This is a genomic window from Trinickia sp. (assembly GCF_057351765.1).
Genome location: NZ_JBMRBK010000040.1, coordinates 1 through 198,571, shown reverse-complemented (window position 1 = coordinate 198,571; position 198,571 = coordinate 1). Strand labels below are relative to the sequence as shown.

Annotated in this window: 161 protein-coding genes and 1 pseudogene; 88 read left to right on the top strand and 74 right to left on the bottom strand. The window is 63.5% G+C overall.

Features of this window, described 5'->3' with window-relative positions; translation table 11 throughout:
- Positions 1–449: 449 nt before the first annotated feature.
- The gene (locus ACO1XS_RS11190; RefSeq protein WP_486390696.1) at positions 450–1,922 is read right to left on the bottom strand and encodes a cobyric acid synthase; all 1,473 of its coding nucleotides are present in this window, start codon (positions 1,920–1,922) and stop codon (positions 450–452) included.
- Positions 1,923–2,095: 173 nt separating this feature from the next.
- On the opposite strand from ACO1XS_RS11190, the gene ACO1XS_RS11185 reads away from it, so the two are divergent.
- The 4 genes from ACO1XS_RS11185 to ACO1XS_RS11170 all read left to right on the top strand — a co-directional run bounded on the left by ACO1XS_RS11185 (position 2,096) and on the right by ACO1XS_RS11170 (position 9,519).
- A complete protein-coding gene (locus tag ACO1XS_RS11185) occupies positions 2,096–3,088 on the top strand; it encodes a CobD/CbiB family cobalamin biosynthesis protein (protein WP_486390704.1) in 993 nt (330 codons plus the stop codon).
- Between the two features lie 7 nt (positions 3,089–3,095).
- On the top strand, positions 3,096–4,166 hold the full coding sequence (gene cobD / locus ACO1XS_RS11180; RefSeq protein ID WP_486390695.1) for a threonine-phosphate decarboxylase CobD: 1,071 nt from the start codon (positions 3,096–3,098) through the stop codon (positions 4,164–4,166).
- A gap of 196 nt (positions 4,167–4,362) precedes the next feature.
- A complete protein-coding gene (locus tag ACO1XS_RS11175) occupies positions 4,363–8,766 on the top strand; it encodes a response regulator (RefSeq protein ID WP_486390694.1) in 4,404 nt (1,467 codons plus the stop codon).
- Positions 8,767–9,273: 507 nt separating this feature from the next.
- The gene (locus ACO1XS_RS11170) at positions 9,274–9,519 is read left to right on the top strand and encodes an H-NS family nucleoid-associated regulatory protein (protein WP_173260386.1); all 246 of its coding nucleotides are present in this window, start codon (positions 9,274–9,276) and stop codon (positions 9,517–9,519) included.
- Positions 9,520–9,541: 22 nt separating this feature from the next.
- Here ACO1XS_RS11170 and bluB read toward each other — a convergent pair whose 3' ends face one another.
- From bluB to coxB, 7 genes are all read right to left on the bottom strand, one after another.
- Positions 9,542–10,198 carry a 5,6-dimethylbenzimidazole synthase gene (gene bluB / locus ACO1XS_RS11165; protein ID WP_331570725.1) on the bottom strand — a complete coding sequence of 219 codons (657 nt, stop codon included), beginning with the start codon at positions 10,196–10,198 and terminating at the stop codon, positions 9,542–9,544.
- Positions 10,199–10,611: 413 nt separating this feature from the next.
- On the bottom strand, positions 10,612–11,970 hold the full coding sequence (locus ACO1XS_RS11160) for a c-type cytochrome (protein WP_486390693.1): 1,359 nt from the start codon (positions 11,968–11,970) through the stop codon (positions 10,612–10,614).
- Positions 11,967–12,983 carry a cytochrome c oxidase assembly protein gene (locus tag ACO1XS_RS11155; protein ID WP_331568588.1) on the bottom strand — a complete coding sequence of 339 codons (1,017 nt, stop codon included), beginning with the start codon at positions 12,981–12,983 and terminating at the stop codon, positions 11,967–11,969. The genes ACO1XS_RS11160 and ACO1XS_RS11155 overlap by 4 nt, the downstream gene beginning before the upstream one ends.
- On the bottom strand, positions 12,959–13,297 hold the full coding sequence (locus ACO1XS_RS11150; protein WP_486390692.1) for a hypothetical protein: 339 nt from the start codon (positions 13,295–13,297) through the stop codon (positions 12,959–12,961). The genes ACO1XS_RS11155 and ACO1XS_RS11150 overlap by 25 nt, the downstream gene beginning before the upstream one ends.
- Before the next feature lie 55 nt (positions 13,298–13,352).
- Positions 13,353–13,982 (bottom strand): cytochrome c oxidase subunit 3, encoded by a 630-nt coding sequence (locus ACO1XS_RS11145; RefSeq protein WP_486390691.1) that lies wholly within the window; start codon positions 13,980–13,982, stop codon positions 13,353–13,355.
- Positions 13,979–15,928 carry a cytochrome c oxidase subunit I gene (gene ctaD / locus ACO1XS_RS11140; protein ID WP_486390703.1) on the bottom strand — a complete coding sequence of 650 codons (1,950 nt, stop codon included), beginning with the start codon at positions 15,926–15,928 and terminating at the stop codon, positions 13,979–13,981. Before ctaD ends, ACO1XS_RS11145 begins: the two co-directional genes overlap by 4 nt.
- Before the next feature lie 2 nt (positions 15,929–15,930).
- Positions 15,931–16,929, bottom strand: coding sequence for a cytochrome c oxidase subunit II (gene coxB, locus ACO1XS_RS11135; protein WP_331568594.1), 999 nt, complete (start codon positions 16,927–16,929; stop codon positions 15,931–15,933).
- 192 nt (positions 16,930–17,121) lie between these two features.
- Here coxB and ACO1XS_RS11130 point away from each other — a divergent pair, with 192 nt between their 5' ends.
- A complete protein-coding gene (locus ACO1XS_RS11130) occupies positions 17,122–18,399 on the top strand; it encodes an Nramp family divalent metal transporter (RefSeq protein WP_486390690.1) in 1,278 nt (425 codons plus the stop codon).
- 39 nt (positions 18,400–18,438) lie between these two features.
- Here ACO1XS_RS11130 and ACO1XS_RS11125 read toward each other — a convergent pair whose 3' ends face one another.
- On the bottom strand, positions 18,439–18,726 hold the full coding sequence (locus ACO1XS_RS11125; protein ID WP_486390689.1) for a CppA family protein: 288 nt from the start codon (positions 18,724–18,726) through the stop codon (positions 18,439–18,441).
- Between the two features lie 117 nt (positions 18,727–18,843).
- Complete coding sequence (locus ACO1XS_RS11120; RefSeq protein ID WP_486390688.1) at positions 18,844–19,773, bottom strand: hypothetical protein; 930 nt, start codon at positions 19,771–19,773, stop codon at positions 18,844–18,846.
- 407 nt (positions 19,774–20,180) lie between these two features.
- Here ACO1XS_RS11120 and ACO1XS_RS11115 point away from each other — a divergent pair, with 407 nt between their 5' ends.
- Positions 20,181–21,761 carry an aldehyde dehydrogenase (NADP(+)) gene (locus ACO1XS_RS11115; RefSeq protein WP_486390687.1) on the top strand — a complete coding sequence of 527 codons (1,581 nt, stop codon included), beginning with the start codon at positions 20,181–20,183 and terminating at the stop codon, positions 21,759–21,761.
- Between the two features lie 78 nt (positions 21,762–21,839).
- Here the strand turns inward: ACO1XS_RS11115 and ACO1XS_RS11110 are convergent, their stop codons facing one another.
- Entirely contained in the window at positions 21,840–22,442 is a 603-nt protein-coding gene (locus ACO1XS_RS11110; RefSeq protein WP_481579572.1) for a short chain dehydrogenase, read from the bottom strand.
- A 29-nt stretch (positions 22,443–22,471) separates the two neighbouring features.
- Entirely contained in the window at positions 22,472–22,936 is a 465-nt protein-coding gene (locus ACO1XS_RS11105; RefSeq protein WP_331572976.1) for a hypothetical protein, read from the bottom strand.
- 431 nt (positions 22,937–23,367) lie between these two features.
- Between ACO1XS_RS11105 and ACO1XS_RS11100 the strand changes: the two genes are divergently transcribed.
- The 4 genes from ACO1XS_RS11100 to ACO1XS_RS11085 all read left to right on the top strand — a co-directional run bounded on the left by ACO1XS_RS11100 (position 23,368) and on the right by ACO1XS_RS11085 (position 26,545).
- On the top strand, positions 23,368–23,601 hold the full coding sequence (locus ACO1XS_RS11100) for a hypothetical protein (RefSeq protein ID WP_331572978.1): 234 nt from the start codon (positions 23,368–23,370) through the stop codon (positions 23,599–23,601).
- 107 nt (positions 23,602–23,708) lie between these two features.
- Positions 23,709–24,653 carry a serine O-acetyltransferase EpsC gene (gene epsC / locus ACO1XS_RS11095; protein ID WP_486390686.1) on the top strand — a complete coding sequence of 315 codons (945 nt, stop codon included), beginning with the start codon at positions 23,709–23,711 and terminating at the stop codon, positions 24,651–24,653.
- A 26-nt stretch (positions 24,654–24,679) separates the two neighbouring features.
- A complete protein-coding gene (locus tag ACO1XS_RS11090; RefSeq protein ID WP_331572982.1) occupies positions 24,680–25,492 on the top strand; it encodes an AraC family transcriptional regulator in 813 nt (270 codons plus the stop codon).
- Between the two features lie 102 nt (positions 25,493–25,594).
- On the top strand, positions 25,595–26,545 hold the full coding sequence (locus ACO1XS_RS11085; RefSeq protein ID WP_486390685.1) for a DMT family transporter: 951 nt from the start codon (positions 25,595–25,597) through the stop codon (positions 26,543–26,545).
- Positions 26,546–26,681: 136 nt separating this feature from the next.
- Here the strand turns inward: ACO1XS_RS11085 and ACO1XS_RS11080 are convergent, their stop codons facing one another.
- Both ACO1XS_RS11080 and ACO1XS_RS11075 read right to left on the bottom strand, forming a co-directional pair.
- Complete coding sequence (locus ACO1XS_RS11080; RefSeq protein WP_331571084.1) at positions 26,682–26,885, bottom strand: CsbD family protein; 204 nt, start codon at positions 26,883–26,885, stop codon at positions 26,682–26,684.
- Positions 26,886–26,988: 103 nt separating this feature from the next.
- On the bottom strand, positions 26,989–27,879 hold the full coding sequence (locus ACO1XS_RS11075; RefSeq protein WP_331571086.1) for a LysR family transcriptional regulator: 891 nt from the start codon (positions 27,877–27,879) through the stop codon (positions 26,989–26,991).
- Between the two features lie 99 nt (positions 27,880–27,978).
- Between ACO1XS_RS11075 and ACO1XS_RS11070 the strand changes: the two genes are divergently transcribed.
- From ACO1XS_RS11070 to ACO1XS_RS11055, 4 genes are all read left to right on the top strand, one after another.
- Positions 27,979–29,283, top strand: coding sequence for a CitMHS family transporter (locus tag ACO1XS_RS11070; RefSeq protein ID WP_331571088.1), 1,305 nt, complete (start codon positions 27,979–27,981; stop codon positions 29,281–29,283).
- Between the two features lie 12 nt (positions 29,284–29,295).
- Positions 29,296–30,654, top strand: a complete 1,359-nt coding sequence (locus ACO1XS_RS11065; protein WP_486390684.1) for an acyclic terpene utilization AtuA family protein — start codon at positions 29,296–29,298, stop codon at positions 30,652–30,654.
- 1 nt (position 30,655) lies between these two features.
- A complete protein-coding gene (locus ACO1XS_RS11060; protein WP_486390683.1) occupies positions 30,656–30,985 on the top strand; it encodes an AtuA-related protein in 330 nt (109 codons plus the stop codon).
- 139 nt (positions 30,986–31,124) lie between these two features.
- Entirely contained in the window at positions 31,125–32,771 is a 1,647-nt protein-coding gene (locus tag ACO1XS_RS11055) for a tannase/feruloyl esterase family alpha/beta hydrolase (protein ID WP_486390682.1), read from the top strand.
- 47 nt (positions 32,772–32,818) lie between these two features.
- Here the strand turns inward: ACO1XS_RS11055 and folE are convergent, their stop codons facing one another.
- Positions 32,819–33,505: a GTP cyclohydrolase I FolE gene (gene folE / locus ACO1XS_RS11050; protein WP_331571095.1), complete on the bottom strand. Its 687-nt coding sequence runs from the start codon at positions 33,503–33,505 to the stop codon at positions 32,819–32,821.
- 196 nt (positions 33,506–33,701) lie between these two features.
- Between folE and pcaD the strand changes: the two genes are divergently transcribed.
- A complete protein-coding gene (pcaD, locus tag ACO1XS_RS11045; RefSeq protein WP_331571097.1) occupies positions 33,702–34,499 on the top strand; it encodes a 3-oxoadipate enol-lactonase in 798 nt (265 codons plus the stop codon).
- A gap of 31 nt (positions 34,500–34,530) precedes the next feature.
- On the opposite strand, the gene ACO1XS_RS11040 is transcribed toward pcaD, so the two are convergent.
- Together ACO1XS_RS11040 and ACO1XS_RS11035 are read right to left on the bottom strand one after the other, a co-directional pair.
- Positions 34,531–34,779, bottom strand: a complete 249-nt coding sequence (locus tag ACO1XS_RS11040) for a hypothetical protein (protein WP_331571099.1) — start codon at positions 34,777–34,779, stop codon at positions 34,531–34,533.
- Between the two features lie 106 nt (positions 34,780–34,885).
- The gene (locus tag ACO1XS_RS11035; RefSeq protein ID WP_486390702.1) at positions 34,886–36,211 is read right to left on the bottom strand and encodes an MFS transporter; all 1,326 of its coding nucleotides are present in this window, start codon (positions 36,209–36,211) and stop codon (positions 34,886–34,888) included.
- Between the two features lie 449 nt (positions 36,212–36,660).
- Between ACO1XS_RS11035 and pyk the strand changes: the two genes are divergently transcribed.
- The 10 genes from pyk (at position 36,661) to ACO1XS_RS10985 (ending at position 46,817) form a co-directional block, all read left to right on the top strand.
- Positions 36,661–38,079 (top strand): pyruvate kinase, encoded by a 1,419-nt coding sequence (gene pyk, locus ACO1XS_RS11030; protein WP_331571101.1) that lies wholly within the window; start codon positions 36,661–36,663, stop codon positions 38,077–38,079.
- 123 nt (positions 38,080–38,202) lie between these two features.
- Positions 38,203–38,688: a VOC family protein gene (locus tag ACO1XS_RS11025; protein ID WP_331571102.1), complete on the top strand. Its 486-nt coding sequence runs from the start codon at positions 38,203–38,205 to the stop codon at positions 38,686–38,688.
- Positions 38,689–38,828: 140 nt separating this feature from the next.
- The gene (locus ACO1XS_RS11020) at positions 38,829–39,635 is read left to right on the top strand and encodes a DeoR/GlpR family DNA-binding transcription regulator (RefSeq protein WP_331571104.1); all 807 of its coding nucleotides are present in this window, start codon (positions 38,829–38,831) and stop codon (positions 39,633–39,635) included.
- A gap of 11 nt (positions 39,636–39,646) precedes the next feature.
- Entirely contained in the window at positions 39,647–40,789 is a 1,143-nt protein-coding gene (locus ACO1XS_RS11015) for an MFS transporter (RefSeq protein WP_486390701.1), read from the top strand.
- A 64-nt stretch (positions 40,790–40,853) separates the two neighbouring features.
- On the top strand, positions 40,854–41,084 hold the full coding sequence (locus ACO1XS_RS11010) for a hypothetical protein (RefSeq protein WP_331571106.1): 231 nt from the start codon (positions 40,854–40,856) through the stop codon (positions 41,082–41,084).
- Positions 41,084–42,499, top strand: a complete 1,416-nt coding sequence (otsA, locus tag ACO1XS_RS11005) for an alpha,alpha-trehalose-phosphate synthase (UDP-forming) (protein ID WP_481579556.1) — start codon at positions 41,084–41,086, stop codon at positions 42,497–42,499. Before ACO1XS_RS11010 ends, otsA begins: the two co-directional genes overlap by 1 nt.
- Before the next feature lie 277 nt (positions 42,500–42,776).
- The gene (locus ACO1XS_RS11000; protein ID WP_331571110.1) at positions 42,777–43,199 is read left to right on the top strand and encodes a rubrerythrin family protein; all 423 of its coding nucleotides are present in this window, start codon (positions 42,777–42,779) and stop codon (positions 43,197–43,199) included.
- A 141-nt stretch (positions 43,200–43,340) separates the two neighbouring features.
- Positions 43,341–44,678, top strand: coding sequence for a heterodisulfide reductase-related iron-sulfur binding cluster (locus tag ACO1XS_RS10995; RefSeq protein ID WP_331571112.1), 1,338 nt, complete (start codon positions 43,341–43,343; stop codon positions 44,676–44,678).
- A gap of 36 nt (positions 44,679–44,714) precedes the next feature.
- Positions 44,715–45,296, top strand: coding sequence for a DUF3501 family protein (locus ACO1XS_RS10990; RefSeq protein WP_486390681.1), 582 nt, complete (start codon positions 44,715–44,717; stop codon positions 45,294–45,296).
- Positions 45,297–45,815: 519 nt separating this feature from the next.
- The gene (locus ACO1XS_RS10985; RefSeq protein WP_486390680.1) at positions 45,816–46,817 is read left to right on the top strand and encodes a DUF6566 family protein; all 1,002 of its coding nucleotides are present in this window, start codon (positions 45,816–45,818) and stop codon (positions 46,815–46,817) included.
- A gap of 134 nt (positions 46,818–46,951) precedes the next feature.
- Here ACO1XS_RS10985 and ACO1XS_RS10980 read toward each other — a convergent pair whose 3' ends face one another.
- A complete protein-coding gene (locus ACO1XS_RS10980; RefSeq protein WP_414720253.1) occupies positions 46,952–48,517 on the bottom strand; it encodes a mannose-1-phosphate guanylyltransferase/mannose-6-phosphate isomerase in 1,566 nt (521 codons plus the stop codon).
- Positions 48,518–48,839: 322 nt separating this feature from the next.
- Here ACO1XS_RS10980 and ACO1XS_RS10975 point away from each other — a divergent pair, with 322 nt between their 5' ends.
- The 10 genes from ACO1XS_RS10975 (at position 48,840) to ACO1XS_RS10930 (ending at position 63,747) form a co-directional block, all read left to right on the top strand.
- Positions 48,840–50,231, top strand: coding sequence for an undecaprenyl-phosphate glucose phosphotransferase (locus ACO1XS_RS10975; RefSeq protein WP_440563524.1), 1,392 nt, complete (start codon positions 48,840–48,842; stop codon positions 50,229–50,231).
- Positions 50,232–50,304: 73 nt separating this feature from the next.
- Complete coding sequence (locus ACO1XS_RS10970; RefSeq protein WP_486390679.1) at positions 50,305–51,726, top strand: UDP-glucose dehydrogenase family protein; 1,422 nt, start codon at positions 50,305–50,307, stop codon at positions 51,724–51,726.
- A gap of 18 nt (positions 51,727–51,744) precedes the next feature.
- On the top strand, positions 51,745–52,923 hold the full coding sequence (locus ACO1XS_RS10965; RefSeq protein ID WP_481579548.1) for a polysaccharide biosynthesis/export family protein: 1,179 nt from the start codon (positions 51,745–51,747) through the stop codon (positions 52,921–52,923).
- Between the two features lie 4 nt (positions 52,924–52,927).
- The gene (locus ACO1XS_RS10960) at positions 52,928–55,174 is read left to right on the top strand and encodes a polysaccharide biosynthesis tyrosine autokinase (RefSeq protein ID WP_331570238.1); all 2,247 of its coding nucleotides are present in this window, start codon (positions 52,928–52,930) and stop codon (positions 55,172–55,174) included.
- Complete coding sequence (locus ACO1XS_RS10955) at positions 55,171–56,094, top strand: glycosyltransferase family 2 protein (RefSeq protein ID WP_331570240.1); 924 nt, start codon at positions 55,171–55,173, stop codon at positions 56,092–56,094. Before ACO1XS_RS10960 ends, ACO1XS_RS10955 begins: the two co-directional genes overlap by 4 nt.
- Positions 56,091–57,578 carry an O-antigen ligase family protein gene (locus tag ACO1XS_RS10950; RefSeq protein ID WP_486390678.1) on the top strand — a complete coding sequence of 496 codons (1,488 nt, stop codon included), beginning with the start codon at positions 56,091–56,093 and terminating at the stop codon, positions 57,576–57,578. Before ACO1XS_RS10955 ends, ACO1XS_RS10950 begins: the two co-directional genes overlap by 4 nt.
- Positions 57,575–58,798, top strand: coding sequence for a glycosyltransferase family 4 protein (locus ACO1XS_RS10945; RefSeq protein ID WP_486390677.1), 1,224 nt, complete (start codon positions 57,575–57,577; stop codon positions 58,796–58,798). The genes ACO1XS_RS10950 and ACO1XS_RS10945 overlap by 4 nt, the downstream gene beginning before the upstream one ends.
- Positions 58,795–59,961: a glycosyltransferase family 4 protein gene (locus ACO1XS_RS10940; RefSeq protein WP_331570246.1), complete on the top strand. Its 1,167-nt coding sequence runs from the start codon at positions 58,795–58,797 to the stop codon at positions 59,959–59,961. Before ACO1XS_RS10945 ends, ACO1XS_RS10940 begins: the two co-directional genes overlap by 4 nt.
- 361 nt (positions 59,962–60,322) lie before the next feature.
- Positions 60,323–61,960 carry a methyl-accepting chemotaxis protein gene (locus ACO1XS_RS10935; RefSeq protein WP_486390676.1) on the top strand — a complete coding sequence of 546 codons (1,638 nt, stop codon included), beginning with the start codon at positions 60,323–60,325 and terminating at the stop codon, positions 61,958–61,960.
- Between the two features lie 185 nt (positions 61,961–62,145).
- Entirely contained in the window at positions 62,146–63,747 is a 1,602-nt protein-coding gene (locus ACO1XS_RS10930) for a peptide chain release factor 3 (protein WP_331570248.1), read from the top strand.
- A 74-nt stretch (positions 63,748–63,821) separates the two neighbouring features.
- On the opposite strand, the gene ACO1XS_RS10925 is transcribed toward ACO1XS_RS10930, so the two are convergent.
- Complete coding sequence (locus ACO1XS_RS10925) at positions 63,822–64,100, bottom strand: hypothetical protein (protein ID WP_486390675.1); 279 nt, start codon at positions 64,098–64,100, stop codon at positions 63,822–63,824.
- A gap of 213 nt (positions 64,101–64,313) precedes the next feature.
- Between ACO1XS_RS10925 and ACO1XS_RS10920 the strand changes: the two genes are divergently transcribed.
- Together ACO1XS_RS10920 and ACO1XS_RS10915 are read left to right on the top strand one after the other, a co-directional pair.
- A complete protein-coding gene (locus tag ACO1XS_RS10920) occupies positions 64,314–64,484 on the top strand; it encodes a hypothetical protein (RefSeq protein ID WP_331570251.1) in 171 nt (56 codons plus the stop codon).
- A 38-nt stretch (positions 64,485–64,522) separates the two neighbouring features.
- Positions 64,523–64,945, top strand: a complete 423-nt coding sequence (locus ACO1XS_RS10915) for a YfeK family protein (protein WP_486390674.1) — start codon at positions 64,523–64,525, stop codon at positions 64,943–64,945.
- A gap of 40 nt (positions 64,946–64,985) precedes the next feature.
- On the opposite strand, the gene ACO1XS_RS10910 is transcribed toward ACO1XS_RS10915, so the two are convergent.
- From ACO1XS_RS10910 to ACO1XS_RS10895, 4 genes are all read right to left on the bottom strand, one after another.
- Entirely contained in the window at positions 64,986–65,372 is a 387-nt protein-coding gene (locus ACO1XS_RS10910) for an ester cyclase (RefSeq protein ID WP_486390673.1), read from the bottom strand.
- A 24-nt stretch (positions 65,373–65,396) separates the two neighbouring features.
- Positions 65,397–65,957 carry a YbhB/YbcL family Raf kinase inhibitor-like protein gene (locus ACO1XS_RS10905; protein ID WP_486390672.1) on the bottom strand — a complete coding sequence of 187 codons (561 nt, stop codon included), beginning with the start codon at positions 65,955–65,957 and terminating at the stop codon, positions 65,397–65,399.
- A 111-nt stretch (positions 65,958–66,068) separates the two neighbouring features.
- Positions 66,069–67,625 (bottom strand): glucose-6-phosphate dehydrogenase, encoded by a 1,557-nt coding sequence (zwf, locus tag ACO1XS_RS10900; protein WP_486390671.1) that lies wholly within the window; start codon positions 67,623–67,625, stop codon positions 66,069–66,071.
- Between the two features lie 114 nt (positions 67,626–67,739).
- Complete coding sequence (locus ACO1XS_RS10895) at positions 67,740–67,976, bottom strand: hypothetical protein (protein WP_486390670.1); 237 nt, start codon at positions 67,974–67,976, stop codon at positions 67,740–67,742.
- A gap of 155 nt (positions 67,977–68,131) precedes the next feature.
- Between ACO1XS_RS10895 and ACO1XS_RS10890 the strand changes: the two genes are divergently transcribed.
- The 4 genes from ACO1XS_RS10890 to ACO1XS_RS10875 all read left to right on the top strand — a co-directional run bounded on the left by ACO1XS_RS10890 (position 68,132) and on the right by ACO1XS_RS10875 (position 75,941).
- The gene (locus ACO1XS_RS10890) at positions 68,132–68,767 is read left to right on the top strand and encodes an FMN-binding negative transcriptional regulator (protein ID WP_486390669.1); all 636 of its coding nucleotides are present in this window, start codon (positions 68,132–68,134) and stop codon (positions 68,765–68,767) included.
- Position 68,768: 1 nt separating this feature from the next.
- Positions 68,769–69,404 carry a LysE family translocator gene (locus tag ACO1XS_RS10885; RefSeq protein WP_486390668.1) on the top strand — a complete coding sequence of 212 codons (636 nt, stop codon included), beginning with the start codon at positions 68,769–68,771 and terminating at the stop codon, positions 69,402–69,404.
- 188 nt (positions 69,405–69,592) lie between these two features.
- On the top strand, positions 69,593–72,049 hold the full coding sequence (locus tag ACO1XS_RS10880) for a bifunctional acetate--CoA ligase family protein/GNAT family N-acetyltransferase (RefSeq protein ID WP_486390667.1): 2,457 nt from the start codon (positions 69,593–69,595) through the stop codon (positions 72,047–72,049).
- Between the two features lie 190 nt (positions 72,050–72,239).
- Positions 72,240–75,941: an autotransporter outer membrane beta-barrel domain-containing protein gene (locus tag ACO1XS_RS10875; protein ID WP_486390666.1), complete on the top strand. Its 3,702-nt coding sequence runs from the start codon at positions 72,240–72,242 to the stop codon at positions 75,939–75,941.
- A 69-nt stretch (positions 75,942–76,010) separates the two neighbouring features.
- Here ACO1XS_RS10875 and ACO1XS_RS10870 read toward each other — a convergent pair whose 3' ends face one another.
- The gene (locus tag ACO1XS_RS10870; protein ID WP_331574114.1) at positions 76,011–76,709 is read right to left on the bottom strand and encodes a response regulator transcription factor; all 699 of its coding nucleotides are present in this window, start codon (positions 76,707–76,709) and stop codon (positions 76,011–76,013) included.
- Between the two features lie 311 nt (positions 76,710–77,020).
- Between ACO1XS_RS10870 and ACO1XS_RS10865 the strand changes: the two genes are divergently transcribed.
- The gene (locus ACO1XS_RS10865; RefSeq protein ID WP_486390665.1) at positions 77,021–79,507 is read left to right on the top strand and encodes a CHASE2 domain-containing protein; all 2,487 of its coding nucleotides are present in this window, start codon (positions 77,021–77,023) and stop codon (positions 79,505–79,507) included.
- A gap of 207 nt (positions 79,508–79,714) precedes the next feature.
- The gene (locus tag ACO1XS_RS10860) at positions 79,715–80,446 is read left to right on the top strand and encodes a GGDEF domain-containing protein (protein ID WP_331574110.1); all 732 of its coding nucleotides are present in this window, start codon (positions 79,715–79,717) and stop codon (positions 80,444–80,446) included.
- A gap of 45 nt (positions 80,447–80,491) precedes the next feature.
- On the opposite strand, the gene ACO1XS_RS10855 is transcribed toward ACO1XS_RS10860, so the two are convergent.
- The 4 genes from ACO1XS_RS10855 to ACO1XS_RS10840 form a co-directional block, all read right to left on the bottom strand.
- Complete coding sequence (locus ACO1XS_RS10855) at positions 80,492–81,037, bottom strand: hypothetical protein (protein ID WP_331574108.1); 546 nt, start codon at positions 81,035–81,037, stop codon at positions 80,492–80,494.
- 75 nt (positions 81,038–81,112) lie between these two features.
- On the bottom strand, positions 81,113–81,931 hold the full coding sequence (locus tag ACO1XS_RS10850; protein WP_486390664.1) for an alpha/beta fold hydrolase: 819 nt from the start codon (positions 81,929–81,931) through the stop codon (positions 81,113–81,115).
- Positions 81,928–82,380: a PaaI family thioesterase gene (locus tag ACO1XS_RS10845; RefSeq protein WP_331574104.1), complete on the bottom strand. Its 453-nt coding sequence runs from the start codon at positions 82,378–82,380 to the stop codon at positions 81,928–81,930. The genes ACO1XS_RS10850 and ACO1XS_RS10845 overlap by 4 nt, the downstream gene beginning before the upstream one ends.
- 164 nt (positions 82,381–82,544) lie before the next feature.
- On the bottom strand, positions 82,545–83,654 hold the full coding sequence (locus ACO1XS_RS10840; protein WP_331574102.1) for an AGE family epimerase/isomerase: 1,110 nt from the start codon (positions 83,652–83,654) through the stop codon (positions 82,545–82,547).
- A 342-nt stretch (positions 83,655–83,996) separates the two neighbouring features.
- On the opposite strand from ACO1XS_RS10840, the gene ACO1XS_RS10835 reads away from it, so the two are divergent.
- Positions 83,997–85,040, top strand: a complete 1,044-nt coding sequence (locus ACO1XS_RS10835) for a hypothetical protein (protein ID WP_486390663.1) — start codon at positions 83,997–83,999, stop codon at positions 85,038–85,040.
- Between the two features lie 39 nt (positions 85,041–85,079).
- Here ACO1XS_RS10835 and ACO1XS_RS10830 read toward each other — a convergent pair whose 3' ends face one another.
- Entirely contained in the window at positions 85,080–87,395 is a 2,316-nt protein-coding gene (locus tag ACO1XS_RS10830) for a heavy metal translocating P-type ATPase (RefSeq protein ID WP_331573947.1), read from the bottom strand.
- A gap of 396 nt (positions 87,396–87,791) precedes the next feature.
- Here ACO1XS_RS10830 and ACO1XS_RS10825 point away from each other — a divergent pair, with 396 nt between their 5' ends.
- From ACO1XS_RS10825 to ACO1XS_RS10815, 3 genes are all read left to right on the top strand, one after another.
- Positions 87,792–89,255 carry a DUF1254 domain-containing protein gene (locus ACO1XS_RS10825; protein WP_414720341.1) on the top strand — a complete coding sequence of 488 codons (1,464 nt, stop codon included), beginning with the start codon at positions 87,792–87,794 and terminating at the stop codon, positions 89,253–89,255.
- A gap of 12 nt (positions 89,256–89,267) precedes the next feature.
- Positions 89,268–93,038: a DUF748 domain-containing protein gene (locus ACO1XS_RS10820; protein ID WP_486390662.1), complete on the top strand. Its 3,771-nt coding sequence runs from the start codon at positions 89,268–89,270 to the stop codon at positions 93,036–93,038.
- A gap of 414 nt (positions 93,039–93,452) precedes the next feature.
- Positions 93,453–95,297 carry an ABC transporter ATP-binding protein gene (locus ACO1XS_RS10815; protein ID WP_486390661.1) on the top strand — a complete coding sequence of 615 codons (1,845 nt, stop codon included), beginning with the start codon at positions 93,453–93,455 and terminating at the stop codon, positions 95,295–95,297.
- Here ACO1XS_RS10815 and ACO1XS_RS10810 read toward each other — a convergent pair.
- Positions 95,285–96,826 (bottom strand): porin, encoded by a 1,542-nt coding sequence (locus ACO1XS_RS10810; protein ID WP_440559950.1) that lies wholly within the window; start codon positions 96,824–96,826, stop codon positions 95,285–95,287. The two genes, ACO1XS_RS10815 and ACO1XS_RS10810, sit on opposite strands and share 13 nt — an antisense overlap.
- A gap of 537 nt (positions 96,827–97,363) precedes the next feature.
- Positions 97,364–97,804, bottom strand: coding sequence for a hypothetical protein (locus ACO1XS_RS10805; protein WP_486390660.1), 441 nt, complete (start codon positions 97,802–97,804; stop codon positions 97,364–97,366).
- A gap of 231 nt (positions 97,805–98,035) precedes the next feature.
- Between ACO1XS_RS10805 and ACO1XS_RS10800 the strand changes: the two genes are divergently transcribed.
- The gene (locus ACO1XS_RS10800; protein WP_331573935.1) at positions 98,036–98,545 is read left to right on the top strand and encodes a DUF1269 domain-containing protein; all 510 of its coding nucleotides are present in this window, start codon (positions 98,036–98,038) and stop codon (positions 98,543–98,545) included.
- An 18-nt stretch (positions 98,546–98,563) separates the two neighbouring features.
- On the opposite strand, the gene ACO1XS_RS10795 is transcribed toward ACO1XS_RS10800, so the two are convergent.
- Positions 98,564–99,268 carry a glutathione S-transferase N-terminal domain-containing protein gene (locus tag ACO1XS_RS10795; protein WP_486390659.1) on the bottom strand — a complete coding sequence of 235 codons (705 nt, stop codon included), beginning with the start codon at positions 99,266–99,268 and terminating at the stop codon, positions 98,564–98,566.
- A 142-nt stretch (positions 99,269–99,410) separates the two neighbouring features.
- Positions 99,411–101,465 (bottom strand): hypothetical protein, encoded by a 2,055-nt coding sequence (locus ACO1XS_RS10790; RefSeq protein ID WP_331573931.1) that lies wholly within the window; start codon positions 101,463–101,465, stop codon positions 99,411–99,413.
- Position 101,466: 1 nt separating this feature from the next.
- Between ACO1XS_RS10790 and ACO1XS_RS10785 the strand changes: the two genes are divergently transcribed.
- The gene (locus ACO1XS_RS10785) at positions 101,467–101,595 is read left to right on the top strand and encodes a hypothetical protein (RefSeq protein WP_331573929.1); all 129 of its coding nucleotides are present in this window, start codon (positions 101,467–101,469) and stop codon (positions 101,593–101,595) included.
- An 861-nt stretch (positions 101,596–102,456) separates the two neighbouring features.
- Here ACO1XS_RS10785 and ACO1XS_RS10780 read toward each other — a convergent pair.
- Positions 102,457–103,179 carry a GlcG/HbpS family heme-binding protein gene (locus ACO1XS_RS10780; RefSeq protein ID WP_331573927.1) on the bottom strand — a complete coding sequence of 241 codons (723 nt, stop codon included), beginning with the start codon at positions 103,177–103,179 and terminating at the stop codon, positions 102,457–102,459.
- A gap of 758 nt (positions 103,180–103,937) precedes the next feature.
- Between ACO1XS_RS10780 and ACO1XS_RS10775 the strand changes: the two genes are divergently transcribed.
- Both ACO1XS_RS10775 and ACO1XS_RS10770 read left to right on the top strand, forming a co-directional pair.
- Complete coding sequence (locus ACO1XS_RS10775; RefSeq protein ID WP_414720340.1) at positions 103,938–105,077, top strand: extracellular solute-binding protein; 1,140 nt, start codon at positions 103,938–103,940, stop codon at positions 105,075–105,077.
- Positions 105,074–106,807, top strand: a complete 1,734-nt coding sequence (locus ACO1XS_RS10770; protein ID WP_486390658.1) for a bifunctional diguanylate cyclase/phosphodiesterase — start codon at positions 105,074–105,076, stop codon at positions 106,805–106,807. Before ACO1XS_RS10775 ends, ACO1XS_RS10770 begins: the two co-directional genes overlap by 4 nt.
- Before the next feature lie 46 nt (positions 106,808–106,853).
- On the opposite strand, the gene ACO1XS_RS10765 is transcribed toward ACO1XS_RS10770, so the two are convergent.
- The 6 genes from ACO1XS_RS10765 to pdxR (ACO1XS_RS10740) all read right to left on the bottom strand — a co-directional run bounded on the left by ACO1XS_RS10765 (position 106,854) and on the right by pdxR (ACO1XS_RS10740) (position 112,255).
- Positions 106,854–107,897, bottom strand: coding sequence for a fatty acid desaturase family protein (locus ACO1XS_RS10765; RefSeq protein ID WP_486390657.1), 1,044 nt, complete (start codon positions 107,895–107,897; stop codon positions 106,854–106,856).
- Between the two features lie 176 nt (positions 107,898–108,073).
- Positions 108,074–109,609 (bottom strand): MFS transporter, encoded by a 1,536-nt coding sequence (locus ACO1XS_RS10760; protein ID WP_486390700.1) that lies wholly within the window; start codon positions 109,607–109,609, stop codon positions 108,074–108,076.
- A gap of 226 nt (positions 109,610–109,835) precedes the next feature.
- Positions 109,836–110,291, bottom strand: coding sequence for a carboxymuconolactone decarboxylase family protein (locus ACO1XS_RS10755; RefSeq protein WP_331573919.1), 456 nt, complete (start codon positions 110,289–110,291; stop codon positions 109,836–109,838).
- Positions 110,292–110,303: 12 nt separating this feature from the next.
- Positions 110,304–110,726, bottom strand: a complete 423-nt coding sequence (locus ACO1XS_RS10750) for a cupin domain-containing protein (RefSeq protein WP_486390656.1) — start codon at positions 110,724–110,726, stop codon at positions 110,304–110,306.
- A complete protein-coding gene (locus ACO1XS_RS10745) occupies positions 110,644–110,856 on the bottom strand; it encodes a hypothetical protein (RefSeq protein WP_486390705.1) in 213 nt (70 codons plus the stop codon). Before ACO1XS_RS10745 ends, ACO1XS_RS10750 begins: the two co-directional genes overlap by 83 nt.
- Positions 110,843–112,255, bottom strand: coding sequence for a MocR-like pyridoxine biosynthesis transcription factor PdxR (gene pdxR / locus ACO1XS_RS10740; RefSeq protein ID WP_486390655.1), 1,413 nt, complete (start codon positions 112,253–112,255; stop codon positions 110,843–110,845). Before pdxR (ACO1XS_RS10740) ends, ACO1XS_RS10745 begins: the two co-directional genes overlap by 14 nt.
- Positions 112,256–112,356: 101 nt before the next feature.
- Between pdxR (ACO1XS_RS10740) and ACO1XS_RS10735 the strand changes: the two genes are divergently transcribed.
- From ACO1XS_RS10735 to ACO1XS_RS10725, 3 genes are all read left to right on the top strand, one after another.
- Positions 112,357–113,007, top strand: a complete 651-nt coding sequence (locus ACO1XS_RS10735) for an HD domain-containing protein (RefSeq protein ID WP_331573914.1) — start codon at positions 112,357–112,359, stop codon at positions 113,005–113,007.
- Between the two features lie 208 nt (positions 113,008–113,215).
- Positions 113,216–113,503 (top strand): helix-turn-helix domain-containing protein, encoded by a 288-nt coding sequence (locus ACO1XS_RS10730; RefSeq protein ID WP_331573912.1) that lies wholly within the window; start codon positions 113,216–113,218, stop codon positions 113,501–113,503.
- Entirely contained in the window at positions 113,493–114,785 is a 1,293-nt protein-coding gene (locus tag ACO1XS_RS10725) for a HipA domain-containing protein (RefSeq protein WP_331573910.1), read from the top strand. The genes ACO1XS_RS10730 and ACO1XS_RS10725 overlap by 11 nt, the downstream gene beginning before the upstream one ends.
- A 27-nt stretch (positions 114,786–114,812) precedes the next feature.
- Here ACO1XS_RS10725 and ACO1XS_RS10720 read toward each other — a convergent pair whose 3' ends face one another.
- The 3 genes from ACO1XS_RS10720 to ACO1XS_RS10710 all read right to left on the bottom strand — a co-directional run bounded on the left by ACO1XS_RS10720 (position 114,813) and on the right by ACO1XS_RS10710 (position 119,182).
- Positions 114,813–116,321: a PepSY-associated TM helix domain-containing protein gene (locus tag ACO1XS_RS10720; protein WP_486390654.1), complete on the bottom strand. Its 1,509-nt coding sequence runs from the start codon at positions 116,319–116,321 to the stop codon at positions 114,813–114,815.
- 11 nt (positions 116,322–116,332) lie between these two features.
- The gene (locus ACO1XS_RS10715; RefSeq protein ID WP_486390653.1) at positions 116,333–118,738 is read right to left on the bottom strand and encodes a TonB-dependent receptor; all 2,406 of its coding nucleotides are present in this window, start codon (positions 118,736–118,738) and stop codon (positions 116,333–116,335) included.
- Positions 118,739–118,816: 78 nt separating this feature from the next.
- A complete protein-coding gene (locus ACO1XS_RS10710; protein ID WP_331573904.1) occupies positions 118,817–119,182 on the bottom strand; it encodes a DUF2946 domain-containing protein in 366 nt (121 codons plus the stop codon).
- 557 nt (positions 119,183–119,739) lie between these two features.
- On the opposite strand from ACO1XS_RS10710, the gene ACO1XS_RS10705 reads away from it, so the two are divergent.
- A complete protein-coding gene (locus tag ACO1XS_RS10705; protein WP_331573902.1) occupies positions 119,740–120,027 on the top strand; it encodes a DUF1488 family protein in 288 nt (95 codons plus the stop codon).
- Positions 120,028–120,091: 64 nt separating this feature from the next.
- On the opposite strand, the gene ACO1XS_RS10700 is transcribed toward ACO1XS_RS10705, so the two are convergent.
- Positions 120,092–120,718 carry a LysE family translocator gene (locus ACO1XS_RS10700; protein WP_331573900.1) on the bottom strand — a complete coding sequence of 209 codons (627 nt, stop codon included), beginning with the start codon at positions 120,716–120,718 and terminating at the stop codon, positions 120,092–120,094.
- Positions 120,719–120,898: 180 nt separating this feature from the next.
- Positions 120,899–122,026, bottom strand: coding sequence for a P-loop NTPase family protein (locus ACO1XS_RS10695; RefSeq protein ID WP_331573898.1), 1,128 nt, complete (start codon positions 122,024–122,026; stop codon positions 120,899–120,901).
- Between the two features lie 184 nt (positions 122,027–122,210).
- On the opposite strand from ACO1XS_RS10695, the gene ACO1XS_RS10690 reads away from it, so the two are divergent.
- The 3 genes from ACO1XS_RS10690 to pbpC all read left to right on the top strand — a co-directional run bounded on the left by ACO1XS_RS10690 (position 122,211) and on the right by pbpC (position 131,369).
- Entirely contained in the window at positions 122,211–122,645 is a 435-nt protein-coding gene (locus ACO1XS_RS10690; RefSeq protein ID WP_331573896.1) for a hypothetical protein, read from the top strand.
- A gap of 248 nt (positions 122,646–122,893) precedes the next feature.
- On the top strand, positions 122,894–129,049 hold the full coding sequence (locus ACO1XS_RS10685) for an alpha-2-macroglobulin family protein (RefSeq protein WP_486390652.1): 6,156 nt from the start codon (positions 122,894–122,896) through the stop codon (positions 129,047–129,049).
- A gap of 43 nt (positions 129,050–129,092) precedes the next feature.
- A complete protein-coding gene (gene pbpC, locus ACO1XS_RS10680; RefSeq protein WP_486390651.1) occupies positions 129,093–131,369 on the top strand; it encodes a penicillin-binding protein 1C in 2,277 nt (758 codons plus the stop codon).
- Positions 131,370–131,386: 17 nt separating this feature from the next.
- Here the strand turns inward: pbpC and ACO1XS_RS10675 are convergent, their stop codons facing one another.
- The 3 genes from ACO1XS_RS10675 to ACO1XS_RS10665 form a co-directional block, all read right to left on the bottom strand.
- Entirely contained in the window at positions 131,387–132,061 is a 675-nt protein-coding gene (locus ACO1XS_RS10675) for an HAD family hydrolase (RefSeq protein WP_173260481.1), read from the bottom strand.
- A gap of 105 nt (positions 132,062–132,166) precedes the next feature.
- Positions 132,167–134,971 carry an outer membrane protein assembly factor BamB family protein gene (locus ACO1XS_RS10670; RefSeq protein ID WP_486390650.1) on the bottom strand — a complete coding sequence of 935 codons (2,805 nt, stop codon included), beginning with the start codon at positions 134,969–134,971 and terminating at the stop codon, positions 132,167–132,169.
- A 73-nt stretch (positions 134,972–135,044) separates the two neighbouring features.
- The gene (locus tag ACO1XS_RS10665; RefSeq protein WP_331573050.1) at positions 135,045–135,500 is read right to left on the bottom strand and encodes a MarR family winged helix-turn-helix transcriptional regulator; all 456 of its coding nucleotides are present in this window, start codon (positions 135,498–135,500) and stop codon (positions 135,045–135,047) included.
- A 150-nt stretch (positions 135,501–135,650) separates the two neighbouring features.
- Between ACO1XS_RS10665 and ACO1XS_RS10660 the strand changes: the two genes are divergently transcribed.
- From ACO1XS_RS10660 to ald, 9 genes are all read left to right on the top strand, one after another.
- Positions 135,651–136,145 carry a flavin reductase family protein gene (locus ACO1XS_RS10660; protein WP_486390649.1) on the top strand — a complete coding sequence of 165 codons (495 nt, stop codon included), beginning with the start codon at positions 135,651–135,653 and terminating at the stop codon, positions 136,143–136,145.
- Between the two features lie 91 nt (positions 136,146–136,236).
- Positions 136,237–137,478, top strand: coding sequence for an acyl-CoA dehydrogenase family protein (locus tag ACO1XS_RS10655; protein WP_486390648.1), 1,242 nt, complete (start codon positions 136,237–136,239; stop codon positions 137,476–137,478).
- A 20-nt stretch (positions 137,479–137,498) separates the two neighbouring features.
- Positions 137,499–138,491 (top strand): amidohydrolase family protein, encoded by a 993-nt coding sequence (locus tag ACO1XS_RS10650; RefSeq protein ID WP_486390699.1) that lies wholly within the window; start codon positions 137,499–137,501, stop codon positions 138,489–138,491.
- 76 nt (positions 138,492–138,567) lie between these two features.
- A complete protein-coding gene (locus ACO1XS_RS10645) occupies positions 138,568–139,938 on the top strand; it encodes an MFS transporter (protein WP_486390647.1) in 1,371 nt (456 codons plus the stop codon).
- A 68-nt stretch (positions 139,939–140,006) separates the two neighbouring features.
- Positions 140,007–141,230 (top strand): porin, encoded by a 1,224-nt coding sequence (locus ACO1XS_RS10640; protein ID WP_331573042.1) that lies wholly within the window; start codon positions 140,007–140,009, stop codon positions 141,228–141,230.
- A gap of 55 nt (positions 141,231–141,285) precedes the next feature.
- Entirely contained in the window at positions 141,286–142,161 is an 876-nt protein-coding gene (locus ACO1XS_RS10635) for an intradiol ring-cleavage dioxygenase (RefSeq protein ID WP_486390646.1), read from the top strand.
- Positions 142,162–142,198: 37 nt separating this feature from the next.
- Entirely contained in the window at positions 142,199–143,263 is a 1,065-nt protein-coding gene (locus ACO1XS_RS10630) for a maleylacetate reductase (protein WP_486390645.1), read from the top strand.
- Positions 143,264–143,350: 87 nt separating this feature from the next.
- Entirely contained in the window at positions 143,351–143,995 is a 645-nt protein-coding gene (locus tag ACO1XS_RS10625) for a DUF1345 domain-containing protein (protein WP_486390644.1), read from the top strand.
- An 85-nt stretch (positions 143,996–144,080) separates the two neighbouring features.
- On the top strand, positions 144,081–145,196 hold the full coding sequence (gene ald, locus ACO1XS_RS10620) for an alanine dehydrogenase (RefSeq protein ID WP_486390643.1): 1,116 nt from the start codon (positions 144,081–144,083) through the stop codon (positions 145,194–145,196).
- Positions 145,197–145,229: 33 nt separating this feature from the next.
- Here the strand turns inward: ald and ACO1XS_RS10615 are convergent, their stop codons facing one another.
- The 3 genes from ACO1XS_RS10615 to ACO1XS_RS10605 are packed head-to-tail and all read right to left on the bottom strand — an operon-like array spanning position 145,230 to position 148,260.
- Positions 145,230–146,675, bottom strand: a complete 1,446-nt coding sequence (locus tag ACO1XS_RS10615; RefSeq protein WP_331573033.1) for a LutB/LldF family L-lactate oxidation iron-sulfur protein — start codon at positions 146,673–146,675, stop codon at positions 145,230–145,232.
- On the bottom strand, positions 146,672–147,397 hold the full coding sequence (locus ACO1XS_RS10610) for a LutC/YkgG family protein (protein WP_486390642.1): 726 nt from the start codon (positions 147,395–147,397) through the stop codon (positions 146,672–146,674). Before ACO1XS_RS10610 ends, ACO1XS_RS10615 begins: the two co-directional genes overlap by 4 nt.
- Positions 147,394–148,260, bottom strand: a complete 867-nt coding sequence (locus tag ACO1XS_RS10605) for a (Fe-S)-binding protein (RefSeq protein WP_331573029.1) — start codon at positions 148,258–148,260, stop codon at positions 147,394–147,396. The genes ACO1XS_RS10610 and ACO1XS_RS10605 overlap by 4 nt, the downstream gene beginning before the upstream one ends.
- Before the next feature lie 141 nt (positions 148,261–148,401).
- Here ACO1XS_RS10605 and ACO1XS_RS10600 point away from each other — a divergent pair, with 141 nt between their 5' ends.
- Positions 148,402–149,175, top strand: coding sequence for a FadR/GntR family transcriptional regulator (locus ACO1XS_RS10600; RefSeq protein ID WP_486390641.1), 774 nt, complete (start codon positions 148,402–148,404; stop codon positions 149,173–149,175).
- A 10-nt stretch (positions 149,176–149,185) separates the two neighbouring features.
- On the opposite strand, the gene ACO1XS_RS10595 is transcribed toward ACO1XS_RS10600, so the two are convergent.
- The 5 genes from ACO1XS_RS10595 to ACO1XS_RS10575 all read right to left on the bottom strand — a co-directional run bounded on the left by ACO1XS_RS10595 (position 149,186) and on the right by ACO1XS_RS10575 (position 158,470).
- Positions 149,186–150,130 carry a lysozyme family protein gene (locus ACO1XS_RS10595; protein WP_486390640.1) on the bottom strand — a complete coding sequence of 315 codons (945 nt, stop codon included), beginning with the start codon at positions 150,128–150,130 and terminating at the stop codon, positions 149,186–149,188.
- A gap of 75 nt (positions 150,131–150,205) precedes the next feature.
- Entirely contained in the window at positions 150,206–152,647 is a 2,442-nt protein-coding gene (locus ACO1XS_RS10590; RefSeq protein ID WP_486390639.1) for a hypothetical protein, read from the bottom strand.
- A gap of 222 nt (positions 152,648–152,869) precedes the next feature.
- Positions 152,870–153,829: a hypothetical protein gene (locus ACO1XS_RS10585; protein WP_486390638.1), complete on the bottom strand. Its 960-nt coding sequence runs from the start codon at positions 153,827–153,829 to the stop codon at positions 152,870–152,872.
- Positions 153,830–154,118: 289 nt separating this feature from the next.
- The gene (locus ACO1XS_RS10580) at positions 154,119–156,059 is read right to left on the bottom strand and encodes a leucine-rich repeat domain-containing protein (protein WP_486390637.1); all 1,941 of its coding nucleotides are present in this window, start codon (positions 156,057–156,059) and stop codon (positions 154,119–154,121) included.
- A gap of 62 nt (positions 156,060–156,121) precedes the next feature.
- Complete coding sequence (locus tag ACO1XS_RS10575) at positions 156,122–158,470, bottom strand: leucine-rich repeat domain-containing protein (RefSeq protein WP_486390636.1); 2,349 nt, start codon at positions 158,468–158,470, stop codon at positions 156,122–156,124.
- 1,191 nt (positions 158,471–159,661) lie between these two features.
- Between ACO1XS_RS10575 and ACO1XS_RS10570 the strand changes: the two genes are divergently transcribed.
- Positions 159,662–159,784, top strand: a complete 123-nt coding sequence (locus ACO1XS_RS10570) for a hypothetical protein (RefSeq protein ID WP_486390635.1) — start codon at positions 159,662–159,664, stop codon at positions 159,782–159,784.
- A gap of 665 nt (positions 159,785–160,449) precedes the next feature.
- Here ACO1XS_RS10570 and ACO1XS_RS10565 read toward each other — a convergent pair.
- Together ACO1XS_RS10565 and ACO1XS_RS10560 are read right to left on the bottom strand one after the other, a co-directional pair.
- Complete coding sequence (locus ACO1XS_RS10565) at positions 160,450–160,947, bottom strand: hypothetical protein (protein ID WP_486390634.1); 498 nt, start codon at positions 160,945–160,947, stop codon at positions 160,450–160,452.
- 436 nt (positions 160,948–161,383) lie between these two features.
- Complete coding sequence (locus ACO1XS_RS10560; protein ID WP_486390633.1) at positions 161,384–162,442, bottom strand: alpha/beta hydrolase; 1,059 nt, start codon at positions 162,440–162,442, stop codon at positions 161,384–161,386.
- Positions 162,443–162,910: 468 nt separating this feature from the next.
- On the opposite strand from ACO1XS_RS10560, the gene ACO1XS_RS10555 reads away from it, so the two are divergent.
- The 4 genes from ACO1XS_RS10555 (at position 162,911) to ahpF (ending at position 168,783) form a co-directional block, all read left to right on the top strand.
- On the top strand, positions 162,911–164,734 hold the full coding sequence (locus tag ACO1XS_RS10555; RefSeq protein WP_486390632.1) for a CPBP family intramembrane glutamic endopeptidase: 1,824 nt from the start codon (positions 162,911–162,913) through the stop codon (positions 164,732–164,734).
- Positions 164,735–165,228: 494 nt separating this feature from the next.
- A complete protein-coding gene (locus ACO1XS_RS10550) occupies positions 165,229–166,368 on the top strand; it encodes a hypothetical protein (protein ID WP_486390631.1) in 1,140 nt (379 codons plus the stop codon).
- A 156-nt stretch (positions 166,369–166,524) separates the two neighbouring features.
- Complete coding sequence (gene ahpC / locus ACO1XS_RS10545) at positions 166,525–167,088, top strand: alkyl hydroperoxide reductase subunit C (RefSeq protein ID WP_331570717.1); 564 nt, start codon at positions 166,525–166,527, stop codon at positions 167,086–167,088.
- A gap of 93 nt (positions 167,089–167,181) precedes the next feature.
- A complete protein-coding gene (ahpF, locus tag ACO1XS_RS10540; RefSeq protein WP_486390630.1) occupies positions 167,182–168,783 on the top strand; it encodes an alkyl hydroperoxide reductase subunit F in 1,602 nt (533 codons plus the stop codon).
- A gap of 136 nt (positions 168,784–168,919) precedes the next feature.
- On the opposite strand, the gene fae is transcribed toward ahpF, so the two are convergent.
- Together fae and ACO1XS_RS10530 are read right to left on the bottom strand one after the other, a co-directional pair.
- Positions 168,920–169,453: a formaldehyde-activating enzyme gene (fae, locus tag ACO1XS_RS10535; RefSeq protein ID WP_331570707.1), complete on the bottom strand. Its 534-nt coding sequence runs from the start codon at positions 169,451–169,453 to the stop codon at positions 168,920–168,922.
- A 195-nt stretch (positions 169,454–169,648) separates the two neighbouring features.
- Entirely contained in the window at positions 169,649–170,068 is a 420-nt protein-coding gene (locus ACO1XS_RS10530; RefSeq protein WP_331570705.1) for a secondary thiamine-phosphate synthase enzyme YjbQ, read from the bottom strand.
- Positions 170,069–170,164: 96 nt separating this feature from the next.
- On the opposite strand from ACO1XS_RS10530, the gene ACO1XS_RS10525 reads away from it, so the two are divergent.
- Positions 170,165–170,662 carry a GNAT family N-acetyltransferase gene (locus ACO1XS_RS10525; protein ID WP_440564037.1) on the top strand — a complete coding sequence of 166 codons (498 nt, stop codon included), beginning with the start codon at positions 170,165–170,167 and terminating at the stop codon, positions 170,660–170,662.
- A 114-nt stretch (positions 170,663–170,776) separates the two neighbouring features.
- Here ACO1XS_RS10525 and ACO1XS_RS10520 read toward each other — a convergent pair whose 3' ends face one another.
- Entirely contained in the window at positions 170,777–170,950 is a 174-nt protein-coding gene (locus ACO1XS_RS10520; protein WP_331570701.1) for a hypothetical protein, read from the bottom strand.
- Positions 170,951–171,182: 232 nt separating this feature from the next.
- On the opposite strand from ACO1XS_RS10520, the gene ACO1XS_RS10515 reads away from it, so the two are divergent.
- The 3 genes and pseudogenes from ACO1XS_RS10515 to ACO1XS_RS10505 all read left to right on the top strand — a co-directional run bounded on the left by ACO1XS_RS10515 (position 171,183) and on the right by ACO1XS_RS10505 (position 174,218).
- Entirely contained in the window at positions 171,183–171,500 is a 318-nt protein-coding gene (locus ACO1XS_RS10515; RefSeq protein ID WP_331570699.1) for a DUF4148 domain-containing protein, read from the top strand.
- Between the two features lie 470 nt (positions 171,501–171,970).
- Positions 171,971–172,723: pseudogene (locus ACO1XS_RS10510) on the top strand (S10 family serine carboxypeptidase-like protein); the annotation flags it as partial.
- A gap of 1,102 nt (positions 172,724–173,825) precedes the next feature.
- Positions 173,826–174,218 carry a 2-oxoglutarate dehydrogenase gene (locus ACO1XS_RS10505; RefSeq protein ID WP_331570695.1) on the top strand — a complete coding sequence of 131 codons (393 nt, stop codon included), beginning with the start codon at positions 173,826–173,828 and terminating at the stop codon, positions 174,216–174,218.
- A 29-nt stretch (positions 174,219–174,247) separates the two neighbouring features.
- Here the strand turns inward: ACO1XS_RS10505 and ACO1XS_RS10500 are convergent, their stop codons facing one another.
- A complete protein-coding gene (locus ACO1XS_RS10500) occupies positions 174,248–174,994 on the bottom strand; it encodes a GNAT family N-acetyltransferase (RefSeq protein ID WP_486390629.1) in 747 nt (248 codons plus the stop codon).
- Between the two features lie 38 nt (positions 174,995–175,032).
- A complete protein-coding gene (locus ACO1XS_RS10495) occupies positions 175,033–175,749 on the bottom strand; it encodes a pyridoxamine 5'-phosphate oxidase family protein (protein ID WP_414720271.1) in 717 nt (238 codons plus the stop codon).
- 80 nt (positions 175,750–175,829) lie between these two features.
- Here ACO1XS_RS10495 and pdxR (ACO1XS_RS10490) point away from each other — a divergent pair, with 80 nt between their 5' ends.
- Positions 175,830–177,320 (top strand): MocR-like pyridoxine biosynthesis transcription factor PdxR, encoded by a 1,491-nt coding sequence (gene pdxR / locus ACO1XS_RS10490; RefSeq protein WP_486390698.1) that lies wholly within the window; start codon positions 175,830–175,832, stop codon positions 177,318–177,320.
- 27 nt (positions 177,321–177,347) lie between these two features.
- Here the strand turns inward: pdxR (ACO1XS_RS10490) and ACO1XS_RS10485 are convergent, their stop codons facing one another.
- From ACO1XS_RS10485 to ACO1XS_RS10475, 3 genes are read right to left on the bottom strand one after another with little or no spacing between them, the layout of a single operon-like run.
- Positions 177,348–177,764, bottom strand: a complete 417-nt coding sequence (locus ACO1XS_RS10485; protein ID WP_331570687.1) for a VOC family protein — start codon at positions 177,762–177,764, stop codon at positions 177,348–177,350.
- Positions 177,761–178,318, bottom strand: coding sequence for a helix-turn-helix domain-containing protein (locus tag ACO1XS_RS10480; protein ID WP_414720270.1), 558 nt, complete (start codon positions 178,316–178,318; stop codon positions 177,761–177,763). The genes ACO1XS_RS10485 and ACO1XS_RS10480 overlap by 4 nt, the downstream gene beginning before the upstream one ends.
- 56 nt (positions 178,319–178,374) lie before the next feature.
- Entirely contained in the window at positions 178,375–178,713 is a 339-nt protein-coding gene (locus tag ACO1XS_RS10475) for a hypothetical protein (protein ID WP_486390628.1), read from the bottom strand.
- A 198-nt stretch (positions 178,714–178,911) separates the two neighbouring features.
- Here ACO1XS_RS10475 and ACO1XS_RS10470 point away from each other — a divergent pair, with 198 nt between their 5' ends.
- Positions 178,912–180,381, top strand: a complete 1,470-nt coding sequence (locus ACO1XS_RS10470; RefSeq protein ID WP_486390627.1) for an aminotransferase-like domain-containing protein — start codon at positions 178,912–178,914, stop codon at positions 180,379–180,381.
- Between the two features lie 128 nt (positions 180,382–180,509).
- Positions 180,510–180,704, top strand: a complete 195-nt coding sequence (locus ACO1XS_RS10465; RefSeq protein ID WP_486390626.1) for a hypothetical protein — start codon at positions 180,510–180,512, stop codon at positions 180,702–180,704.
- 86 nt (positions 180,705–180,790) lie between these two features.
- Here the strand turns inward: ACO1XS_RS10465 and argG are convergent, their stop codons facing one another.
- A complete protein-coding gene (argG, locus tag ACO1XS_RS10460) occupies positions 180,791–182,125 on the bottom strand; it encodes an argininosuccinate synthase (protein ID WP_331570681.1) in 1,335 nt (444 codons plus the stop codon).
- Between the two features lie 251 nt (positions 182,126–182,376).
- Here argG and ACO1XS_RS10455 point away from each other — a divergent pair, with 251 nt between their 5' ends.
- Entirely contained in the window at positions 182,377–183,624 is a 1,248-nt protein-coding gene (locus ACO1XS_RS10455; RefSeq protein WP_331570679.1) for an MFS transporter, read from the top strand.
- Between the two features lie 25 nt (positions 183,625–183,649).
- On the opposite strand, the gene ACO1XS_RS10450 is transcribed toward ACO1XS_RS10455, so the two are convergent.
- Together ACO1XS_RS10450 and ACO1XS_RS10445 are read right to left on the bottom strand one after the other, a co-directional pair.
- The gene (locus tag ACO1XS_RS10450; protein ID WP_486390625.1) at positions 183,650–183,961 is read right to left on the bottom strand and encodes a cupin; all 312 of its coding nucleotides are present in this window, start codon (positions 183,959–183,961) and stop codon (positions 183,650–183,652) included.
- 45 nt (positions 183,962–184,006) lie between these two features.
- On the bottom strand, positions 184,007–184,690 hold the full coding sequence (locus tag ACO1XS_RS10445; protein WP_331570676.1) for a DJ-1/PfpI family protein: 684 nt from the start codon (positions 184,688–184,690) through the stop codon (positions 184,007–184,009).
- A gap of 160 nt (positions 184,691–184,850) precedes the next feature.
- Between ACO1XS_RS10445 and ACO1XS_RS10440 the strand changes: the two genes are divergently transcribed.
- Complete coding sequence (locus ACO1XS_RS10440; RefSeq protein ID WP_331570674.1) at positions 184,851–185,813, top strand: GlxA family transcriptional regulator; 963 nt, start codon at positions 184,851–184,853, stop codon at positions 185,811–185,813.
- Positions 185,814–185,840: 27 nt separating this feature from the next.
- On the opposite strand, the gene ACO1XS_RS10435 is transcribed toward ACO1XS_RS10440, so the two are convergent.
- Positions 185,841–186,431, bottom strand: coding sequence for a BPSL1445 family SYLF domain-containing lipoprotein (locus tag ACO1XS_RS10435; protein WP_440564009.1), 591 nt, complete (start codon positions 186,429–186,431; stop codon positions 185,841–185,843).
- Between the two features lie 299 nt (positions 186,432–186,730).
- Here ACO1XS_RS10435 and ACO1XS_RS10430 point away from each other — a divergent pair, with 299 nt between their 5' ends.
- Together ACO1XS_RS10430 and ACO1XS_RS10425 are read left to right on the top strand one after the other, a co-directional pair.
- On the top strand, positions 186,731–187,300 hold the full coding sequence (locus tag ACO1XS_RS10430) for a hypothetical protein (RefSeq protein ID WP_331570670.1): 570 nt from the start codon (positions 186,731–186,733) through the stop codon (positions 187,298–187,300).
- A gap of 29 nt (positions 187,301–187,329) precedes the next feature.
- Complete coding sequence (locus tag ACO1XS_RS10425) at positions 187,330–187,827, top strand: hypothetical protein (protein ID WP_331570713.1); 498 nt, start codon at positions 187,330–187,332, stop codon at positions 187,825–187,827.
- Between the two features lie 42 nt (positions 187,828–187,869).
- Here the strand turns inward: ACO1XS_RS10425 and ACO1XS_RS10420 are convergent, their stop codons facing one another.
- From ACO1XS_RS10420 to ACO1XS_RS10405, 4 genes are read right to left on the bottom strand one after another with little or no spacing between them, the layout of a single operon-like run.
- A complete protein-coding gene (locus ACO1XS_RS10420) occupies positions 187,870–188,526 on the bottom strand; it encodes a DUF2894 domain-containing protein (protein WP_486390624.1) in 657 nt (218 codons plus the stop codon).
- Positions 188,519–189,166 carry an OmpA family protein gene (locus ACO1XS_RS10415; RefSeq protein ID WP_486390623.1) on the bottom strand — a complete coding sequence of 216 codons (648 nt, stop codon included), beginning with the start codon at positions 189,164–189,166 and terminating at the stop codon, positions 188,519–188,521. The genes ACO1XS_RS10420 and ACO1XS_RS10415 overlap by 8 nt, the downstream gene beginning before the upstream one ends.
- A complete protein-coding gene (locus ACO1XS_RS10410; protein ID WP_486390622.1) occupies positions 189,163–191,112 on the bottom strand; it encodes a DUF802 domain-containing protein in 1,950 nt (649 codons plus the stop codon). The genes ACO1XS_RS10415 and ACO1XS_RS10410 overlap by 4 nt, the downstream gene beginning before the upstream one ends.
- 10 nt (positions 191,113–191,122) lie before the next feature.
- Complete coding sequence (locus ACO1XS_RS10405; protein ID WP_486390697.1) at positions 191,123–191,914, bottom strand: DUF3348 domain-containing protein; 792 nt, start codon at positions 191,912–191,914, stop codon at positions 191,123–191,125.
- 333 nt (positions 191,915–192,247) lie between these two features.
- On the opposite strand from ACO1XS_RS10405, the gene tssE reads away from it, so the two are divergent.
- From tssE to ACO1XS_RS10385, 4 genes are all read left to right on the top strand, one after another.
- Positions 192,248–192,730 carry a type VI secretion system baseplate subunit TssE gene (gene tssE, locus ACO1XS_RS10400; RefSeq protein ID WP_331570662.1) on the top strand — a complete coding sequence of 161 codons (483 nt, stop codon included), beginning with the start codon at positions 192,248–192,250 and terminating at the stop codon, positions 192,728–192,730.
- A 62-nt stretch (positions 192,731–192,792) separates the two neighbouring features.
- Positions 192,793–194,637 carry a type VI secretion system baseplate subunit TssF gene (gene tssF, locus ACO1XS_RS10395; RefSeq protein ID WP_486390621.1) on the top strand — a complete coding sequence of 615 codons (1,845 nt, stop codon included), beginning with the start codon at positions 192,793–192,795 and terminating at the stop codon, positions 194,635–194,637.
- A gap of 22 nt (positions 194,638–194,659) precedes the next feature.
- Entirely contained in the window at positions 194,660–196,513 is a 1,854-nt protein-coding gene (tssF, locus tag ACO1XS_RS10390) for a type VI secretion system baseplate subunit TssF (RefSeq protein WP_486390620.1), read from the top strand.
- A 180-nt stretch (positions 196,514–196,693) separates the two neighbouring features.
- The coding region (locus ACO1XS_RS10385) for a type VI secretion system Vgr family protein (RefSeq protein WP_486390619.1) at positions 196,694–198,571 on the top strand (1,878 nt) is incomplete at its 3' end.

Genomic DNA, 198,571 nt, shown 5'->3' with positions numbered 1-198,571 from the left:
GGAGGGTGCATCGAATGCGTGATCGCGATCGTCCGTGACGGTGAGTATTTTCGGGAGTATATCGGCCGCCTCTTAGGGTGAGGTTTTTCGGGAGCCGAGGAAGGGATCGCTTTCGCTCGGCCCCCATCGGTGAGCTTTTCCGGGACCTGCCGTAGAGGGGGCCTGTACGCGCGGCCCCCAAGATGCCAAAGGTGAGCGTTTTCGGGATTGCGGCGCCCGTAACGCCTTATCCCGCGGCGATCAAGGTGAGTGTTTTCGGGAGGCGTCAGCCAGACGCGCGGTGCACGATCATGCGCGACCGCGCTGCCTGCCTCGGCATAAGGTGAGCTTTTGCGGGACGCGATACGATGGATGCGCAGGCGTCATCGTCGACGGAAATCCCGCGACCCGCTAGACTACGCCGTTCCTTGCAACGACGGACAACGGCCTTGGCTCATCGCGATTCCCGCTCATTCGATCAAGCGCCAAAGCGCTGGTACATCGACGTGCGCGGCAACGGCGTCGGCCAATGTGTCGATCGACGCAAGCCTGCGCGCGTCGTGATCGATGCGCTGGGCATCATCGAGCCCCGCCCAGCGCAGCAATGCCGCGCAGGCATCGGGACCGTCGAAGAGGCCATGCAGATAAGTGGCGAAAATCTGGCCATCGTCGGATATGGCGCCGTCGGGCCGCGGCTCGTCGCCAGCGCCCTGGCGCAGCCACATGGCCGGCCGCGCGAGTGCCGTGCCCGTCGTCGTCCCCATGTGGATTTCATATCCATGCACCGGCGCATCGCCGAGTGTCAGCGAACCCTCGATGCGGACGAGTTGTTTTTCGGGCGCAAGCTCGGTCTCGAAATCGAGCAGCCCGAAGCCGCGGGTGCGTTCGGTAGAGCTCTCGATGCCAAGCGGATCGCGCATGCCGCGTCCGAGCATTTGCATTCCGCCGCATATGCCGATGACCTTCCCGTCATAACGCAGATGGCGACGCAGGTAGTCCTCCCACCCCTGTGCGCGAAGCCAGGCGAGATCGCGTTGAACGCTTTTACTGCCGGGCAGAATGACGAGATCCGCTGCGGGCAGCGGTTCGCCGGCCCGGACGTAACGGAAGTCGACTTGCGGGTGCGCGCGCAGCGGATCGAAATCGGTGTGATTGCTGATGCGCGGCAGCGCCGGCACGATCACGCGCAACACCGTGTCGTCCGAGGCGGGTGCGTGCCGTGCGGCCGGCAACATGTCCTCGGCATCGAGCCAGAGGCCTGGCACGAACGGCACCACGCCGAGCACGGGTGTGCCGGTGCGTGCTTCGACCCAATCGATGCCGGGTTGGAGAAGCGCCGGGTCGCCCCGAAATTTGTTGACGATCACGCCCTTGACGCGCGCGCGTTCAGCCTCCGAAAGACAGGCGAGCGTGCCGATGATTTGCGCGAACACGCCGCCTCGATCGATATCGGCAACGATGATGACGGGGCAATCGGCCGCTTCGGCGAAGCCCATGTTCGCGATATCGCCCTCGCGCAGGTTGATTTCGGCCGGACTGCCTGCGCCTTCCACAAGCACGAGATCGTAGGCGGCCCGCAGTCGATCGAACGATTCGAGCACGGCCTGCATGGCGATCGGCTTGTACGCATGATAGGCCCGCGCATCGAGGTTGCCGCGCGCCCGACCGTGGACGATGACTTGCGCGCCGATGTCGCTGTTCGGTTTGAGCAGCACCGGGTTCATATCCGTATGGGGGTCGACACCGGCCGCCAACGCTTGCCAGGCCTGGGCGCGGCCGATTTCGCCGCCATCGACGGTGACGGCGCTGTTGAGCGACATGTTTTGCGGCTTGAACGGCGCGACGCGGATGCCGGCTCGCGCGGCGATTCGGCACAGCGCGCCGACAAGCGTGCTTTTGCCCGAATCGGAGCTCGTTCCTTGAATCATCAGCGCACGTGGCATGGGGGGCGTCCTGAGCGGGTCGATTATGAAGCGCGCCTTTTGCGCGAGCATCGCGCGGCGGGCGCGTGCCGTGAAGCAGGGCTGCATTATGTCACCGCCGCTCGCGTCGGCGCATACGCATGCGTGCGGCAACTGGGCCGGACAACGGCCGCTTCGGCGGGAGCATTGCAATGATGGCGCTACCGTCCTTCGCGGCAATCGCCATGCTCGCTATCGTGGGCGTCGTACTCGACTGGTGGCTGGGCGAGCCGCAGCGCGCTCATCCGCTCGTCGCATTCGGACGATTCGCAAAGCGGCTCGAACGATCGCTCAACCCGGACCGCGATACGGTTGATACGCGAACCGAACGATGCGATTCGCGCACGCGGCTGGCCGCGCTGCGCGTTCGCGCGCTCGGCGTCGTCGGTTGGGCAGTGGCCGTCGTGCCGCCGGTCGCGCTATCGATCGTGCTCATGCGCGTGTTACCGGTCGCGTTTGGATGGATGCTCCATGCGTTGTTGCTGTGGTTCGCGCTCGGTGCGCGCAGCCTTTCCGATCACATCGCTCCGATCGAAGGCGCGCTCGCGAACGGCGATTTGCCGCGCGCGCGCGCGCTGGCATCGCGCATCGTCACGCGCGATCTTTCGGACGCGGAAGCATCGGCCGTCGCACGCGCTGCCGTGGAATCGGCCCTGGAAAACGGCAACGACGCGATTTTCGGGGCATTGTTCTGGTTCGCCATCGCAGGAGGGCCGGGCGCGCTGGCCTATCGGCTCGTCAACACGCTCGATGCGATGTGGGGCTATCGCACGCCGCGGTTCACCTCGTTCGGCTGGGCCGCCGCCCGCCTCGACGATGCGGCCAACTATCTGCCCGCGCGCCTGACCGCGCTGACTTATGCGCTGTGCGGCAATCCACGCAACGCATTGCGGTGTTGGTGGACCCAGGCAGCGGCGTGGGACAGCCCGAATGCGGGGCCCGTCATGGCAAGCGGTGCCGGCAGCCTCGACGTATCGTGCGGCGGAAGCGCCCGCTATCATGGCGTCGACGAAGCGCGTCCACCGCTCGGCAGCGGCGCCGCGCCGCATGCCCGCGATATCGGGCGGGCGCTGTCGCTCGTCCGGCGCGCGCTCTTGGCATGGCTGGCCGGCCTGATCCTGCTAGCCGCCGCGTCAATGGTGTTTTGAGCAGATCATGTCGACATCCGAGCGTCCCATCGTCTCCGTTGCCGTGCCTCATGGCGGCAACCTTTCCGAAGCCGTGCGCCGTTACGGTATGGCTCGCGAAGAGTGGATCGACCTTTCGACAGGCATCAATCCATGCGGTTATCCGGTGCCCGATATCGACGCGCAGGCGTGGCTGCGCTTGCCCGATGACGGCGACGATCTCGAAGCGATCGCGGCCGCCCATTATGGCGCGCCGCGCGCGCTGGCCGTGGCGGGCACGCAAGCGGCCATTCGCATGCTGCCGCAGGTCCTGCCCGTGGGGCGCATCGGTATCGGCCTGCTGACTTACGGCGAATATGCGCCGGCGTTCGCAGCCGCGGGTTTTACGGTGGAGCGCTTCGTCACGGAGCCGTTTGCCGATCGACGCGTCGCCGCCGATTTCCTTCTTGCTCCGGGCGTGCCGCTACCGGCGACGCTGACGCATCTGGTCGTCGTGAACCCCAACAACCCCGGCACCGAATCGTTCGATGCGGCCACGCTGCTCGACTGGCATCGTCAGCTCGTTTCGCGTGGCGGGGGCCTTATCGTCGACGAGGCGTACGTCGAGGCGACGCCTCATCTGAGCGTGGCCTCGCATATCGAGACCGACGGCCTTGTCGTATTGCGCTCGGTCGGCAAGTTCTATGGTCTCGCTGGCGCCCGGGCCGGGTTCGCGCTCGCTCCGGCCGCACTCGATGACGCGATGCGTGGACTGCGTGGGCCGTGGACCGTATCGGGCCCGGCGCGTAGCGTTGTGCGGGCCGCGTTGCTGGACGAACAGTGGCAGCGCTCGATGCGTACCCAGCTGCGCGACGCGTCGGCGCGCCTCGTGGCCTTGCTCGAGCGGCACGGATTGAAAGCGACGCATACGCCCCTCTTTGCCTGGGTACGCTGCGCCGATGCCGCTCGTCTGCAGGAGGGACTCGCACGTCGCGCCGTGTGGGTCCGCCGATTCGATGTCGTGCCCGGGCTGCGGTTTGGCTTGCCCGCCGACGAACGCGCGTGGGAGCGCCTCGATCGGGCGTTGCGCGAGGCATTGACGACGGACGATACGCTTTGAGCTGTTGATCGCGCAACTTTGTTTCCGATTCGTCGGATGGCGGATCGCCCGCTCAGTAATTCTTGCAGTCGTCGCGGTGCGCACGATTTGTGCCCGATTTTTATTCGCGCATTTACGGCGATTTGACCATACGGCATATTGGTTTTTGCGAGTGGCGGCGATATCTTTGCTGAATCGACGAGCAAGGAACTGCCACATGAACGAAGCATCGCATTCGTTGCGCCAGCCGCAGGGTTGGGACTTTCTTTCGGGCGGCGGCGAACTGGGCGGGCTCATCCGCGCATTCGATTGGAGCGGGACGCCGCTCGGTGCGCCTGATACGTGGCCGCAAAGCCTCAAAGTCGCGCTGCGCATCATGCTCAATTCGAGCCAGCCGATCTGGATCGGCTGGGGCAAGCAATTGATCTATTTTTATAACGATCCATACAAGTCGATTATCGGCGGCAAGCACGAATGGGCGCTGGGCCGGCCGATAAAGGACGTGTGGGGCGAAATATGGAGCGATATCGAGCCGATGCTCGATATGGCGATGAGCGGGGGCCGCGGCACTTATGTCGAGGAGCAACTGCTCGTCATGGAGCGTAACGGCTACCCCGAGGAAACGTATTACACGTTCTCGTTCAGCCCCATTCCAAACGACGACGGCGGCGCCGGCGGAATCATTTGCGCAAGTACGGACGATACGCCACGCGTCATCGGCGAACGGCAACTGGCGCTGTTGCGCGATCTGGCCGCCGATGCAACGCGTGCCCGAACCTGGCAGGAAGTGTGCGCACGCAGCGCGCAGGCACTCGGCACGAACGGCCGCGATCTGCCGTTCGCGATGATTTATATGGCGGACGATATGAGCGCACCGACGCTCGAGCTCGCGTGTGCGTCCGGGGTCGATCGCGCCCACCGGGCCGCGCCGCATTCGATCGCCGCGGACGATTCGTCGATCTGGCCGGTCGGCGAGGTATTGCGCACGCGCACACCCACGCTGGTCTCGGAATTCGACGAGCGCATTGGCGTACCGTTGCCGAGCGGTCCGTGGGACGAGTCCCCTGCGCAGGCGGCATTGCTGCCCATCGTGCCGGGCGCGGAAGCCGGGCGGGCTGGCGTGCTCGTGGTCGGGCTCAATCCGTATCGCCTGTACGACGGTAACTATCGAAGCTTTCTCGGGCTCGTTGCCGGACAGATTTCGGCGGCCATCGGCCATGCCCAGGCCTACGAGGACGAGCGGCGGCGTGCCGAAGTCCTGGCCGAAATCGACCGTGCCAAGACCGCGTTCTTTTCGAACGTGAGTCACGAGTTTCGGACGCCGCTCACGCTGATGCTGGGACCGCTCGAAGATGCCCTCAACGATTCGTCGGCAAATGCGCTGGTGCCGCCTCAACGGCGCCGCCTGCTGACCGCACATCGCAGCAGCGTGCGGTTGCTCAGGCTCGTCAATTCGCTGCTCGACTTCTCGCGCATCGAGGCGGGGCGTGCGACAGCGATGTTCGAGCCGACCGATGTGGCCAAGTTCACCGCGGAACTCGCGTCGAGTTTCGAGTCGGCCACCCAGCGGGCCGGCCTCGAATTGTCTATCGAGTGCGAGAGCCTGCCGCAGCCGGTCTACGTCGACCGCGATATGTGGGAGAAGATCGTCCTCAATCTCCTGTCCAATGCATTCAAGTTCACGTTCGAAGGGCGCATCGAGGTGCGCACGCAGGTGTCGCCCGACGGCGAAGCAGCGCAGATCGTCGTTCGCGATACGGGTGTCGGTATTCCCTCGAACGAGCTTGCGCGCTTGTTCGAGCGTTTTCACCGTGTCGAGGGGCAGCGCAGCCGCTCCTTCGAAGGGTCCGGTATCGGCCTCGCGCTCGTGCACGAACTCGTCAAGCTGCACGGCGGCACGATCTCCGTCGATAGCGAGGTGGGACGCGGTACCGCATTCACCCTGAGCCTTCCATTCGGCACCGCCCATCTGGCGCCCGATCGCATCGGTCCCGAACGCCTGCTTGCATGGACGCCCCACCGTGCCGGTGCGTACGTCGAAGAGGCCCTGCGCTGGCTGCCGCAGGCGGGCGCGGAGGACAGCGACGAAGCCCCGTCCGAGCGCGCCGACGATCTGCCGACGCTGCCGTTCGGCAGCCGGACGAGGGGGGCGCGCGTGCTTGTCGTCGACGATAACGAGGACATGCGCCGCTATATGAGCCGGTTGTTGCGGGGGCAATGGGAGGTCGACACTGCCGCCGATGGGCACGAAGCGCTCGCGGCGATCCGCGAGCGCAGGCCCGACGTCGTCTTGAGCGACGTCATGATGCCGGGTCTCGACGGCTTCGGCTTGCTGCGTGCAATTCGTTCGGACTCCGAACTACGTGATTTGCCGGTCGTGCTCGTTTCCGCGCGTGCGGGCGAAGAGGCGAGTGTCGAGGGGTTGGGCGCGGGCGCCGACGACTATCTGACGAAGCCGTTTTCGGCTCGCGAGCTTCTCGCGCGCGTCAATGCAAACCTCGAGATGGCGAGGCTGCGACGCGAGGCCACACGCGATCTACGCGAAAGCGAGGCGCGGTTCCGGAACATGGCCAATCACGCACCGGTGATGATGTGGATCAGCACGCCGGAGGCCGAATTCGATTATCTGAACCAGCCTTGGTGCGAGTTCACCGGACAGACGCTCGATGAGGCCATAGGCGCAGGCGCCTGGGCAGCACTGCACGACGAGGATCGCGAGAGCGCCCGCCAGGCCTTTCTCGATGCCCATGCCGAACGCAGGCCGTTTCGCGCCGAATACCGGGTACGGACCGCTGCCGGCGATTATCGCTGGGTGTTGGGCGCGGCGGTACCGCGCTTCGGCGACGACGGGAAGTTTCTCGGCTACATCGGCTCGATCATCGATATCTCGGATCGTAAGGAGGCCGAACAGATTTTGCGCGAGGCGAACGTCGTACTGGAAAGACGCGTCGCCGCGGCGATTGCGGAACGCCTGCATACCGAGGCGCAATTGCGCCAGGCGCAAAAAATGGAAGCGATCGGCAAGCTCACGGGCGGTGTCGCTCACGATTTCAACAACGTCTTGCAAGTCATTGCCGGCAATCTTCAACTGCTGAGCCGCGACGTATCGGGGAATCTGCGCGCCGAGCAGCGGCTGCAGACCGCCGTTGCCGCGACGGCACGCGGTTCGCGGCTCGCTTCGCAACTGCTGGCATTCGGACGTCGGCAACCGTTGTCGCCGAAGACGGTCAATCTTGGCAGGCTGATTCGCGGCATCGACGACATGCTGCGCCGCTCGCTTGGAGAAAGCGTCGAAATCGAAACGGTGATCACGGGCGGGCTGTGGAATACGTTCGTCGATACCGTGCAGGTCGAAAATGCCCTGCTCAATCTGGCTATCAATGCGCGCGACGCGATGCAGGGTCACGGCAAGCTCACGATCGAAGCGGGCAATGCTTTTCTCGACGACGTCTATGTCGCGCGTCATCCCGACGTGGCGCCCGGCCAATACGTCATGGTCGCCGTGACCGACACCGGTTGCGGTATACCGGCCGAGTTGCTCGAGCGTGTCTTCGAGCCGTTCTTTACGACGAAACCCGAAGGCCGCGGCACGGGCCTCGGGCTGAGCATGGTCTACGGTTTCGTCAAGCAATCGGGCGGACACATCAAGATCTACAGCGAGCTCGAGCAGGGTACGACCGTGCGGCTCTATTTGCCGCGCGCCCGCCAGCCCGAGGATGTCGAGACCGAAGTCGAGGCCGGGCCGATCACGGGCGGTACGGAAACCATTCTCGTCGTCGAGGACGACGAAGACGTGCGCGGAACGGTCGTCGATCTGCTCTCAGAACTCGGTTATCGCGTGCTGCGGGCGAAGGACGCGCAAAGCGCGCTCGCGATCGTCGAAAGCGGGGTGCCGATCGACCTCGTATTCACCGACGTCGTCATGCCGGGTCCCCTCGACAGTCCCGAGCTGGCCCGCCGCGCGCGGGAACGACTACCCAACATCGCGGTTCTGTTCACGTCGGGCTATACCGATAACGCGATCGTGCATGGCGGCCGGCTCGACGATGGCGTCGATCTGCTCAGCAAACCCTATAGCCGCGAAGCGCTGGCGCGCAAGATTCGCCACGTGTTGCGGCATCAGGTGCGTGGCAAGCCGGCATTGCCTTCGCCGCCGTTGCCTGGGACGGACGATGCTCAGGCCGTCAACGCCGTCCGCACGCCCGGCCGCTTGCGCGGGCGCGTGCTGCTGGTCGATGACGACCCTATGGTTCGCTTCACAACGGCGGACATGCTGTCCTATCTCGGCTATGCCGTGACTGAAGCCGCCGATGCGGCGCAAGCGCTGGTACTCCTCGGCAAGCACACGTTCGATGTGATCGTGACGGACATCGCACTGCCCGATCTGTCCGGCGACGAACTGGCGATGCGGGCTGTCGCATTGCAGCCGGGGTTGCGCGTGATCTTCGCATCGGGGTACGACGAGCTGCCCGACGGCCGCAAGCCGGAAGCGCTCGCCGGGGCCACAATGCTGCGCAAGCCGTATGACCGCCAGCAGATGGAAGCGTTGCTGGATGCAGCCATGATGGTACGCATGTCGACGGGTTCAGCCACCGCACCGGTGACCGGATACCGCGGCTAGGCCGCGCCGTCCGACAAGGCGGGCTCCCGCGTGGTGAGGTTTTTCGGGAGCCCCGGGGCGTGAGGTGAGGTTTTTCGGGATAAAGAGTGCTTGTTTGCCCCGTTGCGGTGTGTTGCAGGGTGCTTTGCGCGCGATTTTCTGCTTCGCGGGACGCTTTTCGGCGAGTTGGCGCCCGCCGTGCCGCGCGAAGTCCCGCATTTTCTCCCGTAAAGGCTCACCTTGTCGCGCGGCGGCGCCGATGGTGAGCTTTTACGGGATGGTGTTTCCTGCTTTGGGATACTCCGACGCAATATGCGGAGTAGACCTCGTTATTGGTTTTGACGTTTTGCTTTTTGGAAGTTTTGTATCGATAATTGACATCGACGGCCTGAAACACAATCTGGCGCGCGTCCATCCGGACCCGCCGTTGGGCGGTTGTAACCGCCTGCTGCCGCGAGTCGAGTATGATTCGGCTCGGGTCAAATAAGGGGCTCCACACCCCCGCATCAACTACAACCGGAATCATCGATGGAACAGCTTGAAGGCGAGGCTCGCGAACGATTGATTCGCTGGCTCCGGCGTCGCATGGACGAATACGGCATTACGGTCGAAGCTGTGGCGGAATCGATTTCCGCCGACAAGCAGGCTGAACGGCCCATCCTTTACCGCGATGCGATGGGCAATACGTGGGATGGCTACGGAGATCCGCCGGATTGGTTGCGTCGTGCCGTCGCCGCCGGACAGAACATGGATTTCTATCGCTGCGAGGGATAACCGGGCGCGAGGCCTGGGGCCTTCAGCGCTCGGAGTCCGTCGGCGGCCATTCGTTTTCGAAAACGCACTCGGATAGCGGCATTCGTTGGGCCCAGTGTTCGATTTCGAGCATCGGCCGAGGATAGAAGCGCTCGACGTGTCCGAGGCATAGTATGGCGACAGGCCGGGCGCCCATCGGCATCCGCAACAAGCGGCGAACGTCGTCCACCTCGAAGAGCGACACCCATCCCATGCCGAGCCCTTCCGCGCGTGCAGCGAGCCACATGTTCTGAATCGCGCAGGCAACCGACGCCAGATCCATATCGGGCATCGTGCGGCGACCGAATACGTGTTTTTCGCGGCCATCCATCAGTGCCATGACGAGCAGCTCGGCGCACTCGAGCATGCCTTCCACCTTGAGCTTCATGAATTCGTCGCTGCGCTCGCCGAGCGCAGCGGCTGTGCGTGCGCGCTCGCGCTCGACGGCATCGTGCAGCGCTTTGCGCCGTGCGTCGTCGGTCACCCTGACGATTCTCCATGGCTGCATATATCCGACGCTCGGTGCGTGATGCGCCGCATCGAACAGGCGGGCGAGCACGTGCGGGTCGACCGGCTTGCGCACGAAATGACGCATGTCCCGCCGTTCATGGATGGCGCGATATACGGCCGCGCGCTCCCCGTCGTCGAATTGCATTGCCATCGAAAAATTGGCCTTTGAGGCTCGCAAAGTCTGTGGATATATCCTGGCGCGCCGCTTGCGCCATTCGATGGCAGGCAGTGAGCGCCGGCGGGCCTAAAGATACCACGCGCATCGGCATGCGCCCCTTACATGGCGGATGCGATCGTGTGACCCGCTCGCGCGGGCCGGGAACGGCCGTTGCGACGCGATACAGGCGAGTCTCCGAGATTTTCTTCAGCCAACAGGAGGACCAGATGACATCGCGAAAACCCAGCCAGGCCGCGCCGACCAACCCGCGCGGGCATGATCGTGGCGATCACCGGCAGCCTCAGCAGCAACAGAATCAGCAAAAGATGCCGCGTCACCAAGGCGGCCAGCGTCAGCCGTAGCCGAGCGGCGCGTCGGACCGACCGGCGCGCTTCGTTCGAGTCATGTCATTTATGCAGCAGTTGCCGCAGCGCATGGACGTCGTTGCCGCTGATCGGCTGAGCGTTGTTGCCCCATGCGCTGCGGATGTAGGTCAGCACTTGTCCCATCTGTGCGTCGACCAGTGTGCCGGCAAACGCGGGCATCCGTTGGCGTGGCGGACCCGACTCCGTGGCGGGGCTGTTTCCACCCTCCACGAGCAGGCGGATCAGCGACGTCGTATCTTTCGCGAGCACCGATGGATTGCCCGCCAGCGCGGGGAACACATTGGGCACGCCCTTGCCGTCGAGCCCGTGGCAACGCGCGCAAAACGATCGGTAGACGATGTTTCCGAGCGACTGATCGTCGGCCACGCGATTGCCGTTCGCGCTCGGCTGCGTCGATGCGTCTTGCGGTGCGAACGTGCCGGAAGGTTCGCGCGCCGGCAGCGACTTCAGGTAGTGGGCGATTGCGAGCAGGTCGCCATCGCTGAGATATTGCGTACTGTCCTCGATCTGCTGAACCATGCTCCCGTAGGCCACGATGCCGGCGCCATGGCCCGTCTTCAGGAAGCGCGCGATATCGGTTTCGCTGAGGCGGCCTAAGCCGGAGCCCGCGTCGCCTGTCAGATTCGACGCGAACCAGTGGTCGTTGATACCACCGGTGAGGAAACGCGGCGCCGATTCGTCGTAGCCGCGCTCTTCGTAGGCGAAGCCGCGCGGCGTATGGCATGCGCCGCAGTGACCCAGCGATTGAACGAGATAGGCGCCACGATACCATTGCGCATCGCGTCCCGATGGCTGCCGAACGCCCTTGTGCGGCATAAACGCCCATTGCCAGAAACGCAACATCCAGCGCTGGTTGAACGGAAATGCGACGTCGGAGGGCGGCGTCGGCTTCGACACCGGTGGCACGCCCTGCATCATGAACGTGTAGAGCGCGTGCAGGTCGCCATCGCTCATTTTGGCGAACGCCGTGTACGGCATCGCCGGGTAGAGTCGCTTGCCGCCGCGCGCGACGCCTTCGCGCAGTGCTTTTGCGAAATCATCGTAGCTGTAGCGGCCGATGCCGTAGCGCACATCGGGTGTGATGTTGCTGGTTACGATGGTGCCGAACGGCGAGCCCATGCCGAGTCCGCCCGCATAAGGCGCCCCGCCTTCGGGTGCTGTATGGCAGCCTGCGCAGTCAGCGGCTTTTGCGATGTACGCGCCGCGTTCGAGCAGGGTGGCGTCCGCACCCGAGACAGCATCGGCCCGATGCGGTGCGGCGGCCTGCTTTGCGTCATCGGTGGAGGCCTGCGCTGTTTCCCGTCCGGCGTTGCCCATCGCTATGGCGACGATGGCAGGCAGCGTCAGCAGCAGCAATCGCAGGGCGAGCGAGGCCTTCATCGCGTGGGCTCCCGAAGCGACGCAGCGTTGGGCTCCGGAATCGGCTCTGCCGATGGCGCGTGCGATATGAGTGGAATGAGCGGAGAGTGAGCGCGAGTCAACCATCGTCCAGCGACAATCAGCGCGCCGATCAAATAGGCGAGCGAGGCGGGCACCCACATCACGAGCCCACCAAGTTGCTGATCGCCGAGCGGCTCCATGCCGAGTGCGCTCGTCGGCTCGACATAGGACGGATACCAGACGCCCGGCGAGAGCGTGATGAGCGCGCCGAGGGCGCCGGTATGGACCATCGTCGTAAAGAGTGAAAGCATCGCATGGCCCGAACCGCGCCGTGCCGCCCCCTCGCCGAGAATCGACCACCAGAAGATCAGGGCGGTCCCCAGGAAGCTTGCATGTTGCAGGGTATGAACGACGGAATGGGCGAGTGCGCTCTCGAAGAGCGGCGGCGCGTGCCAGGCCCAGAGCGCCACGGCATGGAGAAGCCAGGCCGGCAGCGGAGCGACCAGCGCGCGCCATGCGGCGGACCATGCGCGCGTGCGCAATACACGGCCGATCGCCATACGGGCACGTTGCGGCAGCGCCCATATCCAGATGCCGAGCGGCCGGCCCGCGACGAGAAGCGGCGCGGCGACGATCATCATCGCTTCATGCTGCACCATGTGCGCCGAAAAAAGTGCCGCGCTCAACGCGTCGAGCGGTGAGACGAGTACAGCGGCGAGTACGATCCACCCGGCTGCGAACGCCATCAGATGCGTCTGTCGCGCGCGACGTCCAAGACGGGAACGTCGCGTCAGTCGGACGAATCCCGCGAGATACGCGGCCAGGCTCAACGCGAGTAAGGCGATCACCCACGAGTCGAACGTCCAGCCAAACACGGGTGTACCCGAGGCCCCCGTGGTGGGCGTATGCGCCGAGGCGGGCGCGGCGAGGGCGGCAGCGAAGAGCGCCGGCGCACGCCGTACGGACGACCTCGCGCAGGCGCGCACGCTCATCGACAGGCGGAGAGCAGCCATTGCGGGAACCACATCATCAGTTGCACGAGCGTGCCCAGCGCGCCGACGATCGTCGCGGCAAACGCCAGAAAGGCCTCGCGCGCGTCGCGCGATTCATAAGTTGCCGAAAACGGCACGGACGTCTGGCGCCATCGACGATAGGCCAGCGCAGTCGCCGCAATCGAGACAGCGAACGCGATGCCGCTCACGGCATTCAGCGGCGCTCGGGTGTGCCACGCGCAGGCGTAGTGAACGAGAGCATAGTCGGCGCTTTGTGTCGCGAGCACGAGTGCAGGTACCGCCAGCAGCGCGAACCAGGTTTTCATTGTGTTCATGCGGTGCGTCCTCTCCTTCGACCGGTTCCACCGGCTCGGCCGGCGCGGCCGGCCATCAAAACAGTGCGCGCGGCGCCAGATAGACGACGGCGTATATCGGTATCCAACTGAGCACGACGAAATACCAATACAGCGCGTTCTCGCTGACATCGACGAATCGTCGACCCTCGATCGGTCCCGTAAACAGCAGCACGCCCAGAACGGCCGTATCGATCGTATCGGTGACCAGGTGCGTCGTGTGCAGGCCGAGCAGAAACCACACGATCGACCCGTAGGCGTTCGCGTACCACTTCACGTTGAGCGCCGCGAATTCGAGACCGCGCACCGCGAGAAAGGCGAGGGAAAACGCGAGGCATATCGTCAGCCAGAGTCTGCAGCGCGGTAGATCGAGGCGCTGCGCGGCCCGCTTCGCCAATTCGTTCGGCACGAGGCTCATGAGCAGAATCGCGAGGTTTGCCGTACCCCAGCGCATCTCGGGCGGCGGGGCATCGAGCGGCCACGCCGCGTTGATATCGCGCAGGTAGAAGTACATCGCGACGGCGATCGCGAAGACCGTCCCCTCGATCAGCATCAGTCCGGCCGTCGCCCACCACATCGCGCTGCGATGTCCGAAGCCGAAGCTCGGCAGATCGCGGACATCGACCGAAGCGCGTCCGTTGCGCGAGGAAGCATCGCCGCTGCTCATGGCTTGCGCTCCGGCGCCATGGCTTGCGCGTGATGACGTCGCGTCGGCCAGAACCATGCGGTCAGTGCGATGACGACCGGCACGGAACCCCACACGACAGCCCACGGCGTGAAGATCGAACCGATGAAGAGCACGGTCGTGGCAACGGCACTGACGAACGGCCAGATCGATGGCGTCGGGAACAGCGAGCGCAGGTCCGGGCGCGCGTCGAGCACCGTCGTGAGCAGTACCTCGCGGGCATCGGCCGCAAGTCCGCTGACATGGGCGGGATGCGTTGGCGGATCCCAGAGCGGATCGCGGCCGTGCACGACCGGCAGCGCATCGAAGTTGTGCGGCGGCGGCGGGCTCGGCGCGGCCCATTCGAGCGTGCCGGCGCCCCAGGGATTCGGGCCCGCGCTCGGCCCATGCCGCAGGCTGCGCCAGACGTTGAAGACGAACAGCAGCACGCTTGCCGCGATGGTCCACGCGCCGACGGTCGAGATCAGGTTCATCGCGGACCAGCCCATACCGGCCGGATAGGTCCAGACGCGCCGTGGCATGCCGTGGAGTCCCAGCCAGTGCATCGGGAAAAACGCGACGTTGAAGCCGATGAAGAAGAGCCAGAACTGCCAGCGTCCGAGCCGCTCGTCGAGCATGCGTCCCGTGACCTTCGGAAACCAGTAGTGAACGGCGGCGAAGAGCGGGAAGACGGCTCCGCCGATCAGCACGTAGTGCAGATGCGCGACGACGAAATAAGTGTCGTGCAACTGCAGATCGAGCGATACCGAGCCGAGCATGACGCCGGTCATCCCGCCCAGCACGAGGATGAAGAAGAATGCGAGGACGAACAGCAGCGGCGTTTTGAGGTTCAGGCGGCCTGTGAGGAGCGTGGCGATCCAGCAATAGATTTGCAGGCCGGAGGGAAGGGCGATCATCACGCTCGCGGCGGTGAAAAAACTTTTGCCGAGCTGCGGAACGCTGGTGGCGAACATGTGGTGAACCCATAGCCCGAAGGCCAGGAAAGCGGTCGCGATCAGCGCGAGGACGATCGCGGTGTAGCCGAATATCGGTCGCCGCGCAAAGGTTGGCAGGATCGACGAGATGAAACCGAGTGCCGGGATGAAGATCAGATAGACCTCCGGGTGGCCGAAGAACCAGAAGAGGTGTTGCCAGAGCAGGACGTCGCCGCCGAGCGACGGATTGAAGAACTGCGTCCCGACGAGCCGGTCGAGAATCAGTGCGGTACTGGCGAGCATCACGGCCGGCATGGCGAAGATGACCATGAACTGCGTGACGAGCGTGGCCCATGCGAAAAGCGGTATTCGGTTGAGCGACATGCCCGGTGCCCGCATCTTGAGGATCGTCGTGATCAGCACGATGGCTTCGAGCAGCGAGGCAAGCTCGGTGAACGTGATCATCTGCGCCCAGATGTCGGTGCCCTTGCCGGTGGCGTAGTCGGGGCCCGCAAGCGGAACATAGCTGAACCAACCCGCGCGCGGGCCGGCGCCGAGCACGAAGGCGACGTACAGCGTGAGTCCGCCGAACAGGAACACCCAGTAGGCATAGGCGTTCATGCGCGGAAAGGCGATGCTGCGCGCGCCGACCATCAATGGGATCAGATAAATCGCCACGGCCTGCATGACCGGGACGCCGAAGAGAAACATCATCGTCGTGCCGTGAATCGTGAACAGCGTGTCGTACAGGTCGGGGCCGACGAGGTGCAGGCCCGGCCGTGCCAACTGCAGGCGCATCGTGAGCGCGAGCATGCCTGCCAGCGCAAAAAATGCGAACGTGGTCACGACGAAGCGGCGCGCGATGGTCTTGTGGTTGACCGCGGCGAGCATCCCGACGATGCCCGGCGGGTCGTCCCATGTGCGGGCGAGCAGGCGCCGCGTGGTATCGGTGGCGGTCGGGCCGTCGACTCGATGTTCGTCGCGGCTCGAGAACTCGGGGCCGGTGTGCGCCATCGTCATTTGAGCGTGGTGAGCCAGGCGACGAGCGCCTGAATGTCGGCGGCCGGCAACGCGCTCGCAGGCATGGTCGCGCCGGGCTTGGCTGCCTGCGGATTACGGATCCATGCGGCGAGGTTGGCCGGATTGTTTTCCAGCGCGCCCGCGGCCAGCGTGCGGCGGCTCATCAGATGCGTGAGGTCGGGCGCGAGCATGCCGAGCGCATGCGTGCCACGTACGGTATGGCAATTCGCGCATGCCGACGCCTCGAAGAGCGCCCGGCCGCGCGCGGCCAGTGCGTTGTCCGGCGGCGCGGCCGGCAGGCGTTGCGCGGCTGCCCAGGCGGCATAGCGCTCGGGCGGGTCGGCCATGACAGTCATGGCCATCAGCGCATGTTCGGTGCCGCAGAACTCCGCGCATTGGCCGCGGTAAGCGCCGGGCCGGTCCGCGCGGAATTCGATCGTCGAACCGATGCCCGGCAACAAGTCCTTCTTGCCATGGAGATTCGGCACCCAGAAACTATGAATGACATCGCCGGCCGCCAGCGACACGATCACGGGCCGGCCTACGGGTACGTGCAGTTCGTTGGCGACGGCGAAACCGGGGGCGCCGTCTTCGGGTGCGTAGTTTGCCTGCCACCACCACTGCCACCCGGTAACCTGGATGTGCAGCGCGTGGGCGGCCGGCAGTTTCGAAAGCGCCCGATCCGTCAGTGCGTCGGCCACTGTCAGCCCGACGAGCAGCACGACGGAAACGGTGGTTGCCGCGATGACGGCCCGTCGCGGGCCGCGCTCCGGGCGGGTATTGGCCGACAGATCGGGTGCGGCCGGCGTATCGGCGCGGCGGCGCGCCAGCCCCACGAGTACGGCCAGAAGCACTGCGGCGAAGACCGCGCCTGTCACGATGAGCGTGAAGTGCCAAAGGCGTGCGATATGGGCCGCTTGCACTCCTGCAGGCGCGAGCGCATCGTGCTGTGGAGTGGCTTGTGCGAGGACGGTGATCCAACCGGCGGCGAACATGACAGACCTTCCGAACATGACAGACCGTCCGACGTGCGGTGTAGGACCGCAGCGGTTGGCATGCGAAGTGCGGGGTGGTTTCATGCGGCGGCGACGATGGGTGGGACGTCAGCCGAAGAGCACGTTCTGTTCCCGCAGAAATTCGATCGGACGCATGAACACTCAAGAGACCGCGCGATGAACGAGGTGCCCATGTCAGATCGTCGGCGAGGCTTGAGCGCTCGTACGGCCGGGCAGCTTCGCGAAGTGCTCGAAGGCCGGCGCCGCGGCGCGCGCATGCTACTGCCCTTCGCCGGGCCGGCCGTAGTCGTTTCGGTCGCTTACATGGACCCCGGGAATATTGCAACGAATCTGCAGGCAGGCGCGGGATACGGATATGCGTTGCTGTGGGTCGTGCTGTTTGCGAATGTCGTCGCGATGCTGTTCCAGTCGATTTCGGCGCGCGTCGGGGTGGTGACGGGCGAGAGCCTGGCCCGCGTTTGTGCACGCGCTGCGCCCAAGCCGGTGACGTTGGCGATGTGGTTCGTCGCCGAGATCGCGGCGATGGCCACCGACTTAGCGGAGTTTCTCGGGGCAGCTATCGGTTTTTCGCTGCTTGCGCATCTGCCGCTCATCGTCGGCATGGGCGTCACGGCTGTGCTGACCTGGGGGCTGCTGCTGATGCAGGGGCGCGGTTTTCGTCCGCTCGAGCTGGCGATCGGCGCGCTGGTCGGCGTCATTGTGATCGCCTATCTCGCGCAATTGCTGTTCGTGCCGCTCGAGTGGAGCGCAGTTGCGCGCGGAACGTTCGTGCCGACGGTCGCCGATCGCGAGGCGCTCTTCGTGGCCGTGGGCATCGTGGGCGCCACGGTGATGCCGCATGCACTGTTTCTTCATTCGGGACTGACGGGCGAGCGCGTCGCGCCGCTCACCGATGGCGAACGGCGCACGCTGCTGCGCTATTCCAACGCGGAAGTCGTCATCGCACTCGGCGTGGCGGGGCTCGTCAACATGACGATGGTGGCCATGGCCGCGGGTGCGTTTCACCAAGGATTCCCGCGGATGGCACAGATCGACGTCGCCTATCGGACGCTGATGCCGCTCTTCGGTTCGATGGCAGGTGGGCTGTTTCTGACCGCCTTGATGGCATCGGGCATATCGAGTTCGGTCGTCGGCACGATGGCGGGGCAGATGATCATGCGGGATTTTCTGGGCTTTACCGTGCCGCTCTGGTTGCGCCGGCTCGTCACGATGCTCCCGGGATTCATCGTCGTCGGAATGGGCGTGGATGCCACGCGTGCGCTCGTGCTGAGCCAGGTCGTACTGAGCATCGCCGTGCCCGTACCCATGATTGCGTTGTTGGCGGTTGCCTGCCGGCGACGGGTCATGGGCGGCTATCGACTGGGGCCGCTCGCAATGTCGCTCGCCATCGTGTTTGCCGCGGCGGTGTTGCTGATGAACGGAGTGCTCGTCGCGCGCATTGTCGGGTAGCGGAGATCGCGCTCGGCGTGAACTCGACCTGCGTCGCGGCTAGCGGTGGTGGACCGCCGCGGTCGCTGGCTTCGCGCCGGCCAGAATTCGTCGGATCTGCGCCAAATGCTGCTCCGCCAGCACGCAGTCTTGCGCGGCGCGAACCGGCCGACGCGGTGCAGGCGGGCAAATCCCCAGATAGCGGCACAGTGCCGAGACAAACACGGGACGACCCGAGTGCGCCAAGTGCCGCGCCGCTTCGGTCACGCGCACGTTCCCCGCGTGGGTCATGAGCCAAGCCAGCGCCTGCCGGTCGTCGTCATTCGCAATTCGGATCAGCCGTTCCATACAGAGCCTATACTGTATAAATGAACAAGTATATATATACAGTACTTTTGGGAAACGCGCAAATCGCTGGCCGTTGACGTCAACATGAGTTCCTGATGTATGAGAGATACGAAGCGGTCAGGCTTGCCGAGCCGCGGGGTAACCGATCGCATAGGAGGGCGGATACCCGATCGCATAGCCGGCATGCCCAAAATAATCCTGCGGCTGAACGTAATGGCCCGCGTAAGGCGCGGTATGCGCGCCGTAGCCAGCGTAGTAGCTGCCCGACGGCGGCGCGTGATAAACGACGGGGTTGAACAAGCCGCTGCGCAGTCCGCTCAAGAACCCGCTCGTCAAACCCGGCAACCCGAAGCGCACCGTATGTCGACGGCCGAAATAATGAAAGCCGACGTGTGCATGGACGCGGCCGTACGCGTCCTCTCCGTGACCGTATGAAAAGCCGATCGGCCGATGCGCGCCCACCACGTGCGTGCGATATCCGGGCACGCTCCAATGCGGCGAATAAACCGGGTAACCGTACGCGGGTGCGGGCGCCACGGTTGCCGCATGAGCGCCATGAGCCCCCTGAGCCCCCTGAGCCCCCTGAGCCCCTTGAGCGCCCGGCGTCGATTGATTCGCGTTCTGCGCAGCGGGCTTCGGCTTGTCGGCACCCGGCTTGAGCGTCGGCCGCGGCGGATTCGCCCCCGATGCCGACGCGGGCTCGCTTTCCGCCGGCCGGGAAGGTTCTCGCGCGACAAGCAGGCTTGCCGCTGCGTCCGATCGCTCTCTCGCGGTCGCCGGCAGCGTACGTTGACGTTCGAGCGCGACGCGCGAAAAATCGGCCAGCCGGCTCATGGATTGCGTGCGTCGCAGCGACCCATTGCCGTCAGCGGGACGCTCGCCGCCGGCGCTCGCGCGTTGCGTGAGCGCCCCCAGCACGGCGTCGCCGCGGCTCAACCCCGGGCGTGCCGCGCCGGCGGGGAGCCCGCCGGGGGCTTTGCCATCTTTCGTCGACGCGGGGGGGTGATCGCCGAGCTGTGCAGCGGACGATCCGATCCGTAGGGGCATGGTTCACTCCTGCCGCCCGCGCCGGTCATCGGCCGGCACGGCCGTGGATTAACGTTGATCTGCACGGCAGAGTAGTCCCTCCTCATGAGGTTTCTTGCATCGAGCGGCGAGGGCTAGCGCCACTGAGCGAAACGTTCCGGATCGATCGGGACATCGAGCGCGGCAGACCCGGCAACAGGGGCGCAAGGCGGAGGTGAGCTTTTACGGGAGCGCCTGCTTCCACGTCGCTTGTGCTGACAAGGGTGAGCTTTTACGGGACTCACAATTCGGCCTCCGCCAATCCGACGTCCGTCACGAAAATCGGAAACGTGCGAAGATCGTGGGTTTCGACGTCGCGTATGCGCGTCGTGGCGACCCTAACCGGGGCAAGTCGGCCCCGGCATCCCTGAGTTGAGGAGAGATTGACGATGGAGATCACCGGACACATGCTGATCGGCGCAGAGGCAGTGCGCGGCACGGCTGGCACGCTGCGCGCGTTCGACCCCGCGCGCAACGCGGAAATCGAGCCGGCGTTCGGCGCGGGCGATGCGAACGACGTCGATCGTGCCTGTCGGCTCGCGCGTGAGGCATTCGACCCGTTTCGCCAGGCCCCGCTCGAGCAGCGCGCCCGGTTCCTGGAGGCGATCGCCGAGCAGATCATCGCGTTGGGCGATGCGCTGATCGAGCGCGCGCATATCGAATCCGCCTTGCCGAAGGCGCGGCTCGAAGGCGAACGCGGTCGCACTGTCGGCCAATTGAAACTGTTCGCCGCGCTCGTGCGCGATGGCCGCTGGCTGGGCGCCACGCTCGACTCGGCGCAACCCGAGCGCAAGCCGCTGCCGCGCTCCGACTTGCGGTTGCAGAAGATTCCAGTGGGACCGGTGGCCGTCTTCGGTGCGAGCAACTTCCCGCTGGCGTTCTCGGTGGCGGGTGGCGACACCGCGTCGGCTTTCGCCGCCGGTTGTCCCGTCGTCGTCAAGGCGCACCCGGCGCATCTGGGCACTTCCGAACTCGTCGGCCGCGCCATCGCGCAGGCGGTCAAGGAGTGCGGCTTGCCGGCCGGCGTCTTCTCGCTCGTGATCGGTGCGGGTAATGCAGTCGGCGAAGCGCTTGTCGCGCACCCCGCCATCAAGGCCGTTGGCTTCACCGGTTCGCGCGGCGGCGGTATCGCACTGATGAAGATTGCGGCGCAGCGCCGCGAGCCGATTCCGGTCTACGCCGAAATGAGCAGTATCAATCCGACGTTCGTAATGCCAGGCGTGCTCGCGTCGCGTGCAGCGGAAACGGCGAACGGTTTCGTCGAATCGCTGACGCTCGGCGTCGGTCAGTTCTGTACGAACCCCGGTCTCGTCGTCGTACTCGAAGGGCCGAATACGCAAGCGTTCATCGACGCGGCCGTGAAAGCGCTCGAAAAGAAGGGTGCGCAGACGATGCTGACGGCCGGAATCGCCTCGGCGTATCGCGACGGCGTGACGCGCCGCAGTGGGGTCGAAGGCGTGAAGCGCGTTGCTGTCGGCGCGGCCAGCGATGCGCCGAATTCGGCACTGCCGGCGCTGTTCGCGACGACGCAATCGCAGTTCCTGCAACAACCGCCGCTCGAAGATGAAATCTTCGGTCCGACGTCGCTGATCGTGACTTGTCGCGACATCGACGAAATGGTCGAACTCGCGGAACATCTCGAAGGCCAACTGACGGCCACGCTGCACCTCGAGCGCGACGACCACGAGCTTGCGCGCAAACTGCTGCCGGTTCTCGAACGCAAGGCCGGCCGCATTCTCGCGAACGGCTATCCGACAGGTGTGGAGGTCTCGCACGCGATGGTCCACGGCGGCCCGTTCCCGGCGACATCGGATCCACGTTCGACTTCTGTCGGCACGCTTGCGATCGATCGTTTCCTGCGTCCGGTTTGCTATCAGGATCTGCCGCCCGCATTGTTGCCGCAAGCAGTGCAGGATGAGAATCCGCTCGGGCTTTGGCGCCTGCGGGACGGCACGTTCGAGCGTCGTTGAACTGCGATGCGCGTAGCAGGCAGCCGGCCCGATCACGGGGCCGGCTGCCTGCGTGAGCCGGTGTGAACGGCGATCGGCTCAGCCACCGACGCGATAAACGCGCCCGGTCTGAGCGCCTTCGACACTGCGGCTGTAGGCAATCGCCACGCGCTTCGCGCTGACGGTTTCGAAGCCTCTGAAGTACGCTCCGTATGCCTCCACCGATTCGTCGAGCAGAGTCGGGCTGACGATATTGATCCGGATGCCGCGCGGCAACTCGATTGCCGCGCCGCGCACGAAACCCTCGAGCGCGAGATTCGCGGTGGTGGCGTTGACGCCGCCCCGGATCGGTTCGTCGGAGAGAATGCCGCTCGTCAACGTAAACGAGCCGCCGTCGTTGACGTGATGCTGAGCCGCCAATACGACGTTGACTTGTCCCATCAGTTTGTTGCGCAGACCGATCCAGAACTGATCGGCCGTCATTTCGGCGAGCGGGCCGAAATGCACTTCTCCCATCGTCGTCACGACGGCATCGACGCGGCCGATGTCATGAAAGAGCCGCTCGACGCTGTGCAGATCGGTTGCGTCCACGTGGTGGTCGCCGCGCGTCGCACCGACTTCGACGATCTCGTGACGTTGTTTCAGTTCCGCACAGACAGCCCGGCCAATGGTGCCGGACGCGCCGATCACAACGATCTTCATGTCGATCTCCTTGGAAAGATACGGCCGAATCACGCCACGTTGCAGCGTTCGCGCATCGGCAGCGCGAGCAGTATCGCAGCTGCGAGCCGGCATAGCACGCCCAGACCGGTAACGAGCGATGCGGCTGGCAAGATCTGCCACTCCCCTGGCAACATCGGCGTAACAAAAATTGCCGAGAAAAACCCGAGCGTTACGGTGAGCCAGCGAGCCCAGCGATGACGGAGTGCAACGAATAGATAAAGCGCACCGAGCAGCACGCGCGCCAGCACGGCGGCGAGCAGCGGCGGTACGCCGCCCGCGGCATTCTCCGGGGCGGGAAGCACGAGGAACTCCAGCAGAACCTCGATCCACGCGAGCGCGTAGCCAAGCGCAAGGCAAGCGAGCGCCGCCTTCAAGCGCCCGACCGAGGCCGAATCGAGCGGATGCCGATTGGCACGCAGTGCGCGCGGTGCGCGCCGCGGCGGCCTGCCGGGAAAGGGGTGGCTCGCAATCATGGTCTGCTCGCTGGAGGACGGCGTGAGCGGTGCTGCGCGGCCAAGCGCGCCGGTGCCGGATGCGCTCGCGCCAGCGTGTGTGTTTTGTCCATCGTAGCTTAGCGGCGCCGAACTTCAAGCAGCGTGAGCATGGCGGCATGTAGGCAGGTCAGTCTTGGCGTCGGCGATCGAGAGCAAGGCTCGTTCCGGGGCTCGGCTCGTGCAGTCGCTTGAATGCTGTCGCCGCATGTCGCTGTCACTGACCGCACTGGACCGATTTATTTCCGATAGAAGAGGCGTTTTCGAGGGAGTATGATTCCTATCCTGCGAGCGGACGGCCAGGCGAAAAGCGTGGTTGCCCGCTTGCTTCGCCGCCGCGCTGTGGACCTACGCGCCCGGCGGACGAGCAGTATGTAGCAGTACATAAAAAGGGTATCGGAGGCAGGCGAGTCATGCATTCTGACGCTGCATTCACGCATCGCGGATATTTGCTGAACTGCGCTCCCGCGCGGACCGGGGATGGCGCATACCAGCCATATGTCGTGATTTCACGGTCGAGCGATGGGGAGCTCGTGGCCAATCGTTTTTTTCCGGCCGAACTGCGCTTTTGCGACGAAGCCGCGGCGATCGCGCATGCGCGCGATTGGGCCGTGCGATGGATCGATGCCAGCAGCTTGACCGTTTGACGGGGCATCGCGGGTGACCCCGCCGCTGGCGGCGTTCTCGCAAAACGCGGTAATCTCTGCGGAAGTGTCACTACCCGGCCGCATCGCAAGCGGCGTTCCTTCATATCATGTCCACTCCGTCCTCCCGTCATTGGGGACTCGAGCAGATCGTCGCCGAGCTTCGTGCTTCGCGCGAAGAGCTGCATCGCACGCGTCATCCTCGCGGCATTCGCGAACTGCCTTCGCGCGAGGCGATCGTCGGCATCGTCAACGGTCTGCGCGCGGCGATGTTCCCCACGCATTACGGCGCGCCCGACCTCACTGACGAAACGGTCGACTACTACGTCGGCCATACGCTGGAAACCACGTTGCGTTTGCTATGCGAGCAGGTACGGCGGGCGTTGCGATTCTTGCCCGAGCATGCGCAGACTCCGGAGTTGGAGTTGATCGAGCGCGCGTTCGAGATCACGCGTGCGCTGGGCACGGAGTTGCCGCGCATTCGCGCGCTGCTCGTCAGCGATATTCAAGCCGCGTTCGCGGGGGACCCCGCCGCGCAGCATATTACGGAAATCCTGCTTTGCTACCCGGGCGTGCTGGCCGTCATGCATCATCGGCTGGCGCACGCGCTGCATCGGCTCGGTGTGCCGCTGCTTGCGCGTTTCATCAACGAGATCGCCCACTCGGCGACCGGCATCGATATTCACCCCGGCGCGCAGATCGGCGCGAGCTTTTTCATCGATCACGGCACGGGCGTCGTGATTGGGGAAACCGCTGTGATCGGGGAGCGCGTGCGGCTTTATCAGGCCGTGACGCTCGGTGCGAAGAGTTTCCCGTCCGGTAGCGACGGTGCGCTCGTGAAAGGCCATGCGCGGCATCCGATCGTCGAGGACGATGTCGTGATCTATGCAGGCGCAACGATACTGGGGCGTGTGACGATCGGCCGCGGCGCTGTCATTGGCGGAAATGTCTGGCTCACGCATAGCGTGGCGCCCGGCGCCAGTATTTCGCAGGGCAATGTGCGCGAGGGCGGCCGCAACGACGAGCCCGAAACGGGCAAGCGTGGACGTAAATGAAAACGAAAAGGGGCGGACGCGTTTTGATGCATCGCTCCTCGATCGATGGAGTCGAAGCCACGTCGGCGGACACGACGCAAACGTTTGCGCGTCATTCGCATGAGCGCTTCGGTATCGGTCTCGTAGTGCGCGGCGGACAGCGTTCGTCGAGCGGGCGCGGGCCGGTGGAGGCGCGTGCCGGCGATGCGATCACGGTCAATCCCGGCGAGGTCCATGACGGCAGCCCGCTCGATGAGCAGGGGCGTGTCTGGCACATGCTCTATGTTTCCCCCGCCCTCATGGACGACGTGGCCCGCGATCTGGAAGTGCGCGCAGGCTCGTCGTTGGAAATCGAGCGCCCCGTCCTACGCGATGCGCGTTTTGCCGCGCTATTCGAACGCGCGTATTGCGGCGCGCTCGCGGGTGACGCGAGCATTGGACGGCTCGCGGGCGAGGAGGCGGTGTTCGCTTTGCTTGCCGATGTCGTTTCGCGGCATACGACCGTATGCGTGCCTGCCCGATCCGGCGTGCGCGGACATGCGGCTGCCCGTGCTGTGGCGCGTGCGCGCATGCGCATTGACGACGATCCGGCCAATACGGTGACGCTCGCCACGCTGGCGGCCGATGCGGGATTGAGCCGCTTTCAATTGTTGCGTGAGTTTGCCCGCGAGACGGGGCTGCCCCCGCATGCCTATCTGATTCAGCGGCGTGTCGCGCTCGCACGTCGATTGATCGCGACGGGCTGCGCGCTGGCCGACGCCGCGGCCGGTGCGGGGTTTGCCGATCAGAGCCATATGACTCGCGCGTTCGTTCGCCTCTATGGGATCACGCCGGCGAATTTTGCCGCAGCTATTGGCTAGGCTAATCGGCCATCGCCCGAGCCGCTGCAATTTCGTTCAAGACCGGCGCCCCCGTGAGCATCTAATCTGCGTTCCATTCATTGGAAGAACGGAGTGGCGCAGATGGCTTCGCGTTGGATGGGATACCTCTTTTGTACGCTGGCGATGATCGGCGTCGGCAGCACGGTAGTCGTCAGCAAGTTGATCGCGCATGGCCTGCCGCCTTTCACGGCAACGGCGCTGCGTTTTGCGATCGCTTTTCCGATATTCGTCGTGGCGATGCGCTTGACCGGCGAGCGGTGGCCGCGGCTCGACGCACGGGAGAGGGTGCTGCTTGCCGTCCAGGCTGCCTCGGGCAGTGTGGGCTATACCGTTCTTCTGCTGAGCGGAATGCGACTGACGTCCGCGACGGATGCGGGTGTCATCGCCGGCGCCATGCCGGTGGTCGCGGCACTCGTGGCCGTGTTCGCGTTGCGGGAACGGCCTGGGCCGATGACGTTCGCGGCCGTTGCGCTTGCAACGATGGGGGTGTTCGTTTGCACGATCGGTGCCCCGGGTACGCCTGGTACGGCGGAGGTGGCGGGATCGCTCGCCCCGAGAGGCGCGGTCGCTTCGTTGGTCGGCGATCTTTTCGTCGTTGCGGCCGTGTTCTGCGAGGGCTTCTTTATCCTGCTCAATAAGCGCTTGCGCACGCCGGTGTCGCCGCTGCAATTATCGACGCTGATGTCGGGTGGCGGCCTCGCGCTATCGATCGTTCCCGCGCTGCTCGAACCGCATTCGGTGGGCCCTGTCGATACCGTGGCACTTGCCGGTGTGGCGTATTACGCGCTCGTGCCGACGGTCGCGGGCTTCATGCTGTGGTTCGCGGGCGTCCAGCGCATCGAAGGCGCGCAAGCGAGCGCGTTGACGGCTCTTGTGCCCGTGTCGGCGGCCGGCCTTGCCGCTGTCGTACTGCACGAGTCGATCGGCGCGGCCCAGTGGTGGGGCATGGGATGTGTGCTGGGCGCCGTAGCGCTCATCGCGCGCGATGGCGGGCGACGCGTCCGGATTTCGGAGGCGCAGCACGCTGTCTAGGCAGGTGCAGCGTATAGCGACCGACCCTTCCCGGCACGGTGGGAAGGCATGGCGACGATCGGTGCCCCACGCGAGCGCGCAAAGCGCGCCGCGTGGGACCACCATGACGGCTACAGCCCGTCGTGATCGCTAATCCCTAATCCCGATTCGCATCGAAGAAGCGGCGAACTTCCAATTCCGCTTCGTCGCGCGTCTTGCCATATCGCTCTTGGATCAACCCCGCCAGCCGTTCGGCATTCCCGTCGGCCTGCGTCAGCTCGTCATCCGTCAACTCGCCCCACGCAGCCTTCGCCTTCCCGACCATCTGTTTCCATTTTCCTGCAGCGATATCGTTGTTCATCGCGCCCTCCCTTTCGTAAAGGATTCAAATAGGAGCCATTGAAAGGCTCGCGTTTGACTCCAGCAGGGAATGTGCCACGCAGTATGCGCCGCAACGACCGCGACTAGCCGCGCAGCGCCGCCTTGAGCGCGTCAGCGAACGATAACGCCACGGGCGGCAACGTTCTCGCCCGCTTCTTGATCAATGCGATGGGTCGGACGAATCGACGATCGTCGATGGGCCTGCCCACCAGCTCGCGCTCGGCGCGAATCTCCGGCGCCGAGCCGGGCAGAATCGTAATGCCGAGCCCCGCCCGCACCATCGCCACGGCAGTCATCATGTAGGTCGGCTCGCACGCAATGTCAGGCGTGCATTCGGCTTCGTCGAACGCGGCATCGACGATCGCGCGCACACTGGTCCCCGCAGCCGTCAATACCAGCGAGTAACCGGCAAGATCGGAAGCGCCAACACGTCGTTTTTTCGCAAGCGGATGCCCGCGCGGGCAGACCACCATGAGTCGGTCTTCCGCACGGTGCAGGATTTCGAGCTCCGGATCCACGATTTCACCGCCTGTCACCCCAAGATCGAATTCGCCGGCCTTCACGAGCTGATTGACCATGCTCGCCACGACATCGCGAATTTCGAACGTGACGTGCGGCGCATCGGTCCGGAAGTCCCGAATCAGAGCCGGCAGCCGCCCTGCGGCAAACGATGGCAGGCACGCGATACGAACCGCACCGCGAGAGCCGTCGCCCAACGCACGCGCATCGTCGAGTACGCGCTGCATGTCCGCCAGCGACTTATGCAAAACCGGCAACAGCTCCCGTCCCACCGACGTCAACGTCACCGTCCGGGAGTTTCGATCGAAAAGCCGTGCGCCCAGCGTTTCCTCGAGGCGACGAATCTGTACCGTCAATGCCGGCTGCGACAAATTGAGCCTGGCCGCCGCGCGCGTGAAGCTGCCCGTCTGTGCCACGGCTACGAACGCACGTATCTCCCGCAGATTCAGATCCATTTCATTTGTTGATTGCTGCAATCAAATCATTTCAATTGTTTTATCGATGTACCGACACTACGCTCTAGCCCATTAAAAGACAAGATTGGAGACAAACCCGTGCTGGCCTTACTTGGCGTTGCCACCATCGTCGTATTGCTCGTCGCGATCCTGTCGCGACGCATGTCCGCGCTCGTCGCGCTGATCGCAGTGCCTGTCGCCGCCTCATTGATCGGGGGATTCGGCCTGCAAACCTCGCATTTCGTCATCGCCGGGATAAAAGGGCTCGCACCTGTCGTCGGCATGTTCGTCTTCGCCATTCTTTACTTCGGCACGATCACTGACGCGGGCACGCTCGATCCGATCATCGACCGCATTCTTCGCACGGTCGGCACGCGCCCGACCCGCATCGTCGTCGGAACGGCGTTGCTGGCACTGCTCATTCATCTGGACGGCTCGGGCGCCGTTTGCTTTTTGATCGCGATACCCGCCATGTTGCCGCTCTATGACCGGCTGAACATGGACCGGCGCGTGTTGGCCGCGGCGGTGTCGCTCGCGGCCGGCGTGAACTTCCTGCCGTGGACCGGGCCGATGATCCGCGCCTCGGCGTCCCTCCATCTGCCGGTGTCGGCGATTTTCAACCCGCTGATTCCGGTGCAGATCGTCGGTCTCGTGTTCGTTTTCGGCACGGCGTGGCTGCTCGGCAAGCGCGAGGAGCGGCGGCTCGGCGCGAACCTGGCGACCACCGACGTACTGCTTGCGCGCCACGATCTGACCGATGAGGAAAAGGCCCTGCGTCGCCCACGCAATTTCTGGTTCAACATACTGCTGACGGTGGCGGTGCTGGGCACGATGGTCGCCATGGGCGAAAAAATTCCGCCCGCCCTCATGTTCATGATCGGGTTGTGCATCGCCTTGCTCGTCAACTACCCGAACGTGGAAATGCAGCGCAAGCGCATCGACGCGCATGCGCGCGCGGCGCTGATGATGGCCGCCATCCTGCTGGCGGCGGGGGTGTTCACCGGCATCATGCAGGGCAGCGGCATGCTCAAGGCGATGGCGCAGGCCGCGGTCGGTTTCGTGCCGGCCTCGATGGCGGGGCACATCCCGGTCATTCTCGGCTTCGTCTCGATGCCGCTCAGCCTGCTGTTCGATCCGGACTCGTTTTACTTCGGTGTGCTGCCCGTGATTGCGGAGGTCTCGGCGCAACTCGGCGTGCCGGCAGTCAAGATCGGCCAGGCCGCGATACTCGGCCAGATGACGACCGGCTTTCCCATCAGCCCGTTGACGCCGGCAACGTTCCTCGTGATCGGCCTGACCGGTATCGATCTGGCGGAACACCAGCGCTTCAGCTTTCCGCTGTTGTTCGGCGCATCGGCCGTGATGACGCTCGCGTGCGTCGTCTTCGGCATCTTTCCTCTTTGATCCCCGCAAGTCATGTCGACAGTCACGCCTTCTCGCACGATACGAATCGGTGCGGGCGCCGGGTACTCCGGCGACCGCATCGAACCGGCGGTGGAACTCGTCGAGCACGGTTCGCTCGACTATCTCGTCTTCGAATGCCTGGCCGAGCGAACGATCGCGCTGGCCCAGCAAGCGCGCCGCCGCGATGCGTCACTCGGCTACGACCCGCTGCTCGAGGCGCGTTGGCGTGCGGTACTGCCGCTCGCCGCGAAACGCGCCGTGCGTATCGTGACGAACATGGGTGCGGCCAATCCTGTCGCTGCCGCGCGCAAGACGCTGGAGCTCGCGCGGGAACTCGGTATCGACCGGTTGAAGATCGCGGCCGTCACGGGCGACGACGTGCTCGACGCGGTACTGGCCGGGCACTACCGCTTCGAGGAATCGGGCGAACTGGTCGCGGCCTTCAAGGACAGGATCGTCGCGGCGAATGCGTATCTCGGCGCGCAACCGATCGTCGATGCGTTGCGCGCGGGCGCCGACGTCGTGCTGACCGGGCGCGTCGCCGACCCCGCGCTGTTTCTTGCGCCGCTGATCCACGCGTTCGGTTGGTCGATGGACGATTGGGAACGGCTGGGCCAGGGTACCGTCGTCGGCCATCTGCTCGAATGCGCTGGGCAGATCACCGGCGGGTATTTCGCGGATCCGGGGCTCAAGGATGTCCCGAACCTCGCGCGCCTCGGCTTTCCGATCGGCGAAGTCCGCGAGGACGGCACCGTCGTCGTGACGAAGGTGCCGCATGCGGGCGGATGCGTGACCGAGGCGACTTGCAAGGAACAACTGCTCTACGAGATCCACGATCCGCAACGTTACCTTCAACCCGACGTCGTCGCGGACTTCACGGAGGTCAGCGTGACGCGGCTCGGTGCGGACCGTGTCGCCGTGAGCGGGGGGCGCGGTATGCCGCGCACCGGCACATTGAAGGCATCGGTCGCGTACTTCGACGGCTTTGTCGGCGAAGGGCAGATCTCGTACGGGGGGCCGGGCGCGCTGGCACGCGCGCGTCTTGCGCTCGATGTGGTGCGCGAGCGATTTGCGATGACCGGGGTGGCGGTACGCGAGCTGCGCTGCGATCTCATCGGCGTCGATTCGCTTTATGGACACACGGCGGCTGCGCACGAGATGCAGCCATACGAAGTGCGCGTGCGCGTCGTGGCGCGCTGTGATTCGTTCGATGAAGCTTCGCGGGTCGGCAACGAGATCGAAACGCTCTATACCAATGGCCCGGCCGCCGGAGGCGGCGTCACGAAGTCCGTGCGAGAGGTCATTGCCGTTCAATCGGTGCTGCTGCCGCGCGAGACAGTTGCGCCATCGGTCCAGATATTCGAAACCTGAAATGAAACTACGCGAGTTGGCGCACGGGCGAACCGGCGATAAGGGCGACACGCTCAACGTATCGGTCATTTGCTTCGATGCGCGGGATTATCCGCATCTCGTGCGCCATTTGAGCGCCGAGCGTGTGAAGGCGCATTTACAGAGCATCGTGCGCGGCCCGGTGCGGCGCTACGAGTTGCCCCGAATAGGCGCGCTCAACTTCGTGCTCGAGCACGCGCTCGGTGGCGGCGTGACGCGTTCCCTCGCGCTCGATGCGCACGGGAAATCGGTCAGCGCCGCCTTGCTCGATATGGACATCGACATCGACGTCGATATCGAGCCGCCCGCTTGATCCGAGCTGCCGCGACGAACGAATCGCACGAGGAGACGGCACGACTTACCTGTGAGGAGGTGTGATGATGGATTGCGATCTTTCGAACCGATATGGCGGCGAATATGGGAGCGGCCCGAATCGATGCGGGAACCGCCGCATGACTGTGAGGCGCTCGATAGCCGCGCGGTGGCTGTTTGCCGTCGCGCTATGCGCGGCGGCGACGCTCGAGGCCGGTGCGGCGCGCGCGGCGCAAGCCGCCGGATACGATGGACAAACGCGCGCATGCAGCGCGCTCGAGCGCGCGACGATCGAGAACACACGCATTTCATCGGCTGAGGCCGTGCCGGCAGGCACGACATTCAACGATCCGGGCGGCGCGCCCGTCCAAACGACGACGCCCGTGTGCCGCGTGGTCGCGACGGTCAGCACGCAAAGCGCCGAGCAGATCGGCATCGAAGTGTGGCTGCCGCTCGGTGGCTGGAACGGCCGGTTGCTGGGCGTGGGCTCGGGCGGCTTCGGCGGCGCAATCGTTTATAGCGCGCTCGTGCCGGCGGTGGCACGTGGCTTCGTCGCCGCGAACACGGATACGGGGCATCGGGGCGGTGCCCAGGGCGCGATCGGTCAGCCGTTGTCATGGGCACAGAATCCGGTCCAGCTTCGGGATTGGGGACACACGTCGATTCACTGGATGACCGTTGCGGCGAAAGCGATCACTCGCGCGTATTACGGGCAGGCCCCCGCACGCTCTTACTACAGCGGGTGCTCGACGGGCGGCGCCGAAGCGATGGAGGAGGCGGAGTTCTTTCCCGAGGACTACGACGGAGTGCATGCCGGCTCGCCGGGCATGCATTACAGCCACCTCATGGAGAGCTTTCTCTGGGGCGCGTTGCTGCCCGCGAAGCAGCCGGCGGCGCGACTGACGCCGAGCGCGCTGGCCACGCTCAATCAGGCGGTGCTGCAGCACTGCGGAGGCACCGATGCGGCCAGCGACGGGTTTCTTGCGAATCCGCTCACGTGCCACTTCGACCCGGCCCGCCTGCAGTGCAAGGCGGGCGAGGACCCCGCACACTGCCTGAGTGCCGCGCAGGTGCAGCAAGCGCAGCGGCTGTATTCCCCGGTGCTGGACCCGCGCACGGGCCGCGCGCTCTATCCCGGGTTCGCGCGCGGCAGCGAAAGCCAGTGGGCGCTGATTCAAGGCGCGCTCGTACCGAATTATGCGCAACCGTTGCTGGCCAATACCGTCTTCGACAATCCCGATTGGGACTGGACGACGTTCGATTTCGCCGCCGACGCCGATCGTGTCGATGCGGTCTTGTCGCCGAACATCGATGCGATGAGTCCCGATCTCTCGCGCTTTCGTCGGCGCGGCGGCAAGCTGATCATGACGCAGGGCTGGGCGGACGCGTTGAACGCCCAGACGTTGCCGATCGAATATTTCGAGGAAGTGGCGAATGAAGCGGGCGGCGTCCGAGCGGCGCAGTCGTTTTATCGGCTCGTCATGGCGCCGGGAATGAGCCACTGCGGCGGTGGCCCGGGACCCAACACGGTCGGCGGCAACTTACCGCCTGTCCATCTCGACCCGCAGCGGGACGTCGTCAGCGCGCTGCAGGCGTGGGTCGAGCAAGGGCGAGCGCCCGAGTCGTTCGTTTCGACGAAGTATGTCAACGACGACCCGGCGTCGGGCGTCCAGTTCGAACGGCCTGTGTGCGTCTACCCGGATGTGCCGCGCTACAAGGGGCATGGCGATCGACGCTTCGCGAGCAGCTTCGCCTGTGTTCCCGGTCCGCGATTGACGAGCCACTGAACGCGCGGCCCAGCGTGCGGCAATTCGGCGAAACCGGGCACCGGGCGTTAGACGTTGGGCAACGCGAGCGCCCCCGGATTGCCGACGATGGCGAGAAACTCGCGGCGTGTCGACGGATCGGTCCTGAACGAGCCCAGCATGCGCGAAGTCACCATTGCCACGCCGGGCTTGTGCACGCCGCGCGTGGTGATGCACTGATGCGCGGCTTCGAGGATGACACCCACACCGCGCGGCTGGAGAATCTCGTTGAGCGTGTCGGCGATTTGGACCGTCATTTTTTCCTGAATCTGGAGCCGTTTGGCGAAGGCATCGACGAGCCTCGCGAGCTTCGAGATGCCGACGACGCGGTGTTTCGGCAGATAGGCGACATGCGCGCGGCCGACGATGGGCACCATGTGATGCTCGCAATAGCTTTCGAAGCGGATGTCCTTGAGCACGACCATCTCGTCGTAGCCGTCGACCTCCGAAAACGTTCGGGCGAGTATTTCGCGCGGATCGAGGCGATAACCGGCAAAGAACTCCTCATAGGAGCGCGTGACGCGTCCTGGCGTGTCGCGCAGTCCTTCGCGATCGGGATCGTCTCCGGCCCAGCGCAGCAACACGCGCACCGCTTCCTCGGCTTGTTCGCGCGTCGGACGCGCGATAGCGTGCTCGACGAGATCGACGGCAGCGCTCGTCTTCGACCGGCTTCCCGACGCGCTCTTCTTGCCGGCTCGCGATTTAGTGCTGCTCATGACTGACTCCTCCCCATTCCCGGTTGGTCGTTGTAGGACATCCTGTGCGGCATTGTGCAAGTCGCGCACCCATGCGCGGCATTGTTCCATGTTTTCGCGAGAATCGGGGGGAGGGGTTTTACGGGCGGCCGCGTGCGCTGCGACCGCCATGGGAGCTGTAGCACAATAGGGCTTTCGCCATGGAGGCCTCACGCTCATGCCCTTTGCCACTGTCAATGGAGTCAGCCTCTGCTATCGGATCGACGGCCCGGCCGACGCACGAGCGCCGTGGCTGGTGTTGTCGAACGCCCTGGGCACCGACGTTTCGTTATGGTCGCCGCAGATCGGCGCGTTCGCGAGGCATTTCCGGGTGCTGCGCTACGACGCGCGCGGGCATGGCCGTTCGAGTGTGCCGCCGGGCCCGTACACGATCGAGCAGCTGAGCGCGGATGTCCTGGCGCTCATGGATGCGCTTGCGATCGATCAGGCACATGTATGCGGGATATCGCTGGGCGGCGTGACGGCCATGGCACTGGCGGCGCGCCATGGACAACGCGTCGGACGGCTCGTCGATATCAGCGCACTGCCTCGCAATCTGGCGCCTCGGGAGACCTGGCTCGAGCGCATGGAGCAGGCGCAAGGCGGCGGAATGCCCGCGCTGGCGAGTGCGTCGGTCGAACGTTGGCTCAGCGCGGCGTTTCGTGCGCGCGAGCCCCTCGTTGCGGAGGCGATTCGCGATGTCGTGCGGCACACGGACACGCAAGGGTACATCGCGAGTTGCGCGGCGGTCGCGGATACGGATTTATCGCAGGAAGTGGGGCGCATCGCGGCGCCGACGCTCATCGTGAGCGGTACGCACGACGCTGGCTTTCCGGTCGATGAAGGCAGGGCGTTGGCGGCGCGCATTCCCGGTGCACGCCACGTCGCATTCGAGGCGCTGCATTTGCCCAACGTGGAACAGGCATCCGCTTTGACGCAGACGGTACTCGACTTTCTGCGCTTACCGTCGCCGTGAGCGCTGGTTGGGCCAGGGCCGCGCGGCGGGCTTACTCCTCGGCGTCGTGGTCCGCAATGAAGCGCATCAGATAGGCGCGCAACGCGGCGTCCAGGGCGCGATGATCTGCCACGCTCTTCGAGCCCGCATCGGCTTCTTCGCCGAACAGCGTGGGCGGCGCATCGTAGACACCGACTTCGGCGCCTTCACGGAAGACGCGGATTTCATGCGTCGTTTCCAGGTATTCGGCGGTCCAGTGAATGCCTTCGATATGCACGCCGGTCCGGACGATCGTCTTCATGAGTACCCTCCCTCGCAAGCCGGCGGGGCGTGGAATGCCACGCTGGCACCTGGCGATAAGGGTACGCCTGTCGGGCAGCGCGCGCATCGGCCGCGCGTGTTTTGTTTCAGTGGCTGATCGATTCGAGCGAGCGTCCCTTGGTGGACGGCCCAAGCAGGATCATGCAGATGCCCACGACCATCGACGCACCGATGAACGTCGCCACGCCGGGCACGCCATAGTTGTGAAGCAAAACGCCGATGGCCAGGCCTGCAAACGCCGCGGCGATTCGGCTCCACGAATAGACGAAGCCGACGGCGCGCGCTCGGATGCGAGTCGGGAAGAGTTCCGCCTGATAGCCGTGGTAGGCATACGACATGACGTTCGCGGCGAGCGTGAATACCACGCCGAGCACGATGAGGACGGCCGGTTCCGAGGCTTGCGAAAAGAGCGCGATGACGATGCCCATGATGAGCAGGCCGCCGCAGATTTGCGTCTTGCGTTCGAGCTTATCGGCGAAGAACGTGCCGAGCAGGGGGCCGAACGGATTGGCGATGGCGATCACGAAGGCGTAGCCGAGGCTGGCGGTCACGTGCACGCCGCGATGGATCAGTAGCGTCGGCACCCAGGCGGCGAAGCCGTAAAAGCCGATGACCTGCGCCATGTTGAAGATCGACAGGATGAGCGTGCGCTTCCGATAGAGCGGACCGAAAATTTCGGCGATCGAGCCGCGGCCTTCCATTTCGGCCGAGATCGATTGCGGAGCCGGCAGCGCGATGCCCTTTTCCGCGGCGACGCGGCGTTCGATATCGGCGACGATGCGCTCGGCCTCGTCCAGACGGCCTTGGCGCGCGAGCCAGCGCGGGCTTTCGGGAACGTTGCGGCGGATGATCCAGACGGCGATCGCGCCGAGCGTGCCGATCAGGATGACGACGCGCCAGTACTCGAGCCCCAGTGGGTGCGTGTCTTTGAGGATGAAGGCGAGAAATGCCACGACGGGCACCGCGCAAAAGGTGATGAACTGATTGACCGCATAGGCGCGGCCGCGCTCGCCGCTGGGGATGAGCTCGGAGATGTAGGAGTCGATGGTTACGAGTTCCACGCCGATACCGATGCCCGCGGCGAAGCGCCAGAGATTGATGGCAAGGCCGGAATGCTGGAATGCCATGATCGCCGTGCAGATCACGTACCAGATGAGCGACCACGTAAAGATGAACCGGCGCCCGAGGCGATCGGCGACGAAGCCGAACACGAGCGCGCCGATCCAGAGTCCTGCGAACGTAGCGAAGACGAATGTGCCGAAGCCGGCCACGGCGATGGGCGCGAGCGCCGCGAAAAAGCCGAGCGATTCGGGCTTGAAGAGACCGGCCTGGACCATCCCTGGCGCGACGTAGCCGGTGAAGAACAGATCGTAGAACTCGAAGATGCCGCCGAGCGAGATCAGAATGACCATCGTCCAGACGGTCCGCGACGGCGGCAGGCGATCGAAGCGTGCTGCTATTTCAGCCGATTTCTGATTGGACATTTGCGCCTCTTTGTTTATTTTGCAGTTCGTTTTCGAATGTCTTGCTTTGCCGACTTGTCGCTGCGGCGGCAATCGAAACAACCCGCAACTGTCGCACGTCGACTTGCACGTCGCAATGGGTGCGATTACGGACGGGTCGAGCGGGGGCATGAGCGTTGCCACCACTTCCTTCGAAGCGTTGACGAGATCATCCTCGGTGAGGAAGCGCTGGTAATTCGTCGGGACGGGTGGTGGGAGAGCCGTGAATTCGATACATCGAGTATCGAGTCAGGCGACTTGTGGTGGTCTTATCGAAACTCTTGAGCAGCACTAAAGTGGGATACTTTGGCGCCGACTCTAATGGCGGCCATCGAATCCAGGACACGGGAGACACGGGAATGAAGCGGCAACGCAACGCAAAGATCATCGCCACGCTCGGGCCGTCGAGTTCCGATCCGCAGGTCATCCGGCAACTGTTCGACGCCGGCGTCGACGTTTTCCGCTTGAACTTCAGCCACGGAACCCAAAGCGACCATTTGCAGCGGCTCACGGCCATCCGCGCGCTCGAGCGCGAAAGCGGGCGCCCGATCGGCGTGCTGCTCGATCTGCAAGGACCGAAGCTGCGGCTCGGCACGTTCGAAGGAGGGAGCGCCGAGCTCCTGGCGGGAGAGCCGTTTCGCCTCGACATGAATCCGGCCGCCGGCACGAACCGCCGCGCGCCGCTCATGCACCGGGAGATTTTCGAAGCGATCGAGCCCGGTTCCGAACTGCTGCTCGACGACGGCAAGATCCGTCTTTCGGTCGAATCGAAAGGCCCGGATTACGCCGAAACCCGCGTGGTGGTGGGCGGACGCATCTCCGATCGCAAAGGCGTGAACGTGCCGGCCGTCATGCTGCCCATTTCCGCGCTGACCGCAAAGGACCGCGAGGATCTGGCGTTCGGCCTCGAGCATGGCGTCGATTGGGTGGCATTGTCGTTCGTGCAGCGGCCCGAGGATATCGACGAAGCGCGCGCGCTGATCGGCGATCGCGCGTGGATCATGGCCAAGCTCGAAAAACCGCTTGCGATCGATCATCTCGAGGCCATCGTCGCGCGCTGCGACGGCATCATGGTCGCCCGCGGCGATCTCGGTGTCGAATTGCCGGCCGAGCAGATTCCCGAACTGCAGCGGCGCATCGTCGGCGCGTGCCGGGCGGCGGGAAAGGCGGTCGTCGTGGCCACGCAAATGCTCGAATCGATGACGAATTCGCCCGTGCCGACGCGCGCCGAGACGTCGGATGTCGCCGGCGCGATCTACGAAGGCAGCGATGCCGTCATGCTGTCCGCCGAATCCGCGAGCGGCAAGTTCCCGCTCGAAGCCGTCGCGATGATGAATCGCATCATCGAGCGGGTGGAGCGCGATCCCGGCTACCGGCTGGGCATCGACGCGTCGCATACGCCCGCGCAATCGACGACGGCCGACGCCATTTGCTGCGCGTTGCGCACGATCGTGCAACTGATCGGGCCGGCGGTGACGGTGACCTATACGCTTTCGGGTTTCACGAGCGTTCGTGCCGCGCGCGAGCGCGCCCCGAGCGCGATCATCGCACTCACACCTTCGTTGCAGGTGGCGCGCCGGCTTGCGCTCGTTTGGGGCATTCACTCGATGCCTTACCGCAACGCGCACGATGTGGACGACATGATCGCGTTGGCTTGCGAGGCGGCGCGCGGCGCCGGCTTCGCGCGCGACGGCGATTCGATCGCCATTGCCGCCGGTTTGCCGTTCGGCGAATCGGGCACGGCAAATCTGCTTCATATCGCGAAGGTGGGGCGATAGCGAAAAAAATGCAGGTCGATGTCGATTTCGGTTCGCGTCGTTCGTCGTGCGGATAGAGCCGGCGAAAACGAAGCCTTCCTGGCCGCGCTCACTTTTACGAACAACTTATAGGAGCAAGCCGTCATGTCGACCTCTTCCGTCAAACCCATTCCCGAAGGCATGCATTCGCTGACGCCGCAGATCGTTTGCGCAGGCGCTGCCGACGCGATCGATTTCTACAAGCGGGCTTTCGGCGCCGTTGAACTGTTTCGCATGCTGACCACCGACGGCCACATCGGCCATGCGCAAATCAAGATCGGCAATTCCGTGGTCATGCTGACGGACGAGTCCGCGGAGTGCGGCTCGCTCGGCCCGAAAGCGCTCAAGGGCACGCCGGTGAGTCTCTATTTGTATGTCGAAAACGCCGACGCGGCCTTCGAGCGCGCGGTGGCGGCCGGTGCGACCGTCGTCATGCCGTTGGCCGACATGTTCTGGGGCGACCGTTGGGGCTTCGTCGAGGACCCGTTCGGTCACCGTTGGCATATCGCATCGCACGTACGCGATCTCGACCCCGAGGCGATACAGCGTGGGATGCAAGCGGCCATGCAGGAACGGCAGCACACCAGCTGAGGCGCCGCCGGCGCTCGTCGGTTATCCCATAGTCGAACCTGCCGTGCCCCGACGAGGGGCCGATCGGCGCGCTTGGTGTTCGCGCTAGTGCACGTTGTTGCACGTTTACATTCTCGTTTATGCACGTTATGATTTCGCGCATGAACGAAGAACTCCCACTCGCGCGCCGCGATTCGATTGCCGGCCGGCTGGCCGATGGCCAGTCCGTCGTCGCCGCCGTACTGGCAGCCGAATTCGGCGTTTCCGAAGATGCCATACGCCGCGACCTGCGGGCGCTTGCGGCGCAAGGCCTTTGCCGCCGCGTCTATGGCGGCGCGTTGCCGGTCACGCCGGCGTCCCGGCCAATGGCCGCGCGCATCGATGAGGCGAGCGAGCGCAAGCAGGCATTGGCGCGGGCCGCGGTACCGTCGATTCAAAGAGGGGAGTTCCTGTTCCTCGACAGCAGCAGCACCAATCTCGCACTGGTCGGCTACCTGCCCGAAGACTTCGGGCTCACTGTCGCAACGAATTCCATCGATATCGCCGCTGCCGCGCTGCGGCGATCCGATTTGCAGCTCGTGATGATCGGCGGAACGGTCGATCCGGTCGTGGGCGGATGTGTCGATGCAAGCGCGTTGCAAAGCGTCGCCCGCATGAATATCGACCGCTGTTTTCTCGGGGCCTGCGCGGTCTCCCCGAAGGGCGGCATCAGCGTATTCGACATGGCCGATGCCGCATTCAAGCGCGCTGTCCTTGCGGTAAGCGAACACAGCGCAGTCCTTTCAACGAACGAGAAACTCGACACCCGCTCGCCATACCGGGTCGCGGCAATCGAGGAAATCGACTGTTTCATCGTCGAGCACGAATTGCCCCGCACGCATCGCTTGGCGTTGGCGGAGGCGGGCGCCTCCATCGTCGCGGCGGCAGCGCCCGTACTCGGCCACGCATGCACCGAGGGCCCGCTTTGAAAATCGAAGACATCTCGTCGGACCGGCCCGCCACCCGGCTCGCCACGCGCCTTGCGTTTTTTGTGGCCGGCTTCGGCGTAGCGTGCTGGGCGCCGCTCGTGCCGTTTGCGAAGCTGAGGCTGGGCGTCGACGACGCCGTGCTCGGCGTGTTGTTGCTGTGTATCGGCTTGGGATCGGTCGTCGCGATGATTGCCACAGGTGCGATCAGCGCGCGGTACGGCAGCCGGCCGGTGATCGTCGCGGGGGGAATCGGGCTGGTTCTGCTCTTGCCGGTCCTGACGCTCGTCAACACGCCGCTTGCGCTTGGCATCGCCCTATTCGCGTTCGGTGCCTCCCTCGGCTCGTTGGATGTCGCGATGAACATTCATGCCGTGGAAGTCGAGCGTGCGGCGGCCCGGCCATTGATGTCGGGGTTTCACGCGCTGTTCAGCGTAGGTGGATTCGCGGGCTCGATGGTCATGACGTTCTTGCTGTCGATTCGCCTCGGTGCGCTCGCCAGTACGCTGCTGTGCTCGGCAGCGATGCTGGGTGCCGTCCTTCTTGCCAGGCCCAGACTGCTGAATGCCGCTCCGAGCGCCGAGGGACCGCTCTTCGCCATGCCGCGCGGTATCGTGCTGCTGCTCGCCGCGCTCGCCGCTGTGACGTTCCTTGCCGAAGGCGCACTGCTCGATTGGAGCGCCCTGCTGATCACGAGCAAGGGGCTCGTCAGCGCAGCGCAGGGCGGGCTGGGCTACATGCTGTTCTCCATCGCGATGACGGCCGGACGTTTCGGCGGCGATGCCGTCACCGCACGCGTCGGCGATCGATCGACGATGTTCTGGGGAGGATTGCTCGCGATTGCCGGGTTTGCTGTTTTGTTGACGGCTCCGATCGCGGTGGTGGCGATGGGCGGCTTTTTACTGATCGGGCTCGGTGCCTCGAACATCGTTCCGGTGTTGTTTCGCCGAGCGGGCTCGCAGCGCTCGATGCCGACGGCGTTGGCTGTTGCCGCGATCACGACCACGGGCTACGCCGGCATTCTTGCCGGCCCCGCCGGCATGGGCTTCATCGCGAAGAGCATCGGACTGCCGAGCGCGTTCTGGTGGTTGGTTGGATTGCTCGTTCTGGTTCCATGTTGCGCAAGCTTCGTTACGGCCAATCGCGCCGAGGCATGACGAGGGGCGCAAACTGCGATTCGCCGCAAGGATGGCTCCCGCCAGGTGCATGTGTTAGCATTACATGCTTAATTTCGAGATAAAGCTGGATGCGCATGCCGCCAGGCACCTCAATGTACGCGGCGGGTGTGCGGCTGGTTACGCGGCGGGTGATGCGGATTTAGCGCGCATCGGCAGCCATCGCCAGCACAACAAAACGAATAACGATAACTACGACCAGAAGACCTCTCGCGGCAATACCAACAACATAGCCGCTCACCTAAAACAACTCCCCGCTTTTTCAAAGGAGCCTTAGTGAGTCGCCTAGTCATAGTTTCGAATCGTGTTGCGGATCCGCGTAAGGCCGCGGCCGGCGGACTTGCTGTTGCGATCAAGGACGGCTTGCAGCAAACGGGTGGCGTGTGGTTCGGATGGAGCGGCAAGACGTTCACCGATGCACCGGGCGTCGCCAGCCACAGCGGCGTGCATACGCAGACTGTCGGCAAAGTACAGCTCGCAACGGTCGATCTCAGTCAGCAGGACTACGAAACGTATTACCTCGGCTACTCGAACAACGTGCTGTGGCCGGTCTTCCATAACCGGCTCGACCTCGCGCAGTTCGACGTCCGCTTTGGAACCGGCTATCGCCGCGTCAATCAGCTCTTCGCTCAGCGCATCTTTCCGCTGCTCAAGCCGAGCGACGTCATCTGGGTCCACGATTACCACCTGATCCCGCTTGCCGCGGAGTTACGCGCAATGGGATGCACGAATCCGATCGGCTTTTTCCTGCATATCCCCGTGCCGCCGCCGCTCATCATGGCGGCCATTCCGGAGCACGAATGGCTGATGCGCTCGCTGTTCGCCTACGATCTCGTCGGTCTGCAAACGGAATCGGACATGATGCACCTCGTGCGTTATGCCGAAACGGAAGCGGGCGCGAAGTGGCGGCCCGACGGCTATTTGCGCGCTTTCAATCGCACGTTGCGGGTCGGTGCATTCCCGATCGGCATGGACGTCGGCGAGTTCGCATCGCTCGCGGATGCGCGTGAAGGCCTCGATATGTTCGCCCGCATGCGGGAGGAGTACTCGCGCCGCCAGTTGCTGATCGGCGTCGACCGTCTCGACTACTCGAAGGGGTTGCCGCAACGCATCCAGGCATTTCGTTATCTTCTCGAGCACTATCCGGAGAACCGTAAGCGTGCGACGCTGATTCAGATCGCCGCACCGAGCCGCGAAGATCTCGGCGCCTATGACCACCTGCGTCGCGAGATGGACAGCCTGTGCGGCGCCATCAACGGCGACTATGGCGAGCTCGATTGGATGCCGGTGCGCTACATTCACCGCAACGTTGCGCGCAGGCGGCTGCCGGGCGTTTATCGCGCCGCGCACGTGGCGCTCGTCACGCCGCTGCGCGACGGCATGAATCTCGTCGCGAAGGAGTTCCTTGCCGCGCAAGACCCCGCCGACCCGGGCGTGCTCGTGCTTTCGCGCTTTGCCGGGGCGGCCGAGCAACTGAAAGAGGCGCTGCTCGTGAATCCCTACGATTCGCAAGGTACCGCGCAGGCGATCGAACGCGCGCTCACGATGCCGCTCGGCGAGCGCATCGAGCGGCATTCGGCGCTGATGACGACGATCCGTCAATACGACGTGCATTGGTGGCGCACGTCGTTTCTCGACGCGCTCAAGGAAGCGGTGGCGCAGGCGCCGGAGACGGTGGCCGATACCCATTAGGCCCGCCGATCGGGCAATCCCCAGACGAAGCGCCGGTTGGATCCGAGCCGGTTGCCGCGCGTGCCGCGGCGGTCGCGCTTTGCTGACGACCGCGATGCGGCAACGCCTATCGCCCGCATAGAAAATGCCAATTGGGGGATGGGCCCGTCCAGCGCCTAGATTTAAAGAGCGGCGTCCGGCTCGCGGGCGTCGTGGTGCGCGCCGTTTCCCTACCTACAGTACAAGACTTCGGCAACGCCCGGCTGCGCCGCGTTTGCCGGTCCACCAGGAGATTCAGATGGGACAGTTGAAAGGCTCCAAAACGGAAGAGAATCTGAAGGCCGCATTCGCGGGCGAGTCGCAGGCGAACCGCCGGTATCTGTATTTCGCGGCCAAAGCGGATGTGGAAGGCCAAAACGATGTTGCTGCGCTGTTCCGCTCGACGGCGGAGGGCGAGACGGGCCACGCGCACGGCCACCTCGAATACCTGGAGGCGGTCGGCGATCCGGCCACGGGCCTGCCGTTCGGCACTTCGCGGCAAAACCTGCAAGCGGCGATTGCCGGCGAAACCCACGAGTACACCGACATGTATCCGGGCATGGCGAAGATGGCCCGCGACGAAGGCTTCGACGAAATCGCCAATTGGTTCGAAACGCTGGCCAAGGCTGAACGCAGCCACGCCAATCGCTACACGAAGGCGCTCGAAGCGCTCACCGACTGAACCGGGCCGCAGCGATGCGCGCGCCGCGAACGCCGCGGCGCGGCGCACAAGCCTCCGGCGGCGCGCGGCTCGAGCCGGTACGTCGCGCCTTGCACTGCGCGTGTGCCGGAGACCGTCAGCAGAACTGGGGAGCATGCCCTCATGCCGCATAAAGAAGGCAGTCTGGAGGCGCCGATTCGACACCCGCTCGATTGGCAATCGGAAGCGTTCTACGATCCGGATGCGATCGACAAGGAGTTGGCGCGGGTTTTCGATATCTGCGCGGGATGTCGCCGCTGTGTGTCGTTGTGCGGCGCCTTTCCGACGCTGTTCGATCTCGTGGACGAAACCGACTCGGGCGAAGCCCACGACGTCGATCGTCAGTCCTACTCGAAAGTGGTCGATCAGTGCTATCTGTGCGACCTCTGCTACATGACGAAGTGTCCGTACGTGCCGCCCCATCCGTGGAACGTGGATTTCCCGCATCTGATGCTGCGTGCGAAAGCAGCCAAGTTCAAAAAGGGAGAAGTGCCGTTGCGCGACAAAGTGCTCTCGAGCACGGACGCGCTCGGCCACTTCGCGGGTATTCCCGTGGTGACCCAGACAGTGAACGCCGTGAACCGGTCGAAGCCCGCGCGCGGCCTGCTCGAATCAGCGCTCGGCGTCGACAAGAACGCCTGGCTGCCTGAATTCGCCCCGCGCAAGTTTCGCGGCGCGGCCAAGCCTTCGCCCAGCACCGCGGTGCGTGACGGAGAACGCACGCCCGGCAAGGTGGCGATCTATGCAACCTGCTATGTGAACTTCAACGAGCCGGGGATCGGCCACGATCTGTTGGCGCTGCTTGCGCACAACGACATTCCCTATGTGCTGGTGGCAAGCGAAGCGTGCTGCGGCATGCCGTTACTGGAGCAAGGCAACCTCGAAGGCGTGGCCGCGAAGAAGGCGAAGAACATTCCCGTGCTCACGCGATATGCGCGCGACGGCTATGCCATCATGGCCGCGATTCCGAGCTGCGTGCTCATGTACAAGCACGAGTTGCCGCTGATGTTTCCGGAGGACGAAGACGTTCGCGCGGTCAGCGATGCATTTTGGGATCCATTCGAGTACTTCGTGTCGCGCCACCGCGACGGTTTGCTGAAGACCGACTTCAAGCGCGCGCTCGGTAAGATTTCCTACCACGTGCCCTGTCACGGACGCGTACAGAACTTGGGACGTAAAACTTACGACACCCTCTCGCTCGTGCCCGACACGGAGGTCAAGATCGTCGAACGCTGCTCGGGGCATGCCGGCACGTTCGGCGTCAAAAAGGAATTCCATCGCATGGCCATGAAAATCGGCGCCCCGGTGTTCAAGGCGATGGCGGAGCCTCAACCGGCCTTCATTGCCTCGGACTGCCAACTGGCGGGGCACCATATCGCGCAGGGCATCGAGGAGGCGGGACTGGGCAGCGCGCCGCTGGCCCATCCGCTCACGCTGCTGCGTAAGGCATATGACATTTAAACGACTGTGCTTTCTTTTCTTGCAAGGAATTGGCCGATGACTATTTCCAGAGAATCGCTGATGACGCTCGAAGCCTACGCAAAAGCACGCAAGTCGATGCGCGACGAAGTGATCGAACATAAAAAGCAGCGAATGGTTCGCATCGGCAATCATTTGACCTTGATATTCGAGGACGAATTAACAATTCGCTACCAGATTCATGAAATGTTACACATCGAGAAGATTTTCGATGAGGAGGGAATTCGAGGGGAATTGGAAGCCTATTTACCTCTTGTTCCAGATGGAAGTAATTTGAAAGCTACAATGCAGATCGAATACGAGAACGAGGTGGAGCGGCGGGCCGCGTTGAAGCGGCTCATGGGCATCGAAACACACGTGTTTCTGGAGGTCGACGGGGAACCGCGCGTCTATGCCATAGCGGACGAAGACATGGATCGAGCCAATGATGAAAAGACCTCGGCGGTCCATTTTCTGCGATTCGAGTTCACCGCATCGATGAAGGAGCGCCTGCGCAACGGTGCGGGACTATCGGCCGGATGCGACCATCCCGCGTATCCCAGCCCTGTTGCCCGCATCGAATCACGCGTCGCCGCTTCCCTGGCGGGCGATCTGACCTGAATCAAGACGGCTCGCCGGCGCCAGCCGCGGGCCACGTCTGCTCGGCAATCCGCAAATAATGCCGACTCGAATGATGAAATTTATTCCGATTGGGTAGATGACGAATTTGCGTATGGAGGCTAAGCAAATTGCATGAGATGCGACAATTGGTTTTTTTTGTAATCGCCATGCATTATGCGTTTGCGCAGTCGCAAAAATATTCTAAGATAGCGACTCTTTGATGAGTTGCGGGCTGGCAGCAGCGTGCCCGGTATGGATCATCGAAACCCGGAATAGCATCGATTCAGCTTTGCATTCAAGTGAGGGTGCAGGCATCGATGGTACGCTTTCTGCACTCCTTTCCCACGCACGAGCGAGACCCCCTCTTGCGCTTCACCGGAGGGCAAATTCGCACTTTACCAGTGCGGATTTGGTCGTTATAGCCAAAATAACAATCATTTTGTGCAACCCGCGGCTCTTGTGAATGATCGTTCGCATGAGCCGAGCGTCGCAGCCGGGCCAGGCTGCGTGGAGAAGAATATGTATTTTGAAGAGTTGAACGACGACGAGTGGGCGCGTATTTCCGCGCTGGCGGCCGACGAACCTGTTCACCCGCATCGACGCGGCAGGCCTCGCGCCGAGACCCGCGTAGTGGCGAACGCGGTATTGTGGATTCTTACGACGGGGGAGCGCTGGTCGAAGCTGCCGGCACGCTATCCGTCAGGGCCGACGTGCCGGCGCCGCTTCGATGAGTGGCTCGCCGACGGCACTTTGTTCGAGATGGTCTCGATTCTCTCCGAAGGGGGGCGCGCATTCGCCTATGTGCCGCAGCCGCAGGCGACTGTCTTGCCCGAGCCCAAGCCTGAGCCGGCGCAGGAGTCGCCTCGCTTGCGCGGCGTGTTCTGGACCAACCCCGAATCGTGGCAGAACGCAGGCAGTTGCACGCAGCGCGCGGGCGATCTGCCGGTCGCCGCTTCGCGGCCCTTGCAGACAGCCGGCGATGCCTTGCGTGCCATGCATGAGCGCAGGTCGCTGGGCCTACCCTCGTTCAGCGCGAGCGAAGTGCATGAGCGCACGCACGACTACTGCGGCTATACCATCCGCGCGATGGCACAGCCTGTGACGCGACAAACGCCGCCCGCCTATCGTGCCTCGGCCGAAATCGCCAAGGACGGCAAGCGGATCGAGCGCTCGGGGCTGATCGGCCCTCGCTTCGAGGATCACGAGCGCGCGGAACGTCATGCGCTCGAATGGGCGCGCGACTGGATCGATCGCCAATCGAGCGCCTCCGTGGCGGCCAGCGCTGCCGAGGCGGCCGCATCGAGCGAGGATGCACTCGATCCCTCACCGTGCGGCGATCCCGATCAGCGTGGCGAAGCCAAGGACGCCGCCGCAAGACCTCTGCCCGCGCCGCTGTCGGCCATCGCTCCATCCATTGCACGCAGGCTCGACTCGGCCGTCGGGCGCCGCGCGCTCGACTGGCTGCCTTACCCTGAAGGGCATTTGGACCTGCTGACGCCTGTCGTCAACTATCGGGGATAAGTGCGAGCGAATGCAGCCCGGGACGCGCCGGGCTGAAGGCAGCGCGGTGGGAGCCGTCAGGAGGCCGTCAAAAGGAAAGCGGGCCATCGCTGGCCCGCCTTTTTGTGCGGGTTTGCCGCCCGCCGCGGGTGACGTTATTGGCGTCCGTACGTATCGTCGAAACGGACGATGTCGTCTTCGCCGAGGTAAGCGCCCGATTGTACTTCGATGATCTCGAGCGGTACCTTCCCGGGATTTTCGAGGCGGTGCGTCGTGCCGAGCGGGATATACGTCGATTCGTTCTCCGAAAGCAGGAACGATTCGCCGTCGCGCGTGACGCGGGCGGTCCCGCGTACGACGATCCAGTGCTCGGCGCGATGGTGATGCATCTGCAGCGACAGTTGCGCGCCGGGCTTCACGACGATGCGCTTGACCTGGAAGCGTTCGCCCGCATCGATGGAATCGTAGTAACCCCAGGGGCGATGCACTTTGCGGTGGACGGACGCTTCTGTGCCGCTTTCGGCGCGAAGCCGCGAAACGACTTTTTTGACGTCCTGCACATGCGATTTGTCCGCGACGAGCACCGCATCCGCGGTCTCGACGACGATGAGGTCGCGCGTGCCGACGCACGCGACGAGTCTGCCTTCGGAGTGAGCGAGCGTTTCTTGCGAGTCTTCGAAAAGGACGCGGCCGCGGCTCACGTTGCCGCTGTCGTCCTTGGGCAGGATCTGCCAGAGTGCGCTCCAGGAGCCGACGTCCGACCATCCGGCTGCAAGCGGCACGGCTACGCCGCGCGGCAACGTCGCGTCGGCGGCGAGGCGCTCCATGACGGCATAGTCGATGGAATTGGAAGGCGACGCGGCGAACGCGTCGCGATCGAGGCGGAAGAACTCCCCGTCCAGGCGGCCGCGCGCATGCGCATGCGCGCACGCTTCGTAGATGGCAGGCTCGAACCGGGCCAGTGCGTGCAGCCAGGTGGAGGCGCGCACGACGAAGATCCCGCTGTTCCACCAATACTCGCCCGAGGCGACGTACCGTTCGGCGAGCTCGAGATCGGGCTTCTCGACGAAGCGGGCGAGCGTGCGCGCGGCAAGGCCTTGCGTATTTGCCTCGGCGTCGTCTTCGATCGGCTCGCCGAGTCGCAGGTAGCCGTAGCCGGTCTCCGCGGCAGTCGGCACGATGCCGAGCGTCGCAACCATGCCCCTGGCCGCATAGCGCACGGCGCTTGCGATGGCACGGCGAAAGCTCTCGGGATCGGCAATGGCATGGTCGGCCGGCATGGCGACGATCAACGCATCGGCATTTTCGTCGGCTTGCGCGAGGGCATCGAGTGCCGCGATGGTCAGTGCGGGTGCGGTGTCGCGGCCGAGCGGTTCGAGCACGATACGCGCATTGACGCCGCGCGCGCTTAGTTGATCGGCGGTGGTGAAGCGATGATCGTCACCGCACACGACCATGATCCGATCGGAAAGGGCGAAGTCCGATTCGAGGCCGTCGAGGCGGTGCGCCGTCGATTGCAGCAGCGATTCGTCTCCAAGCAGCTCGATCAATTGCTTGGGATATTGCTCGCGCGACATGGGCCACAAACGGGTGCCCGAGCCCCCGGCCAGAATGACGGGTTGAATCTTGAACCGCGTATGCGCCATCGGCGATGGCGGCACAGCTCGTATCACCGGGGCGGCCGCTGTATCTGCATCGACGGTGGCGATCGGCGTGGTCATTTGAGCCTCCACTTGAGGTGAATTCGATGAGTCAAGTGTGGCAGCAAGAAATCGACAATAAAACGCGGGCGTGGGCCGGCGGGTCGGCGGAAAACGAGCGGTAGCCGGTGATAAAAAGGGAGGGAGGCGCACGTTCTGACGGCGTCGCAGGGCGGTTGGCCATCGAAATATGACGACTGCCGCAGTGCGATCAATAAAAAAATCAAAAAATAATCCGGAAAACCCCTCTGAAATATTTTTGAATATTCGTCTGCTTGCCCAGTTCTTTTTGATAGCGCTTGATGGATGCCCATGAATACACGGCTGAAATCGAGGTGTTGCGATGCTGGGCCTTCTCTCCCGGATGATCGATGTGGCGTTGGCGAGCCTGGGCGCGTTCGCCGCCGCCGCGCTGCATGCAGGGCACCCGGTGTGGCTCAGCGACACGCAGAGCATCGCCATGGCGTTCGACGACATGCTCGTCGTCGTCTTGTTTCCGGCGCTCGGAATTTATCGTTCGTGGCGCGGCAAGCCGCTCAACGATCTGTTGTGGCGCACGGCGCTCGCGTGGCTGATCGTGGAAGCGACCGGCGTGCTGATGAGCTTCAGCGTGCATCGTGTGGACGCGCTGTCGCGTTCGTGGCTTGCCTTTTGGGCATGCACGACGGTCGCTTTGCTGTTGGCGATGAAAGCGCTGGTTTATACGACGCTGAAGCGTCTGCGCCGGCAGGGGTTCAACCTGAAGTCCGTTGCGATCGTCGGCAAGGGGCCTTACGCGACGTTTCTCATCGAGCGTATGAAGGCCCGGCCCGAGGCGGGTTTCGCACCCGTTTGCGTTTTCGACGACGAGCCCGATGAGCTGCATCGCGCGCAAGCCGGGCGCACCATGGCCGGCGTGCCGCTCAAGTACGACTTCGACGAGCTCATCGAGCTCGTGAAGCGCAAAGAGGTGCGTGAGCTTTGGCTGGCGTTGCCGATGTCGCGGGAGCCGACCATCCATCGAATCGTCACGGCGTTGAAGCACGAGTTCGTGAACATCCGGTTCATTCCCGACGTGAGCAGCCTCACGTTGCTGAACCAGGAGGTCGTCGATTTGCTCGGCGTGCCGGCCATCAACCTGGCGGCCTCGCCGCTCGGCGATGTGCGTGCGTGGCCGAAGCTCGTCTTCGACCGGATGTTCGCGCTGGCTGCGCTGATCGTTCTCGCGCCGCTCATGCTCGTGATCGCGATGTTCGTGAAACTGTCCTCGCCGGGGCCGGTCTTCTTTCGGCAGCGGCGTTTAGGCGCCGACGGCGATACGTTCGAGATCTACAAGTTCCGGACGATGAAGGTGCACAAGGAGGTGCAAGGCAAGGTGACGCAGGCGACGCGGCACGATCCGCGCATCACGCGCGTCGGGCGCTTCTTGCGGCGTACGAGCCTCGATGAGCTGCCCCAGTTCATCAACGTGCTCAAGGGCGAGATGTCCGTGGTCGGTCCGCGTCCTCATGCACTCGAGCACGACGATCTCTACAAGGATCTCGTCAACGGTTACATGTTCCGGTATCGCATCAAGCCCGGCATCACGGGCTGGGCGCAGATTCACGGTTTTCGCGGCGAGACGGACCGCATCGAAAAGATGAGCGGGCGCGTCAAGCTAGATCTGTACTACATCCAGAACTGGACGTTCTGGTTCGACATCAAGATCGTGGTGCTCACGCTATGGAAGGGTTTTGCCGGCAGCAACGCATATTGATCCGAATCGGGCCATGCCGAGTTGCGGCGTGGCGTCCAACGTTTTCTTCGTTTTTTCTTGAGGCCATCGAAACATGAACGTGACCATCATCGGCTGCGGATACGTCGGTCTTGTGACAGGCGCATGTCTTGCCGACATCGGTAACGACGTCTGCTGCTTCGACGTCGACAAGAACCGTATCGACGTCCTCGAATCGGGCGGCATGCCGATTCACGAGCCGGGCCTGCGCGAGGTCGTCGCGCGCAATCGCGCGGCGGGCAGGCTGTCGTTTACGACCGAGGTGCGTCCCGCGATCGAGCACGGCGACGCGATTTTCATCGCCGTCGGCACGCCGAGCGACGAAGACGGCTCGGCCGATCTGCAATACGTGCTCGCAGCCGCTCGCGACATCGGCCGATACATGAAGGGGTTCACCGTCGTCGTCGACAAATCGACGGTGCCCGTGGGCACGGCCGAGCGCGTGCGCGAGACGATCGCCGAGCAACTGAAGCTGCGCAACGAGGACGTGCTGTTTTCGGTGGTCTCCAATCCCGAGTTTCTCAAGGAAGGCGCGGCCATCGAGGACTTTACGCGGCCGGATCGCATCGTCATCGGCTGCGATGACGATATGCCCGGCGAACGCGCGCGCGAGTTGATGAAGCGCCTGTATGCGCCTTTCAACCGCAATCACGAGCGCACGCTCAGCATGGACGTGCGCTCCGCCGAGTTCACGAAGTACGCCGCCAATGCGATGCTGGCCACGCGCATTTCGTTCATGAACGAGCTGGCCAACCTCGCCGAGCGCGTCGGCGCCGACATCGATGCCGTGCGCCGCGGCATCGGTTCCGATCCGCGCATCGGCTATCACTTCCTGTATGCCGGCTGCGGCTACGGCGGCTCCTGTTTTCCGAAAGATGTGCACGCGCTCGTTCGCACGGCGCACGAAAGCGGGCAGTCGCTGCAGATCCTGCAAGCCGTATCGGCCGTCAATGCCGCGCAAAAGCAGGTGCTCGCGCGCAAGATCGTGGCTCGTTTCGGGGAAGACCTGACCGGTCACACATTCGGTGTGTGGGGGCTCGCGTTCAAGCCGGAGACCGACGACATGCGCGAAGCGCCGAGCCGCGTGTTGATCGCGGCGTTGCTCGCGCGCGGTGCGCGCATCGTGGCTTACGATCCGGTCGCGATGACCGAAGCGAAGCGCGCGTTCGCGTCCGATCTGCGCGACGACGCCGGGGCGCTTGGCCGCCTGTCGCTCGTCGACGACCAGATGGCCGCGGTAAGCGGCTCCGATGCGCTGGTCGTCCTGACGGAGTGGAAGGCATTCAAGAGCCCGGACTTCGATGCATTCAAGCGTCTGCTCAAGCAAGCCGTCGTCTTCGACGGGCGCAACCTTTACGACCCGCTCGCCCTGGCCGAAGCAGGCATCGAATACCACTCCATCGGACGCCCCGATGCCACAGCGGCAGCGGCGCGTTCGAAACGACCCGGCGGCTCGGTCGCCGCCTATTCCGCTTGAGCTTGAGCCCGCGCATCTATGAATCGTAGCCTTCTTTCCCTGACCGCCATTGCACTTGTCGCGTCGCTCGTCGCCGGCTGCGCCGTCGCGCCGGGCAACGCGCTCGACACCTCGCACCTGCACGAAGAGGAGCCCACCGGCGCTGCACCGACATACGAAGTCCACCGTGTCACGGCGCAGACGATTGCCGAGCTCGTCGCGGCGCAGCAGGCCACGCCGCGGCCGCTGCCCCAATCGCACTTCCCGAGCCTCAAGCAGTACAGCTATCACATCGGGCCGCAGGACATTCTCGGCATTACGGTCTGGGATCACCCCGAGCTGACGACGCCGCAAGGCACGTCGTTCTCCTCGGGCGGCAACACGACGCAGACGGTTGCGGGCGCACTCGCTCAGCCTTACACGACAGCGCTGCCAGGACAGGCCGACCCTTACGGCCAGACCGTCGCCTCGGATGGTTCGATCTTCTTCCCGTTCGTGGGTCGCATTCACGTGGCCGGGCAAACGCCACAGCAAGTGCGCGATCGCCTTTCCGCCGCGCTCGCGCCGTATATCCATAATCCGCAGCTCGATCTGCGCGTGCTTGCCTACCGCTCGCAGCGCGTGCAGGTCACGGGCGACGTGCATTCGCCGGGGCCGCTGGCCATTACCGACGTGCCGCTCACGCTCGTCGACGCGATCACGCGCTCGGGCGGCGCGACCGATAACGCCGACTTGCAGCGCGTGCGCCTGACGCGCGGCGGGAAGTCATACTCGCTCGATGCCAACGGCCTGCTGGACCGCGGCGAGATTTCGCAAAACGTCATGCTGCAGGACGGCGATATCGTCAACATTCCCGATCGCACCGACAGCCGGGTCTTCGTGATGGGCGAAGTGAAGCAGCCCACCGCGGTGCAGTTGATCCGCGGCTCGCTGACGGTGGCCGATTCGCTGACGACGGCGGGCGGCATTCTCGATACCGACGCGAATCCGCGCCAGATCTATGTGATCCGCGGCATGCGCGCGCATCCGAACTCACCCGAGATCTATCGGCTCGATATGACGCAGCCCGATGCGTTGTTGCTGTCGACGCAGTTCCCGTTGCAACCCTTCGATGTCGTCTACGTCGGCACGTCCGCCGCGGTGCAGTTCAACCGCGTGATGCAGCAAATCCTGCCGACACTCCAGACGATCTTTTTCACGAAGCAGCTGACGAAGTGACGCTATGAAGACGAGCTCAAGCATTCTGGCCCAATCGATCGCACCGCCCCTACCGACGGCTTTTCAATCCGACGAGGACGATGTTGTGCTCGGGCAGCTGCTGCATGTCGTGCTCGACGATATCGGCTGGCTGATCGGCGTTGCCGCAACCATCATCGGCTTGGCGGCGCTTTACTGTTTTCTCGCCAAACCGATCTATTCGGCCGATGCGCACGTGCGTGTCGAGGCACCGAGCAGCGTCACGCAGGGGCTCACGCAGAGCTCGAACGGCGGGGCCGCGGGCGGCGGCGCATCGACATCGCTGCCGACCGACGCCGAGATCGAAATCATCAAAAGCCGTGGCGTGGTCGCGCCGGTGGTCGAGCAGTTCAAGCTCAACTATTCGGTGACCCCGAAGACGTTTCCCGTGCTCGGCGCAATTGCCGAGCGTCTCGCTTCGCCCGGGGAGCCGGGCAAGCCCTGGTTCGGCCTGTCTTCCTATGCCTGGGGCGGCGAGATCGCGGACGTGGATTCGCTTCAAGTCACGCCCGCGCTCGAGGGCAAAAAACTGACGATGACGGTGACGGGCGGCGATCACTACACGCTGCGCGACGAGCAGGGCAATCTGCTGCTCGATGGCGAAGTGGGCCGCATGGCCTCGGGCGGCGGTGTGACGATGCTCGTCAAGCAGCTCGTGGCGCTGCCCGGCACGCGCTTTACCGTCGTACGCTCGAACGACCTCGATGCGATCAGCGGCTTTCAGCTGGCGCTCGACGTGCAGGAGCAGGGCAAGCAGACCGGCGTGATCCAGATCTCGACGCAGAACCAGAACCCGGAGCGCGCGGCACAGCTCGCCAACGCCGTGGCGCAGTCGTATCTGCACGAATACACGAGCGCGCGGCAAGCCGACGCGGTGAAGATGCTGGACTTTCTGGAAAGCGAAGCGCCGCGCCTGAAAGCGGATCTCGAAAGTTCCGAGGCCGCACTGAGCGCCTATCAAGCGCAATCGGGCTCGATCAACCCGAGTGACGAGGCGAAGAGCTATCTCGAAGGCAGCCTCCAGTACGAGCAGCAGATTTCCGCGCTCCAATTGCAGCTGGATCAACTCCATCAGCGCTACGGCCCGAGCCATCCCGCCATCATCACGGCGCAGCAGCAGCTCGAGCGGCTCAAGGCCGATCGCGACAGTTTCTCCTCGCGGTTCCGCAATCTGCCTGCCAAGGAAGTGAAGGGCGTCACGTTGAAGCGTAATGCGAAGGTGGCGGAGGACATCTACGAGATGCTGCTCAACCGTGTACAGGAGTTGCAAGTTCAAAAAGTCGGTACCGGCGGCAACGTCCATCTGATCGATGCCGCATTGCGTCCGGGCGATCCCACGAAGCCGAAGAAGGCGCTGATCCTTTCCGCCGCGACGATGCTGGGCCTCATTGCCGGTACCGGTGTCGTCTTCATGCGCCGCAATCTGCTCAAGGGGATCGACGATCCCGAACGCGTGGAGCGCGCCTGCGGTCTGCCGTTGTATGGGCTCGTGCCGTCGAGCACCGAGGCCGAACGGCTCGATGCCGCGTATATGCGTCATCGCAAGGGTGCTCGGCCGATCCTCGCGCTCGCGAGACCGAACGACAGTTGTATCGAAAGTCTGCGCAGCCTGCGCACCTCGATGCAGTTCACGCTCGTCGAGTCGAAGAACAACGTGCTGTTGCTCACCGGGCCTTCGCCCGGTATCGGCAAGACGTTCATGACCGCCAATCTCGCCGTGCTGTTCGCCGATTCGGGCAAGCGCGTGCTGGCAATCGATGCCGACATGCGGCGCGGCACGCTGCACGAGTATTTTGGCGGGGGCCTGCAGGCAGGACTGTCCGAAATGCTGTCCGGTCAGATTTCGGTTGAAGAGGCGGTGCGCAAGACGCCCGTGCCGGGTCTCGATTTCATCCCGAGCGGCACGCGGCCGACCAATCCGTCCGAGCTGCTGATGTCGTCGAACCTGCACAGCTACCTCGACGCATTGGGCAAACGCTATGACGTCGTGCTGATCGATACCCCGCCGCTGCTGGCCGTGACCGATGCGTCGATCATCGCCGCGCATGCCGGCGCCTCTTTTGTCGTATTGCGCTCGGGCGTGCATGCCGAGTCCGATATCGCGGCGTCGCTCAAGCGGCTCGCGACGGCCGGCGTGCAGGTTCAGGGCGGTATCTTCAACGCAGTGTCGCCTCGCTCGCGCAGCTTCTCGCGCGCGGGCTATGCGGCGGTCCAGGAGTATCTGAACGCATGAAGCTGACTGTGCTCGTTCCCTCTTATCGCCGGCCCGACGATCTCGCGCGGTGTCTCAAGGCGCTGCAGCAACAGGTGCGGCCGGCCGATCAGGTCGTCGTCGTCGTGAGACCCGACGACTATGTCACGCATACCGTTCTGGCGGAGCCGGGGGTGACCGGCGCGCTCCCGCTCGAATGCGTGATCGTCGAAGCCAAGGGACTCGTCGCGGCGCTGAATCTCGGTCTCGAGAAGTCGGCGGGCGACGTCATCGCAATCACCGACGACGACGCCGCGCCGCACCGGGACTGGTTGCAGCGCATCGAGGCCGCATTCGCCGCCGAGCCCAAGCTTGGGGCGCTCGGCGGGCGCGACTGGGTGCACGAGCGCGGCCGCCTGCTCGACGGCAGGCGCGAGGATGTCGGCCGGATTTTGCTGACCGGCAAAATCATCGGCAATCATCATCTCGGCGTAGGCGGCGCGCGGGAAGTCGATCTGCTCAAGGGCGTCAATATGAGCTACCGGCGCGCGGCGATTCACGACATTCGCTTCGACGAGCGCTTGCGCGGCTCGGGCGCGCAGGTGCACAACGACATGGCGTTCAGCATGCGCGTGAAGCGGGCGGGATGGAAGGTGATGTACGACCCGCAAGTCGCCGTCGATCATTTCCCCGCGCCGCGCATCGGCGAGGATCAGCGCCATACGCAATCGGCGATCTCGATTTGCAACGCCGCGTACAACCTGCATCTGACATTGCGCGAGTATTTGCCGCCGATGCAGCGCATGCTCGCCTGGTGGTGGTGGACGCTCGTCGGCACGCGCGTCTACCCGGGTCTCGTGCATCCGTTGCTCGCACTCGTTTCGAAGAACGGCGCGACCGTGCGCGAGCGTTGGCGCGCGGCACGCCTCGGCGCGCACGAAGCGCGCAAGGTGACGCCGTGACGTTTGCCGCGGCCACTGCCCGGCCGGGCGTATCGGGGCGCTTTGTCAGTACGGACGCCAAGCACTGGCTGCCGCAGGCGCTGCTCGTGCTGGCTACGCTCGCGCTGTGCGCGGCGCACCAGGGCGCGTTGCTCACGCTTGCCTTTCCGGCGCTCTCGACCGCGGTCGGCCTCTGGCTGTATTTCAAGAGTCCGGCGCGCTACGTCGGCTTCGTCTGGTGGATGTGGTTTCTGAGCCCCGAGGTGCGGCGGCTTGCCGATTACTTCAAGGGCGCATTTACCCCCACGAGCATCGTGCAGGTTGCGCCCGTCGCGGTGACGATGATCTCCGGTTTCGTCTTGATCCGGCGCTATCGTCTGCTCGGAAGCTGGCGCGGTTTGCCGATGCTGCTGATCTTGCTCGGCATCGGCTATGCGTACATCGTCGGTATGACGTCGGTCGGGTTTTTCGCGGCGACGTACGACCTCGCGAACTGGATGTATCCGGTGCTGATCGGCATGCACATCATCGCCAACGCCCGCGATTTTCCGCAGTACCGGCAAGTCATCGTCTCGACGTTCGTTTGGGGCATGCTCGTCATGGGCGTCTACGGCATCGTTCAGTTCTTTCTGATGCCGCCGTGGGATGCGATGTGGATGATCGGCTCGCAGATGAACTCGGAGGGCGATCCCGTCCGCTACGGCGTGCGCGTGTTCAGCACGATGAACTCGTCGGGGCCTTTCGCGTTCGCGATGATGGGCGCGCTCGTGCTCGTACCGGCGGCGACGCAGCGCTTGCGCTGGGCTGCCGCCGCGGCGGGCTTCGCATCCTTCGGCTTGTGTCTCGTGCGTTCGACGTGGGGAGGCTGGGTGATCGCACTCATCATCCAGCTCGCCAAGTCGAGCAACCGGACGCGCGTTCGCACGATCCTCGGATTGGCCGTGCTGGCGGGTCTGTCCATGCCGCTGCTGGCGATCGGTCCGGTTGCCGACCGCTTGCAGGCGCGGCTGGAGACGATCACGAATCTGCACGACGACCACAGCTATGCCGAGCGTAACCAGTTCTATGCGACTTTCGCCGAGACGGCATTCACGAATATCGCCGGGATGGGGCTTGGCGCGACCGGTACTTCGACGAAGCTCACGCAGTCCGACAATCAACTCGGCAAATACGGCAATTTCGATAGCGGCGTCATGAACATTCCATTCGTGCTCGGCTGGCCCGGCACGCTGCTCTACTTGTCCGGCATCGGCTGGTTGCTGGCGCGTACCGTCCGGGCGTCGTTCGCGCTCAAGGACGACAAGTTCGGTGCCGCCTGTCTTGCACTTGCATGCTCGATGTTCGCGATGCTCGTGTTCACCAATTCTCTCGTCAGTACCGGCGGTTTGCTGCTCTATACGAGCATGGCGTCGCTGATCGCGGCTGCGCACTGGCGAAAGATGCAGCGTCAGCATGCGAGGATGCGGTTTGCCCCCTCCTTCGTCAGCGAGGCATTGACGCCATGAGATTAGCAATCGTCACGCATTCCGTCCGTCATAACGACGGCCAGGGACGCGTCAATTACGAAGTGGCGCGCGCGGCGCTCGCCGAAGGATGCGCCGTGACCCTCGTCGCCTCTCACGTGGCGCCTTCGCTGCTCGAACATCCGCGCGTGCGGTGGATACCGATCGAGATCGGCCGCATCTGGCCCGGTGCCTTGCTGCGGCACCAGCTCTTCGCGCTGAAAAGCGCCAAGTGGCTCGATGCGCATCGCGACGAATACGACGTGCTGCATGTGAACGGCTTCATCACCTGGGCGCAAGCGGACGTCAACACGTCGCATTTCGTGCACAGCGGTTGGCTGAAGAGTCCTTATTATCCGTTTCGGCTCGTGGGCGGCCCGCGCTCGGCCTATCAAGCCATCTATACCCGCTTGAACGCGCACCTCGAGCGGCGGGCGTACCGGCGTTCGAGCGTGGTCGCCGCCGTTTCCGAAAAAGTTGCCGACGAACTGCGCAATGCGGGCGTGGCCGACGAGAAGATCGAGGTCGTCCATAACGGTGTGGACAACGAAACGTTCGAGCATGCCTCGGGCTCACGGCAACGCTTCGGTTTGCCGGACGATGCGTTTTTGTTGCTGTTCGCCGGCGATTTGCGTACGCCGCGCAAGAACCTGGGCACCGTGCTGAGCGCGCTCGAGCAGTTGCCCGAGCGCGTTCAGGTGGTCGTTGCGGGGCGCGTGAAGGGCAGTCCGTATCCGGATGAAGCGCGCGCGCTCGGCGTGGCCGACCGTGTGCACTTTCTCGATTTCGTCGAGGACGTGCCCGGCCTCATGCGCTGCGTCGATGCGTACGTGTTTCCGTCGCGCTATGAGGCGATGAGCCTGTCGTTGCTCGAAGCGATGGCGGCCAGCTTGCCCGTGGTGACCGCGCGCACGGCGGGCGGTGCCGAGATCATCACGCCCGAGTGCGGCATCGTGCTCGACGATCCGGACGACAGCGCGGCGCTCGCTCGAGCGGTGGACCGGCTCGCGGGCGATGTGCGTCTGGCCTGTTCGATGGGCGTGGCGGCGGGCCGCGTGGCGCGGGACTTCGGATGGTCCCGCATGGGGGCGCGTTATATGGATATTTATCGCCGCGTATTGCGGGCGAAAGCTAGCGAGGCAGGCAACGGTGCCGGGCGCGGTATCGACGATGCGCATCCGGGTGCGCGTTGGGTGCCGAGCGAAGGGGGCGATTCGAAATGAGTCAAAGTGCCATCAAGTCGTTGCAGATCGGCATGCACTGGTTTCCCGAGCGGGAAGGGGGGCTGGATCGGATGTATTACTCGCTCGTGAACGCCTTGCCGGGCGCGGGCGTTTCGGTGCGCGGAATGGTGGCCGGCTCCCCGCGCGTCGAGCACGATACCGACGGCGCGATTCGCGGTTTCGGCTCGGCCGCGCTCGCGTTGCCGTTGCGCCTGATGGCCGCGCGCAAGGCGTTCGCACAGGCGATCAGCGTCGAGCGGCCCGATGTCATCTCGTCGCATTTCGCGCTTTATACGTGGCCTGGGCTCGATGTGGCGCGCGACATCGCGCGGGTTTCGCATTTTCAGGGGCCGTGGGCTGACGAAAGCGGCGTGGAAGGTGCCGCCACACTGGGGCAGCGCGCGAAGCATTGGCTCGAGCGCAGCGTCTATGCGCGTTCGACGCGCTTCATCGTGCTGTCCGAGGCATTCGGACAGATTCTGACCTCGCGCTACGGCGTGGCGCCCGAGCGCGTGCGTGTGGTGCCCGGCTGTGTCGATGTGGCCCGTTTCGACATCGATATCTCGCGCTCGCGGGCGCGGTCCCGATTGCAATTGCCCCAGGATCGGCCGATCGTCGTGGCGGTGCGCCGACTCGTGCGCCGCATGGGCCTGGAAGACCTCATCGATGCGATGGCGCGCATCAAGGCGCAGCGCGGGCCCGACGCCATGCTGCTGATCGCCGGCAAGGGCCGGCTCTCGGGCGAGCTGCAAGCCCGGATCGACGAACACGGCCTGGGCAACGACGTCAAGCTGCTGGGCTTCGTGCCTGATGACCGTTTAGCCGAGCTCTATCGGGCAGCGACGATCAGCGTCGTGCCCACCGTCGCGCTCGAGGGCTTCGGCCTCATCACGGTCGAATCGCTTGCCGCGGGCACGCCCGTGCTCGTTACGCCCGTTGGTGGACTGCCGGAAGTCGTGGCTGGCTTGTCGCGCGATCTCATCTTGCGTTCGACGGGACCCGAAGCCATCGCGGAGGGTCTGACCGACGCGCTCTCCGGCAAGCTGAAGTTGCCCGATGCGCGGCGTTGCCGTGACTTCGCCATGGCCAACTTCGACAATTCGGTGATTGCGCGGCGCGTGGCCGAGGTGTATCGCGAGGCCGTGAAGGAAGGACCGCTTTGAGCGACGAGAACAGCAGAGGCGACTCGCCTTTGCTGTCTTGGACGTTCATAAATAAATGTGAAAAATGCCGATAAAAAGAAAAATAGCATTAATGAACGTCAATTTCATTTTATTCGTCGTACTTCTGCAGCATTTCGACGCGGCGTCTGTCCAGACCATATGATTATTCGGCGCTTTCCCGCTCGGGGCGTTTCCGAGCTGGAAGGTCCCGATGCGCCAAAACCCTACGGCAAACGTTTGCGTGCTCCGCGCAGGTCAAGTTGCTGCGCTGCTCCACCGATAAAGCACCTGAGACTGGCTCTAGTCGCGCAAACCGCGAAGATGCCGGTGTCGCTAAAGACGATATATCGGGAGCAGGAAAATGGATTTCAAAAACATGACGGTGCGCGCCAAATTGACTACTGCGTTTGGCGTGCTTGCCGTGATGGTGCTGCTGGTATCGGGTTTTGCGTTGAATGCGCTCGGCACCATCGACGAACGCTTTTCTTCCTATGTCAATGGAATCAATGCGCGCGCGACCCTGGCCGCGGAGGTGCGTACGGCCGTGGATCGGCGCGCGATTGCGGCGCGCAACCTGGTCCTCGTCACGAAGCCCGAAGACATCGAGATCGAAAAGGCCGAGGTCGCAAGAGCGGACAACGATGTGACGCAGCGCATCGGCAAGCTCAAGGAAGCGATCGAGACCTCTGCCAGTGCGACGCCGGAAGCGAAAGCCTTGGTCGGCGAAATGGTGCGCATCGAGACGCAGTACGGCCCCGTTGCACGCGCCATTACCGATGCCGCGCTCGCGGGACGCCGCCCCGAAGCCGTCGAGATGATGAATACGCAGTGCCGTCCGTTGCTTGCCCAGTTGATCAAGGCGACGAATGCCTACACGGCTTATACGCGTGAACGCGGCCATCGGATGGCGGACGCGGCACACGAGCAGTATCTCGCTCAGCGCGTCATGATGTTCGTCATCTGTGCCGTATCCTTCGCGGCAGCGGTGCTCGCGGCTTTCCTGATCACGCGTAGCCTCACGCGTTCGCTCGGTGCAGAGCCGGGAGCGCTGTCGGGCATCACCCGCCGCGTGGCCGAAGGCGATTTGAGCCCGGTCGCGGGCGCGCCCTCCGCGCCCGCGGGCAGCGTGCTCGCGTCGATGGGGGAAATGCAGGCGAGCCTTGTGAAGCTGATCGGGCAGGTCCGTACCGCCGCCGACAGCATTGCCACCGGTTCGAGCCAGATCGCGTCCGGCAACCAGGATCTGTCCTCGCGCACGGAACAGCAGGCTGCGTCGTTGCAGGAGACGGCGGCGAGCATGGAAGAGCTGACTTCGACGGTGCGCCAGAATGCCGATAACGCGCAGCAAGCGAGCGCGCTTGCGGCCAACGCCTCGGAAGTCGCGGAAAAAGGCAGCGGCGTCGTGAGCCAGGTGGTCAATACGATGAACGAGATCAGCAGCAGCTCGACGAAGATCGCCGACATCACCGGCCTCATCGAGGGAATCGCGTTCCAGACCAATATCCTTGCGCTCAACGCGGCGGTGGAAGCGGCACGTGCGGGCGAGCAAGGTCGCGGCTTCGCTGTGGTGGCGAGCGAAGTGCGTTCGCTTGCGCAACGCTCGTCGAGCGCGGCCAAGGAGATCAAGGATCTCATCGGCGAATCGGTGCAGCGTGTGAAGGACGGCGCGGTCTACGCCAGCCAGGCCGGCGAAACGATGGCCGAGGTTACGCAGGCAGTTGCGCGCGTGACCGACATCATGGGTGAGATTGCGGCGGCATCGAACGAACAGAGCCGCGGCATCGAACAGGTCAATGTGGCGATAACGCAGATGGACGAGGTGACGCAACAAAACGCCGCGCTCGTCGAAGAAGCCGCGGCCGCGTCGAAATCGCTCGAGCACCAGGGGCAGCAACTCAACGAATCGGTGGCGTTCTTTAAAATCGATGGAAGCGAATCGCGGCGCGCCGGTTCTCCGCGCAGTGCCGTGCCCGCGCCAGCGACCGCTTTATTTAGTTAGCACTCCAGAGTTTCTAGTTGGCTTCAACGGCCACCGCCGATCGATCGGCGCGCCCGCCCGGCATACCCGGGCGGGCTTTTCCGTCCATGCGCCGCGCACCGGTTCGCTCGCGCTCGGCGCGACACGTGTATCATCGCCCCCGCGCCGCTCGAACTCGCGAGCTGGCCCTTTTTTGCCCATTCACGATGTCTGTCGCCGAACTCAAGCGCCGCCGCACGTTCGCGGTTATCTCCCACCCCGATGCGGGGAAGACCACGCTGACCGAAAAGCTCCTGTTGTTTTCGGGCGCGATTCAGATCGCGGGTACCGTCAAGGGCCGCAAGAGCAGCCGTTATGCGACCTCGGACTGGATGGAGATCGAAAAGCAGCGCGGCATTTCCGTGGCGAGTTCGGTCATGCAGTTCGAGTATGGCGACGCCGTCATCAATCTGCTCGACACGCCGGGCCACGAGGATTTCTCGGAAGATACTTATCGGGTGCTGACGGCCGTCGATGCCGCGGTGATGGTGATCGACGGCGCGAACGGCGTCGAGGCACAGACGCTCAAGCTGCTCGAAGTCTGCCGCGCGCGCCGTACCCCGATCGTCACGTTCATCAACAAGCTCGATCGCGAGGTACGCGAGCCGCTCGATCTGCTCGATGAAATCGAGCGGCACCTTGGTGTGGCCGCGGTGCCGTTCACCTGGCCGATCGGCATGGGTAAGGACTTCCAGGGCGTCTACGATATTCAACGCGATCAGGTCCGTGTGTTTCGCGCGGGGCAGGATACGGCGGGCGGTGCGGTGGAGACGCTGCATGCCGTCAGCGAGGAGCAGGGCGAAGCGCGCTTTGGTTTCGCCTGGAAGCGTGCGAAGGAAGAGATCGATCTGATCGGCGCGGCAACGCCGGCTTTCGATCGCGAGGCGTTTTTAGCGGGCGACCAATCGCCGGTGCTGTTCGGCTCGGCCATCAACAATTTCGGCGTCAAGGAAATTCTCGACGCGCTGGTGGATCTCGCGCCGCCGCCTTCGATGCGTATGGCGGTGCAGCGGGCCGTGCAGCCGGACGAGCCGAAATTCACCGGTGTCGTTTTCAAAGTCCAGGCGAATATGGACCTGGCGCATCGCGATCGGGTGGCCTTCATTCGCGTGTGCTCGGGGCGCTTCGAGCGCGGCATGGCGTTGAAGGTGACGCGCTCGGGCAAGACGTTCCGGGCCAATAACGTCGTGACGTTTCTTTCTCAGCGGCGCGAGACGGTCAGCGAGGCTTATCCCGGCGACATCATCGGGATTCCTAACCATGGCACGCTGAGCCTCGGAGATACGTTGACCGAGGGCGAGCAACTGCAGTTCGTCGGTTTGCCGTTCTTTGCGCCCGAGATCTTTCAGACCATCGAGGTGGTCGATCCGATGCGTGCGAAGCAGCTTGGCGAAGCGCTCAAGCAGCTTGGCGAAGAAGGGGCGATTCAGGTGTTTCGTCCCGCGCACGGCGGCTCGACGATTCTCGGGGCGGTGGGGCAACTGCAGTTCGAAGTGGTCTCGCATCGCCTCTCGGCGGAATACAAGGTCGATGTGCGCATTTTCCCGGCGCGTTATCGGATGTCACGTTGGGTGACATGCGACGATGCGGGCGAGTTGCGGCGGTTCACCGATGCGTACGCTGCGCGCATGGCGCTCGATGCTTCGAACGCGCCGACTTATCTTGCCTCGCATGTCTCCGAGATCGAGGTGGCGCAAAAGGCCTGGCCGAAGATCGTGTTCAACGAATTGCGTGAACAGTCGGGTGCGCCGTTTCGTAAGGCGATTTGATTCGTTTCGATGCAGATGGCGGCGACATGGGCCGCGAAATGAAATGCGGCCGTGAAGGCCGCATCGTCTGAAGGTCAATCGTCGTCGTCGCGGTGGTGATGACGCCAGCCCCGGTGCCGGCCGTTGTCGTGCCATTCCCGGCGATAGCCATCGCCATAATATGGACCGTAGTAGACGGGCGCGGGCTGTTCGTAGACCACCGGCGGCGGGGGCGCGTAATAGACGGGTGGGGGCGCTTCGTACACCGGCCCCGGTACGCCGAAATATACGCCGACATCGGTGTGCGCGAACGCACCGGCCGATGCGCATACACCTGCAACCCCGAGCGCAGCAGACAACAGAATTCGTTTCATTTTCCTTTCGCTTCGCCTGCAGCCAGTTGGCTCGCAGACGGTAGTTCACCTGCTTACATGGTACTTATTGCGGACAGGTCGGGTGATACCGGGCTGTCGCTTGTGTAACCGGCAGTAACGGGCGGCGCGCGAAGATTTCAATCGTTTCATCGATGCGGCCATCGCTGTACGATCCGTTAAACTTGGGCATTGCAAAACGAGAGAGCGAATTCGATGACCCTGCTCATATATCTAGTCGGATGGCTGATCTTGATCGGCGGCGTTTCCTGGGCGCTGATCGCGATGCACGTGTCGCAACACACGGTGATCATCGTCGCGGTCATTATGCTGGGCATCGGTGTCATTACGGCGGCGACTCGCACACGTAACCGCGATCGGTCGTAGCGCGCGCGATCGCCAGCCGATTTCGAGGAGCACGCGTCGTGCTGCGGCATATTCGCGTTGGGCTGACGGTGTTGTTGGCTCTCGGCATGGCGATGACCGTGAGAGCCGGCGAGAGTCCGCCCATCGTGCAGGCGGAGATTGCTTCCTTGCTGGGACGCCTCGAGACATCGGATTGCAAGTTCAATCGCAATGGCAGTTGGTATTCCGGGGAGAAAGCGAAGGCGCATATGCTCGCCAAGCTGCACTACCTCGAAGCGCGCACTACGCTGAGCAGCACGGAACAGTTCATTGAACTGGCCGCCACGAAAAGCAGCATCAGCGGAAAGCCATATCTGGTTCAGTGCGGCGATACGCCGGCACAGACGAGCGAGGCATGGCTCACGACGCAATTGAAATTGCTGCGTGCGGCTCGCGCTGGCGGTTCGAACGCCGCTTCCGTGCCGGCGGCCGGGCATCGGTGAAACCAGTTCCTGCTCGAAAACGGCGGCCCGGCGGCCGGGTTCACAGTTGAGCTTCGATCGCAGTCTTATCGATTACGGACCATACGTTCGCGATTCTGCCGCCGCGAAACGCGTAGAAGACATTCTCGGCGAAGACGACCCGTCTGCCTCCGACGTCCAATCCGAGGAACGTGGATCTGGGCGAGCAATTGAAGCGCAGACGGCTTGCAACAAAAGGCGGCTCGACCACCAGCAGGTCGATCTGAAAACGTAGGTCCGGTATATCCCGAACGTCTTTTTCCAACATCTCGCGATAGCCCGATAAACCGATCGGTCGACCGTTGTGACTGACGTCGTCGCCGACGAACTGGCCGAGCGACGCCCAATCCCGCCTATTCAGGCAATCGATGTAATCGCGATAAATCGTGTGGAGGTCCAATTCGCTCATGCCGAAGCCTCGTCCCCGATCGCTCTAGCGCCCGAAACGCATCACGATGCTCGTATTTGCCAGCACATGATTCTTGATCGCCGCATGCAGCGCATCGCGTGTCAATCCGGCCGGCAGCGAATCGGGCGCGAGGTCGAGCGCGTAAATCTGCACGACATAGTGATGTGCAATTTCCCCGGCGGGCGGGCACGGTCCGCGATATGCTGCCTGCCCACTGACGTTCAGTCCCATGAGCGCGCCCGTTGGCGGTTCGCCGCCCGCTGTGAGCGAGGTCGTCGAAGCGGGAATGCGGTACATCACCCAGTGCACGACGCCGAGGCCCTTTGCCCCGTCCGGATCGAAAATCGTGATTGCGAAGCTGCGGGTACCGGTGGGCGCATTGCGCCATTGCAATGCCGGCGACACGTTGCGGCCACCGCAATCGTTTTGGCTTCCCGCGTGAATCGAGGCGAGCGTGCCGCCGTCGGACACGCCGGGCGAGGTCAACTCGAACGCCTCGGCAGCATAGGTCGTCACTCCGTGCAACATCAGCACGCACAAACCGGCTCCGAGCATGTGCCGGATCGCCTTAACGTTACCTTTCATCCCCGCCTCCGTCTCTCGAGTGAACGCGATCCGGCAGCCCGCAATGGGCAGCCGTGTGCTCCGGGAACAACGGATCATTACGTCGATTTATTCCCGATGCACCGCGCAATATTATTCGTCCAGCGGCCGCCACGCGCGGCCGTCCGGGGCAAGGAGCGCGTCGGCTTCGGCAGGACCGGCGCTGCCGGCGGCGTAGCCGTGCACGGGTACCGTACCGCGCTGCGGATGGAGTATGCGATCGACGGCAGCCCAACTCGCCTCGATGCTGTCCGCGCGCTGGAAGAGCGTCGCGTCGCCGAGCATGCAGTCATAGAGCAACGTTTCATACCCGACGTTCGGGCGCTGCGGGAAAAAATCGCCATAGTCGAATGACGAGCGCGCCGCGCCAATGAGCATCGTCGGTCCCGGTACCTTGACGTTGAAATCGAAGCTCGTTCCGTGCGAGGGGTCGATGCGCAGCGTCAGCACGTTGGGCGTGAGTGTTTCCACCGGGGTATCGCGAAACAGCAGGAATGGGACGCGCTTCAATTGCACTGCGATTTCGGTGCGGCGCGTCGCGAGCCGCTTTCCGGTGCGCAGATAAAACGGTACGCCGGCCCAGCGCCAGTTGTCGATTCGCAGGCGGGCCGCGACGTAGGTTTCCGTTGCGCTGTCGGGCGCCACGTTCGGCTCGTCGCGGTACGCTGTTCCAGAAGGTCCCGCTTCGTATTGACCGAGCACGACATCGTCGGGCATGAGCGGCTCGATCGCCTCGAACAACTCGGCTTTCTTGTCGCGTACCGCTTCCGCATCGAACGAATTGGGTGGTTCGAGTGCGACTACGGCGAGCAGTTGGAACAGGTGATTCGGCACCATGTCGCGCAGCGCGCCGGTGCGTTCGTAAAATTGTCCGCGCCCTTCAACGCCGAGCGTTTCGGCCGCTGTAATCTGCACGCTATCGATGTATTCGCGCCGCCAGATCGGCTCGAACATCGCGTTCGCGAAGCGAACGGCGAGGATGCTCTGCACGGTATCCTTACCGAGAAAATGGTCGATTCGGTACACCTGGGATTCCTGTGCGAACCGCAGGATGTGGGCGTTCAATTCACGCGCCGATGCGAGATCGCTGCCGAACGGCTTTTCGACGATCAGACGGCGAAAGCCTCCGTTCTGTTCCAGCAAGCATGCCTTGCCGAGCCGCTCGACGATGGGCTCGAAGAACTGCGCACCGACGGCCAGATAGAAGATCACATTGCCATGCTGGGCCTGATCGATTTGTTGTTTGAGTTGCGCATAGGTGGCATCGTCTTCGAATTCGCCCGCTTGGTATTGCATGCGTTGCGCGAGCCAGTCCCATGGCTTGCGGTCCAGCTTGTCCGTATGCGCTTCGCTGGATTTGTCCGCAATCGCCTGCTGCAGCGACTCGAGTAACGCGTCGCGCCAGGTGGCTGTTTCGCGCTCGCCGTGACTGACGCCGATGATCCGCAGACTGTCGTCGAGCAATGCTTCGTGCGCAAGATGGTACAAGGCCGGTATCAGCAGGCGCCGGGTCAGGTCGCCGCCCGCACCGAAGATCACAATTGTGCAAGGGGGCGCTGGCCGCTTGGCAGCCCGAGTCGGAAGAGCGCCCTGCGCGCCCGCTTCGCGCCCCGGATGACCGGAGCCGATGGAATTCAAATCGCTTGGCATGGCGCGCATTGCTCCATAAGGCCGTGGACGGAGCACGGCGAAGGCTCGAAGAACGAACGCGCGATTGCGCGGTCATCGCCGGGAGCGCACGGGTCGTGCACCCATTGTGTCAACTTAGCAGGCAGCGTGCCAGATGCTGGCGTAACCGGCACGCGAATGATGTCCCAATGCGGCAAGTGCAGCCGCGTCGGTTCCGATGCCGGCTCCCACATCGAGAACGGACGACGGACGCGCTGGGATCAAATGCAAGACGGGTTCATGGCGATCGGCGAACGAGACGCCCCGCCATTGCTCGAAGAGAACCTGCGCATTCTCGGCGTAGCCTGCTGCGCCGCTTACGTCGTTGGACAACGATGCCTCCGGGTCTAGCAACACGTTCGACACGACTCTGGCCTGGTAAAAACGTTCACGATTGGACCTGCAGGACGAGTCCATTTTCAGGCAAACTCGGTTTTGTCGAGACGCAATGGGCGAGCAGGCACACTTACTCCGCTACGGGACCCGATATGTACATACCAGCCGCTTTCAACGAATCCCGGATCGAAAACCTGCACGCCTGCATCGTGCAACATCCGTTTGGCACGCTGATTACGCACGGCAAGAGCGGATTGGACGCCAATCATATTCCGTTCGAGCTGGCGGCCGGCGAAGGCGAACACGGCGTTTTGCACGCCCATGTCGCGCGAGCCAATCCTGTATGGCAGGACATCGCGGACGGCGACGAGGTGCTCGTGGTCTTCCGCGCCGCGGACGCCTACATTTCGCCCAACTGGTACCCAAGCAAGCACGAGCTCCACAAACAGGTGCCGACCTGGAATTACATCGTCGTCCACGCACACGGCCGGATCCGCGTCCACGACGACGAGCGATACGTACGCGGCGTGGTGGCCAGACTGACCCGAACGCACGAGGCGTCTCTGCCGGAGCCGTGGAAGATGTCGGATGCGCCGAAGGACTATATCGATACGATGCTCAAATCGATCGTCGGCTTGGAAATCGACATCACGCGATTGATCGGCAAGACCAAGCTCGGTCAGAACAAGGAGGCGCGCGATATTCGCGGGGCAGCTGTCGCACTGAAGGCGCGCGGCGAGACCGCAATTAGCGAGGCGATGTTGGCCGAGGCCGAGAAAAAGGCCTGACATGTCCGCGAACTCATTGCTTTCCGCAGACCTGTTGCTCGCCTATACCGCCTATTTCATCGGCACCGCCAGCCCGGGACCGAGCAACCTGGCGATCATGTCCATCGCGGCCAGCCAAGGAAGAAAGGCGGCGCTGGCGTTCGCGTTCGGCGTCGTTTCCGGATCGATGTTCTGGGCGACGGTCGCGAAACTCGGCATCTCGGCGGCGTTGGTCGCCTATTCGCAATTCATCGTCGCGGTCAAACTCTTTGGCGGGCTGTACCTTCTCTGGTTGGCTTTCAAATCGGGACGCAGCGCGCTCGTACCCGCTGCCGCGACGCTGCGGCAAACGGGGCGGCCGGATACTCCGAGAGGCTTATACATCCGAGGGGCATTACTGCATTTGACGAATCCCAAGGCGGTCCTTGTGTGGGTTTCGATCGTCGCGCTTTCGTCCAGCCGCTCCGGGTCGGCTCATGACGCGGTCATCCCCGGGTGCGCCGTCATCGGATCGCTCGTGTTCAGCGGTTATGCATTGCTCTTTTCCATGGATTCGGCGCGCCGGCTCTACATACGAACGCGCCGCGTATTGGAAGGGTGCCTTGCCGTCGCATTCGGCGCGGCAGGTATCAAGCTGCTGGCATGGCCCTCGAGGTGACCGCGATTCTCCCGAGCACGATTGACCGCCAATACATCGAGTGCCCGGGATGCGGCAACATACCCTAACGCGAAGCGTCGCACCCGGAAAGTCGTAAACTGACGCAACCCGAGCTGCGGTGAAGCTCGGTCCGCGATGCTTCAGCCTCAACGCAGGTCCCGTGCCTTTTCCCGAACGAGGGATCGCTCATGACCATCCGCAATCTCGATGCGCTTTTCAAGCCCCGATCGGTCGCGGTGATCGGCGCGTCCTCTCGGCCGGGCAGCCTCGGCGCCATCGTCTGGCAGCGCCTGCTGGCCGGCGGTTTCGCCGGCCCCGTGTGGCCCGTCAATCCGAAATACGACGAGCTCGACGGCCACCCCGTTTTCGGCGATGTGGCCGATCTCCCTGAAGCGCCAAGCGTGGCATTGCTCTGCACCCCGAGCGCGGTATGGCCGGACATCGTGCACAAGCTCGGCAGCATGGGGGCGCGCGCGGCGATCGTGATCGGCGACGCACGCAGTATCGAAGCATCGGCCGCCGTCGACGATGTGCTCGTCGCCGCCCGCCCGCACTTGCTGCGCATCGTAGGGCCGGGCAGTCTTGGCGTCATCACGCCCGCGCTGGGGGCGCAACTGGATGCCGCATCGTGCATCGTCAAGCCGGGCGGCGTGGCCTGGGTGTCGCAATCGAACGCGCTGACGAATGCGGTGCTTGGCTGGGCCGATGCTCGAGGTCTGGGCTTTTCGCATGCGATCGCGCTCGGCGGCGAGGCCGATGTCGATGCGGGCGATGTGCTCGACTACCTGGCCAGCGACGGTGCGACGCGCGCCATCCTGCTGGAGCTTTCGACCGTGCGGGCCGCGCGCAAGTTCATGTCGGCCGCGCGCGCCGCGGCCCGCGGCAAGCCAGTGCTCGTGCTGCGCACAGGCTGCGCCGATTCCGACGATGCACTTTATGCCGCGGCGTTTCGCCGTGCGGGGATGGTGCGCGTCGAAACACTCGACGATCTGCTCGACGAAATCGAAACCCTCGGACTCGGGCGCATTGCGGCAAGTTCGACCGCAACACTGATCGCGGCGGACCGCGGGGTGGCCGCGCTCGCATCCGATGCATTCGCTTCGGCCGGCGCTCAGCTCGCGCGATGGTCCGACGGCGCGAAGCAGGCGCTCGCGTCGGCCTTGCCGCATGTGACGCCGAGCAACCCGGTGCTGCTGGGCGACGATGCGCATGCCGCGGATTTCGGCCGCGCGCTCGATGCGCTTGCGCCGCACGACGATACGGGTGCGGCGTTTATCGTGCACGCCTCGACACATCGCGCACCGGCCGAGGCGGTCGCGCGCGTGCTCATCGAGCGCCAGCGCTTTGCCCATCGCGGCATGCTCGCCTGCTTTTTCGGGGGGCTCGATGCGCCTGCGCGCGATGCGTTGCGCGCGCATGGCATCGCCGTGCATTCGACGCCGCATCGCCTCGCACGCGCGTTTGCAAGACTCGTCGATTACCGGCTCGCCCGCGAGTTGCTGATGCAGACTCCGCAGGGCTTGCCGGCGCACGTGCCGGTAGCGCTTGCGGCGATCCAGGCGCGCGTGCGAGACGCCGTGGCGGCGGGCACGATGACGCTCGACGGCGACGAGGCGGCGCATCTCGTCGCGTGCTTCGGCCTGCGTGTAGCGGCGCATGTCGCGAGCCGGCCGGAATCCGAAGCGACCGCAACGACGGCACGATTGGCACAGGGTGGCGATGCGAAGGAAGGCACGGGCGAGGGCGGGACCTCCAGCTTCGACGAACGGTTCGAAGACGAAGCGATCGTCGACGTGACGGTCGAACTCGACGACGATGCCGATTTCGGCCCCGTGTTTCGCTTTACGGCGCCTCCGGCGAATGGTGTGCCTGCGCCGTTTTGCACCTATGGTCTGCCGCCGCTCAACCCCGTTCTTGCACGCGAGATCGTCGCGCGCTCGCCGTACGCGGATCGTGTGCCCGTCGAGCCGCTTTTGCAGGCGCTTACCGCGCTCTCGGAGATGGTGTGCGCGGTCGAGCAGATCGCGGGTATGAGTGCGGTGCTGCGTGTCATGCCGGACCGCGTCGTGCTTGTCGCCCCGCGATTGCGGATTGCGAGCTCGCGCGGACGTCTTGCAATCGTGCCCTACCCACGCCATCTGGAAGAGACGCTGGACTGGCAGGGCAAGCGTTTGACGATCCGCCCGATCCGTCCCGAGGATGAAGCGGCACATCGTGCATTGATTGCCGCGATGTCGCCCGACGATTTGCGGCTGCGATTCTTCGGCGCCGTGCGCGGCTTCGATCACTCGCAACTCGCGCGTATGACGCAAATCGACTATGACCGCGAAATGGCCCTCATCGCGGTGGAAATCGATCTAAATGGAGTCGCGCAAACGTTTGGCGTGGCGCGTATTGTCGCCGATCCCGATAACGAATGCGCCGAATTTGCCGTGGCCGTCCGCTCGGATATTAAGGGCAAAGGGCTCGGAACATTACTGCTCGCCCGGATCATCGACTATGCGCGCACTCGCGGCACGCGCTTCGTGACGGGAGAAATCCTGCGCGAAAACGCGCCGATGCTGGCGCTTGCGAGAGCGAACGGCTTCGAGATGCACGCCTCGGACGATCCCTCGGTGATCGCCGTCCGACTCCCGCTTCAGTAGGCATCCGGTTCGTCAGCCGCCGGCAATCGCCTCCGCGGCAATCGGTTCGCACCTGATTCGGCGCAATTCAAGCGCCGCCAAAAAGCCGAAATAACCGACCAGGTAAAGGCTTTACGATCCTTTGCAATTCTTTAAAAACGGTTCCGCTATAGTGCCGAGCGTCAAATACAAACGATGAGAGGACGGGCATATGCGGAATTCAGATTTATATCGGCACGCAACGATTGATCATACGAAATCGCGTGCAATTCGGTCTCCAATCTCCAATGACGCATCGCGCCTGCGCCCTAAGGCGACGACGCTTGCCGTTCTCGGCTACGTCGCGCTGATTCCGGCACTGGCTCACGCGAACTGCACGACTTCGGGCGCGACGACGACGTGCGACACCTCGGCGCCGTCGCCTTGGACGACGACGATCGGAACGGGGCCGACAACCGCGTCCGGCGCTCAGGTGACCGTGGGGCCGAACGCGCAGATCGTCGTGGGCAACACCAGCGCGATCGCGCTGTCGGACAACTCGAATATCGTCGTGCAGTCCGGCGCGCTGGTGCAGAATGCCTCGACGAATACCACCGGCACGTACGGCACGGGCGGCAATACGATCGATCTGCGCAATAACAACACGCTGACCGTCCAACAGGGCGCGACCGTATTGTCCAACGGCACCCAAACGACTGCCGAGGCCGTCAATCCGGAAGGCACCGGCAATACGATCGTCAACAACGGGACGATCCGGGGCATCAATTCCGCGGCTATCTGGTTTCAGAACACCTCGGGTACGAACACGGTCATCAATAACGCGACCGGCGTCATCCAGGCACCCAACAACGTGATGGGAGCGTCCGGCAACGGCGCCGTGGTGTTCACCAATCTCGGCAAGGTGATCGGCAACCTGGTTTTCGCAGGCGGCAACGACACATTGAACCTGTTCTCCGGCTCGAGCGTATCGGGCACGATCAATGGCGGCGGCGGCAGCAACCTGCTGACGCTCAATGGCACCGGCAGCGACACGTTGCCGGCGACGATCACCGGCTTCCAGACGCTGCAGAAAAAGGACAGCGGCACCTGGACGATCACGAATTCGATCGGCGGCATGGGCGTGACATCGGCCGAGGTTCAGCAAGGCACGCTGGTGCTGACGGGCACGAACACGAGCTATACGGGCGCGATGCAAGTCGACGCGGCCGGCACGCTGCGGGCCAGTGCGCAAAGCTTGCCGTTGGCCGTGACGGACAACGGTCTCGTCCAATTCCAGCAAGATACGGCGGGCACGTATACGGGCCTCGTGAGTGGCTCGGGTGCCGTCGAGAAAGACGGCGTTGGCACGCTGACGCTCGCTCCGTCCGCAGCCGGCGGCAATACCTACACGGGCGGGACGGTGCTCAAGCAGGGCGTGCTCTCGGTCTCGGCCGACAGCGCGCTCGGCGGAACCCCGGGCGGTGTGACGTTCGACGGCGGTACGCTGCAGTTGGGCAGCAGCTTCGATCTGGCCAATACGCGAGCGATCTCGGTCACCTCGAACGGCGGCACGATCGATACGCAGGGCTTCCAATCGACGATCGATCAAACCATCAACGGAACGGGCGCGCTCGACAAAACGGGCTCGGGAACGCTGACGGTCAACGGCGCAGTGATCGGCTCGATCGCCGCCGAGGTTCAGCAAGGCACGCTCGTGCTCAATGGCGACGGTTCGCAGTTCACGGGGAGCGTGACGGTCGATCAGCCCGCCGTGCTGCGGGCGAGCGCACAGAGCCTGCCCCCGACGGTGACCGACAACGGCCTCGTGCAGTTCGAGCAAGGTGTCGACGGCGTTTATAACGGAACGATCGGCGGTACGGGTGTCGTCGAAAAAGACGGGGCGGGTACGCTGACGCTGGCGCCTTCCGCAGCCGGGGGCAACACCTACACGGGCGGTACGCTGCTGAAGGCGGGCACGCTGTCGGTGTCGGCCGATAGCGCGCTCGGCGGTGCGTCGGGCGGCATGACGTTCGACGGCGGCACGCTGCAGTTGGGCAGCAGCTTCGATCAGAGCAGCACGCGTGCGGTGACGATCACGTCGAATGGCGGCACGATCGATACGCAGGCATTCCAGTCGACCATCGCGCAAGGCATTACGGGTGCCGGCGCCTTGACCAAGACCGGCACGGGTACGCTCGTGCTCGATGGCGTCAACACCTATGCGGGTGCGACGTCGGTGGTGGCCGGCACGCTCGTCGTCGGCGATGCGTCGCACACCGGTGCGTCGGTGGCCGGGCCGGCGAGCGTCGCATCGGGTGCCACGCTCGGCGGTTATGGCTCGGTCAACGGCAACGTCACGAACAATGGGACGATCGCGGTGGCGAATGCGTTGTCGGGGGCCGCGACGAGCGCCAACGCAGAAGTTGCGCGAGGCGGCGCGATCGCGGTGGGCCATGCGCAATCGTCCGTCGCAGCCGGCACGCAGGGCAGTTTTACGATCAACGGTCAATTGACGAACGCGGGATTGGTTCAACTCGGCGGCGGCGCTCAGGCCGGCAACACGCTGAACGTCAACAGCTATGTTGGACAAAACGGCACGATTGCGCTCAATACCGTACTCGCCGGGGACAACGCGGCATCGGACAAGCTCGTCGTCAACGGCGGCACGGCGACGGGTTCGACGACGCTGAGGGTGACGAACGTGGGCGGCCAGGGTGCGCCGATCGTATCTAACGGCATCCAGGTCGTCGCGGCGGCCAACGGCGCAACCACCGATGCCGGTGCGTTCGCGTTGGCCGGCGGCGTGGTCAAGGCCGGTGCGTACGAGTACTACCTCGTGAAGGGCGGCGTGACCGCGGGGACCTCGCAGGACTGGTACCTCCGCAATACGGTGCCGGCCGCGAACGTCGCGTCATCGGCCAATATCGTCGCAGCCCCCGGCACGCCCGTGCTGCCGGCCGCCGGCGCCACTCCGGTCACGCTGTACCGGCCCGAGGTCGCGCTGTACGCGCAGATTCCGAGCGTCATGCGTCAGCTCGACTGGATGCAAATCGACGAGTTCCATCAGCGGCAGGGCGATCAGTCGCTGCTCGGCGAGAAGGGCGCGGTGCCCGCGGCATGGGGCCGTGTCTGGGGTGCGCATAGCGTGCTGTCGGAGGGCGGCGACGTGAGCCCGCAATTCGACGGTTCGATGGGCGGGCTGCAGGTCGGCCACGACGTGTATGCGGACGGGGCGGAGGGGGGGCACCGGAACCACTACGGCTTCTATCTCGGCATGGCCCGCGCGACGGGCGGCGTGAGTGGTTCGGCAGTGGGCGTCCAGGGTGCCGACGTCGGGCATCTTTCCGTCAACGCATATAGCCTCGCCGGTTATTGGACGCATATCGGGCCCAGCGGCTGGTACACGGATACCGTCGTTTCGGGCAGCGCGCTCACGGCGGATGCGACGTCGAGCGGGAACGTCCATGCCAGCACGCACGGTACTGCCGTCACGGCTTCGGTCGAAGGCGGTCTGCCGCTGTCGATCGGACATGGATTGACGATGGAGCCGCAGCTCCAGTTGGTCTACCAGCACCTGTCGATCCGGGATCTCAACGACGGTGCGGCCAATGTGTCGTTCGGCAGCGGGAATTCGGTGCTGGCGAGGTTCGGCGTCCGGTTTTCCGGGACATGGGACGCGCTGGGTGCCGCCTGGCAGCCTTTTGTGGCGTTCAATGTGCTGCACGCGTTTGCCAACGGCGATCGCCAGACCTATGACAGCGTTACGTCGATCGGAACGCCGGTCAACCAGACGACGGGCCGGATCGACGCGGGCCTGGTCACGCGCTTCTCGAAGCACGGCAGTGCCTACGCTGCCGTCAACTGGGGCGCGAACCTCGACGGGGAGCACGTGCGGACGATTGGCGGGAACGCCGGCGTGCGTTGGTCGTGGTGAGTTGCGGCGGCCATGAGAGCGGTGGCCGCCGGCGCGCGTGCCGCAGGGCGCTGCCGCCGCGGCACCGGCTCAGGCCTCGCCCGCTTCGAGCTTTTCGAGCCGATACCCGTAACCGTAGACCGGGTAGATGCAGTACCCGCTCTGCGGACGCAGGTCGAGCTTGATGCGGATCGACGAGACGTGCGTATCGAGCGTACGCGACGGGATGTCGGACGTTTGCTTCCAGACCGTCTCGACGATGTGGCTGCGCGAGAGCGGGCGCCCGAGATTGCGGAAGAGCAGCAGCGCGACCTGGAATTCCTTTTGCGACAGCGTGACGGGCACCGTTTGACGATAGACGATGCTCTCGCGCAGATCGAACAGGTAGTCGCCGAATTCCTGCGACGCGATGCTTTGGTCGCGGCGATAGCTTCTGCGCAGGAGCGTGGACACACGTGCGAGCAGCACCGGGGCCGCGACCGGCTTCACGATGTAGTCGTCGGCGCCGGCATTGAGCGCGGAGACGATGTCGGATTCACGCGACCGGCTGGTCATGAAGAGCACGGGCAGCGTCTCGTTGCAGTGTTTGCGCACCCAGGCGAGCACCTCGTCGCCCTGCATGTCGGTGACGTTCCAGTCGAGCACGATCAGATCGAAGCTTTCGCGCCGCAGCTCGCGGATGAGCGCGGCGCCCTCGCTGAACGTGTGACAGGTATGCCCTGCCGGGCTTAGCGATTGAGTGGCAAACTCCAACTGACTTGGGTCATCGTCAAGGATGGCGATTCGCATGGTTTGACCGATGGAAACGTTGTGCCGAAGAAAAGGGGGTTGAACCGATTCCCCGATTGGGTGCTTTCCGCGCGAACCTGCGTTTTCGCGGCAGCGAGAATAGTAAACGATAAGTATTGGGGCTCCTGTGAAAATGGTTCGCGCGAAGCTTGACGTGCACGCCCGCCATGGCGCCCGTCTGGCGCCGATGCACGGTTTCGGTTATCGTCTCGATCGCATCGAAAACGAGAAACCATGAGGCGAGACGACGACAACCGGCAGGTGCCCGGCCACCTGCGCCGATACGAACACAATCGCCCCATCGCGCGTGCGTGGCCGTCGCAATGACACTGCTCGCCCGGATCATTCGTTCGCGGCTCGGCCGATCGATAGGGCGGCGGTTTTTGCTCGAATGGATCGCGACGGGCTGTCTCGCCATTGCGTTCGTCGCGCTGAGCTCGAGCTGGCGCCTGACGGCGAGCCTGGACCACTTCGTCTACGACGATTTTCTTGCGATGTCCGCAAAGACGGTATCGAACGATATCGTCGTCGTCGAGATCGACGATGACAGCATCGAAGCGCTGGGCCGGTGGCCGTGGCCGCGCAGCGTGCATGCTCGCCTGATCGATGCGCTCGCACGGAGCGGCGCGGCCGCGATCGTCTACGACGTACTATTCACGGAGCCCGGCGCCGACGATCCAGCGCTTGCCCGGGCGATCGCCGCCAGTAAAACTTATCTGCCGATTCTGCTTGCGCCGGCCGACGCCGAGGGCCATCGCGAAGCGGTGCTGCCCGTTGCCGCATTGGCTGGCGCCGCCGCGGGGCTCGGCCATATCAACTTCGAGGTGGACAGCGACGGCGTCGTGCGCAGCGTCGCGCTATACGAGGGCGACGCGCGCACGCGTTGGCCGCAGCTGACCGTTCCGGTCCGGCGCGCCGTCGAACGAGGCGCGATACGGCTTGCCGGCATGGTTGACGGTAACGGCCGTCCGGCGCGCGAGTCCGTGCCGCTCGCCGAGTCCGGCGGGCCGGGCGCAGAGCAGCGTGTGTTGGTTCCTTTCGTTCCCGACGAGTCCTTCCGGAAGGTCTCGGTTGCGCAGGTGCTGGCGGGGACCGTGCCGCCCGAGTTGCTGCGGGGCCGCATCGTGCTCGTCGGCTCGACGGCATCCGGCCTCTACGATCACTTCGCCACGCCGATGTCGGGTCGGTTTGGCGTCACGCCCGGCGTCTATGCGCATGCGAGCGTGCTCGAGATGTTGCTGCGCGGCAGCGCCATCAGACCCGCATCGTCATCGGAGTTGCTCGCCGCATCGCTCCTGCCGCTGGCGGTGCTGCTCGTTGGATTTCTCGTGCTGTCGCCGATGTACTCGCTGGCGCTCGCCATTGCGCTCGCCGTGCTCGCGCTCGCGGGCGACGCGGTACTGATGCATGGGCTGCGGCTTTGGGTATCGCCCGTCCCGGCGATCCTCGGACTGATCGTCGTCTATCCGCTGTGGAGCTGGCGCCGTCTGGAAATGACGATGGCCTACCTGCGCAAGGAACTGCGGCAGCTCGCGGCCGAGCCCTATCTCCTGCCCGAAGCGGCGAAGCGGCCGAGCGAATTCATGGGGGACGTACTCGAACAGCAGATGTCGCTGATGGCTCAGGCGGCGCAACGCGCGAGAGACATGAAGCGTTTCGTCTGGGACAGTCTCGACAGCGGGCCCGAGCCGATACTCGTTGCCGATCTGAACGGCGTCGTGTTGATCGCGAACCGCGCGGCAAGAGCGTATTGCGCGCGGCTCGCGGCGCCGAGCCCGGAAGGGCGGCCATTGCACGCCGTGCTGGCCGACTGTTCGTTCGTGAAGACGATCGACGCGGACGTGGAAAACGAGCGGATTGCCCGAAGGGACTGGCCGGCCGTCATGAACCCGGCGCGGCCCGAGCACGCGCGCATGATGACGACCGGCATCGAAGTGCGCGGCCGCGACGAGCGCGATTACTTGCTGCGTTATTCGGAGTGCCGCAATGCGTTCGGCGAAGCCGCCGGGTGGATCGCCGGCTTGGTCGACATCACGGCGCTGCACGAAGCCGAACGGCAGCGCGAGGACGCCTTGCAACTGCTATCGCATGACATGCGCTCGCCGCACGCATCGATCCTCGCGCTCGTCGAGATCGAGCGCGCACGCATCGAGTCCGAGCCCGCGCGCAATGTCATGGACCGCATCGCACGCTATGCCAGGAGCGCGCTGACGCTTGCGGACGATTTCGTCCAGCTTGCACGCGCCGAATCGCAGGCCTATGAGTTCGAGCCCGTGAATCTCGCCGATCTCGTGCTGGACGCGAGCGATCAAGTGTGGCCGCAGGCACATGCCAAGGGCATACGCCTCGATGCCGTCTACGAAGACAGGGAAGCATGCTGGATCTTCGCCGAGCGGTCGCTGCTGACGCGCTCGCTCGTGAACATCCTGCAAAACGGCATCAAGTACAGCCCGAACGGCACGCAAATCACCTGTTCGATCGAATCGTCGCAAGCGTCGCTGGGCGGCGCCCATGTGACCTGCTCGATTCGCGACCAGGGTTACGGGATTCCGCTCGACAAGCAGGGCCGCTTGTTCGAACGCTTCCGCCGCTTCCATGCGGGGCAGCGTCCCGAAGTAGGCGGTGCCGGGCTCGGCATGGCGTTCGTCAAGACCGTCATCGTGCGGCACGGCGGGGAAGTGGCCGTCCACAGCGAGGAGGGCAAGGGAACCGAATTCGTGATTTCGCTGCCCCGCTTGGCCGAGCAAGCCGACCAAGCCGGGCCCGCGCCAGCCGGCGAGCCGGCGCGAGCCTCCTGACGGGCCCGGGGGACGCGCCTCGTCTGCGTCGCCCACCGTGAGCCTGACACTTGTTTGCAGTTGCTCCGGACATGCCTTGGCATAATCGCCTCGTTGAACTCAATTGAGCTCGCCGCGCTGCTCGACGATCGGTCGTCGAGGCCTGAACCGGCCCTGCGCGTGCCGCTGCATCGTGAATTCCGAGGTACCGAAATGAGCTGGCAATCGATGAGTGATCTCTCCTGGAAGGGGGCTCGACCGACGCACGGACAGACGTGGCTGACGTTGTGCGCGGCATGGGCCCGCCGCATCGGGCGGAGTCTCGCTGCCGAAGGCGAGTTTCTCCTGCGGCTCTGGAAAGAAGGGATCGTTGAAGGCGACGAGGCGCAACAGGGACGCTTGCAAGCGAGAATCCGCCAACTGGAATCGGAAGTGGCAAGACTGTCGCGCCTTGCTGTCACGGATGAGCTGACCGGCGCGTTCAATCGCCGGCATATCGAGGAGACGTTCGGAGCGCGGGCGTCGTCGCGGCATGTCGATGGCGCGCTTGCGTTTTGCCTGTTCGATATCGACGGCTTCAAGGCTTACAACGACACGTATGGTCACAGCGCCGGCGACGATGCGCTGAAGCAGATCGCGCATGCCGTGCGCGCCCAGTTGCGGCACGCCGGCGACAGCTTGATCCGCCTTGGCGGCGACGAGTTCTGCATTCTGCTGAACGCCGAATCGCCGAGCGACGCGCTGGCTGCGATCGATCGTCTACGCCTGGCGGTGCGTGCGCTCGCGTTGCCGCATCCCACGAAGCGCGATGCGGTGCTGACGGCGAGCTTCGGCTTCGTATGGCGGGGTGCCCGCAGCGAGAATCGCCATCTGCCCCACGATCTTTATCGGCATGCCGATCGGATGCTTTACGAGGCCAAGCGTGCGGGCCGCGACACGGTGCGGCTCGCGGTGCTGTAACCGGCGCGCCCGCCGAGCGCTCGGGCGGCGGCCGCCGATCGTGCCTTAGGCGGCGAGCTTCGTGGCCGCTTCGTCGACTTGCCCGCGCGAGATCGAAAGTTCCTCCAGCCATGCCTCGGCATAGACGTTACCCGTTTCGCGCTCGAGGCGAGCGATCGTTGTCGCGTTTCGCGTCGTGTCCTTCGGGGTGGCGAGGAAACGCTTGATCGATTCGCCGGCCTTGAACGCATCGAAGAGCGGCAAGCGAATCTCGTCGGGCAACGTGCGCGTCCATTGATAGGGCTTGCCGTTGAACGTCAGTGTCGGCGGCAAGACGCGCTCCTTCTTGGCCGACGAGGCAATCAGCCCGTACGTCCGCGCGGCTTCGCCGATCTGCTCGGGCGAGAAAAGCTCTTCCGGTGTGATCTCGAATTGCTCGATGTGGGCTTCGATGGCCCGCATGGCGGCGGCGCGATCGTCGCGTTTTTGTTGCGCGCGTTCGACGATGAGCCGCAGTTCGTCGGCCTCTTCGCTCGTGATCGTGAAGCTCGCCTGTTTGTGCTGAAGTTCGGTGAAGCGCTGGAATTCGGTGTCGTTCAGAAGTTTTGCCATGGATCGGATCGCGGATCGACATGCACCGGGCGCGAATACGCCGGCACGAATGTTCGAGGGGCCGCCATTCTAGCGTCAGACAGCCGTGCGATCCAGAGGCATTCGCGTTGCGAGCGAGCGAATAAACTCCGCGCTCGCCGCCAGGACGGCCTCGGGGCACTCTTTGTGCGGCGAGTGTCCGCAGGCGGGCAGCAGTGCCTCTTGCGCCGGCCCCGCGCTATGCCGCGCGATCGAATGCACTTGCCGCGCGGTGCCGTACTGGTCGTCCTGGCCCTGCATGACCAGCAGCGGCACATCGATGCGCGGCAACAGCGCCTCGATGTTCCATGACGCGAAGCTCGGATCGAGCCATGCGTCGGACCAGAGGCGAAAGACATCGGCCGTCTTCTCGCCGTGATATCGCGCGAGTCCAGCCAGCTTGCCGGCGCGCCACGCGGCGAGCGCATCGCGTATGCCCGCGAGCGTCACTGCCTCGACGAACACATGCGCCGCGATCGTCACGATGCCGCGCAACCTCGGGTTGCGTTCGGCTCCGTGAATGAGCGCGATGCTGCCTCCATCGGAATGACCGACGAGAACATAGGGCGCCGCTGGCGGCACGAGGCGCGCCATCACTTGCGGCAGTTCGCGCTGGGCCGAGCGATGCAGATAGCCGGTATCCCATCGCGTCCCGGCCGGCAGCGGCGACGACCGTCCATAGCCGGCCCGATCGTAGACGAGCCCTGGGCAACCGGTTGCCCGGCAAAGCCGCTCGGGGAAGTCGCCCCACATGGCGGTGCAGCCCAGACCTTCATGCAGGAAGACGAGGTAAGGCAAGGCCGCGTCGCCGTCGATGAACGCGTAGGCGACGCTCGCTGCTTCGATCCGAAGTGTGCTTTTCGATTCGAGCGTCATGCCTGTTCGATCTGACCGCTCGCCGGCGCGGCGTTCGGGCCGTCTCCCACGCGGTTGATCGTACCTTGGGCCAGCGCAACGAGGGTTTCCTTGTCGCCATCGAGCAGATAGATGCGGCACTGGCATGTGGCGTGCCCGCGCCCCGCGTAGACGAGCTCCGCGCGAGCAAGCAGTGCCCCGCGCACGGCTGGACGCAGATAGTTGATCTTGTACTCGCCCGTCACGACACGGGGCCCGAGCGCGATCGCACCGGCGAATGTCAACGCGTTATCGGCAAGGTAGCTGATGACACCGCCATGAACGAAGCCGTGCTGCTGCCGCAGTTCGTCGCGAATCGCCAGGCGCAAGGTCACTTCATGCTCGCCGATCTGCACGAGCTCGGTGCCGAGCAGCATGCTGAACGGCTGAGCGTGCAGCGCGCCGCGCGCCAGGTCGAAAAAGTCGGTCATCGGGGGGCCCCTTGCGGGGCGCGGCCCCGTATCCTATTGGTTCCACTCTAGGAACCGTTCGCGCGCGGAGTCAAGGAGCGGGCGCGAATCCCCCCGGCGAGACCCTTCCGCAAGCGCCGTGACTGCCGTAAACCCTAAGAGGGAATCCGCCGTAACGCACGGTGTCAGCGTGCGCCCGGCAACGACGCGTAAGCCGTCGCCAGATGGTAGGGCGTGGTCGACGGCATATCGGCGCGCGAAACATCGCCGGCCGGAGTCTTGCACTCGTACCAGCCGCGCGAATGCAAAAAGCGCTCGCGAAACGCGGCAATTTGCGATGCGAGTGCCCGAAGATCGTCGGCCGTACCGCGTGTCGCCAGCGCGCGCAGATATTCGGTCTGCGCCCAGATGCGCTGCGTTGCATCCTGAATCGAGCCGTCCTCGTTGAGCGCGGCGCACACGCCGCCCGTGACGGCATCCACGCCGTGGCGCTGCGCGAAGACGAACGCGCGCTCGAGCGATTCGGCCAGCCCCGATGCGGCGATCGTGCTGCCGGCGCTCGCCGCCAGATAAAACCACTCGAACTGGTGGCCCGGTTCGAGCCGGTTGCCCGCCGTGCCGATCGGCAATTCGGCGATCGCACCCGTCGGCGCATGCACGAATGTGCCGGCGACGGCATCGGCAAGCCGCGCGAGCGAGCGGTCATAGGCGCTCTCACCCGTGGCGGCACGGGCGGCCAGGTACGCTTCGGCCAAGTGCATGAGCGGGTTCTGCAGCGCTCCCGCGCGCACGGTCGAGAAGTTCTCGTCGAGCGTGGCATGCAGGAGGCCACCCGACGCGGCAAAACGCGCATCGACCAATGCTGCCGTTTCGGCCAGCACGTCGAGCGCATCGCGCTCGCCGAATGCGCTCGCATACTGAGCGCACGCGAAGATGACGAATGCGTGTGTATAGAGGTCTTTCGTCGTATCGAGCGGCGCGCCGGCGGCATCGACGCTATAGATCCATCCGCCGTGGCGCGCGTCGCGGAAATAGCGGCGCATTGAATCGAACAGCGTGTGAGCATGTTCGGCGTCGCCGGCCAGCGAAAACACGAACAGTTGCCGCGCGCAGGCCATCGCGCGATAACGGACGACAGGCAGCGGCGCCTGATCGTTCGCGCCGACGGCCTCGTACGGCAGGCAGAGGGCGGCGTTGTAGCCCGCTCCGCGCCATAGCGGCATGACCGTGTGGGCATAGTGTTCGCGAAGGGCGCTGATTTGCGCCGCGATGGCAGCGTCGATCGAAGTGGACATAAAGCGTATGGGGCAAACGGCCCTATCGGATGAACGCGGTGGCCACCGCGCGAAGCGCAAAGGATAATTCAAATTCGCCGCACCGGGCGTGGCCGCACCGCTCGATTCCCCTGCTGTCGCGCCTGCCGATCGTGCGACAATGCGGCGTTCGCCGAACACGAAGACCGAATAGATTCGCGCTCGCGCGCGGCCATGACCGCGCTCTTCGCTTTACCGTCTTTCCGCTTTCCAGCTATGGCAGATTCCGCAGCATCTTCGACCTCTCGCGTCAGCCGCCCGGCGACCGCCCGACGGCGCGCGCGTGCCGCTTCTCCCGCATCGGATGCGCCGTCGAATCCCACCGTGTCCGAACCGAGCACGCCTGCAATTGCTGCAGCAGGCCCTGAGGGCAACGAAGGCGCTGCGCTCGTCGCCGAGGGCTCGGTCGGGCGTGACCGTCCGGAAGACTCGCGCGAGGAATCGCCCGCCGAACGCCTCGACAGCGATTTCTTCGGCGCCCTGGAAACATTGAACCTCGATCCGCGTCAGGGCACGTTGGCCGGCTTCGAAGTGCCGGCCGATGCGCTCGATTCGCTTCGGGCACGCGCCGAAGCGCAGCGAGCCGCCGCCGAGCGGGAGGCCGAAACGGTCCCGCTGTCCCCGGATCCCGAGGCGGGAGTCGGGACACCGGCATTGCACGAGCCGGCACCCGCTTCGATGCGCGCGCAAGTCATTCCGCAACCGGCCGGCGCGCGGATCGCGGACATCGCCGCTTATCTGCGTGTCGATGACGCCGGCAGCGCTGACCCGGCCCAAGCCGGGCCGGCGCGCAACAGGCTGCAGCCGGCCAAGCGCGCATGGACCTCGGGCGCCGCGCAGGGGTCTTCATCATCATCGTCATTGGCACCGCCATCGGCCGACTCGCCCGCTTCCGGTTCCGCTGATGCCATCGGCGCGGCGCAGGTCGCACAAACCGCATCGACGGCGGCATTGGCCGAGACCGTCGCTGCGCTGTCGCGCTCGCTCGCTGAAGAGCGCCGGGCCGCGGCCGCCAGCCGCCGACGTAGCGCGCGCCTGCTGACTATCATGGCGTGCGCGAGTGTCCTGATGCTGGCGCTCGCGATCGCACAGTTCGTCGTCCTCGCACGCGTAGCGCGCGAAAGCGCCGCCGCACAGCAAAAAACCGAGGCGCTGCTGCGCAGCCAGCAGTTGGCGCTCGCGGCGTTTCTCGACACGGCCTCCGGTGCGGCGGCGGATATCCGCGGCACGGCCGACGCGATGGCTGGGAGGCTTGCCGCGCTGCCGTCGCGCCAAGGCGCAGCGCCGGGCGCACCTTCGGCATCCGTTTCGACGCTGACGCCATCGGCCAGGCATGCGCGCACCGCTCACACGCACAGGGGCGGTTGACCGGCGGCTGCCACGGACCCATGCGCCAGCCGCTCCCGTTTACCGTTTCCAACGCTTGAGCAGCAATGCGTTCGTGACGACGCTGACGCTCGAAAACGCCATTGCGGCGCCCGCGAGCATCGGGTTGAGCCAACCGAGCGCGGCGAGCGGAATGCCGATCAGGTTATAGACGAACGCCCAAAACAAATTCTGCTGGATCTTGCGATAGGTCCGCCGCGAGATGTCGATCGCATCGGCGACGAGCGACGGTTCGCCGCGCATGAGCGTGATCCCGGCCGCATGCATCGCGATGTCGGTGCCGCTCGCGAACGCGAGGCCGATATCGGCTGCTGCAAGCGCGGGCGCATCGTTGATGCCGTCACCCGCCATCGCGACGATGCCGCCGCTTTGCGCCTTGATTTCGCGCACCACGCGCGCTTTGTCCGCGGGCAGCACCCCGGCGTGGAACGTTTCGATGCCGAGCGCAGCGGCCACTGAAGCTGCGGCGCCGCGGTTGTCGCCGGTCACGAGCACGCTCTCGATTCCGCGCGCCGCGAGACGCTCGACGGCAGCGCGTGCATCGGGCTTGACCGTGTCACCGAATGCGATCAGCGCGAGCGCGGTTGCGCTCGCGCCCGACCCTTCGGCGCGCATGAGCCACGATACGGTATTGCCGGCGGCCTCGAGTTCGCGAGCCCGCGCGAGCACGGGTGCTGGCGGGGCGATGCCGAGCGCGTCGAGCCAGCCGCCATTGCCGAGCATGAGCGTAGTGCTTTCGACTTCCCCTTGCACGCCCCGGCCCGGCACTGCCTGGACGTGAAGCGCCCGCAGCGGTGCTGCCGCCGGTACGTTGCCGCCCGTTTCCGTCGGCATTTGCGCTTCGGATGCGGTGAGGAGCGCACGCGCGAGCGGGTGCTCGCTGCCGCGTTCGAGCGCGGCAGCGAGCATCCATGCCCGGTCCCGCTCGATCCCGATGCTTTCGAATGCGACGACTCGCGGCTTGCCGAGCGTGAGCGTGCCGGTCTTGTCGAATGCGACGACCGTGACGCGTTGCGCGAGTTCGAGCGCTTCGGCGTCCTTGATCAGCACGCCGTGCCGTGCCGCGACGCCCGTGCCCGCCATGATGGCCGCGGGCGTGGCCAGGCCGAGCGCGCAAGGGCAGGCAATGACGAGCACTGACACCGCGTTGAGGATGGCGGTCTCGGCCGATGCGCCCGAGAGCAGCCAACCGGCGAACGTCGCCGCGGCGATCAACAGGATCGCCGGTACGAATACGGCACTCACGCGATCCACGAGCCGCTGGATCGGCGCCTTGTGGGCCTGCGCCGTCTCGACGAGCCGCACGATGCGCGCGAGCGTGGTTTCCGCGCCGATCGCGGTGGTGGTGACGGCCACGAGCCCCTCGCCGTTGATCGAACCGGCCGTCAGCCGGTCGCCGGGCGCTTTCGCGACGGGCAGGCTTTCGCCCGTGATCAGGGCTTCGTCCACGTGGGTGCGCCCTTCGAGAATCGAGCCGTCGACGGGCACGCGTTCGCCGGGCCGCACGAGAACGACCATGCCGACGCGCACCTCGTCGAGCGGCACTTCGCGCTCGCTGCCGTCAGCTTGCCGCAGCCGCGCGCGGTCGGGCCGAAGCGCGTTCAGGGCACGGATCGCGGCAGTGGTCTCGCGCTTGGCGCGCGTCTCGAGCCATTTGCCGAGCCGCACGAGCGCAATGACGACGGCCGAGGCTTCGAAGTACAGGTGCATCGTGTCGCCAGGATGCACGCTCATCTGCCACACGCTGAGCCCATAGGCGGCGGAAGTGCCGAGGGCGACGAGCAAATCCATGTTGCCGGTGCGAGCGCGCACGGCATGCCAGGCCCCGACATAAAACCTCGCACCGCAGGCGAACTGCACGACGCTTGCCAATATCAACTGCAGCCATGCCGGCAGCATCCAGTGACCGCCGACGGCTTCGGCGAGCATCGGCAACATCAGTGGCAAAGAGAAAGCGGCGGCGACGGCCACCGCAGCCAGTTCGCGCTGCGATTGCCGATGGCGCGCGGCATCGCGATCGGCATCGGTGCCTGCGGCCGCAGTGCCCGAATCGCGGTCCGATCCACGTGGCGCCTCCACGACGGGCCGCGCCTCGTAGCCGGCCCCCGCGACAGCCGCGACGAGCGCCTCGAGCGTCGCAGGCGCGGCGGCGGTGGCGAGCCCGACACTGGCCCGCTCGGTTGCGAGGTTCACCGAGACGTCGACGACGCCGGGAACGCGCGAGAGCGCTTTTTCGACGCGCCGCACGCACGAGGCACAGCTCATGCCGCCGATATCGAGTTCGGCGGTCGCGGCCGCTGAGGCCGCCGCGGCTGGGGGAGAGGCGAGATCGGTCATGATGGGAATCGGCATAGGCAAGCGGACACTGCCGCGATGAACGACAGTTTTGACCTTCCCATCATTGGAAGGTCAAGCGGCAGTTTCGCGCACGCCGCAAACCCCGTCCATCCGGCCGCGGCGCCGCTGCGGCTCGCGTGATGAAGGGCTTCGCGTGGGCACATTATGGGTTTCGGGCGGCGTCGTGCGGTCGGAGCGGGAAAAAGCGAACAAAACGTATATCCGGGCCTCGCTTCGGAGTTGTCCTTGCTTACCGCCTGAGGATACGATAAAACCCTTTCGCGATCCGACACGAAGCCGGGAGCGCCGTCTTTGCCGGACGGCGTGCCATGTGTCGGATCCTCGATGCCGTTTTGCGGATATTTCATCGACTCCTAAATGAAAAAGACAACAACAATGCGACACGCATTCTCACCCGCCGGGGCTGCATCATGGATCGTCGGCGTTGCCGTGCTCGTGCTGGCCGGATGTGCCGCGCCGATGCACACGACCAGCACGCCTCGTAACCCTGGCTGGACCAAGGACGAAGTCTCCGACTCTTATGTATTCGGTTACCCGCTCGTCGTGATGACGAGTGCCCGCGCGGCGGCCGCGGCGGGGCAGGCGCCCGGAGCGGGAGTGAACACTCTGCAACGCCAGGACACGTTACCGGCAGCGGACGATGCCGGCGTGTTGCCGCACGCCGATGTGGACACGCTGGCATCGACGGCGTGGCTCGATCTGAGCGCCGAGCCGATGGTGCTCTTACTGCCGAATACGCGCGGCGAATACCTCGACGCCCGGGCGCTCGATATGTGGACGAACGTCGTCTGGTCGACGGGCAAGTTTGCCAATGCGCGCGGTTTCACCAAGCCGAGCGCTATCGCCTTCGTGGCGCCGGGCTGGGACCGGCAGTTGCCTGCTGACGTCGAACGTGTCGATGCGCCGGGCATGAGCCTGTGGCTCTCGGTGCGTTTCGCGGCGACGGGGCCTCGCGAGGTGCCAGCCGCGCGAAGACTGCAAAGCCTCGTGCGTCTCGAACCGCTTTCGGCTTTCGTCGAGGAGCACGGCAAACGCGCGAAAGGCGGCAAACGGCTCAAGCCGGGCAAACGCGCGGAATCGGACAGCGACGGCGAATCGATCGTGCTTGCCGACACACCCGCCGCACAAACCAGGGCGGTGGCCGCACTCGACCCAGATGCTTTCTTCGGGCGTCTTGCCGATGCCTTGCGCGACAATCCGCCTTCCGCGGCCGAGGCGCATGAGATCGAGATCCTCGCCGATCTCGGTGTGAAACCGGGCGAAGCCGCGCATTTGCCGCGCGACGCGGCCGATGCGATCAAGGACGGCATCGCCGATGCGCATGCACGGCTTGCCAGCGCGCCCGTCAACGCGCTGTCGGGCAACGGCTGGACGTGGCTTGCCGATGGCGTCGGACACTACGCCGACGATTACGCGCTGCGGGCGTACGCTACGTTTACGCGCCCCGGCAGTGGAACGAAGGAGGACGATATCGTGGCGACCACGTCCGTCGACGCGCAGGGGGAGCCGCTCGACGGCGATAACCGCTATATCCTGCATTTTTCGGCCAAGGCCTTGCCGCCGGTGCGCGGGTTCTGGACACTGACCGCCTATACCGCGGATGGCGCCCTGGCCGATGGCCGGCTGCCGCATCTCTCGGTCGCGTCGCGCGACGGTCTGCGGCGCAACCGCGACGGTTCGGTCGACATCTATGTCCAGAGCGCGTCGCCCGGGCGTGCGCGACAGGTGAATTGGGTTCCGGCACCGAAGGGCCCCTTTGAGCTCGTTTTGCGGCTTTACGCCCCGCAAACCGGCGCCGCGGATGGCAATTGGCAACCGCCTGCGCTCGTGCGCAAGTAAACCGGAGGGTGGATGACGAGCAGTTCTAATGCCGGCAATGGAGGCGCGCTGACCCGGCTACTCGGCGTGGTGCGCTCGCGCGGTGCGCGTCGGTGGGCGATTTCGATCGTCGTCATCGTCGCCCTTTTCGGGCTGCTGGGATTTTTCGCCGCGCCGCCGCTTCTGCGGCACGTAGCCGAACAGCAACTGAGCGCCCAACTGGCGCGGCCGGTGACGATCGGGCGTGTCACGCTCAATCCTTACACGCTGCGGCTCGAAGCCGATCGCATCCGGATCGGCGAAAAGGCGGCGCCAGGCGATTTCTTCAGCGCCGAGCGCCTCGTCGTGCGCCTGTCATGGCTCACGATCCTGCGCTTCGCGCCGATCGTCGACGAGTTGACGATCGATTCGCCGCACGCGAACATCGTGCGGCTCGATGCGCAGCGCTTCAATTTCACGGATATCGTCGAAAAGTTCTCGACGCCTTCCAAGCCGCAAACGGGGCCGGCGCGTTTTTCCGTCTCGAACATCGATGTCGACAACGGCCGCATCGATTTCGACGACCGATTGCTCGGCGCGCGGCATGTGATCGATCAGCTCTCGCTGGGCGTGCCGTTCGTCGCCACGCTGCCTTCGAAGACCGATATCTTCGTCGATCCTCGTTTTGTCGCACGTGTGGACGGCAGCCCCATCAGCATTGGCGGCAAGACGAAACCGTTCGCGGCGTCGCGCGAATCGGAAATCGCGTTGAAGTTTGCCGATCTGGACGTGCCGCGCCTGCTGTCGTACGCGCCGGTCAAGCTGCCTGTCACCGTGCAAAACGGCAGGCTTGCCGGCGATCTGAAGCTGCACTTCGTGATGACCGGCGATGCGCCGGCGCTCACTGTGACAGGCACCGCCGATCTGGCCGATGCGCGCGTCGTCGACGAACGCAGCGCGCCGCTTTTTTCGGCACATGCGCTGCATGTTGCGGCCGCTTCGCTCGAACCGTTCCAGCGCGTGTTCCGCTTCGACGAAATTCGGCTCGATCAGCCGTCATTGCATCTGGTGCGCGAGCGTTCGGGCGAACTCAGCGTGGCGCGTACGTTTGCCGCCGCGCCGGAGGGTGCGTCCGCAGGCTCGGCCGCATCGGCCACGGAAGCATCGGCAGCATCGGTGCCGGCCGCGGCATCCGGCGCGACCGTCACCGCGACGCCGCTCGATCTCTCGATCAAGCGTTTGGCGCTCAACGACGGCGACATCGCACTCGAAGACCGCACGCCCGCTCGGCCCGTGGCGCTTGGGCTCAACCATCTGACGGTCGCGGTCGACGATTTTTCGACGCTCGCCAAGCGCCCGGTGCGCTACGCGGTGCGCACGGCGCTCGCCCAGGGCGGCACGCTTGCGGCGACCGGCTCGTTCGATCTCGACGCCAAAACCGCCGATGCAAAGCTCGCGGCCGAGGCGTTGCCGCTCGCGCTGGCCCAGCCGTATCTGGCCGACGCCACGGCTGCGAAGGTTTCGGCTGGCACGCTCGGGGCGAACTTGCCGGTGAAGGTCGATTGGTCGAAGGCGCCGGTGAATGTGCATGTGAGCGATGGCGACTTGACGCTCAAGTCATTGAAACTGGCCAGTTCCAGCGGCTCGGGAGACGTTGCGCTCGGCGACGCGCGCATCGGCGTCAAGCAGATCGACCTTGCGGGACGCAAGGCGGAACTATCGAGCGTCGAGGCGACCGGCCTCGCGGTCAAGGCGACGCGCTTGAAGGACGGCCGCATCGATCTTGCGGCGTGGGCCGAAGCGCCGAAACCGGCACAAGCGCCCGCGGATGCGCGCGCGAGCGAGCACGAGGCCGACCACGCTCAGCGGCCGGCCGTCGCACGCAAGTCTCGCGACGCCCGCGCGGCCAACGGTGGTCAGCCCGCGGGCGACTCCCCCGCGTGGCATTACTCGATCGGCGAATTGCGTTTGAAAGACGCGTCGGCCGATATCGTCGATCAGGTGCCGGCCCGGCCGGCGACCGTGCACTTTTCGTCCATTCAGTTGGAGGCGCAAAACGTCAGCGACGACATGAGCCGTCCGCTGCCCATCAAGCTCGATGCGACGCTGAACGGCAAGGGCATGCTCGAAGCCTCGGGAAGCGTAGTGCCGAGCCCGCTCGACGCGTCGCTGAAGCTCCATGCGAACCGTCTCGACGTGGCGGCGTTCGAGCCGTACTTCGGCGATAGCTTGAACGCCGCCGTCAAGAGCGCGTTCGTCAATGCCGGGGGCGAACTGAAGTTGTCGACGGCCAAAGATGGCGTCAAGGCGAGTTACCGGGGCGGTGCGGCGCTCGTCGATGTACGGCTGCTCGACCGCGTCACTTCGGCCCCGCTCGCGGGATGGCGTTCACTGGTGCTGGCGCGTACGAATGTGCGTTACGACGGCCGGGCCACCGATATCGACATCGGCCGTGTGACGTTCGCGCAGTTCTTCGGCAGCGTGTTGCTGAGCGCACAGGGCAAGCTCAATCTCGACGATGTGCTCGCGCGCGAGAAGAGCGACGCGGCGGCGACGGACGCCGCCACGCATCGAGGGCACACGAGCGAAGTGGTGGTGGCACACAACGCGCCGTCCACGCCGTCGAATCCGGTCCATGTTCATGTCGGCGAAGTCGTCTTGCAGCAAGGGCACGTCCGATACACGGACAACTTCGTGAAACCGAACTACAACGCGAACCTCGTCGACATTACGGGAACGATCGGCGCATTCGGCACGGATTCGACCACGCCGGCCCCCGTGGATGTCGGCGCGAGCCTGGCCGGCAACGGCCCGATCGCAATCCGCGGTACGGTCAATCCGCTCGCCGAGAAACCGTCGCTCGATTTGAGCGCGAGCGCGCACGACATCGAACTCACGAACCTTACGCCCTACTCGGTCAAATATGCCGGCTATCCGATCACGAAGGGCACGCTCAATGTCGATCTGCACTACAAGCTCGAAAACGATCTGCTGACGGCCAACAATCACCTGTTCATCGATCAGCTGACATTCGGCGACCATGTCGAGAACGACACCGCAACGAAGCTGCCGGTGCGCCTTGCCATTTCGCTGTTGAAGAACTCGCGCGGACAGATCGATGTGAACGTCCCGGTCTCGGGCTCCCTCTCGAATCCGCAGTTCAGCCTGGGCAGTCTCATTTGGGGCGCGATTCTGCATCTCGTCGAGCGTGCGGTGACGGCACCGTTCACGCTGCTCGCGAACGCGTTGGGCGGTAGCGGGGAGAGCGGTGCACGGGAGCTTCGCTACGTCGCGTTTGCGCCGGGATCGGCCGAGCTGACCGACTCGACGCGCAGCAAGCTCGATACGATTGCGAAGCTGCTCGCCGAGAAACCGGAAGTCAAACTGGACCTGACGGGCCGCGCCGATCCCGCCATCGATACGCCCGCGTTGAGGCTGGCGTATGTGGACGATCTAGTGCGCAAGGAAAAGCTCAAATCGCAAGGTGGGAGCGCGCAGGATGCCGATGTGTCGTCGGTGACGTTCGCACCGGGCGAATACAGCGAGTATTTGACGAAGGCCTACAAGGACGCCGATTTCAAGAAGCAGCGCAACTTCATCGGCCTCACGAAGACGCTGCCCGACGACGACATGAAGCGGATACTGGCCGCCCATGCTCCCATCGACGAGGCGAGCCTTCGCGATCTGGCGCAGCGTCGCGCTCAGGCGGTTCGCCAGTATTTGAAAGTCGATGCCCAGCGGGTATCCATCGCGACGCCGAAGCTGGATGCGAAGGATCTGAACGATACCGGACCGACTACTCGGGTCGACTTTGGACTGGGTTGAATCGGCATTGCCGGGGGGGGCGAAGCGTTGTGGGCCCCCCTCCCCGAAAATAGCCCGCTCGTTCCGCGGGATATTCTCGGACGGGCCACGCGTTGCCGCATCCGCTGCTACAATCTCGCAATCGCAGTCCGGTTCATTCGTTCCGTTCACTTCGTCCACACGCAAAGGAGGCGTCCAAATGGTGTCGACAACGCTTTCAGCCGTCCTTTACGTGGCCCCACTCCCGGCCTTCGCGGTCACGGTACCTCCGCGGCACAGCTAGCTTTGCCGCACCCGGGCATCGTATTTCCCGGCTGAACGTCCCAACCAATCACTCGCGGTTTGCGCGCGCAGGCGAACGCCTGGCGCTGTAGACGCATTCTTTTTCGATTTCGATTCCCCGGTCCGCTTCGGCGTCCCCGGGGCGGAGCACTTATGACCCGCAAGAAACTGGATTTCGGCGGCCGTGCATTCAAGAGCGTGTTCGGCTATACCTTTGCTCACTGGCGCAAGCAGCCGTGGCGAATCGGCACCATCGTGCTGCTTTCGTTGGCGGGCGCGCTGGCCGATGTGTTGACGCCGTACTTCGCAGGCCGCCTCGTCAACGCCCTCGCGACGGCTGCGCACGCCAAGGCGGCTGCCTTCGACGCGGCGCTGAGCGCATTTGCCGCGTTGATCGCGCTGGGCGTCGCGGCCGCGCTGCTGCGCTACCTGATGTTCCTCGACATCATCGCGCTCACGCTGCGCATGATGAGCGAGATCGCGGGCAATGCGTTCCACCGCGTGCAGCGCTTTTCGTCCGACTGGCACGCCAACAGCTTCGCAGGCTCGACCGTACGCAAGATCACGCGCGGCATGTGGGCGCTCGATCTGCTCAACGATACGCTGCTGATCGGCCTGTTGCCCTCGCTCGCCATGCTCGTCGGCGCGACCGTGCTGCTCGGCATGCATTGGCCGGCCATGGGAGCCGTCGTCGGCGCGGGCGCGCTCGTCTACGTCGTCGTCACGGCGGGGCTTTCAGTCGGCTTCGTCGCACCGGCCGCGCGGCTCGGCAACGCGTGGGATACGCGCATGGGCGGCGCGTTGGCCGACGCGGTGACCTGCAACTCTGTCGTCAAGGCATTCGGCGCGGAGCTGCGCGAGGAAGAGCGTCTATCGCGCGTCGTCGGCAAATGGCGCAGCCGCACCCGGCGGGCCTGGATGCGCGGCACGGCCAACGGCGGAGCACAAAATGCGATGCTTGCGGCCATGCAGGCGGCGATGCTCGGGGCGGCGCTCGTTTTGTGGATGCGGGACGAAGCCAGCGTGGGCGACATTACATTTGCGCTGACCATGTTCCTCGTCTTGCAAGGCTACCTGCGCGACGTGGGGATGCTCGTGCGCAATCTGCAGCGCTCGGTCAATGACATGGAAGAGCTCGTCGCGCTCGAAAACCATCCGCTCGGCATCGACGACGAGCCCGATGCGCCGGCGATCGCGATCGAGCGCGGCGAAATTCGCTTCGAGCACGTGACGTTCCGCTACGATGCACACGCCGCGCCGCTTTACGCCGGTTTCTCGATGCGCATCGCACCGGGCGAGCGCATTGGCCTGATCGGCCATTCGGGTTCGGGCAAGACCACGTTCATCAAGCTGATTCAACGGCTTTATGACGTGCAAAGCGGCGCGATTCTGATCGACGGTCAAGACATCGCGCAGGTCAGGCAAGCCTCGCTGCGTGCGCAAATCGCGATCGTCCAACAAGAGCCGTTGCTCTTTCATCGGACGCTCTCGGAGAACATCGCCTATGCGCGCCCCGGCGCGACACGCGCCGAAATCGAACGCGCGGCCCGGCTGGCGAATGCGCATGAGTTCATCGCCGCGTTGCCCAAAGGCTATGAAACGCTCGTTGGCGAACGTGGCATCAAGCTGTCCGGCGGCGAGCGTCAGCGTGTCGCGATCGCCCGGGCATTTCTTGCCGATGCGCCGATTCTGATCTTCGACGAAGCCACCTCGAGCCTCGACAGCGAAAGCGAGGCGCTGATCCAGCAGGCGATGGAGAGGCTGATGGTGGGACGCACGACGATCGTCATCGCGCACCGCTTGTCGACCGTGCGAGCGCTGGATCGCCTTCTCGTGCTCGACCGTGGCCGCATCGTCGAGCAAGGAGATCATGATGCGCTGATTCGCATCGAACGCGGTATTTACCGGCGGCTTTTCGAACGCCAGGCGCTCGGGATGACGCAAGGGCTCGACGCATCGCTGCATGAGCCGCCGGTGGTGCTCGCTCAGAACTTGTAGTTGAGGCCTACCGATACGCCCATTTCGCGCCCACCGGCATAGCAGAACGGCGCGCCCTGCGAAACGGAGCTGCCGTCATGGCAGTCCACCGTCACCGCGCGGCCGCCCGCGCCCAGCGCATAGTGCGCAGCGGGCTGATTGAGCATGAGCGCGTAGTCGGCATACACCGTCGTATGCTTGTCGATCTTGTGTCGGATGATCGCGGCGAACAGGTTAGCCGCATTGTGCGGATTAGCCGTGCCAAGCGCGGTCGGATCGACAGGCGGCGTGTTGTGCTGCCCCGGATCGCCTGGTGTGTGGAACGCATGCGCCCAGCCCAGGCTCACGCTGTCCTTCGGCGTGAAGTCCTGGGTTACTGCAAGCCAGAGCCCGTTTCGGCTGCGTTCGTTTTGTACCTCGAGATACGCCGGAATCTTCCGGCGCATCACCTCATAGACGCCGTTGAGCGTCGTATGGGTGGGCAGCTTGTACTGCATGCCGACCTTCCAAGCCCATTCGTTGCCGATATCGTTGGGGTCCGTTCCGTCCAACGATGCGAGTGCAGCGGGCGTGGAGGTCACGTCCCCTGATCGGTTGACCGCTTTGTGAAGTTCGTACGCGGTCGTGAAATAAAACGGACCACCCTGATAGGCGATGTTGGCGCTATATGCGGAGCCGTAGCTGCCGTCGTTACAGGCCACGGGGCCGCCGCCGCTGCCTGGTATGTTGCCGCCCGTACAGTTCGATTCGCCCGAAGCCTGCGTGGAGTTTTCGTAACCGCGGTTCTGTCCGGGCGAAACGAGCGCGTTGAACGACCACCCGTGGAAGTTCGGGGATTCATACCAGAGCGCATGATCGAGGCGGGTTCCGAATTCGACACGATTGTCGCCGCCCGTGTTGCCCATAATGGCGCCGTAGTCGCCGAGCGTTCCTGAAAATGGATTCAGTCTTGCCGTGGAGTTCTTGTAGGGCGCATCGGTTTTGCCGACCTTGAACGCCCCCCACTTCGACGAGGCGATACCGATGTAGCTGTTGCGCGAAGTCAGCGCACCCTTGACGGTCGAATCCTGTGCCGAGTTCGAATTGCCGGTACCGGACGTTGCCGAGACGTCGAGCTGCGTTTCGAACTGATAGACGAATGACAGATCCTTCGACGAGCCGAGCGAGCGCTTGCCTCTCAAGCCGAAATACGAAAGATTCGTCGAGATGTCCGGCTGCCATCCCATATGGCCGCGTGGGCTGACGACGGTGCCGTCCGGCAACGTGTACGAGCTGGCAAGGCCTTTCGTTGCGTAATCGACCGAGAGATCCAGATTGCCGTAGAAGTCGATCTCGCCCAGCACTTCCAGCAAGGACTTCAGGCGCGGCGGCAGATTATCGGTCCAGCTCGATTTCGGCGCTACGCTATCGACGCCCGCATAGGCGGCTGTATTCGCGGCCGGGACGGCCGGTGACGGTTGCTGTGCCCTTTGAGCGGCTTCGGTTCGCGCCTGACTTGCCGCGAGCGCGTCGAGCTTCTTGTTCAAACTGTCGATTTGCTCCTTGAGCAACCGTATTTCCTGAGATTGGCTGCTTGCCGGGAGCGCCTGTGCCGCAACGCTCCCGGAAACTGTCATACCTGCGGCGATCGCCAACAAGCTTGGAGCCGCAAGAAGCGGCGCGGATCGAAAGGCTTTCAACATCTCCTCCTTTAATTAGGACTACTAATTACTCTTTTAGATTTATTACACTCCGTAAAGATGCGATCTTTACAAAATGGAATGTATATTACGAAGCGAAAGCTTTTTTATAGGCGGGTATGCGGCAGTACCAGATGCGCGACCGGTTCGCGGTGCAAGCGTTGGGGACGACGGCGGGGGTGATTTGCCGTGATTAGTCCAAATGGCTCCGCTAGTCTGGGATTGATGCAGTTTTTTGAAAAATCTTTTGTTTTTATCGTTTCTATTAGAAGCGCTGAGAATTGCTTCCCGGGCCGCTTCCCGGGTCTCGGGCGACGCAGATAAAAAAAGGCGAGCGCCAGCGCTCGCCTTCAGCGGTGTGCCCGGCTTCGCGTCAGCTGAGCCGATGCACGTCCGAGACGGTCGGACTTATTGTGTCTTGACCGTCGAATCGGTTTTGACATCAGCCTTCGTGTCGGCATCGGCGCCGGCCTTGACCGGGGCCTTCGCATCCGTCTTCACGGGCGTCGTGACGGCCGCTTCGTTGCCGGCTTTCGTGCTGGTCTTGTCTGCACTTGCGCTCGTGTCGTGCTTCTTGCTCATCTTGTGCGCGTGAGTTTTCTTCGCGTGTGTCGCCGACTTCCTGGTCGTATGAACGTCCGTGCTCGCCTTGTTGGTTGCGGTGGCAGCGTCGTTGGTCGACGCATCGGCCTTCAACCCGCTCGTCGACGCTCCGGCGCCGGCCTTCAGATTGGCCTGGCCCGTCTGCGCGGCAGCGGAGGCGCCGGTCGCCGGCGCGGGCGCGGTCGTCTGTGCGAAAGCCGTCGAAACGATGAGAGCGGAAGCGAGAGCAGCGAAAATCGTCTTCATAGGTGACTCCTTGTTGGGCAGCTGAAAATGTTCAGCGCTGCCCGTTTAACGCCACGTCGACGACACGAGTTGACGCCGCTCTGGTGACAAAACGTAAGCGGTATTACGGTGCGGCGGACACAATGGCCGCCCCCGTAGGTCTTTTCAGGCAGATGTGAGGGAGTGGCCGCATCGTGCGGCCGCGCTATCGTCTATAACTGAAATCTGCACCACCTCAAAGGAGGACCCGACATGCGGCGCCTCTATTTCCTCGTATCGGACGCGAGCTCGGCGAAAGCCATCGTCGAAGATCTGCTGCGCGCGCGGATCATCTGGCGGCATATTCACGTCCTGGCCAACCACAGCGTCACCCTGGATGCGCTGCCCGAAGCCTCCTTGCTGCAAACCAGCGACGTCGTCGCCGCACTGGCGCGCGGTACGGCGTTTGGTGGCGCGACCGGCGCGCTTGCGGGGCTCGTCGCACTCGTTTTTCCGCCGGCGCAGCTCGCGATTGCGGGGGGTGCCGTCGTTGCATTGACACTCGCCGGCGCGGGGTTCGGTGCGTGGACGGCCACGATGATCGGCGTCGACGAACCCAGTCGGCGTCTCGAGCGGTTTCAAGCCGCGATCAAGGCGGGGCAGCTATTGCTGATGGTCGACGTGCCGCAGGCACGTGAGCAGGAAATCCAACAGATGGTGCACGAGCATTTTCCGCAGGTGGACATCGAAGGCGGGGAGCCCAAGACGCCCATATTTCCCTGACGGTGTTGCCGTGATGCGTTACCCCCGGCTGGGGATGTCGAGCGCTCGAACGACAGCCGGCCGCGCGACGAATGTCTCGAGCGCTCGCTTGACGTGAACGAAGTCGTCGAACCCGACGAGCTCGCCCGCTTCGTAAAAGCCGACGAGATTGCGCACCCATGGCAACGTAGCCATATCGGCGATCGTGTAGTCGTCGCCCATGATCCATTCGCGGTGAGCCAGCACCCCGTCGAGCACGCCCAGCAGACGGCGCGCTTCCGCGACGTAGCGATCGCGCGGTCGCTTGTCCTCGTAGTCCTTGCCCGCGAATTTGTTGAAGAAACCGAGTTGGCCGAACATGGGGCCGATGCCGCCCATCTGGAACATCAGCCACTGAATCGTCTCGTAGCGGCGCGCCTCGTCGCGAGGTATGAATTTGCCGCTTTTGTCGGCCAGATAGATCAGAATCGCGCCTGATTCGAACAGCGCGAGCGGCTTGCCGCCCGGACCTTGCGGATCGATGATGGCCGGAATTTTGCCATTCGGATTGAGCGAGAGAAATTCCGGCGACCCCTGGTCGTTCGTGTCGAAACGGACGAGGTGCGGCTCATAGGGCAGTCCCGTTTCTTCGAGCATGAGCGACACCTTGACGCCGTTCGGCGTGGGCAGCGAATAGAGTTGGATGCGTTCGGGATGCGTTGCGGGCCATTTGCGGGTAATGGGGAAGGCGGATAGATCGTTCACGCTAGTCCTCGATAGGCGGGAAAGTCGACGGCGAGTTGTTCGATCGCGCCGGCATGTCGCCGGCACTACGAACAACTCGCCGCATTTTACCCGTCAACCGGGACCTGCATCGGGTGGCGGAACAGCTTGGTGAGCCGCGTGTTTATTGACCGGTGTAGCCCACCGGCAGGGTCGCGTTGGCCTTCGTCACCGTCGCGTTCGACGATACGACGTAGATCGGCGATTCGGTCAGCGTCAGGTTGGCGACACCATTCGAATAGGGCACGGTCGTCGCATTGCCCATGACGTCGAGCACCGTCACGTTGCCGCTCGTGCCGCTCGCGTCGACGGGCAGCGCGTAAGACGTGCTGTACGTCGGACTGTACGCGCCGGATGACGTGGGCCACTGTGCATTGTTGTGCGTCCACAATGCCGTGATCACTTTGCCGCCACCCAGTTGCTGGAACGCGTAGCCATACACCATCGTCGGCAGATTCTTCAGGCGTCCGAGCGTTTGCGTGCCGTCGATGATGCGCGTCATCGCGGCGAATGCCATCGCTTGCGGCTTCGGACTCAGATTGTTCGCACCGTACTGTCCTTGGGGATTGGTCACGTCGAAGAACGTGCCGTATCCCACCTCATCCGGATAGTCGGGCCCATAGAAGAAGTACGTGACCTGCGCGCCCTCGCCGAGGATGATCAGGTGTGCGCGCGCTGCAACGGCGGCTTGCGCGTAGAGCTGATTCGACGACGGCGAGTTCGGTCCGTACGCCACGCCCGGATCGTAGCTGATGCCGAGCTCGGTCGACCAGAGACGCATGTTCGGTTTGACCGATTGCATCTGCGCGCGCAGGGCCTGCATCTGCTTGTCGAGCGCATTGGCGACGTTGGCGGGGTTCGGGTCCGTGTCATAGAGCTCGGGCGGATGCGACGGGTAGGTGCCGGCGTTGTAGTAACCGTGCGTGGTGATGCCGTCGATGTATTGACCCAGCCCCAGCGCCGCGTACGTTTGCAGATACCCGCTCGTGCACTGCGTCTGGCAGTTGGCGACCAGCGGATTGGTCGTGCCCATGACGACAGCGTTAGGATCGCTCGCGTGCAATCCGGCGTAGACGGCCGCATACATCTGCACGAAATTCGATTGCGAATCCGTCCACTGCGGCTCCCACGTCACTTGGTAATAGTTGTTCTGCTGGTTCGGGAAGTACGTTTGCCGGATCGCAGACGTGTCCGAGCCGACGCGCGACATGAAGTTGCGATAGTAGGTGAGATCCTTCGGCGCGTTCGTGTCGTCCTGGAATCCGCCCGTCGGGCTGGCCCATCCCGGAATGCCATCGAGGCGCACGAGACGCATGACCTTGCCGTTCGTATAGGCCGGGTCCAACCCGCTCACCGAGGGCGACCACGTGTTCGGGCCGTTGGGCTCCATGGCCGAAAGCTCGCGATCGTCGATCGTTTGCGAGATGCCCAGCGCCGCGAGCGCTGCCGCGTTGCTGTTGAAGCCTTGCATGCCGAAACGATGCTGGTCCTGATGCGCGAACGTGACTGCCGGAATGACACCCGACTCGTTCGGCAGGACGCCGAACGTCGCGATCCCGGTCGGACGCGTGCCAGCTTGCGGCAGCGTGCCGCCAGCGTGGGTCAGCGTCGCCGTGACGGCGAAGTAACCGCCGAGCGAGGCCTGGCACGACAGCGTACTCGTCTGGGTACCGCTGGCAACCGCAAACGTGCCGCTGCCCTTGATGTTGCCGACGTAGTCCTGAACCGACCAGACGACGGAGTCGGCCGCCGGTGCGGACGTGACGAACGACAGTTTGAACGTGCTGCCCTGCGCGAAGAGGCGTGTACCGTCGGCAGTGGGCGTATCCGCGGAGATCAGGCCCTTTGGCGTTCCACCCGCGCTGGCGACCGGTGCGGCACAGGTGATCTTGCCGCTCGACGTCGACGTCGATGTCGTACTCGTCGTGCCGGTGCTGCCGGTGGAAGTGCTCGTGGTGCCCGTGCTGCTCGTGCCCGTCGACGTCGTCGAGGTGCTCGGAGAGCTGGTCGAGGTCGTGCCGGAACTCGTGCTCGTCGTTCCCGACGAAGGAATCCAGCAGCTCTTGTTGGCGCCGTAGTCGGGATCCGTGCCGAACGCCGTGTTCGTGCACGCGGTCCCATTCGTGAACGTCTTCTTCACGTTGTTGGCGGTCGTGCTGCCGCCATAAAGGACGGTCATCGTGCCGCTGAACGAGCAAGTGCCGTTTTCAACCGCACATTTCGTCCACGAGGTCGTCGAAGTCGTCGAGGTCGAAGAGGTGCTCGTCGTCGTGCTCGATGTTCCCGCGCTGTACCAGCAGCTTTTTTGATAGCCGTAGGCCGGATCGGTTTGGGACACGACGCCGTTCGAGCAGGTCACGCCGTTCGTGAACGGCCCATTGAGCGTGTACTGAAGCGGGCTCGCGGTGCCGAAGACAACGTTTGCGGTACCGCTGAAAGAGCAGCGGTTGTCTTCGCTAGCGCAATAGGTGTAGTTCACACCATTGATCGTGAGCGTGCTTTGAGCGAGCGCATTAGGTGCCCAAAGCGCTGCGGGAATCGAGATTGATATGACTAAGAAGCCGGTAAATAATGTTCTAGCGTTAATACGCCAGGAAACGATGGCGGAAAAGAGCTGGCGGAAGAGTAGGCGATATTGCACTGCGGGACCTCGGGTAGTTTGCGGACGGGGGTGGCTCGGGCCCGGCGTATGCTACCGAGATTTCTCGTGTTATCAAGTGAGGAAATGGGGCTAATATGAAATGAAGATAGCCCTGAAATGGCGGTTATCGCAGGAGGATATGCTTATTTTCACTGGATCCGGGTCGAAAAAAACGTCCCCGCGCGGTCCGATGTAAGGATTACCTGGCAACGGGGCGAAAATCACCCGTGCCACTATCAGACTATACGTAGTCTTTCTCTGCCGACCCCCATGTAGGGCGTGTCCGGAAAGCACTAATTAACGATTCCGCGAATTTCTTGTCATGCAAATATCTCGCGTAAATATTGCGCGAAATAGTTTTACTATCGAGGCGCAATAATTATGCGACCCCGATATTACGCTTCGAAGGCGGAGGGCGTGACGGCAAAGGGGAAATGCAGTGACGGGCGCGCTCGAGCGTGCCGAGAGAACCGGGGCCACGCGAGGACCTATCGCGCGCGGGACCCGGTGTGCGTGTGTCCGCTTGCGCTCAGGGATGAGCGATTTGCTGGGCGCTCAGGTCGCTGGGAAAGCAGTGGGGATGCTCGAAACCGACGGGAACCGGGTTCGTCGCATAGAGGATGTTGTCGGTATTGCCTGCTCCAACCCCCGCGGGAATACCGTCCAAGCCGGCTAGTTTGCGCATTCGATAAGCGATCGCATGGTCCGCACATGCGCTATCGCCGCTGACGCCAAGCCCGCCGATCACTTTGCCGCCCACATACAGTGCTACGCCACCACCGAACGTGATGACACCGCCGAGGACTCGCCCCTGGCCGGTGCCGTCCGCCAAAAACCGCGCGTCGAACGGATTGCTGTTGTTGAGTCCGTAAAGCGAGCCGCCGGGTTGCGTCGCACCGTAGAGATTCGCCGTTGAGAGCGCGAGCTTGTCATTACTGAATCCGTTTGCTGTATAGGCTTTCGCAATCGCGATAGCGCGAGAGCCGGGCCACGCATCGCCGAGCTTGGTGACTGAGCAAAGGCGTCCATCCCGATCGACGACGGCGGACCACATGCGATTGGGTTTGAAAATGCCGCCGTTTCCGTCGCCCAGATTCACGACGGCAGCGAGCTGTTTTTGCACGAGCGCGACCGTGCCGGCCGGCAGGGTACAACGCCCGGATACGTCGGTACCGTCATCCGCAAGTAGAGGGGATGTCCCCGCAATGGTTAGCAGAGCGGCAAATGCACCGCGGGAATAGCGCGCGTTCATGATGGCCTCCTGAAGAGCGTTGCTGGCAATTCGGATTCGAATTGAGGTATTCGATTTGAATAAAATGTCAAATGATACCGGCCAGAAAACAGGCTAACCTTTCGATTTATCTCAGGGCGAGCGAAGCCCTGCCTGGCGAATGACATTGATTTCCGGCGATATTCACCATGCAGGCGCAAAAGAGCGCCACGCAAGCGAATGGAGCGCTGGCAACGGCTTCTGGTCGGATTGCAGGATGCATCATAGTCAGCAGTAAAGATCATCGGCGGACAAAGGTGTGGCGGATTGTGATGTGACATGAACCGTCGCTTGTAAAAGCTTGCTCAAATAGAATGAGACGCGCTATCGGCCAAAGCTGAAAAGTTCACGACGAGAAAGACAGATCGGAGCCATTGCGTCGCGGAGTTTTTCGCGTACATTGCATCGGGCGGTCCATTACCATTATCTATTGGGGCGCTTACTGCAATTTGCTTCCGGGCGCGCTGCCGAATCGTCCGCCGGAGGGCCGATCGGGTACACGGTCGCACGAAATGTCGGGCGAGGCGTGGCGAAGCGACCAGGTTCCCGGGTGGTACGCCGCAAACCGAACGAACGGGTATCGCGGCTCAGCGCGCCGTCGGAACCAATATATCCTGGTCGATTTGGCGGGTTTTTGTCCGACAACACGGTGCAACGACAGCTATCGTCCCCTAATTGCGCGTGCATTGGTTTTATGGCATTGTTCGCGCGACAGCGTCGATGTGAAAAAAGGCAGTCGAATGCGAATAAGTTCTAACTGGCTGCGTATCGATCTACGGGGATTCATTGGACGAATAACTAGCGGTCGGCTTCCAACGCGAGTCCTCTTGCGGGGAATCGCCGCATTCGTCGCACTCGTGCCGATCTCCGGCATCTCGTTGGGTGCCTCCGATGCGGTCCCTCAGAATCTGCTGCGCGTACTCGCATGGCCGGGCTATGCCGATGCCGATGTCGTCAAGCAATTCGAGACGCGCTTTCACGCGAAGGTCCAGGTGACGTTCGTCGATTCCGACGAGACGTTATGGGAGCAAATGCATCGGGGCTCGCCCCCGGCCTTCGACGTGCTCGCCGCTAACACCGCGGAAATTCAGCGTTATACCCAGCACAACCTCCTCGCTCCGCTGGACGTATCGAAGATTCCCAACACGCGCCTGCAGTTGCCAATGTTCAGGCAGCGCTCGACGATCGGGGGCATCGAGCACGACGGCACCGTATACGCCATTCCCTTCACCTATTCATCGATGGGATTGATATACGACCGCAAGCAGGTGCCGGTCGAGCCTCGTTCGATGCTCGAACTTTGGAACCCGCAATACCGCGGCCGCACGCTCGATTTCAACAGTGCGCAGCATAATTTTTCGTTTGCCGCGCTGGCGCTCGGCTACCGCGACCCGTTCCATTTGACACCGGCGCAGATGCGCACGGTCACACACAAGCTCATCGAGTTACGGCGCAATCTGCTGACGCTGTACACACTGCCTGAAGAGGCGACGGCGCTCTTTGTTCAACACCATGCTGCCATGATGTTCGGTAACTATGGAACGCAGCAGATCGAGCTGTTGCGACGAGCGGGAGTGGACGTCGGCTATGTCATCCCGGACGAGGGCGCGCTCGCGTGGCTCGACTGCTGGGCCATCACGCGCGGCGCGCGTAATCGGGCTCTGGCATTGTCCTGGATCAACTACATGCTCGAGCCCGAGGTAAGTGGGCTGCTGCCTCAGCGTCAAGGGCTGGCGAGCACATTGGGGCCCGCATCCGGCCATGCTGCCGACAATGGCAAACATCTTTTCTGGATTCAGCCGGTGGAGGACATCGCGCAGCGCGAGTCGTTGTGGCGGCGCATTGTCTCCGGCGAACCACCGGAACGGTTCCCACGATGAAGCTCGGTCTGACTTCCCAGCTCATCATCTTGCTCGCCACGATCGGTGTGGTGTCGTCGGGTGCGACCGGCTATTACGCATATCGTGCCAATCGGACAATGCTGGTCAACGAGGCGCAGCAGAGCCTGCTCACATCGACGCGGCTGCTCGATCAGCGTTTTTCGTCCGCGTTGCACGATGTCGCCGAGGACGCGCTGGTCCTGGCCGTCATGCCTTCCGCGCGCAAGATCTCGGAGTCCGTCGAGCATGCGCCGCTAGACGGGCGCGAGCGTCTCGAGCAGGTGTTCATGAGTTTCATGCAGTATCACTCCGACTATCTTCAGCTGCGCTTGATCTCGCGCGCGCATTACGGCCTCGAGCGCGTGCGTGTCGACCGCGGTCCGAACGGGGTGATCGCGGTGCCGGAAGCCGGGTTGCAAGAAAAGGGGCACTTTGCCTATGTTTTCGACACCTTGGCTGTGTCGGCGGGGCATATCTATCTGTCGCCGATCGTCATCAATCATGAAGCCGGCACGCACGCCGCTTCGGGTCGGCCGATCGTCCGGGTGGGCACTCCGATTGTCGGAGCGAATGGTGCGAATGTCGGCGTGCTCGTGATCGACGTCGATCTGACGAGGGTCTTCGCACGTCTCGCGCGGGACCTGCCCCAGCGCGATCAAGTCTATATGGCCAATCAGTGGGGAGACTTCCTGATCCATCCGGATCCCGCATTGGCATTCGGTTTCGATCGGGGACAACGCGTGCTGATGCAGGAGACTTTCCCCGTGACGAAGCCGCTCTTCGACGAATCGGGCGCTCAGATGACGATCAGCGGCTACGAGCACCGGCGCGACGGGCGCATCTATGCGTTTGCGCGGACGCCGTTCGGCGCCGTGGAGGGTAACCGCTTCGTCGTGCTCGGTCTCGCCAGGCCGCTGACGACTGTGCTCGTTCCGGCCGACGCGCTAGGCGGGCGCATCACGCGAATGGTCATCGTCTTCAGTGTGTTTGCACTCGTGCTCGCCATCCTGTTTGCCCGTGCGCTGACCAAACCGTTGCATACACTCGCGAGTGCCGCACTACGCGTATTCGATCATCCCCCCGATGCGCGGTTGCCGACCGAACGCTCAGATGAGATCGGTATTCTCGCGAGATGTTTCGACAGCATGTGCCGGGAGATTCGCTTGCAGATGAGCGAGCTGCACAGCAAGCAGCGCGAGCTCGCCCATCTGGCCGGACACGATGCGTTGACGGGCTTGCCGAACCGTATGCTGTTCATGGAAAAGCTTGCGGTTGCAATCGACACGGCGACGCGAACGGGCCAGCGGCTCGCCGTGATCTTCATCGATCTCGACCGCTTCAAGCAGATCAACGATCAGCTCGGGCACTGGGCCGGCGATCGTGCGCTGACCGTCGTCGCCGAGCGGTTGGCCAGCGTGCTTCGCGCCAGCGACATGGCGGCGCGCTTAGGGGGCGACGAGTTCATCGTGCTGATCGTCGATATGCAGTCGGCGGGGGTGGTCGAGGAGATCGCCATGCGTATTGCCGAGGCGATGAACGAAGACCTGCAGCTTGGAGACCAACGGCTGAAGATTGGAGCGAGTGTCGGCATCAGCGAGTTCCCCGCCGACGGATTGACGGCCGAGGAGTTGCTGCTCAAAGCGGATGCGGCCATGTACGCCGCAAAGTCATCGCGGTGCGGGATGCATCGCCGTTATCAGGAACTCGCCTCACCCGGCGCAGTGTCTTGAGGCCAGTCGCTCGGGATCGGTCGTCGATCGATTCGGAATGTACCGTTCAGAAGTCGTAGGTGATGAACGAAATATTCATGATCACCCCCCAGAAGCGATCCATGACGACGCGGCCGTCCACGATCTCCGGCTGTCCCAAGCCGCGATAGATTCGATGAATGCGATGGCGATGATAGGCGCTCACGAGATTGCGAAAAAGGATGCAGTGTTCGCGAATGTCCGGCGCGAGCGTTTCGTGGATGCGCGGCAAATCGAGCCAGTGTGCGGAAGGCTCCGCGTGATGAGCGTTGTGATAGCCGTAATTGAGGAATAGCCAGTTGAGCCACGCGTGCCGGCGGCTGAAGAGCGACGAGTACGTGTTGCGTTGTTCGTAGTCGCGATCGAGCGGCGGAAGGGGCGTTCCGGGCGGGTAAATCGAAAACGTATGATGAAAGCAATCGTAGACGCGCAGCATGTTCAACATGCCGAGCCAGCCGACGAAAAGCCAAAGCACGGCGGCCGGAGCATAGCACCATAGCAGGACGTAGCAAACGAGACGGGCACCGAGCACCAGGGCGATGCGCAGGCGCAAAGGACGCAGGCGCTGCGAGAAAAACGGCAGGGCCAGCGAGCGGATGCGAGAGATGACGCTCAACGCGGGGATATAGAAAAATTCCATCAGAACGATGATGCGGCGCGGCATGGCGGGCAGCGAGACGATCCAGGCCGTGATCGAGAACCCGTCATAGCCGGCTTTGACGCGATGGTGTTTGAAATGCTGGCGTTTGAGGCCCGAGTAGCTGTAATAGCAGCCGCCGCTGATCAGCGAAAGCACGCGGGCCAGCGCATCGTTCCACTCCCTGCGGCGAAACACGGTTTGATGCATCAGCTCGTGCGTTAGCAATGCGCTGAGCGTCATCGTATGGGCGATCAGTAACGAGCCGGCCAGCGCGGTGACGAACGCCGGCCGCGTAATGCAATAAAGACCGAAGGCGAAGCCTCCCGTCGTATAGACGATGACCGCGGTATCGAGTACCGCGCGCAACACGCGTTTCGCCATCGACGTGGCGGGCGCGATGCGCGGCAGACCGTACTCGTGAACGCTGGACATTTCGATCTCCTGGGAACAGCACGCGAGCATCAAAGCAGGCATGTGAACTGTATGAGATCGGCACTTCTGTCTCTTGGCGAGAAGGCGTAGGAGGCGCTTGGACTATACCGGGCCGTCTACGGGTTCCGAATTCCGGCTGCCGCAGCGAGCCAGCGCGCCAGTTGGAACTCGATCGCTCATGCGGCCTGGCGATTCGGCGCCGTCGCCGCACGCCTGAATCGGATGTGCGCGATTCGCTTGACCAAATACACCGCACACAATGCGGCGCAGCCGGCGATGCCGATGCCGATATGGAGCGCGTGCACGAGCACGCGGCGCGTGGCATCGACGAGCGCGCCGCCATCGAGTCCGGCCGCATGAAGTTGGCCGAGCATCGCCTCGCGCAGGTTCGCATCGACCAGAACGCGGGGGTCCGATAGACGCGGCAGCCATTGCGTCGCGACCTTCGGGCCCAGCGTCTGCAACGCATCGCTCACGCCTGACGCATAGCTGTGAGTGACGATCGTCGCCAGAATGCTCGTGCCGAGCATGCCGCCTACCATGCGCGTCGATTGCAGGAGCGCCGTCGTAATGCCTAGGCGATCGCGCCCAGCGATTTCCTGGGCGAAGATGTTGAGGTTGTTCAAGATGAACCCCAGCCCGATACCCACGGCAGACATCGCGATTTCAAGCCACAAATGCGGCGTGCGGGGCGTAGCGAACGCGAGGGCGGCGGATGCCGCCACCAGCAGGCTGTAACCGATCGTCAGCACGAGTGTCGGGCGCGGCAAACGGACCACGATCCGCGTGTTGATGACGCTGCCGATTGCGATGCATGCGGCAATCGGCGTGGCGAGCAGCCCCGCCGATTGCGGCGAAAGCCCGAAGCCGCCTTGCAGCAACAGCGGTGCAAAAAAGATCAGTGAGAACATCACGAAGCCGGACAGCGTCGAGAGCGTGAAGAGCGTGACGAGCTGCGGATCGCGAAACAGATCGAGCGGCACGATGGGATGCGTCGCGCGGCGCTCGCAAATCAGCAAGGCCGCCGCGAGCACGGCGACCGCACCGGCTAGCGCGAGATTACCCGTTGTCAGGCCGTCCTTGGGAAGCGCTTCGATGAGCGTCTGGAATCCGCCGAGCACGAGCGCTACGAGCAGCGCGCCGCTCCAATCGATCTTGACTGCGCCGTGACGCTCGCGGCGGTAATAAGGCAAGTGACGCCAGATGAAGTAAAGCGCGAGTGCGCCCACAGGAAGATTCACGTAGAACGTCGAGCGCCAGCCGAAATGCTGGCTGAGCCAGCCGCCCAGCGATGGCCCCGCGGCGGTGCCGATTCCATACGCGGCCGCCATGACGACTTGCCATCGTACGCGTGCGTGCGGGTCGGGAAACAGATCGGGGATGGAGGCGAACGCGGTGCCGACCATCATCCCGCCGCCGATCCCTTGCAGCGCGCGGGCGATGGCGAGCATGCGCATGTCTGTGGCAAGCCCGCAAAGGACGGACGCACCGGTGAAGACGAGCACTGCGGCGATGACGAACCGCTTGCGGCCGAAATAATCGCCGAGGCGGCCGAATACGGGAACAGTAACGACCGATGCGAGCAGATAGGCGCTGGCGATCCACGCGTAGAACTGGAATCCCTGCAGTTCCGCGACGATCGATGGCAAGGCGGTGCTGACGACGGTCTGATCCAGGGCGACGAGCATGTTGACGAGACCGATGCCGAGCATCGCGAACAGTGCGTCCCGGAAGGGCAAGGGAGTGGCGGAGGGATTCAAGGCGGGCGGGGGCGGCGTCACGTGCGTACGGGAAAACGTGACGATAGCCCGGCGCGGGCCCGGTTGCAACCGGTTCCATTGCGTTGCCGGCGCCCCTTTTTTCGAGCGTAACGGGGTTTTGCCGCGGGGGTTTCATGGCGGCCTGGAAGACGGGCGCCACGCAACCCAGCCACGCGTTTCATTGCTCCAGCACCGCCTGAGGCGTATTCCGGAAGCTGATTGCCATGCGGTTATAAGTGTTCATCAAGCCGATGGCGATCGTCAGATCGACGAGTTCGCGTTCGTCGAACACCGCACGGGCGGCCTGGTAATCCTGCGCGGGTACGCCGGTCTGGGCGACGCGTGTGACCGATTCGGCCCACGCAAGGGCGGCGCGCTCACGTTCGTCGAATAGATTGCCGGCTTCGGCCCACGCCTGCACCAGCGCGAGCTTTTCGACCTTTACACCTTTTTTCAGCAGGTCACGGGTATGCATATCGAGGCAATACGCACAGTTGTTGATCTGCGAAACGCGAAGATAGACGAGGTCGACGAGAACAGGCGAGAGGCTGCTCTGCATGATGTAGCTGTAGACACCGCCGAGGGCTTTGACGCCTGCCGGTGCGATTTGGGCGTAGTCGAGGCGTTTGCTCATCTGTGACTCCTTTTACTTGAGAGGGGTGGTAAGTGCCTTGTCGCCGCTGTCCACCACGAACACCGCAAGCAATTTGGCGGGCTCGGTGCTGCTCGCATTGCGGCTCACACGATGAACGGCGCCAGGCTCTTCGAAGAAACTTTCGCCGGCGTGGTAGATGCGCTTCGGGCCGTCGTTGACCTGAGACTCGATGGCGCCGGATACGACATAGGCATAAATGAAAGCGGACTTGGCATGCACGTGCGCCGACGACGCCGCGCCGGGGGCATAGTCGACGACGACGGCGGTCACCGATTTGCCGGGGATATTGGGGATGGCATGCTGGAAGTTCGGCGTCACGGTCACGCCCGCGTCACGAGCGGTAGCCGGCATGGCGATGGAAAAAGTGAGCGCGAGGCCAGCGCACATCGCAGCGACGATTGATCGTATTTTCATAACGAGTTCTCCTTGAAGTGCTTGCATTGTGATTGCGCGCTGGACCATCGGGAAGAACCAAAAACGAACATTTTTTATGAACCATGATGCGATGCGCGAGCCCGTTGGCGAGTTCGTCAGCGTCGCTCATGAACCAACTCCACGAGCCGGCGACAGTGGGCGACCATCGTCCGTTCATTGAGATTGGTCACGCCCAGTAGCAGCCCTTGCTGCCGCGGAGGGTTCATGAACCAGGGGGAAAGAGGGGCGGGCGCCAAGCCGAATTGCAGAGCGTGTACAGCGATATCCACGTCGGACGCGGAATCGGGAACGGACATCACGACGGCGGTGCCCGCGGCCGCCCGGATTTTCACCGAGCTGGGCGCCACCTCGTTCAGGCAACGAAGCAGGGCGTCGCGTTGCGCTGCGTAAAGGCGCTTCATACGGCGAATGTGGCGAAGATAGTGGCCCTCGCGCAAGAATTCCGCTACCGCGTGCTGCATGAACGCCGCGGGAGCCGGCGTCAGGCACGCCGTGATATCGCCGAATCGACGCACCGTTTCAAGTGGGACGACGAGAAAGCCCAGGCGAAGCACCGGGCTGATGGTCTTGCTGAAGGTGCCGACATGCAGCACCCGTCCGTCCTGGTCCAGCGATGCAAGGGCGGGCGCGGCTCGGCCCTGCAACTGCAACTCGCTCAGATAATCGTCCTCGATGATCCATGCATCGTTTCGCTGAGCCCATGCGAGCAACGCGAGCCGACGGGGAAGCGACATTGCCATTCCGAGCGGCGCGTGTTGGCCCGGTGTGACGACTGCGAGGGCGGATTGCGCCGACTGTCGAATGCCCGCATCGACATCGAGCCCATCGGCATCGACGGGAACGGCTGTCACGGTCATCCCCGCCAGGCCCAACGCGGTGCGCGTCAGCGGAAAGCCGGGATCCTCCATCCATGCATCCTTGCCCTCGACACCGAGTCCGCGAATCGCGAGGCCGAGCGCACCGGAAAACCCTGCCGTGACGAAAACCTGAGACGGATTGCACCGGAGGCCTCGTGCGACACCGAGATAAGCTGCGATTTCCCTTCGAAGGTCGGGATCGCCGCGAGGATCGGGGTATCCGACGGGCGCCACCGCCGTTTGCCGTGCCGCGCGCGTGAGCACGCGCGACCATAGCTTGAACGGGAAGGCTTCCTGCGACGGGACACCCATTTGAAATGCCGCGGGCGCCGCGCCGAATTCGTGGAACAGATCGGGAAGCGGCGGTGCATCCGGGGTCCAGCCGGGCGTTGGGGCGAGGGGCGGGCGGTCCGCTACGCGCGTACCGGCTGCGCCCAAAGCGACTGCGAACTGCTCATCGATGAGCCGATCGTAGGCCGCGCGTACCGTGCCTCGAGAAACGCCTAGCTTCGCGGCCAAATCGATCCAGGAGGGCAGACGCGCGCCGGCCGCGAGTTGTCCCGACTCTATCGCATGACGAATCGCGCGATAGATCTGCGCAGACAGCGGAGTACTTGCCGAACGATCGAGGCCAATGGGGAGGCGTGTCATGTCGATGATGGTGCATTCCGGATGTCCAATCTTGGCACTGTTTGATGGCCCGAGTGAAGCGTAGATTGCGACCCATGGGTAATCGAGCGACGGAGGTAACTATGTCAGCGAACGGGATGTCCGGCATCGCGATCCCCGAAAGCAAATTGGCGCGAGAAGTCACGGAACTCATTCGCGACACCGAGAGCGAATTGTTGTTCATGCACTCCACTCGGGTGTATCTCTGGGGCGCGCTGCTCGGAAGCCGAAAGAACGTGGAGTTCGATCCGGAGTTGCTTTACGTCGCGGCGATGTTCCACGACATCGGACTCACATCGAACTATCGCGAGAGCCAGCTTCGATTCGAAGTGGACGGCGCGAACGCTGCGCGCGATTTTCTGCGAAGCCATCGCATTTCGGAGTCCGACATCGATAAGGTATGGACCGCCGTTGCCCTCCATACGACGCCAGGGATTCCGGAGCACATGCACGGAGAAATTGCCCTGGTCCAGGCCGGAGCGGGGATGGACGTGGCCGGACGTGGATTCGACGAGTTGACGGACGAAGAACGTCACGCGGTGATTGCGGCGTATCCCCGAGGCGCTGATTTCGTCGACAAGATGATCGACGCGTTCTATCACGGCATGAAGCATCGCCCGGGTAGTACGTTCGGCACTTTCAACGATGATTTTCTGGCCTATCGCGATCCGAGCTTCGAACGCGTAAACGTGTGCAGCGTCATGTTGAACTCGCGTTGGGAACGCGGGGGCTGATTAGCGGGTGCGCGCTGCGCGTTCGTACCCGGTCGGATACGAAATCTGCAGGTTAGCGCTTGCCGAGCCGATTTCGTATCCGATCGGGTACGGACGGGCCTCGCCGGCGAGACGGAACGACGTTCGTACCCGCTCGGTTCTTTTTAGTGACCTTGGGCGGAGCTCTTTGCTATCATGTACCCGATCGGATACGAAGCGAGAGCCCGTCATGGAACAATCGGATTTTCCCATTACCGACATTGGGGCGCTTGCCAACGTCGTGCGGGCGGCGCGCATGGCGCAGGGGCTCACGCGCGACGACCTTGTCAACGTGACGGGACTGTCGCCGAAGTTCATTACCCACGTCGAGTCAGGAAAGCCGACAGCTCAGATAGGCAAGGTCCTCGTCCTGCTCTCCGAACTGGGCATCATGCTGCGTGCTCAGACATCGGTTGCCATTTCGCCGAAGGTAGCGGAGCGAGCCCGTCGCACCCGCCGGAGCCCGCATGCCAAATAGACGACTCGTGGCATGGGCCAATCGTGAGCGCATGGGGGTCCTGGAAGATCGGGACGATATCTGGTCTTTCGCCTACGACCCGGCATGGCTCGCTTCCAAAAACGCATTCCAGCTGTCGCCCGCGTTTCCGCTGCGCGAGGAGCCCTTCGTAGATGGATCGAGCAATCGTCCGGTGCAGTGGTTCTTCGACAATCTCCTTCCCGAGGAAGGCATGCGATTAGCACTTGCGCGCGAGGCGAAGCTCGACCGGAGCGACGCTTGGGGCCTCCTTGCCTACTACGGGCGCGAGTCGGCCGGTGCGCTTACGCTGCTCGCACCCGACGAAAATGAGCCGCCTGGCGGATTGAGGCCGCTGTCTTTCGATGATCTCGAGAGTCGTATTCGCGAGATGCCGCAAAGGCCGCTGACGGCAGCCGCGCCCAAGCGTATGTCGGCAGCAGGGGCACAGCCGAAGCTGCTCGTGGCGATGCACGGCGAGCCGCCCGCATGCGAACTCTTCGAACCCGAGGGCAGTGAACCATCGATGCAGCTGCTCAAGCCCGACTCCCGCGCGGCGGGCTATCCGCACTCGGCGATCAACGAATTTTTCTGCATGCGCCTTGCGCGCGCTGTCGAATTGCCGGTACCCACGACATACTTCGTTCGTGTTCCGACACCGTGCTACGTTGTCGACCGTTTCGATCGGGATACGACGACGCGGCCCACACGAAGACTACACGTCATCGACGCTGCCCAGTTGCTGAACGTCGCCAAGGATTTCAAGTACGAGGGCGCCAATGCACAAAGACTGCGGGAGGCCATAGAAAGCACCAACACTCGCGCCAATGCCCGCCTCGAGATTTTTCGGTGGGCTGTCTTCAATGTGCTTGTCGGTAACGGCGACGCGCACTTGAAGAACTTGTCGTTCTTCGTGACGCCGCTCGGCTACATGCTGGCGCCGTTTTATGACATCGTGAGCACGGTCGTGTATCACACCAGGACGTATCAGCCCGAGCGCGGAGATCAGTGGCCGAACTGCGAACTGACCATGCCCGTCGGCGATGCCAGGCACTTCGCGGACATCTCCAGGCGGAACATGTTGAAGCTCGCGGATGAGCTGGGACTGCCCCCTCGGGGCGCTGAGCGCCTGCTCGACGCAATGCTCGCATCGTTGCGCGCGCGTGTCGACGAAACGTTCAACGCAGTCCTGCGCGTTGCGACGCCCGATGCGGGAGAGATGCGCCTGCTCAACTCGATACGTGTCATGCCGATCGACGAGATGTCGCGGGCGCTCGCCCGCTGAGGGGCGAGGCATCGCAACAAGTCGCTCTCAGTTGCGTAGTTCAATCGACGCTTCCGAGTCGGCGCCGGCCGCGCGCGCAAACACGAAACGATCGACCAGCGCAACGACGACGAGCGTCGCACCCATCAGCGGAAACACGACGCCAAGCACGACGAGCGCGGCGCACCATCCGCGCATCGACGCGCGCGTGCGTTCGCGGGCCGGCGCACCGAGTGTGCCCGACGGCCGACGCTTCCACCACATCACGCAGCCCGTCAGCGCCAGCGCGGCGAGCCCGAGCGAAAGGGCCGAGCAAACGACCTGATTCGCCAGACCGAAGTAGCGGCCCATATGCAGTGACGTGCCGTACGACACGGCTTTGCCGATGGCGCCATAGTCGCGGTAGCGGATGTCTTTCAGCACTTCGCCACTGTACTGATCGATATAAATCGTGCGCTCGAGTTTCGGGTCGGCCGGAAAATACGACACGGTATAAACACCTTCGGGCGAGCGCGGCAGCGCAATGTCGTAGCCGTCCGTGAGTCCCGTGGCGGCCGTCTGCGCAACGATTCGGGCGAGCGATAGCGGCTTAGCGCCGGGCGCACCGGCATTGGGCGCGTTCGGCACATGCACAGCGCCGACTGCCCACGGCACCCGCGGTAACGGCATATCGTCCATCGTCATGCCTGGCATCGAATCCATGCCGGACGAAGATGCATCGCGAGGCACGGCGGCCGCGGAAGCGGCCAAGTGCCCCGGCACATTCGAGCGCAATCGCATACCACCCCATGCCCCCGGTGGGGAGCCAAGGTTGGCGCTGGTGGCCAGCGCCTTGAACTGCTTGCCCCACGAACCGGTCCACGGCAGGCCGGTCGCGATGAACGCGAATGCGCCGATGGCCAGCCAGATACCGAGCGTCGCATGGATGGTCTTCCATAGCGGCCGTCCGCGGCGCGTCAAGTCAGGTACCAGCGCCGCACGCAGGGCAGCGGCAGTGCCCTCCCGCACACGTTCGCGCGGCCACCATAGCGCGATACCCGTGCCGATCATCACGAGCGTCCAGCATGCGACGAGCTCCATCAGCAGTTCGCCCGGTTTGCCGAGCAGCAGCTTGCGGTGAATCATGCGATCGACCTGCATGAAGCGACGGTCGACGTCGAGCGTGCCGAGCACGACCCCGTCGTAAGGGTTCACATAGACGCTTTCGCTGCGGCCGTTCGGCAGCCTGAAAATGAATTCGGCGCTGCGCTCGGCGCCGGTGGCGATGCGCGCGGTCGTCGCTACCGCTTCGGGCGGCATGGCAGCGCGAGCCTTGGCAAGCAAAGCGTCCTCGCTCAGGCGAGCCGAAGCGCCGGGCGTCACTACGAGTCGATGCGGGTAGAGCAACGGTTCGATCTGCGGCTGAAAACAATAGATCGTGCCGGTGATGGCCAGCACCACGAGAAACGGCATGACGAACAAGCCCGCATAGAAGTGCCAGCGCCACAGCGTGCGGTATCCACGGCTGGACTGCGTGGAGGCTGGCATTGCGCGAACGATGGTTGGGACAATGGACATAGGTGCCTCCTTTACATGCGCAGCCGGCCTTCGATATAGAAGGTGCGGCCGGGGTAGGGGTGATAGACGAAGTAGCGGGCGTCGAAGAGGTTGTCGACGCCGACGCCGATTTCACTGAGCTTGGTCGGATGGAACGTGAACTTCGCGTCCGCGACGGTATAAGTGCTGGTGCCACCGAATACGTTCGGGTTCGAATCGGTGTTGGTCAGCGTGTTGTACTCGCGGCCCGAGTAGCGGGCCGCAAGCGTCACGGCATAGCGTTCGCCGATTCGATAGGTCGCCGCGAGATTCGCGCGCCAGAGCGGAATCCGGTAGAAGTACTTGCCGACCGTCGCCGGGTTTTGCGCATTGGCCAGAATCTTCGATTGCGTGTAAGCCACACTGGCAATCAAATCGAGGCCGTGCACGACGACATCCTCTCCCTGATAACCGAGCTCGACACCGCGGGAGCGAACCTTGCCGATATTCTGGAAGCTCGTGACGTTCGGAATGACGGTTGTATCGGTCTGACTGAAGATCGTGTTTTTGACATCGTCCTGAAAGAGCGACAGCCGGAAGAGTCCGTTCCAATGCGCCCATTCCGCGGCCAGCTCCTTCGATAGGTCGTCCTCGGGTTGCAAATTCGGATTGTTATTGACGATCGACGAGCCGTTGATCTTTCCTTGAAACAGCTCGCTGACCGTGGGAAAGCGATAGGCACGCCCGATCGAAGCTCGCAGCGTCAGCTCGTCCGTCACATCGAACGATAGCGACGCTTTCGGCGAAAAACGGTGTTGATCGGCACCGGGGTATGGAACGCTGGTGCCCGCTAGCGCTTGTGCGCCGTTGTATGCCTGCCAGTCTTCGTAACGTAAGCCGGAGACGAGTTTCCACCGCGGCGCAAAGCGCCATGCGTCCTGCGCGTAGACGGCCTGCGTTTGCGTGCGCCCCTTGAACGAGTTGGCAAAGCTCTGGGCGCTGCCATCGCGCCAGTTGGAGGTATTGAACGTTTCGTTATCGAGGAAATAGTCGTCGTAGTGATAACCGAATGCGAGCGCATGATTCGCGAGACCGGGCAACGGGGATGGCGGCGTCCACGTCGCTTTCAAATCGAGCGCTTTCCAGCCGGTTCCGTCGCCGAACGTCACGGTACCCGGGCCATTACCCGGGCCGCCTGCATTTGCCAGGCGTGCGACAGCGTTCGATACGTCGTAATACGATGCGATCGCTTCGCCATTCCAGCCGCTTGCATTGCGCGTTTTCAGCGAGAGGCCGTACAGCCAGTTCTCGCTCCATCCGAGGCTGGGGGCAAGCGCGGATGCCGGGACGTTGTATTCGTATCCTCCGATGTCGACGCGCCCGCTATATATGGGGCTGCCATGCGCATCGAAGAGAAACGTGGAGGTCTGGCTGTTGTACGTCTGATGCCAGTAGCCGAGCGTGAACGCTCCCTGCAAGGTCGGCGTGAAGTCGTATTGCAGTTTGAGCTTGAGCTGATCCTGGACGGTGTGCTCGATGCCTTCGCCGTTCACGCCGATCACCGTAGTGGGCGCGTTCGTCTGATTGTTGTAGAAGTAGGCGCCCGTTACCGGAACATCGCCCGGCTTTGCCGGGGCGGTCGATTGCGCGAGCGTCGCGAACTGCAAGGGTTGACTGGTATTTTCGAGGTGATTCGCGCCGATAAAAAACGAGAACTTGCCGATGCGGTTTCCGATCGACGTACTTGCCTCGCTGCCGTTGAAGTTCCGATTCACACCGTAGAGGCTGAAATGCTGCGTGAACGCTTTGACGTTGGCGTCGGCCTCGAATCGAGAGGGCATGCGCGTCGTGATGAGCACCGTCGCGCCGAGCGAGTTGCCCGGATACAGCGCGGAAAACGGTCCATAGCCGACATCGACTTGGCGGATTTCCGCCGGATACACCATCGACCAACGGGGCGGAAACGAGTAGCTGTTGCCGAGCAAATTCGATAGCAGCAGCCCATCCGCGTAGACGAGGCCGCGCGCGCTTTGCGTATTGCTCGCGCCGCGCACTGCGATGATCGAGTTCAAATCGCCGATGAAACGCTTGCGCACTGCGAGGTTCGGCATCTGCTTCAGCACGTCCTCGGTGTTGACGACGTTCCAGTTTCCGAACTGCTCGGGGGTGACGGATTCGACCGTACCGGGAGCGTTCGGAAGGGCGGTGGGGCCCAGGCGAGCATTGTCGGCCGTTGCGCTGACGGTAATGGGGGGCAAGACCGTGGCGCCGCGTTCTATGGGCGATGCGGATGGGGTCGGGTGGGCCTGCTCAGCGTTTGAAGCCGGGGCCGGATTGACGTCGGTTGTTGCTGCAAACGCCGACGGTGCGACAAGCGAAATGGGCAACAGTCCGAACGTGACGAACCGTGCATGGCGGCGCGCGCGAACGCGCAGCCTTCGCGATGCGAAGTACCGCATGGAATTTTCCTGAAGTCGTTGAACGAACAGCCGCGCGCCTTCGACAGGCGCGTCGGACGGGCTGCGAGTAACGGAAATTCAGGAGAGGACGGGTGGGGCGCGGGGTCTACCGGAAGGGAACGCGCCGAGAGGGGTAAAGCGGATGGACAGCGTGGGGATAGCCGCTATTGCGACGACCGTAATAAACAGGAGTAGCGATTGCGGCGGTGCCGGTATCGCCGTGTGATTGGCCATCAAATCGCAATAGCCGCAGGCCGCCAGCGGATCGGCATGTGTGACGTGGGCGGAATCGGCTGCAGGTTGCGTCGCTGAGCAGAGCACGGCATTCGGATCGTCCCGATGCGCGGCGACAACCAACTGGCTCACGATTGGGGCGAGCACGATGAGCCACATGGCAACGAGGCCAAGCCATGCGGTCAGGTGGTTGCGGGATCGTGAAGTCATGGTGTGGAGGCTGGACGACGCGCGGCGAGTTTACCATCTGCTGAATCGGCGGTTCAAATGAAACCGTCCTGATACCCGGCTCCAGGGCCCGGTGACGCCGGCATTGCCGCCCCTGTTTCGTTGGACGGAAAGCGCGTCGCGCCGTACACTGAGATACCTATATAGAAGGAGGCCATCATGAGCAAAGCCCACGACGCCAAAAAGACGGAGAAGAAAGTGGCCACCAAGACGCCAAAAGAAAAGAAAGACGCGAAGAAGCTGAAGAAGGAGGCTTCGAAGCGTCAGTGATATCGCCAGGCCGAAGCGCCACCGGGCAAATAAAGACGTCGGTGTCAGCCAAAGGGTATACAGTGGGGAGACTGGCCGCCGACGCGTGGCCTTCTGCTTCAGGACGTCATCATGCAATCGCGACTTAAACGTGCTCCGGCCGGAATTCCCAGACCGAGCCAGGACGCCATCGAACGCAGCACACGTGCGCGTACCCTCGAGACTGCGGATGCAGCCAGAGCCGAGCAGCGACGCCTCAGTGACGCTGCGATCGACTCCAGTGCAAGTAAATGGCGCTACTCGGCTGTGCCCCCGAAAGCCTGACCATCATGCTTCAGTTTCCCAATCCGAGCCGTAGCTACGATGCCTCCCGGCATTGCGTGTGTTTCTGGGGCTACGACAATTCGCGCGAAATTACTTTCATGATCGACGACGCCATGCTCAGAAACCTGCAGCCTGGCGTCGGGTCGGACGAGCGCTCGGTGCTGGGTGTCTTTGACGAGTTTCGCGACAAGGTTCTCGAGATGGCGCAGAAGCAGTATGTCGCCGGTCCTCAGAATCGATATTCGATTTCGTGAGCTACACGCTTCTCGCAAGAATGCGCTTGCCATAACGTCCCGAGAGCGGTCATTCGCCAATGGCCTATCGATGTTGGGTAGCGACTTTCAACCCCAGCGATATGAAGATGGAGCCCACGATTTTTCCTTGCCAACGGCTAATCCAGGACAGTCGCTTCACGACTCGGCCCAATGGTCGAATCGAAAGTGCGAGAAGCGTCGTATACAGCGAACTCAAGACGACGAAAATAAGTCCTAGAACGGTGAACTGCAAAAAGACCGAACCTCGTTCGGGATGCACGAACTGAGGCATGAAAGCGAGGAAGAAGAGTGCGGTCTTAGGGTTGAGTACTTCGGCGGGCACTGCCTGCAAGAAGGCTTTTGCAGGCGTGACGGCAGGCACCTTCGGCAATGAGGGGTCGCCCTGCTTTTCGAGGATCGCGCGAACACCGAGATAGATCAGATAAGCCGCTCCGATGAATTTGACCGCGTTGAACGCGAGCGCGGAAGTCATCAGCACCGCCGACAGGCCAACCGCGGCGAAGACGGTATGTACGAAGTCGCCGGTTGCGATCCCGAGGCCTGTCATGACTCCCGTCTTGCGGCCGCCCTGAGCCGTGCGGCTCAATACCAGCAGCACCGCGGGACCGGGAATGAGAAACAGCCCGAGAACGATGACAACGAAGGTGCTCAACGAGGAAAGGTCGAACATTGCGGCTCCTGTCCTAAGCAGTTAGGAATGCGAGGATTGTCTACGATCCAGGCTCCAATGTCGAACGGCTGTCCTGGCCGCCTGCTACACGCAACGACTGGCCTGAAGGCCTGTAGGCCTGAGAGCTTGAAGTGGCTCGAATCGTTGGGCCACGCATAGCGCACTGGTGCGCGTTGCCGTTCAGTCGACGATATTGCGCACCCAGTCCGCAAAACTCTCGTTCTCGAATTCGTAGACATCGCGCGGAGTCTTCGCCACGACCGTCTTTTCCGCAAGCCGGCCCAACGCCTTTTGAATGTGGGTCGGCTGCAAGTCGTCGATACCCACGCGCTTGCGGATTTTGATCAGCGTCGCTTTCGCGAAGGGTTTCATCGAAGGATCGTCCGCGAACATCCGCACGAGTACGCGCTCGGTCGCGTCGAGCGAATTCCAGGTCCCCTCGTGATTCTCGGTGCGCGCCAACTTCTCCTGCTGCATCGCAATGGCTTCGGGAAACGTCAGCGCCGGACTCATCATCAGTGCAAGCACGGTTTCCATCAAAGGCTCCGGGCGCCGCCCGAACAACTCGAAGGCATCGCGCGCCGCCGTTGTATCGAGCTTGCGCTTCGTCGATTCCCTGAACCGCCGGGCAATGTAATCGACGAACTCGTCGCCGAGCAATGGGAAGTCCTGCACCGTACTCGCGGCCGAGTAGAGCGGTGCATTCGCATTCGTGAACACATGACCGAGCTTCGTGCGCGAAGAACCCGTAAACAACATGCGAAGCCGGCGCTGATGCTTCGTCAGCGTCGTGCGCAGCGCGCGCGCCATTTCCTCGCCCTCCTTGCTGCGGCCGAGCGATTGCGCCTCATCGATCAGAAACAGCACCGGCCGGCGCTTCGTCAACTCCGCAACGAGCGCGTCGATCAAAAGCGCCGTATCCCCGATCTCCCGCTTGTGATCGTCTTCGAGTTCGATGTGGCCTTCGAGCGTGGCGCCGCCGAACTCGGCCTTACCCTTGAGCGATTTGACGGGCGCCTGCAGCCGCGCCAGGACCTTTTCGAGCAGCGAATGCGGTTCCAACGCCTCTTCGAGCGAACGCGCGAGCGCGGCGCCCGGCGTTTGCCGCGTTTGCCAGAGGTCGGCGTACACTACCGTGTAGCCCGCGCTTTCGGCCAGCGGTTTGAGGTCCCGCAAGAGAAACGCTGTCTTGCCGGTACGGCGCGGCGCGAAAATCGTCGTCGACGTGACGAGCCCGGCGTCCAGCGTGGCGAGATAGGCGCTCGCCAGCTCGGGCCGCGGGAAGTGCCACAGTTCCGTCAATTCCATGGAGTTATCCAGAATTATCCAGAGTGTGGGTAATTATACCTGAAATGGATAATTACGGATAACCTCGTGCGGCCTGCCGGATTTCGTTACATCTCTTACGGACTCCGGACCGTTGAGCAACATTTGCCTTTCGGCGGCTCGCTATACTGCGCGCCGTTATTCAAACAAAGACGAAAGGCCTCATATGTTGAAGAAAAACGTTCGGATTGCCGCCTTCGCGGCGTTGGCTGCGTTGAGCTCGCTGCCGGCATTCGCCGGCGATTTGAACAATGCGCTCGGCGGTGCACTGGGTGGCGCTGCCGGCGCTGCCGTCGGCGGCGCAGTCGGCGGCAGCACCGGCTCGGTCATCGGCGGTGCCGTGGGCGGCGGCGCAGGCGGGGCCATCACTTCGAATCGCCGCGAACGCACGGGTGCGATCGTCGGCGGCGCGCTGGGCGGCGGCACAGGCGCGGCGGCAGGCAATGCGCTGGGCGGGCGCACCGGCGGCATCATCGGTGCGGCCGCTGGCGGCGGAGCCGGCTCGGCGCTCGGCGGCCACATCTCGCGCGCGAATTCGTATTCCAACGATTACGGCGCTCACCGCGGCCGGCACCATCGCAAGCACCACTACCGCGACTGACATCATGCCGCTGACGGCTGTCCCAACAGGGGCGGCCGTCGTCGCATTTGGCCGGTCGAAAGCGAACCAGGCCGACCGGCGGCTATCTTCCTCCTTGCCCGCTTTGTCCTGTCACTGGACAGCCTTGTCTCCCCGATAGTCTTTTAGAATCTCACGCATCGTAGCGCTACCGACCAAATTGTGGATGGCGGTAGTGCTCGTCTTGCGGCTCAATCGATAAATCGAAGAAGTAAAACGGAGCGCGGTCGATGCAGAACAACAAGATCGGGATGGGGTGCCGATGGGCCGCCGCGGCAGTCGCGGCATTGGCGCTCATGGCGGCAGCGGGGTGGCGGGCCGAGGCTGCCCGCGTGACGCGCGTCACGCCGCAAGGCAAGGTGGCGCAGGCCCGGCAGGTCGTCGTCAAGTTCGACGAAGCCATGGCGGCGTTCGGTTCGCCCGATGCACCCGCGCCGGCACGCGTCAAGTGCAACGATCCCTCGGCCAGCGCCGGCCACGCGCGCTGGATAGATGAGAAGACCTGGGCCTGGGATTTCAACGCCGATTTGCCGCCGGGCGTGTCGTGCACCGTCGATCTGGGTGACGGACTGAAATCGGCAGCAGGCAATGCGCTGAAAGGCCCCAAGCACTTCACGTTCGAAACGGGCGGGCCGTCCGTCAAATCGATCGAGCCGTCGGGCGGCGAGATCGAAGAGGATCAGGCGTTCGTGCTGCGGCTCAACGGCCCGGCGACGGCGGACTCGGTGCAACGGAACATCTGGTGCGAATCGAGCGGGCTGGGCAACCGCATTCCGGTCAAGAACGTCGATGCGGCGACACGCGCCGCGCTTCTGAAGCGATTTGTGCTGCAAAAGGAAGCGGCGCAGGTATTGACCTTGCAATGCCAGCAGGCGCTGCCGTCCGGTACGAACGCGCAACTCGTCTACGGCAAAGGGATCGCGAGCCCGAGCGGCCTCGTCAACGATGTCGAACGCCGCTTCGACTATACGGTGCGCGAACCTTTTTCGGCCGGCTTCAGCTGCGAGCGCGAAAACGCCAAAGCACCCTGTACTCCCTTGCGGCCGGTCCGGCTGCAGTTCAATGCGCCGATCTCGCGAGCCGATGCCGAGGCGTTCCGTATGAAAGGCCCGAACGGCGACATGAAGCCGTCGTTCTCGCCCGATAACAACGATCCGCAAACGAACACGGTCGAATTCGCGGCGCCGCTGCCCGAGCGAGCGGAGCTGATCATCCGTGCGCCCTCCAATTTGAAGGACGTGAGCGGCCGGGCGCTGGCCAACGCCGATCTTTTCCCGCTCAAAACCATGACGGCGCCCATGCCGCCGCTCGCGAAGTTTTCATCGGGGACATTCGGCATCATCGAGCGCTATGCGGAGCCGGACACGCCGGCGCTCGTGCCGATCACGCTGCGCAATGTCGAGGCGGACCTGCACGTCGATGGGCTCAACGCGGGCAATGCGCAGTTCGCGAAGATGCGCGTCGAGGCCGATCGCGACATTCGACGCTGGATGCGCAACGTCGACCGGTTCGACGGCTTCACCGAAGACCGCAAGTGGATCGATGAGCATATGCCCGGGCTGCTGACGCACAATCCGCATCCGGTCACGATCCCGCGCACCGGCGGCACCGACGACGCCAAGCAGGATCGCAAGAATCCGCAAATCGACCTGCGCTCGCTCTCGCTGCTTGCCGGTCAACAGAACATCGAAACGCTGACGCTGCCTAAAGCGGACCCGAAGACGTTGCGTCCGTTCGAAGTAGTCGGCATTCCGGTGGCGAAGCCCGGCTTTTATGTCATCGAACTGGCCTCGCCCGCACTGGGGGCGTCGCTCCTGGGCAAGAAGGCGCCGATGTACGTGCGTACCGCGGTGCTCGTGACGAATCTGGGCGTGCATTTCAAGCGTGGGCGCGCGAACAGCGTCGTATGGGTGACCACGCTCGATCGTGGGCAGCCGGTGCCCAATGCCGATATTCGCGTGAGCGATTGCAACGGCGACGAACTCGCTTCGGGCAGGACCGATGTCAACGGAGTCATGAAGACCGATGGGCCGCTCGACGCTCGCGCGAAATGCCGGGACGACAGCTTCGAGGGCCTGTTCATATCGGCCCGCGTCGACGATCCGAAAACAGGCCGCGATATGGCCTTCGTTCGATCGGATTGGAATCGCGGCATCGAGGCCTGGCGCTTCAACGTGCCCACCGATACGAGCGCGCAAGAGACGGTACGCGCCCATACGGTCTTCGATCGGACGCTGGTGCGCGCGGGCGAGACGGTTTCGATGAAGCATATGATCCGCGTGGAGACCATGCAGGGTCTCGCTTTCCCCAAGCGCTATCCGTCGCGCGTGACGATTCGTCATCTTGGCAGCGGACAGACGTGGCGCATGCCGCTCAAATGGACAGCCGATCATACGGCGGATTCCACGTTCGCCATTCCGGCCTCGGCAAAGCTCGGGGAATACAGCGTCTCGCTGGACGATGTCGATCCCGCCGCAAACGCCTCGAAAGATGCCGGCAAGAAGAACGGCCAAGACGACAGTGTCGGCAACCGCGAGAACAGCGACGAAGCCACCGATGACGAAGACAGTGACGACGATTCGGGCGAGCGCGCTGGCCGCAGCTACGCATCGGGCGGTTTCCGCGTGGAGGAATTTCGGCTGCCGGTATTCAAAGGCACGATCGCCGTGCGCGACGAGAAGGCTCATCCCCTCGTGGCGGCCAAGTCGGCACCGCTTGCCTTGCAGATCGAGTACACGTCCGGTGGCGGCGCATCGGGCTTGCCGGTACAGGTCTCCGCGTTGACCCGGCGCACGTCGCCGACATTTGCCGACACCTATCCGGAGTTCAGCTTCGAGCCCTATGTGCCCCGCAACGATGCAGGCACATCGGAATCGTCGGACGACGAGGCCAGCGCACGCGATTCGGGCGACGACGGTTCGAAGCTGATTGCCGACAAGCAACCCGTGACGCTCGATCGCAACGGCGCCGGCAGTCTCACGCTGAAGGACATCCCGTCCGTCGATGGGCCGAAGAGCCTCGTCTTGGAGGCCACGTTCGCTGACCCGAATGGCGAGGTCCAAACGATCAGCGGCAATGCAACGCTCTGGCCCGCCGCCGTCGTGGCGGGCGTGAAGTCCGGGCAATGGGTGTCCGTCGGCAATGCGGTGCCGATCAAGGCGCTCGCCGTCGATCTGCAAGGCAAGCCCCGTGCCGGCGTGCCGCTCGAGGTACGCGGTATTGCGCGGATCACGATCTCGTCGCGCAAGCGCATGGTCGGCGGCTTCTATGCCTATGACAATCGCACCGAGACCAAGGACCTCGGCACGCTCTGCAGCGGCAAGAGCGACGACCATGGCCTCATGAGCTGCGATGCCAAGATCAAGGAAGCCGGCAATGTCGATCTCGTCGTGACGGCGAAAGACGGCGACGGCAACGCGTCGACGGCCTCGACATCGATCTGGGTCACGCGCGAAGACGAACTCTGGTTCGGAGGAGAGAACACCGATCGCATCGACGTATTGCCGGAAAAGACCGCTTACGAACCCGGCGAGACGGCCCGCTTTCAAGTGCGCATGCCGTTTCGCTTCGCCACGGCACTCGTTGCCGTGGAGCGGGAAGGCATTATCGAAACGCACGTCGTGAAGCTCGACGGCAAGGATCCGACCGTCACGCTGAAAGTGAATCCGGCATGGGGACCGAACGTCTACGTCTCGGTCTTGGCGCTGCGCGGGCGGATTCATGAAGTGCCCTGGTATTCGTTTTTCACGTGGGGCTGGAAAGCGCCGCTCGAATGGGCGAGGGCGTTCTGGTACGAAGGCAGGCGGTATGAAGCGCCGACGCCGCTCGTCGATTTGTCGAAACCGGCATTCCGATATGGCCTGACCGAGATCAAGGTCGGCACCGCGGCTCACAAGCTCGCGGTCACCGTCACGCCGGATGCGAAGTCCTATACGGTGCGCGGCAAGGCGCATGTGAAGCTGCGCGTGCGGATGCCGGGCGGCAAAGCGGCGCCGGCGGGCACGCAGATCGCCGTTGCGGCCGTGGACGAAGCGCTGCTCGAGTTGATGCCCAACGAAAGCTGGGACGTGCTCGATGCCATGCTGCAGCGGCGTGCATACGGGGTGGAGACGGCCACGGCGCAGATGGAGATCGTCGGGCGTCGCCATTTCGGACGCAAGGCGGTGCCCGCGGGTGGAGGCGGGGGGCATGGCGCGACGCGCGAGCTCTTCGATACGCTGCTGCTGTGGAATCCGCGCGTGACGCTCGATGCGAACGGAGAGGCATTCGTCGACGTGCCGCTCAACGATTCGCTCACGAGCTTTCGCATCGTCGCAATCGCGGCCGTGGGCGACGGCACGTTCGGCACGGGCGCCGCATCGATCAGGAGTACTCAGGATCTGCAGCTGATCTCCGGGTTGCCGCCGCTCGTGCGCGAGGGCGACCACTTTCGTGCGCAGTTCACCGTGCGCAACACGACTACGCGCGCGATGAACGTCGTTGTCACGCCGAGCGTGAAGGGCCTCGATTTGCCCCCGCAGACCGTGCAGGTCGGACCCGACTCGGCACGCGAGGTCGCGTGGCTCGCGACGCCGCCGGACGGCACCGCCGAGGCGACGCCTGCCGCGCTGACATGGAGTATCGGAGCCACGGAACAAGGCGGGCCGCACGCTTCGGATGCCTTGAAAGTGATGCAACGGGTGGATGCGGCGATACCGGTGACGGTGCAGCAGGCGACGCTCGCTCAGATCGACGGTACCTATTCGCTGCCGGTCGCCGCGCCGCCGAATGCCACCGCCACGCAGGCGGGCGCGTTGCGCGGCGGCATAGCCGTGTCGCTGCAATCGAAGCTTTCCGACGGCATGCCCGGCGTGCGCCGATGGTTCGAGCGTTATCCGTACAGGTGTCTGGAGCAGCAAACCTCGCGCGCGCTCGGCCTGCGCGATGCGGCGCAATGGCAGGCTGTCGTGGCCAGGATGCCTGTCTACCTGGACCGCGACGGCCTTGCCAACTACTTCCCGCCTAGCGACGACAGCGGTAATACCGGCAGCACGACGTTGACGGCCTACTTGCTCGACGCGAGCGACGAAGCAGCGAGGCTCGATGCGCGTTTCGCGCTGCCCGACGATCTGCGCGCCAAGCTCGAGGGCGGGCTCGTCAATTTCGTGGAAGGGCGGATCGAGCGCAATACGTGGGCGCCGCGCAAGGATCTCGACCTGCGCAAGCTGGCGGCGATCGAAGCGCTGTCCCGTTACGGGTTCGCGCGGGCGGGTATGCTCGATTCGATCGAGATCGCGCCGAACCAATGGCCGACGTCCGCGGTGCTCGACTACTACGCGATCCTGTCGCGGGTGAAAGACATCGCGCGGCGCGACGAAAAGCTCGCGCAGGTGGAGCAGATCGTTCGCTCGCGTCTCACCTACCAGGGCACGCGCCTGACTTTTTCGACGGCCGACACCGACGACCTCTGGTGGCTGATGGAGGGCCCCGAGAGCAATGCGGCACGCACGGTGCTGACGTTCGTCGACAAACCCGATTGGAAAGACGACATGCCGCGACTTCTCGCCGGTCTGCTTGCGTTGCAACAGCATGGGGCATGGCAGACGACGACGGCGAACCTGCTCGGCTCGTTTGCCGTCGAGCGGTTTTCGCGCGCGTTCGAAAGCGTCGCCGTGACGGGGAAGACGAAGCTGGAGTTCGGGCCGAACGCGAGTACCGTCGCATGGGGCCAGCCCGCTGCCGCGGCAACGGCGGGATCGTCGGTTTCGGCGCGATCGGCGGTGCAAGCGACGGCTTCGGCGGCTACGGCTGCCACCAAAACGGCCGATACGCGCGCTCAGCTGTTGGCGTGGCCGCCCGAGGCGCGCAGCGCACCGGTCCCGTTGACGCTCACGCATGAGGGGACCGGCAAGCCGTGGGCCACCGTCGAGAGCCTGGCCGCCGTCGAGCTGAAGGCGCCGTTCGCCGCGGGCTATCGGATCGCGAAGACGGTGACGCCTGTCGATCCCGCGGTCAAAGGCGTCACTACTCGCGGCGACATCGTGCGGGTGCATCTGGATATCGATGCCCAGACGGACATGACATGGGTTGTCGTCGATGACCCCGTTCCGGCCGGCGCGACGATTCTCGGCTCGGGCCTCGGGCGCGATTCGGAGGCCGCCACCGTGGGAGAAAAGGCGCAACGCGGCGCATGGCCCGATTTCGTCGAACGTGGCTACGATGGCTATCGTGCCTATTACAGCTATGTGCCTAAGGGCAAGTTCTCCGTCGAATACACGGTCCGGCTCAACAACGTCGGTACGTTCGGCCTGCCGCCGACGCGTGTCGAAGCGCTTTACGCGCCGTCGAGTTTTGGCGTCTTGCCGAATGCAGCGGTCGTCGTCCAACCGCCCGCGCCGGCGAAATGACGGGGAGCGAGGGACGATGCGTCGGCACGCGATCGAGGGCAATATGTTCAGGTTGAAAGCGTGGCGCGTTGCGATGGTTCGCCCGCTCGTCGTGCTGACGCTCGCGATGCCGCTTGCCGCGCACGCGCTCCCGTCGTTCGAGACCGTGCGCAGCCAGTGGCGCAGTTCGGATTGGGTGCTCGTATCGCGCGACGGCGTGCCGCTGCAGCGCACGCGAATCGACGATACCGAGCGGCGCGGCGAGTGGGTGGCGCTCGCCGACGTCTCGCCCGCCTTGCGCGAGGCGATCGTCGTGTCCGAGGACAAGCGCTTTTACGAACATAGCGGCGTCGATTGGCGCGGTGCCGCGGCCGCCGCGTGGGGCAATCTGTGGAATACGCGCACGCGCGGGGCTTCCACTGTCACGATGCAGCTCACGGGGCTGCTCGATGACGAACGGCAACGTTCAGGACACCGAAACGTTACGGAAAAGGCGAAGCAGGCAGTCGGCGCGCTCTGGCTCGAACGGAGCTGGCGCAAGGATCAGATTCTCGAGGCGTACCTGAACCTCGTGCCGTTTCGGGGCGAGACGATCGGGCTGTCCGCGCTTTCGATCACGCTGTTCGGCAAGGCGCCTTCGGGTCTCGACGAACGCGAGGCAGCCGTTGCCGCCGCGTTGATTCGCTCGCCGAATGCTTCGCCCGCCAAGGTTGCCGCGCGCGCCTGCCGCATTCTGCGCGATATGAAGGCGCCCTCGGGCTGCGCTACCCTCGGCGGCTTCGTGCAACTCGCCTTCGCGCGGCCGGCTCCGGCCGTGCTGTCGGTTTCGCCCGAAACGCAGATGCTTGCGCCGCATTTTGCGCGTCGCGTCGCCAATGAGACGCATCCGGGCGCGGGTGCCCGAATCGTCACGACGCTCGACGCGAAACTTCAACGCTTCACGAACGAGATACTGACGCGCACGATCGTCGAGCTCAATGCACCGGCTCACCCGCGCAACGTGCACGATGCCGCGGCGGTCGTACTCGATAACGCGACGGGCGCGGTGTTGGCCTGGGTCGGTTCGTCGGGTGCGTTCTCGGGGGCGCGCGACGTCGATGCGGTGCTGGCGAGGCGCCAGGCCGGCTCGACCCTGAAGCCGTTTCTCTATGCGCAGGCGATCGCCGAGCGGCGACTCACGACGGCATCGTTGCTCGACGATGCACCGCTCGATCTGGCCGCGGGCGGTGGTCTTTATATTCCGCAAAACTACGACAAGGATTTCAAAGGCTGGGTCAGCGTGCGTACTGCGCTCGGTTCCTCGCTGAACGTGCCGGCCGTGCGCACGCTGGTGATGGTGACGCCGCATCGCTTCGCAATGACGCTGAGCGCGCTGGGTTTGCCGCTCACCGAAAGCGGCGACTATTACGGCTATTCGCTCGCGCTCGGCAGCGCGGACGTGACGCTCCTCTCGCTGACGAACGCTTATCGCGCGCTGGCCAACGGTGGGATCGTCGCGCCTACCTGCGATTTGCCCGGTTGCGCCCAACCGCCGGACCCGCGCTCGACACAGGCGGCAACGCGGGTGCTCAGCGCCGAGGCGAGCTACGTCGTGACGACGGTGCTGTCCGACAACAATGCCAGGACGCGCACGTTCGGCTTCGACAGTCCGCTGCATACGCGGTTTTTTTCGGCGGTGAAGACCGGCACGAGCAAGGACATGCGTGACAACTGGACCGTCGGATTCACGTCGCGTTATACGGTGGGTGTCTGGGTCGGAAATGCCGATGGCGAGCCGATGTGGGACGTATCCGGTGTGACGGGCGCTTCGCCGATCTGGGCGGCGATTGTCGGGTATTTGCATCGACGGGTTCCGAGCGCGGCGCCTCGTCCGCCGAAAGGCGTCGTGCAAGCGCGCGTGAGCTTCGAGCGCAATATCGAGCCCCCTCGCGACGAATGGTTCATCAGCGGAACGCAGATGCCGGTGGTCGATCTGGCGGCGAATGCCAGATCGGCGGGTGAGCCCGCCATACACGCAATGGACGCGCGGGGTGGCGTATCGCGCGACATGCATGGCGCGAACGGGGCGGCTCGCATCAGCTCGCCCACCGACGGAACGCTGTTCGCGCTGGATCCCGATATTCCACCCGCGCGGCAGCGCATCGTTTTCGAACGTGCACGCGGGGCCTCCGAGGCGAGCGTTTGGCGGCTCGATGGCAAGATGCTGGGCCATGGGGACCGCTTGACGTGGCTGCCGTGGCCGGGCCGCCATGTGCTCGAACTCGTCGACGCGGACGGATCGAGCGCCGATACGGTTCGCTTCGAAGTACGCGGCGCGGTGGCAAAAGGTAAAAAGCCGTAGCGTTCCTCGCCTACCGATTACGGGCGCGCAGCCACTTCATCCAGATGCGCGAGCAAGTCGGCCGGGTCCTCATAGACGCGCAGCGCGCCGGCTTTTTCGAGTTCCTCGGTCCCATACCCGCCCGATAGCAAGCCGACACCGAGCGCGCGGCAACGGCGGGCCGCGAGCATATCCCAGACACTGTCGCCCACCACGACAGCGGTCTCGATCGATACACCGAGACGTTCGGCCGCCGCGATGAAGAGATCGGGATCGGGTTTGGCGTGCTTGACCTGATCGCGCGTGACGACCACGGTCGTGCCCGGATCGACACCGAGCGATTCGAGGTTCAGTGCCGCCGTTTCCATGCGCCCGCTCGTGGCGATGGCCCAGCGGATGTTGGCACGCGTCAACGCCTTCAGCAGCTCGATCGCACCGGGCAGCGGTCTCACCTGCGCATGCAGCCGTTGATAGGCTGCGGCATGGGCCTGGCGCAGCCGCTCGACGCGATCCGCGGTGAACTCGTCGTGCGTTTCGCGCAGCAACTGATTGACGAACAGTCCGCCGCTCATGCCAATCTTGCGATGAATGCGCCACACGGACAGATCGATGCCCTCGGCATCGAGCGCTTCCTTCCAGGCAAGCACGTGCTGATAGACGCTATCGACGAGCGTACCGTCGAGATCGAACAGAAACGATGTCTCGATGCGCATGAAAGCCCTCGTCCGGAATTCCGAAAAAACAAGCATACGCCAGATACGGAGCGAATCGGCAGCGGACCCTTCGTTCGCCCGCTGCCGCCTCGTTCATGTTCACGGTCACGGCAAGCTGTAAGCGATCACCGCATCCCCGGTACGCGTGCCGAGCGAGCCATGGCCGCCCGCGGTCACCAGCACGTATTGCTTGCCTTTCGAGTCGGCGTAAGTCATGGGTGTCGCTTGCCCGCCGGCCGGCAGGCGCGCCTGCCAAAGCTTCTTGCCGGTGGCGAGGTCGTAGGCGCGCACATAGTAGTCGAGCGTGCCGGAAAGGAATCCAACGCCGCCGGCCGTCACGATCGTCCCGCCGAGACTCGGCACGCCGAGCTTGAACGGCAACGGCACGGGGGCACTGTCGCGAATCGTGCCGTTCTTGTGCTGCCAGACGATCTTGCCGGTCGTGAGATCGACCCCGGAGACGTAGCCCCACGGCGGCGCCTGACACGGAATGCCGAGCGGCGAGAGAAACGGCTTGAGCTCGATCGCAAACGGGTCGCCGGCGGCAATCTTGATCCCGCTCGTTTCGCTACCATGCTGGTGTTCGAGCGCAGGCACCTTGTCGCGCGGAATCAGTTTGGAGATGAACGCCATGTAGTTGGGATTCGCAAACAATATCTGCTTGCCCGGGTCGACGGAAATCCCGCCCCAGTCGAACGCGCCGAAGTTGCCGGGGAACACGAGCGTGCCTTGCTCGGAGGGGGGCGTGAATGCGCCGTCGTAGCGCAGCGAACGAAAATCGATGCGGCACCAGAGCTGGTCGTATGGCGTGGCGCCCCACATGTCGCGCTCCCGAACGCGGGGCGGATTGAAGTTGAGCGCCGAGACGGGCTGCGTCGGCGACGTGTGATCTCCCGGGGCCGCGCCCTGCGGTACCGGTGTTTCGGTGATCGGGATCAGCGGCTTGCCCGTTTGGCGATCGAGCACATAGATGCTGCCTTGCTTCGTCGAAGCGATGAGCGCGGGTTTCACGCCGTCTTGCGTTTGCAGATCCATCAGCGTGGGTTGGCCGCCGACGTCCATATCCCACAGATCGTGATGCGTGAATTGATAAACCCATTTCACGTGCCCCGTGGCGAGATCGAGCGCCGTCACGCCCGCGCCGAAGCGTTCGGCTTGCGGTGTGCGATTGCCGCCCCATTGATCGGGCGTCTGATTGCCCATCGGCAGGTAGATCATGCCGAGGCGCTCATCCACGCTCGCCACGGCCCACATGTTCGGCGAATTGCGTGTGTAGGTCTGTCCCGGCGGGAGCGGCGCCGTATCGTCGGGGCGGCCCGCGTCCCAGTTCCAAATGAGGTGGCCGTCGTGGACGTCATACGCGCGCATGACGCCGCTCGGCTCGTTGGTCGACTCGTTGTCGGTCACGTGCCCGCCAATGATGACGAGGTTGCGCGTCACCATCGGCGGCGAAGTGGAGTAATACCCGCCCGGGGTGAAAGGTCCTATGTTGGCCCGCAAATCGACGGTGCCATGGTTGCCGAAGTCCTCGCAGGGTTTGCCGGTGTCGGCATCGAGTGCAATCAGGCGGGCATCGGCGGTCGGCAGGAAGATTCGGCGGGAACAGCTATGGGCCGGCGTGGCGCTGGCGGACGTTTGGGGCGCAGCCGTCGCTGTCGTTGCGCTCGCCTCGGATGCAGCGCTCGCTTCGCTCGAGGCGCTCGCTTCGCTCGAGGCGCTTGCTACGCTCGGCGCGCTCGCTTCGGAAGCTGCATTCGCGGCAGTCGCTTCGCTCGACGTACTCGCGGCACTCGCCGCACTCGCTTCGGACGACGCACTCCCTTGTACCGGTGCGCTCGCCTGCTCGGGCGCGCTCGCTTGCGCCGGCGCATTCGCCTCGGCGAACGCACTCGCCGCCGCGGTGGATTCGGCAGCGGTCGCCGGTACTGACGAATACGAAGCCTCGTCATAATACGAAACGCCCCTGCACGTCATGTGCTCGAAATGCGCAAAGCCGACAGGGCTCTGAATGTGCGGATCGAAACGCCACCGCACTGCGCCCGTAGCCGCATCGACCGCCAGTACCTTGCTGTGCGGCGTGCAAATGAAAAGCGTATCGCCGACTTTGAGCGGCGTATTTTCGTCGGTCGTCTCGGTGGGATCGCCCGGGCCGCGCTGATCTCCCGTATGCAGTATCCAAGCCTGCTTCAACTGCCGGACGTTGTTCGGGGTGATCTGCGTGAGCGGCGAATAGCGGTCGCCATACTGGCTGCGGCCGTAGCTCGGCCAGTCGCCGGATGCGATGGGCGGCATGGGAGGCGGTTGCGGCACGTTGCGATCGAGCGCCAGCGTTCCGTTCAGATCGTGCCGATCCGTGAACAGCGATGCGATGCCGGCGATCGCCGTGAGCGCGGCCACGACGCCAAGCGCGAGGCATGCTGAGCGACGTAGATTCGCCATGCGAGGATCGTCGATCGTCGTTTCTGTTTCTCTTACCACCGCGCCATCGGGTGACGCTGTCGTAGTCGTAGTCGTAGCCGTAGCCGTCGTGACGCGGCGGCGCGTGCGCGGCCATCGCGTGACGGTGGCGCCGCTCAGCGGTGTCAGCATCCATAAGCCGAGCAGCCACCAGATCCAGAGTCTCGGCACGAGAGGCCACCAGTCGAAACCGACCTCGGCGAGCGCCCAGATGGTCGAGCCGAGTAAAAACAGCGCGTAGAGCCATGCGGCGACGAGCCCGCGCCGTGCAAGCAGCAACACGGCTACGATGACGAGTGCAATGCCGCCTATCAGGTAATAGGCGGAGCCGCCGAGCGTGAGCAGCCTCACGCCGCCGGCCACGAGCGGAATGCCCAATACGAGCAGCACGATCGCCGTGATCCAGCGGCCGAGCCTGCACTCGCACGATGTCGAACGGACTTCGGTTTGCATAGCGCACCTCGCAGCGATGAACGCCTGTATCGCGCAATTCATGTGCCACATCGCGCGGTGCCAACGAGCGCGCTTAGTCCAGCGATTCGTGCAATTCCTCTTCGAGCGTATCGAGTAGCACGTATATATCGGTCAACGTCTTTTTCAGTGCCTTGAGCGCCGAAGGTGACAATTTGCTGACAGCGACCTGTTCGAAGTGCTGAGCGATCGGCATCAGTTCCTCGACGAGCGCGCGGCCCGCATCGGTGAGCGTGATGGCCACTGTGCGCGCATTGTTTTCAAGCCGGCTGCGCGAGACGAGCTTCATCTTCTCCATGGTCCCGACCAGGCGCGAAAGCGTCGAGAGTTCGACCGTCGTCATGCCGGCCAGATCGTTGAGCCGCTGGCCAGGCGTCTCCCACAGCGCGGCCATGACCCGATACATCGGTAGCGTGACCCCGTACGACGCAATGCGGCGGGAAAACAGCTCCCCCATGCGCACGCCCACTCTGTTGAGCAGATAGGGAAAGGAATCCGTCAATTTGTACACGGTCGACACCCTCGGTAGTGATTGACGAATTCTATCAAAGCAACAGTTCCATCTACATCAATTTCATTGCCAACAGTTGCAAATGCAAATATAGTGATTTCCACACGGTGCAGTGCAGCCCGGAACTCAGCCTTGCCTGGGACAGGAGACATGATGGAAACCCTAACCGCTCCGCTGGAGCAGATCGGCCCTTCGTTTCGAGCGGCCATGCGCCGGATTGCGTCGACGGTCACGATCGTGACTGCATCTGACGGCGTTCGTCGTCACGGCATGACGATGACGGCGGTCAGCTCGCTGTCGATGGATCCGCCATCGATGATCGTGTGCGTGAATCAGTCCACGTTCCTGCATGACATCCTCATGTCGGGCCGCGAGTTTTGCGTCAATGTGCTCAAGCACGATCAGGCGGAACTCTCGGCGGCCTTCAGCGGCGCGAGCTCGCCCGATGAACGTTTCTTCGTGGGAAGCTGGCTTCGGCATGCGGCCGGTCTCGATTATCTCGAGAACGCGCAGGCCAACATCTTTTGCAAAAAGGTCGCGGCGGTGCCGTACGGCACGCACACGATCTTCATCGGCATGGCCGACGAAGTCGTCCTCCACGACGACGCCCGACCGCTGCTGTACCGCAACGCAACCTACTGCTGAATCTCGCGTTGATCGCGCGCAACGTGTACCGCGCGTGTTTCTCACAGATTACCCATTTGAAATTCGAAGTCCGACCATCGGAGGAAACGTCATGTTTGCCGTAGAGAACGAGCCGGCAGCGGCTGCATCGCGCGAAGCCGAGGCAAGCGCGCCCTCGATCGCAACGCTGCGCGAGCGCATTGCGGCGTTGAGCGCCACGCTCAAATCGCTCGCACCCAGTGTGGAGCGCGACCGTCGCGTACCGATGACGAGCATCGAGGCGCTACGCGAGGCGCGCTACTTCGATATCGTCAAGCCGAAGGCGTTCGGCGGCCTCGAGCGGGACTTTTCAATGCTGGTCGACTTGAACGTCGACCTCGCCAAATGGTGTGCATCGACGGCTTGGGTGGCGGGCCTGCTCGCGGCGCACCAATGGCTCGTCGGGTCGTTTCCGTTGCAGGCGCAACGCGACGTCTGGGACGCGGATCCCGATGCGCTGATATGCGGCTCTTATGCGCCCGCATGTCAGGCGCAGCCGGCCGAGGGCGGCTATCGGATCAGTGGACGGTGGAGCTTCGCGAGCGGATGCGATTGCGCCCAGTGGTCCCTGTGCGCCGCCATGTTGCCCGCAAACGGGGAGCGCGACAAACCGGCTCCGGCCTTCTTGCTGGTCCCCGCATCGAACTATACGATCGACGATACCTGGCATGTCGTAGGGTTGGCGGGTACCGGAAGCAAGACCCTCGTGCTCGACGACGTATTCGTGCCCGCCCATCGCGTGCTGCTCTTCTCCGAGACGACGAGCGGACAGACGCCCGGCGCGGCGCTCTATTCCCATCACCCCGGCTTCTCGATTCCCATGCTGAGCACGATTCCTTCGTGCCTCGCATCCGTCGCGGTCGGGGCCGCGCAAGGGGCGCTCGACGACTACCTGGAACGCACGGCCCGGCGCATCACGCGCGGCGCCGTGGCGGGTGCGCAGAATCGCATGGCCGAATTTGCGACGATCCAGTTGCGGGTGGCCGAGGCGACAGCCAGTGCCGAAGCCGCGCGACGGGGATTGCTGGCCGACCTGTGCGAGCGCGAAGCCACCGTCGCGCGCGGCGAGCGTGTTTCGGTCGAAGAGCGGATCCGCAGCCGTCTCGGGCAGGCGTTTGCCGTATCGCTCGCCATTCGCGCGACCGAGGCGCTGAATGCGTCGACAGGCGGCCAGGGGCTCGATCTCTCGCATCCGGTACAGCGCGCCTGGCGCGACGCGAATGCCGTGGGGCGGCATATCAGCATGAATTGGGACACGGTGGGCACCATGTACGGACAGATGGCGCTCGGCCTCGAACCCAAAGGGCAGTACTGATCGAACCAAAGGACAACATGATGTCATTCAAAGCCACGAAAAAGATCGCGTTGGAGGAACACTTCGCGATCGAGGAGACGCTGCAGGATTCGGCAGGGTTCGTGCCGCCGTCGTATTGGGTCGAGCTCAGGCATCGATTGCTCGATATTCAAGAGCGGCGCATCGAGGAGATGGACCGCAACGGTATCGAAACGATGATCCTGTCGCTCAATGCGCCGGCCGTGCAGGCCGTCCCGGATCGACAGGCCGCCTACGACCTTTCGCGCCGGGCGAACGATTTTCTGGCGGAACAGATTGCAAAACGCCCCGACCGATTCAGGGGGTTTGCAGCGCTGCCGATGCAATCGCCCGAGCTCGCCTCGCGCGAGCTCGAACGTTGCGTCAAGGATTTCGGGTTCGTCGGCGCGCTCGTGAACGGCTTTTCCCAAGTGCAGGACAGCGATGCGGTGCTGTATTACGACCTGCCGCGGTTCCGCCCATTCTGGGCAACGGTGCAGTCGCTCGATGTGCCGTTCTATCTTCACCCGCGCAATCCGTTGCCGGCTCATGCATCGATCTACGAAGGCCATTCATGGCTGCTGGGCCCGACCTGGGCATTCGGTCAGGAGACGGCCGTCCATGCTTTGCGGCTCATGGGATCGGGCCTCTTCGACGACTACCCCGATCTCAAGATCATCCTCGGTCACTTGGGCGAAGGGCTGCCCTACAGCATGTGGCGTGTCGACAATCGCAACGCGTGGGTCAAGACAGCGCCTGCCTATCCGGCCAAAAAGCGCATTGCCGAGTATTTCCATGCCAACTTCTGGTTGACGACATCCGGAAACTTCCGCACGCAAACACTGGTGGATGCGATGTTGGAGATCGGTTGCGACCGCATCCTGTTCTCGGCGGACTGGCCGTTCGAAAACATCGACCATGCCGCGCAATGGTTCGATGCCGCTTCGATCAGCGACAACGACCGCATCAAGATCGGCAGGACCAATGCGGCGAGGTTGTTCAAGATGGAGACATAAAGGCGCTTACAGAACGGATTTCGTGCACCGCGCGTTCCCTATATCGAAAAAATAGCTCTACATGGAGTGAGACATCATGCAGGACACAACCATCGACGTACACGAGGAGTTGGCCAGCGCTCCCGTCGGCCGAATGCATGTGACGCTCGGCATCGTGCTGGCCCTGCTGACGTTGTTCGACGGCTACGACACCTTCAATCCGGCCTATGTGATTCATTATGTTCGCGGACCATGGGGGCTTTCGCTGCAACAGGCGGGCATGCTGGTTTCGAGCGGGCTGGTCGGGTTCCTCGTGGGCGCCGCGGTGCACGGCGTACTCGCCGATCGTTTCGGGCGTCGCATTACGCTGATCGTTGGACTCTGGACGACGACGGTCTTCTCCATTCTGACCGCGCTCTTCGCCGATTCGTTCGCGAACTTCTGCACGTTGCGCATTCTGACCGGACTGGGCCTCGGCGTATTGCTGCCGCTTTCCACCACCTATATCAACGAGCTTGCGCCGCGTCGCGTCGCCAATACGTTCGCCCTGTGGGGCGTCGCGCTCGGCTGGGCGAGCGGTGGAGCGGCCGCGGGTATCGTCGGCGTGCTCGTGACGCCCCATACCGGTTGGCAAGGCCTCTATTGGGTCGGCTCGCTTTCGCTGCTGCTGATTCCGTTCGTGCATCGATACCTGCCCGAATCGCCGAAGTTCGCGCTGCTGCGCGGTGACGATGCCGAGGTGAAATCCATCCTCGCCAAACTCAGGCCGGAGCGTGCCGAGGCCTACAGCCGATATCCCGTCGGCCGGCCGGCGACCGATACCAGGACGTCGGTACTGGCGCTGCTGGACAAGCCTTATCGAAAGTTGTCGATTGCTATCTGGACGACGAGCTTTTTGAGTCTCTTTTGTATTTTCGGACTGTCCGGATGGATTCCGACACTGATGCAGGCGCGCGGCGAAAGCTTCGGTGCGAGCTTCGCATTCGGGGCGTCGATGCAAATCACGTCGTTTGTCGGCGCACTGGTTTGCGGGCACCTCGTCGATCGCTTTCAGCATCCGCGCTATTGGCTGTGCGCGTGGTCGCTCGGCGGCGCGGCATCGGTGCTGGTGCTGATCCTTTTCCACTCGCACTGGGTCAACCTCGTTTGCAGCGCCATGGCGGGCTTCTGCATCATCGGCGGGCAATTCGTGCTCAATAACTTCACGGCCGCATCGTACGAGACGCGCATGCGCGCAACGGCGGTCGGAATGGAACTGGCGGTCGGGCGGCTGGGGGCGATTCTGGGGCCCTTCATCGGCGGCGCATTGCAACAGGTATTCGGTGGCTCGGGCGCCATGCTGGCCGCGATCTGCATGGCTGCCGCCGGAGCGGCCGCGAGCGTACTGGCCGCGACGAAAACGACCGGGCTCGGTCCGAACGATGCCGGTGCAGCCGAGCCAACCACGGTCAATATCGCGCACGGATAGACGTATCGCGGCAGAGCCACGGGGTTCGACCAGAACTATTAATTAGGATTACTAACGGAGACGCAGTCATGAAGAAGATCTTGTCCGGCGGTGCCATTGCCGTTGCCGCCGTCGCGGCGCATGCCCAAAGCAGCGTAGTGCTTTACGGCATCGTCGATGTGGGGGTGAGCTACCAGAACAATGCCCAGACGGGCAAAACCGGCGGTCACTTGAACGGCGCGAGCCAGATTGCGATGACGGACGCGCACGCCACCGGCATGTCGGGAAGCCGTTGGGGTTTGCGGGGATCGGAAGACCTCGGCGGCGGATTGAATGCGTTGTTCGTCCTCGAAAACGGCTTCATGGTCAACAACGGCACGCTGGCGCAAGGCGGCGCGGAGTTCGGGCGCCAGGCCTACGTGGGGCTTTCATCGACGCGGTGGGGCACGGTCAGCGCCGGGCGCCAATACGATTCGGTCGTCGATTCGGTCCAGACGTTCTCGGCGCCTTACTTTGCCGGGTATATGTCGTCGCATGTCGGCGATATCGACAATCTCGCCAACACGAACCGCATCAACAATGCGATCAAGTACACGTCGCCATCGTTTCATGGCGTCAAAGCCACTGCGCTGTACAGCTTCGGCGGCGTCGCCGGCAGCCAGGGGCGCAACCAGATATGGTCGCTCGGCGTGCGCTACGACGGCGGCCCGATCTCGGCGGGCGCGGGTTATTTGAACGCGCGCAACCCGAACGTTTCCTTTTATGGCAATACGCCGAACAAAGGGTTGGCGAGCGCCGACAATCTCGGCTCGCCCGGTTCGGCGACAGCGCCGCAGGCATCGCCGGCCATTGCGGGCTACGCATCGGCCAGTACGCTGGAAATCATGGGCCTCGGCGCGGCCTATACGTTCGGTTCGACGACGGTCAATGCGGTCGCGACACAGACGCGTTTCGACGGTCTGGGCTCCGCGTCCGGACCGAACCCGTTCCATTACTCGGGCAATGCCGCCTTCACGAGTGTCGAAGTCGGCGTGCGCCATACGTTCGGGCCGGCGTTGATGTTGGGAACGGCCTTCGATTACACGCGGCGCAATTCTGTCGATGGCGACGGCGGTGCGAAGTATATGCAGCTCAATTTAGTCGCTGACTATTTGCTGTCGAAACGCACCGATGTCTATGGGTTGCTCGCGTTGCAACGCGCAACGGGACGCGATTCGCTGGCGCAGCCGGCCGTGGCCTCGATCAGCGGCTTTACCGCTTCGGCAACCCAGCGCCAAATGGGGTTGCGAGTCGGCATTCGTCATAAGTTTTGAAGGACTATATTGGTTGTCGGGCGAAACGCTCGAGACAACCGCGGAGGAGGCACCCATGCTCGATGTCGATGAAAACACGCTGACGGAAATCGTGGTGGCGCGTCATGCCGACGCGGACAATCCCCGCCTGAAGCAGATCATGACCAGCCTCGTGCGGCACCTTCACGGGTTCGTGCGAGAGGTCGGCTTGACCGAAGACGAATGGTTCGAGGGTATCCGGTTTCTGACCGAGGTCGGCAAGACGACTGACGACAAACGTCAGGAGTTCATCCTGCTCTCGGACACGCTCGGGCTGTCGATGCTCGTCACCGCGATGAACAATCGCAAGCCGCGGGGGTGTACCGAATCCACCGTCTTCGGACCGTTCTTCGTCGAGCATGCTCCCGAGTACCAGTGCGGCGAGGACATGGCAAATGGCGCGAAAGGCGAGCCCTGCTTCGTATCGGGTCGCGTGACCGCGCTTGACGGCACGCCCGTCGCAGGCGCGCTCATCGATGTCTGGCAGGCCGATTCCGACGGTTTTTACGACGTGCAGTACCGAGGTCAGGAGGAAGCGCATGCGCGAGGCAGGCTCAGGAGTTTGCCTGACGGCTCGTTTCATTTCCGATCTGTCAGGGCGGAGTCCTATCCCATCCCCTACGATGGCCCGGTCGGGCGCATGCTTGAAGCGCTCGGGCGCCATCCGTGGCGCCCCGCGCACCTGCATTTCATGATCGAAGCCCCGGGCTACGATCGTCTGATCACGCATGTGTTTCGATCGGGCGACCAATATCTCGACTCGGACGCCGTCTTTGGCGTGCGTCCTTCGCTGATCGCGGACTGGCAGCAACATGAGCCGGGCATTGCACCGGACGGCACCGCCATGGATGTGCCGTTCAGTACACTCGATTTCACGTTCGTGCTGAATCGGTCCGATGGCGAGCAACGGTAACGTCGTTCAACGTAAGACTGAGTTTATCGAAGGACAAATGGATTCATTCGTTTATCAAGCCCAAGCCGCGCGGGTCCTTTTCGGCGCCGGCACCGGGGCCAGGCTCGGCGAGGAAGCGCAGCGCCTCGGGCTCACGCGCGTGCTCGTGCTGTGTACGCCGGGTCGAACGGAACTTGCCGAGCGCGCCGCGCAATGGCTCGGCTCCCGGGCCGTCGGCGTGTTCGACGGCGCGACCATGCATACGCCCGTCGCGGTAACCGAGCGTGCGCTCGCTGCAGTGAAATCGCTTGGTGCGGACGGCGTCGTCTCCATTGGCGGTGGTTCGACGACCGGACTCGGAAAGGCGATCGCATTGCGCACCGACCTTCCGCAGATCGCGATGCCGACCACCTACGCGGGCTCGGAAATGACGCCGATTCTCGGCGAGACGCGCGACGGCGTGAAGACGACGCAGCGCACCGCCAAGGTGTTGCCGGAGGTGGTCATTTACGACGTCGAATTGACGCGTTCGTTGCCCGTGCCGTTGTCGGCGCTCTCGGCCTTCAATGCGATCGCGCATGCGGTCGAGGCGCTTTATGCGCCGGATACGAATCCGATCGTTTCGCTGATGGCGCAAGAAGGCGTACGTTCGATCGTCAAAGCGCTCGGCCGGATTGCCGCAACGCCGCACGATCTCGGCGTCAGAGCGGATCTGCTCTATGGCGCCTGGCTCTGTTCGTGCTGCCTCGGCGCAACGACCATGGGACTGCACCACAAGCTCTGTCATACGCTGGGCGGCCTGTTCGATCTGCCGCACGCCGAAACGCACACGATCGTATTGCCCTATGTGCTCGAATTCAACGCGCCGGCCGTCCCCGATGCCGTCGCGCGGCTGGGCCAGGCAATGGAAACGGACGATCCGGTCCGTGCGCTCATCGAACTCGAACGGAGTCTGCACCTCCCCATGGCACTGCGCGATGTGGGGATGCCGAACGATGGGATCGCACGCGCTGTTGCGCAGGCCACGGCCAATCCCTATGCGAACCCGCGTGAGGTGGATGCCGGGGCGTTGACTGAACTGCTCGAACGCGCGTGGAGGGGGGCGGGCGCACGCGCTCACTGAATGCGGGTCGCATCCGCGGGCTGTCTATGGTTAACTGCCGCATTCGACGAATTTTTCCATGCGGCTTCCCAAGACAGAGGAACGACGATGTCCCGATTCTTCGCCAATCGCCCGCGCATCTTCATTGCCGTCCTTTGTGGCCTGGCGGCATATCTCATCGCGCCGTGGCCCTTGCGTCCGATACAGCGCGCATTGTTCGGATGGGACTGCGGCGTCTGGCTTTATCTGATTCTCATCTGGATCAGAATGGCCCAGGCCAGCCCGAAGGACGTCCAGCGCGTTGCGGAGCGCGAGGACGAGGGCGCCACGGCAGTCCTCATCGTCGTCACGGGGGCGGCGGTCGCGAGTCTGGCCGCCATTGTCGTCGAGCTGTCGGCCGCCAAGGGGATCGGTGCGCGGGCGGCGAGCGTCAATTACGTGCTGACAGCCGTCACGATGCTGGGTGCATGGCTGCTGATCCCCACCATGTTCACGCTGCAATATGCGCGTTACTACCATCGCTCGAAGGACAAGACGTCGCTCACGTTTCCCGACAACGACACGGAGCACGATTACTGGGACTTTCTGTATTTCTCGTTCACGATAGCGGTCGCATCGCAGACATCCGATGTGACCGTATGTTCGCGCGAGGCGAGGCGCACGGCGCTCGCGCAATCGATTCTCTCGTTCTTCTTCAACGCGGCCGTGCTCGGGCTCTCGGTGAATATTGCTGCGGGACTGCTCGGCTCGTGAGAGGATGGCGATCACGCCGTCGCGCTTATCCGGCGGGACGGCACCGGACTCCAGAATCACTATCGTGAAAGGGCGGAGGTGGACTATGTTGATCGGCGTTCCCAAGGAAATCAAGAGCCAGGAATCGCGCGTCGGATTGACGCCCGCAAGCGCGCGGGAACTGACGAGCCGCGGTCATCAGGTATGGGTCGAGGCCGGAGCGGGCTCCGTTATCGGGCTACCGGACGAAGACTATGTCGCTGCGGGCGCCACCCTATGCGGCACTGCAAAAGAAATCTTCTCGCAAGCCGACCTGATCGTCAAAGTCAAGGAGCCGCAGCCCGGGGAAATCGCGATGCTGCGGCCGGGGCAGATCCTGTACACCTACCTCCATCTCGCGCCCGATCCTCGGCAGGCGGCTGGCCTCATCGAATCGGGCGCTGTCTGTATCGCGTACGAGACGATCACGGGCCCCGGCGGCGGCTTGCCACTGCTTGCGCCGATGAGCGAAGTGGCAGGGCGGATGTCGATCCAGGTGGCCGCCGCGCATCTGGAGATACCGCGTGGCGGGATGGGGCTGCTGCTGGCCGGCGTGCCGGGCGTGGCCGCGGCGCATGTCGTCATCCTCGGCGCCGGCGTGGTGGGGACCAACGCGCTGCAAATGGCGGTAGGCATGGGCGCGCGCGTGACGGTCATCGATCGCGACGTCGACCGGCTGCGCCATCTCGATCTCACCTTCGGCAATCGCATTACGACGCTGCATTCGAGCGCCCATGCGATCGAAGCATCGGCGGCGGCGGCGGATGCCGTCATCGGCGCCGTGCTGATTCCCGGCGCGGCTGCACCGCGCCTCGTCACGCGCGAGATGATTTCGAAGATGCGCAAAGGTGCCGTGGTAGTGGATGTGGCCATCGATCAGGGCGGGTGTTTCGAAACCTCGCACGCCACAACGCATGCGCAGCCTACCTACGTGGTCGATGGCGTGGTGCACTACTGCGTTGCCAATATGCCGGGTGCCGTTGCGCGAACCTCGACATTCGCGCTGAACAACGCCACGATCGCGCACGCCATCGCATTGGCGGACAAAGGATGGAAGCGGGCGCTGGCGGACAATCCGCATCTGCGCGCCGGACTCAATGTCTGCCAGGGCCATGTCACGCACAAGGCGGTCGCCAAGGCGCTGGGCCTGCCGTTTCGGCCCGCGGAGGAATTCGCCTCGTAGGTCGGCCCCGCGCGAGCCCGCGGTTGCCCGGGGTCATTCGGGCTGGCCGCGCTCGCGCAGCAGGTCTGCCAAGCTGCGCGCCGCGGGCTTGAGCGGCACGCGATGGTGTGTCCATCCCAGTTGCTGCTTCGGCGTCAGCGCACGCAATCTCGTGGCGGCCCAGCGGAACAGGCGATAGGCGCGCGGGTCCGAGAAGGCGCCGCTCCAGAACCGCCATACGATATGTTCGCGACGGCTGTAGCGTGCCCCTTGTCCGCGCAGCGGATGCGCGACGGCTTCGTCCGGTGCGCGGTTCGCTTCGGTGCGTAGCCTGATCAGCAGCTTGGGAATCGGAATGCGCACCGGGCAGACATCGCCGCACGCGCCGCATAGAGTGGATGCGGTCGGCAAATCGGCCGTGGCATCGAGTCCGAGCAGATGCGGCGAGATGATTTTGCCGATGGGGCCCGGATAGGTCGTTCCGTATGCATGGCCGCCAATGCGCGTATAGACCGGACAATGATTCATGCAGGCGCCGCAGCGAATGCATTGCAGCGTGGCGCGCAGCGACTCGTCCGCATAGGCTTGAGTGCGCCCGTTGTCGAGCAGCACGAGGTGCATTTCGCCCGGACCGTCGAGCTCGCCTTCCCGGCGCGGGCTCGAAATCAGATTGAAGTACGTTGTGATCGGCTGGCCGGTGGCCGAGCGCGTCAAGAGACTCGAAAGCGGCACGATGTGCTCGAGCTTCGCCACGACTTTCTCGATTCCCATGATGGCGATGTGTATCGCCGGCACGCTGGTCGACAAGCGGCCATTGCCTTCGTTTTCGACGAGCCAGAGCGTGCCCGTATCGGCCGCCGCGAAATTGACGCCTGAAATGCCGATATCGGCCTCGGCGAAGGCGCGACGCAATGCGCGCCGGCCTGTCTGAATGAGTTCGTCGACATCCTCGGTGTAGGACGTGTCGGGAATATGCGCTTCGAAAAGCTTGCCGATCTGGCCACGCGTCTTGTGTATCGCCGGCATGACGATGTGCGACGGTTTTTCGCCAGCGATCTGGACGATGTATTCGCCCATGTCCGATTCGAGGCACTCGATGCCGCGCGCGCCGAGGTAATGGTTCAGTTCCATCTCCTCGCTTGCCATCGATTTGCCCTTGATGACCTTGCGTGCGCCGCTGGCTGCCGCGATGCGGTGAATGATGCGATTGGCTTCGTCCGCGGTCTCGGCCCAATGCACATGAACCCCGGCTGCGCCCAGGCGTGTTTCGAGCTCGACGAGCAACTCGGGCAGGCGCGCCAGCGCATGCTGCCGCACGGATTCGCCAAGGTCGCGCAATGCTTCGAGCTCGTCCGGGTCGGGAAACTGCACGCTGCGTCTGGCTTGAAGAAAATCCATCGCGCCGCGAAAGCTCTTGCGCAACGCGTCGTCGTCCAGCGCCGCACGGGCGCGTGCCTTGAAATCGGCCGGCGCAACGAAATGCAAGGGCGTGCTGCTCATCGGGCGGCTCCTTCGGTTTCGGCCGCGTCGGTCACGATCACGACCCACAGCCAGCGCGGACCATGCGCGCCGTACGCCAGGGTTTGCTGGATATCGGATGTCTTGGAAGGCCCCGAAATCAGCACGAGATTGGTCGGCATGCCGGCGCTCCAGCGTTCCGTTTTTGCAGCCGAGTGCAGATCCGCGTGCAATGAACCGGCACGCACGAGCGCGATATGCAACGGCGGGACGAGCGACATGGTGCGCGGCGAGCCTCGATCGGGCTCGAGTATCAGCGTTCCTGTCGCGGCGATGCCCGATCGTGCGACCGTGAACCCCGCGTCGATCGTGTCGAAGAGCTCGCGCTTCCATGCTTCTATTTCGGCATTGAACGCTACGGTCTCGATGGACGCGGGCAGCGTTTTCGTCAGCGCGGCGCCTTCCGGGGTTTCGGGATCGATCAGCAAACGGCGCACGCCCGTCTCCGCGAGCCGATCGGCGAGTCGCGCCGGCCATGAAGCAGAGCCTGCGCAGATGACTTCCGCATGAGCCGCGATCAACGCATCGCGCATCGCGGTCACGCGTTCGGACACCGACATCGACCTCGACCTCGACCTCGACGCATGGCGCGCCGCATAGTGCATATCGATTGCGCGATCGATGGCGTTGACGCTGGTGCGCGCTTCGCCGCGCGCCGTGCGCAGCTTGCCGAGGATTCGATCGCGTGCGCTGAGCGTGCTCATGCCGATGCCTTTTCTTTCGGTGGTGTCGCTTGCGTGGAATGTCCCGTTGGTTGCGAACCGCCATTCTTGCCGCAAGAAGTGGACGCCTGACCGCCCGTGCGGCGCCACAGGAAACTCGCGAGGTGCTCGACGGCAAGCGGTGCGTGCTCGTGTGCCGCGGCGTGCCCGATGTTGAGCAGACATCCGCAATCGGCCGAAACCAGGGTATCGCAGCCCGTCGCACAGGCCGACGCGACCTTGTCGCGCACCATCGCACCGGAGATATCGGGTTGCTTCAGCGAGAACGTTCCGCCGAATCCGCAGCACTCGGATTCGCGCTCATGCTCGATTCGCGCGACGCCCGGCAACGTGTCGACGAGCGCGACGCCGTGCGCTCGCGTACCCATTTCACGGCGCGCCGCGCACGATGTATGAAGCACGATGCGCTCGGGGTTCGTGGCACCGCTCGCCGGTGTGGCAGCGTAATCGACCTTCAATACATGCAGCAGGAACTCGCCGAGTTCGTAGATTCGCGAGGCGACATCGCTCGCCCGGCGATGCGTTGCCGGATCGTCGGAAAAAAGATCGGGCCAATGATGGCGCATCATGCCCGCGCACGAGCCGGACGGTACGACGACGGGCCACGGCTGATCGAAGAGACACAGCTGTGCGCGTGCGACGGTACGGGCTTGTTCGGGGTTGCCGCTGCTATAGGCGGGTTGTCCGCAGCAGCTTTGGCCGCGCGGAAAATGCACTGTCACGCCCTCCCGTTCGAGCAGCCGGACGGCGTCGAGGCCCGCGTGCGGAACGAACAGGTCGACGAGGCAGGTCGCGAACAGATAAACGTGGCGCGGCCGATCGCTGGGATAGTGTCTTTCCTGCATTGCTGCTCTCCATGGGGTCCCTGCTTCTGTCGTGAGCGGGCGTGACGGCGGTGGGTGCATAATTCCCGCATTTGCGCGCCGGCTCAAATTGGTTGGACCACCCGTGGGAGCCGGACCGTCGGTGACGAGGCGGACATCGATATGACGACGAACGATCAAGGCCGCGTGGTGGCGGTCATGCGCAGGCTGGAGACGTCGATGCTCGACGGAACGTGGGCCGCGGGCTCGCGTTTGCCGGCCGAGCGGACGCTGGCGGCCGAGTATGGTGTCGCGCGCAACACGATTCGCGAGGCGATCCAGCGGCTTGCCGCGCGCGGGTTGCTCGTCAGCCGCCGTGGCGCCGGCGTATTCGTGACCGACAGGCTGCGCACGGGGATTGCGTCGTCTCCGTGGGGGCAACTGGTTGCCGATCACCCTGTATTGCGCGATGACATTCTGGAGTTCCGACGCGTACTGGAAGGCGCGACTGCGTACTTCGCGGCCTTGCGTGGGACAGCCGACGACCGCGAGCGCATTGGAGCAATTCTTCGGGAGCTGGAGAAGGCCCGCGCAAGCAACGATATGACCGCGGAGGCCGATGCCGATACGCGTCTTCATGCCGCGATTGCGGCGGCCTCGCACAATGCCATGTTTTTGCATCTGCACGCGAGCGTGATCGGCCTGCTACGCGAACACATCACAGTCAGCGGCACGGGACTCCGGCAAGAGGACGAAGAGGCGTCACAGCTTTTACTGATGCAGCACCGGACGCTGTGCGAAGCGATTTGCGCGCGCCAGCCCGAGCAAGCGCGCACGGCCATGCAGACGCATATCGACTTCGTCCGAGGCAGGTTGGGGCGGGACGTATGGCAGGAGCCCGCGTTCGAAAATAAACGGACGCGGGCCCCGAAGCGGTTGCCGGAAGTCGCCGGCTGACCGCGGCACGCTATCGGCCAGGACTGAGAACGGCAGGATCCTTCAGCGCGGCGTCGATCTTGGCGATGTAGCTTGCTCCGCTCGGGTTGTTCGGGTTGTCATTGCCCGACACATAATACGAGAGGCCTTGCTCCAGGCCACCGTGGTCCGCTATGCGCTGGGCGAGATTGGAAGCGGCCATGCGCAACTGAATCGTAGGGCTGTCCTTGTACTGATCGAAGGTCACCACCTGGCTGCCGACGCGTGCATTGCCAGGGCCGCCATTCGCCCACTCGCGGCCATCGAGATATTTGCGCGAGATTTGCCCCAGACCGACCGAGGTGTTGTTGTCGGCCGCTCGGTCGAGGTCGCCCTCCTGATGCAGCGCTTTCTGATAGCCCTGGCTGAATGCGCCGGATTCCACTTGCAGCTGTGCGCGAAATACGTTGGGGTCCAGACCGTACTCCTTGGCCGTCTCGTCGACTGCCCGGCCGAAATCAGCCTGATTCTTGATCTGAGCATCCTTTTGCTTTTCGTCGCCGCGCAGCACGGGCATGAACTTGGGATGAACCGTCGCCTGAGCTTGTGCGACGCTGGTGGTATCGGGGATGAGGCCGGTGCTCGGCGTGCCGGATGCAGGTTTGCTGGACGGAAGCGATCCGCTCGAGCTCGAGTTTTGCGCAGCCTTTCGCGTACCTTGGCTTGCTTGAAGACCTGCTGTTGCCGTATCGTTGGTCGACGTAGGGTTGTGCGGGCCGCCCGCCTGGTTGGGATGCGAATGCCGGTGATGCGCCCCGCGATGCCCTTCGTCGCCGCCTGCTTGGGTAGGTGACATCTGCCTGAGCATGCTCTGCAGTTGCGCTTCCACCGTGGCAAGCAGAGCCTCCGTTTTCTGCAGCGAGCTGGGATTGACCGGGCCTTCATGATTGAACGACGCTGGCCCTGTACCCTCGACGCGACCATTGATAACCGACATGATGAGTCCTCTCCCGCCTATTGATGGGTTGCGCACGCCGTATCGCTTTCGGGGCGTGACGCCGGTGAATCCATGCTAAGAGGCTTGAGCCGCAATCTCCGGCGTAAGGTGCGAATTCGCGATGCCGCCGGCGAAGTCGATCCGCGAGGGGACCAGCACGCCGGGATTGCGAGCGGATACGGCGTAGCCGGCGGGCCAGTATCGGTTCAGTTCGGCCAGCACGGCATGCTTCACCGCATTGTCGCCATGCTGCCCGACGATATAAGTGGTGCGTCGATCCAGATTGCCGGCGGCGGCGTGATAGTGCAGCAGGGCAACGGCGAGCGTGGACGCGATCCCGCGCGGCCGATCGGATCTCGGCGGATTGGCGCAGACATGATCCTCATGGAAGTCGAGCGCATTGGCGGCCGCGTCGTACCCGGCCTGCGGTGTGAAGACGCCGTCCGCGATGGCGTCGTCGATGAGCCGATGCGCGTGCTCGGCGCGGCCGGCGCCCGCATACGCCGAAATGACGGCGCTGTAAGTCGTCGCGTTGGGCTGCGTTGGCGCGCCGTTCGCGGCCAGGTGCCGCGCGTTCGCCAGTAGCGCATGCGCTTGCTCGGGACGGCCGCCTTTCGCGCAGGCCACGATCGCCGCGTTGTATGCCACGATGTCCGGCCGGATCGACGGGTCGCGCGCGGCGATATCGTTCAGTTCGGCCAGCAAGGCCGTTGCACGATCCACGAGGCCCGCTTTGCCGCAAGCGGCAATAGCCGCGCTGTAGGTGACGACATTCGGATTCATGGAAGAATCATGCCGCCCGAGCGCCTTGAGTTCGTCGAACAGCGCGAGCGCATCGTCGGCGCGCCCCGCCTTCGCACAGGCTGCAATGGCGGCGCTATAGGTGACCACCGAAGGGCGCATCGATGGATCGCGCTGGGCGCGCACCTTGAGTTCGTCGAGCAGCGCGAGCGCATCGTCGGCGCGGCCCGCCTTCTCGCATGCGGAAATCGCCGCACTGTAACTGACGACATTCGGCTGGATCGGCAGGCGCTTCAATTCTGCAAGCAACGTCAACGCTTCATCGGCCAGGCCGGCGTTTTCGCAGGCGGAGATGGCGGCGTTGTAGCTCGTCACCGTCGGCCGCATCGACGAATCGCGCTCGCCCAGACGTTTGAGCTTGTCGAGCAGCGCGAGCGCTTGCCGCGGCCGGCCGCCGTTTCCGCACGCGGAGATGGCCGAGTTGTAGGTAATGGGATCGACACGTATCGACGGATTCGCGCGTGCAAAGCGCTCGAGTTCGTCGAGGAGCCGAAGCGCGTCATCCGCGCGCCCCGCATTGCCGCATGCGCAGATCGCGGAGTTGTAAGTGATCGCATTGAGCCGGACAGGCTCGCCGCGCGCCGCACGGGTCTTCACTTCGTCCAGCAAAGCCAGCGCTTCGTCTGCCCGTCCTGCGTTGGCGCATGCGGAGATCGCCGCGTTGAAGACGATTTCGTTGGGGCGCATCGCCGGGTCTCTTTCACCGAGGCGTTCCAGTTCGTGCAACAGCGCCAGTGCTTCGCGCGCGCGGCCCGCTTTCGCACAAGCGGAAATCGCGGCACCGTAGCTGACGATGCTCGGGCGTAGCGCCGGATTGGCTTCGGCGCGTTGCTTCAACTCATTGAGCAGGGCGAGCGCCTTGTCGGGCTGCCCCGCGTTGCCGCAAGCCGAAATCGCCGCGTTATAGGTGAACAGATCCATCCGCATGGACGGATCGTGCTTGCCGAGCTCGTCGAGCTCGGCGATCAGCGCGAGGGCTTCGTCGGAGCGCCCCGCCTTGCCGCAGGCCGATATGACCGCGTTATAGGTGATGAGGCTCGGACGGATGCCCGCATCCTTGACGGCCGTGAAAAGGCGCATCGTCGTGGCGAAGCTGCCGCCGCGCTTGAGTAGCGATGCCGTGACCTTTTGCACCTCGAGCGCCGAGCGCTTGCCGCTGCGGTAGGCGTCGATGATGGCTTTGTTCGAGCGCGTATCGGTGCCGTCGAATCTCGCGTCATCGGCATCTCGTCCGCGCGCATCGATCGAAGCTGGCGCCGGTTGAGGCGAAGCGAGCGACGCGCGCGCGCGAATATCGAGCTGCGACCGGTTCGATTGGGAGCGGGCAGGCGCATCCGTATCGGCGGATTGGGCATTGTTTCCCAACCGGAGCGTGCCGCGCGATGCGGCGCCTTCGGCCGCACGGGGTTCGATATCGCCGGCCGGGCTCGGCGTTCGCGCGAGGACGAGCGTGCCGTTCGCGCCGCGGCGGACCTGCGCGGTCGATGCGGCGGCACTTGACGTGCCGGCTGAGGGCACGTTGGCCCGCATCCTCTGCCCGCCTTCCACGCCCCGATTCGGCGCCGCCTGTCCATCTTTGAGTACGGTGAGCAGCCCATCCGTCCGTGTCAGACGGCTCGTGGACGATTCTCGTTGCGGTTCGTTCCGCGATGCGGAGTCGGGTGGCGAATTGCCGGTCTGGCTGACCGGTGCGCCGGCAATTCTCGAAAGACTCATTGACTCGTTCCGCGGATGCTAAGCCACAATCGGGCCGGGAGGGTGGACACGCGAGAGCGTCGCGCTTTCGCAATTGCGCAAGCGCGATTTCGGCGGGTTTCCCCGACCCAGGTCTCCGAGACTACCGGCCGGCGCTCGGCGAGAAGACGGGGCCGGCGAAAAAGCGGTGCTACGAGCGAAACCGCGCCGGGGGCCGCGCAGATGCGGCCTCGTTCGGTGCCCTCAGCGATCTTCCTTAAGGAGCTGCCAGAGCGGGCGCGATCCTTCGCCATGCCGCCGGGAGCCGGCAGAGGACAGCGATTCGACGTCGGCCCCGCCGAAGCGGCTCGATCGGCCGCTGTCGCTAAATCGGCCGCTGTCGCTAAATCGGCGCGACAGGCTCGGCGTGCGGTCGATTCGTCGCGACGACATCGCCGAGGCGACAGAGTATGGATCGCTTGGCGCCACACTCGGCGCGGGGCGAAATTGAGATGGCGGAAGCGGCGCGACCATATCGTCGCCCTCGCGCAGATACGCGCTGTATTCGCTGTTCAGCGAGGACGAAGCGGAAGGCAACGAACTCGGCGGCGCGAGTCTGCCGCCGCGCCGCGCGGCGCGCACGGCGGAGAGATCCGAAGGCGTCAGGCTGCTGACATAGCTGGGTACGATGCTTCCGGCGGCGCTGCTCGAGTCGCGACGCCGGTTGCGCAGCAGCGTCAGGCTGTCGACATGACTGAACACGCGGCTCCCGGCCACACTTCCTTGAGTACTGCTTGCGTCGCTCGATCCCTCGTACGAGGTGAGCCGACGCGACGACGCCGACGAATAGCCCAGACGGCCGTTGCCGAGCGCTTCGACGACACTGCCGCGCTCCGACAAGTGAAAGCTGCGCTCGCTGGGCGTGCCCGCTTGCGACAAGACCTCAGCGATCTCCGAGCGCGGCTCGCTGCCGGCGACGGAGCGACGACCTGTGGCGTGGGGATCGATATCGATCCATCCGCTGCTGCTGCTCTGATGTTCGCTCGAGGCAGCCGAGAGACGACTTGCGTTGGAACCTCGCCCGCCCACGCTGAAATTCATGTCGATCCAACCGCTGCCGCTGCTATGGGTCGAGCCGCTCGCTGACAGCGACGGCGTCAACGAACGTGAGGTAGCCGATTCGTAGACGCTCTCCGCGACGCTGCCATATTCGCTTGCGGACACCGAATGCGTCTGGCTGGCGACGCTGCTGCCTACCTCTGAACCAGCGGCAGGGGTTCGTTCGCCGCCTACCGCGGACACAAAGGATCCGCCCGCTGTCGACAGACGCGAAGCGAGGCGACCTAACGATGCGTTGCTCGGGAGATTGCGCTGCGAGCCTGACGTCGACGATTGCCTATCGTCGTGCTCGGGCGCGGTATAAGCCGAGTGAAAGCTGGAAGTGTTGCTGATGCTGCTTCGCATGATAAGTGGCCTTTCGTGTTGAAGAGAGAGGGACTGTGTGACGCTGCGCTCAATCGATTCTGAATATGGACATCATCTGCTCGAACAGATCGATGCCGCTTGTCGGCGCGGCTTCGGAATCGGTGTGCGGCGGACTGGACCAGGCGTAGCTGCTGTAATCCCGTGTCTCCGGGTCCGCGCCGATTCCACCGTATGCCCACGGCGCGCTGCCGTAGGGTGTCGCATCCGGATCGGACTCGGTCTCCTCTTGCACCGGCGGTGTCGATGCAACCCAGGGCGGCATGCCCGCCGCTGGAGGGGCGGTTTCGCTAGTGGAAGTCGATGCCGCCCAGGCCGGCGGCCCCGAGGTTTCGCGCGTCTGCTCGTCGGCCTCGAGCCGGGGGCGAACGGCCTCGGCCCAAGGCGGTGGGCTGCGCAACGGCTGTTCCAAGTGGGCCCACGACGTGGACGTGGCGTTCGCGGGCATCTGCGGCTGCGCCGCTGTCGATGGCATCGACGGTACCGCCATCGACGGCCCCGGTGCATGAAGCGACGAAAGGACCGCTGCGGCATTCGGCGCCGTGTTGGGTTGCGGCGGCCGAGAGAACTGCATCAGCAGATTCGCGAGCGCGTGGACATCGAGGTTCGGCGGCACGGCCGCAGGGGTATCGAAGTTGAATTGCGGAGGCGGCGCGGCCGGAAGGGCGAACCCCGATAGACCGAGATGAGGCCACGCACCCCAGGTGGCCGCATAGGGCGCTTGAGCGGGTGCCGGTGGCGGGGGCAGCGGGGCGCCGTAGCGATCGGCATACTCGTGCGCGCGCTCGTCGAGCCAACCATCGACGGGCTTGGTCCATGCCGGTTGCGGTCCCAGCGCGTCGGCCCCTGGCAGTTCCGGTTGGCCGACACGTTCGAGTCCGATCACCTGTCCCGGTTGACCGTGTTCGCGTATGTACTCGTCCGCGGAATAGACCGATCCGAGGTCCGGCGCATACTGGCCGACGGCTGGCGGTCGCTCGCTCGCGCGGACAGGACGATCGCTGGCCAGGATCCCGCGCCCGGGCTTCAGGCGTCCGCTTTGGACGAGCGCTGGGCGGATCTTGGTGTTTTGCGTGTGGACGACGATCTTCCCTGTTTTATTTCTGAGCGTGTGATCTTCAAATACGCTGGCGTATTCGAATCCCCCGAATTTCGTCGGCAATGTCGAGAGGTCGCGGTTGTGCTCGAGATGCAGCGTCATCGAGTAGGCTGGATTGGCAAACGTGATGGGGAGTCCCGTGAGCTTGTTATAAGACAGATTGAGGCTCCGGAGCCCGTGAAAGAGCTCGCTCCAGCCATTCGGCAGTTGCCATATCTGATTGTTCTTGAGGTTGAGCTCTCTCAGGTTCGGCAGATTTTTCATCGACGCCGGGACCTCGGAAAGGAGGTTGCCTTGCGCGGAAAGCGTGCGCAGATTGATGAGCCCTTCGATCGTGTCCGGCAACCGCTCCAACTTGTTTCGATCGAGGTTCAAATAGGTGAGCTTGGTCAGTTGGCCGATCTCCGGCGGAAGGGATGGCAACTTATTGTCTTGCAGCTCGAGGCTGTGAAGCGAATGCATCTCGCCGACTTCTTTCGTCAACCGCCGCAAGTCGTTGTTCTGCGCGTCGAGCGCCTTCGTTTTGTTGAGCAAGCCAATCTGCGTCGGCAATCGCCTCAAGCCAAGACCCGATACGTCGATCTTGGCGGCGCGTTGTTGCGCCGCTGCGACGAGACGATTCACCGCCTCGGTGCGCCTTTCGGTGGGGTACCCGTAGTTGGCAGCCCAACCATCGAGGCCTTCCTTGAACGCGGTACGTTGGCGCTCGCTGAGTCCTTCGAGCGGCCCGCCCCGGTTGAGGCGTCGCGGCGAACCGGCTTCGTTCTGCTGCCTTCCGATCGCGGCTGCGCCGCGATCGTTTTTTCGAGACGTTGGCGGTGTGCAATTGACCGCATGTGCGCCGCCACAATTAAGTAGTCCTAATTTTTTCATGAGAAATCGCCGCAAGTGGCAAGCCGTCGCATTCGATGGCCTACGAGTCGTTTTCGCCGTACTTAGAATCCGTAGGAACCGCGCCAGGCCGCCGTTGAGGCGGACTGCTGGCTCGCCAGATATTCCTTCCAGAACGGTTGTTCCTTAATGAACGCCGAGAGCTTGCGGCGTCCGTTTTCGTCTTCCGCCCGATGCACTTCCCGAATGATGTCGAGCATGACGGACCCGGTACGTTCCGGCGAAACGATGTGAGCGAACATGCTTCTGAAATGCGGGTTTTCATCCATGTTCTTGCGCAGAGGCTCGAGCCCGAGAATTTGCAGCTCGCGCGAGACGATGGTCTGATAGACGAGCGCGATCTGTAGCGGATCATCGGCCAGATGGGATTGGCTCGGATCGTTCAGCTTTTTTTGCTTATTGATGTTGGCAACTGTTTCCGCCAAGTTGCAAATGACATGTTGCCTGAACAACATGATGCCGACGCGCCATACGTTGATGCCGACGGTTTCCCCGGGAATGCCCATGGAACCCCGCAATTTCGCCTGTTCCAAACGCTGCTTTAGATGGTCGCCTTGCAGGTAAAGACGCTCGCGATAGTGCTTGGCGAGCCCGTCGAGCGTGTTGTGCTGAACCTGCTCGAACCCGAGCATATCCAGTTCGTGCTGATGCGCCTGATTGATTGCCGGGTCCGAAAAATCGAACCACGAATCGTTGGAGCCCGCCACGTTGAACGGCGCGGAGTGCACGTGCGGCGTCGTCGCCGGGCGCTGCATCAGCGAGGCCGCGATTTGCAGCGCCTGGGCATAGGCTGCGGCTTGCGGGTCCTGTGGCGTGTGCTGAAATCCGCTCGCCGGAAGGCCCGTACTCATCGGCATAGTTGGGAACGTCTGGGTCTGTGCCGGCGCCGGCGCCGGTTGCGGTTGCGGTTGGGGTTGAGGGATTTGCGTGGACGGGGGCACGACCGTTCCCGGCGGTGTAGCCGAAGAAGACCCGCTGGGCCGCCACGCTGAGCCCATTTGCATCGGTATGAACGGCTGAGGAGTCGCCGGCGGAGGCGTTTGAACGTTTACTGCGGCACTCGCACTGGATGCGTCATTGGGCATTTGCACTGGCGGCGCTGTTCGTTTGCGCACGAATGCGAATGATGGCGCGTCGCTCTCTGAAGAGGACTCGCTGTAGACCTTATATGCTGGTGCCTCGTTTTGCTGCGTTGGCGGTTGCTGCGTCTGTGCCTGTGGTTGTGGTTGTGGCTGCGGCTGTGGTTGTGGTTGTTGCTGGGCGTGGTGGGCCATATCGTGGCCTGCCGTTTGCCGCACAAACTGGTCGAACGCGGCGCCGCCCGTCGGACCCGATGTCGTCTGTGCCGCAAACAGTTCGGGCATTACGTGCGCCATCTGCGCGATCGGGCGTTGCGCGAGCTCGTCGACGGGAGGCGGGTCGGCTTGCACGAACGCGGGCGACTCTTTGTGGTAGAGCGGCTCGTAGACCGGCACAGGCGGGGGCGGCGCGCCCGGTGCGTCTGTCAAGCGCCCATCCGTTACCAGCGTCTCCGGCAGCGGCGTGTTCGCTATACGGATTTTCAGACTGTTCGAAAGAACTTTCGAAACGAGCGTATTCGTTCCTTGTCGCGTGATCTGGAAGCGGCGTCTCGACGCATATTCGAAAGGACCGAAAGTGTTCGGCAATGTGCTCAGGGGATTGCCCTCTACGCCGAATTCCTGCAGATGCGGCAGGTTTCCGATCGATTCCGGAATGGCGCGATCCTCTACGCTGTCCGGATGATCCGCGCTCGGCTCCAGATCTGTCAGCCGGTTCCGATCGGCCTTCAGCGTGCGCAATTTGAGGAGCGATCCGACTGTGTCCGGCACCACCTCGAAGTGATTGCGGGAAATGTCGAGTTCGCGCAGCGATGCGCACTGAGCGATCTGAAGCGGGAGGTCGGTCAACATGTTTCCGCTGAGTTTCAATTGCTTGAGCTTGCTAAGTTTGCCGATCGTGGACGTCACGGCACGGAGCGCGTTGTCTCCCAGGTTCAACGATTCGAGCTTCGTCAGCGCGCCGATGGTCGCGGGGACCTCGGCGATCGCGTTATGCGATGCATCCAACGAGCGCAGATTCTGCATTTGCGAGATCTGAGTCGATAGGAAGGACAGTTCGTTGCCCGACACGTCCAGCCTTTGCACTTCGCTGAAGCTCAATACGACTGGCGGAATGGCCGGCAGACTGTTGCCGGACAAAGAAATGCTTTTTGCGGTGCTTGCTCGCGTCATGAGCGATTCGGGCAGGGACGTGAGCGCGAGATGATCGAGCTTGACATCCTGGCCGGGTTTCGCGTCGGCCAATCTGTCGGCTGCCGTCTGGCGGCGCTCGTTTCCGCGCCTTCTCGAGTTGATCCAATTGAGCGCTTCCAAATACTGTGGATCGTCTCGGCGGGTCTGCTCGGCCGTCCGTTTGCTTTCGCTTCGCCTCGACAAACTGATCGGGACCGAAACGCCCGATACCTTTTTGCAATACATTTAGTGACCTCATCAAAGCTTTGTTGATGATTCGTTACCCGGTCCTGGCAATTCATTGCGTGAACGCCGGATGCAGGTATCCGACCCGCCATGCGATAGGCATGCGGGTGTTGTGGACAAGCCGGGTGGCGCGAGTGTCAAGCCGAGGAACTGGGCTCGACGCTCACGTCCTGTCGATCAGCTCATCGCCTCGGGTTCAGCGAATTGAAGAACCGTTTCAGCGGGGGTTGTTGGCCATAGATCGACGGGCCGCGCCGAGAGGGCGCAACGGATGGCTGGTACGAGGGTGCGACGGAGGCCGTGCTGCTATCGGCGAATCTGACAGTGCGAAGTCGCGAAGGGAGCGGAGGCGGGCGGCGCGAGGGCGGAGGCGCCTCCGTTACGGCCGTTGACGGCGTGATATCGGATACGCTCAACTCGACATCGGGTTGCCACGTCATGGAGGCGCTGTTCGCCGGGACAGAAGACCAGTCAATGTCGCGCGCTCGGTTCAGGCGCTCCACGAGTTCCGCGCGCTCAACGCTACTGCTGCGGCTTCCGGCCTCGGACAGATTGTCCGAAATCGAGTGCAGGGAACTGACGCTGCTTCCGGACCTCGACGGCTTGTCCGAAATCGTGTGCAGGGAACTGACGCTGCTTCCGGACTTCGATGGATTGTCCGAAATCGTGTGCAGGGAACTGACGCTGCTTCCGGACTTCGATGGATTGTCAGAAATCGTATGCAGGGAACTGACGCTGCTTCCGGCTTCCGACAGCTTGTCGGAGATCGAATGCAGCGTACTCGTGCCGCTCCCGGTAGGTGCGAGAGGGAACCCGCGGAAGCGTCCTCCGTCCATCGCGGTGGCAATGGCAGCGCGTTCGGAGTCGTTCAAGCTGCTGGCTATCGAGCCGCGATCGCTAAAGCGCGTCGGCAGATGCCCCTGCGACGAATGTCGGCTGCCGGCTTCAGACAGTGCCACGCTGACATCGGAGCGCGAGCGTCGCGATTTTTGGCTCGACGATCCCGAGTGCGAAGATAGCGGCAGGTGCGACGACGCTATGGAGCTCGCAGTAGATGGCGGCAGGTGCGACGACGCTATGGAGCTTATGGAGCTCGCGGTAGATCGGTTGTCGAACGATCGGTTATCGGCCGAAGCGAACGATCCCGCACTCGAAGTGCTGGGCGTACGCACGCTGCCGGCCCATTGCGAGTATTCGTTCTGGTCGTAATAGGGATTGCCGGCATAGTCCGAATAGTCCAGCGGTCCGCCAGAGGCGACCGAACCGAACTCGCTCAACGTATTCTGGCGTACCGCGAGCGAGCCGAATTGCCCGTTGGACGAGCGTGTGCGCCTCTGCGATCCGGAATTGGATCGGTTCGAAGAGGCGTCGTTGGCTTGGGAGTAATAAGTGGAGTGCGAACCTGATGAACCGCCGATGTTATTAACCATATTGTTGCCTTATCGCGTTTTCAGTGCTTGCTGGGAGAGGATGCGGATACATGATTTTTCTTGCAAAAAGGTTTGAACTCGTCGATCGAAGCAGAGCCTTCGGCGAGTCGGCTATTCTCGGTAAGCGGGGTTCGCGGAGCTCCGACTCGCGACGAAATTGCGGGGATGCCGGCGAAACGAAACGAGTTGTTCGCTGCTGTCGCCGGATTCTCTCCGTGCGTGGCGTAATTGCGAACCGGGCGACTGAATAATCTCCGATTCACCCCGCTGAGCGAACCGACATTCGAGCGTCGATTCCCTCGAATCGCCGTCGTTTGCCATCGAATCAGCGTCGGTTTTTTGTCACGAGAGGAACACTATGAGAAGAGTCGGTGGCTCATCCAATTCAAACCCTTATCACTCCCAAGCAAATGACTCCCGGACCGATCGATCCGACGTTTCGTCTCAACGACGCATGCGCTCGTCGGACAGCCGATTCGATGCATTTCGGTCGCGCCATGCCGCGAACAGCGAACTTGGCTCGGTGGCGTCCGAGTACGCTGAATCGAGCAACCGTTCTACGCGACCCGGCGCATCGACGGATACGAGCGGCCGCACGTCCGTGTCCGGGCGCGATACCGAATCGGTGAGAAACCGGGTTCGGTCGACCGCCTTGACCGGCCGTCTCTCTGAAGCGGGCAGCAATGTCTCCGAAGCGGGCGGTAGTCGATCGCGATATAGCAGGCCTTCATCGAGCAGTACGCGCTCGGGCGCGACGGGGGCGCCCAGCCAATTCCGTCCTGCGCTGCCAAGCGTCGTGGAAGCGCTATCCGAGGCGGGCAGCACGCGCAGTACGCAGAATGCGGAACTCGCGTCGGAGCTCGGGCGGCTCTCGATGCTCCCGGAGGACGAAAGGGAACGCGATCCCGCTTTTTCAGAGCTCGTATCGGTAGTTGGCAGCATGCTGTCCGCCAGGGAGCAAACGCCGAGCATCCGGCGAGGTGGAGGTACTCGCGCGTCGACGACCGGCTCGCGCCAATCGACGATCGCGACGACGCCCGCCTCGGTCCCACCATCGTCGCAAGCGAGCGGAAGCCGGCAACAAGCCCGCGGTATTCATGACCGGCCTCGGCGCCTGCATCCGTTTAGTCCGGTCTCGTTGTCGTTGCCGCCTGCTCCGGAGCCCGACCGCAGCTACGCTGAAACACTCGAAGACAGAATCGCTCGGCGGCGGCAAAGGCGACCTCACCTTGCCTCACAAATCCCTCGGCCCACCGATTCGTAATCGGGGTCATGGTTGCAGTGGCGCATAAGCGCGCTGGCGCCCCAGAGGGCGCCAGCCGACTGCCGCCTCGAAGGGGCAGCAATTTTTCAGTACGCGTAACGTATCGCACCCAACTCAGGGCGTAATCTTTGCCGTCGACAGCAACCATCCCAGCGAAGCGCTATACCAGAGCGGCGCCGTAACTTCGAGATTGATGTCGTGTCCCGAAGCGGGAACGACGAACGACGTCACGCTTGGGCTCGCGCTGTAATACGGTCGTTCGGCGCTTTGCAGCGACGCGGAGGTCGAACAATCGGCGGCACCATTGCCGCAAAAGATCACGTCGTCTTGCCCGTCGACGATGAGAATCGGCACGTTGATGAAGGCCGAGTAATACGTCGCCGAACCTTGGCCCGTTGCAAATACCCCATTGAGTTCGGTTTGCGTGGCCGTCTGCTTCGTCTTTTCGTCGAGTTGAACGACATTCGGATCGGTCGTCGCCGGGTAATAGAACATCGCCTTTCGTGCGCCGGGCCGCGTGGTCAGATAGCCGGCGTCGAGGTCCATATTTTGGAACGCGGGATCCTGCTGTGCCGGGTAGATGTCCTGCGAAAGGAGGGTGCCGATCGTCGAACTCATCTTGTGTCCAATGCCGGTCAGGATGACGGCATCGACGTCGCGATATTGGCCGGCTTCGACCCACGACGTATAGGATCCGAGCGAATGACCGGCGAGAACGACATGCTTGAACGTATAGCCGTTGATCTGACCTTGTCGTAGCGCCTGCACCAGCTCGTGCGCGACATAACCGTTCGAGTTGACCGAGATATCGGTGCTCACCGGGTGCGAACTGAGCCCGTCGCCGATCCGGTCATAGACGAATACGGCGTAGCCCGCGTTCGTCATGAAATTGCGATACGAATAGACTTGGGGAACATACGGCCAATCCCAGTAGTGGTGATCGTACGTGGCTCCGTGCACGGTCAGGATGACCGAATTGGCTTGGCCCGATGGCGGCAGGCAGAGCTTGCCGGAAACGGAATAGCCCTTGGGCCCGCCCTCGGCCAGCGCTACCGGTACCGCGACGGACTGGCAAGTCGTCGCAGCGCTCGCCTGGGCGAACGCGTTATCGCAAACGAACGATGACAGCCCGAGCGACGCGATTGCAACGAGCAGTGTCGATGTGCGGGACAAGCGCTTTCCGGCGCGCTTTGCGGCTTTTCCAATCGGCGTTGTTTCCATCATGTATGACCTTTTTCGAAGAAAGTTGAAGACGAGCGACGACATGCGCTGCGCGGCGAACTGCAGCGCGCAACGCTCGAAGCGCGTCGGAAGATCGGATCGGTCCGTTTTGGAACGAATGTGAGTGCCGCGGCGGGGCGCCGCGTTCGCGACAGCGATGGCCGGACCGGAGCTTATGGTAGACAGGCACCTCTGTCCCGGCGACGCTGATCCTCGTAGAAAGGGTGCCGTTAAATCGCCTTCACCACGCCAGTTGTATGCGGTGTTCCCGAGCCGCATAAATCGCCAAATCGCGCCGCATTGACGATCGTTAAAGATCGGATGAATGTCGCCGTTAACAGACGACGTGGGACGATGCGCCGCCCGTCGCGCGACGACGCTGCAATTCGGATTTGACGAACGGCTTGCGGGGGAAAAACGATGCTCCGGGGGATACTGAAAACGATCGCCGCGCTGGCGTGTTGCTATGCGCTCGGCGCATCGGCGAACGGGACGGATACGATCGCCCCGGCGCCCGATCTATTGCAATCCCCGGAGCGGGCGGCCGGTATCGTGTCCGAGCATCAGCGCGACAGTTATCGGTCGGTTCTCGACGCTTATCGCGCCGGGCTCGTGCAACATCCGCATGATGTCGCGCTTGCAGTGGCGCAATGCGGGTTCATTCAACGCTTCGCGTGGTCGGAAGACCTGGAGTGGAGCGATGCGGCGGCGAACGATTTCACGGCCTGCCAGCATATGCTCGACGAGCGCTTTCCAGGTCAACCCGAGGCCGCGCTTTTCGTGCTCGAGCATCGCTACGGCAAAGACGCGCTTGCTAAGGGCGAGCCGTTGCTCGCGCACTCCTCGGAATGGACTCCGGCGCAGCGTACGCGGCTTCATGCGGCGCTTTCGCGCGCCTATTCGGCAGTGAAGGACGAGAAGCACGCGGGCGAGCAAGCGCTGCGCGCGGTCGAACTCGATCCGTCGAACCCGTGCCTCGTCGAGGCGCTGCGCTATCTCGTGCGCTCGAGGCGCAGTGACGAGGCGCAGCGGTTGCTGGCCAGTGCGCCTGTCGCGAAGACAATCTGGCTCGAAGCCCAACGCATCAATACGGCGGCTGAACTGTTCCCGGGGGCGCAGGCACGCGACGAACTCATGCGAGCCCGGCATGCCGGATTGAAGATCGATGCCTATACGTCGGCGCGCGCGTTGTTTCGGGCCGGCGATGTGGCGGGCGCCGAGGCGGCGCTCGCCGCGCAAAAGCAGCCATCGAAATTTATGACACCGCAAAATCGCCAGATTCGACTCGATGTTGCGTTCAATGCGGGCAATTCGCTCGCGGCGGCCGATCTTTTACGCGACGAATACGACCGGACGCACCAAGCGATGCCGCTCGTTCCCGCCTACGCGCGCTTGCTCGATCTCTCCCCGAAGATGCTGATGCGTGCCGATCTCTTGCCGTTCGCCGGCGCGTTGATCTTGTACACGGTCCTGTTGGTTGCCGCACCAGGTTTGCTGTTGTTTCCCGCTCACTATCGCGGCCTCTTGCGCGCACGGGCAAAAAAGGTCAGCGAGCCGCTTTTCGGGCGCATCGGTTTGCGGCATGCGTGGTGGGCTTTGTCGTCGATGTATTTCGCCCTGTATGTGTTCGGCGGATTTCGCGTGGGTACCGCATCGCTATCGCCGGCTCACGGCACGGTGCTGCGCGAGGGCTGGCAACAGGGCGTGGCGATCTCGTACATCTGGTCGCTCGCCGTCATGGCGCTGGGTCTCGCATGGGTGGCAGTGCGTTTCTCGCGGCGCGAATGGCTCGGCAGCGGCGAATGGAAAAAAGCCTGGTTCGTCCCGCCCGCGCTCTATCTCGGGTGGTGCCTATTGAATTTTGTCGCCAGCCGTCACGCGATGCCGACCGGAGGCCCCGGTGTCGCCTGGCAATTGGCATGCGTTACGGGCGCGCATTCGATAGGCGGTCTGGCCCTGCCGTTGCTGATCTTTGCGGTGGCCGTGCCCATTGTCGAGGAACTGATTTTTCGGGGTTGCTTGCTCGGAGGATTGTCTCGCCATATCAGCTTCGGGTGGGCCAACGTCATGCAGGCCGCGCTTTTTGCGGCGCTTCACAACGATATGTCGCACTTCGGGCAACGATTCGTCCTCGCGCTGATCGCCGGATGGTTAGTGAGGAAAACTAAAGGGCTTGCGCTGCCGATCGCCATGCACGGCGTGGTCAACATGTTGTTCGTATTGGCGGTTGTCCGGAACCTCTGAAGGCCGAGCTTTCGTTTTGTAATGGAAACCGAACGGCCGTAGGGAAGACCGAAGGGCAGAAAAAACACGTGTGCGCTTTCGCTGCACAATTCGGCCACTCGAACGCGGATAACGGTCCGCTCCATGGGAGGTCGCAGATGAGCGAAGTTAGCCGCGTAAGGGGTGGTCAAGAGCAGCCTGTCGTATCCGGCCCGCAACCGGACGAGAAATCCGATTCGTCGAAGGCTTCGGTTCGATCGGTACGAGGAAGGCTTGGCGAGATCGCGTCGAAAGCTCGACCGATAGCCTCCGCAGTTACTGGGGCAGCTGCGGACGCCGCGACGGCGGCACGACGATCGGCAGCATGGAGAACTGCATCCGACCGGCTGACAATGGCGGCGCATCGTCCTTTGACGGCTGCGTCAGATGCGGCCTGGATCGGACGATTGCCGGGCGGTCAGCGTGTGAGAAGCGCGCTGACGCAGGCCGCTGAAAAAGCTGCTGTCGCACGTGCAATGGGTCCCAATCTAAAGACTTTGCTCGGCGACATCGATCCGCTCGACGCGGCGATCGACACCCACCAGCGCGAACAAATGCTGAGCGCGATAAAAAATCTGGGTTTGAGGGCGGAAATCGCAATTGTCGACGAGAACGGCCAATTGAGCCCGGCAGACAGCAAAGTCTTCGAACAGATTTACATGGAAAACTTCCCGGCCGCCGAGGCAGTTCCTGTCAAGACGATCCAGGCGGCAATGGCAAATCGAAAGGCGGCCGGCACGGAACTGGACGGCAAGCGTTTCACGCTCTGCTATACGGGCAAGCTGCCGGGGGAATCCGAAGACAAGCGCCGGCCACTCGCATTCGCGCAAGGCGGCACGCTCGATGCCGGCAAAAACGGCATGGTCAGTTTTGCCGAGTATCTTGCCGTCCAAGACGAATTTCGCGGCCATGGGATGCTGCATGTGATGCTGGGCTTTGTCAATGCATCGGCTATGGCGGCGGTCGCCAAGCATAACCAAACGACGGGCGACGACAAGGCAATGCTCGGGGCAGTGTGGGAAATCGATCCGAAGGGGCGCGGCGAGACTGCGGAGGACCGCCTCTACACGATTCAACGGAACCGGATTTATGACCGTGCCGGCGCGCTAGTCGTCATGGGGCAAACAAATGATGAGCGCCTCGTACCCGTGCACGCACAGCCTGATGTAACTCCTGACGGCAACACCGGCAATTGGCATCTGCATTTCGTCTACCGCCCCAACCCCGGCAGCCCTGCGTTCGACAAAGACGCACTCGTGGCCGCCAGCCAGAGCTATGACGACTATTTCCGCGACTGGGCGGCAACCGGCCAGCCGGGCGTTGATGCAGCCAAGATCGTCGAAGCGGCCCGGTATAAGGGTGAGTTACATGCAGGGTTCGACGAGGTCGCGCTGATGAAGCCGAGCGATGCGCCGAGCGACTGGGACATGGCACGCGACGACCCGCTCGTCGCACAGATCGTCGCGGAAGGATTCGGACTTGTGCGTGGGGATGGGTCAAGCTACAGCGACGCAGACTTCGCGAATCCCGCTATCAGGAACGAGATCGCCGCTCGTGCGGCGACCGCATTTGCGCGCGAACTCGGGGAGGCGAACGCGGCCGCGGAGGCCGAGTAAAAACGCTGCGGCCCGTCCCGCGGGCCGCAGTCTGGTTGGCGCAATGGGACCGATAGCTTCCCTCAATCCGATTGATACTGACAATCAAATTCACGGATCGATAGCTTCGGGCCATACTGCACTCACTTTCCAACCCAACCAGAGGATGTACGCGAAATGTCGATCATCAACAGCCAAGTCAAGCCGTTCAAGGCCACCGCTTATCACAATGGCGACTTCGTGACGGTCACGGACGAGACGTTCAAGGGCAAGTGGTCCGTCGTTTTCTTCTACCCGGCCGATTTCACGTTTGTCTGCCCGACGGAGCTCGGCGATCTGGCTGATCGTTATGCCGAATTCCAGAAGCTTGGCGTCGAAATCTACAGCGTGTCGACCGACACCCATTTCACCCACAAGGCGTGGCACGACACGTCGGACACGATCGGCAAGATCAAATATCCGATGATCGCGGACCCGACGCGTGCGATTGCGCAAAACTTCGATGTCCTGATCGAGGAAGAAGGTCTGGCATTGCGCGGCACCTTCGTCATCAACCCCGAAGGCCAAATCAAGCTGTGCGAAATCCATGACAACGGCATCGGCCGCGATGCAGGCGAACTGCTGCGCAAGGTGCAAGCTGCGCAATACATTGCGGCTCACCCGGGCGAAGTCTGCCCCGCGAAGTGGACGCCCGGCGCCGAAACGCTGACGCCGTCGCTCGACCTCGTCGGCAAGATCTAAGCCTTTCCCGCCCGGCTGGATGCGGCGCCGTCTGCTCGATGGCGCCGCGTGCAGCCTGCCTCTTTCCGCCCCATTCGACATACCGGATCAGCCATGCTTGACGCGAATCTCAAGACCCAACTGAAATCATATTTGGACAAAGTCACGCGGCCTATCGAGATCGTCGCATCGGTCGACGACTCGGCCAAATCGCAAGAGCTGCTCGCGCTGTTGCGCGAGATCGCCACGCTGACCGAACGCGTCGCCGTCATCGAACGGCGTGACGACGACGAACGCAAACCGTCGTTTTCGATCGGCGAGCCCGGCAAAGCCGCGAGCATCCGGTTTGCCGGCATTCCAATGGGGCACGAATTCACGTCGCTCGTGCTCGCGCTGCTTCAGGTGGGCGGGCACCCCATCAAGCTCGAGCAAGCGGTGATCGACCAGATCCGCGAGCTCGACGGCGATTACACGTTCGAAACGTATTTCTCGCTGAGCTGCCAGAACTGTCCGGAGGTGGTGCAAGCGCTGAACGTCATGGCGCTCGTCAATCCGCGCATCCGTCATATCGCGATCGATGGTGCGCTGTTTCAACACGAAGTCGAGTCGCGCCAGATCATGGCCGTGCCCACGATGTTCCTCAACGGCGCGGTATTCGGGCAAGGCCGCAGCGGCGTCAAGGAGATTCTCGCCAAGCTCGACGGCAACGCCGGCGCGAAGGCCGCCAAGGCGCTCGAGAACAAACCTGTTTTCGATATGCTCATCGTCGGTGGCGGCCCCGCGGGCGCCGCGGCCGCAATTTATGCCGCGCGCAAAGGTATCGCGACGGGTGTCGCGGCCGAGCGTTTCGGTGGTCAGGTACTCGATACGCTCGCCATCGAGAATTTCGTTTCGGTGCAGGAAACGGAAGGTCCCAAGTTCGCCGCCGCGCTGGAAGAACACGTGAAGCGCTACGAAGTCGACATCATGGACGCGCAGCGGGCGCAGGCGCTCGTGCCCGGGGAAATCAACGAAATTCATCTGGCCAACGGTGCGGTGCTGAAGGCGAGGACTGTGGTGCTGGCCACTGGCGCGCGCTGGCGCGAAATCGGTGTGCCAGGCGAGCGCGAGTATCGCAATCGCGGTGTGGCGTACTGTCCGCACTGCGACGGTCCGCTCTTCAAAGGCAAGCGCGTGGCCGTCATCGGCGGCGGCAATTCGGGTGTCGAAGCGGCGATCGATCTCGCCGGCATCGTTCGGGAAGTCACGTTGCTTGAATACGGCGAAACGCTGCGCGCGGACGAAGTGCTGCAACGCAAGCTGCGCAGCCTTTCGAACGTGACGGTCGTGACGCGGGCACAGACGACGCAGATCGAAGGCGACGGCAAGAAAGTGACGGCGCTCAGCTATAACGACTTGCGTTCGACCGAGGCGAAGCGCATCGAACTCGAAGGCGTGTTCGTGCAGATCGGACTCGTTCCGAACACCGAATGGTTGAAGGGCACCATCGAGCTCTCCTCGCACGGCGAAATCATCGTCGATGCGAAAGGCGCGACGTCGCTGCCGGGTGTGTTCGCGGCCGGTGACGTTACGACGACCCCGTTCAAGCAGATCGTGATTGCCGTCGGCGAAGGGGCCAAGGCGTCGTTGGGTGCATTCGATTACCTGATTCGCAGCGGCACCGGGCAGCCGGTCAGCGTGCCTGCGAACCGGGAAGCCGAAGCCGCGCTTGCCTGAGGCGGGTCCGAAAACCGCAAGAGAAAAAAACGATCGGCGGGCACCGCTCCATTCGAGCGATGCCTGCCGTTCGTCGTTCGTCGTTCGTCGTTCGTCGTTCAGCGTTTACCGCGCCGCTTGCCGCCGCTTACCGTTTTCAGCTCCAGTCATCCATATCGTGCTTGATCGCATGACGATTGGCGATCAGCGTCTCGACGCTCGGCTCGTTCGACATGGCGCGTTGGATGGCGAGCTTGGTTGCTTCGTAGTTGGTGCGATACATATCCTTCTTGTCGAAATCCGGATCCGTCACGCACCGCGGATCGATCCAGACGAGGCTGATGATGCATAGCTCGTTGGCCTGATCTTTGGGCAGGATGCCTTCGATCAGGCAATCGACGACGGCATCCGCGGTGGCCGATTGCACGACGCCGCCGAAAAGCTCGATGGTGGCCATATCCTTCAATGTCACCTTCGGGACCATGATCGTGGCCGGACGCACCATTTGGTTGCAGGCTCGAATGGCGAACATCGCCGTATGGCCTTTCGTCTGGGCCATCATATTGGCGAAGGCGTGCCCGACCGGGCCGTCGACGCGGCCGATCAAAATCTCGGGCATCGCATCGGTGGCCTGGCCCGGCGCCGCGAAAACGGTAGCTTCGCCCGCGCGAAAGGTCATATCAATGGGCATGGAATCGACTCCTTTTGAAAGTGCAACGACAAACGATTGAACATCCGTATTCCGGCAATCGAAGGGGGCGGTGAATGCAATGTTGATGCCGGCTGTCGAAGGGCCGCCGTGGGCCCCCGCTCGCGTTTGTCGAGGGAGCAAAGTGTCAGCATTCCGAGACACAGTGATCCGTCGAGGCAGGAACCAACGCTGCCACTATTGCCCGATGAGGTGGAGCACGATATCGCGCGTATGCGGTTGCCGCCGGTGTTCGAACACGTAGATGCCTTGCCAGCTGCCCAGTGCGAGCCGGCCATTTTCGAGTGGGATGGTCAACTGGACTTGTGTCAGCGCGGCGCGCAGATGTGCAGGCATGTCATCCGGGCCTTCGGTGTCATGCTCGTACCGGTTCGGGTCCTCGGGTGCGACGGTCTCGAAGTAGCGCTCGAGATCGCGGCGCACCGAAGGATCGGCATTTTCCTGTATGAGCAGCGAGGCCGAAGTATGGCGGCAAAAAACGGTGAGCAAGCCGTTGTCGATCGGCTGGCGATCGACGAACTCGCTAACCTCCGTCGTAATCTCGACGAGTCCTCGGCCGCGCGTTCCGACATGCAGATGTTCGAGGGCTTGGCGCATTTGGGGTTCTCCGGAACGGCAGTTCCTGCACAACGAAACCAAAGGTAACATGCTCTAGCGAAGAATTCGCAACCCAACACAGGAGTCAATAAGCGAATGGAAATTGCGATACGGGACGCGATACCCGCCGATGCGTCCGTCATCCTCGACTTCATCAAGGAATTGGCAACTTACGAGAAGGCTGCCGATCAGGTCGTTGCGACGGTCGATTCGATCAGGAGCGGTCTTTTCGGCGACGGCGCGCACATTCGTGCGCGCATCTGCGAAGTGGATGGGCAGCCTGCTGGTTTTGCCCTTTACTTCTTTTCCTTTTCGACATGGCAGGGGCGTAAAGGCCTGTACCTGGAGGACCTTTACGTCACACCGCGCTTTCGCGGCGCGGGCGCCGGCAAGCACTTGCTGCACGATCTCGCCAGAATTGCCGTCGCTACGGGATGCGGACGTTTCGAATGGAGCGTGCTCGATTGGAACGAACCCGCCATTCGGTTCTATGAATCCGTTGGCGCGAAACCGCAGAGCGAATGGGTCCGCTATCGGTTGACCGGCGACGCGTTGCAAGCATTTGCGGACGACCGCGAGATCAAGGCCGATTGATGGCTGCGTCGCTCGAGGCGCGCGTGCGGCGTTGGGCTTCCTTTACCAATCGGGCAGCGACATGGGGACGCCGTGCTTGCTGCGGGCCGCATGCCGCTTGCCAAGTCATGCGCGTCAGCCCACCGGCGTTTCGCCTTCGCCCGGCTTCTTGCCTGGCTTGTCGGCGGGTGACTGCTTGCGTGCCTGATCGCCGCGTTCGGGCATCTTGCTGCGCGCGTCGTCGTTATGGTGCGCGGGTTTCGGGTGCTTGAAATCGGCCTGCTGGGTATCGTTTCTCGTCTGATTCATGGTGTGCTCCGTTCGGTCGTCCAGCGTGAAAAAGACAGCAAGTCGCGCGCCTGAGCCAACATTGCGGTAGGGCCCGATTCCGACAGACCCAAGTTGATTCGCCCCCGAAATAATCGGTGATAAAGCGGTAATGAACTGCTCGTCGTTTCTTAAGTTTCGTCGACTATCCTGGATAGCGCCACTTTTCGAATGCCACTTGGCCCGTGGCCGAAACTACGGAGGTATGTCGATCATGAACGGTTTATTCCGTACTGTCGTTATCTCGTCCGCGCTCGCGCTGCCTGCATTCGCGCTCGCGCAGCAAACCAACGGTCCGGTGACTCGAGAGCAAGTTCAAAACGACCTGCGTCAACTCGAGGCGGCGGGCTATAGCCCGGCTGCCGGCGAAAACGCGCAGTACCCAAACGATATCCAGGCCGCTGAAGCGCGCGCGCAAGGCGCCGCGCAGACCGGCATCGGCGGTGCGACGAGCGGCACGTCGCAATCCGGACGCTCGATGGAGCCCGCCCCGGAATCAGCTCAGCCGTCGACAATGCAGCCGCCGCAGTAATCGCGGAACATGCGTTGACCTGACCTCGTCCATGGCCAGGTGCCGCGCCTCCAAGCGCGTGCAACCTGGCCTCTTCACAAGTGCCGCTCGTTCGGCCATCAAAAACACAAAAATAGCGTTCCGCGGAATTCCTCCTTGCCAGGTGTCATCGAATCGCAAGCCCCCGCCTCGATATGCCTCGATATGCGCTCCTTTTGAATCTGACAAATTGAAAGAATAGAGAAGCGCCTTGAATTGAGCATTGTTTACGATCGACCGTCTTGACAAAGTCAAACCTTAAATCTAGTTTCACTATCGTTGAATGGAAAGTCGGACACTCCCAAAAATGGTAGTGAAGTAATAACAACCTCTGATTCGCATAGAAATGCTGATTTAGTCGGTAAGTGCTCGTATTTTTTATTGAAAATGACGGGCTGGAAATCGGCTTGTCTGTTGTTCGCCGTCGGCCCGTTCAACCATGAAGGACAGACATGAGACCGGACCTCAGCTGTAGCGCCAGTAGCGCGGGCCGCCAGGGACACTTCATCTGGCTCGGCGCATTGGTGATGGCAACGACGATTCTCTCAGCCTGTGGCGGCGGAGATGGCGGGTCATCCGCGGCATCGAGTGCAATGCACGCGAGCGCGGGCGCAAGCCAGCTCGCCAATCAGGTGCAGACGGCGAATCAGCCCTATACCGATCCAATTGCCTATTCACCGCATGCGAAAGACGGCCTCGATGCGTCGCAAGTCGCTGAGAAATCCGCTGTCATGCATTACCAATGGACGTCCGGCGGGAAGACGCTCAATTACACGACGACCACGGGCCATTTGACCGCATCCGACGCGAATGGCAAGCCCGAAGCGACGATGTCATACGTGGCGTATACCGTGCCGAGCACGAACGGCACGCCGCGCCCTGTGACGTTCTTCTATAACGGCGGGCCGGGCTCTTCGTCGATCTGGCTGCGGCTTGGATCGTTCGCGCCGACGCGTGTCGCCACCCCGGACCCGCTGCTGACGAACTGGCCCAACTATCCGCTCGTCAACAACGAGCAAAGCCTCATCGATACGACCGATATGGTCTTCATCGATCCCCCCGGTACGGGCCTCTCAGAGGCCATCTTGCCGTACATGAATCAAACGTTCTGGGGTTGCGATTCCGATGTCGGCGTCATGCGTGATTTCATCAGGCGTTATCTGGCGGCGAACAACCGCGGTGATTCGCCCCTTTATCTCTTCGGCGAGTCGTACGGCACGCCGCGCACCGATATGCTCGCGCTTGCGTTGGAATCGGCCGGCGTGCATTTGTCTGGCATTGTCCTGCAGTCGTCGATTCTGAATTACTTCGCCGATGCCATCGAAGCGGTGGCGATCACGAATTCGACGAGCGCGCTTGCGCTGGACACCGATACGTTGAGCGGCTATCTGCCGGCCTATGCGGAAGTCGCGGCCTACTATAACCAGGTCCAGCCCGCGCCGGTCGATCCCGGCGTCTATGCCTGGCAAGTCGCGACGTTCGTGACCGGCGAATATCGGCAGTTCCGCAAATACGCGCAGACCTGGGTGCTCAGCCAACTGGGCATTCCCGACGCGCTGGGCAAGCCCGTACTGCCGAATCAGAACGTACTGTCGTCGTGGACCTGGAGCTCGGGCATGACGATGCAGGCGTTGAACGGTTACTTCAACGTGAACCCGTTCTTCACGGCATTGTTGCCCGGGACGACGATCGGTCGTTACGACGGACGCGTGTCGCTGCCGAACTCCGATCCGCGCCTGCAAGCCGATTCCGACCCGTCCGACATTCTCATCGCGCAGCCATTCGCGAACGCACTGGCAACGCAAATGCCGGACTACCTTGGCTATAGCGCGCCGAACGCCACGTTCATGCCGCTCAACGACGAGATCATCCAGGTGTGGGACTTCTCGCATGACGGCCAGCCGTTGCCGGACACGGTGCCGGATCTGCTGGCTGCGCTGACGCTTAATCCGCAACTGAAAGTGCTCTCGCTGAACGGCTACCATGATCTCGCGACGCCCTTCTTCAACACCGAGAAGCAGTTGGCTCGTTTGCAGACGGTAGCTGGCCTGTTCCCCAATCTGCAGGTCACGTTCTACCCCGGGGGGCATATGATTTACCTTGACGACACGGCGCGTCCGCAGATGAAGGTCCAACTGGCTGATTTCTATCGGGGGCAGTGGATTCCAGGCGCGCTTGGCCTCTGGATGCTGCCTCCGCCGTGGCGCGACGAGGCGCCGGCCGGCACGCCGACCGAGACCGCGCAGACTTCGGCACTCTAGCCCGCGATCGCGGTCAATTCGGACACTTATCTATCGAGAGCTCAACATGTCTCCAATCGATATCCGACGTGGCGCTGTCCTGATCGCTGTTTGCCTGGCGGCAGCCAGTGCCCAGGCGACACCTCAGGCCGTCGCTCCGGTCACACCCGCGCATCCCGGCGGCGGCGTGGACGGCCCGTATTTCCCGCGCGAGCGCGTCGCACCCGTCGCGCCGTCGACGGGTGCGCTGCTCAAGCAACAAGCTCAACAGCGGCTCGAAGCGCGCCTCGGCGCGCATTCGGCACTCAGCAACGGTGCGGCCATCACCAAGGCCCAGGCGCAGCAAAACGGGCTGGGATACATCGCCCGGCACTTCGATGAAATCGACACCGCGCATACCGGGCGCGTTTCATTGAGCGACGTGCGGCAATATCTGCAGCAAAAACAGCAGCATCAGTGATCGATGCCCAGCGCGGCGACGCCCGCAGTTCACGCGCCGCCGCGCTGCGATTCGATCAATGCGCGAAGCGACAGGCGCTGGCGTCCCTCGGCATCGAAGTTCTCCGGTGCCAGCCAGTGCTCGAAACCTGCCTTGATGGCAGGCCATTCGCGATCGATGATCGAAAACCAGGCCGTATCGCGCGAACGGCCCTTATAGACGATCGCCTGGCGAAAGCAGCCTTCATACTGGAAGCCATAGCGCAGCGCGGCAGCGCGCGACGGTGCATTCAGACTGTCGCACTTCCATTCGAAGCGGCGGTAGCCGAGCTCGTCGAAGACACGTCGCATCAGCAGATACATCGCCTCGGTGGCCAGGGTCGTTTGTTTCAGCCGGGGCGAATACGCCACGTGGCCGACCTCGATGACACCGTTCGCGCAGTCGATACGCATCAGTGCGAAGGTGCCGAGCGCCTCGTTCGACACACGATCGACGATGGCATGATGCAGCGCGTCCGTGCTGGCCGCGTTCCGCTCGAGGTATGCGCGCAAACGCGCTTCGTCGGTGAGTGGCTCGGCGTTCGCCATGTAGGTCCAATCGCGCGTATCGGGCGCCATGCTGAACGAACGCCACAGCGCGGGGCCATGTCGGTCGACGTCGAGCGGCTCGATCCGGCACAGGCGCCCATCGATCGGCGTGCGCGGCGGCCACTCGCGCGGCGTCCAGTCGGGCAGCGAAGGACCGATCGGCTGATCGAACTCATTGAGGATCGGCGAGGCATCGCATGTCGGGCTCATGGTTTCTCCTGGTCTTTGCGCGCTTCCGAGGGCAGTATTCATGCTTTCGCCGCTTCGTGCCAGTCGAGCACGTAACGGGGCGTCTCGCCCGGTGAGGCCGCGGCGATTGGCGCCCGCGGTGCGAGCGCCAAGGGCAGTACGCCAGCCCATACGGGCAACTCCAAATCTTCCTCGTCGTCATTCGGGCCGCCCGTGCGGACCTTGCACGAGGCTTCGTCGAGCGCGATACGCAGCACCGTGGTGGCTGCGAGTTCCTTCGCGTTGCCGGGACGCGCATGTCGCGACCGCCCGGGAGCGAGCGTTTCCATGAACGCATCGAGTGTGGCGGCCTTCTGCGATTCGGGCACGACCTCGAATACGCCGTAGATGATCGCGCAGCGGTAGTTCATGGAATGATTGAACGCCGAGCGCGCGAGGACGAGCCCGTCCAGATGCATGACGGTGATGCACACCTGTGCTCCGTCGGCCGCGAGTTTGAGCATGCGGCTGCCGTTCGAACCATGCACGTATAGATGGTTGCCCTCCCGCCAGCATGCGGTGGGGATGTTGTGCACGCCCTCCGAATCGGCGAAGGCGATATGGCAGACGTAGGCATCGTCGACGATCGCCTCGAGCGTGGCGCGATCGTATCGGCCCCGTTGCGGTACGCGCCTCACGCGCGTACGGGTAGAGCTTGGCGAATTCGTTTCTTCCGCGGACATCGTTGCCTCGTTGTGGTTCGTAAAACGCCAAGCGTAGAAAAAACGTGGCACCATGGGTAGACCCACGAAACGACGATATTTTGGGGCCACGATTCGATGCCACCGATGCCACCGATGCCACCGATGGAGCCGCGATGGACTACGTGTTGATGTTCGCCGAATACGCACGCGAAGTGCAAGGGAGTGCGGACGCCCGTCAGTCCCGACAGCAGCGGCTTTATGCGTGCTTGCGAGCTGCGATTTTGCGCGGGACGATCGCGTCTGGAACGCGGCTTCCCGCATCGCGCGTGCTGGCCGAGGAGCTCGGCGTCGCGAGAAATTCCGTCCTTTATGCCTATGAGCAACTGGCAGCGGAGGGCTTCGTCGCGGGATCGAGGCAGGGTACGGTGGTGGCGGATGTCGGGCTGACACCGCAAGCGGATGCAATCGAGCATGAGGAGGGCAAGCCGCGGTTATCGCGCCGGGCGTCGAATATCGGCCGGCCGTCGGACGATTATTCGGAGGTCGATGGGGAGCCTCGTGCGTTCGTCCCCGGGCTGCCGGCGCTCGATGCATTTCCGATACGGCAATGGCGGCGTTGTCTGGAGCGTGCGTGGCGCAGCGTCGATTCGACGCGCCTCGATTTCATGTCGGCCGGCGGTAACGTTGCGCTGCGCGAAGCCATTGCCAACTATGTACGGGTCTCGCGCGGCGTGCGTTGCGACGCGGCGCACGTGGTCATTACCGATGGAACGCAAAGCAGCCTCGATCTTTGCGCACGCACGCTTGCCGACGCGGGCGATACCGCGTGGATGGAAGACCCCGGCTACGGCGGCGCGCAGGCGGCATTCCAGTGCGCGGATCTGCGGGTCGTGCCGGTGCCGGTCGATGCGGACGGCCTCGCGCCGCCGCCCGCGTTGTGGCGCGAGGCGCCGCCGAAGCTCATCTACATTACGCCGTCACATCAGTATCCGCTCGGTTCGGTCATGAGCCTCGAGCGTCGGCTGATGCTGTTGCAGGCGGCCAGCGCGTGCGGCGCATGGATCCTCGAGGACGATTACGACAGCGAGTTTCGTCACCAGGGTACGCCGCTCGCGTCCTTGCAGGGTTTGGCCCCCGACGCGCCGGTCGTGTATCTCGGCACGTTCAGCAAAGTGATGTTTCCGGCGCTCAGGATCGCGTTCATCGTCGCCCCGTCCGTGCTCGCGCATCAATTGGTCAAAGTGGCGAGCCGCTTGATGCCGATGGGCCGCCTTGCGGAGCAGCTCGCGCTTGCGGAATTCATCGACTCGGGATATTTCACGCAGCATCTGCGGCGGATGCGCAAGCTCTATGGCGAGCGGCGCGAGGCGTTGCTGGATGCATTGCATCGTCATATGAGCGGCTTGCTGACCGTTTCGGCGGGCGCGGGAGGCATGCATTTATCGGCGCGGCTCGATATGCCCGTCGACGATATTGCCGTCAGCGAGGCGGCACGTGCACATCGCCTTACATTGCGACCGCTTTCGCCGTTTTGTCTCGATGCGGCGGCACGCGCGGACTACCGCGGGCTGGTGCTGGGCTACGGTGCGCTGGACGCACGGCACACGGACGCCGCGGTGCGGCGTATGCGGGGTGTAATCGAAGCGATGGCGCGCGGTACCTGAGAGCGAGTCGATTCCGCGCGCCGATGCTCACGACGCGTTTTGCGCGGCCTGAATCATTTTCCAACCGTTGCCGGCAGGATCGCGGAATCCGGCATCCACGCTGCCGAAGCGGTCCATCGGCTCTTGCGTGAACTCCACGCCGAGGGCATGGAGCTTGGCGTAGCTGGCGCGGCAGTCGGTTACCGAGAGCACCAGGGGCGGCATGGCGCCCTTGGCGACCATCGCGCGCAACGTCCGTGCGGTGGCTTCGTCGTGGATGGGCGGCCCCGGCGTGAACAGGCCCAATTGGAACGAAGGCTGATCCGGATGCTGGACGGTGAGCCAGCGATAGGGCCCGTTGCGCACGTCCGTGTGGACGCGAAATCCGAGTTTGCCGACGTAAAACGCCAGCGCTTCGTCCTGGTCGTCGACGTACAAGCCTACGACGTTGATACCTTCGTTCATTCGACCTCCTTGGGTTCTTTGGATGATGGCCGAACTGTATCGCCGGCCATACGGCGACGCTTCTCCAAAACTGCGATGGTGAGGTCGGGGCGCTGCGCGGCTTTCAGTACGCATGCGGGCACGCGGTCGAGCGCAGGTACGCCGGCCCGAGCCTCCTGGCGCAGGGCGCCGGGGCTCTGGCCGGTGATATCGCGGAAAATGCGGCCGAAAGTACCGAGGCTCTCCCAGCCGGTGGCGAAGGCGATTTCCGTGATGTCGAGATCGGTGTCGCGCAGCAGGGTAGCGGCCTGTTCGATGCGCCGCGTCAGCAGATAGCGGTGCGGCGGAAGACCGAACGCGCGCTTGAACGAGCGCGCGAAGTGCGCTTCGGAGATGGCGCTGACTTCGGCCAAACGCTTGATCGGCCATGCTTCATGCGAGGCGGCATCCATCCGGTCTTTGGCACGCAGCAGGCGGCGAAGCAAGGCCGGGTCTTCCAATGGCTCTGCGTCGGCCGACGCCTGAGCCGGGGCCGGGGCCGGCGACGTGGCGCGGGCGTTTTCTCGAGGAGACATAAGGTCCGTCTTTGCGACCGAAATGCGGGTAGTTTAGCTATCCGCTGGGTCGTGCGCTAACGGGCGGGGTGCGGCAGCTTGAGCCAACGGGGAATTGCCGCGTTCGCGATCCATGCGGCACAGCGCGCGAAGGCTGTCGAGGCAGGTTCGACCGCGCCGACTGCGGCCGTTTGGCCCGCAGTGCTTATCTCGACGAACGCATCGCAAGGCAACCGGTACCCCTCTCCTTCGCCGAGACGCACGCGGCTGACAGGTGCGGCATCGAGCAGCCAATTCAGCGATTCGTCCCGATAGCGCAACCTCAGTGTGCCCTCGATTGCAGCGATCGAGCTTCCGCGGCGCAATCGGACGACGTGAATTTGACCTGGAACATACCGCGTTTCGTAAGCTTGCATGGCTGTCGGTCCTGAATGTGAGCGGTCTTTCGAGCTGTTTGCAGACACCTCGAGCTTACGATCGCAGTCAGGGGACGCGACAGACCCAGCATGCGGGAATCTGCAGCGATACAGCGCTTCGTTCGATCCCACTGTATCGGTCCTCAATTCGCCGATCTGTATCTGGCCTGCAGGTGATGTTTGGGACACGATCGGCCCATGCCATTTCCCGACGACCCACCATTCGATCTGCCCATGCCCGGCGAGCCGCTGTACGAACGGCTCGCGGAACACTATCGCCGCATCATCGGTGCGGGCACGCTTGCTCCCGGCGACCGCATGCCCTCGGTGCGCGCATTCATGAGCCGCCATGGCGTCAGCTTGTCCACCGCGGTCCAAACGTTTCGGCGTCTCGAGGAAGCAGGCTTGCTGAGTGCGCGTCCGCGTGCCGGATATTTTGTGCGCCGACCCGTCACGCGTCTCGAGACCGTACGAGAGCCCGGTATGGCCTCGTTGCCCGACGAAGCGAGATATGTAGGCTTGCACGAACGCGTGTCGCGCGTGATCGAGCGGGCCAGCGCCTGCCCCGGTGCATTGAATCTGGGCGGTGCGACGGCGGTTGCCGGGCTCTATCCAACGACCCGGCTGCAATCATTGACGACGCGTCTCTTGCGTCGCCGCCCAACGTTACTGACGGAGGCCGGTGCCGATAGCGGCGCGCCCGAATTTCGGCAGGCTGTGGCACGGCGTGCATTATCGGCAGGTGTCGTCGTATCGCCCGATGAAGTCATCGTGACGATGGGAGGAGTCGAGGCGGTCAATCTCGCTTTACGGGCGGTGGCGCAGCCGGGCGATACGATCGCCATTGAATCGCCCGCATTCTTCGGACTCCTGCAGATCCTGGAAAGCCTGGGTTTGAGGGCATTGGAGATTCCGACGAGCCCGACCACGGGGCTATCGCTGGAGGCGCTCGACATGGCGCTCTCGGCGTACGGCAACGTGAAGGCGGTCGTGGTCGTGCCGCATCTGCAGAATCCGCTCGGCTCGATCATGAGCGACGAACGCAAGGCGGCGTTGGTCAGCATCGGTGCGCGATACGGCGTTGCCATCATCGAGGACGAACCGTATCGAGAACTCGTCGAGGCCGCGGCGGCGCGACCGATCAAGGCGTGGGACCGCGAGGGCAACGTGATTTACTGTCCTTCGCTCAACAAGGTGCTGGCGCCCGGGCTTCGGCTTGGCTGGATGGCGGCGGGCAAATGGGCGAGCCGCATCAAGATGCTCAAGTTCACGCAGAGTCGTCACAACGAGATCCTGCCGCAGCTCGTCGCGGCGGAGTTCCTCGCTTCGGGCGGCTTCGACCGCCATCTGTTTCAATTTCGCGAGCGTTTGCGGGCGCAGCGCGAGGCCGCGGCCGATGCGATCGCACGCTACTTTCCCGAAGGCACGCGCCTAAGCCCGCCCGAGGGCGGGTTGTTACTTTGGGTGGCGCTACCGGAAGGTGTGCGTTCGGAGCGCCTGTTCGAGGCCGCGCTGGCCGTGGGCATCCGGATCGCTCCCGGGGCGATCTTTTCGAATGCCGGTCAATTCGATTCGTTCATACGAATCAGTTGCCCGCGGCCCTTCGATCGAGAGATGGATGACGCGTTGCGACGGCTCGGTGCGCTTGTCCGCAGCCGGCTGGAATAGGTCCCATTAGGGCGCAGGTGTGGCGTCCACGCCGCACATTTGCTGCTGATCGTCGAAACTAGGGGAAAACCCGTAGGTATTTTCGATATAATGACGAACCGATCCCGTTTCCAGTTTCGATTCGTCCGATGAAAGCCTTTGAGAAATTTGCCTTTTCCGTCGTCACCCTATTCGGCCTGATGTGTTTTGCCGTCGTGGTGTATGGGCGAAGCTCGGAAGCGCGAGACGCCGTCCATGAAATCGTGAAGGCGGGTACCGCGTGGCCGCTGGGCGCGTGCTCGATGTCGCCCGACGACCCCTGCACCATTTATTGGCTGAACTAAACAAAAGGGAGCGCCGAACACTACGGCACTCCCTTTTGTCCTTCCGGCCAGCCGAGCGATGCGAATGGGCGCTACAGCGCCCGTTTTTATTCGCCGCCGTCTTTCAATTGCGGCAAGGCCGACGCCTCGCCGGGGGTCAGCAAGCCGACTTGCGAGTAAATCCGCAGCTTCTCGCGCGTATCGGTGATATCGAGGTTCCGCATCGTGAGTTGGCCGATTCGGTCACGCGGCGAGAACGTCGATTGCACCTTCTCCATCGAGAGCCGCTCCGGCTGATAGGTCAGATTGGGCGACTTCGTGCTGAGAATCGAATAATCGTTGCCGCGGCGCAGTTCGATCTTGACCTCGCCCGTCACGGCGCGGGCCACCCAGTGCTGGGCCGTTTCGCGCAGCATGATGGCCTGGGGATCGAACCAGCGGCCTTGATAGAGCAGGCGGCCCAGCCGACGGCCGTTTTCGCGGTATTGCTCGATCGTGTCCTCGTTGTGAATACCCGTGACGAGGCGCTCATAGGCGATATGGAGCAACGCGAGCCCCGGGGCTTCGTAGATACCGCGGCTTTTGGCTTCGATGATCCGGTTTTCGATCTGATCGCTCATGCCGAGGCCGTGGCGGCCGCCGATCCGGTTCGCTTCGAGCATCAGCTCCACGGCATCCGTGAACTCGACGCCGTTCAGCGCCACGGGACGGCCTTGCTCGAAACGGACGGCGACCTCTTCCTTGGCGATTTGTACGTCATCGCGCCAGAACGCGACCCCCATGATCGGATTGACGATCTTGATGCCGCTTTCGAGGCTCTCGAGATCCTTGGCTTCATGCGTCGCGCCGAGCAGATTCGAATCGGTCGAATAAGCCTTTTCCGCCGACATTTTGTATCCGAAGCCCGCCTGCCGCATGAACTCCGACATTTCGGCACGGCCGCCCAGTTCGTCGATGAACTGTTGATCGAGCCACGGCTTGTAAATCTTGAGGTCCGGATTCACAAGCAGACCGTAGCGGTAAAAGCGCTCGATATCGTTGCCCTTGTAGGTGCTACCGTCGCCCCAGATGTTGACGCCGTCTTCCTTCATCGCGGCGACGAGCATCGTGCCCGTCACGGCGCGGCCGATCGGCGTGGTGTTGAAATACGTCACGCCCGCCGTCGAAATGTGGAATGCACCGCATTGCAGAGCCGCGAGGCCCTCGGCGACGAGTTGCGCGCGGCAATCCACGAGGCGCGCGCCTTCGGCGCCGTATTGCGTCGCGCGGCGCGGGATCGAGTCGTAATCGTCCTCGTCGGGTTGGCCCAGGTTCGCCGTATACGCATAGGGGACGGCACCCTTGATGCGCATCCAATGCAGCGCGGCGCTCGTGTCAAGGCCGCCGGAGAAGGCGATGCCGACCTTTTGGCCGGTCGGAAGACTCTCGAGAATTGTGCTCATGAGGAAAACCGTTGATTCGGGGTAGGAGAGGTACCGCGAGATTGTAACGCCAGGCAGTCCGCCATTATGACGCAACTCGTGGCGCAGTCGCTCGTATCGTCGGAACGGGTGGTTTCTCGGTGCATGGATGATTTCCTCGCCGGACTACGAAGATGCGGTATGGGAAGATGCTCTACACTCTCCGGCTTAGACCAAAAACCGCGCCCGACAATTCGAAGGCTGCGCCGCTTCGGGCGGACGTGGCGATACTCATGACAGTGCAAACGCCGCAACCCGTGGAATCCCTCGACTCTCCACAAAGCTCAATACATCGCGGTTCCTTTCGGCGTTTCTGGGGGACGCGGGGGTTATCGTCGCTTTCGTTTCAGATGCTCGCCGTCGCGATCGGCTGGCATATGTATGCATTGACGCATAGCGCTTTCGCGCTCGGTCTGGTCGGACTCGCGCAGTTTCTGCCGATGTTCGCACTGACGCTCGTCGTCGGGCACGTTGCCGACCGCTATGATCGCCGACGCATCATCGCGGTCTGCCAGTCGATCGAAGCGTTGGCCGCCGGTATTTTCCTGCTGGGCACGCTTGGCGGATGGCTCACCGCCCCCGCGATTTATGCGCTGGCGGCCGGGGTGGGGGCGGCGCGCGCGTTCGAGGCGCCGTGCGTGGCTTCGCTGCTGCCGGCTGTGGTGCCGCGCAGCGAGTTGCCGCGCGCGACCGCGCTATCGAGTTCCGCGAACCAGGTCGCACAGATTCTTGGACCGGCGTGTGGGGGTGTCCTCTACGGGGTCGGCCCGAGCGCGGTCTATCTCGCTTGCTTCATCGGTTTTCTCGCCGCGGCGGGTCTCGTCGTTTCGATCCCGTTGCGCGCGAAACCTGTCTCGCGTGCGCCCGTGACGTTCGAGTCCGTGTTCTCGGGCATCGCGTTCATTCGCCGCGACCCGGTCATTCTCGGGGCGCTTTCGCTCGACCTTTTTGCCGTACTGTTCGGCGGCGCTACCGCGCTGTTGCCGATTTTTGCGCGCGATGTCCTATTGACCGGACCTTGGGGTTTGGGTGCGCTGCGCTCGGCGCCCGCTGCGGGCGCGCTCCTCGGCACGCTTTGGTTTGCGCGGTTTCCGCTGCGCACGCGGCCCGGCGCGGCGATGCTCGGCGGCGTGATCGTGTTTGGCGCTGCAACGATCGTCTTCGGCTTGTCGACGAATTTTTTCGTTTCGCTGATCGCGCTTGCCACGCTGGGCGCCTCGGACGTGATCAGCGTCGTCGTCCGGTCGTCGCTCGTGCAATTGCGTACCCCCGACGACATGCTCGGGCGGGTGAGTGCGGTCAACTCGCTTTTCATTGGCACGTCGAATCAATTGGGCGAGTTCGAATCGGGTATCACGGCCGGATGGTGGGGGGCGCGCGCGGCTGTGCTCGTTGGGGGTATCGGGACGATCGGGATTACGTTGCTTTGGATGAAGCTTTTTCCGCCGTTGTTGCAGGTGCGATCGTTCGAGCGTGAGTAACGTTACAGTTACTCGCTCCCGGCTACTACACACTCCCCTCACGCTCGACCACGAGAATGCGCGCCACCCCGCGCGGGTGGGCTACATGCTCGCAGCCAATATCGGCGAAGAAGACGTCCCCCGTTTCGAGCGTGGCGACATGCTCGATCCCGGCGCTTCGATAATGCATGTCCACCACACCGTCGAGTACCGCAAACACCTCTTCACCGTCATTGACGTGCCATCGATACGGCTGATCGGTCCAGTGCAGGCGCACCGTCGTGCCGGCCATATTGGCGATATCGATAGCGTCCCAGGCGCGCCTGCCTTGGAACGCTTTGCTTCGAATAACTTTCAATGCATGGCTCCGTCGATTATCGATACAAAGCGCAACGCGCCACGCTCACGCCCGTGACGCGTCCACGATCTCATTGACGACTGCGGCTCGCTTTGCAAGCGAAGCGGCCGAACGCGCCTTGCCCATCGCCAGAATATGAGCGGGCGCCGTATCGGGACTGCCCGACTCGAACGGCGGCGCGGGCGCGTATTCGAGCTCCAACTGGATCGCCTGAGCTTCATCGTCGCCCGCCAGTTCCGCCGCGATGGTCAATGCGAAGTCGATGCCGGCCGTGACGCCGCCACCCGTCAACAGATTGCCATCGCGAACGACGCGGCCGTGCGTCGCAATGGCGCCCAGCGGTTCGAGCAGCGAATGAAATGCCCAGTGCGTCGTGGCGCGTCGGCCACGCAACAGCCCCGCGGCACCCAGCAGTAGCGAGCCAGTGCAAACGGAGGTGACATAACGCGCGCCGGCTGCTTGCTTGAGAACGAACGCGACCGTTTCCTCGTCGCGCATCAAGTTCGTCACGCCGCTGCCGCCCGGTATGCAGATGACGTCGAGCTGGGGGCAGTCGCTGAAACTGATGCTCGGCGTCAGCAGGAGTCCGCTGCTCGAGGCAACGGGCGCTCGTGTTTTCCAGACCAAGTGCACCGTGGTATCCGGTAGCGATGTGAGCACGTCGTGCGGCCCGGTCAGATCGAGTTGCTGAACTTCGGGGAATACGAGAAAGCCTACTTGCAGTGTCATGAGGTACCTCGGCGATGGAATGAAACGGAACGATGCCGGTTCGCTGCGGCCGGCGCGGATCGCCCGTCGACAAGACTATTCTATGCGTGTACCGTATGGCAGAAATGCCATTTAACCCACGTTTCCTGCCACGTCGATTTAGAAGCCGATTATCCAGGCGATGCTTCCGATTCTGATTCTCGCGTTCCCCGATGCGCAGTTGCTCGATATCACCGGGCCGCTACAGGTTTTCGCCTCGGCCAACGAGCTGGCTGCGGAAAGTGGGCGGGCGAGGCCGTATGCGGCGCGTGTCGTCGCAGCGGAGCCCGGCGCGGTAATCACCTCGTCAGGGCTTGCCGTGGTAGCCGATGGACTCCGTTCGGCCGCAAAAGGCATCGATACACTGATCGTTCCAGGCGGCAGAGGGGTCGAGGCAGCGTCGCAGGACGCGAGGCTGACGCGCTGGGTTCGCAAGCAGGCGAGTGGTGCGAGACGTGTCGTGTCGGTATGCAGCGGGGCCTTCGTGCTGGCGGAAGCGGGCCTGCTCGACGGGCGTCGCGTAGCGACGCACTGGAGCCGCTGCGAGCAATTGGCGAAACGCTATCCCGCGCTTCAGGTGGAAGCGGACCCGATCTTCATTCGGGACGGCGCGATATGGACATCGGCCGGTGTAACCGCAGGCATCGATCTGGCGCTGGCGCTCGTCGAAGAAGACCTCGGCAGGCCTGCCGCCCTCGATGTTGCACGCGAGCTCGTGGTCTTCATGAAACGCCCGGGCGGGCAGGCGCAGTTCAGCGCGTTGCTGTCGATGCAACAAGCGGGCGACCCATTCGCCGAGCTGCATACATGGATGGCCGAGCATCTGGGCGCCGACCTCTCGATACCGGCATTGGCACGCCGCGCCCGCATGAGCGAACGCAGCTTCATGCGGCACTACCGCGCCGAGACGGGCCGCACGCCGGCGCGAACGGTCGAGCAGTTTCGCGTGGAAGCCGCGCAGCGCTTGCTTGGCGAAACGTCATGGTCGATCAAACGCATCGCCTCCCGGTGCGGATTCGGCACGGAAGAAACGATGCGCCGCACGTTTATCCGTCTGTTACGCGCGACACCACAGGCGTACCGCGAGCGGTTCGCCTCGCAATGATGCGCGCCGCAGGCGTCGCCGCACAGATCAGATAACGAGCCGCGAGATCTTGGTGCCCTCGAGCGAGACGCCCGCCATCAATCCCGCATTCGTCAGAACGAATGCTTCCACGGGCCTCAGCGTCGACGACGTATCGACGTTGCCGTTCGCCCCGACATGCAGTACGGCTACCGTGGCATCGACGCCTGCCGCCCACCCTTGGCTGTTGACGAATTTGTCGAGCGCCTCTTGCGTCATGAACAGCATGACGATGGCTTTGGATTGCGCACCGATCTGCAGTCCGAACGATGCGGCCGCGATGCTGTAGTAGCCGCTCGTCTGCTCGCCTATACGCAAGGCGCCCTGGCCGTATTGGCCACCGAACCAGAAGCCGGCCGAAATGACCGAGGGAAACACGAGCACCCCGCGCGCCTTGCCGACGAGTTCCCTAGAACCGTTGACGGTGGCGTAGAGCCGGGACAGCGTCGAGTTGACGTCGGCATCGATCGACTGACGCCGTCCGGCATTGGCCTCGGGCGTGGCGCTCGACGAAGCGGGCGTGGTCGTGCATCCGGCCAGCGAGAGTCCGCCCGAAGCCACGAGGGCACTCGTCATCGCAATGAATTGACGGCGTTGCATGGATTCTCCTGATGATGTGAGCGGCGCGCGATGTCTCGATTCTTCGCACGTCAGTGTCAGTGACCCGAAAAGAGGGGACGGAGTTCCTGACAGATAGTTGCGCGCAAGGCGACGCGAACAGATACTGGCCGATACGCGACGCGCAAGCACCGTTTGCTGCCGCTTGCCGCGGTTTGCAATTCTTTGCGTTTTTCGAGTTGCACGGCGCACACCATCCTGTACCATGCTGCGGCACGGAAAACCCTGCGATCCCGCGCCTGCTCGACGCCGGGCTCGCACCACCATCGAACACTGAACGCATGAAAGATCTCGGACATCATGCCGCTTGGCGCAGCGGTTCGTTCATCGTATCCCGCGCCGTGCTGGCGGTCGTCGCGGCCACGCTTGGCGCCGCGCTTGCCGGCTGCAACTCGCTCTATACGGAAGGTGCGACAGCAGGCGCCGGCGTTGCCGGTGCCGCAGTCGCCAGCACGGTCACGCACAACGCTGCGACGGCGGCGGGCATCGGCCTCGGCGCCGTCGCAGCAGCACGAGCTGGTGTTCAGTTCTCCCAGCGAATCGTCCATCGCGACACCCAGGACAGCATCGCCAAAGTGGCCGGGCCGCTCGGCGTCGGGGCAGTGGCGAATTGGAGCGCGACGCATTCGGTGCCCATCGAAGAGGACGAGCACGGACGTGTCACGGTGAGCCGGGTCATCAGCCAGGGCGCGCTCGATTGCAAGGAAATCGTGTTCTCGGTCGATCGGCCCGCGAAAAAGGATACGCCGGCGTCGAGCGCGTTCTACGTCGCCGCCGTTTGTCAGGACGGCAATGCATGGAAGTGGGCATCAGCCGAACCCGCCACAGAACGTTGGGGCGCGCTGCAATGAGCGGGCCGATGACCCCACGCGTGCCGTTGATGCGCCTGATCGCAGTAGGGACGTTTTCCATTTACGCGGGTCTTGCTTTGAGCGGTTGCGCATCGGTGGGGGCTGCGGCGGGTGCCGTTGCCGGTGCGGCGACAGGTCTGGTGTCGGCCAATCCTGCCGTCGGTATCGGCGTCGGCATCGCGGTGCAGGGCGCTACGGACGAGGCAGTCAAGCGCTATACGCGTTCGATGCATACCGATCAACAGGACGCGATTTCCAGCGCGGCCGGTGAGATGGACGTTGGGCAAACGCGTCCGTGGCGTGTCAAGCACCGCATCCCGCTCGAAAACGGCCACGGCGAGGTACGCGTGACGCGCGCTTTCGCGACGCCGCTCGCGAGCTGCAAGGAGTTCGTGTTCTCGGTTGTCGATGGGGAAAAGCCCGGCGCGCCGCAGCACTGGTATGCGGCGAGCGCGTGTCAGCAGGACAGCCGATGGAAATGGGCGTCGGCCGAGCCGGCGGTCGAACGTTGGGGCACGTTGCAGTAACGTGCGGGGACAAGGCGGCCGTTTGCAGCGACGGCGTTCGCGTCAGCGCGATTTGCCGCGCGCGCTCTTTTTGACAGAGGCGGGACGCGCGCCATCTTTCGCCGCCATCCCCTCGCTTTCGTTCAATTGTTCGATCCAGGACAGTGCGTCGACATAGCCCAGGAATTGGCGCAGGTACTCCGGGGACAGCTCGCGCATCAACGAGAGCGAGCGATATACGAGGCTCTCGGAATTGAGCGGCCCCGCATTCCCGGGCACCTGTTCGTGCGATTCGCGTAACCGGCGCTCGGTGCTGAGCTTGGACCACGTGTGCCTGAAATAATCGAGCGCTTCCGGCTCGGGATCGAACCGCGATGGACCTGCCGTGCCGCCGATTGCAGGACGATCGCCATCGCTGGGCGCACGATTCGCGGCCATCTGGTCGACGAGCTCGGCCAGCGCGCTACGCGGGCGCGGGTTTGGCGTCATCGGCATGTCGCGCTCAACCGCAACCGGCGCGGCTTTTTCAAGGTCTTCGGCATAGGCGTCGATCAACCCTGCGATTCGCTCGTCCAGAAGGCGACGCACCTCGCCCGTCTGGTACGCGGCCCGGCGTGCGAGCGCTTCGATCGCTCGGAAGCGCACCGGCTTCACGCGATCGGCACCGCTTTCGCGCCATGCTTGCAGCATCGAGGCTGGATCGAGGGCCTCGCTAGCCATGGGACCTCGGGGTGGAGGCCGCCGCCTTTGGCATCGGCGCGAGTTCGACGCGTCGATTCCTGGCCCGGCCTTGTTCGTCCGCATTCGAACTCACGGGCTGTTGGGAGCCGAACGCGGCCGCAAAAACCGACGACGGTGGAATGCCTTCGTCGATCAACGCGCGCGTCACGGTGAGCGCACGCTTGGCCGAGAGTTCCCAGTTGTCGGCAAAGTGCCGGTTGCCTTCGCGAACCTGCAGATCGTCCGCGAAACCGCTGACCATCAGGATTTCCTCGTGACCTCGTAAATAGGCCGCCAGCGGCCCTGCAAGGCTCTTGAGCAACTCGCGCCCCTTCGGCTGCAGTTGGTCCGAGTTGAGCGCGAAGAGCAGGCTGCCGCTAATGCCGATGTGTCCGTCGACGAGCGTCACGCGGCCCGCCGCGAGCGGCCCGGCCAGCGCCTGCTCCAGTGTTTTGCGCCGCTGCGCTTCGAGCTGACGTTCCTTGATCTCTTTGTCGAGCTGTGTGGAGAGCTCCATTTGAACGCCGATGACGCCCACCAGGATCAGCACGAACACACCGAGCAGAACCGACATCAGATCGCCGAAGGCGGCCCAGATCGGCGCGCCCGCTTCGGCGCCGGCTTCGATTTCCTCGCTCATGCCGTCTCGGCTCCGGCGGATTCCGACGTGCGCTGCGTGGCGAGCCGCTGCAAATCTTCGACGATCTGCTTTTGCGACATCATGCTCAGATCGATGACTTCCCGCGCTTGGGCGACGTAGTAGGCGAGTTGGTCATCGCTGCGGGCGAGCGATTTGTCGAGTGCCGCTTCGATGCGCTCCAGATGCGCGACGAGTTTCTCGTTCGCGTCGCCGAACAACTGTGCGGCAGCGCCGAATGCTTCCGAAAGGCTCGCCACTTCGATTGCGCTGCTCGTCATCTGCGCGACAACGGTGCCGAGCTTGTCCGACTCGGATCCGAGCGTTTCGGTGAAGCGCTGGCCTGCGCGTTCGAGCAGACCCGAGGAGGTCGCAATCAGCTCGTCCACGGCCGAGCGTTGACGAGTCGAAGCGTCGTTGACCGCATCGAGCAGCGTATTGAACGTCGCCAGCATTCTGCTGCGCTCTTCGAGCATCGCCGTATCGCGCGCCATGCTGTCGGACAGCTTCTGACGCAATTGCGCGACGACTTCGGCCGCGAGCTTCGGTGCCTCCGATGCGGCTTGCATCAGGCGCGCAATCTCGGCGATCGTCTCGCTTGCATGGGCCTGCGTGTGGGCTGCCGTTTCGCGCATCGTGCGGGACAACGTATCGCAGATCTCCTGCTGGCGGCTTGCGTTGCCGGCACCCGCGCGCTCCCATTCCTGACTCAAAGCCGCGGCCATTGTTTCAAGCCGTTGGGCCCAGGCCGCGAGTCGTGTTTCGTCGCGCGATGCGAGCAGATCGGCCAACCGGACGTGCGCTTCACCCGTGGACTGGAGCAAAGACGCCGAATGCTGCTCGAATTGGGCAGCCGCTGCATCCACATACTGTTGCGCCGACGCGCTCAGGCGCGCGACGAGCGCCTCGTTCGATTGCCGATGCGCATCCAGCGAGCGGTTCCAGATCTGCGCCACTGATGCGCTCGACGTTTCGAAGCCTTTCGATAACCCATCGAGCTGGCGCTCCACCGACCGAGCGATGCTGTCGCGCAGCGCGACGCTCTCGCGTTCGAGGCCGGCCATCGTGGTTTCGACGACCGGCTGGAGCATGGCCCCCGCGTTGCGGGCGTTTTCGGCGATGCTCTCTTTGAGCGATTGCTCGACCGACGACGCAAGGCGCAGATAGGCCGCTTCGGTCTTGCTGTGAAACGCTTCCTGGCTGGCCAGCTGCCGCTCGTTCGACTTCAGGTTTTGCTGTTCGATCGCAATGGTCATGGCGTGCAACCGGTCGACCAGCGTCGGCATCGCATCGGCATGCCGCTGCAGCAATCGGAACGCTTCGTCGCGCTGATGCGCAGGCGAAAACGCACGCAGCGTCGTTGCGATCCTGGCATCGAGCAACTCGACGGCTTGCGTGCGCTCGCGTCGGCAAAACGCAGCGAGCAGGCCCAGCATCGCCGAAGTAGCGACGCCGGCAATAGACGTGCCGAACGCGAAGCCGAGCCCTTTCACCGGCGCGGCCAACGAAGCCCGGATCGCTTGAAGGTCGGCGGCGCTTTCGAGCGCCGCACCGGTACCGCGAAGCGTCGCCATCATGCCGAGCAGCGTACCCAGCATGCCGAGCAGCACGAGCAAGCCGACCAGGTAGGGTGCGAGCGTAGGCGAGGGCAACGCGCCGCGCGCGCCTTCGATGCGCAGGCGCACCGCATGGCGCAGGCTCGCGGGTACGCGTTCGAGCCACGCCCCAAGCGCGGGCGGCGGCTCGGCAAGGTCCGAGACTGCTTCGATCAGTCCGGACGTAGCCCGATGATGGCGTTGCAATTCGACCGAGCCGGCGACATAGCACGCGCCGATCAACAGCGTGACGATGAGCGCCACCGGGTTCGAGACGACATAGCCGGTACCAATCCAGGCAAGAACGGCGAGACCGGCCAGGAACACTGCGAGATGAATGGGATTCCTAAACATTGGGTCCGGATTAGCAGGTGCGGAGGGCGGCAAGCAGCCCTTGCACCGGTTGAAAACGAAGATCGAGCTCGGCGTGCAGAACACACTGCATGTCGTAGCGGAACGTGTCCAGCCACGCACCGGGCTCGATCGTGGTGAGGCGGCCCTGAGCCTGCGCTTGTGCTTCTCCGTGTGCCAACCGTTCGGCTTCGGCCGTACGCAGGCGCTCGAAATGCCCACGCAGCGCAACGGGCGCACTGCTCAACAGATGTTGCTCGCGCGCTTCGAGCGCGCGCTCCATTGCAGCATCGACCAACGCAAGGCGGCCCATCGCGCTCGAGCGCATTGCCAGCGTGGCCCTCAGGCGGCGGCGCAGATTGCCGATATGGGTCTCCATGCTCTGCTGCAATGAGAGGTAGCACTGTCGAAAGAGCGTGTAATCGGCCACGTCGTCGCCCTTGTCGTTGCGCCGCGGCGCGTGCACGGGTATTGATGCGCGCCCGGGCGTTCCGCGTGTCGCGAGCCTTGCGGGCATCAATATGCTGTCGCCGGCAATGGCGCGAGCCAGCGTTGCACGAACGCGATGGCACTCGCTTTCGCATGCTTCGGCCGTGCCCAACGGTTGAGCGTCGGCGACGACAGCGGCGGACGCGCCCCCACCGAGCGCCGAGGAGAGCGCAATGGCGTCGGTCCAATCGAGCCACCCCGTCAGGCGCTGCGAGAGCGTCTGCGCGGGTTCGGCGACGTTGCTGTCTGTCAGGCGGGCGAGCAGACGAATAAGTGTCGGACCGCTCAGTGCTGAGCGCTGCGGGACTGTCACGATACGGCTTTACGAACGGAGTCGAAAAACCCGACAGTTTACACGCTGACGCGGGATCGACCTCCCTTGTCGAGGTCGGCGGCTTCGGCGCCGCTGCCGTCGGGCCTCAGGGCGGTACGTGTGCCTTCGCGCCACGAAACCGAGTGATAGCAGGATGGTTCGAGCGCCAGTCCTGGCCGGCTTCATCTGGAACTCGTTGCGACCTGGCGAGCATTTTCAGATATTTCTGATTTTCTCGGCAGCAGCGCGAGCGTTCCATCAGGCGCTGGAGTGGTCCTGTATCATACGCCTCGCACTTGAGAGGGTGCATCACTACGGATTCTTTCAAAAAAATAGATGAACCGTTTCGAACCTAGTCTGCTCGACAAATTGTTCGGCGACGGCCCGAATCAGCCGGCGTCCGCCGTTGTGCGGCAGCTGTCGCTGGACGAACTCAAAGGTACGGTCGCGCGCCATATCGAGTCTCTTCTGAATGCCCGAATTACATTCACCGACGAACGCCTCGCCGGGTTCGACGAATGCCAGCGATCGGTGCTGACCTATGGGCTCAACGATTTCGCAGGGCTCAGTCTCGCCAGTCACGACGACCGGGAGACCATCTGCAAGTCGATTCAACGCGCGATCGAACGCCACGAGCGCAGGCTCAAGCAGGTCGAGGTCGAACTGGAAGTGAACGTGCAGTCCACGAACCTGCTGTGCTTCGCCATCAAGGCAATGCTGGTCGTGCATCCGGCCTCGGAGCCCGTCAACTTCGACGCCATGCTGCAACCGTCCACGCTGCAATATTCGGTCAGCCGCGCACGCCCAAAGAGGCTCTAAAAGAAGGCCACGAAAACAATAGCGGCGCACCGGCCGGCTAGCACACTGATCCTGAGACCCAGATGGAAGAATTACTGCCGTACTACGAGCGCGAGCTATCGCATTTGCGCCGTTATTCCGGGGGCTTTGCACAGCGCTATCCCAAGATTGCGGGACGCCTTTTGCCGGCGGACGAGCACGGCGACGATCCGCACATCGAGCAATTGATCCAGGCGATAGCGCTGCTCGATGCTCGCATCGGCAAGAAGCTCAAGGATGATTATCCGCAGTGTGTCGAGGCGCTGTTGGACGTGATGCATCCGCATTATCTGCGCCCGTTCCCGTCATGCTCGATTGCGCAGTTTACCGTCACGGCTGCCACAGACGGTAAGCCGATCTCCCATAAGCTGGCACGTGGCACGGAGTTGGTCAGCCGGTCGATCAACGGTGTTCAGTGTCGATTCAAGACCGCCTACGACGTGACGCTTGCACCGCTTGCGATCAGCGAGGCGCGTTATCTGCCGGCGGCTGCGGCCCCTGTCGTTTTGCCGGTGAACGCGGCGGGGATCGTGTCGATGACATTCGAATCGACGGCGCCGCACCTGGATTTACGATCGCTCGGCCTGCGTAGCGTCCGCACGCATTTGAATGGCGAATCCTCGTTCATTGCGGCGCTCGCCGATGGATTGTTCATTCATGCGCTGGCAGGCTATGTGCAAGCTGATGGCGATGGTAGCTGGAAGCCGTTGCGGACAGTACCCGTCGCGCAGGCCGGATTCGATAAGGACGATGCACTGCTCGACTATCCGTGGAAATCGCACCCGGCATACCGTCCCCTGGCGGAGTACTTCGGCTTCCCGGAGAAACACGATTTCGCCGACATCGACCTCGGCGCGATACTCGATACTGCGGGGCCATGCCGGAGCGTGACGCTGTACGTGGTGCTGAAGGAAGGCCACGGTAACCCGCACGCTGCGCGCCTGCTGGACTCGTTGTCGGCCACGCACTTTCGCCTGTTCTCGACGCCCGTCGTCAATGTGTTTCGCCGCCCCGGCGAACCTATCCGCGTGACGCACCAGGCAGTCGCGTATCCGGTCGTGGCCGATGCAAGCCACGCGGCCTCTTACGACATTTATTCGATCGATTCAGTGAACGTCGTGCGCCAAACGCAAACGCGTAGCCGCGTCATCGAGTTCCGGCCGATTTTCTCGCAGCGCTACGGCGATGACCCACGGTCCGTGCATTACTGGTTCACCCGCCGCGACCCAGCGGTGGCCTTGGCAAGCCCCGGCTACGAAACGGAGATTTCGGTCATCGACACCGATTTCGATCCGATGGCGTCGCACACCGATACGTTGAGTCTCGAGCTGACCTGCACGAACCGGAATCTGCCCTCCAGACTCGCCATCGGGCTCGAGGGCGGCGACTTGTTCTTGAGGGACAGCGACGAGCATGGTGGCCCCTCGATCAGTGCGGCCATGCTGCGCCGTCCGACGCCGACGCTGCGCTTCGAACGCAGCGACGCGTTGCATTTGAGGTTTGCTACGCACCTTGCGCTCGATCATCTCTCGCTTGCCGATATCGGTGTCGACGCGCTCAAGGCGGCGTTGGTGTTATACGACCTACGGCGCTCCGCCGTGACATCGCGGCACATCGAAGGGATCGTGGGCGTCGAGGTGCGCGATGCCGCGATTGAGCTACCGGGAAACCCAACCATGACGGCAGTGCCAGGGACTGAATTGCGCGTGACTCTCGACGAGAAGCATTTCGTCGGTGCCAGCATCGCAACGTTCGTGGGCACGATCGATATGTTTCTCGGTTACTACGTGCAGCTCAATAGCTTTGTTCAACTGGTCGTCCTTTCGAAATATACGGGCGAACCGATTGTGCGATGCAAGCCGCGCAGCAGCGACTTGATTCTCGGGTGATGGAAAAGGGAGATCTTTGCCGATGACGACACGCCACGACGAGTTCGACGACGATCTACTTCGGCATTATTACGAGCGAGAACTGGAGATTCTGCGCCGGGACTTGCGCGCGTTCGCGCAGCGAAATCCGGAGGCGGCCACGCGATTGTCGGTCAATAGCGATGGACGTTCGGATGACGCGGGCGTGGAACGCATGGTGCAATCGACAGCCATTTTGCACGCCCGCCACAGCGCAAAAATCGATGACGACTATCCCGAGTTGTCCGAGGCACTGATCGAACGCACCTTTCCGCAGTACCTTCGCCCCTTCCCGTCGTGCTCGGTCGCACAATTCGACATGGCAGGGATGTTCGATAGCTTGACTGAATCCGTCCGGATCGAGCGTGGGACGCAGTTGAAGACGACGGAGGGCGGGTGTTTGTTTCGAACCACGTATAACGTCGTGCTGGCGCCGGTGGAAATCGCCCGAGCCCAGTATGCGACCACGCCAACGGCTCCCCTTAGCGTCAAGCTGCCACCCGATGCCAGTGGCATGCTCTCTGTGACCTTCCGCTCTGCCAAGACCGGCAGCCGCCTCGGTGTGGCCGCCCCGGCTACGCTGCGGGTCCATCTCGCCGGCCAACCGTCAGTGGTCGCGGCGCTGATGGATACCATGCTGCTGCGCACGGCGAGGGCTTATGTCGAAGACAGTGAAGGACGCTGGGCTCGGCTGCCGACGATTGCCGTTGCACCGGTGGGGTTCGGTCCGCACGATTGGCTAGTCACAGATGCAAAAGAGCCCGGCCAGCCGTTCGGGCTGCTTGGCGAATACTTCGCTTATGCCGGGCGCTTCCATTTTGTCGACATCGATTTGGCGTCTGTGTGTGCGGCGGCACAGGGTGAACCGGCGGGCGAATCGCAGTCCGAACAATTGACGCTGCATTGGGTGGTGACGGGTGTGCCGCCGAATTCGCGCGCCGCTCAGCAGCTCGCGCATCTATCGGCGGATCACCTGAAGTTGTTCTGCACACCGGTCGTCAATTTATTCGAAAGAAAGGGCGTCTCGCTCAAGTACGATCAGCAAAATGGTGTGTGGCCGATCCACGCGCAGGCCAAGAACGATGCACACACCGAGGTGTGGTCGGTCGATCAGGTTTGCACCGCGCAAGGCACTCGGCTGCGCTCGTCGGCCGCGCTGATGACCGGTCACGCACCTTCCACGTGGACATTCATGCAGCGTAGTGGTCCCGCATCGCTTGAGACCGGGCTCGCTGCGGCACTGCGTCTTGAGGGCACCGACGCTCGAGTGAGGACGGGCCCCGAGATGGACACACTGGTAGCGGACGTGACGTGTACCAATGGGGATTTGCCGCATTCCTTGCCGTTCGGCGCATCGGGTGGGGACATGCGGCTGGCAGCCAAGAAATCAGCTACCGAGAATATCGCGTTGCTCCACGTGCCCACATCGGTCGTTCAGCTTTCTCGTACCAACGGTGCATTGTGGCGGCTCATTGGTCAGCAGACGCCCCATGCATTAAGGTTGACTCAGGCCGGGTTGCCGGCCCTCAAGCAACTGTTTCAGCAATTCGCGCAACTTTCGCCTTCGCAAGCGCAGCACGTCGACGGCATCACGGGCCTGAAGCACCGGGCGGTCATGACATTCATGGCGAGAGCGCCGCAGCCGGCGATGGTGCGCGGGATCGAGGTGACGCTGGAAATCGACGAGCAACGCTTCGTCGCGCACAGCGTCGCCGTCTTCGCACGCGTCATGGAGCGCTTCTTTGCGCCATACGCGCCGTCCAACAGTTTCGTTCAATTGGTCATTGGCTCCAGCACTCATAGCGGCGCCGTTTTATGGCGAGGCGAGCCGGTGAGAGGCGGATCGCCACTATTGTGAATACGGGCTGTAAGTAGGCAATCATTGCCGAAAACCATAAATGGATCGGAAATATTTGCTTTGCGAACGATCGGCCGATCCTAACAATGCTGTGAGGTATTTGGGCGTGAAGAAAATCTATGTAAAATCGCGCGACTCTGAATGCCGACTTCTTCGTCAGGCTTGCTAATGAATACGAACTTGTCTGTTCAAGATCTGCGAAAGATCGCCACGGGGATGCAGCACAATCGGCTATTGACGCTGTCATTCCCGGATGGCAAAGCGCCGTACGACATCCTGTTGGTGAATCGTCTCGAAGGCGAGGAATCGCTCTCGCGCGATTTCCGATTCCTGATCGAAATCCTGTCGGATAACGCAAAGCTCGATCCCAATGAGTTCGTCGGCAAGCTCATTGCGGTGAAATTGCTGCGCAACGATGGCAGCTATCGGTATTTCAATGGACATATTTTTTCGTTTCGGCTCGTGCGGAGCGACGGGGGCATCGTTTTTTACGAAGCCGAAATGGGCCCGTGGATTCGGTACCTGACGCTACGCAAGAACAACCGGCTGTTCCTGGATCAGGATATCCGAGGCCAAACCGCCACGATCTTCTCCGATTACGGCACGCTGGCGGTCTGGCAGTGGAAGGTCTATCAGAAGGACCCTTCGATGACGATGGCGTGCCAGTTTGGCGAGCACGACCATAACTACGTCCACCGCCGCTGGGAGCACTTGGGGCTGTGCTACTGGTACGAGCACACGGCGACGGAGCACAAGCTGATCATCTCCGATCCAGGGCGCCAGGAGCCGGTCATCGACGGTGAAAGCCCCAAGGTTCCTTACCAGAGCCAAGCCGGTTCACAGGAAGCGGACGGGATCGCATCGTGGTCGTTCATTCAACAAGTCACGTCCACGCACATTGGTGAGTCGACCACCGACTTCAAGGCCATGCCCCATTTGAACGCGCGTAGCGGCGGGTTCGTCGATGCGCGCACCGACGCATGGGCGAGTGATCGCGGGCAGAAGCTGGAATGGTACGACTATGCAGGCCAGTATGCGCACCGCGACCTGGAAGACGGGGAGTGGCAAACCAGTCGCCGTATCGAAGCCATCGAGGCGATTGCACGTGAGTGGGAGGCCACCGGCAACAACCGCTTCGTGATGCCGGGGCGGTGGTTTCAACTAACCGACCACTTCGGATATTCGATCAGCGCCAGCCATTTCGACGATGAATATCTGATTACCTTTGCGCATCACGTTGCGACGAACAACTACCTTCAGGGTGTCGGCGCGCAGGCGACGTACAGCAACCGATTCACGTGCGTGAAGAAAACCACGCCGTGGCGGCCGATGCGCGGATTGAACAGCGTCGATACACGCATCTTGGCGCCGCAGACGGCGATCGTGGTCGGCCCCGAGGGCGAGAGCCTCTATACCGACGAGTACGGGCGTGTGCTGCTGCAATTTCATTGGGATCGAGAGGGCAAGTACACGACGTGGGTGCGCGTCTCGAGCGGCTGGGCGGGCGGCAGTCAAGGGATGAGTGCGCTGCCCCGGATCGGCTCCGAGGTGGTCGTTCAATGGATTGACGGGAACCCTGACCATCCGCTTGTAACGGGGCGCGTGGGGAGTGCGATGAACCTGCCGGCGTGGCGGTTGCCACATCAGCGGGCGCTGACGGGCATTCGCAGCCGCGAGCTCGTGGGCGATACCGGCAACCGAGGTGGCGGGCGTAGCAATCACTTGGTTTTTGATGACACGGCCAACGCCATTCAGACGCAGCTGCGAAGCGATCATCAAGCAAGTCAATTGTCGCTCGGGAGTATTACTCGGATCGAGGATTGGCAGGGGCGGCAGGATGCGCGTGGGGAAGGCTTCGAGCTGCGCACCGATGCAGTCGGGGCGATTCGCTCGGGCAAGGGTATGTTGGTGAGTACCGAAGCTCGGCGATCGGGGCAGTCGCACATTTCGGATGTGAGCGAACCGGCGTCGCGTCTGGCGCAAGCGCAGCGGCAGCACGATGAACTCGGCAAATTGGCCCAGCAGCACCAGGCGCAGGATAGCGCAGGCGATCAAAGC

Coding starts and splice junctions, on each gene's coding strand:
- ACO1XS_RS11190 (WP_486390696.1), bottom strand. CDS start 1,922: ATGCCACGTGCGCTGATGATTCAAGGAACGAGCTCCGATTCGGGCAAA.
- ACO1XS_RS11185 (WP_486390704.1), top strand. CDS start 2,096: ATGGCGCTACCGTCCTTCGCGGCAATCGCCATGCTCGCTATCGTGGGC.
- cobD (WP_486390695.1), top strand. CDS start 3,096: ATGTCGACATCCGAGCGTCCCATCGTCTCCGTTGCCGTGCCTCATGGC.
- ACO1XS_RS11175 (WP_486390694.1), top strand. CDS start 4,363: ATGAACGAAGCATCGCATTCGTTGCGCCAGCCGCAGGGTTGGGACTTT.
- ACO1XS_RS11170 (WP_173260386.1), top strand. CDS start 9,274: ATGGAACAGCTTGAAGGCGAGGCTCGCGAACGATTGATTCGCTGGCTC.
- bluB (WP_331570725.1), bottom strand. CDS start 10,198: ATGGCAATGCAATTCGACGACGGGGAGCGCGCGGCCGTATATCGCGCC.
- ACO1XS_RS11160 (WP_486390693.1), bottom strand. CDS start 11,970: ATGAAGGCCTCGCTCGCCCTGCGATTGCTGCTGCTGACGCTGCCTGCC.
- ACO1XS_RS11155 (WP_331568588.1), bottom strand. CDS start 12,983: ATGGCTGCTCTCCGCCTGTCGATGAGCGTGCGCGCCTGCGCGAGGTCG.
- ACO1XS_RS11150 (WP_486390692.1), bottom strand. CDS start 13,297: ATGAACACAATGAAAACCTGGTTCGCGCTGCTGGCGGTACCTGCACTC.
- ACO1XS_RS11145 (WP_486390691.1), bottom strand. CDS start 13,982: ATGAGCAGCGGCGATGCTTCCTCGCGCAACGGACGCGCTTCGGTCGAT.
- ctaD (WP_486390703.1), bottom strand. CDS start 15,928: ATGGCGCACACCGGCCCCGAGTTCTCGAGCCGCGACGAACATCGAGTC.
- coxB (WP_331568594.1), bottom strand. CDS start 16,929: ATGTTCGCCGCCGGTTGGATCACCGTCCTCGCACAAGCCACTCCACAG.
- ACO1XS_RS11130 (WP_486390690.1), top strand. CDS start 17,122: ATGTCAGATCGTCGGCGAGGCTTGAGCGCTCGTACGGCCGGGCAGCTT.
- ACO1XS_RS11125 (WP_486390689.1), bottom strand. CDS start 18,726: ATGGAACGGCTGATCCGAATTGCGAATGACGACGACCGGCAGGCGCTG.
- ACO1XS_RS11120 (WP_486390688.1), bottom strand. CDS start 19,773: ATGCCCCTACGGATCGGATCGTCCGCTGCACAGCTCGGCGATCACCCC.
- ACO1XS_RS11115 (WP_486390687.1), top strand. CDS start 20,181: ATGGAGATCACCGGACACATGCTGATCGGCGCAGAGGCAGTGCGCGGC.
- ACO1XS_RS11110 (WP_481579572.1), bottom strand. CDS start 22,442: ATGAAGATCGTTGTGATCGGCGCGTCCGGCACCATTGGCCGGGCTGTC.
- ACO1XS_RS11105 (WP_331572976.1), bottom strand. CDS start 22,936: ATGATTGCGAGCCACCCCTTTCCCGGCAGGCCGCCGCGGCGCGCACCG.
- ACO1XS_RS11100 (WP_331572978.1), top strand. CDS start 23,368: ATGCATTCTGACGCTGCATTCACGCATCGCGGATATTTGCTGAACTGC.
- epsC (WP_486390686.1), top strand. CDS start 23,709: ATGTCCACTCCGTCCTCCCGTCATTGGGGACTCGAGCAGATCGTCGCC.
- ACO1XS_RS11090 (WP_331572982.1), top strand. CDS start 24,680: ATGCATCGCTCCTCGATCGATGGAGTCGAAGCCACGTCGGCGGACACG.
- ACO1XS_RS11085 (WP_486390685.1), top strand. CDS start 25,595: ATGGCTTCGCGTTGGATGGGATACCTCTTTTGTACGCTGGCGATGATC.
- ACO1XS_RS11080 (WP_331571084.1), bottom strand. CDS start 26,885: ATGAACAACGATATCGCTGCAGGAAAATGGAAACAGATGGTCGGGAAG.
- ACO1XS_RS11075 (WP_331571086.1), bottom strand. CDS start 27,879: ATGGATCTGAATCTGCGGGAGATACGTGCGTTCGTAGCCGTGGCACAG.
- ACO1XS_RS11065 (WP_486390684.1), top strand. CDS start 29,296: ATGTCGACAGTCACGCCTTCTCGCACGATACGAATCGGTGCGGGCGCC.
- ACO1XS_RS11060 (WP_486390683.1), top strand. CDS start 30,656: ATGAAACTACGCGAGTTGGCGCACGGGCGAACCGGCGATAAGGGCGAC.
- ACO1XS_RS11055 (WP_486390682.1), top strand. CDS start 31,125: ATGACTGTGAGGCGCTCGATAGCCGCGCGGTGGCTGTTTGCCGTCGCG.
- folE (WP_331571095.1), bottom strand. CDS start 33,505: ATGAGCAGCACTAAATCGCGAGCCGGCAAGAAGAGCGCGTCGGGAAGC.
- pcaD (WP_331571097.1), top strand. CDS start 33,702: ATGCCCTTTGCCACTGTCAATGGAGTCAGCCTCTGCTATCGGATCGAC.
- ACO1XS_RS11040 (WP_331571099.1), bottom strand. CDS start 34,779: ATGAAGACGATCGTCCGGACCGGCGTGCATATCGAAGGCATTCACTGG.
- ACO1XS_RS11035 (WP_486390702.1), bottom strand. CDS start 36,211: ATGGTCATTCTGATCTCGCTCGGCGGCATCTTCGAGTTCTACGATCTG.
- pyk (WP_331571101.1), top strand. CDS start 36,661: ATGAAGCGGCAACGCAACGCAAAGATCATCGCCACGCTCGGGCCGTCG.
- ACO1XS_RS11025 (WP_331571102.1), top strand. CDS start 38,203: ATGTCGACCTCTTCCGTCAAACCCATTCCCGAAGGCATGCATTCGCTG.
- ACO1XS_RS11020 (WP_331571104.1), top strand. CDS start 38,829: ATGAACGAAGAACTCCCACTCGCGCGCCGCGATTCGATTGCCGGCCGG.
- ACO1XS_RS11010 (WP_331571106.1), top strand. CDS start 40,854: ATGCTTAATTTCGAGATAAAGCTGGATGCGCATGCCGCCAGGCACCTC.
- ACO1XS_RS11000 (WP_331571110.1), top strand. CDS start 42,777: ATGGGACAGTTGAAAGGCTCCAAAACGGAAGAGAATCTGAAGGCCGCA.
- ACO1XS_RS10995 (WP_331571112.1), top strand. CDS start 43,341: ATGCCGCATAAAGAAGGCAGTCTGGAGGCGCCGATTCGACACCCGCTC.
- ACO1XS_RS10990 (WP_486390681.1), top strand. CDS start 44,715: ATGACTATTTCCAGAGAATCGCTGATGACGCTCGAAGCCTACGCAAAA.
- ACO1XS_RS10985 (WP_486390680.1), top strand. CDS start 45,816: ATGTATTTTGAAGAGTTGAACGACGACGAGTGGGCGCGTATTTCCGCG.
- ACO1XS_RS10980 (WP_414720253.1), bottom strand. CDS start 48,517: ATGACCACGCCGATCGCCACCGTCGATGCAGATACAGCGGCCGCCCCG.
- ACO1XS_RS10975 (WP_440563524.1), top strand. CDS start 48,840: ATGCTGGGCCTTCTCTCCCGGATGATCGATGTGGCGTTGGCGAGCCTG.
- ACO1XS_RS10970 (WP_486390679.1), top strand. CDS start 50,305: ATGAACGTGACCATCATCGGCTGCGGATACGTCGGTCTTGTGACAGGC.
- ACO1XS_RS10965 (WP_481579548.1), top strand. CDS start 51,745: ATGAATCGTAGCCTTCTTTCCCTGACCGCCATTGCACTTGTCGCGTCG.
- ACO1XS_RS10960 (WP_331570238.1), top strand. CDS start 52,928: ATGAAGACGAGCTCAAGCATTCTGGCCCAATCGATCGCACCGCCCCTA.
- ACO1XS_RS10955 (WP_331570240.1), top strand. CDS start 55,171: ATGAAGCTGACTGTGCTCGTTCCCTCTTATCGCCGGCCCGACGATCTC.
- ACO1XS_RS10945 (WP_486390677.1), top strand. CDS start 57,575: ATGAGATTAGCAATCGTCACGCATTCCGTCCGTCATAACGACGGCCAG.
- ACO1XS_RS10940 (WP_331570246.1), top strand. CDS start 58,795: ATGAGTCAAAGTGCCATCAAGTCGTTGCAGATCGGCATGCACTGGTTT.
- ACO1XS_RS10935 (WP_486390676.1), top strand. CDS start 60,323: ATGGATTTCAAAAACATGACGGTGCGCGCCAAATTGACTACTGCGTTT.
- ACO1XS_RS10930 (WP_331570248.1), top strand. CDS start 62,146: ATGTCTGTCGCCGAACTCAAGCGCCGCCGCACGTTCGCGGTTATCTCC.
- ACO1XS_RS10925 (WP_486390675.1), bottom strand. CDS start 64,100: ATGAAACGAATTCTGTTGTCTGCTGCGCTCGGGGTTGCAGGTGTATGC.
- ACO1XS_RS10920 (WP_331570251.1), top strand. CDS start 64,314: ATGACCCTGCTCATATATCTAGTCGGATGGCTGATCTTGATCGGCGGC.
- ACO1XS_RS10910 (WP_486390673.1), bottom strand. CDS start 65,372: ATGAGCGAATTGGACCTCCACACGATTTATCGCGATTACATCGATTGC.
- ACO1XS_RS10905 (WP_486390672.1), bottom strand. CDS start 65,957: ATGAAAGGTAACGTTAAGGCGATCCGGCACATGCTCGGAGCCGGTTTG.
- zwf (WP_486390671.1), bottom strand. CDS start 67,625: ATGCCAAGCGATTTGAATTCCATCGGCTCCGGTCATCCGGGGCGCGAA.
- ACO1XS_RS10890 (WP_486390669.1), top strand. CDS start 68,132: ATGTACATACCAGCCGCTTTCAACGAATCCCGGATCGAAAACCTGCAC.
- ACO1XS_RS10885 (WP_486390668.1), top strand. CDS start 68,769: ATGTCCGCGAACTCATTGCTTTCCGCAGACCTGTTGCTCGCCTATACC.
- ACO1XS_RS10880 (WP_486390667.1), top strand. CDS start 69,593: ATGACCATCCGCAATCTCGATGCGCTTTTCAAGCCCCGATCGGTCGCG.
- ACO1XS_RS10875 (WP_486390666.1), top strand. CDS start 72,240: ATGCGGAATTCAGATTTATATCGGCACGCAACGATTGATCATACGAAA.
- ACO1XS_RS10870 (WP_331574114.1), bottom strand. CDS start 76,709: ATGCGAATCGCCATCCTTGACGATGACCCAAGTCAGTTGGAGTTTGCC.
- ACO1XS_RS10860 (WP_331574110.1), top strand. CDS start 79,715: ATGAGTGATCTCTCCTGGAAGGGGGCTCGACCGACGCACGGACAGACG.
- ACO1XS_RS10855 (WP_331574108.1), bottom strand. CDS start 81,037: ATGGCAAAACTTCTGAACGACACCGAATTCCAGCGCTTCACCGAACTT.
- ACO1XS_RS10850 (WP_486390664.1), bottom strand. CDS start 81,931: ATGACGCTCGAATCGAAAAGCACACTTCGGATCGAAGCAGCGAGCGTC.
- ACO1XS_RS10845 (WP_331574104.1), bottom strand. CDS start 82,380: ATGACCGACTTTTTCGACCTGGCGCGCGGCGCGCTGCACGCTCAGCCG.
- ACO1XS_RS10840 (WP_331574102.1), bottom strand. CDS start 83,654: ATGTCCACTTCGATCGACGCTGCCATCGCGGCGCAAATCAGCGCCCTT.
- ACO1XS_RS10830 (WP_331573947.1), bottom strand. CDS start 87,395: ATGACCGATCTCGCCTCTCCCCCAGCCGCGGCGGCCTCAGCGGCCGCG.
- ACO1XS_RS10825 (WP_414720341.1), top strand. CDS start 87,792: ATGCGACACGCATTCTCACCCGCCGGGGCTGCATCATGGATCGTCGGC.
- ACO1XS_RS10820 (WP_486390662.1), top strand. CDS start 89,268: ATGACGAGCAGTTCTAATGCCGGCAATGGAGGCGCGCTGACCCGGCTA.
- ACO1XS_RS10815 (WP_486390661.1), top strand. CDS start 93,453: ATGACCCGCAAGAAACTGGATTTCGGCGGCCGTGCATTCAAGAGCGTG.
- ACO1XS_RS10805 (WP_486390660.1), bottom strand. CDS start 97,804: ATGAAGACGATTTTCGCTGCTCTCGCTTCCGCTCTCATCGTTTCGACG.
- ACO1XS_RS10800 (WP_331573935.1), top strand. CDS start 98,036: ATGCGGCGCCTCTATTTCCTCGTATCGGACGCGAGCTCGGCGAAAGCC.
- ACO1XS_RS10790 (WP_331573931.1), bottom strand. CDS start 101,465: ATGACCGTCCTTTATGGCGGCAGCACGACCGCCAACAACGTGAAGAAG.
- ACO1XS_RS10780 (WP_331573927.1), bottom strand. CDS start 103,179: ATGAACGCGCGCTATTCCCGCGGTGCATTTGCCGCTCTGCTAACCATT.
- ACO1XS_RS10775 (WP_414720340.1), top strand. CDS start 103,938: ATGCGAATAAGTTCTAACTGGCTGCGTATCGATCTACGGGGATTCATT.
- ACO1XS_RS10770 (WP_486390658.1), top strand. CDS start 105,074: ATGAAGCTCGGTCTGACTTCCCAGCTCATCATCTTGCTCGCCACGATC.
- ACO1XS_RS10765 (WP_486390657.1), bottom strand. CDS start 107,897: ATGTCCAGCGTTCACGAGTACGGTCTGCCGCGCATCGCGCCCGCCACG.
- ACO1XS_RS10760 (WP_486390700.1), bottom strand. CDS start 109,609: ATGCTCGGCATCGGTCTCGTCAACATGCTCGTCGCCCTGGATCAGACC.
- ACO1XS_RS10755 (WP_331573919.1), bottom strand. CDS start 110,291: ATGAGCAAACGCCTCGACTACGCCCAAATCGCACCGGCAGGCGTCAAA.
- ACO1XS_RS10750 (WP_486390656.1), bottom strand. CDS start 110,726: ATGAAAATACGATCAATCGTCGCTGCGATGTGCGCTGGCCTCGCGCTC.
- ACO1XS_RS10745 (WP_486390705.1), bottom strand. CDS start 110,856: ATGAGCGACGCTGACGAACTCGCCAACGGGCTCGCGCATCGCATCATG.
- pdxR (WP_486390655.1), bottom strand. CDS start 112,255: ATGACACGCCTCCCCATTGGCCTCGATCGTTCGGCAAGTACTCCGCTG.
- ACO1XS_RS10735 (WP_331573914.1), top strand. CDS start 112,357: ATGTCAGCGAACGGGATGTCCGGCATCGCGATCCCCGAAAGCAAATTG.
- ACO1XS_RS10730 (WP_331573912.1), top strand. CDS start 113,216: ATGGAACAATCGGATTTTCCCATTACCGACATTGGGGCGCTTGCCAAC.
- ACO1XS_RS10725 (WP_331573910.1), top strand. CDS start 113,493: ATGCCAAATAGACGACTCGTGGCATGGGCCAATCGTGAGCGCATGGGG.
- ACO1XS_RS10720 (WP_486390654.1), bottom strand. CDS start 116,321: ATGTCCATTGTCCCAACCATCGTTCGCGCAATGCCAGCCTCCACGCAG.
- ACO1XS_RS10715 (WP_486390653.1), bottom strand. CDS start 118,738: ATGCGGTACTTCGCATCGCGAAGGCTGCGCGTTCGCGCGCGCCGCCAT.
- ACO1XS_RS10710 (WP_331573904.1), bottom strand. CDS start 119,182: ATGACTTCACGATCCCGCAACCACCTGACCGCATGGCTTGGCCTCGTT.
- ACO1XS_RS10705 (WP_331573902.1), top strand. CDS start 119,740: ATGGCGCTACTCGGCTGTGCCCCCGAAAGCCTGACCATCATGCTTCAG.
- ACO1XS_RS10700 (WP_331573900.1), bottom strand. CDS start 120,718: ATGTTCGACCTTTCCTCGTTGAGCACCTTCGTTGTCATCGTTCTCGGG.
- ACO1XS_RS10695 (WP_331573898.1), bottom strand. CDS start 122,026: ATGGAATTGACGGAACTGTGGCACTTCCCGCGGCCCGAGCTGGCGAGC.
- ACO1XS_RS10690 (WP_331573896.1), top strand. CDS start 122,211: ATGTTGAAGAAAAACGTTCGGATTGCCGCCTTCGCGGCGTTGGCTGCG.
- ACO1XS_RS10685 (WP_486390652.1), top strand. CDS start 122,894: ATGCAGAACAACAAGATCGGGATGGGGTGCCGATGGGCCGCCGCGGCA.
- pbpC (WP_486390651.1), top strand. CDS start 129,093: ATGTTCAGGTTGAAAGCGTGGCGCGTTGCGATGGTTCGCCCGCTCGTC.
- ACO1XS_RS10675 (WP_173260481.1), bottom strand. CDS start 132,061: ATGCGCATCGAGACATCGTTTCTGTTCGATCTCGACGGTACGCTCGTC.
- ACO1XS_RS10670 (WP_486390650.1), bottom strand. CDS start 134,971: ATGCAAACCGAAGTCCGTTCGACATCGTGCGAGTGCAGGCTCGGCCGC.
- ACO1XS_RS10660 (WP_486390649.1), top strand. CDS start 135,651: ATGATGGAAACCCTAACCGCTCCGCTGGAGCAGATCGGCCCTTCGTTT.
- ACO1XS_RS10655 (WP_486390648.1), top strand. CDS start 136,237: ATGTTTGCCGTAGAGAACGAGCCGGCAGCGGCTGCATCGCGCGAAGCC.
- ACO1XS_RS10650 (WP_486390699.1), top strand. CDS start 137,499: ATGTCATTCAAAGCCACGAAAAAGATCGCGTTGGAGGAACACTTCGCG.
- ACO1XS_RS10645 (WP_486390647.1), top strand. CDS start 138,568: ATGCAGGACACAACCATCGACGTACACGAGGAGTTGGCCAGCGCTCCC.
- ACO1XS_RS10640 (WP_331573042.1), top strand. CDS start 140,007: ATGAAGAAGATCTTGTCCGGCGGTGCCATTGCCGTTGCCGCCGTCGCG.
- ACO1XS_RS10635 (WP_486390646.1), top strand. CDS start 141,286: ATGCTCGATGTCGATGAAAACACGCTGACGGAAATCGTGGTGGCGCGT.
- ACO1XS_RS10630 (WP_486390645.1), top strand. CDS start 142,199: ATGGATTCATTCGTTTATCAAGCCCAAGCCGCGCGGGTCCTTTTCGGC.
- ACO1XS_RS10625 (WP_486390644.1), top strand. CDS start 143,351: ATGTCCCGATTCTTCGCCAATCGCCCGCGCATCTTCATTGCCGTCCTT.
- ald (WP_486390643.1), top strand. CDS start 144,081: ATGTTGATCGGCGTTCCCAAGGAAATCAAGAGCCAGGAATCGCGCGTC.
- ACO1XS_RS10615 (WP_331573033.1), bottom strand. CDS start 146,675: ATGAGCAGCACGCCCTTGCATTTCGTTGCGCCGGCCGATTTCAAGGCA.
- ACO1XS_RS10610 (WP_486390642.1), bottom strand. CDS start 147,397: ATGAGCACGCTCAGCGCACGCGATCGAATCCTCGGCAAGCTGCGCACG.
- ACO1XS_RS10605 (WP_331573029.1), bottom strand. CDS start 148,260: ATGCAGGAAAGACACTATCCCAGCGATCGGCCGCGCCACGTTTATCTG.
- ACO1XS_RS10600 (WP_486390641.1), top strand. CDS start 148,402: ATGACGACGAACGATCAAGGCCGCGTGGTGGCGGTCATGCGCAGGCTG.
- ACO1XS_RS10595 (WP_486390640.1), bottom strand. CDS start 150,130: ATGTCGGTTATCAATGGTCGCGTCGAGGGTACAGGGCCAGCGTCGTTC.
- ACO1XS_RS10590 (WP_486390639.1), bottom strand. CDS start 152,647: ATGAGTCTTTCGAGAATTGCCGGCGCACCGGTCAGCCAGACCGGCAAT.
- ACO1XS_RS10580 (WP_486390637.1), bottom strand. CDS start 156,059: ATGAAAAAATTAGGACTACTTAATTGTGGCGGCGCACATGCGGTCAAT.
- ACO1XS_RS10570 (WP_486390635.1), top strand. CDS start 159,662: ATGGAGCTCGCGGTAGATCGGTTGTCGAACGATCGGTTATCGGCCGAA.
- ACO1XS_RS10565 (WP_486390634.1), bottom strand. CDS start 160,947: ATGCTGCCAACTACCGATACGAGCTCTGAAAAAGCGGGATCGCGTTCC.
- ACO1XS_RS10555 (WP_486390632.1), top strand. CDS start 162,911: ATGCTCCGGGGGATACTGAAAACGATCGCCGCGCTGGCGTGTTGCTAT.
- ACO1XS_RS10550 (WP_486390631.1), top strand. CDS start 165,229: ATGGGTCCCAATCTAAAGACTTTGCTCGGCGACATCGATCCGCTCGAC.
- ahpC (WP_331570717.1), top strand. CDS start 166,525: ATGTCGATCATCAACAGCCAAGTCAAGCCGTTCAAGGCCACCGCTTAT.
- ahpF (WP_486390630.1), top strand. CDS start 167,182: ATGCTTGACGCGAATCTCAAGACCCAACTGAAATCATATTTGGACAAA.
- fae (WP_331570707.1), bottom strand. CDS start 169,453: ATGCCCATTGATATGACCTTTCGCGCGGGCGAAGCTACCGTTTTCGCG.
- ACO1XS_RS10530 (WP_331570705.1), bottom strand. CDS start 170,068: ATGCGCCAAGCCCTCGAACATCTGCATGTCGGAACGCGCGGCCGAGGA.
- ACO1XS_RS10525 (WP_440564037.1), top strand. CDS start 170,165: ATGGAAATTGCGATACGGGACGCGATACCCGCCGATGCGTCCGTCATC.
- ACO1XS_RS10520 (WP_331570701.1), bottom strand. CDS start 170,950: ATGAATCAGACGAGAAACGATACCCAGCAGGCCGATTTCAAGCACCCG.
- ACO1XS_RS10515 (WP_331570699.1), top strand. CDS start 171,183: ATGAACGGTTTATTCCGTACTGTCGTTATCTCGTCCGCGCTCGCGCTG.
- ACO1XS_RS10505 (WP_331570695.1), top strand. CDS start 173,826: ATGTCTCCAATCGATATCCGACGTGGCGCTGTCCTGATCGCTGTTTGC.
- ACO1XS_RS10500 (WP_486390629.1), bottom strand. CDS start 174,994: ATGAGCCCGACATGCGATGCCTCGCCGATCCTCAATGAGTTCGATCAG.
- ACO1XS_RS10495 (WP_414720271.1), bottom strand. CDS start 175,749: ATGGTGCCACGTTTTTTCTACGCTTGGCGTTTTACGAACCACAACGAG.
- pdxR (WP_486390698.1), top strand. CDS start 175,830: ATGGACTACGTGTTGATGTTCGCCGAATACGCACGCGAAGTGCAAGGG.
- ACO1XS_RS10485 (WP_331570687.1), bottom strand. CDS start 177,764: ATGAACGAAGGTATCAACGTCGTAGGCTTGTACGTCGACGACCAGGAC.
- ACO1XS_RS10480 (WP_414720270.1), bottom strand. CDS start 178,318: ATGTCTCCTCGAGAAAACGCCCGCGCCACGTCGCCGGCCCCGGCCCCG.
- ACO1XS_RS10475 (WP_486390628.1), bottom strand. CDS start 178,713: ATGCAAGCTTACGAAACGCGGTATGTTCCAGGTCAAATTCACGTCGTC.
- ACO1XS_RS10470 (WP_486390627.1), top strand. CDS start 178,912: ATGCCATTTCCCGACGACCCACCATTCGATCTGCCCATGCCCGGCGAG.
- ACO1XS_RS10465 (WP_486390626.1), top strand. CDS start 180,510: ATGAAAGCCTTTGAGAAATTTGCCTTTTCCGTCGTCACCCTATTCGGC.
- argG (WP_331570681.1), bottom strand. CDS start 182,125: ATGAGCACAATTCTCGAGAGTCTTCCGACCGGCCAAAAGGTCGGCATC.
- ACO1XS_RS10455 (WP_331570679.1), top strand. CDS start 182,377: ATGACAGTGCAAACGCCGCAACCCGTGGAATCCCTCGACTCTCCACAA.
- ACO1XS_RS10445 (WP_331570676.1), bottom strand. CDS start 184,690: ATGACACTGCAAGTAGGCTTTCTCGTATTCCCCGAAGTTCAGCAACTC.
- ACO1XS_RS10440 (WP_331570674.1), top strand. CDS start 184,851: ATGCTTCCGATTCTGATTCTCGCGTTCCCCGATGCGCAGTTGCTCGAT.
- ACO1XS_RS10435 (WP_440564009.1), bottom strand. CDS start 186,431: ATGCAACGCCGTCAATTCATTGCGATGACGAGTGCCCTCGTGGCTTCG.
- ACO1XS_RS10430 (WP_331570670.1), top strand. CDS start 186,731: ATGAAAGATCTCGGACATCATGCCGCTTGGCGCAGCGGTTCGTTCATC.
- ACO1XS_RS10425 (WP_331570713.1), top strand. CDS start 187,330: ATGCGCCTGATCGCAGTAGGGACGTTTTCCATTTACGCGGGTCTTGCT.
- ACO1XS_RS10420 (WP_486390624.1), bottom strand. CDS start 188,526: ATGGCTAGCGAGGCCCTCGATCCAGCCTCGATGCTGCAAGCATGGCGC.
- ACO1XS_RS10415 (WP_486390623.1), bottom strand. CDS start 189,166: ATGAGCGAGGAAATCGAAGCCGGCGCCGAAGCGGGCGCGCCGATCTGG.
- ACO1XS_RS10410 (WP_486390622.1), bottom strand. CDS start 191,112: ATGTTTAGGAATCCCATTCATCTCGCAGTGTTCCTGGCCGGTCTCGCC.
- tssE (WP_331570662.1), top strand. CDS start 192,248: ATGAACCGTTTCGAACCTAGTCTGCTCGACAAATTGTTCGGCGACGGC.
- tssF (WP_486390621.1), top strand. CDS start 192,793: ATGGAAGAATTACTGCCGTACTACGAGCGCGAGCTATCGCATTTGCGC.
- tssF (WP_486390620.1), top strand. CDS start 194,660: ATGACGACACGCCACGACGAGTTCGACGACGATCTACTTCGGCATTAT.